At 65.2% G+C, this 230686-nt stretch carries 204 protein-coding genes, 1 tRNA gene, 1 pseudogene and 1 riboswitch (2 of these 207 cut by a window edge); of the genes and pseudogenes, 74 read left to right on the top strand and 132 right to left on the bottom strand.

Features of this window, described 5'->3' with window-relative positions; translation table 11 throughout:
- On the top strand, positions 1-703 hold the 3' portion of the coding sequence (gene asd / locus BLT16_RS03610; RefSeq protein ID WP_089657158.1) for an archaetidylserine decarboxylase. The gene continues 137 nt to the left of window position 1, outside the view; 703 of the gene's 840 nt are visible here — the last part of the coding sequence; its start codon lies off the left edge, out of view; the stop codon is at positions 701-703.
- Between the two features lie 95 nt (positions 704-798).
- Here the strand turns inward: asd and epmA are convergent, their stop codons facing one another.
- Positions 799-1773, bottom strand: coding sequence for an EF-P lysine aminoacylase EpmA (gene epmA / locus BLT16_RS03605; protein ID WP_089657157.1), 975 nt, complete (start codon positions 1771-1773; stop codon positions 799-801).
- A gap of 255 nt (positions 1774-2028) precedes the next feature.
- Complete coding sequence (gene efp / locus BLT16_RS03600) at positions 2029-2595, bottom strand: elongation factor P (protein WP_089657156.1); 567 nt, start codon at positions 2593-2595, stop codon at positions 2029-2031.
- Positions 2596-2706: 111 nt separating this feature from the next.
- Between efp and epmB the strand changes: the two genes are divergently transcribed.
- The 8 genes from epmB (at position 2707) to atzF (ending at position 13893) form a co-directional block, all read left to right on the top strand.
- Positions 2707-3747, top strand: a complete 1041-nt coding sequence (epmB, locus tag BLT16_RS03595) for an EF-P beta-lysylation protein EpmB (RefSeq protein ID WP_089657155.1) — start codon at positions 2707-2709, stop codon at positions 3745-3747.
- Positions 3748-3978: 231 nt separating this feature from the next.
- Positions 3979-4131: riboswitch (guanidine-I (ykkC/yxkD leader) on the top strand.
- Positions 4132-4192: 61 nt separating this feature from the next.
- The gene (locus BLT16_RS03590) at positions 4193-5281 is read left to right on the top strand and encodes a putative urea ABC transporter substrate-binding protein (protein WP_089657285.1); all 1089 of its coding nucleotides are present in this window, start codon (positions 4193-4195) and stop codon (positions 5279-5281) included.
- Positions 5282-5352: 71 nt separating this feature from the next.
- Positions 5353-6180 (top strand): ABC transporter permease, encoded by an 828-nt coding sequence (locus BLT16_RS03585; protein WP_089657154.1) that lies wholly within the window; start codon positions 5353-5355, stop codon positions 6178-6180.
- Positions 6177-6971 carry an ABC transporter ATP-binding protein gene (locus BLT16_RS03580; protein WP_089657153.1) on the top strand — a complete coding sequence of 265 codons (795 nt, stop codon included), beginning with the start codon at positions 6177-6179 and terminating at the stop codon, positions 6969-6971. Before BLT16_RS03585 ends, BLT16_RS03580 begins: the two co-directional genes overlap by 4 nt.
- Positions 6968-7705, top strand: a complete 738-nt coding sequence (locus tag BLT16_RS03575) for an urea amidolyase associated protein UAAP1 (RefSeq protein ID WP_089657152.1) — start codon at positions 6968-6970, stop codon at positions 7703-7705. Before BLT16_RS03580 ends, BLT16_RS03575 begins: the two co-directional genes overlap by 4 nt.
- Before the next feature lie 15 nt (positions 7706-7720).
- The gene (locus BLT16_RS03570; RefSeq protein ID WP_089657151.1) at positions 7721-8359 is read left to right on the top strand and encodes an urea amidolyase associated protein UAAP2; all 639 of its coding nucleotides are present in this window, start codon (positions 7721-7723) and stop codon (positions 8357-8359) included.
- An 87-nt stretch (positions 8360-8446) separates the two neighbouring features.
- Positions 8447-12085 carry an urea carboxylase gene (gene uca, locus BLT16_RS03565; RefSeq protein WP_089657150.1) on the top strand — a complete coding sequence of 1213 codons (3639 nt, stop codon included), beginning with the start codon at positions 8447-8449 and terminating at the stop codon, positions 12083-12085.
- The gene (gene atzF / locus BLT16_RS03560) at positions 12082-13893 is read left to right on the top strand and encodes an allophanate hydrolase (protein WP_089657149.1); all 1812 of its coding nucleotides are present in this window, start codon (positions 12082-12084) and stop codon (positions 13891-13893) included. Before uca ends, atzF begins: the two co-directional genes overlap by 4 nt.
- Positions 13894-13996: 103 nt before the next feature.
- Here the strand turns inward: atzF and BLT16_RS03555 are convergent, their stop codons facing one another.
- The 11 genes from BLT16_RS03555 to pgi (BLT16_RS03505) all read right to left on the bottom strand — a co-directional run bounded on the left by BLT16_RS03555 (position 13997) and on the right by pgi (BLT16_RS03505) (position 27985).
- The gene (locus BLT16_RS03555) at positions 13997-14383 is read right to left on the bottom strand and encodes a type II toxin-antitoxin system VapC family toxin (RefSeq protein ID WP_089657148.1); all 387 of its coding nucleotides are present in this window, start codon (positions 14381-14383) and stop codon (positions 13997-13999) included.
- A gap of 1 nt (position 14384) precedes the next feature.
- Entirely contained in the window at positions 14385-14624 is a 240-nt protein-coding gene (locus BLT16_RS03550; protein WP_089657147.1) for a type II toxin-antitoxin system Phd/YefM family antitoxin, read from the bottom strand.
- A 292-nt stretch (positions 14625-14916) separates the two neighbouring features.
- Positions 14917-16623 carry a 2-isopropylmalate synthase gene (gene leuA, locus BLT16_RS03545; RefSeq protein WP_089657146.1) on the bottom strand — a complete coding sequence of 569 codons (1707 nt, stop codon included), beginning with the start codon at positions 16621-16623 and terminating at the stop codon, positions 14917-14919.
- A gap of 320 nt (positions 16624-16943) precedes the next feature.
- Positions 16944-17804, bottom strand: a complete 861-nt coding sequence (locus BLT16_RS03540; protein WP_089657145.1) for an ion transporter — start codon at positions 17802-17804, stop codon at positions 16944-16946.
- 81 nt (positions 17805-17885) lie between these two features.
- Positions 17886-19604, bottom strand: a complete 1719-nt coding sequence (locus tag BLT16_RS03535; RefSeq protein ID WP_089657144.1) for an HD domain-containing phosphohydrolase — start codon at positions 19602-19604, stop codon at positions 17886-17888.
- A 108-nt stretch (positions 19605-19712) separates the two neighbouring features.
- The gene (locus tag BLT16_RS03530) at positions 19713-19961 is read right to left on the bottom strand and encodes a TIGR02647 family protein (protein ID WP_089657143.1); all 249 of its coding nucleotides are present in this window, start codon (positions 19959-19961) and stop codon (positions 19713-19715) included.
- Between the two features lie 57 nt (positions 19962-20018).
- Positions 20019-21248, bottom strand: coding sequence for a phosphoserine phosphatase SerB (gene serB, locus BLT16_RS03525; protein WP_089657142.1), 1230 nt, complete (start codon positions 21246-21248; stop codon positions 20019-20021).
- Positions 21245-23497 carry a DNA topoisomerase IV subunit A gene (gene parC / locus BLT16_RS03520; RefSeq protein ID WP_089657141.1) on the bottom strand — a complete coding sequence of 751 codons (2253 nt, stop codon included), beginning with the start codon at positions 23495-23497 and terminating at the stop codon, positions 21245-21247. The genes serB and parC overlap by 4 nt, the downstream gene beginning before the upstream one ends.
- 206 nt (positions 23498-23703) lie before the next feature.
- Positions 23704-25584: a DNA topoisomerase IV subunit B gene (gene parE, locus BLT16_RS03515; protein WP_089657140.1), complete on the bottom strand. Its 1881-nt coding sequence runs from the start codon at positions 25582-25584 to the stop codon at positions 23704-23706.
- Positions 25585-25596: 12 nt separating this feature from the next.
- Positions 25597-26253 (bottom strand): YqiA/YcfP family alpha/beta fold hydrolase, encoded by a 657-nt coding sequence (locus BLT16_RS03510; RefSeq protein WP_089657139.1) that lies wholly within the window; start codon positions 26251-26253, stop codon positions 25597-25599.
- Between the two features lie 28 nt (positions 26254-26281).
- The gene (gene pgi / locus BLT16_RS03505) at positions 26282-27985 is read right to left on the bottom strand and encodes a glucose-6-phosphate isomerase (RefSeq protein ID WP_089657138.1); all 1704 of its coding nucleotides are present in this window, start codon (positions 27983-27985) and stop codon (positions 26282-26284) included.
- 104 nt (positions 27986-28089) lie between these two features.
- Between pgi (BLT16_RS03505) and cmoA the strand changes: the two genes are divergently transcribed.
- The 3 genes from cmoA to cmoB are packed head-to-tail and all read left to right on the top strand — an operon-like array spanning position 28090 to position 31300.
- Positions 28090-28830, top strand: coding sequence for a carboxy-S-adenosyl-L-methionine synthase CmoA (gene cmoA, locus BLT16_RS03500; RefSeq protein ID WP_089657137.1), 741 nt, complete (start codon positions 28090-28092; stop codon positions 28828-28830).
- A 24-nt stretch (positions 28831-28854) separates the two neighbouring features.
- Positions 28855-30288 carry a phospholipase D-like domain-containing protein gene (locus BLT16_RS03495; RefSeq protein ID WP_089657136.1) on the top strand — a complete coding sequence of 478 codons (1434 nt, stop codon included), beginning with the start codon at positions 28855-28857 and terminating at the stop codon, positions 30286-30288.
- Between the two features lie 25 nt (positions 30289-30313).
- Positions 30314-31300 carry a tRNA 5-methoxyuridine(34)/uridine 5-oxyacetic acid(34) synthase CmoB gene (gene cmoB, locus BLT16_RS03490; protein ID WP_089657135.1) on the top strand — a complete coding sequence of 329 codons (987 nt, stop codon included), beginning with the start codon at positions 30314-30316 and terminating at the stop codon, positions 31298-31300.
- Between the two features lie 35 nt (positions 31301-31335).
- On the opposite strand, the gene BLT16_RS03485 is transcribed toward cmoB, so the two are convergent.
- The 4 genes from BLT16_RS03485 to BLT16_RS03470 form a co-directional block, all read right to left on the bottom strand.
- Positions 31336-32097, bottom strand: coding sequence for an ABC transporter ATP-binding protein (locus BLT16_RS03485; RefSeq protein ID WP_089657134.1), 762 nt, complete (start codon positions 32095-32097; stop codon positions 31336-31338).
- Positions 32094-33071, bottom strand: a complete 978-nt coding sequence (locus BLT16_RS03480) for a FecCD family ABC transporter permease (protein WP_245701424.1) — start codon at positions 33069-33071, stop codon at positions 32094-32096. The genes BLT16_RS03485 and BLT16_RS03480 overlap by 4 nt, the downstream gene beginning before the upstream one ends.
- A 77-nt stretch (positions 33072-33148) precedes the next feature.
- A complete protein-coding gene (locus BLT16_RS03475) occupies positions 33149-34168 on the bottom strand; it encodes an ABC transporter substrate-binding protein (protein ID WP_089657132.1) in 1020 nt (339 codons plus the stop codon).
- Positions 34169-34434: 266 nt separating this feature from the next.
- A complete protein-coding gene (locus BLT16_RS03470) occupies positions 34435-35109 on the bottom strand; it encodes a zinc metallopeptidase (RefSeq protein WP_089657131.1) in 675 nt (224 codons plus the stop codon).
- Positions 35110-35228: 119 nt separating this feature from the next.
- On the opposite strand from BLT16_RS03470, the gene hemP reads away from it, so the two are divergent.
- From hemP to BLT16_RS03440, 6 genes are all read left to right on the top strand, one after another.
- Positions 35229-35402: a hemin uptake protein HemP gene (gene hemP / locus BLT16_RS03465; RefSeq protein ID WP_089657130.1), complete on the top strand. Its 174-nt coding sequence runs from the start codon at positions 35229-35231 to the stop codon at positions 35400-35402.
- A gap of 90 nt (positions 35403-35492) precedes the next feature.
- Positions 35493-37469, top strand: coding sequence for a TonB-dependent receptor domain-containing protein (locus BLT16_RS03460; RefSeq protein ID WP_089657129.1), 1977 nt, complete (start codon positions 35493-35495; stop codon positions 37467-37469).
- 16 nt (positions 37470-37485) lie between these two features.
- Positions 37486-38526: a ChuX/HutX family heme-like substrate-binding protein gene (locus BLT16_RS03455; protein WP_089657128.1), complete on the top strand. Its 1041-nt coding sequence runs from the start codon at positions 37486-37488 to the stop codon at positions 38524-38526.
- Positions 38523-39389, top strand: coding sequence for a heme/hemin ABC transporter substrate-binding protein (locus tag BLT16_RS03450; protein WP_089657127.1), 867 nt, complete (start codon positions 38523-38525; stop codon positions 39387-39389). Before BLT16_RS03455 ends, BLT16_RS03450 begins: the two co-directional genes overlap by 4 nt.
- Complete coding sequence (locus BLT16_RS03445; protein WP_089657126.1) at positions 39386-40414, top strand: FecCD family ABC transporter permease; 1029 nt, start codon at positions 39386-39388, stop codon at positions 40412-40414. Before BLT16_RS03450 ends, BLT16_RS03445 begins: the two co-directional genes overlap by 4 nt.
- Positions 40415-40423: 9 nt before the next feature.
- Positions 40424-41182: an ATP-binding cassette domain-containing protein gene (locus tag BLT16_RS03440; RefSeq protein ID WP_089657125.1), complete on the top strand. Its 759-nt coding sequence runs from the start codon at positions 40424-40426 to the stop codon at positions 41180-41182.
- Here BLT16_RS03440 and BLT16_RS03435 read toward each other — a convergent pair.
- From BLT16_RS03435 to BLT16_RS03400, 8 genes are all read right to left on the bottom strand, one after another.
- The gene (locus BLT16_RS03435) at positions 41177-42220 is read right to left on the bottom strand and encodes an App1 family protein (protein ID WP_089657284.1); all 1044 of its coding nucleotides are present in this window, start codon (positions 42218-42220) and stop codon (positions 41177-41179) included. The genes BLT16_RS03440 and BLT16_RS03435 overlap by 6 nt on opposite strands.
- 174 nt (positions 42221-42394) lie before the next feature.
- The gene (cysN, locus tag BLT16_RS03430) at positions 42395-43840 is read right to left on the bottom strand and encodes a sulfate adenylyltransferase subunit CysN (RefSeq protein ID WP_089657124.1); all 1446 of its coding nucleotides are present in this window, start codon (positions 43838-43840) and stop codon (positions 42395-42397) included.
- Between the two features lie 74 nt (positions 43841-43914).
- On the bottom strand, positions 43915-44259 hold the full coding sequence (locus tag BLT16_RS03425) for a four helix bundle protein (RefSeq protein ID WP_089657123.1): 345 nt from the start codon (positions 44257-44259) through the stop codon (positions 43915-43917).
- 108 nt (positions 44260-44367) lie between these two features.
- The gene (cysD, locus tag BLT16_RS03420) at positions 44368-45279 is read right to left on the bottom strand and encodes a sulfate adenylyltransferase subunit CysD (protein ID WP_089657122.1); all 912 of its coding nucleotides are present in this window, start codon (positions 45277-45279) and stop codon (positions 44368-44370) included.
- Positions 45280-45420: 141 nt separating this feature from the next.
- Positions 45421-46161, bottom strand: coding sequence for a phosphodiesterase (locus BLT16_RS03415; RefSeq protein ID WP_089657121.1), 741 nt, complete (start codon positions 46159-46161; stop codon positions 45421-45423).
- Between the two features lie 30 nt (positions 46162-46191).
- Positions 46192-46638 (bottom strand): DUF1249 domain-containing protein, encoded by a 447-nt coding sequence (locus BLT16_RS03410; RefSeq protein ID WP_089657120.1) that lies wholly within the window; start codon positions 46636-46638, stop codon positions 46192-46194.
- Between the two features lie 4 nt (positions 46639-46642).
- Entirely contained in the window at positions 46643-47308 is a 666-nt protein-coding gene (locus tag BLT16_RS03405) for an NUDIX domain-containing protein (RefSeq protein ID WP_089657119.1), read from the bottom strand.
- Positions 47309-47386: 78 nt separating this feature from the next.
- Complete coding sequence (locus BLT16_RS03400; RefSeq protein WP_143025033.1) at positions 47387-48028, bottom strand: TRAP transporter TatT component family protein; 642 nt, start codon at positions 48026-48028, stop codon at positions 47387-47389.
- 432 nt (positions 48029-48460) lie between these two features.
- Here BLT16_RS03400 and greB point away from each other — a divergent pair, with 432 nt between their 5' ends.
- Positions 48461-49003, top strand: coding sequence for a transcription elongation factor GreB (gene greB, locus BLT16_RS03395; protein WP_089657118.1), 543 nt, complete (start codon positions 48461-48463; stop codon positions 49001-49003).
- Positions 49004-49239: 236 nt separating this feature from the next.
- Here greB and BLT16_RS03390 read toward each other — a convergent pair whose 3' ends face one another.
- From BLT16_RS03390 to BLT16_RS03370, 5 genes are read right to left on the bottom strand one after another with little or no spacing between them, the layout of a single operon-like run.
- Positions 49240-49632 (bottom strand): hypothetical protein, encoded by a 393-nt coding sequence (locus BLT16_RS03390; protein ID WP_089657117.1) that lies wholly within the window; start codon positions 49630-49632, stop codon positions 49240-49242.
- Positions 49633-49655: 23 nt separating this feature from the next.
- Entirely contained in the window at positions 49656-51206 is a 1551-nt protein-coding gene (locus BLT16_RS03385; protein WP_089657116.1) for a c-type cytochrome, read from the bottom strand.
- A gap of 7 nt (positions 51207-51213) precedes the next feature.
- Positions 51214-52569, bottom strand: coding sequence for an NADH:flavin oxidoreductase (locus BLT16_RS03380; RefSeq protein WP_089657115.1), 1356 nt, complete (start codon positions 52567-52569; stop codon positions 51214-51216).
- Positions 52566-53474: a hypothetical protein gene (locus BLT16_RS03375; RefSeq protein ID WP_089657114.1), complete on the bottom strand. Its 909-nt coding sequence runs from the start codon at positions 53472-53474 to the stop codon at positions 52566-52568. Before BLT16_RS03375 ends, BLT16_RS03380 begins: the two co-directional genes overlap by 4 nt.
- A 26-nt stretch (positions 53475-53500) precedes the next feature.
- Positions 53501-55309 carry a peroxidase family protein gene (locus BLT16_RS03370; protein WP_089657113.1) on the bottom strand — a complete coding sequence of 603 codons (1809 nt, stop codon included), beginning with the start codon at positions 55307-55309 and terminating at the stop codon, positions 53501-53503.
- A gap of 204 nt (positions 55310-55513) precedes the next feature.
- Between BLT16_RS03370 and BLT16_RS03365 the strand changes: the two genes are divergently transcribed.
- The 4 genes from BLT16_RS03365 to BLT16_RS03355 are packed head-to-tail and all read left to right on the top strand — an operon-like array spanning position 55514 to position 58999.
- Complete coding sequence (locus BLT16_RS03365; RefSeq protein ID WP_089657112.1) at positions 55514-55861, top strand: hypothetical protein; 348 nt, start codon at positions 55514-55516, stop codon at positions 55859-55861.
- 21 nt (positions 55862-55882) lie between these two features.
- Positions 55883-57352: a c-type cytochrome gene (locus tag BLT16_RS03360; RefSeq protein ID WP_089657111.1), complete on the top strand. Its 1470-nt coding sequence runs from the start codon at positions 55883-55885 to the stop codon at positions 57350-57352.
- 10 nt (positions 57353-57362) lie between these two features.
- Complete coding sequence (locus tag BLT16_RS20785; protein ID WP_176817146.1) at positions 57363-57590, top strand: hypothetical protein; 228 nt, start codon at positions 57363-57365, stop codon at positions 57588-57590.
- Positions 57587-58999 carry a patatin-like phospholipase family protein gene (locus tag BLT16_RS03355; RefSeq protein ID WP_176817145.1) on the top strand — a complete coding sequence of 471 codons (1413 nt, stop codon included), beginning with the start codon at positions 57587-57589 and terminating at the stop codon, positions 58997-58999. The genes BLT16_RS20785 and BLT16_RS03355 overlap by 4 nt, the downstream gene beginning before the upstream one ends.
- 11 nt (positions 59000-59010) lie before the next feature.
- Here the strand turns inward: BLT16_RS03355 and BLT16_RS03350 are convergent, their stop codons facing one another.
- The 5 genes from BLT16_RS03350 to BLT16_RS03330 all read right to left on the bottom strand — a co-directional run bounded on the left by BLT16_RS03350 (position 59011) and on the right by BLT16_RS03330 (position 64759).
- Positions 59011-60417, bottom strand: coding sequence for an esterase/lipase family protein (locus BLT16_RS03350; RefSeq protein WP_089657109.1), 1407 nt, complete (start codon positions 60415-60417; stop codon positions 59011-59013).
- Positions 60418-60463: 46 nt separating this feature from the next.
- Positions 60464-61309, bottom strand: coding sequence for a hypothetical protein (locus BLT16_RS03345; RefSeq protein WP_089657108.1), 846 nt, complete (start codon positions 61307-61309; stop codon positions 60464-60466).
- Positions 61310-61385: 76 nt separating this feature from the next.
- Positions 61386-62378 (bottom strand): methyltransferase, encoded by a 993-nt coding sequence (locus BLT16_RS03340; RefSeq protein WP_089657107.1) that lies wholly within the window; start codon positions 62376-62378, stop codon positions 61386-61388.
- Positions 62375-63199: a methyltransferase domain-containing protein gene (locus tag BLT16_RS03335; RefSeq protein WP_089657106.1), complete on the bottom strand. Its 825-nt coding sequence runs from the start codon at positions 63197-63199 to the stop codon at positions 62375-62377. Before BLT16_RS03335 ends, BLT16_RS03340 begins: the two co-directional genes overlap by 4 nt.
- Positions 63200-63232: 33 nt before the next feature.
- Entirely contained in the window at positions 63233-64759 is a 1527-nt protein-coding gene (locus tag BLT16_RS03330; RefSeq protein WP_089657105.1) for an amidase, read from the bottom strand.
- 181 nt (positions 64760-64940) lie between these two features.
- Here BLT16_RS03330 and BLT16_RS03325 point away from each other — a divergent pair, with 181 nt between their 5' ends.
- Both BLT16_RS03325 and BLT16_RS03320 read left to right on the top strand, forming a co-directional pair.
- Positions 64941-67016, top strand: a complete 2076-nt coding sequence (locus BLT16_RS03325) for a putative bifunctional diguanylate cyclase/phosphodiesterase (RefSeq protein ID WP_176817144.1) — start codon at positions 64941-64943, stop codon at positions 67014-67016.
- 49 nt (positions 67017-67065) lie between these two features.
- Positions 67066-67142: transfer RNA gene (locus BLT16_RS03320), tRNA-Arg, on the top strand.
- Positions 67143-67305: 163 nt separating this feature from the next.
- Here BLT16_RS03320 and BLT16_RS21210 read toward each other — a convergent pair.
- Positions 67306-67917, bottom strand: a pseudogene (locus tag BLT16_RS21210) (methyl-accepting chemotaxis protein); the annotation flags it as partial.
- A 12-nt stretch (positions 67918-67929) separates the two neighbouring features.
- On the opposite strand from BLT16_RS21210, the gene BLT16_RS20970 reads away from it, so the two are divergent.
- Positions 67930-68259, top strand: coding sequence for a hypothetical protein (locus tag BLT16_RS20970; protein ID WP_245701420.1), 330 nt, complete (start codon positions 67930-67932; stop codon positions 68257-68259).
- 498 nt (positions 68260-68757) lie between these two features.
- On the opposite strand, the gene BLT16_RS03310 is transcribed toward BLT16_RS20970, so the two are convergent.
- Positions 68758-70707, bottom strand: coding sequence for a sensor domain-containing diguanylate cyclase (locus BLT16_RS03310; RefSeq protein WP_340148238.1), 1950 nt, complete (start codon positions 70705-70707; stop codon positions 68758-68760).
- Between the two features lie 318 nt (positions 70708-71025).
- On the opposite strand from BLT16_RS03310, the gene BLT16_RS03305 reads away from it, so the two are divergent.
- Positions 71026-72723: a putative bifunctional diguanylate cyclase/phosphodiesterase gene (locus tag BLT16_RS03305; protein ID WP_176817143.1), complete on the top strand. Its 1698-nt coding sequence runs from the start codon at positions 71026-71028 to the stop codon at positions 72721-72723.
- A 13-nt stretch (positions 72724-72736) separates the two neighbouring features.
- Here BLT16_RS03305 and BLT16_RS03300 read toward each other — a convergent pair whose 3' ends face one another.
- The 10 genes from BLT16_RS03300 to BLT16_RS03255 form a co-directional block, all read right to left on the bottom strand.
- Positions 72737-73549, bottom strand: a complete 813-nt coding sequence (locus BLT16_RS03300) for an ABC transporter permease (RefSeq protein WP_089657101.1) — start codon at positions 73547-73549, stop codon at positions 72737-72739.
- Complete coding sequence (locus BLT16_RS03295; protein ID WP_089657100.1) at positions 73546-74433, bottom strand: ABC transporter permease; 888 nt, start codon at positions 74431-74433, stop codon at positions 73546-73548. Before BLT16_RS03295 ends, BLT16_RS03300 begins: the two co-directional genes overlap by 4 nt.
- Entirely contained in the window at positions 74417-75580 is a 1164-nt protein-coding gene (locus BLT16_RS03290; RefSeq protein ID WP_089657099.1) for an ABC transporter ATP-binding protein, read from the bottom strand. The genes BLT16_RS03295 and BLT16_RS03290 overlap by 17 nt, the downstream gene beginning before the upstream one ends.
- A gap of 446 nt (positions 75581-76026) precedes the next feature.
- On the bottom strand, positions 76027-77142 hold the full coding sequence (locus BLT16_RS03285) for an extracellular solute-binding protein (protein ID WP_089657098.1): 1116 nt from the start codon (positions 77140-77142) through the stop codon (positions 76027-76029).
- A gap of 280 nt (positions 77143-77422) precedes the next feature.
- Entirely contained in the window at positions 77423-78556 is a 1134-nt protein-coding gene (locus tag BLT16_RS03280; RefSeq protein ID WP_089657097.1) for a porin, read from the bottom strand.
- 400 nt (positions 78557-78956) lie between these two features.
- On the bottom strand, positions 78957-79775 hold the full coding sequence (locus BLT16_RS03275; RefSeq protein ID WP_245701418.1) for a ProQ/FINO family protein: 819 nt from the start codon (positions 79773-79775) through the stop codon (positions 78957-78959).
- Between the two features lie 297 nt (positions 79776-80072).
- Positions 80073-80630, bottom strand: a complete 558-nt coding sequence (locus BLT16_RS03270) for a dihydrofolate reductase (RefSeq protein WP_089657096.1) — start codon at positions 80628-80630, stop codon at positions 80073-80075.
- Positions 80627-81400, bottom strand: a complete 774-nt coding sequence (locus BLT16_RS03265) for a thymidylate synthase (protein ID WP_089657095.1) — start codon at positions 81398-81400, stop codon at positions 80627-80629. The genes BLT16_RS03270 and BLT16_RS03265 overlap by 4 nt, the downstream gene beginning before the upstream one ends.
- A gap of 125 nt (positions 81401-81525) precedes the next feature.
- A complete protein-coding gene (lgt, locus tag BLT16_RS03260) occupies positions 81526-82317 on the bottom strand; it encodes a prolipoprotein diacylglyceryl transferase (RefSeq protein ID WP_089657094.1) in 792 nt (263 codons plus the stop codon).
- 32 nt (positions 82318-82349) lie between these two features.
- Positions 82350-83732, bottom strand: a complete 1383-nt coding sequence (locus BLT16_RS03255; protein ID WP_176817142.1) for a response regulator — start codon at positions 83730-83732, stop codon at positions 82350-82352.
- Positions 83733-83819: 87 nt separating this feature from the next.
- Here BLT16_RS03255 and BLT16_RS03250 point away from each other — a divergent pair, with 87 nt between their 5' ends.
- The gene (locus BLT16_RS03250) at positions 83820-84620 is read left to right on the top strand and encodes an NRDE family protein (RefSeq protein WP_245701417.1); all 801 of its coding nucleotides are present in this window, start codon (positions 83820-83822) and stop codon (positions 84618-84620) included.
- 61 nt (positions 84621-84681) lie between these two features.
- On the opposite strand, the gene ptsP is transcribed toward BLT16_RS03250, so the two are convergent.
- Together ptsP and BLT16_RS03240 are read right to left on the bottom strand one after the other, a co-directional pair.
- Entirely contained in the window at positions 84682-86943 is a 2262-nt protein-coding gene (ptsP, locus tag BLT16_RS03245; RefSeq protein WP_089657091.1) for a phosphoenolpyruvate--protein phosphotransferase, read from the bottom strand.
- A gap of 54 nt (positions 86944-86997) precedes the next feature.
- Positions 86998-87489 carry an RNA pyrophosphohydrolase gene (locus BLT16_RS03240; RefSeq protein WP_089657090.1) on the bottom strand — a complete coding sequence of 164 codons (492 nt, stop codon included), beginning with the start codon at positions 87487-87489 and terminating at the stop codon, positions 86998-87000.
- A gap of 148 nt (positions 87490-87637) precedes the next feature.
- On the opposite strand from BLT16_RS03240, the gene BLT16_RS03235 reads away from it, so the two are divergent.
- From BLT16_RS03235 to BLT16_RS03220, 4 genes are all read left to right on the top strand, one after another.
- Positions 87638-88291, top strand: a complete 654-nt coding sequence (locus tag BLT16_RS03235; RefSeq protein WP_089657089.1) for a histidinol-phosphatase — start codon at positions 87638-87640, stop codon at positions 88289-88291.
- Positions 88292-88596: 305 nt separating this feature from the next.
- Entirely contained in the window at positions 88597-89991 is a 1395-nt protein-coding gene (locus tag BLT16_RS03230) for an FAD-dependent oxidoreductase (RefSeq protein ID WP_089657088.1), read from the top strand.
- Between the two features lie 132 nt (positions 89992-90123).
- Positions 90124-91260, top strand: coding sequence for an efflux RND transporter periplasmic adaptor subunit (locus tag BLT16_RS03225; RefSeq protein WP_089657087.1), 1137 nt, complete (start codon positions 90124-90126; stop codon positions 91258-91260).
- Between the two features lies 1 nt (position 91261).
- The gene (locus tag BLT16_RS03220; protein ID WP_089657086.1) at positions 91262-94330 is read left to right on the top strand and encodes an efflux RND transporter permease subunit; all 3069 of its coding nucleotides are present in this window, start codon (positions 91262-91264) and stop codon (positions 94328-94330) included.
- Between the two features lie 38 nt (positions 94331-94368).
- Here the strand turns inward: BLT16_RS03220 and rsd are convergent, their stop codons facing one another.
- From rsd to BLT16_RS20965, 6 genes are all read right to left on the bottom strand, one after another.
- A complete protein-coding gene (gene rsd / locus BLT16_RS03215; protein ID WP_089657085.1) occupies positions 94369-94872 on the bottom strand; it encodes a sigma D regulator in 504 nt (167 codons plus the stop codon).
- Between the two features lie 97 nt (positions 94873-94969).
- A complete protein-coding gene (locus BLT16_RS03210; RefSeq protein ID WP_089657084.1) occupies positions 94970-95395 on the bottom strand; it encodes a hypothetical protein in 426 nt (141 codons plus the stop codon).
- A 71-nt stretch (positions 95396-95466) separates the two neighbouring features.
- On the bottom strand, positions 95467-95988 hold the full coding sequence (locus BLT16_RS03205; RefSeq protein WP_089657083.1) for a disulfide bond formation protein B: 522 nt from the start codon (positions 95986-95988) through the stop codon (positions 95467-95469).
- A gap of 33 nt (positions 95989-96021) precedes the next feature.
- Positions 96022-97647 (bottom strand): glutamate--cysteine ligase, encoded by a 1626-nt coding sequence (gshA, locus tag BLT16_RS03200; protein ID WP_422717912.1) that lies wholly within the window; start codon positions 97645-97647, stop codon positions 96022-96024.
- A 154-nt stretch (positions 97648-97801) separates the two neighbouring features.
- A complete protein-coding gene (locus tag BLT16_RS03195) occupies positions 97802-100147 on the bottom strand; it encodes a Tex family protein (RefSeq protein ID WP_089657081.1) in 2346 nt (781 codons plus the stop codon).
- Positions 100148-100215: 68 nt separating this feature from the next.
- Positions 100216-100485 carry a DUF1127 domain-containing protein gene (locus BLT16_RS20965; protein WP_089657080.1) on the bottom strand — a complete coding sequence of 90 codons (270 nt, stop codon included), beginning with the start codon at positions 100483-100485 and terminating at the stop codon, positions 100216-100218.
- 106 nt (positions 100486-100591) lie between these two features.
- Between BLT16_RS20965 and BLT16_RS03185 the strand changes: the two genes are divergently transcribed.
- The gene (locus BLT16_RS03185) at positions 100592-101446 is read left to right on the top strand and encodes a LysR substrate-binding domain-containing protein (RefSeq protein ID WP_089657079.1); all 855 of its coding nucleotides are present in this window, start codon (positions 100592-100594) and stop codon (positions 101444-101446) included.
- Positions 101447-101469: 23 nt separating this feature from the next.
- Here the strand turns inward: BLT16_RS03185 and tcuB are convergent, their stop codons facing one another.
- Together tcuB and tcuA are read right to left on the bottom strand one after the other, a co-directional pair.
- Positions 101470-102579, bottom strand: a complete 1110-nt coding sequence (gene tcuB, locus BLT16_RS03180) for a tricarballylate utilization 4Fe-4S protein TcuB (RefSeq protein ID WP_089657078.1) — start codon at positions 102577-102579, stop codon at positions 101470-101472.
- Positions 102566-103990, bottom strand: coding sequence for an FAD-dependent tricarballylate dehydrogenase TcuA (tcuA, locus tag BLT16_RS03175; RefSeq protein WP_089657077.1), 1425 nt, complete (start codon positions 103988-103990; stop codon positions 102566-102568). The genes tcuB and tcuA overlap by 14 nt, the downstream gene beginning before the upstream one ends.
- A gap of 114 nt (positions 103991-104104) precedes the next feature.
- Here tcuA and BLT16_RS03170 point away from each other — a divergent pair, with 114 nt between their 5' ends.
- The gene (locus tag BLT16_RS03170; RefSeq protein WP_089657076.1) at positions 104105-104794 is read left to right on the top strand and encodes a GntR family transcriptional regulator; all 690 of its coding nucleotides are present in this window, start codon (positions 104105-104107) and stop codon (positions 104792-104794) included.
- Between the two features lie 9 nt (positions 104795-104803).
- Here the strand turns inward: BLT16_RS03170 and BLT16_RS03165 are convergent, their stop codons facing one another.
- The 4 genes from BLT16_RS03165 to BLT16_RS03150 all read right to left on the bottom strand — a co-directional run bounded on the left by BLT16_RS03165 (position 104804) and on the right by BLT16_RS03150 (position 109493).
- Entirely contained in the window at positions 104804-106282 is a 1479-nt protein-coding gene (locus BLT16_RS03165; RefSeq protein ID WP_089657075.1) for an aldehyde dehydrogenase, read from the bottom strand.
- A 26-nt stretch (positions 106283-106308) separates the two neighbouring features.
- Positions 106309-106806: a hypothetical protein gene (locus tag BLT16_RS03160; RefSeq protein ID WP_089657074.1), complete on the bottom strand. Its 498-nt coding sequence runs from the start codon at positions 106804-106806 to the stop codon at positions 106309-106311.
- Positions 106806-108278: a tripartite tricarboxylate transporter permease gene (locus BLT16_RS03155; protein WP_089657073.1), complete on the bottom strand. Its 1473-nt coding sequence runs from the start codon at positions 108276-108278 to the stop codon at positions 106806-106808. The genes BLT16_RS03160 and BLT16_RS03155 overlap by 1 nt, the downstream gene beginning before the upstream one ends.
- Before the next feature lie 111 nt (positions 108279-108389).
- Positions 108390-109493, bottom strand: coding sequence for a Bug family tripartite tricarboxylate transporter substrate binding protein (locus BLT16_RS03150; RefSeq protein ID WP_089657072.1), 1104 nt, complete (start codon positions 109491-109493; stop codon positions 108390-108392).
- Between the two features lie 252 nt (positions 109494-109745).
- Between BLT16_RS03150 and BLT16_RS03145 the strand changes: the two genes are divergently transcribed.
- The 3 genes from BLT16_RS03145 to BLT16_RS03135 are packed head-to-tail and all read left to right on the top strand — an operon-like array spanning position 109746 to position 113477.
- Positions 109746-110528, top strand: coding sequence for an SDR family NAD(P)-dependent oxidoreductase (locus tag BLT16_RS03145; RefSeq protein ID WP_089657071.1), 783 nt, complete (start codon positions 109746-109748; stop codon positions 110526-110528).
- Between the two features lie 54 nt (positions 110529-110582).
- A complete protein-coding gene (locus BLT16_RS03140) occupies positions 110583-112223 on the top strand; it encodes a thiamine pyrophosphate-binding protein (RefSeq protein ID WP_089657070.1) in 1641 nt (546 codons plus the stop codon).
- 24 nt (positions 112224-112247) lie between these two features.
- Complete coding sequence (locus tag BLT16_RS03135; RefSeq protein WP_089657069.1) at positions 112248-113477, top strand: MFS transporter; 1230 nt, start codon at positions 112248-112250, stop codon at positions 113475-113477.
- 9 nt (positions 113478-113486) lie between these two features.
- Here BLT16_RS03135 and msrB read toward each other — a convergent pair whose 3' ends face one another.
- The 5 genes from msrB to yrfG all read right to left on the bottom strand — a co-directional run bounded on the left by msrB (position 113487) and on the right by yrfG (position 117920).
- Complete coding sequence (gene msrB / locus BLT16_RS03130) at positions 113487-113984, bottom strand: peptide-methionine (R)-S-oxide reductase MsrB (protein WP_089657068.1); 498 nt, start codon at positions 113982-113984, stop codon at positions 113487-113489.
- Between the two features lie 125 nt (positions 113985-114109).
- The gene (locus tag BLT16_RS03125; protein ID WP_089657067.1) at positions 114110-115696 is read right to left on the bottom strand and encodes a phosphoenolpyruvate carboxykinase; all 1587 of its coding nucleotides are present in this window, start codon (positions 115694-115696) and stop codon (positions 114110-114112) included.
- 250 nt (positions 115697-115946) lie between these two features.
- Positions 115947-116822 carry an Hsp33 family molecular chaperone HslO gene (gene hslO, locus BLT16_RS03120; protein WP_089657066.1) on the bottom strand — a complete coding sequence of 292 codons (876 nt, stop codon included), beginning with the start codon at positions 116820-116822 and terminating at the stop codon, positions 115947-115949.
- 27 nt (positions 116823-116849) lie between these two features.
- The gene (locus BLT16_RS03115) at positions 116850-117239 is read right to left on the bottom strand and encodes an RNA-binding S4 domain-containing protein (protein ID WP_089657065.1); all 390 of its coding nucleotides are present in this window, start codon (positions 117237-117239) and stop codon (positions 116850-116852) included.
- Between the two features lie 15 nt (positions 117240-117254).
- A complete protein-coding gene (gene yrfG / locus BLT16_RS03110) occupies positions 117255-117920 on the bottom strand; it encodes a GMP/IMP nucleotidase (protein WP_089657064.1) in 666 nt (221 codons plus the stop codon).
- Between the two features lie 92 nt (positions 117921-118012).
- Here yrfG and nudE point away from each other — a divergent pair, with 92 nt between their 5' ends.
- A complete protein-coding gene (gene nudE, locus BLT16_RS03105; protein ID WP_089657063.1) occupies positions 118013-118591 on the top strand; it encodes an ADP compounds hydrolase NudE in 579 nt (192 codons plus the stop codon).
- A gap of 147 nt (positions 118592-118738) precedes the next feature.
- On the opposite strand, the gene BLT16_RS03100 is transcribed toward nudE, so the two are convergent.
- The 13 genes from BLT16_RS03100 to nrdR all read right to left on the bottom strand — a co-directional run bounded on the left by BLT16_RS03100 (position 118739) and on the right by nrdR (position 133323).
- Positions 118739-119779, bottom strand: a complete 1041-nt coding sequence (locus BLT16_RS03100; protein WP_089657062.1) for an oxidoreductase — start codon at positions 119777-119779, stop codon at positions 118739-118741.
- Positions 119780-120175: 396 nt separating this feature from the next.
- Positions 120176-120970 (bottom strand): SDR family NAD(P)-dependent oxidoreductase, encoded by a 795-nt coding sequence (locus BLT16_RS03095; protein WP_089657061.1) that lies wholly within the window; start codon positions 120968-120970, stop codon positions 120176-120178.
- A gap of 285 nt (positions 120971-121255) precedes the next feature.
- Positions 121256-123100, bottom strand: coding sequence for a dihydroxy-acid dehydratase (gene ilvD / locus BLT16_RS03090; RefSeq protein WP_089657060.1), 1845 nt, complete (start codon positions 123098-123100; stop codon positions 121256-121258).
- Between the two features lie 175 nt (positions 123101-123275).
- Positions 123276-123950, bottom strand: a complete 675-nt coding sequence (locus BLT16_RS03085; RefSeq protein ID WP_089657059.1) for a spermidine synthase — start codon at positions 123948-123950, stop codon at positions 123276-123278.
- Between the two features lie 38 nt (positions 123951-123988).
- A complete protein-coding gene (gene lon / locus BLT16_RS03080) occupies positions 123989-126415 on the bottom strand; it encodes an endopeptidase La (protein WP_089657058.1) in 2427 nt (808 codons plus the stop codon).
- Positions 126416-126522: 107 nt separating this feature from the next.
- Positions 126523-127767, bottom strand: a complete 1245-nt coding sequence (locus BLT16_RS03075; protein WP_089657057.1) for a DUF945 family protein — start codon at positions 127765-127767, stop codon at positions 126523-126525.
- A 45-nt stretch (positions 127768-127812) separates the two neighbouring features.
- Positions 127813-128286 carry a phosphatidylglycerophosphatase A family protein gene (locus BLT16_RS03070; protein ID WP_089657056.1) on the bottom strand — a complete coding sequence of 158 codons (474 nt, stop codon included), beginning with the start codon at positions 128284-128286 and terminating at the stop codon, positions 127813-127815.
- Positions 128283-129230: a thiamine-phosphate kinase gene (gene thiL / locus BLT16_RS03065; protein ID WP_089657055.1), complete on the bottom strand. Its 948-nt coding sequence runs from the start codon at positions 129228-129230 to the stop codon at positions 128283-128285. Before thiL ends, BLT16_RS03070 begins: the two co-directional genes overlap by 4 nt.
- Before the next feature lie 13 nt (positions 129231-129243).
- Positions 129244-129741: a transcription antitermination factor NusB gene (gene nusB, locus BLT16_RS03060; protein ID WP_089657054.1), complete on the bottom strand. Its 498-nt coding sequence runs from the start codon at positions 129739-129741 to the stop codon at positions 129244-129246.
- The gene (gene ribH, locus BLT16_RS03055; RefSeq protein WP_089657053.1) at positions 129738-130220 is read right to left on the bottom strand and encodes a 6,7-dimethyl-8-ribityllumazine synthase; all 483 of its coding nucleotides are present in this window, start codon (positions 130218-130220) and stop codon (positions 129738-129740) included. Before ribH ends, nusB begins: the two co-directional genes overlap by 4 nt.
- A gap of 51 nt (positions 130221-130271) precedes the next feature.
- The gene (ribBA, locus tag BLT16_RS03050; protein WP_089657052.1) at positions 130272-131423 is read right to left on the bottom strand and encodes a bifunctional 3,4-dihydroxy-2-butanone-4-phosphate synthase/GTP cyclohydrolase II; all 1152 of its coding nucleotides are present in this window, start codon (positions 131421-131423) and stop codon (positions 130272-130274) included.
- Between the two features lie 271 nt (positions 131424-131694).
- The gene (ribD, locus tag BLT16_RS03045; RefSeq protein ID WP_089657051.1) at positions 131695-132825 is read right to left on the bottom strand and encodes a bifunctional diaminohydroxyphosphoribosylaminopyrimidine deaminase/5-amino-6-(5-phosphoribosylamino)uracil reductase RibD; all 1131 of its coding nucleotides are present in this window, start codon (positions 132823-132825) and stop codon (positions 131695-131697) included.
- 18 nt (positions 132826-132843) lie between these two features.
- Complete coding sequence (gene nrdR, locus BLT16_RS03040) at positions 132844-133323, bottom strand: transcriptional regulator NrdR (protein WP_089657050.1); 480 nt, start codon at positions 133321-133323, stop codon at positions 132844-132846.
- Positions 133324-133431: 108 nt separating this feature from the next.
- Between nrdR and BLT16_RS03035 the strand changes: the two genes are divergently transcribed.
- Entirely contained in the window at positions 133432-135222 is a 1791-nt protein-coding gene (locus BLT16_RS03035; protein WP_089657049.1) for a sugar phosphorylase, read from the top strand.
- Here BLT16_RS03035 and BLT16_RS03030 read toward each other — a convergent pair.
- Positions 135212-137401 carry a heavy metal translocating P-type ATPase gene (locus tag BLT16_RS03030; protein ID WP_245701413.1) on the bottom strand — a complete coding sequence of 730 codons (2190 nt, stop codon included), beginning with the start codon at positions 137399-137401 and terminating at the stop codon, positions 135212-135214. The genes BLT16_RS03035 and BLT16_RS03030 overlap by 11 nt on opposite strands.
- Before the next feature lie 112 nt (positions 137402-137513).
- Between BLT16_RS03030 and dsbG the strand changes: the two genes are divergently transcribed.
- A complete protein-coding gene (gene dsbG, locus BLT16_RS03025) occupies positions 137514-138263 on the top strand; it encodes a thiol:disulfide interchange protein DsbG (protein WP_089657048.1) in 750 nt (249 codons plus the stop codon).
- Between the two features lie 13 nt (positions 138264-138276).
- On the opposite strand, the gene BLT16_RS03020 is transcribed toward dsbG, so the two are convergent.
- The 12 genes from BLT16_RS03020 to BLT16_RS02965 all read right to left on the bottom strand — a co-directional run bounded on the left by BLT16_RS03020 (position 138277) and on the right by BLT16_RS02965 (position 151443).
- The gene (locus tag BLT16_RS03020; protein ID WP_089657047.1) at positions 138277-138681 is read right to left on the bottom strand and encodes a DUF6691 family protein; all 405 of its coding nucleotides are present in this window, start codon (positions 138679-138681) and stop codon (positions 138277-138279) included.
- On the bottom strand, positions 138678-139151 hold the full coding sequence (locus BLT16_RS03015; protein ID WP_089657046.1) for a YeeE/YedE family protein: 474 nt from the start codon (positions 139149-139151) through the stop codon (positions 138678-138680). Before BLT16_RS03015 ends, BLT16_RS03020 begins: the two co-directional genes overlap by 4 nt.
- 26 nt (positions 139152-139177) lie before the next feature.
- Positions 139178-140944 carry a SulP family inorganic anion transporter gene (locus tag BLT16_RS03010; RefSeq protein WP_089657045.1) on the bottom strand — a complete coding sequence of 589 codons (1767 nt, stop codon included), beginning with the start codon at positions 140942-140944 and terminating at the stop codon, positions 139178-139180.
- A 10-nt stretch (positions 140945-140954) separates the two neighbouring features.
- Entirely contained in the window at positions 140955-141836 is an 882-nt protein-coding gene (locus tag BLT16_RS03005) for an MBL fold metallo-hydrolase (RefSeq protein ID WP_089657044.1), read from the bottom strand.
- Between the two features lie 174 nt (positions 141837-142010).
- A complete protein-coding gene (locus BLT16_RS03000; protein WP_422717911.1) occupies positions 142011-142208 on the bottom strand; it encodes a YgaP family membrane protein in 198 nt (65 codons plus the stop codon).
- A gap of 86 nt (positions 142209-142294) precedes the next feature.
- Complete coding sequence (locus BLT16_RS02995; protein ID WP_340148237.1) at positions 142295-142762, bottom strand: DsrE family protein; 468 nt, start codon at positions 142760-142762, stop codon at positions 142295-142297.
- Positions 142763-142880: 118 nt separating this feature from the next.
- Positions 142881-144290: an MBL fold metallo-hydrolase RNA specificity domain-containing protein gene (locus BLT16_RS02990; protein WP_089657043.1), complete on the bottom strand. Its 1410-nt coding sequence runs from the start codon at positions 144288-144290 to the stop codon at positions 142881-142883.
- A gap of 87 nt (positions 144291-144377) precedes the next feature.
- Positions 144378-145598 (bottom strand): glycosyltransferase family protein, encoded by a 1221-nt coding sequence (locus BLT16_RS02985; RefSeq protein ID WP_089657042.1) that lies wholly within the window; start codon positions 145596-145598, stop codon positions 144378-144380.
- The gene (locus tag BLT16_RS02980; RefSeq protein WP_245701411.1) at positions 145595-146479 is read right to left on the bottom strand and encodes an HAD-IIB family hydrolase; all 885 of its coding nucleotides are present in this window, start codon (positions 146477-146479) and stop codon (positions 145595-145597) included. The genes BLT16_RS02985 and BLT16_RS02980 overlap by 4 nt, the downstream gene beginning before the upstream one ends.
- Positions 146480-146738: 259 nt before the next feature.
- The gene (glyA, locus tag BLT16_RS02975; protein WP_089657040.1) at positions 146739-148007 is read right to left on the bottom strand and encodes a serine hydroxymethyltransferase; all 1269 of its coding nucleotides are present in this window, start codon (positions 148005-148007) and stop codon (positions 146739-146741) included.
- Positions 148008-148156: 149 nt separating this feature from the next.
- Positions 148157-150646 (bottom strand): ABC transporter permease, encoded by a 2490-nt coding sequence (locus tag BLT16_RS02970; protein WP_089657278.1) that lies wholly within the window; start codon positions 150644-150646, stop codon positions 148157-148159.
- Between the two features lie 80 nt (positions 150647-150726).
- A complete protein-coding gene (locus BLT16_RS02965) occupies positions 150727-151443 on the bottom strand; it encodes an ABC transporter ATP-binding protein (RefSeq protein ID WP_089657039.1) in 717 nt (238 codons plus the stop codon).
- Between BLT16_RS02965 and BLT16_RS02960 the strand changes: the two genes are divergently transcribed.
- The 3 genes from BLT16_RS02960 to BLT16_RS02950 are packed head-to-tail and all read left to right on the top strand — an operon-like array spanning position 151442 to position 152814.
- Positions 151442-152143 carry an arylesterase gene (locus tag BLT16_RS02960; protein ID WP_089657038.1) on the top strand — a complete coding sequence of 234 codons (702 nt, stop codon included), beginning with the start codon at positions 151442-151444 and terminating at the stop codon, positions 152141-152143. The genes BLT16_RS02965 and BLT16_RS02960 overlap by 2 nt on opposite strands.
- Positions 152144-152203: 60 nt before the next feature.
- Positions 152204-152467 carry a type II toxin-antitoxin system Phd/YefM family antitoxin gene (locus BLT16_RS02955; RefSeq protein ID WP_089657037.1) on the top strand — a complete coding sequence of 88 codons (264 nt, stop codon included), beginning with the start codon at positions 152204-152206 and terminating at the stop codon, positions 152465-152467.
- A gap of 11 nt (positions 152468-152478) precedes the next feature.
- The gene (locus tag BLT16_RS02950) at positions 152479-152814 is read left to right on the top strand and encodes a type II toxin-antitoxin system RelE/ParE family toxin (protein ID WP_089657036.1); all 336 of its coding nucleotides are present in this window, start codon (positions 152479-152481) and stop codon (positions 152812-152814) included.
- Here the strand turns inward: BLT16_RS02950 and BLT16_RS02945 are convergent.
- Positions 152799-153692, bottom strand: a complete 894-nt coding sequence (locus BLT16_RS02945; protein ID WP_089657035.1) for a DMT family transporter — start codon at positions 153690-153692, stop codon at positions 152799-152801. The genes BLT16_RS02950 and BLT16_RS02945 overlap by 16 nt on opposite strands.
- A 21-nt stretch (positions 153693-153713) precedes the next feature.
- On the bottom strand, positions 153714-153983 hold the full coding sequence (locus BLT16_RS02940; protein WP_089657034.1) for an Rdx family protein: 270 nt from the start codon (positions 153981-153983) through the stop codon (positions 153714-153716).
- A gap of 56 nt (positions 153984-154039) precedes the next feature.
- Between BLT16_RS02940 and BLT16_RS02935 the strand changes: the two genes are divergently transcribed.
- From BLT16_RS02935 to ettA, 4 genes are all read left to right on the top strand, one after another.
- Entirely contained in the window at positions 154040-155356 is a 1317-nt protein-coding gene (locus BLT16_RS02935) for an MFS transporter (protein WP_089657033.1), read from the top strand.
- Between the two features lie 105 nt (positions 155357-155461).
- A complete protein-coding gene (locus BLT16_RS02930) occupies positions 155462-155893 on the top strand; it encodes a PAS domain-containing protein (protein ID WP_089657032.1) in 432 nt (143 codons plus the stop codon).
- Positions 155894-156084: 191 nt separating this feature from the next.
- The gene (locus BLT16_RS02925) at positions 156085-156303 is read left to right on the top strand and encodes a PA3496 family putative envelope integrity protein (RefSeq protein ID WP_176817141.1); all 219 of its coding nucleotides are present in this window, start codon (positions 156085-156087) and stop codon (positions 156301-156303) included.
- A 108-nt stretch (positions 156304-156411) separates the two neighbouring features.
- Positions 156412-158073 (top strand): energy-dependent translational throttle protein EttA, encoded by a 1662-nt coding sequence (gene ettA / locus BLT16_RS02920; protein WP_089657030.1) that lies wholly within the window; start codon positions 156412-156414, stop codon positions 158071-158073.
- 88 nt (positions 158074-158161) lie between these two features.
- On the opposite strand, the gene BLT16_RS02915 is transcribed toward ettA, so the two are convergent.
- The 15 genes from BLT16_RS02915 to gap all read right to left on the bottom strand — a co-directional run bounded on the left by BLT16_RS02915 (position 158162) and on the right by gap (position 171947).
- Positions 158162-158317 (bottom strand): DUF1328 domain-containing protein, encoded by a 156-nt coding sequence (locus BLT16_RS02915; RefSeq protein ID WP_089657029.1) that lies wholly within the window; start codon positions 158315-158317, stop codon positions 158162-158164.
- A 139-nt stretch (positions 158318-158456) separates the two neighbouring features.
- Positions 158457-159371 (bottom strand): LpxL/LpxP family Kdo(2)-lipid IV(A) lauroyl/palmitoleoyl acyltransferase, encoded by a 915-nt coding sequence (gene lpxL / locus BLT16_RS02910; RefSeq protein ID WP_089657277.1) that lies wholly within the window; start codon positions 159369-159371, stop codon positions 158457-158459.
- Between the two features lie 19 nt (positions 159372-159390).
- Positions 159391-160512 carry an alanine racemase gene (gene alr, locus BLT16_RS02905; protein WP_089657028.1) on the bottom strand — a complete coding sequence of 374 codons (1122 nt, stop codon included), beginning with the start codon at positions 160510-160512 and terminating at the stop codon, positions 159391-159393.
- Between the two features lie 136 nt (positions 160513-160648).
- On the bottom strand, positions 160649-162112 hold the full coding sequence (locus BLT16_RS02900; RefSeq protein ID WP_089657027.1) for a TolC family outer membrane protein: 1464 nt from the start codon (positions 162110-162112) through the stop codon (positions 160649-160651).
- Positions 162113-162192: 80 nt separating this feature from the next.
- Entirely contained in the window at positions 162193-163173 is a 981-nt protein-coding gene (gene rpoS / locus BLT16_RS02895; RefSeq protein WP_089657026.1) for an RNA polymerase sigma factor RpoS, read from the bottom strand.
- Between the two features lie 104 nt (positions 163174-163277).
- Complete coding sequence (locus BLT16_RS02890; protein ID WP_089657025.1) at positions 163278-164480, bottom strand: peptidoglycan DD-metalloendopeptidase family protein; 1203 nt, start codon at positions 164478-164480, stop codon at positions 163278-163280.
- On the bottom strand, positions 164473-165429 hold the full coding sequence (locus BLT16_RS02885) for a DUF368 domain-containing protein (protein WP_422717910.1): 957 nt from the start codon (positions 165427-165429) through the stop codon (positions 164473-164475). The genes BLT16_RS02890 and BLT16_RS02885 overlap by 8 nt, the downstream gene beginning before the upstream one ends.
- Entirely contained in the window at positions 165426-166106 is a 681-nt protein-coding gene (locus BLT16_RS02880; RefSeq protein ID WP_089657024.1) for a protein-L-isoaspartate(D-aspartate) O-methyltransferase, read from the bottom strand. The genes BLT16_RS02885 and BLT16_RS02880 overlap by 4 nt, the downstream gene beginning before the upstream one ends.
- A complete protein-coding gene (surE, locus tag BLT16_RS02875) occupies positions 166093-166839 on the bottom strand; it encodes a 5'/3'-nucleotidase SurE (RefSeq protein WP_089657023.1) in 747 nt (248 codons plus the stop codon). The genes BLT16_RS02880 and surE overlap by 14 nt, the downstream gene beginning before the upstream one ends.
- A 32-nt stretch (positions 166840-166871) precedes the next feature.
- Positions 166872-167918 carry a tRNA pseudouridine(13) synthase TruD gene (gene truD, locus BLT16_RS02870; protein ID WP_089657022.1) on the bottom strand — a complete coding sequence of 349 codons (1047 nt, stop codon included), beginning with the start codon at positions 167916-167918 and terminating at the stop codon, positions 166872-166874.
- On the bottom strand, positions 167911-168396 hold the full coding sequence (ispF, locus tag BLT16_RS02865; RefSeq protein WP_089657275.1) for a 2-C-methyl-D-erythritol 2,4-cyclodiphosphate synthase: 486 nt from the start codon (positions 168394-168396) through the stop codon (positions 167911-167913). Before ispF ends, truD begins: the two co-directional genes overlap by 8 nt.
- Positions 168397-168398: 2 nt before the next feature.
- Complete coding sequence (ispD, locus tag BLT16_RS02860) at positions 168399-169130, bottom strand: 2-C-methyl-D-erythritol 4-phosphate cytidylyltransferase (RefSeq protein ID WP_089657021.1); 732 nt, start codon at positions 169128-169130, stop codon at positions 168399-168401.
- The gene (locus tag BLT16_RS02855) at positions 169127-169474 is read right to left on the bottom strand and encodes a septum formation initiator family protein (RefSeq protein WP_089657020.1); all 348 of its coding nucleotides are present in this window, start codon (positions 169472-169474) and stop codon (positions 169127-169129) included. Before BLT16_RS02855 ends, ispD begins: the two co-directional genes overlap by 4 nt.
- Before the next feature lie 125 nt (positions 169475-169599).
- Positions 169600-170763, bottom strand: coding sequence for a GNAT family N-acetyltransferase (locus BLT16_RS02850; protein ID WP_089657019.1), 1164 nt, complete (start codon positions 170761-170763; stop codon positions 169600-169602).
- A gap of 182 nt (positions 170764-170945) precedes the next feature.
- Positions 170946-171947 carry a type I glyceraldehyde-3-phosphate dehydrogenase gene (gene gap, locus BLT16_RS02845; protein ID WP_089657018.1) on the bottom strand — a complete coding sequence of 334 codons (1002 nt, stop codon included), beginning with the start codon at positions 171945-171947 and terminating at the stop codon, positions 170946-170948.
- Positions 171948-172131: 184 nt separating this feature from the next.
- On the opposite strand from gap, the gene edd reads away from it, so the two are divergent.
- From edd to BLT16_RS02800, 9 genes are all read left to right on the top strand, one after another.
- Complete coding sequence (gene edd, locus BLT16_RS02840) at positions 172132-174018, top strand: phosphogluconate dehydratase (RefSeq protein ID WP_089657017.1); 1887 nt, start codon at positions 172132-172134, stop codon at positions 174016-174018.
- 2 nt (positions 174019-174020) lie between these two features.
- Positions 174021-174989 carry a glucokinase gene (gene glk, locus BLT16_RS02835; protein WP_089657016.1) on the top strand — a complete coding sequence of 323 codons (969 nt, stop codon included), beginning with the start codon at positions 174021-174023 and terminating at the stop codon, positions 174987-174989.
- 14 nt (positions 174990-175003) lie between these two features.
- Entirely contained in the window at positions 175004-175954 is a 951-nt protein-coding gene (locus BLT16_RS02830; protein WP_089657015.1) for a D-hexose-6-phosphate mutarotase, read from the top strand.
- The gene (locus tag BLT16_RS02825; protein ID WP_218124396.1) at positions 175951-176832 is read left to right on the top strand and encodes an aldo/keto reductase; all 882 of its coding nucleotides are present in this window, start codon (positions 175951-175953) and stop codon (positions 176830-176832) included. The genes BLT16_RS02830 and BLT16_RS02825 overlap by 4 nt, the downstream gene beginning before the upstream one ends.
- A gap of 119 nt (positions 176833-176951) precedes the next feature.
- A complete protein-coding gene (gene pgi, locus BLT16_RS02820; protein ID WP_089657014.1) occupies positions 176952-178613 on the top strand; it encodes a glucose-6-phosphate isomerase in 1662 nt (553 codons plus the stop codon).
- Positions 178610-179569, top strand: a complete 960-nt coding sequence (locus BLT16_RS02815) for a carbohydrate kinase family protein (RefSeq protein ID WP_089657013.1) — start codon at positions 178610-178612, stop codon at positions 179567-179569. Before pgi (BLT16_RS02820) ends, BLT16_RS02815 begins: the two co-directional genes overlap by 4 nt.
- Positions 179570-179743: 174 nt before the next feature.
- A complete protein-coding gene (locus BLT16_RS02810) occupies positions 179744-182338 on the top strand; it encodes a GAF domain-containing protein (RefSeq protein WP_089657012.1) in 2595 nt (864 codons plus the stop codon).
- A 7-nt stretch (positions 182339-182345) separates the two neighbouring features.
- The gene (locus BLT16_RS02805) at positions 182346-184100 is read left to right on the top strand and encodes a putative bifunctional diguanylate cyclase/phosphodiesterase (protein WP_089657011.1); all 1755 of its coding nucleotides are present in this window, start codon (positions 182346-182348) and stop codon (positions 184098-184100) included.
- Between the two features lie 67 nt (positions 184101-184167).
- A complete protein-coding gene (locus BLT16_RS02800; protein ID WP_089657010.1) occupies positions 184168-184755 on the top strand; it encodes a helix-turn-helix domain-containing protein in 588 nt (195 codons plus the stop codon).
- Between the two features lie 21 nt (positions 184756-184776).
- On the opposite strand, the gene BLT16_RS02795 is transcribed toward BLT16_RS02800, so the two are convergent.
- Positions 184777-185364 (bottom strand): hypothetical protein, encoded by a 588-nt coding sequence (locus tag BLT16_RS02795; RefSeq protein WP_089657009.1) that lies wholly within the window; start codon positions 185362-185364, stop codon positions 184777-184779.
- A gap of 451 nt (positions 185365-185815) precedes the next feature.
- Between BLT16_RS02795 and dusA the strand changes: the two genes are divergently transcribed.
- Positions 185816-186808 (top strand): tRNA dihydrouridine(20/20a) synthase DusA, encoded by a 993-nt coding sequence (gene dusA, locus BLT16_RS02790; protein ID WP_089657008.1) that lies wholly within the window; start codon positions 185816-185818, stop codon positions 186806-186808.
- Positions 186809-186813: 5 nt separating this feature from the next.
- Here the strand turns inward: dusA and BLT16_RS02785 are convergent, their stop codons facing one another.
- On the bottom strand, positions 186814-187845 hold the full coding sequence (locus BLT16_RS02785) for a succinylglutamate desuccinylase/aspartoacylase family protein (RefSeq protein ID WP_089657007.1): 1032 nt from the start codon (positions 187843-187845) through the stop codon (positions 186814-186816).
- A 166-nt stretch (positions 187846-188011) separates the two neighbouring features.
- Between BLT16_RS02785 and BLT16_RS02780 the strand changes: the two genes are divergently transcribed.
- Positions 188012-188623, top strand: a complete 612-nt coding sequence (locus tag BLT16_RS02780) for a TetR family transcriptional regulator (protein WP_089657006.1) — start codon at positions 188012-188014, stop codon at positions 188621-188623.
- Between the two features lie 69 nt (positions 188624-188692).
- Here BLT16_RS02780 and BLT16_RS02775 read toward each other — a convergent pair whose 3' ends face one another.
- The 3 genes from BLT16_RS02775 to BLT16_RS02765 are packed head-to-tail and all read right to left on the bottom strand — an operon-like array spanning position 188693 to position 194536.
- Positions 188693-190159 carry an efflux transporter outer membrane subunit gene (locus BLT16_RS02775; protein ID WP_089657005.1) on the bottom strand — a complete coding sequence of 489 codons (1467 nt, stop codon included), beginning with the start codon at positions 190157-190159 and terminating at the stop codon, positions 188693-188695.
- On the bottom strand, positions 190152-193298 hold the full coding sequence (locus BLT16_RS02770; RefSeq protein WP_089657004.1) for an efflux RND transporter permease subunit: 3147 nt from the start codon (positions 193296-193298) through the stop codon (positions 190152-190154). Before BLT16_RS02770 ends, BLT16_RS02775 begins: the two co-directional genes overlap by 8 nt.
- On the bottom strand, positions 193298-194536 hold the full coding sequence (locus BLT16_RS02765) for an efflux RND transporter periplasmic adaptor subunit (RefSeq protein WP_089657003.1): 1239 nt from the start codon (positions 194534-194536) through the stop codon (positions 193298-193300). The genes BLT16_RS02770 and BLT16_RS02765 overlap by 1 nt, the downstream gene beginning before the upstream one ends.
- A 392-nt stretch (positions 194537-194928) precedes the next feature.
- On the opposite strand from BLT16_RS02765, the gene BLT16_RS02760 reads away from it, so the two are divergent.
- The 3 genes from BLT16_RS02760 to BLT16_RS02750 all read left to right on the top strand — a co-directional run bounded on the left by BLT16_RS02760 (position 194929) and on the right by BLT16_RS02750 (position 200076).
- Positions 194929-195981 carry an efflux RND transporter periplasmic adaptor subunit gene (locus BLT16_RS02760; protein ID WP_089657002.1) on the top strand — a complete coding sequence of 351 codons (1053 nt, stop codon included), beginning with the start codon at positions 194929-194931 and terminating at the stop codon, positions 195979-195981.
- Positions 195982-195990: 9 nt separating this feature from the next.
- Positions 195991-199050 carry an efflux RND transporter permease subunit gene (locus tag BLT16_RS02755; RefSeq protein ID WP_089657001.1) on the top strand — a complete coding sequence of 1020 codons (3060 nt, stop codon included), beginning with the start codon at positions 195991-195993 and terminating at the stop codon, positions 199048-199050.
- 78 nt (positions 199051-199128) lie between these two features.
- A complete protein-coding gene (locus BLT16_RS02750; protein ID WP_089657000.1) occupies positions 199129-200076 on the top strand; it encodes an alpha/beta fold hydrolase in 948 nt (315 codons plus the stop codon).
- Here the strand turns inward: BLT16_RS02750 and BLT16_RS02745 are convergent.
- Positions 200073-201974 (bottom strand): sigma 54-interacting transcriptional regulator, encoded by a 1902-nt coding sequence (locus tag BLT16_RS02745; RefSeq protein ID WP_218124395.1) that lies wholly within the window; start codon positions 201972-201974, stop codon positions 200073-200075. The two genes, BLT16_RS02750 and BLT16_RS02745, sit on opposite strands and share 4 nt — an antisense overlap.
- 291 nt (positions 201975-202265) lie before the next feature.
- Between BLT16_RS02745 and BLT16_RS02740 the strand changes: the two genes are divergently transcribed.
- From BLT16_RS02740 to cynS, 4 genes are read left to right on the top strand one after another with little or no spacing between them, the layout of a single operon-like run.
- The gene (locus BLT16_RS02740; protein ID WP_089656999.1) at positions 202266-203684 is read left to right on the top strand and encodes a CmpA/NrtA family ABC transporter substrate-binding protein; all 1419 of its coding nucleotides are present in this window, start codon (positions 202266-202268) and stop codon (positions 203682-203684) included.
- A 3-nt stretch (positions 203685-203687) separates the two neighbouring features.
- Positions 203688-204548 carry a nitrate ABC transporter permease gene (gene ntrB, locus BLT16_RS02735; RefSeq protein ID WP_089656998.1) on the top strand — a complete coding sequence of 287 codons (861 nt, stop codon included), beginning with the start codon at positions 203688-203690 and terminating at the stop codon, positions 204546-204548.
- Positions 204549-204564: 16 nt separating this feature from the next.
- The gene (locus tag BLT16_RS02730; protein WP_089656997.1) at positions 204565-205527 is read left to right on the top strand and encodes an ABC transporter ATP-binding protein; all 963 of its coding nucleotides are present in this window, start codon (positions 204565-204567) and stop codon (positions 205525-205527) included.
- Positions 205520-205960 carry a cyanase gene (cynS, locus tag BLT16_RS02725; protein WP_089656996.1) on the top strand — a complete coding sequence of 147 codons (441 nt, stop codon included), beginning with the start codon at positions 205520-205522 and terminating at the stop codon, positions 205958-205960. Before BLT16_RS02730 ends, cynS begins: the two co-directional genes overlap by 8 nt.
- Positions 205961-205964: 4 nt before the next feature.
- On the opposite strand, the gene BLT16_RS02720 is transcribed toward cynS, so the two are convergent.
- Positions 205965-206810, bottom strand: a complete 846-nt coding sequence (locus BLT16_RS02720) for a fructosamine kinase family protein (protein WP_089656995.1) — start codon at positions 206808-206810, stop codon at positions 205965-205967.
- A gap of 127 nt (positions 206811-206937) precedes the next feature.
- Here BLT16_RS02720 and BLT16_RS02715 point away from each other — a divergent pair, with 127 nt between their 5' ends.
- On the top strand, positions 206938-207249 hold the full coding sequence (locus BLT16_RS02715) for a YqfO family protein (RefSeq protein WP_089656994.1): 312 nt from the start codon (positions 206938-206940) through the stop codon (positions 207247-207249).
- On the opposite strand, the gene BLT16_RS02710 is transcribed toward BLT16_RS02715, so the two are convergent.
- The 14 genes from BLT16_RS02710 to BLT16_RS02645 form a co-directional block, all read right to left on the bottom strand.
- Entirely contained in the window at positions 207219-208721 is a 1503-nt protein-coding gene (locus tag BLT16_RS02710; RefSeq protein WP_089656993.1) for a mannitol dehydrogenase family protein, read from the bottom strand. The genes BLT16_RS02715 and BLT16_RS02710 overlap by 31 nt on opposite strands.
- Positions 208722-208734: 13 nt before the next feature.
- Entirely contained in the window at positions 208735-209700 is a 966-nt protein-coding gene (gene tal, locus BLT16_RS02705; RefSeq protein ID WP_089656992.1) for a transaldolase, read from the bottom strand.
- A gap of 51 nt (positions 209701-209751) precedes the next feature.
- Positions 209752-211242, bottom strand: a complete 1491-nt coding sequence (gene xylB / locus BLT16_RS02700; protein WP_089656991.1) for a xylulokinase — start codon at positions 211240-211242, stop codon at positions 209752-209754.
- Positions 211242-212729, bottom strand: a complete 1488-nt coding sequence (locus BLT16_RS02695; RefSeq protein WP_089656990.1) for a mannitol dehydrogenase family protein — start codon at positions 212727-212729, stop codon at positions 211242-211244. Before BLT16_RS02695 ends, xylB begins: the two co-directional genes overlap by 1 nt.
- A gap of 45 nt (positions 212730-212774) precedes the next feature.
- A complete protein-coding gene (locus BLT16_RS02690; protein WP_089656989.1) occupies positions 212775-213395 on the bottom strand; it encodes a nucleoside/nucleotide kinase family protein in 621 nt (206 codons plus the stop codon).
- Between the two features lie 44 nt (positions 213396-213439).
- On the bottom strand, positions 213440-214738 hold the full coding sequence (locus tag BLT16_RS02685; RefSeq protein WP_089656988.1) for a D-tagatose-bisphosphate aldolase, class II, non-catalytic subunit: 1299 nt from the start codon (positions 214736-214738) through the stop codon (positions 213440-213442).
- On the bottom strand, positions 214735-215688 hold the full coding sequence (locus tag BLT16_RS02680) for a sugar kinase (protein WP_089656987.1): 954 nt from the start codon (positions 215686-215688) through the stop codon (positions 214735-214737). Before BLT16_RS02680 ends, BLT16_RS02685 begins: the two co-directional genes overlap by 4 nt.
- Positions 215689-215691: 3 nt before the next feature.
- Complete coding sequence (locus BLT16_RS02675; RefSeq protein ID WP_089656986.1) at positions 215692-216480, bottom strand: L-iditol 2-dehydrogenase; 789 nt, start codon at positions 216478-216480, stop codon at positions 215692-215694.
- Positions 216477-217184, bottom strand: a complete 708-nt coding sequence (locus BLT16_RS02670; RefSeq protein WP_089656985.1) for an HAD family hydrolase — start codon at positions 217182-217184, stop codon at positions 216477-216479. Before BLT16_RS02670 ends, BLT16_RS02675 begins: the two co-directional genes overlap by 4 nt.
- Positions 217181-218344 (bottom strand): ABC transporter ATP-binding protein, encoded by a 1164-nt coding sequence (locus tag BLT16_RS02665; RefSeq protein WP_089656984.1) that lies wholly within the window; start codon positions 218342-218344, stop codon positions 217181-217183. Before BLT16_RS02665 ends, BLT16_RS02670 begins: the two co-directional genes overlap by 4 nt.
- A gap of 12 nt (positions 218345-218356) precedes the next feature.
- Positions 218357-219175 (bottom strand): carbohydrate ABC transporter permease, encoded by an 819-nt coding sequence (locus BLT16_RS02660; RefSeq protein WP_089656983.1) that lies wholly within the window; start codon positions 219173-219175, stop codon positions 218357-218359.
- A gap of 15 nt (positions 219176-219190) precedes the next feature.
- Positions 219191-220078 (bottom strand): carbohydrate ABC transporter permease, encoded by an 888-nt coding sequence (locus BLT16_RS02655; RefSeq protein WP_089656982.1) that lies wholly within the window; start codon positions 220076-220078, stop codon positions 219191-219193.
- 68 nt (positions 220079-220146) lie between these two features.
- Positions 220147-221457 (bottom strand): ABC transporter substrate-binding protein, encoded by a 1311-nt coding sequence (locus tag BLT16_RS02650; RefSeq protein WP_089656981.1) that lies wholly within the window; start codon positions 221455-221457, stop codon positions 220147-220149.
- Between the two features lie 163 nt (positions 221458-221620).
- The gene (locus BLT16_RS02645) at positions 221621-222571 is read right to left on the bottom strand and encodes a sugar-binding transcriptional regulator (RefSeq protein ID WP_089656980.1); all 951 of its coding nucleotides are present in this window, start codon (positions 222569-222571) and stop codon (positions 221621-221623) included.
- A gap of 115 nt (positions 222572-222686) precedes the next feature.
- Between BLT16_RS02645 and BLT16_RS02640 the strand changes: the two genes are divergently transcribed.
- Entirely contained in the window at positions 222687-223442 is a 756-nt protein-coding gene (locus BLT16_RS02640; RefSeq protein WP_089656979.1) for an SDR family NAD(P)-dependent oxidoreductase, read from the top strand.
- 1 nt (position 223443) lies between these two features.
- Here the strand turns inward: BLT16_RS02640 and BLT16_RS02635 are convergent, their stop codons facing one another.
- A complete protein-coding gene (locus tag BLT16_RS02635; protein WP_089656978.1) occupies positions 223444-224376 on the bottom strand; it encodes a LysR family transcriptional regulator in 933 nt (310 codons plus the stop codon).
- A gap of 159 nt (positions 224377-224535) precedes the next feature.
- Here BLT16_RS02635 and BLT16_RS02630 point away from each other — a divergent pair, with 159 nt between their 5' ends.
- Genes BLT16_RS02630 through speB form a run of 7 tightly spaced genes read left to right on the top strand, consistent with a single transcriptional unit; the run spans position 224536 to position 230682 of the window.
- On the top strand, positions 224536-225366 hold the full coding sequence (locus BLT16_RS02630; RefSeq protein ID WP_089656977.1) for a transporter substrate-binding domain-containing protein: 831 nt from the start codon (positions 224536-224538) through the stop codon (positions 225364-225366).
- A 60-nt stretch (positions 225367-225426) separates the two neighbouring features.
- Positions 225427-226083: an amino acid ABC transporter permease gene (locus BLT16_RS02625; protein WP_089656976.1), complete on the top strand. Its 657-nt coding sequence runs from the start codon at positions 225427-225429 to the stop codon at positions 226081-226083.
- A gap of 23 nt (positions 226084-226106) precedes the next feature.
- Positions 226107-226805: an amino acid ABC transporter permease gene (locus BLT16_RS02620; protein ID WP_089656975.1), complete on the top strand. Its 699-nt coding sequence runs from the start codon at positions 226107-226109 to the stop codon at positions 226803-226805.
- A complete protein-coding gene (locus tag BLT16_RS02615; protein ID WP_089656974.1) occupies positions 226792-227622 on the top strand; it encodes an amino acid ABC transporter ATP-binding protein in 831 nt (276 codons plus the stop codon). Before BLT16_RS02620 ends, BLT16_RS02615 begins: the two co-directional genes overlap by 14 nt.
- A 43-nt stretch (positions 227623-227665) precedes the next feature.
- Entirely contained in the window at positions 227666-228385 is a 720-nt protein-coding gene (locus tag BLT16_RS02610) for a DUF1989 domain-containing protein (RefSeq protein WP_089656973.1), read from the top strand.
- Between the two features lie 10 nt (positions 228386-228395).
- Positions 228396-229667 carry a M20 family metallo-hydrolase gene (locus BLT16_RS02605; RefSeq protein ID WP_089656972.1) on the top strand — a complete coding sequence of 424 codons (1272 nt, stop codon included), beginning with the start codon at positions 228396-228398 and terminating at the stop codon, positions 229665-229667.
- A 22-nt stretch (positions 229668-229689) separates the two neighbouring features.
- A complete protein-coding gene (gene speB / locus BLT16_RS02600; protein WP_089656971.1) occupies positions 229690-230682 on the top strand; it encodes an agmatinase in 993 nt (330 codons plus the stop codon).
- On the opposite strand, the gene BLT16_RS02595 is transcribed toward speB, so the two are convergent.
- A protein-coding gene (locus BLT16_RS02595) for an NUDIX hydrolase (RefSeq protein WP_089656970.1) crosses the window boundary here: on the bottom strand, positions 230664-230686 show its 3' portion. The gene runs 535 nt beyond the window's last position; only the last 23 of its 558 coding nucleotides appear in the window; the start codon falls outside the window, past its right edge — the gene reads right to left on this strand; its stop codon occupies positions 230664-230666. The two genes, speB and BLT16_RS02595, sit on opposite strands and share 19 nt — an antisense overlap.

The raw sequence follows: 230686 nt of genomic DNA, 5'->3' as shown, positions 1-230686 counted from the left end.
CAAGGTCGATATGCGCCAGGCTGCCGAGCCCGATCCCAGCAGCTATGCCTGCTTCAATGATTTTTTCACCCGCGCCCTCAAGCCCGACGCCCGTCCGCTGGGCGAGGGACTGCTGTGCCCCGCCGACGGCACCCTGTCACAGTACGGTGTGACCCGCCACGGCACCCTGGTGCAGGCCAAGGGCCAGGCCTACTCGGTCACCAGCCTGCTGGGCGGCGACATGCAGCGCGCCGAGCCCTTTCGCCAGGGCAGCTTCGCCACCGTCTACCTCTCGCCACGCGACTACCACCGCGTGCACATGCCACTGACCGGCACCCTGCGCGAGATGGTCTATGTGCCGGGGCGCATCTTTTCCGTCAACCAGGCCACTGCCGACCACGTGCCGGCGCTGTTTGCCCGCAACGAGCGGCTGGTGTGCATCTTCGATACCGAGCACGGCCCCATGGCCATGGTGTTGGTGGGCGCGATGATCGTCGCCGCCATCGAAACGGTGTGGGCCGGCCAAATCACCCCGCTGGGCAACGAAGTGCAGTCGATCCGTTTCGACACCCCCATCACCCTGGAGCGCGGCGCCGAGATGGGCCGTTTCAAGCTCGGCTCGACGGTGGTGATGTGCTTCTCGGAGGAGATGCCCTTCGAAGCGCTCGCATTTGGCACTAGCGTGCAGATGGGGCAGTCACTCGGCGCGCTTAGCACCCCGTAGCGAGGGGCGCCGGGGACAGGTCGAAACGGGGGCTTTAGGCCTGTCGACGGATCAGCCCCGAGCGGTGAAGATCGCCTCACGCTTGAAGTACCGTGCTAGCAACGCGGCGTGGCGAAGGCCATCACCTCCGCCACGCTCTGCTTGCCCAGCGCCAGTTGCAGCAGTCGATCGAGACCCAGCGCCACGCCGCTGCCCACCGGCATGCCATGCGCCAGCGCCGCCAGCAGACGCGTGTCGACATCCACCTCGGGCCGGCCCAGCGCACGGCGCTGGGCATTGTCCTCGGCGAAGCGGGCGCTCTGCTCGTCGCCGTCGGTGAGTTCATCGTAGCCGTTGGCGAGTTCCAGGCCGGCCAGGTAGATCTCGAAGCGTGACGCCACCCACTCGCCGTCATCGGGATCGCGATGGCGACGCGCGAGCGCCGCCTGACTCGCCGGATAGTCGACCACTACATCAACGCCCTCACCGCCCAGTGTCGGCTCGATCACCAGGCTCATCAGCAGGTCGAGACAGTCATCGCGAGGGCTATCGCTCATATCCAGGCCGCCATGCTTGGTGGCGAGCCGCTGCAGTTCATCCAGCGCGACGCTAAACGGGTCGATCTCGAGTGCCTCGCGGAATAGCGTGCGGTAGCGACGCTGGCGCAGCGGGCCGGGGTCCTGCGGCAGCAGGTGGCGGATCAGCGCGTCGCACTCGGCAATCAGTTCAGCCAGCGAAAAGCCCGGGCGGTACCACTCGAGCATGGTGAATTCGATATTGTGGCGCCGCCCCACCTCGCCGTCGCGGAAGCTGCGCGCCAACTGGAAGATCGGCCCCGAGCCTGCGGCCAGCAGCCGCTTCATATGGAACTCCGGCGAGGTCTGCAGCCACAGCGTCTCGCGCCCAGCCGGGGTAATCGCCTGGGTCGACAGCGAGGCAAGGTGCACGTCGCTGCTGCCGCCGTGGCCGAGTACCGGGGTCTCCACCTCGAACACATCGCGCTCGGCAAAGAACGCCCGCAGCGCGGCGATCAGCCGGGCGCGGGCGCGCAACGTGGCGATCTCCGCGGTTGGCTGCCAGTCGGTTGCCATGACGAACTCCTCGAGAAACGACGAAGGCCACGCCGACAAACAGCATGGCCTTCGTGGGGGCAGTGCCGCGGCTTCCCCGGCAACGCATAGCGATGGGCGCTGGGGACAAGCCGAAGAGGAGGTTCTACGCCAGGGATGGCGTAGGTAGCGCTCAAGGACGATTTACAGCGCCTCCTCGCAGGCTTGTCCCCAGATCAGCCCCGAGCGATGGAAGCCTCACCCGAGACCGCCTGTCCCGGGCGCCGCTCTCAGCCGTTATGCCCTGGAGACATACTCGCCGCTGCGCGTATCGATCTTCAGCACTTCGCCCTGGTTGATGAACAGCGGCACACGTACCACGGCACCCGACGACAGCGTGGCCGGCTTGGAGCCGCCCTGGGCAGTATCACCCTTGAGGCCGGGATCGGTCTCGACGACCTCCAGCTCGATGAAGTTGGGCGGATTGACGTTGATCACCTTGTCGTCCCACAGGGTGATCGTATAGGCCACCTGCTCCTTGAGCCACTTCTCGGTATCGCCCAGGGCGCGCTTCTCGGCAGCGTACTGTTCGAAGGAGCCATCGGTCATCATGAAGTACCACATCTCGCCATCGGAGTAGAGGTACTCCATCTCCAATTCGAGGACGTCGGCCCCCTCCAGCGAATCGCCGGACTTGAAGGTGCGCTCCCAGACGCGGCCGGTCATCAGGTTGCGCAGCTTGACGCGACTGAAGGCCTGGCCCTTGCCCGGCTTGACGAATTCGTTCTCCACAATCGAGCAGGGGTCGCCGTCGAGCATGACCTTCAGACCGCCCTTGAATTCGCTGGTAGAATAGTTCGCCATGATGCCTCGCTGATGATGCTGGCGCCGTAAACCGGGACAGTCCGGATCACGCGCAAAGAAAATTGACGACGACAGGCTTTCCCCATCGCCTTGCCATGTTGAGTATCCCGCATGATAACCCGAAGCCCCGCCAAAGTGCAGACCAGCGGCCCACTGCTGGCCTCCGATGCCGACGAAAAGGCTAGCTGGCAGCGCCAGCTCTCGCAGGCGATTCGCAGCCCCGAGGCGCTGTGCCGCCGCCTGGGGCTCGCCCCCGCCTGGCTGCCTGGCGCCGCTCAGGGGCATGCGCTGTTCGAAGTGTGCGTGCCCGAGGCATATCTCGCGCGTATCACACCGGGTGATCCCCACGACCCGCTGCTGCGCCAAGTGCTACCGCTTGCCGCCGAAGGCGAGATGCCCGCAGGCTTCGTCAGCGACCCGCTGGCCGAGGCGGCGCATACCCCCCGTCGCGGACTGATCCACAAGTACGCCGGGCGGGTGTTGCTGATCGCCAGCCCGACCTGCGCCATCAACTGCCGCTACTGCTTCCGGCGCCACTTCCCCTACGACGCCAACGCGCCGTCCCGAGCGCAGTGGAAAGATAGCCTCAACTACCTGCGCGACGACTTGAGTCTGCACGAGGCGATCCTCTCCGGCGGCGATCCGCTGGCGGCCAGCGACCGCCAGCTCGCCTGGCTGGTCGGCGAGCTCGAGGCGATCCCCCATCTCAAGCGGCTGCGCATTCACACTCGGCTGCCGGCGGTGATCCCCGACCGGATAGACGACGCCCTGCTTGACTGGCTGGCGGCCTCGCGGCTGCAGAAGGTGGTGGTACTGCACATCAACCACGCCAACGAAATCGATGATGCGGTGGTGGCCGCCTGCCAGCGGCTCAAGGCGGCCGGCGCCACGCTGCTCAACCAGAGCGTACTGCTGCGCGGCGTCAACGACAGCGTCGATGCCCTGGCCGCGCTCTCCGAGCGGCTGTTCGAGGCCGGGGTGCTGCCCTACTACCTCCACGTGCTCGATCCGGTGGCCGGTGCCGCCCACTTCGACGTGCCCGATGGCGAGGCCCGCGAACTGGTCGCTGACCTGCGCAAGGTGCTGCCAGGCTTTCTGATGCCGCGTCTGGTACGCGAGATCCCCGGCGAGGCCAGCAAGACGCCGCTGTAGCGGGCCGAAACCGGGTACACGCGCGCCGCGGCGCACCATATCAATACATTCGGTGCGGTTTTTGCACCAACAGTAAGCGACGATGCCGCCGCTGCCTGACAACACGGGCAACCAGACACCTTCAAGCTGCTGTTTAGCCAACGATAAGCTCACACCAGGCATTCATCTTGCCTTGAACAGGGAGATACGGGGTATCGGCAGTGCATCATCGGCTGCCAGACAATTCAGTTTCCAATGGACGGCTAGGGTTCCGATCGCATCATTACTTACCCCGATGCGATGACTGGTCCGAGAGCTGTCGACCCGGCGCAATAGAGAAGGTGCTCGCAGGGGCACTCCACCTCGAGGCGCAAGGTTACACGGCGGGAGAAAAGCCCGGGAGGATAAGGTGCAGCAGGATGCGCCGATGCCCCCCGACATTTTCTCGAGCCCATTGGAGGCCACCATGTCCCAGCCACTGCGTCCCCGCTCCGCCAAGCGACTCCCCCTCGCCGCCGCCATCACCACCACGCTGATGGTCTCTGCCCTGAGTACCGCCCCCCTTCAGGCTCAGGAACGCGACCAGTTCAGCGTCTGCTGGTCGATCTATGCCGGCTGGATGCCCTGGGGCTATGCCGACGAGGCCGGCATCGTCGATCGCTGGGCCGAGCAGTACGGTATCGAGATCGACATCGTCCAGGTCAATGACTACGTCGAATCGATCAACCAGTTCACCTCCGGCAACGTCGACGGCTGCGCCATGACCAACATGGACGCCCTGACCATTCCCGCCGCCAGCGGCGTCGACTCCACCGCGCTGATCGTCGGCGACTACTCCGACGGCAACGACGGTGTGGTGCTGAAGAATGCCGACAGCCTTGAGGACATCGCCGGACGTGACGTCAACCTGGTGCAGTTCAGTGTCTCCCACTACCTGCTGGCACGGGCGCTCGACAGCGTCGGCATGAGTGAGCGCGACGTCTCCACCGTCAATACCGGCGACGCCGATATCGCCGGGCTGTTCGCCAGCCGCGACAGTATCGACGCGGTGGTGACCTGGAACCCCCAGCTCTCCACCGTGACCGAGCTCGAGGGCAGTACCCTGGCCTTCGATTCGAGCGAGATTCCCGGCGAGATCCTCGACCTGATGGTGGTCAATACCCAGACCCTGGCCGACTACCCCGAACTCGGCCACGCCCTGGTGGGCGCCTGGTACGAGACCATGGCGCTGATGGCAGAAGAGGATGAAGAAGCGCTCTCGCAGATGGCCGAGGCCGCCGGCACCGACCTTGCGGGCTATCGCGCCCAGCTCGACGCCACCTACCTCTACACCGATCCCGCCGAGGCCCTCGAGCTGATCGAGAGCGACGACCTGCTCGAGACCATGCAACGGGTCGCCGAGTTCAGCTTCGAACACGGCCTGCTCGGCGACATGGCGCCCAACCCCGGCGTAGTGGGAATCGAGACCCCACAGGGCGTATTCGGCGACGAGGGCAACATCAAGCTGCGCTTCGACCCGAGCTTCACCCAGGCCTATATCGACGCACAACAATAAGCCAACCGTCAGGAGTGAGCTGCCCCCAGTGGGCGGCTCGCTTGCCCCCCTTACCCTGACGTGGAGCCCTCATGAAACGCCTGATCAATCTCACCCCCTCCCGCGGTGGCCGCTGGCTGCTGGGCCTGCTGCCCTTCCTGGTCGTGGCGATGGTCTACCTGAGCCTCTCCAACGCGCGGCTCGCCGAGAATCCCAATGATCGGCTGTTGCCGGCCCCGGCGACCATGGCCAACACCTTCTACACCATGGCCAGCGAAGAGAATCAGCGCACCGGGCAGATCGTCCTCTGGGCGGATACCTTCGCCAGCCTCGAACGGCTGCTGATCGGGGTCGCCATCAGCGCGCTGATCGGCCTCAGCGTAGGGCTCATCAACGGTGGCCTGCCGCTGATCCGCGCCAAGTTCTCGCCACTGGTGACAGTGATCTCGCTGATTCCGCCCATGGCGATTCTGCCGATCCTGTTCATCGCCTTCGGCACCGGGGAGGCCGCCAAGATCGCGCTGATCGTGATCGGGGTGACGCCCTTCCTGATTCGCGACCTCCAGGGCCACGCCCTGCGCCTGCCCGACGAACAGCTGATCAAGGCCCAGACCCTGGGCGGCAACTCCTGGCAGGTGCTGACTCGGGTACTCCTGCCGCAGTTGACGCCGAGGCTGCTCAACGCCACTCGGCTGGCGCTGGGTACGGCCTGGCTGTTCCTGATTGCCGCCGAGGCCATCGCCGCCCAGGAGGGACTGGGCTATCGCATCTTCCTGGTGCGGCGCTACCTGTCGATGGATGTGATCCTGCCCTACGTGGCCTGGATCACCCTGCTGGCCTTCCTGCTCGACCAGCTGCTGGCGCGCACCTCGCGAATCGCCTTCCCCTGGTACCACGCCGAAGAGGGAGACAAGCCATGAGCCTGCTCGAAGCCAAGCGCCTGGAGAAGCACTACGGCGACCACGTCGTGCTCGAGCGACTCGACTTCCGCGTCGAGGCCGGCGATTTCGTTACCCTGGTGGGGGCCTCGGGCTGTGGCAAGACCACCTTCCTCAAGATGCTACTGGGCACCGAGCGCATCTCCCGCGGATCGCTCACCCTCGACCAGCGGCCGATCCCCGAAGAGCCGGGCCCGGACCGCGGCGTGGTATTCCAGAAGTATTCGGTGTTCCCCCACCTCACCGTGCTCGGCAACGTGATGATCGCCGAGGAGCTCAGCCAGTCGCGCTGGCTGGGCAAGAGTTTCGGCACCGCCCGTCGCCAGGCGCGGGACAAGGCCATGGCGCGTATCGAAGAAGTCGGCCTGGCCAACGCCCTCGGCAAGTACCCCCACGAGCTCTCCGGCGGTATGCAGCAGCGTCTGGCCATCGCCCAGGCGCTCATGATGCGTCCGCGTATCCTGCTGCTCGACGAGCCCTTCGGTGCCCTGGACCCGGGCATCCGTCAGGACATGCACGAGCTGATCCTGACCCTGTGGAAGGAGCAGCAGCTGACCATCTTCATGATCACCCACGACCTCAAGGAGGCCTTCGCGCTGGGAACCAGGCTGTGGGTGTTCGACAAGCTGCGCCACGACCCACAGGCCCCGGAGGCGTTCGGTGCCACCATCACCTATGACCTGCCGATCGGCGAGCGCCAGCCGCCGGCGGACCTGTCGGCCCGCCTCTCCGAGCGCGGCCTCAAGACCCTGACCCAGGAGACGCTGCTATGACACGCAACGCTGAGCCAAGCGACGCGCTCTATACCACCCACCTGCCCGGCGGCCACCACTGGTCGCTGCGCCTGCGCCGCGGCACCACCCTGACGCTGGCCGCCGGCGCGGCCAACGCCAATGTCGGCCTGCTCTGCTACAACCCCGAGAACCTGCTCGAGCGCCTCAATTTGCCCGACACCCTGAAGTGCCAGCACACCTTCAAGCTGACCCAGGGCCACTGCCTCTACTCCGACATGGGCCGCATCTTCGCCTCGATCATCCACGACGAGCTGGGCTGGCACGACAGCGTCGGCGGCAACCTGATGCGCCACCACCTGGTCGCCAAGGGCTGGCAGCCGGTGAGCTACCAGCAGGCCCACAACGACTGGACCCGCAGCGGCCACGACGCCTTTCTGGTGGAGCTGGCCAAGTATGGGCTGGGTCGCCGGGATCTCGCCGCCAATCTCAATCTCTTCTCGCGGGTGGAGAGCGACGCCGACGGCCAGCTGCGCTATGTGCCGGACCACTGCCAGGCCGGCGACAGCGTGACGCTGCGCTTCGAGATGGACACCCTGGTGCTACTGCACACCTGCCCCCATCCGCTCGACCCCAGCCCCGACTACCCACGCCGCGGCGTGGATATCCGCCTGGGCGTCGCAGCGCCGCCGGACGAGCACGACGTCTGCTACCGCTCGCGGCCCGAGAACGCCCGCGGCTTCGAGAACAACCGCCTCTACCACCTGGGCCTCTGAGGGAGGATGCACCGCATGATCATCGAAAGCACCCTGCGCCCCGACAACGCCGTGCGTCGCATCACGGTGGACGCCGGCGATCACTACATCGGCACCATTAAGGCCGGCCAGACCCTGCGCATCCTCGACCTGGAGGGCAACCAGGCCGCCGATACCCTGTTCTACAACGCCCACGACACCAGCGAGCGCTACAGCGCCATGGACACCCTGCGCGAACAGGGGGCGGTTTACCTGACGGCGGGCACCCGGCTGATCTCCAGTGAAGGCCGCACCATGCTGACCATCACCGCCGATACCTGTGGCCGCCACGACACCCTGGGCGGCGCCTGCGCCAGCGAGAGCAATACCGTGCGCTACGACCTCGAGAAGCGGCATATGCACTCCTGCCGCGACAACTGGATGCAGGCCATCGCCGACTATCCGGCGTACGGCCTGACCAAGCGCGACATCACCCACAACATCAACTTCTTCATGAACGTACCGGTAACCGCCGAGGGCGGGCTGACCTTCGAGGACGGCATCTCGGCCCCCGGCAAGTACGTGGAGATGGTCGCCGAGATGGACGTGATCGTGCTGCTCTCCAACTGCCCGCAGCTCAACAACCCCTGCAACGGCTACAACCCGACCCCCGTCGAGCTGCTGGTGTGGGACTAGTCACCTGCTGGCGTTGACCCCGGGGACGACCCCGGCGGCTATTTTCTCGGACGCGGGACGACCCGCACCGTTGATGGACAAGGCAATATGTTTAGCAAGGTTCTGATTGCCAATCGCGGCGCCATCGCCGCCCGCATCCTGCGCACCCTCAAGCGGCTCGGCGTCGGCTCGGTGGTGGTATACGCCGACGCCGATCGCGACGCGCCCTATGTCTACCAGGCCGATGAGGCCTACTCGCTGGGCGACGGCGCGGCCGCCGACACCTACCTGGATATCGACAAGCTGATCGCCATCGCCCGCGACAGCGGCGCCCAGGCGGTGCACCCCGGCTACGGCTTCCTCTCCGAGAACACTCGCTTCATCGACGCCTGCGAGGCCGCCGGGCTGGTATTCCTCGGGCCAACCGCCGAACAGATCCGCGGCTTCGGCCTCAAGCATGAGGCGCGGCTGCTCGCCGAGCGCGCCGAGGTGCCGCTGGTGCCCGGCTCCGGGCTGCTCGACGACGCCGAAACGGCCCTCGCCGAGGCCCAGCGCATCGGTTACCCGGTGATGCTCAAGTCCACCGCCGGCGGCGGCGGCATCGGCATGCAGGTCTGCCAGAATGCCGCTGAGCTATCGCGCGCCTTCGATTCGGTGCGCGGCCTCGGCGAGCGTAACTTCGGCGATGGCGGCGTCTTCGTCGAGGCCTATATCCCCCGCGCCCGTCACTTGGAGGTACAGCTGTTCGGCGACGGCCAGGGCCGGGTGGTGGCGCTTGGCGAGCGCGACTGCTCGACACAGCGCCGCCACCAAAAGGTGCTCGAGGAGTGCCCCGCCCCCGACCTGCCCGACAGCGTACGCCAGGCACTGCACGCCACCGCCGTTCGCCTCGGCGAGGCGGTGGCCTACCGCAGCGCCGGCACCGTGGAGTTCATCTACGACGCCCGGCGCCAGACCTTCTATTTCCTCGAGGTCAACACCCGGCTGCAGGTCGAGCACGGCGTCACCGAGGAGGTGTGGGGCGTGGATATCGTCGAGTGGATGGTGCGACTCGGCGCCGGCGAGCTGCCCGACCTGCTGGCGCTGAGCCGCGACCTGGCACCCCGCGGTCACGCCGTGCAGGCGCGGCTCTACGCCGAGGACCCGCTGCACGATTTCCGCCCCAGCGCCGGTCTGCTCACCGAGGTCAGCTTCCCCAGCGGGGCGGGCCTGCGCGTCGACGCCGCCATCGAGGCGGGCCTCGAGATCTCGGCGCTGTTCGACCCGATGCTGGCCAAGGTCATCGTTCACGCCGAAGACCGGGCGACGGCCTGCGCACAGCTGGCGGAGGCGCTGGATGCCGCTAGCGTCTACGGTATCGCCACCAACCGTCGCTGGCTCTCTCATGTGCTGCGTGACCCGCGCTTTCAGGGCGCCGAGATTCACACCCGCTGGCTGGCCGACCTCGACTGGGCGCCGCCGGTGATCGAGGTCATCGCCCCAGGGACCATGACCACGATTCAGGATCATCCGGGTCGCCAGGGCCACTGGGACGTGGGCGTGCCGCCCTCGGGACCGTTCGACGACTGGTCATTCCGGCTCGGCAACCGCCTGCTCGACAACCCCGCCAAGGCCGCCGGCCTGGAGATCACCCTTACCGGTCCCACGCTGCGCTTCCACCGCGCCACCCAGGTGGTACTCGCCGGCGCAGCTCTGCCCGCCACCCTCGACGGCGAACCGGTGGATGTCTGGCAGGTGCTCGATATCCCCCCCGGAGCCACCCTCAAGCTCGGCAAGGCCAGCGCCGGCGCCCGCGCCTACCTGCTGGTGCGCGGTGGCATCGACTGCCCGCAATACCTGGGCTCGCGCAGCACCTTTACCCTGGGGCAGTTCGGTGGCCATGGCGGTCGTGCCCTGCGCAGCGGCGATATGCTCGACCTGCCCGAGCTCGCCGCCATCGAGCCACGCCGCCTGGATCCCCAGCTGATACCCGCCCTCGGCAAGCAGGGGCGGACCTGGCAGATTGCGGTGCTCTACGGCCCCCACGGCGCCCCGGACTTCTTTACCAAGGGTGATATTGATGCGTTCTTCAATCACCACTGGGAAGTCCACTATAACTCCAGCCGCACCGGGGTGCGGCTGATCGGCCCGCGGCCCGAGTGGGCCCGGGCCGACGGCGGCGAGGCGGGGCTGCATCCGTCCAATATCCACGACAACGCCTACGCCTTCGGCACCATCGACTTCACCGGCGATATGCCGGTAATCCTGGGGCCGGACGGTCCGTCGCTGGGCGGCTTCGTCTGCCCGGCCACGGTGGTGCGCGCCGAGCGCTGGAAACTCGGCCAGTTGGCCGCGGGCGACAGGGTGCGCTTCGTCCCGGTGAGCCTGGCCACCGCGCGCCAGCTCGAGGCGCGCCAGCTGGCCCAGCTCGATAGCCTGACCGCGCAGCCAGACTCTATTCCCACCCCTACCCCTGCCCAAGCCACGGCCCTTACCGAGCAGCGCGACACCCCGCTGCTGCGCGACGTGCCCGCCGCAGAGGCCGGCGAGCGTATCCTCTATCGCCGCGCCGGGGACGACTTTCTGCTCATCGAGTTCGGCGCCATGGAGCTGGATATCGCCCTGCGCTTTCGGGTCCATGCCTGGATGCTGTGGCTCGACGAGCACCCGCTGCCGGGGCTGCGCGAGCTCACCCCTGGCATCCGCTCGCTGCAGGTGCACTACGAGCCACGCGAACTGGCCCTCGACGACCTGCTTGCCCACCTGACCCAGGCCGAGCGTGAGCTGCGCGACGTCGAGACCCTGGAGGTCGAGTCGCGGGTCGTGCACCTGCCGCTATCCTGGGACGATCCGGCCTGCCATGAGGCCATCGACAAGTATCAGCGCTCGGTGCGCCCGGACGCCCCCTGGTGCCCCAGCAACCTGGACTTCATCCGCCGCATCAACGGCCTCGAGCACCAGCGCGAGGTGCGCGATATCGTCTTCGATGCCCGCTACCTGGTGATGGGGCTGGGGGACGTCTATCTGGGGGCGCCGGTAGCCACCCCACTGGACCCGCGCCAGCGCCTGGTCACCACCAAGTACAACCCGGCGCGCACCTGGACCGCGGAGAACTCGGTGGGCATCGGTGGCGCCTACCTCTGCGTCTATGGCATGGAGGGGCCCGGCGGCTACCAGTTCGTCGGCCGCACCCTGCAGATGTGGAACCGCTACCGGGTCACCGAGCATTTCGCCCAGCCCTGGCTGCTACGCTTCTTCGACCAGCTGCGCTTCTTCGAGGTCAGCCACGAGGAACTCGCCCAGATCCGCCGCGATTTCCCTCACGGCCGCTATCCCCTCGAGGTCGAGACCACCCGCTTCAAGCTCGCCGACTACCAGGCCGAGCTGGAGCGCCAAGCGGGGGCCATCGCCCGCTTCCGTGAGCGGCGCGAAACCGCCTTCCAGGCGGAGATGGCCGAGTGGCGCGCCAACGGCCAGTTCACCTTCGAGGACCAGGCCCCGCAGGCGGCCGACGCCGCCGAACTCGCCGACCATGAGCTGGGCGTCGACAGCCCGGTGACCGGCAGCCTGTGGAAGCTGCTGGTCGCCGAGGGCGACGAGGTCGATGCCGGCCAGGCGGTGGCCCTGGTGGAGTCGATGAAGATGGAAGTCGAGATCAGCGCCACCGAGGCGGGGCGCGTGACGCGCCTGCCCTTGAAGGAGGGCGCCTCGGTAGCCCCGGGCCAGCCCATCGTGATTCTGCAACCCGCAGAGGAGAAGACGGCATGACCACTCCCCTCACCATTGCCAGCCTGCATGCCGCCTATCGCCAGGGCGAGCTGACACCCCGTGCGCTGGTCGAGCAGCTGCTCGGCGACGCCGATGCACGCGGCCATGACCCCGCCTGGATCACCCGCCTCGATCGCGATCAGCTCGAACCCTATCTGGCGCGCCTCGCAGGGGAATCCCCCGACAGCCTGCCGCTGTTCGGCATCCCCTTCGCCATCAAGGACAATATCGACCTGGCCGGGGTACCGACCAGCGCCGGCTGCCCCGCCTTCGCCTATACCCCCGAGGAGAGCGCCTTCGTCGTCCAGCGGCTGATCGACGCCGGCGCCCTGCCGCTGGGCAAGACCAACCTCGATCAGTTCGCTACCGGGCTGGTCGGCGAGCGTGCCCCGGCGGCGTACGGGGTGCCGGCCAACGCCTTCGACGCCGCCTATATCCCCGGCGGCTCCAGCAGCGGCTCGGCGGTGACCACCGCCGCCGGCCAGGTGAGCTTCGCCCTGGGCACCGACACCGCCGGCTCCGGCCGGGTGCCGGCCTGTTTCCACAACCTGTTCGGCGTCAAGCCGAGTCTCGGGCTGCTCAGCACCCGCGGCGTGGTGCCGGCCTGTGCCACCCTCGACACCATCAGCCTGTTTACCCTCACTGCCGATGACGCCGCAGCGGTGCTCGAGATCGGTGCGGCCTTCGACCCGCACTGTGCGTGGTCGCGACGCCACGACTTCGCGGTCCACGGCAAGGCCTACGGCGAGGCCCCGGCGCGCTTCCGCTTCGGCGTGCCACAGGAGCACCAGTGGCAGACCGATGCCGCCTACAGCGCCGCCATGCATGCCGCCATCGCCCAACTGGAGGCGCTGGGGGGCGAGAGGGTCGAACTCGACTGCAGCCCGCTGCTGGCCGCCGCTCGCCTGCTCTACGAAGGGCCCTGGGTGGCCGAGCGCTACCACGCCATCCGTGACCTGCTCGAACGCGATCCACAGGCGGTGCACCCGGTGACCCGCGAGATCACCCTGGGCGGCGCCACGCCGCTGGCCGTGGACGCCTTCGACGCCCGCTATCAGTTGGCCGAGTATCAGCGCCAGGCCGATGCGCTGATCGCCAAGGTGGATGTGATGCTTTCACCTACCACCGTGACCCACCCCAGCAAGGCCGAGGTGGCCGCCGATCCCATCGGCGTCAACTCGCGGCTGGGCACCTGGACCAACTTCATGAATCTGCTCGACTACAGCGCGCTGGCAGTGCCGGTCGGCTTTGCTGACAGTGGCCTGCCCGTGGGGGTAACGCTGTTCGGCCCGACCTACGCCGACCTTGACCTGCTCAGCCTGGGCCGCGCCCTTGAGCAGCGACTCGGCCTGCCGCTGGGCGCCACCGGCCTCTCCCGCCCGACGCTGCCGCCCCTTCCCCCGGCCCGTAACGGCACCCTGGAGCTGGTGGTGTGTGGCGCACACCTCGACGGCCTGCCGCTCAATCATCAGCTCACCGAGCGCGGCGGCGTGCTGGTCGAAGCAACGACCAGCGCCCCGCGCTACCGCCTATACGCGCTGGCCGGTGGGCCGCCGGCACGCCCGGCCATGACTCGCGATGCCGACAGCGGCGCCGCCATCGAGGTGGAAGTGTGGCGCCTGCCGGTCGAGAGCGTGGGGAGTTTCCTTGCCGGGATTCCCGCGCCACTGGGGCTGGGTCAGGTGGAGCTCGCCAGCGGCGAGTGGAAGAGTGGTTTCATCTGCAGCGCCGGGGCCCTAGATGAGGGCGGCGAGGCGACCGATGTGACCGCCTACGGCGGCTGGCGCAAGTGGCTGCAGCAGCGCTAGCCGGCTTATTCGGTTCACGCGAAGGCCTCACTGGGGTGGGGCCTTAGGCGCTCCCCTAACACCCGGCAGTTGGACCTTGAAGCAGCAACCTAGCAGTGAATACCTATACTTTTCTGATCGGGCCAGTGTACTGGGCAACCAGTTCATCCGCAGTAAGCAACAAAAAGCCTTCAGCTTCCGCCTGGGCAATCAAAATCCGATCAAACGGGTCTCTATGTATCGCCGGCAGATGCGCGACGTGGAGAGTGTGTAGTGAACTGATGGGGAGCTCCAGATAGCCGTTATCGACCAATCCTCGACGCAGCAAGTGCGGATCAACATGAAAATCTGGGCGTTGCAGACGGTTCTTGATCACAATCTCCCAGATACTGGCGGCACTAAAGTAGAGTCTGTTGGCATCCTCATTGATCAAGGATAGCGCGTCCTGCGACAACTTTTCTGGCTCTGCCGCCGCCCAGAGTAATACATGGGTGTCCAGAAGCAGATTCACATCAACCACCAAACATGTCGGCTACTTCATCTTGCCCCATCCGATCAAAGTCACTGGGTACTGAAAATTGCCCCACGAGAAACCCCAGGCGCTTCTGCTGACCAAGCGCAGGACTGTCAATGGCCATCACCCGCGCCATCGGCTTCCCCGCTTTGGCAATGATGAACCCCTCACCTTCGGCAGCCCGTGCGACTAACTGCGACAAGCGCGTTTTGGCTTCATGTATGTTGACAGATTCCATATCACCTCCGCACAAAGCTTAGTCCACAGAACTTAGTTTACTCCATACAACGCTTTCTTCAACTCTCCTGCATTCTCAACGCCGCTACTTCGCCTGTTTATTTGCATGCTGAGATCACCAGCGGCTAGCTGTGTTGAGGCGCGACCGGAGCAGCGGCATCAGCAGCCATAGCAGAGGCGCAAGTAGCCATCGATACCTCCAGCGCGCGATGACCAAGAGAGGGAAGAGCACAGCAAACCAGATCAGAAACTGGCCCAGCCTGGCCTCCCCCCTCCCGGTTCGACGCCCTGACTTATGCCAGGCTATCGGCGGTCACATTGGGTGCAGGCGCCTGGGTCGAGCGATGGCGGTTGATGGCGCTGATCACCGCCTTCATCGAGGCGCTGGTAATACTCTCGTCGATGCCAACACCGAACACTGCCTCTTCACCAAGTCGCACCTCGACGTAGGCCACCGCCTCGGCATCCGAGCCCTGGCCACGGGAGTGCTCGTGGTAGTCGATGATCTCGGCGTCGACGCCGTGGGCCGCCAAGGCTTTGATGAAAGCCGCCAGCGGGCCGTTGCCGGCACCGGTGATGGTATGGCGCTGGCCGTCCTGATCGATGGCGGCTTCGAGCGATACCCGCGGGCTGTCGGCCTCCGACGAGAGTCGATGATTGATCAGCGCCAGCGGCGAGGTCTGGTCGAGGTACTCGTCGGCAAAGGCCTGGAAGATCATCTGCGAGGTGATCTCCTTGCTGGTGCGCTCGGCGACCTCCTGGACCACATGGCTGAACTCGATCGACAGCCGGCGCGGCAGCTCGATGCCGTGCTCCTGCTCGAGCAGGTAGGAGACCCCGCCCTTGCCCGACTGGCTGTTGACGCGGATCACCGCTTCATAGCTACGCCCCACGTCGAGCGGATCAATGGGCAGGTAGGGAACATCCCATACCGCCTCGGGGTGGCTGCGTCGCTCGGCCATGCCCTTCTTGATGGCATCCTGGTGAGAACCGGAGAACGCGGTGAACACCAGGTCACCGACATAGGGATGCCGCGGATGCACCGGCAGCTGGTTGCAGTACTCCACCTCGCGCATGATCGGCGTGATATTGGAGAAGTCGAGGCCCGGGTGCACGCCCTGGGTGTAGAGGTTCATGGCCAGGGTCACGATATCCACGTTGCCGGTACGTTCGCCGTTGCCGAACAGCGTGCCCTCGACGCGATCAGCCCCCGCCATCACCGCCAGCTCGGCCGCCGCCACGCCGGTGCCACGGTCGTTGTGCGGGTGGACGCTGACGATCAGCCGGTCGCGATGGTTGATGTTGCGGCAGAACCACTCGATCTGGTCGGCATAGTTGTTGGGCGTGGCGACCTCCACCGTGGCCGGCAGGTTGACGATCATCGGTTTGTCGGCGGTGGCCCCGTAGGTCGCCATCACCGCTTCGACGATCTCCACGGCGAAATCCATCTCGGTGGAGGTGAACAGCTCCGGCGAGTACTGGAAAGTCCAGTTGGTCTCGGGGCGCGCCGCCATCAGATCACGAATCTGCGCGGTGGCGTCACAGGCGATCTTGATGCACTCCGTCTTGTCGACGTTGAATACCACGCGGCGGAACATCGGATCGGTGGCGTTGTAGACGTGCACGATGGCGTTCTTGGCGCCCTGGAGCGACTCGAAGGTGCGCTCGATCAGATGCGGCCGCGCCTGGGTCAGCACCTGGATGGTGACGTCGTCCGGCACCAGGTCCTGCTCGATCAGCTCGCGCACATAGTCGAAGTCAATCTGCGAGGCCGAGGGAAAGCCTACCTCGATCTGCTTGAAGCCGAGCTCTACCAGCATTGAGAAGAAGCGCCGCTTGCGCTCCATGTCCATGGGGTCGATCAGCGCCTGGTTACCGTCGCGCATGTCGACACTGCACCAGATCGGCGGCGTTTCGATCCGTTGGCTGGGCCACTGACGGTCGGGCAGATCGACGGCGACGAAGGGACGGTATTTGACTGACGGGTCGGTGAGCATCATGGCGTGATCTCCAGGGCGTGGGAACGAGGCATCGAGAAACGAAAACGCCCCGAGCGCAGCGGGCGCGTCGGGGCGGGGTCGGTCGTGTCGCAGCCGCGCACGGTGGCGGAAGCGACGTTACGGCGAGCGACGAAGCACTCGACGTGATAGATGGCATGTATGGCTGCGTCAGCAGTAATGCGGTAGTGAGACATTTCAACCCTCGGCGTAGCGTGACTAGAAGATGCGATGCGAGGCACCGCCCGGCGCGTTTAGCGGCCGGCTAGTAGTCGTAGGGCTAGGCGTAGGCGAAGAAATGTCGTGTTCATGCTCATAGCAAATCAGTCCCGGGCGGGCTTGTCAACTGCGGCGTCGCCGTCGCGCTGCGTCAGCAGCTGCTCCATGCGCGTCAACTGGTCGCGCAGCTCACGCACATCGTCGCGCAGGCCATGCAGCTCGGCGGCTTCCCCCTCGCCGCTCTCGAGCTCCATCAGGGTATTCTCCTTCTGCATCACGTCGAGCACGATACCAATCATCATGTTGAGAAAGATGAAGGCGTTGAGGAAAATGAACGACAGGAAGTAGATCCAGCTGTAGCCGTAATGCTCCATGGTCGGATAGAGCACCGCCGTCGCCCAGCTCTCGAAGGTCGCCACCTGAAACAGGGTCAGCATGGCCAGCGAGATATTGCCCCACAGGTTTTCGTCGACGTCGTGGAACAGGAAGCTGCCGATAGCGCCATAGATGTAGAAAATGATGAACATCAACAGCGCCACGTAGCCCATCCGCGGGATCGACTTGAACAGCGCCGAGACCAGCATGCGCAGTTCGGGAATCATCGATACCAGGCGTAGCACACGGAAGATCCGCAGCAGCCGCGCCAGCAGCACCATCTCCGAATCCTCGAGCGGGATCAGGCTGGCAGTGACGATAATGAAGTCGAAGATATTCCAGCCTTTCTTGAAGAAGTCGCGCAGGCGCTTCTCCGCGGCCATGCGGATCAGGATCTCAACCAGGAAGAAGCCGGTCACCGCCATGTCGAAGACGCGCATGACCTGCTCGAAGCGGCTCGCCTCCTCGTAGGTCTTGGCCCCCACCAGCAGCGCCGAAATGATGATGATGGCGATGACGCAGGTTTCGAAGATCTTGTTGCTGCGCAGGCGCTCGAAGCGCGCCTGCCAGGTATCGAAAGGTTGGTTCATGGGGTCGCACCCAGGTCGCTCACTGACGCCGAAACGGCGCGCCATGGTAGCACAATCGTCGGTTGCGAAAGACGCCCTGGTTCAGCCCGGCGTGACCTGACTTATTGGGCGCGGCACCACCAGGGCTTCAGGCTTGCCGAGCCTCGCCAGTTGGGCATCGCGCAGCACTTCGCCGAGCTCGCTGCCCGGCTGCACCGGGCGCGGGGTGAGCTGCACCTGACGCAGCGCACCCTGACGGTCGAGACGCTGCACCCAGCCCAGTTCACCGCTAGGGAAGCGTGCCAGGCTGCCCACCGGGGTAATACCGAAGCGGCGGATATAGCGCTGCACCCACTCGCGATCAAAGGCCTGGGGCTGGCCGAGCAGATGGCGGTAGATCTCGCTGGGAGAGCGCGCCGGACGATCCGCCCGCGGCCGACTCATGGCCTCTGCCACATCGACCACCGCGGCCATCCGCGCCAAGGACTCGAGCTGCTCGCCAGGCCGCCCGGCCGGGTAGCCGCTGCCATCGAGGCGCTCGTTGATGCCCCACACCACCGCATGACAAATATCCTGCGACAGCCAGCGGCAACCATCGAGCCGCGCCGCCAGCAGGCTGACGTGCTCGCGCATTTCGTCTCGTTGGGCCTCACTCAGGCTAGTCGCACGTCGCAGGGCCTGACGCAGCGCAGGCGGCAGCAGCGCCTTGCCCAGGTCATGCAGCATGGCGCTGGCCACCAGCGCCTTACGCACATCGCGGGGTAGCCCCTGCGCCGACGCCAGGTCGGCCAGCTTGATCGCCACACCGATGCCATGCTGGATCAGCACGGGATCATCCACCAGGCACACGCTGGCGAACAGCAGCGCCTCGCGATCCTCCTCATGCAGCCCCAACAGTGTATCGCTGTAGCGGGACAGCAGGCCGGCGTCGACCGGCTGGCCTTCCATTAGCTGCAGCAGCTGGCCGTCCAGATAGGCCGCGACCTTGGCCAGCCGACGCGCCATCGGCGTGGCGTAGTCGGCGCCGTGGCTGCGCGCGGGCGCAGCAGGCGCACTGCCCTCCTGGTCAAACAGCGCCGAAGGCGACAGGTCACGGTTGCCCTCGAGGGTATTACGCGCGCCTTCCCGCTCCACTTCACGCACGAAGTACCAGAGTCGACGCTCGAGCTCGGCGTTCACCTCGCTGAATTCGCAGCCCAGCCGCACCTGCTGCTCACCGTCGGTCTGGATATGCCGCACATGGGCGCGGGCGCTCAGCTGCTGCTGATTGGGGAAACGCAGCGTCAGCGCCTCGACGTGCTGTCCGGGTCGCAGACGCATCGCCGTGCTCAGCGGCACTTCAAGCAGACATCCCCCTAGCGATAAGTTACGCAGCTGTCCCGCCAGTTGCAGGGTTTCCTGGCCATCGTCTACGACCAGTGAAGCGGCAACGTGCATGCCCGGCCGCAGCTCGGCGCGAAATACCTCGCGGCGGTGCATGACCCACAGCTGCTGGGGATAGTCGCAGCGAAACTGCAACCGCCCGGGCGCCTGCACCCAGCCTTGAAATACCAGCGGTGGCGTCGTCAGCATCGCGCCGTTAGCCTGGCCCATCAGCCGCAGCGGTTTATGGGCGTCGATATCGCTGGCGATCTCACTCACCGCAGTGATATCGATCAGCAGCGAATGCCCCTCCTCCACGGCCATCAGCAGCGCGGGGATGGGCTCGCCCGCCGGCTCCCCAAACGCCAGCGAGGCACCACCTGGCTCACTGAGCCCCTCAAGCAAGGCATTGATCTCATCGGAGTGCTCAACTACCAGATGGCTGTCACTTGGCTCCATGCGGGCTCTCGTCTGTCATTCTGGATATTACCAACGCAGCGGCGCCGGTCCGATACAGGCATATCGGCCGGCGCCGCGGTTACTTTAGGGTTACATGCTATCTCGAGGTCAGCCGACCGTGATCGGCCCGCTGAGAATGGTCAAGAGGTCCTGAGCGTGCCGGGCTGCATCGAGCCCCAGCGTCGTCAGATAGCCGCCATCTTGCTGGGTTATGAGGCCTTTCTCGTATAGCCGCCGGGTAGCATTGATCGCATCCGGTTCGGCACTGGAGTGAACCTTGATGCCCTCCTGGGTGGTGGAGAGATTGAACAGGCTGAGAATCTTCAGCTCTTCGAGCAGCTCAGAGGTGTAGGTCATGGCGGCCTCGTATTGTGATTGTCGTTCACTGGCGCAAACGCGCTAGGCGCTCATCGCCTAAGAGTGTCCGTCTTCCAGGTCGATCTGTCGATAGCCGATCAGGTAGAGCACTGCATCCAGCCCCAGGGTCGAGATCGACTGACGCGCCTGGCTGCGCACCAGCGGCTTGGCACGGAACGCAATCCCAAGGCCGGCGGCGGCCAGCATCTTGAGGTCGTTGGCACCGTCGCCGACGGCGATGGTCTGCTCCATGGCGAGGCCTTCACGGGAAGCGATCTCGCGCAGCAGCTCGGCCTTGCGATCGGCATCCAGAATCGGCTCGCGCACCTCGCCGGTGACCTTGCCGTTCTCGATGACCAGCTCGTTGGCATGCACCTCGTCGAATCCCAGCCGCTGCTGCAGGTGATCGGCAAAGTAGGTGAAGCCACCGGACAGGATCGCGGTACGATAGCCAAGCCGCTTGAGCTGAGCCATCAAGCGCTCGACGCCATCCATCAGCGGCAGCGACTCGGCGATCTCGGCGAGTACCGACTCATCCAGGCCCTTGAGCTTGGCCATGCGCTCGCGAAAACTCTGCTGGAAATCGAGCTCGCCGCGCATGGCGCGCTCGGTGACCTCGGCCACCTCGTCGCCAACACCGTGGCGGCGCGCCAGTTCGTCGATCACCTCGGTCTGGATCAGGGTCGAGTCCATATCGAAGCACACCAAGCGACGATGACGACGCCAGATCGAGTCCTCCTGGAGGGCGATATCGACGCCGTGCATGGCGCCCAGCGCCAGCGCCTTCTCGCGCAGGGCGTCGAGGTCGACCTCCTCGCCGCGCAGCCAGCACTCCACGCAGGCGCCCTGGATGCTGTCGCGCTCGCGGGGCACGCCACCGTCCAGCGGCTCGCGGCCGGAGAGACGGTGAATCAATTCCACGGTCAAGTCGTGCTCGGCAGTTAGCGCACCAACCTCGGCAAGAATGCCGGCCGGCAGATGCGGTGCCAGCAGCGTCAGGATCAGTCGCGGCTGGCTGGCCTCGCTGCTCCAGCGCTGGTAGTCCTCGGCCGATACCTGAATGGCCTGTACGTCCAGGCCCAGCGCAGCACCACTCTCGGCCAGCAGTGTCTCGAGGTCCCCGTCGCGCTCGATCCCCACCAGGGCTTCCAGCGAGAGAATACCAAAGGTCACGCTCTGATTGATGTCGAGCAGCCGCGCACCGCTCTTGGCCAGCGCCTTGCCGAGCCCGGCCAGCTGGCCGGGTCGCGCGGTGCCGGTGGCACGGATTAAGAGTCGTTGGGTCATGCAGAGACCTCCAGTGCATCCACCTTCTGAAAGCCCCGAGGCAGCTTGCTGCCGCGACGGCCGCGCTCGCCGCGATAGTAGGCCAGGTCATCGGACTTGAGCGTCAACTTGCGCTTGCCGGCATGAATCACCAACGCATCACCTTCGCCGAGCACCACCAAGTCACGTACGAACTCTTCACGCCGCGCGGCGCGAGCACCGGGAATGTCGATCATCTTGTTGCCCTTGCCCTTGGCCATCTGCGGCAGGCTGTCGAGTTCAAAGAGCAGCAGCCGGCCCTCGTTGGAGACCGTCGCCACCAGCCCCCCCTCTGCGGCCGGCAGCACCTGCGGCGGCAGTACATTACACCCCTTGGGCAGGCTGAGTACCGCCTTGCCCGCCTTGTTCTTGCCGATGAGGTCCTCGAGGCTGGCGATAAAACCATAGCCGCCGTCGGAGGCCAGCAGGTAGCGCGTGTTGGGAGGCGCCAGCATCAGCCCCGCCATGTGCGCTCCGGCCACCACATTGACCCGGCCAGTGACCGGCTCGCCCTGGCTACGGGCGCTGGGCAGGTTATGCGCCGCCAGGGTGTAGGCGCGTCCGGTATCGTCGAGCAGCACCAGCGGCTGATTGGTCTTGCCCCTGGCGGCCAGGGCAAAGCGATCGCCTGACTTGTAGGAGAGCCCTTGGGGATCGATCTCATGCCCCTTGGCACTGCGGATCCAGCCCTTCTCGGAGAGCACCACGGTGATCGGATCCGCGCCCAGCAGTTCAACCTCGGAGAGCGCCTTGGCGTCCTCGCGCTCGACCAGCGGCGCGCGCCGCGCATCGCCGTGCTCGCGCCCCGCCTCACGGATCTCCTCCTCGATCAGATCGGTCAGGGCGGCATCGTTGCCGAGTAGCTCCTGGAGCCGCTCGCGCTCGGCCAGCAGTTCGTCCTGCTCACCGCGAATCTTGAACTCCTCGAGCTTGGCCAGGTGACGCAGGCGCAGCTCTAGGATCGCCTCGGCCTGGCGCTCGCTGAGCCCAAAGGCCTCCATCAACGCCGGCTTGGGGGCGTCCTCCTCGCGGATGATGCGGATCACCTCATCAATATTGAGGTAGGCGGCCAGCAGCCCCTCGAGAATATGCAGCCGGTCTTCGACCTTGCCCAGGCGATGTTCGAGGCGGCGACGCACGGTGACACGCCGGAAGCGCAGCCACTCGCCGAGCAGCTCGGGCAGCGGCAGAACCCGCGGCCGGCCGTCGAGGCCGATCACGTTCATATTGACGCGGATGTTTTTCTCGAGATCAGTGGTCGCGAATAGATGCGCCATCAGCGACTCGATGTCGACCCGGTTGGAGCGAGGTTCGATCACCAGTCGGGTAGGCTCTTCGTGGGTCGACTCGTCGCGCAGATCGGCGACCATCGGCAGCTTTTTGGCCTGCATCTGGGCGGCGATCTGCTCCAGCACCTTGGATCCGCTGACCTGGTAGGGCAGCGCGGTGATCACGATGCTGCTCTCTTCCATCACATAGCGCGCGCGCAGTTTGACCGACCCGCGGCCGCTCTCGTAGAGCTTGCGCAGGTCATCGCGGGACGTGATGATCTCCGCCGCCGAGGGGAAGTCCGGCGCCGGCAGATGCTGCATGAGTTCCTGACAGCTGGCCTCGGGATGGCGCAGCAGATGACAGGTGGCCTCGACCACTTCGCTGACATTATGCGGCGGGATATCGGTGGCCATGCCCACGGCGATGCCGGTGCCACCGTTGAGCAGCACGTGGGGCAGGCGCGCCGGCAGCACCACCGGCTCGTTCATGGTGCCGTCGAAGTTTGGCGTCCAGTCGACGGTGCCCTGGCCGAGCTCGGCGAGCAGCACCTCGGCGAATTTCGACAGCCGCGCCTCGGTATAGCGCATGGCGGCGAAGGACTTGGGATCGTCGGGGCTGCCCCAGTTGCCCTGGCCGTCGACCAGCGGGTAGCGATAGCTGAACGACTGCGCCATCAGCACCATCGCTTCGTAGCAGGCACTGTCGCCGTGGGGATGGAACTTGCCGAGCACGTCGCCGACGGTGCGCGCCGACTTCTTGTACTTGGCGCTGGCGTTCAGTGCCAGCTCGCGCATGGCGTAAATGATGCGCCGCTGCACGGGTTTCATGCCGTCGCCGATATGCGGCAAGGCACGGTCGAGAATCACGTACATCGAGTAGTCGAGGTAGGCTTTCTCGGTGTATTCGCGCAGTGAGAGACGTTCGACGTCGCCCTCCGCCACGTGGATATCCATGGTCATGGGTTCTGGGCCCTATCTGCCATCATGGAAAATTCGCGGGGTGTGCCCGCACGAAACGCAGTTAGCAAGACGCGGCTGCGCCGCTGTAAGAAGGAAGATCGGCGCTTCGCGCCTGGAAGTAGGAAGAAACCCCTTGACCTACTATAGAAGCGGCAACACGCTGTCTTCCCTCTTCCCTCTTCCCTCTTCCCTCTTCCCTCTTCCCTCTAAACTTCGATATCGGCGAGATTGCCGTAATCTTCCAGCCAGCTCTTGCGGTCGCTGGCGCGTTTCTTGGCCAGCAGCATGTCCATCATCTCCATGGTGCCATCGCCAACCTCGCGGGTGAGCTGCACCAGGCGCCGAGTATCGCGGGCCATGGTGGTCTCGCGCAGCTGCAGCGGACTCATCTCGCCGAGGCCCTTGAAACGCTGCACGTTAGGTGTACCACGCTTGCCTTCGAGACGCTTGAGAGTGGCGGTCTTCTCGCTCTCGTCGAGGGCGTAGAACACCTCCTTGCCGAGATCGATGCGGTACAGCGGCGGCATGGCGACGAATACATGTCCGGCATCCACCAGCGCCGGGAAGTGGCGCACGAACAGCGCACACAGCAGGGTGGCGATATGCAGGCCATCGGAGTCGGCGTCGGCGAGAATACAGATCTTGTGGTAGCGCAGCTTGGACATGTCCTCGCTGACCGGGTCGATCCCGATGGCCACCGCAATGTCGTGGACCTCCTGGGAGCCGTAGATATCGTGGGACTCGACCTCCCAGGTGTTGAGAATCTTGCCGCGCAGCGGCAGGATCGCCTGAGTTTCGCGGTCACGGGCCTGCTTGGCGCTGCCGCCGGCGGAGTCACCCTCGACCAGAAACAGCTCACTCGCCACCGGGTCCTGGCCTGAGCAGTCGGCCAACTTGCCGGGCAGCGCCGGGCCTGAGGTGACCTTCTTGCGCGCCACCTTCTTGGCGCTCTTCTGACGGCGCTGGGCGGCGCTGATCACCAGTTCGGCCAACGCCTCGGCCTGGTCGACGTGATGGTTGAGCCACAGCGAGAAGGCGTCCTTGACCACTCCGGAGACGAATGCCGCCACAGTACGCGACGACAGCCGCTCCTTGGTCTGGCCGGCGAACTGCGGGTCGAGCATCTTCACCGAGAACACATAGGCGACCCGCTCCCAGAGATCCTCGGCGGTCAGCTTGACGCCGCGCGGCAGCAGGCTGCGGTAGTCGCAGAATTCGCGCAGCGCCTCTAGCAGGCCGGAGCGTAGGCCGTTGACGTGGGTACCGCCAAGCGGGGTAGGAATCAGGTTGACGTAGCTCTCGGCGAGCTGCTCGCCGCCTTCAGGCAACCACTGGATCGCCCAGTCGACGCCCTGCTCTTCATCGCTGTAGTGACCGACGAACGGTGAACTGGGCAGCACGTCGTAGCCGTCGGTGGTCTGGGCCAGGTAGTCGCGCAGGCCATCCTCGTACTGCCACTCATCCTCGGCGCCGTCGGTATCTACCAGGGTAACCTTGAGCCCCGGGCAGAGCACCGCCTTGGCGCGCAGCAGGTGTTTGAGACGCGGCAGCGACAGCTTGGGGCTGTCGAAGTAGCTGACATCCGGCCAGAAGCGCACCACCGTACCGGTGAGACGCTTGGCACAGCTGCCGATCACACCAAGCTCGGCGACCTTGTCACCGTGTTCGAAGGCCATGAAGTGGCGATTGCCATCGCGCATCACTTCGACCTCCAGCCGCGTCGACAGCGCATTGACCACCGACACCCCGACCCCGTGCAAGCCCCCGGAGAAGCGGTAGCTGGTCGACGAGAACTTCCCCCCGGAGTGCAGCTTGGTAAGGATCAGTTCGATGCCGGTGACGCCATACTCCGGATGCACGTCGATGGGCATGCCACGCCCGTCATCGCTGACTTCGATGCCGCCGTCATCGAGCAGCCGCACGCGAATCTCGCGGGCATGCTCGGCGAGCGCCTCGTCGACGCTGTTGTCGATGACTTCCTGGGCCAGGTGATTGGGCCGGCTGGTATCGGTATACATACCGGGGCGCTTACGCACCGGTTCGAGGCCTGAGAGCACCTCGATCGAACTTGCACTGTATTGCGTCATGCGTCGTCCAGGCTATAAGTGTGAGTCGTCTTCCAGGCTATGTCGGGTCATGCATCCCGGCGCCAGGCGGTGCCCACCGTGGGCGAACAGCGCCGGCAGGTAGTCGGCCAGGGCGCTAAAGCCGTGGTCCCCGCCGGGCTGCAGAATCATCGCCGCACCACGGTAGGCGGCAGCGCCATCGCGTGGGTCCAGGGTCTCGTCGGCCGTGCCCAACAGTACCAGGTAGCGGCGTGGATCGAGCCACGCCGGGGTCAGCTCGGCCAGCTCGTCGCGATGCGCCCCCTCGATGCTGAAGCGCTCACCGGTGTACTCATTGACGAAGGCCTCGCCCAACCAGCCCTCTACCAGCCCTGCCGGGCGCACCGCCGGATTGATCACCACCGCACGCAGGTCATGCCGCTCGGCCAGGCAGCTGGCCAGAAAGCCGCCCATCGAACTGCCCATCAGCAGCGGCTGCGGCCCCAAGGTCGCGAGCAGCGATTCGGCCAGCGCCAGCGCCGCGGCCGGGCGATGCGGCAGCTGCGGTGTGGCGCAGGGCAGCGGCCCGGTCTCGAGCAGTTCGCACCCCTGCGCTACCAGGCGCGCCTTGGGCGAGGCACTGCCGCTATTGAAGCCGTGCAGGTAGAGTACGCCACTCGCCGCCGCAGTGGCAGCAGGAGAGATCAGCATACCGCAACGCCTGTACAAAACAACAGTATCACATCCCCGCCTTGCGCTCGGCCGCCCACAGTGCCTCGATCAGGCCGCGGCTGGATTCGTCCATTCGCTCGAGGCCCTGGTGGCTGGCCAGTATCTGTTCGGTTTCGCCGGCGATCTGCTTGCCAAGCTCAACGCCCCACTGGTCGAAGGGGTTGATGCCCCAGATCGTCGCCTGAACGAAGACCTTGTGCTCGTAGAGGGCAATCAGCGCACCCAGCGTCGTCGGCGACAACCGCTCGAGCAGTAGGGTGGTCGATGGCTGGTTGCCACGATAGCGCTTATGGCTGGGCCTCGGGCCGTCCTCATCGATGGCATCGTCGCCGAGCATCAATAGCCGCGACTGAGCGAAGCAGTTGGCCAGGGTCAGGCGGTGCTGAGCCTTGAGGTGGGCGCGAGTGGCGTCGTCCTCGACCCGGTCATAGCGGCGCATCGGGGCGATGAAGTCGCACTCCACCGGCTGCGTCCCCTGGTGCAGCAGCTGGTAGAAGGCGTGCTGGGCATTGGGCCCCAGCTGCCCCCACAGCACCGGACAGGTGGAGTAAGGTGTGACCTCGCCGTGGTTGGTCACCGACTTGCCATTGGACTCCATCTCGAGCTGCTCGAGATAGGCGGCAAAGTACTCCAAGCGCCCATCGTAGGGCAGGATCGAGTGAGCGCGAATATCCAGGAAGTTGACGTTCCAGATCCCCGCCAGCGCCAGCAACACCGGCAGGTTGTCCTCCAGCGGCGCCGTGCGAAAGTGCTGGTCCATGGCATGCGCCCCGGCCAGCAGCCCACGGAAATTGGCCATGCCCACCACCAGTGCGATGGGCAGGCCGATCGCCCCCCACAGCGAGTAGCGCCCGCCGACCCACTCCCAGAACTCCAGCTGATTGGGCTCGGCGATACCCCACTCACTCATCTTCTCCGGGCTCGCCGAGACGCCGATAAAGTGCTGGCGCATCACCAGCCCACGATCGATGTCAGCCGCCGCGCCGTTGCCGGCGTCGCCTCGGCTGCATACCAGCCGCCCGTAGAGCCAATCACGTGCGGTACGTGCGTTGGACAGCGTATCGATGGTGGTGAACGACTTGGATGACAGCACGAACAGGGTGGTCTCGGGGTTGAGACGCGACAGGTAGTCGGCCAGCTGAGAGCCATCCATGGTCGAGGCAAAGTGCACCTGTACTTCATGGACGCCCTCGGGGCGGTAGTCGGCCAGCGCGTGGGTGACCATCAGCGGCCCCAGATCGGAGCCGCCCACGCCGAGGTTGACCACGTCGCTGATCGCCTTGCCGGTGGCGCCACGCCACTGACCGGCATGCAGCTTCTCGACCATGCGTTGCATCTGCGCCAGGGTGGCATGCACCGCCGGTACCAGATCCTCGCCCTCGACCTCGAGGCGCGCGGATTCCGGCAGGCGCAGCGCGGTATGCAGCGCCGGGCGGTCCTCGGAGCGGTTGACCCGCTCGCCGTCGAGCAAGCGGGTGATGGCATCCGGCACTCCCGCTTCGCGGGCCAGCGCCAGCAACAGCGCATGCGTCTCGTCACTGCAGCGCTGCTTGGACAGGTCCAGGGTCAGGCCTGCCGCTTCACGGCTGAAGCGGGCAAAGCGCCCTGGGGTGGCAAACAGCTCGCGCAGATGGACCTCGCGCATCTCGCCGGCATGGGCTTCCAGTGCCTGCCAGGCGGGGCTCTGGTCGATGCGATCTTCCTGATTCATCGTCTCTCTCCCTGAAGCGGTCGCACTCGGCGCCGTGGATTCGTGCAGCCCGGCGCCGCGGCGCGTAAAATACCCGAACCTTGATCCGGACCCGCAGCGACGCCATGAGTGATGCATCTTACCGTGACGCCATCTTTTCGACACCCCTCGATCGGGTAGCGCGCTTCTCCTTCGACGAACAAGTGGTGGCCTGCTTTCCCGACATGATCCGCCGCTCGGTGCCGGGCTACGGCCAGATACTGGGCATGCTGGGCGTGATCGCCGAGCGCCACCTGCGCCACGGCGCCCACGTCTACGACCTGGGCTGCTCACTGGGCGCGGTGGGACTGGCCCTGGCCGGCCGCCTGCCCCCCGAGGCCTTCCGGCTCACCGGTGTCGACCTGTCGCCGGCGATGGTCGCACGTGCCCGGGAGACCTTCGCCAGCGAGTCTCCTGAGCACTGCATCGAGGTCGTCGAGGGCGATATCCGCCACCTCGACTACCGGCCGTCGGGCATGGTGGTGCTCAACTTCACCCTGCAGTTCCTGCCCCCCACCGACCGCGATGCGGTGATCGCCGCGCTCTACGCGGCCCTCGAGCCTGGTGGTGTGCTGGTGCTATCCGAGAAGATCGTCGCCGAGGACGAGCAGGACAACGCCTGGCTGGTGGAGCGCTACCACGATTTCAAGCGCGCCAACGGCTACAGCGACCTGGAGATCAGCCAGAAGCGCAACGCCCTGGAGAACGTGCTGGTGCCCGACACCCTGGACGTCCATCAGGCACGCCTGGCCCGCGCCGGTTTCGCCCGCAGCCAGGTGTGGTTCCAGTATCTCAATTTCGCCTCGCTGATCGCCTTCAAGCCGTGAGGAGCTGGCCATGAGAGGGATGCCATGAGCGCCTGGGCCTGGCTGGGCGCGGCGGTACTCACGCTCTATCTGGCCACTGCCTGGTGGCACACGCGCAAGCCGCTGCCCCCCGGCCTCGGCGTCGAGGGGTCGTGGCGCGAGCCGATCGCGCCACGGCTACTGCTCGACGAGACCTTTGTCGATGCCCACGGCAAGCGGCACTGCCGCCAGCAGATCTTCGACGAGATGTTTCGCCTGATCGGCCAGGCCGAGCGGCTGGTGGTACTGGATATCTTCCAGTTCAACGACCCGGCCGATGGCCGCCACGACTGCCATCGCCAGATATCGGTGGCGCTGCGCGACGCCCTGCTGGCCCGCAAGCGTCAGCGTCCCGAGGTCGAGATGGTGATCATCACCGACCCCATCAACAGCGTCTACGGCGGGCGCGAGCTGAGTCACCACCGCCAGCTCGAAGCGGCCGGCATCCGCGTGGCGACGACCGACCTGACCATGGGCCGCGATCCCAACCCAAGCTGGACCGCATTTTGGCGGCTGTGCTTGCGCTGGCTGGGCAACTCGCCTCGCGGCGGCTGGCTGCCCAACCCGCTGGGCCCCGGCAAGGTCACGCTACGCAGCTATCTCACGCTGCTCAACCTCAACGCCAACCACCGCAAGACCCTGGTGGTCGATGAGGGCGAGCGCTGGACCGCCATGGTCAGCTCAGCCAACGCCGACGACGGCAGCAGCGACTACCGCGACATGGCGCTGCGCGTCTCAGGCGATATCGCCCTCGATCTGCTCGCCTCCGAGCGGGAGATCGCTGCCCGCAGCGGCGTCACCATCGACCACCCCCAGCCATCGGCCACAGGCAGCGATGCGAGCCCCCGCCACACACCGCGGCTGCGACTGCTCAGCGAGGGCGCCATCAAGCGTGCCCTGCTGGCGATCATCAGTGACGCCCGCGCCGGCGAGCGCCTCGATATCGAAGTGCTCTACCTATCCCACCGCGGCGTAATCGCGGCACTGGCCAGGGCCGTGGCGCAAGGAGTCGAGGTGCGCGTGCTGCTCGATCCCAACCATCACGCCTTCGGTGTCTCCGGCAGCGGTATTCCCAACCGCCAGGCGGCCAACGACCTGCTTGCCGCCGGTATCCAACTGCGCTGGAGCGACACCCACGGCGAACAGGCGCATAGTAAACTGCTGCTGCGCCACGGCGGTCAGCGCCCCACTCGCCTGCTGCTTGGCTCGGCCAACTATACCCGGCGTAGCCTCGACGACCTCAACTTCGAGGCCAACCTCGAGTGGGTCGCCGATGCCGATGAACCGGTAATCACCGCGGCCCGCGCGGCCTTCGAGCGCCACTGGCACAACACCGACGCCGAACACTACAGCGTCGGCCACGCGGTGTACCTCGACCCCTCGCGTCGCCGCTATTGGCAGTATCGACTGATGGAAGCAAGTGGCTGGTGCACCTTCTAGTAACGCATAAGACAGCGAGAGACGCATGCCCCACCCCCACCGAGAGCTCTACCACGCCTTCATCGACCAGGGCCTGGACACCTGGCTGGCGCGCCTGCCCGAGCAGCTGGCACGCGGCCTAGATCGCCAGCGCTACGGCGACCTGCCGGCCTGGGAAAAGGCGGTGGCTAAGTTGCCGGTGCTGCCCGAGGTACGCGAGGTGACGTTGGATGCCGATACCGTCAGCGTCGAGCTCGCTCTCAGCGATAGCCAGCGCCGCCAGTGCGAGAACCTGCTGCGCAAGCTGATGCCGTGGCGTAAGGGGCCCTATCGGCTGGGCGGCATTCACATCGATACCGAATGGCGCTCGGACTGGAAGTGGCAGCGCCTCGCTCCGCACCTCGCCGAGCTACGCGGCAGGCGCGTGCTCGACGTTGGCGGCGGCAACGGCTATCACGCCTGGCGCATGGCCGGCGCCGGCGCCGCCTTCGTACTGGTGATCGATCCTTCGCCGCGCTTCTACTACCAGTTTCAGGCCCTGCGCCACTTCATCGGCGACGCCGACGGCGGACGCACCCATTTCCTGCCGGTGGGTATCGAAGACGTGCCCGAACGGCTGGCGTACTTCGATACGCTGTTCTCCATGGGCGTGCTCTACCACCGCCCCTCACCGCTGGAACATCTACTGCAACTGAAGGACACCCTGCGCCCCGGCGGCGAGCTGGTGCTGGAGACCCTGGTGGTGGAAGGCGACGCCACCACCGTGCTGCTGCCCGGTGAGCGCTACGCCGCTATGCCCAACGTCTATTTTTTGCCCTCCTCCGCCGCACTCTGCCAGTGGCTCGAGCGCTGCGGCTTCAGCAACGTTCGAGTCGTCGACGAAGCCGTCACGTCGCTCGACGAGCAGCGCTCGACCGAGTGGATGACCTTCCAGTCGCTGGCCGACTTCCTCGACCCTGACGACCAGACCCGCACCCGTGAGGGCTATCCTGCGCCGCGGCGCGCGGTAGTCATCGCCAACCGGCCGAGCTAGGCATGTCGCCGCGGGCTAACTCACTTAGCGACGCCCTAGCGCTGAAAATGAATATGTGGCCGTGCATGATGCGGCGAGGTTTCGATGTGAGCATCGACGGAGAAGACCTCGCGCAGCAGGCGCTGGGTCAATACGTCCTGAGGAGTGCCTGAGGCAACGATCCACCCCGCCTGCATGACGATCAGGCGGTCACAGTACATGGCGGCGTGATTGAGGTCATGGAGGGCAATGATGCTGGTGATCGGCAGGCTGGAAATCAACCGCAGTAGGCTGATCTGGTGCTGCACGTCGAGATGGTTGGTCGGCTCATCGAGGATCAGCTCGCTGGGGGATTGGGCCAGCGCCCGCGCCACATGGGTACGCTGCTTCTCGCCACCAGACAAACTCTGCCAGGCATCGTCGCGTTTCCCGCTCATGCCGGTGCGCTCGAGCGCCTCGTTGACCGCCCTGTCGTCTTCACGGGTCCACCCCGAAAGCATCGTGCGGTGCGGGAAGCGCCCCAGCTTGACCACGTCGATCACCTTGAGGTTGGCATTGGTCGTGGCATGCTGCTCGATGAAGGCGACTCGCTGGGCGATGGCCCGACGGCGAAAGCTCGAGATATCCTGTCCATCCAGCATGACACGTCCGGCATGCGGGCGCTTCAGCCCGGCCAGCAGCCGTAGCAGGGAGGTCTTGCCGGAACCATTGGGCCCCAGCAAGCCGAGCAGCTTACCCGGCTCGGCCTCGAAAGAGACCCCATCGATCACCCTCTTGGTGCCGATTTTCCAGACCAGATTGTCGGCCTTGATACTCATGATGCGCGCTGCAACCGGTAAAGAATGACAGCGAAGAACGGCACGCCCACCAGCGCCGTCACGACGCCAATAGGCAGGGATTGCTGAGGGATCAGCACGCGAGAGGCAATATCTGCTACCACCATGAAAATCGCCCCCACGATGGCGCAGGCGGGCAGCAGTCTTGCATGGCGTGGGCCCACCACGAAGCGAGCAGCATGGGGGACAACGAGGCCCACGAAGCCGATCGTGCCCACCATGCTGACGATGGTCGCGGTCATCACGGCGGTGAGGGCAAACAGAACGATCCGCGTTTGCGCGACATTGACCCCCAACGAGGCGGCGGCCTCATCGCCGAAGGCGAAGGCGTCCAGCACCCGCGCATAGCACAGGCACGCCACCAGCCCCAACCCGACCACGACCGACACCAGGAAAAGATCTGGCCAACGCACGCCACCGAAACTGCCGAGCAGCCAGAACATCACATCGCGCGCCTGCTGCGCATTGCCAGCAGTGGTGACGATATAGGAGGTCGCGGCGTTGAACAGCTGCGACGCCGCGACACCGGCCAATATCGTGCGGTCGGCCCCTCCCCGCGCACCATTCGACAGCAGCGCCACGAACAGGAAGGCGGCGAAGGCTCCCACAAAGGCGCCCATTGACAGCGACACCGCGCCAGCGCCCAGCCCCAACATGACAATCAGTACGGCCCCGGTCGATGCCCCAGCGGAGATGCCCAGCACATAGGGCTCTGCCAGCGGATTACGCAGCATCGATTGCATGATGGCGCCAGCCAGTGCCAGTCCAGCACCGCAGAAGGCAGCCACCAGCGACCGGCTCAAGCGATAATCCCAGACGATGGCTGCGTGGATCCGGTTGAGTTCGAACGACGTCCAGCCAAGCTTGTTGGTGATCACCGCATAGGTCGTGGAGAGCGGAATCGGCATATCGCCGATCCCAACGCTGATGCCCACCACCAGACCGATCGCCAGCAATGAGCCGAGCAGCAGTCCTGCCCCCCACACCAGGCGTGGCAGGCGCTCAGCCGGCTGACTGACACTGACTGTGGTGCTCATCTCAGACCGAGCGCCTGCAACTGCTCGGCCACCTGTTCAGCGCCGAAGATCGTCCTGACCGTAGGATCCATGGCATGGCCGTCCATGACCACGATCGCCCCGTTCTTGACCGCCCTCATCTCGCGGGTCGCCGGATCCGAGTTGAGAAACTCGATCTTGGCGTCTGACTTGTCCAACTCCCAGCGATTACGGTCGACGCGGGCCACCACGATGACGTCCGGATCGGCTGCAATGATGCTTTCCCACCCTAGGGCTGGCCACTCCGCGTCGGAGGCAATGGCATTGGTGCCGCCCAACACGTCGGCGATAAAGCCGGATGCACCGTTCTTGCCTCCAAGATAAGCGTCCGCAGACGGCGACGGACTGGAGAACCAGAACACGAAGGAGAGCGGCTCGCCACCTTCGGGCGTCGCTGCCCGCAGGGCGGCTTCACGCTGCTCCAGATCCTCGATCAGTGCCTGGCCCCGGTCGTTGACGTCGAAGATCTGGGCAATCTCATCGATCTCCTGATACAGGCCGTCCATGCTCCAGAGCTGGTCGCGACTGCCGTAACCGAACTTGTCCTTGGCCGCGTCCTCCGCAACGCAGGTGTTGGGGGACAGGTAGGTCGCCACCCCCACGCTGTCGAAGTCCTCCCGCGTCGCCACTCTGCTGGAGGGGCCTATCAGGCTAGGCAGGGCCGCCGTCACGAGATCCGGATCCTTCGCCAGAATGGACTCGAAGGTAGGAAACTCGACCGTCAATACCTCCACCTTGGCATTGGCCTCGGCCAGCTGCGGCAAGACTTGGTTCGGCCAGAAGGCGGTGCCCGCCATCCTCTCTTCGAGGCCGAGCAGCAGCATGATCTCGGCACTGGCCTGCCCCAGGCCCACAGCCCGTTCGGGGGCCTTGTCGAAGGTCACCTCTGCGCCACAGTTATTCAGCGTCAGCGGGTATTGGGTGGTGCCTGCCACGGCGGGGGTCGTAGCCAGACCCAGCGCCATGCCAAGTCCCGTGAGTGCAAGAAGACGTTTCATCCAACATCCATCTTTCTGTCGTTGAGGTATCTGGCCATGCAGCTGCCAGGAATCGGATTGCACAGAACCTCAGCGTCCAGTTATCTCCGCCAGGCGCACACACGCTAGGCGAGCCCACAAGACAAAAGAGACTGATACGCATTTGCGTGAGAGCGCAATATAATCCCAAATCCTTATTTACGCAATATGCGGCCATCACCCCATCGAACGGCCTTCCTTGCCGATGGGGTGGATATCTAAAGGAGTCGCGAGAGGTGGAAAACGACTCAGCGCCGCAGGATCACCAGCCAACGACCCAGATTGAGCATGCTGGCCAGGGAGGCCGCCACATAGGTAAAGGCGCAGGCGGTCAGCACATGCCGAGCGCCGGCCATGTCGTAGGGCGGGATGTACTGCTTGAGCAGCGGCAGCGCGCGCTGGAAGCTGGCATCGAACTCCACCGGCAGGGTAATCAGGTGCACCAGTGCCGCGGTGCCGAAGCTGATCAGTGCCGCCAGCACCACGATCAGCATGCCGCCGGGAAGACGGGTGAGGATGAACAGAAAGGGTGCGGCCATCATCAACACCGCCCCCACCTTCTCGGCGTGCTGTGCCACCCCCACCAACCGGGTACGCGCCAATAGCGGCGCATAGCCGCGGGCGTGCTGGATGGCGTGCCCCACCTCGTGGGCGGCCACCGTCACCGCAGTCAGCGAGCGGCCATCGAAATGGTCCGGTGACAGCCGCACCTTGCGTGCGGTGGGATCATAGTGGTCACCATGCTCGGTCACCTCCACCTCGACCCCCTCGATACCCAGCCGCTCGATCAAGTGCCGCGCCAGCTCCCCGCCGCTGCCCGGATAGTCGCTGCGCGGCCGCGCGTGCCGTTTCAACACCCACTGGGCCCAGACATTGGGTAGCAGGAAGAGGGCCGCCAGTACTACCAGAGCGATTATCACCATCTCTATACCTCGACTGGAACGCATTGCTCGGGGCTTGGCGCTTGACGCCGGCACAAAAACAAACAACAATTATTCGCGTTTAATAACATTCCGCATATCCCGTATCTCAAAGGTGAGTCATGACCTCCCCCCGTACACCGTCTGCGGATGCTCCTTCTACCCGTCCTCAGAGCAGTGGCCGCGTATCCAGTCAGCAACTGCTTGGTGAACGAGGCCTGCTGATCATAGAGCACCGCGGCAAGGAGTATCAGCTCCGCATCACCCGCAACGACAAGCTGATTCTGACCTCGTAAATCGCACCTACAATCCAATCCGCCAGCCAGGTTGCCATTTGCCACCCAGCCAGCCGCCTCTCCTGACATACGCAAGGGAAACTCAGGACCATGAAGCGAGCATTGAGCTGCAGCGGCGCCCTGGCACTGCTCTGTTTACCCCCGATGGCCGGTGCAGACACCACCGTCCCCCATGACGACCTCTCTCCTCTGGTGGTTACCGGTACCCGTACCCCGATAGACAGTTTCCGCGCCCCTTTGATCATCGATACCCTCGATCGTCACGATCCCACCCTGTCCACCGCCTCGCGGCTGGAGGATGCGCTGGGCGGCCAGCCAGGCCTGAGCGTAGCCGGCCAAGGGCGGCGCAACGGCCAAACCATCAGCATGCGCGGCTTCGACCGCAACGGCGTACTGGTGCGCCTCGACGGGGTGCGTCAAGACATCGATACCGGCCACCTCGGCAATGTCTTTGCCGACCCCGCCCTGCTGCGGGAAGTTCAGATCGCCCGCGGCGCGCTCTCCAGCCTCTACGGCAGCAATGCCATGGGCGGCGTGATCAGCCTCGAGACGGTCGACGCCGATGACCTGCTACGCGCCGGAGAAACCCGCGGCGGGCGACTCTCGCTACGCGGCGCCACCGCCAGCGACGAGATCGGCGCCACCCTGAGCGTGTTTGGCAAGACCGACACCGCCCACGGCGAGCTCGACGGCCTGCTGGCCGTGGGCCGCAGCAAGTCGGGGGATATCCGCCGTGCCGGCGGCCAAACCGCCCCCGACGATGCCAGCCTCGACAGCCTGCTGGCCAAGGGTGGCTGGCAGCCCGCCGACGACCATCGGCTATTCACCCAGTGGCAGCACTACCGCGAGGATGCTCATCAGCCCGGCAACCCGCAAACGCTGGAACCCACTGATGGGACCTTGCGCGACCGTACCACCACCAGCGATAACCTTCAGCTCGGCCATCGCTGGACGCCGACGCCGACCACCCAGCTCGACAGTCGCTTGACCCTGAGCCGCCAAAATATCGACGAACCTGAAGCCGAGCGCACCCAGCAGCGCCTGGGCGCGCAGAGCGACGGCTACCACCGGCTCGACCACGGCTGGCTGAGCCAGACCCTTGCCTTCGGCGCCGAAGCAACCACTGCCACCCAGCGCCCCGGCAAGCAAGCGAGTGGTTTCCCCCGCGCCGATATCGATACCGCGGCGCTCTACGTCGATGACAGCCTGGCGGTGGGCCGTTATCTCGACGACGGCGGCGTCGGGCGTTTCGAGCTGGGCCTGGGTGCCCGCTACGACCACTATCGCGCCGAGGATGCCGAGGGGCGCGACAGCGATGAGGGCCGACTCTCGCCGCGCCTGCGCCTGAGCTGGTCACCCAGCGACAGCCTGATGTTCTACAGCGGCTACGCCGAAGCCTTCCGCGCCCCCACGCTCTCCGAGCTCTACGCCGACGATCGACATTTCGCCGGTTTCTGTGCCGGTCCCTTCTTCTGTGCCCCCGACAACTACTGGGTGCCCAACCCCGACCTCGGCCCGGAGACCAGCAAGACCTGGGAGAGCGGCTTCGCCTGGCGCGCTGGCGACTGGGGGCTGCGCGCCAGCTACTTCGATACTCGTGCCAACGACTTCATCGATACCGAGGTCGATATCATGGCCGGCACGACCCGTGCCACCAACGTCAACCGCGCCCATCTGTGGGGATTCGATGCGCGCCTGCAGTACCGCCCCGGCGATCTGCCCGTCGAGGCCTTCGTCGGCCTTTCGGAAGTCAGCGGCCACGACCGCGACAGCGGTGAGGCACTGGGCACGCTCACGCCACTGGAGGCACTGACCGGCCTCGACTACTACCTCGTCGATCACGACCTCACGCTGGGCTGGCGCGGCCGTTTCGCCCGCGCCTACGACAAGGGCGACGAGCCTCAGCCCGGCTACGGCCTGCACGACCTGCAGCTGGCCTGGCAGGTCTCGCCCGCCGTCTCGACCTCGCTGAGCCTGCGCAACGTCGCCGACAAGACCTGGTACCGCCCCGACGGCAACCTGGGCGACGGCCGCAGCCTGCTCGCCAATCTGAACCTGCAATGGTGACCCACAGGAGATGCCCATGAACGCCCAACAGCAGGCTATTCTCGAGGCCTTCGATGCCGCCCGGGCGGCATCGCCACGGCTACCCGCAATCAGCATCGCCGAGCGTTTGTCAATCAGCGAGGGCGAGCTGCAGGCCGCGCGACTGGGACGCGATGTAACGACCCTGGGCCTCGCACCGGCGGAACTCGCCGCCGAGCTATACCGACTCGGCCGCGTCAAGGCGCTGACCCGCTCCAGCGCCGCGGTGCTCGAACAGCAGGGGCACTACCCGCCGCTCTCCAGTGCCGGCCTACTGTTGGACCCGGGCGGCCTCGACCTGCGTCTGCAGCTTCAGCGCTGGCACTGGGCATGCCTGATTCGCGACCCGCTCCCCGATGCCAACGGTGGCATATCGCTGCGCCATAGCCTGCAGGTCTTCGACTGCCATGGCCAGGCGTTGCACAAGGCCTTCTCACTGGAGGCAACACCGCCACGCATCTGGCAGCGGCTGGCGGCCCGCGGCAACCATCATGCGCCGGTGTTCACCCGCCTGGCCCTGCCAGCGGCGCGACCGCTCCCCCAAGCGCCAGGTCTTGAGCAGGACTGGTCGCGGATGCGCGACGTACACCAGTTCTTTGCGCTGCTACGCCGTCACGGCCTCCAGCGCCATGAAGCCAATACCCTGATGGAGGGACGTTTTACCCGCCGCCTGGCGTGCGATAGCGTCGAGCGAACACTCAACGATGCCGCCGTACAGCAGCTGCCGCTGATGCTGTTCGTTGCCAGCCCCGGCGCCGTTCAGATCCGCACCGGCGTTCTCCCCGCGCCACTCCGCCAGCGCGGCTGGCTAAACCTGTTTGGCGACGACTTCACTCTGCACCTCGACGATGGCCGCATCGAACGCGTATGGCAGGTGCACAAGCCCAATCGCGACGGAGGCGTTACCAGCCTGGAAGCGTTCTCCTGCGATGGCGAGCTGCTGTTACAGCTGTATGCCGAGCGCGGCGAAGGCAGTGCAGAGCAACAGGCATGGCGAGACCTGCTGGCACAACAAGCCGGCCTGGAGGCGGCAGCATGAGAGCCTTCCTGCTGGTGCTGCTGATCGGCTGGTCGCTGGGCGCCCAGGCCCAAAGCCCGCGCACGGTGGTGATCGGCGGTGACATCGCCGAGATCGTCACCGTGCTGGAGGCCGACCAAAGCCTGGTCGGACGCGACGATACCAGCCTCTATCCGCCGTCGCTGGCATCGCTGCCATCGGTGGGCTACCTGCGCCAACTCTCCGCCGAGGGGGTATTGTCGCTGCGCCCCGAGCGGCTGGTGGTCAGCGGCCAGGCTCGGCCACGCGAAACGCTGCGCCAGCTCGATGCCAGCGGTGTCGAGGTGGTCACCATCAGCGCCGAACCGCGCCTCGAGGAGATACCTCACAAGGTAATGCAAGTCGGCGAAGCGCTCGACCGTGAGACGCAGGCCACGGAGCTCGCCGAGCAGGTCAGGGCGCGCGTGGAGGAGGTGGCGGCGCTGCCACGGCTCGACCAGGGGCCGGCAATGTTTCTGCTTAGCCACGCCGGCACCTCACCGATGGCCGCCGGCCATGGTACCGCCGCCGATAGCGCCCTGAGTGCCGCCGGCATCGACAACGCCTTCGCCGCGATGCCCGGCTATAAAGTGGTCAGCGCCGAGGGCCTAATCGCCGAGGCGCCCAGCAGCGTGATCGTCACCCGCACGGGGCTCGACGCACTGGGCGGCAGTGAAGCACTCTGGCGCCTGCCCGGCATGGCCATGACACCGGCCGGCAGCTCACGCCGGCTAGTGGTATGCGACGACCAGGCGCTACTCGGCTTCGGACCGCGTACGCCGGAAGCCATCCTGGCCCTGCATCGCGCCCTTGCCTCCCAGCACGCCACCGCTGATGACGCACTGTGCGGAGTCCACGCCTCATGAGTCACAGCCTGCGTCTCCCCTTCCCGCGCCGTACTGGACGGCCAGCGACAGCCAGGCGCACCCTCAGCCTGCTGGGTCTGGCCGTCGCTGTCGTACTACTGGTAAGTGCCATGAGTGGGCAGATCGGCCTCTCCCCTCGGCTGCTGATCGGCCACTGGCCAACCCCGTTGGAGTGGCAGATCTGGTGGCAGCTGCGGCTGCCCAGGCTGCTGCTGGCCGCGCTGGTCGGGGCCATGCTGGCCAGCAGTGGCGCCGCCATGCAGGGCATGTTCCGTAACCCCCTGGCCGATCCAACGCTGCTGGGCCTGGCCAGCGGTGCCGGCCTGGCCGTGGCGATCTGGATCGTGCTGTTCGACGCCGCCGGCCCCTGGGGGCTCTATGGCCAGTTCGTCGCCGGTTTCCTCGGCGCCCTCGGCGTTTGCGTGCTGGTGTTCGCCCTCGGCGAGCGCCAGCGCGGCGACAACATGCTGTTTACCCTTCTGCTGGCAGGCCTCGCCATCAACACCCTGGCCGGCGCGGTAGGCGGGGTGCTGGCCTTCATCGCCAGCGACGAGCAGCTGCGTCAGCTCAGCCTGTTGGGCATGGGTAGCCTCTCCCACGCGCTGTGGAGCGCCGCGCTGGGCGCCCTGATCGGCATCCCCCCAGCGCTGGTGTGGCTGCTGCGCAGTGCGCGGGATCTCGACCTGCTGCAGCTCGGCGAACTCACTGCCCACGCCGCCGGGCTCGATGCACCGCGCCTCAAGCGCCGGGTGGTACTGGCCACGGCCCTCGGCGTCGGGCTCTGCGTGGCGCTGGCCGGCATCATCGGCTTCCTGGGACTGCTGGTGCCACACTGCCTGCGGCTGTGGCTGGGGCCCGGTCATCGTCTGCTACTGCCGGCCTCGATGCTGGGCGGCGCCCTGCTGCTGATCGTCGCCGATGCCCTGGCACGTAGCCTGGCCAGCCCGGCGGAGATTCCGGTCGGCTTGCTGACCAGCCTGCTTGGCGGCCCCTACTTCCTGTGGCTATTACTCAAACGACGCTAAGGAATACCGATGCTGGAACTGTGTGCTGCGGGCTTGCGCAGCGTACCGACCATCAGCGCTCTCGATGACCGCATCGAGGCCGGAGAACTGCTGGCCATCGTCGGCCCCAACGGCGCCGGCAAGAGTACGCTGCTGGGATTGCTGTCGGGGTTTCGCCCCGCCGAGACCGGCTGCGTTCGCCTCGACAAACGGCCACTCAGCGACTGGACGCCGCTGCGCCTGGCCAAACGGCGTGCACTGGTCGCCCAGCGGCTCGAACTGGGCTTCGACTGGCCGCTAAGGGAACTGGTCGCCCTGGGCAGCGAGGCCGAGGCGGGCGACGTGCATCGAGCACTGGACGCCCTCGACCTGCTGCCGCTGGCCGACCGGGGAGTGCTCTCACTTTCCGGCGGCGAGCGGCAGCGTGCGATGATCGCCAGGGCGCTCTGCCAGTTGGGCAGCCTCAACGCGAACGGAGAAGATGGCGGCCTACTGTTGCTCGACGAGCCCACCAGCGCGCTGGATATCGGCCAGCAGCAGCGTCTGATGCGCTTGCTCAGACGTCTCGCTGAAAGCCGCCGGATGGCAATTTGCTGCGTGCTCCACGATCTCAACCTGGCCGCGCGCTTTGCGCACCGCGTGTGGTTACTGGAGCAGGGGCAGCGCATTGCCAGCGGCACGCCCAGCGAGGTGCTCCACGCCGCGCAGCTCGAACGCGTCTTCAACGCCCAACTCGAACTGCTGCAGAGCCAGCACCTCAGCACGCCGGTGCTGGCGCTGCGCTCATAGCGCCGCTTCTTGGGAAGCCTCGCGCACCATTACCAGATCGGACTGGGAGATCAGGCCGTGCTGGTAGGCGTGGGCGGCGATGGTAGCACTGTCCGCCGCCAGCACCAGACTGCAGTCGCTGTCGGCGATCTCGTCGCGCAGCCGCTGAATGGCCCGCTCGCGGTCGGGCTTGCGGTCGACCCGGCGAATATAGATCGCCTTCACCCGTCCCGGGTGTTCCTTGACGATGCGGGTATAGACCTCGGGATCGTGTTGGCCACTGTCGCCGATCAAGACACAGGGCATATCGTCCATCTGTGCCAGCATGCGGGTGATCAGATCGTGCTTATGGTCCTCGGCGCGGCGTGGCCAGGGCCTCCGCCAGCTGATGCCCCACTCGCGCAGAAACAGGATAGGCCCCACGGGAATCTGGTTGAGCTGGAAAAACGCCTCGAGCATCTCGTAGATGCACCAGGGCCCTCGTGAGACATACAGGATCGGCCGCTTTGCGTCGCCTTCGGCGCCGCGGTGAAGCGCCTGATAGAGACTGGCAACGCCGGGAAAGGCGGTGCGCCGTTCTGCCTGCTGGACGAATAGTCGATGCAGCATGCGCAGCTTGTCGGCCACCCCGGTGTACATCACGGTGTCGTCGATATCGCTTATCACTAGCAGATCGGTATCTGGCGGCGGCACATAGACGCCGGCGCGGCAGTGAATCCGCTCCCCAGCGTGGCTGACCGCAAGGTCGGCCACATGCCACGAAAGCCCTTGGGGCAGTGGCGTCTTGAGTGGGAGATGGACATCGAAGTAACCATCGCGGTCGGTGGTCACTGTCTGATGATTGGCGCCCAGGCGGATCTCCACCTCGGCGCCGGCCATGCCGCGGCGCTCGATGCGGCGCACGATATCGGCCAGGTCGCGCAGCATGCCGTGGTGGGGAATCACCCGGCTGAGTGCCGACTGGCGAAACACCCGTCCCATCAGAAAGGCCTCGCGCTGCGAGCCGTAACCGCGGTATGGGTGTACCACCACCCCGCCGCGGCCGCGGTCTCGCTTCATCGGCTTGGCCAGGATATGCAGCAGGCGGCGCACGAAGTGCGGTCGCGGGGGTGACGGTTGACTCACGAGACCTCGATATCCCGGTATCCACGGGCTCCTGCCAAGCAGCCAGACTGCCCGGCAGAAGAGACGTCACCAGTGTGCGTCAACCATTCCCGAGGTCAAGAGCGCTGATCAGCGTCCCAGCAGGTCGCGCACGTCCCTGGCTTCCCAGTGTGGGAAGTGTTTGCGGATCAGCGCATTGAGCTCGAGCTCGAAGGCCTGCCAGTCAGTCTTGCCAACCCCGCTCGCCCCAGCTTCGGCGGTACCGCGGATCATGCCGGCACCCACGGTGACGTTGCTCAACCGATCGACGACGATAAAGCTGCCAGTGCCGGGGCTCTTACGGTAGTCGTCCACCGGCACCGCGCTGGTCAGTTCCACTTGGCAGCGCGCAATGGCATTGAGCTCGAGCCGCTCAGCGGCGTGATGCTCGAGGCTGTTGACGTCGATCTGGTAATCGATCGAACGCACCTCCCCGGCCAGATCACGGGTTGCCAGCTTGATATCGTAGAGTTTGCCCGGCGTGAGCGCGTCCTCGTGCATCCACACGATATCCGCCTCGAAGGCATTGGAGTGAGGGACCTCGGCGCCTTCGGCGACGATCCAGTCGCCGCGGGAGATATCGATCTCGTCGGCCAGCGTCACGGTGATGGCCTGGCCGGGGTAGGCCACCTCCAGATCACCGTCGAAGGTGACGATGCGCTCCACCGCGCTGGTCTTGCCAGAGGGCAGCGCCTTGACGCGCTGCCCGGGGCGCAGGATGCCGGCGGCCAGGGTGCCGCAGTAACCGCGGAAGTCGAGGTTGGGCCGGTTGACGTACTGCACCGGCAGGCGCAGGTCGGTCAGGTTCTGGTCGCGGCTGATCTCGACGGTCTCGAGCAGTTCGAGCATGGCCGGGCCGGCCTCGCCGCTGGCATCGCGGTACCAAGGCATGCGCTCGCTACGGTTAACGACGTTGTCGCCCTCCAGCGCCGACATCGGCACGAAGCGGATATCCGGCGCCTGCAGGTTGCCGGCGAAGGCCCGGTAGTCGGCCACGATCTCGTTGAAGCGCGCCTCGGAGAACTCCACCAGGTCCATCTTGTTGACCGCGATCACCAGGTGCTGGATGCCCAGTAGGTCGGCGATGAAGCTGTGCCGGCGGGTCTGGGTCTGCACGCCGTAGCGGGCGTCGATCAGAATCACCGCCAGGCTGGCGGTGGAGGCGCCGGTGGCCATGTTGCGAGTGTACTGCTCGTGGCCCGGGGTGTCGGCGATGATGAACTTTCGCTTGTCGGTGGAGAAGAAGCGGTAGGCGACGTCGATGGTGATGCCCTGCTCGCGCTCCGACTGCAGGCCGTCGACCAGCAGCGCCAGGTCGACGGCGTCACCGGTGGTGCCGCTGGTCTTGGAGGCCTGGGTGATCGCCGCCAGCTGGTCCTCGTAGATCATCTTGGAGTCGTGCAGCAGCCGCCCGATCAGGGTCGACTTGCCGTCATCGACGCTGCCGCAGGTGATGAAGCGCAGCAGGTCCTTGTTCTCATGTTCCTTGAGGTAGGACTCGATATCGTCGGCGATCAAGGGCGAAGAGTGAGACATTGCCAAGTTCCTTAGCTGGAAGCTGGAAGCCAGAAGCTGGAAGTAACACCTCCAACCGCAACTTCCAACCGTATTCATTCGTTTGAGAGTTTATCCATTAAGCCCGAGAGCATAGCGGCAATCTCGCGCGTTTCCTGGATCCACTGGTTCCCGGTGGTTTTATCGATGTAGCCGATATCGATACCGATATAGATCTGTGTTCTCAGTTCGGCACAGGAACCTTTGGCAATCAACAGGAAACGATGCTTGTCCTTGGAGGTGCCGCGCGACATGCCCTCTGCGATGTTGCTGGGTACCGAAAGCCCGGAGCGGGTGATTTGATCTTTGAAACCGTAGTCACGCAGATCGCGCATTGCTTTGTAGAGCTCTGCAGACAGCCTGGCCGACCGCTTCCAAACCTGAAGCTTTTCGAAGTCCATTCCTTTCCCCTCCCTCTTTCCCATTCCTACAGGCTAGCCCAAGAACAGAAGGGGTTTCTTCAAGCTTCCAGCTTCAGGCTTCCAGCTTTCTAGCGCGCCTCCGGCGCGTTAGAAGTATCCCTCGCGCTTCTTCTTCTCCATCGAGCCGGCCTGGTCGTGGTCGATGGCCCGGCCGCTGCGTTCGCTGGTCTTGGTCAGCAGCATCTCCTGGATGATCTCGGGCAGGGTCGCGGCGGTGGACTCCACCGCGCCGGTGAGCGGGTAGCAGCCCAGGGTGCGGAAGCGCACCCACTTCTCTTCGGGCACCTCGCCCGGTTCGAGCGGCAGGCGCTCGTCGTCGACCATGATCTGCATGCCGTCACGCTCGACGATCGGCCGCGGCGCGGCGTAGTAGAGCGGCACGATGGGGATCTGCTCGAGGTAGATGTACTGCCAGATATCCAGCTCGGTCCAGTTGGAGAGCGGAAACACGCGGATCGATTCGCCCTTGTTGACCTTGGCGTTGTAGATGCTCCACAGCTCCGGGCGCTGGTTCTTGGGATCCCAGCGGTGGTACTTGTCGCGGAACGAGTAGACCCGCTCCTTGGCACGGCTGGCCTCCTCGTCGCGGCGTGCACCGCCGAAGGCAGCATCGAAACCGTGCTGGGTCAGCGCCTGCTTGAGCGCCTGGGTCTTCATCACGTCGGTATACTTAGCGCTGCCGTGGTCAAAGGGGTTGATGTTGGCCGCCCGCCCCTCCTCGTTGGTATGCACGATCAGCTCCATGCCCGCCTCCGCCGCCATGCGGTTGCGGAACTGGATCATTTCCTTGAACTTCCAGGTGGTGTCGATGTGCATCAGCGGAAACGGCGGCGTGCCCGGATAGAAGGCCTTGCGCGCCAGGTGCAGCATCACCGAGGAGTCCTTGCCGATGGAGTACATCATCACCGGGTGACGGAACTCGGCGGCAACCTCGCGGATAATATGGATCGACTCCGCCTCGAGCTGCTTGAGGTGGGTTTGACGTTCGGGGGACAGCATCGGCTGGCAACCTCTTCATTAGGCACTGAGTCGCGTGCGCGACAATATGCCGACAGGGTACCGAGGGGCTAACCATAACGTCAAAGAATCAAGAAATATCTTTTTATCGCATAATAGAATAACGCATGGCGAGATAAACGATCAGAGCGTCACGCGCTCTACCCAGGTCGCCAGGCCGCGCTGGCCGAGATCGATGACGCGATAGCCGGGGCGCGAGGCCTGGTCGATGGCGAATGATGCGGCACCGGGGAGAAACTGGTCAGCCGTCGCTGGGGTACCATAAACCGCCACCTCGGTGCCTTCCTCCTGCATCGCCCGACATCCGGCAAAGGCCTGGTGGATGTGTCCGCAGAGTACCGCCTTGACCTGCTCATGACCTTCCAGTGTCGCCCAGAAGCGTTCGCGGTCCTGAAGGCCGATGGCATCCATCCAATCGGCGCCGACCTCGAGAGGCGGATGATGCATGGCGATCAGGGTCGGCCGGGTGTCGTCAGCCAGCTGTTCGTTCAGCCAGTCGCACTGCGCCGCCCCCACTTCACCATGCGGCTGCCCCACCACCTGGGTATTCAGCAACAGCATCCGCCACTCGCCGAGATCGACCTGATCGTGGAGCGGCCGGGCATCGGCCATATGCGTCAGGTGGTCATGGTTGCCGGGCAGCCAATACCACGGGCAGTCAAGCGCGGCGAGTACGTCCAGTGCGTGGCGATAGGAGGCCGGCGTGGCATCCTGGCTGACATCGCCGCTGACCAGCACCACGTCGGGACGCTGGCGCCGCGCGTGCTCGACCACCGCCTGTAGCTGACGCAGCGGGAAACCAGCCCGCGAGGGCGCCAATGGGTCGGCACGAAGATGACAATCGGTGATCTGGACCAGCCGCATCCGGCGAGGCTCCTTGGATGTGGTAATGGATCAACGCATGATCGGCAAGTCGAGGGAGTGACCATGGGCCAGGCCATGCTCCAGCCACTCGCCCAGAAAGCGGTTGAGCTGCAGCTTCTCGTCGGGCTGGTGCATGCGCGGATTGGGATAGCGATAGCGGCCGCGGAAGTGGCGCTGACGCTGGAAATCTGTCACCTCGGCCATGCGCACGTCGTGGTAAAGGTGTACCCGCATCCGCGGCGGGTCGATGAAGGCATCCAGCACGCCGCTCTGGGATACGCGCAGTATGGTGGTATAGGGCGCGCGCTCGAGCACCTCCAGCCACAGCGAACCGAAGCGGGTATCTCGCCCTTGCAGGGCGATCTCGCGCACCTCGCCAGCGTCGAGTTCCCCCAGCAGCCGGGTCAGGCGCAGGTAGTTGGCGGTGCATTCGCCCTGCAGGGTCTTGAGATCGGTGACATAGGCGGTTCTGGCCACAGGCTTACCTCCTTGCACGCAATGACGCCCGCTCCCGCGCCAACCAGTGGAAGGCAATCAGGCACATGGCATTGTCGAGTCGGCCGGCCTCGAGGAGTTCCCAGGCCTTGAGAAACGGCAGCACGTGGACCTGAATATCCTCGTGCTCCTCATCCAGGCCGTGCACACCGCCCACCCCACGGCTGTCGACCAGTCCGCAGTATAGCGTGACCCGCTCGCTGCAGGCGCCGGGGCTGGGGTAGTAGGTGTGCAGTTCGATCAATTCAGTGATCTCACAGCCGGCTTCCTCGATGGCCTCGCGCCGCGCCACCTCGGCCGGGTCTTCGCCGGTTTCGATCAGGCCGGCTACCGGCTCGAGCTTCCACGGACTCGAGGGGTCGTCCAACGCCCCGGCGCGGATCTGCTCGACCAGCACCACCGCATCGCAGCTAACGTCATACAGCAGCACCCCCACCGCATCGCGGCGCACATGCACTTCGCGCACTACCGGCGCGCTCCAGCCGCCCTGAAACAGCCGATGACGCAGGGTGCGCCGCTCCAGGCGGAAAAAGCCCTGGAACAGGCACTCGTCTTGTTGGCGCTCTACGTCGGCGGCGTTAAAACGCGGCGTATCGACGCTTGGGGCCGCGTGCTCGGCGCCAGCATGGGGCGCTGCAGGCGAATCAGACATCGTGACTCCGGCTCGAGTGAAGGAGCCATTATCACGACCTCGCCCGCCGCTGCCAACCGCCCGTTTGCTTCGCGCTTGTCAAGTCAGACGCGAGAGCAGGGTTCTGGCCTCGATTCTCAGCGCCTCGTCGGAGGCCTGGCGGTCGGCCCGCGCCTCACCCTCCACCGCGCGCTGGGCATGCTCGCGGGCCTCCTCGCTACGCCCTTCTTCATGCAGGAAGGCGGCATAGTAGTAGTTGACGTCGATGCCGTCGGGGCGGATCTCCAGCGCGCGCTGGAACATCTCTTCGGCGGTATTGCTGTTGCCGAACCCCAGCGGGCGGCCCGGCGCACGGTCATAGAGGGCGCCGAGGGTCACGTAGGCCGAGCCGTTACTGCCCCGCGGGTCTAGTTCCACTGCCCGCTCCAGCGCATCGCGGGCGTCCCGCGCGCTGCCCAGCGCACCCAGCCCGCTGCGCTCGCGGGCGTAGGAGGCGAGGATGATGCCCTGCCACACCAGCACCTCGGCCTGGTCGGCATGCTGGCCAGCCAGCACCTCGGCCTCATCGGCAAGGCGCGACAGGGCATCGCGCCGCTCGCTGCCGCGCAGCTCGGTGGTCGCGCTCTCCCACTCGCTCTTGAGCGACTCGACATCGCTCTGGTATGCCAGTAGCGGTGCGCTCGACAGGGCCATCAGGCCAGCCAGGGCCCCGGCGCCTAGCCAAGGAAAACGTCGGATCATGGCGAATACTCCTGGTGCATTGTTATTGAAGGGTCACCCAGGCAATGTAACGAACGTTTGAATTAACGCCTAGACCGACTTCCGTCGCATATCCGACGGTAGGTCTTACGAAACAGAACTACCGTGTGAGCGCAAGCGAAGGACGCCGGGGATAGGCCGAAGAGGAGGTTTGCGCCATGGGTGAGGAGGATTCCTCCGAACGGGCTGGCCATGGATGGCCAGCACCGGCCCTGCAAGCGAAGCAGGATGCGAGAGCGCAGCAGGGCGCAAGGTAGCGCCCAGGGACGGGTTTACAGCGCCTCCTCGCAGGCCTATCGACGGATCAGTCCGAGCGGTGCTGCTATCTGCGATGGCCTTAGGCAGGGCCTCCCTGCAGCTTGGCCGCTTGCCCCGGCTTGCGTATGGTAGCGACAAGCCGCAGGAGGAGAGCCGATGAAAGGCCGCAACATGACCCGCTGGCGCGATCCCGCCAAGGATCCGCGCCAGGAACCCAAGAGCAACCTGATCACCGCCGAGGGCTTCGCCCGACTGAAAGGCATTCATGAGCATCTGTCGCGGGTCAAGCGGCCGCAGCTTTCGACCAAGGTCGGCGAAGCCGCAGCCCTCGGCGATCGCAGCGAAAATGCCGACTACACCTATAACAAGAAGGAGCTCAACCGCGTCATTGCGCGCATTCGCTACCTCGGCAAGCGGCTCGACGAACTGCAGGTGGTGGATCGGCTGCCCGCCGACACCGGCCGGGTCTATTTCGGCGCCTTCGTCACGCTGGAGGATGAGCACGGCGAGGAGCTCGAGATACGCATCGTCGGCCACGACGAAACCGACACCGGCAAGCACTGGATCAGCGTCGATGCACCGCTGGCCAGGGCGCTGCTCGGCAAGGCGCTGGACGACGAGGCCACGGTGGCCGCGCCGGGCGGCGAGACCACCTATATCATCACCGATATCGCTTACCGCGACCCGAGCGCTAAATAGCCGCCTGTCAGGTTTTGTACGAAAAGTCGGCGAGCGATGGCCAGACAAGGCAAAAATCGACGACAAATCGTCAGGATAGACGATTTAGGCAGCTCCGCTGCTCGAAGAGCGAGCGACAAGGATGTCGCGAGTCCAAAGCGGAGTTTACGGGGTGTAAATGAGTACTTTGATCGGACTCGCGCACGAGCCGATTTTTAACGCCGTATGGGCGAGCGCAGACAGTTTTCGTACAGAACCTAGGGTTTGGCCATCAGATCGCCGCGCCAAGCCCGCCAAAAGGTCACGCCCTGCAGCACCGCGAACAGCGCCTCGAACAGCACCAGCAGCCACAGCAGGCCCGTGGCGAACAGGAAGAACAGCGCGAACAGCGTCCGGAACAGGATCGACAGCAGCGCCACCAGGCGATTGTGCAGCGGTGCCAGGGCGGCCGGCAGGTAAAGCAGCCCGACCACGACCATGGCCAGACCGGCATAGCGCACCCAGGTCAGCGGATACGGCAGGTCGGCCCCCATCACGCCCAGCAGACTGACCGGCCAGAGCCAGAGCCACAGGCCCAGCAGCACATTGAGGGCGATACCCACTTGCATCACCCGTCGATAGGTCGCGAACACATCGTGTGAGGTCGGCATGACATTACTCCTGAGCCAAACGCTTAAAACGTCAGCAAGTAGTTGAGCAGGTCTGAGCGCTCCTGCGCCGTCAGCTTGGTGCCGTAGGTATGCCCCTGGCGGCCGTTGCCGGGCTGGCTGGTGTCGAAACAGAAGCCTTCCGCCAGTGGCTCGCCGGGCGTGCAATCGGGCGCCACGAAACCGCCCTGCTCCTCATCCAGCACGTCCAGCCCGCGCACGAAGGCTTGCGGACGCTGCTCAGGCGGCAGCAGCAGGTCGTATAGGGTCGGTACCGCCCCGTTGTGCAGATAGGGCGCCCGCAGCCAGAGCCCGTCGAGGGGCAGGTTGGCGTAGCCGTCGGTGTTGCGGAAGTAGCGAAAACGGTAGCGCTCGTCATCCTCGAACAGGGTCAGTTGGTAGCGCTGCAGGGTCTCGGTGTAGCTGTCGAGCCGGGCCGGGTCGACACCCAGTTCCGCGTTGGGCACCACCTGGCCGAGACGCTCCCCTTCGAAAACGTAGCGGCCACCGTCCTGATAGCCGTGACAGTCGGCGCAGAGACGCATATAGACCGGCTTGCCGGCGGCCACCGCATCGGGATCGGGGCGATAGGGGCTGGGCGGTGGCTCAAGGTCCAACAGCCAGTCGGCGACCCGCTCGATACCCGCGTGGTCGACGCTCTCCTCGGTCACCCCAGCGCCGATAGCGGCGCTCAGGTTGCGCTCCTGCAGCGAGACATTGTTGCCATCCCAGTGCAGGTCCATGCCCTGTCGCGGGCGCTGCAAAAAGATCGCCGGGAAGTCGCTGGTGCCAATCCGCTCCGACTCATCCAGCTCTGCCGCGTCCATGCCGAACTGCAGTAGCTTGTAGGGGTTGAAGGTATCCACGCGGCCCGGCCCCCAGGGCGGCTGCTCGTCCAGCAGCGGCGCGAGCGTGGCGCGGGTCTCCAGCAGCCCCTCACGCACCTGGGGCAGGACCGCATAGCGCCATACCTGTCGCTCGATCATGCCCAGTCGCTGGCCCTGCTCGTCCATAGCCGCCAGCACGCTGTCCGGCGCCAGCCGCGGGTCATCGGCCACGTCCAACAGGAAGCTGATAAAGCCATAGAGGTCCAGATTATTGGACGGCATGCCGTCGATCTGCCGCGGCGACGCATCCGGCGACTCGCGGACCGTCCCCACGTGGCATAGCGCACAGTTGAACCAGGCGATCTCCACACCGCGCACCTCCCGAGTCCCAAGGCCGATGGGCAGATCGCCCTGGCTCGCCTCATCGCCCGACGCGTAGAGAAAGCCGAAGACCTCGTAGTGCTGGTCGTCGAAGACCTCCGGGAACAGATCCGGCAGTACCCGCCATAGCCGCACCGGCAGCCCGCTGACCTCGCTGCCGATGGAGCCGTGGCGAAAGTGGGTCTCCGGGTCGGCATAGTGCTGCACCGACTCGCCGCTGTAGCGCCATAGCGTCGGTACGCCGATCACCAGGGCCAGCAGGCCGATCACCACCACGGACAGGGCGAGCAGGGTCAGCGGCAAGCGTCGCCAGCGACGGCGGCGGGCCTCGTGTTGCACGGCGGTGACGGGCGGCTCCTGTCGTCTCATGGCAGCCTCACGGATTCTGCGCTGGCGGCACCGGGGGCAGGCGCAGCTCGGGGCGAGTGTCGTAGATAGCCATCAAGGCCTCGATCATGCGCTCGTGGTCGCCGTCGAAGCGCGACAGCTCATAGCAACCCAACGGGTTCTTCGGCGCATTGAGCAGGCACTTGTTGCAGAAGGTGCAGGGGCGTTCCGGGGCGTCATGCCCGGCCTGCCACTGCTTGGGCAAGTCGGGGTTGGCGATCAGCGCGCGGGCACTGGAGACCGCATCGCAGGCCCCGCTGCCGATGGCCTCGCGCACCAGCGAGGCGCGCTGATAGCCGCCGGTACTGATCACCGGAATCGTCACTGCCTCGCGAACGGCACGCGCCTCGTCCAGGCTCACCCCTTCCACCACATGGCCGCGCTGGTGACGGGACCACAGCCAGCGAAACATCCAGCGCAGCGACGCGTAGCGGAACAGCAAGTAGTTGCGGAAGGTGTCGACCCCGGCCGAGAGCATGGCATCGTAGGTGCTGGCGATGGTGTCGAAGGAGAAATCCCCCGGTGGGTTCAGGGGGTGAGGGAACAGGCTGCCGACCGAAACATGCAGGGCATCGGCGCCCGCCGTCTGGACCCAGCGGCACACCTGCAGGCTCTCCGCCAGGGTGTTGCCCTTGCTTTCCCAGGGCAGGATATCGTTATGGTCCACGGCGCTGATCTTGACCTGCAGGTGGAAGTCCGGGCCCACCCGCTGGCGAATGGCACGTATCACCTCCAGCAGGAAGCGCGCCCGGTTAGCCAAGGACCCACCGTAGCGGTCGCGGCGGTCGTTGATCGCCGAGCTCAGGAACTGAGTGAACAGGTAGCCGTTGGCGGCGTGCAGCTCCACGCCATCGAGGCCGGCTTCCCGGGCGCGCCAGGCACCATCGGCGAAGGCCTCGACGGTACGTTCGATCTCGTGACCGCTCATGGCCCGACACAGGAAGCCGTGCAGCGACTCCTTGTGGCCGGTGGCACTCAGCGAGCGGCGATGCTGGTTGTGGACCCCGGGAAGGTCCATCTGCCGGCCGGAGTGGCTGAGCTGCAGAATGTACTTGCAGTCGAAGCGATGCACCGCCTCGCCAAGCCGCTGCCACAGCGGGATGAAGTCATCGCGATGGATGGTGGCATAGCCGGCGATAATGCGCCCCTCCATCTGCACCGGCACGAAGGAGGAGATAATCGCACCGACGCCACCCCGCGCGAACTGGCACTCCCAGTTGATGCGCGTCTGGGTCAGGCTGCCGTCCTCGTTGTCGAAGCGTCCGGAGATATTCGAGCGGAACAGCCGATTCTTTATCTCCAGGTTGCGCCACTTGAGCGGCGAAAAGATGACATCCTCGCTCATCGTGCGCCCTCCCCTGACCGGGATGCCACGGCCCGGCCCCAGGTATCGGCCAGTAGCGCCAGGAGGAAACGCCGGGCCGGACAGCGTGCCCAGCTATCGGCCATGAAGGCCAACTCACGGTCACCGCTGGTCCGAACGCCCTCGGCGAGCCGCAACAGCACCAGATCACCGGGCGCCAGCCGACGCGGCGAGCAGGGCGACGAGAGTGGCGCCAGCACCTGACGCAGCACAGTGTCCGGCACGCTAAGGCAGCGCCCCAACACCGCAGCCAGCGGTAGGTCCGAGGCCCGCTGCGTGCCAGCCAGGGCGCGCATCGCCTCGAGCGACCCCACCAGGTTATGCACCGCCACGCTGGTGGCGTGCAGGGTCATGGGATCCCCCTGAGCTCGCTCTTGCAACAGTTGGCGGTCGCGACGCAGTTGACCGCTGAGGCGCTGGCGCAGCGCCTCGAACGCATTGACCCGCGGATAGTCGTTGAGACGACGGGCGGCGACAAAGCTCGCCTCGTCGGCTCGGTAGTCGTCATGGAACTGCCGCCCCAGCAGCCCCTGGGCAGCGGGCCCCAGCGCCTCGACGTCGACCTGACCGGCCACCCCTTCCACCAAGGTCTTGAAGGCCGGATCCTGGCGCCAGTTCGCTGCCTCGGCGCCCTCATCCAGCCGCCGCCCCAGCTCAGCGTGGCGCGACTCCCGCCCTTCCGCCGCGCGAGCCAGCAGGGCCGGCAGCGGCTCACCATCGAAGACGAAGGCATCACGCAGTCGGGCCAGCCGCAGGCGGTTGATCAGGCCGCCGCCGGGGGCCAAGCAGCGGTCGAGGCGCGAATCCTCATCGAGCAGGCGAATCTCCCGGGGATCGGTAACCTCCAACACGCTGATCAGGCCGGGAATATGCAAGCGTCTGCCCATGCTGCCTCCCTATCCTTCTGTCCGTGCTAGCCGCGGTTCCAGGGGAAGAAGGCATTACGCACGCCCTCCAGCCGCGGCGCCAGTTCAGGGAAGTGGCGGCCGATGACCGACGCCATGCCGTTGTTGTCGATCCACTCCATGCCCGCCCGGGTGTAGACCTCAGGGGTATAATCATCGGTGAAGAAGCGGTCGCTCTTGAGGCGTCGCGAGGCCATCAGGATGAATATCCGAAAGGCGGTATCGCTGAAGGCGAAGCCAGGCGGCGGCGTCTCGGCCAGGCAGCCGATCAGCAGGTCGACCTCCTCGACGTCGCCGTAGACCGCCTCCAACTCACGCTGCCACTCGGGGTTGTCGGTCAACTCGGCGAAGCTCGCGGGGGCCGGCATGTCGATCAAGCGGCGGAAGCGGCAGTAGCGCGGCACCCCGCGCTCGCGGTCGCGCAGCACATCCACCGTGGCCAGGTCGATGACCCGGTGATGCGGCGCCTGCTTCTCGTGCTGCTGCAGGTGGCTCGGAAAATTGTGCAGTACCAGGGCGCCGGGGTGGCTGGTGCCCAGCGAGTAGAGCGCATCGCTGAGCGACATCTCTTCATACAGCGCTTGGGTCAGCGAGCCGGCCACCTCGGTCAGGCCACACTCCTTGATCAAGGTGTCGTCGTCCAGCCGCCGGAAGCTGAAGTCGTCGGGAATCAGCGGGTGCATGCGGTAGACGGCGCTAAACTCTTCGGTGATGGCATAGGGCGCCGCGTGGTGATCCACCGGCGAGCCGACGATGCCACTGAACAGTTCGCTGTCGCTGACCCGCCCGCGGCTGCGATAAAAGTGCTCGTCGAGCACCCCCCACCAGTTGGAACGCATGCCGAGCCGCAGCTCCGGCGTGTCGAGCAGCGCCGGGGTCCACTCGACGGTATGAATCTTGGCGATCAGCGCCGCATTGACCAGCCGGGCCTTCTGGAACAGCCACTCGCCGTCGCGGTCGGGGTGCTCGATGCGCAGCCGGTCGACGATGGCATTGTGCTCCATGGCGAACAGGGTGTGCATCAGCGACAGCCCCACCCACCAGTTGCCGTTGGTACCGGCCAGCTCGATACCGTGCTCATCCAGCGGCAAGTGGCCATCGGGCTTGAGGTAGAGCTTGCCGTCGGCTAGCAGTTCACCGCTCTCGGGATCAGTCCGCACCAGGCGCTGGCGACGCAGGCTGCTGCCGTAGATCTGCGAGGCATCCCACCACTGGGTTTCGGTATTGAGAAAAGTGTCGGGATGCCCCTCATCGGCGGATGACCGGGTACTGTCCTGACGGCTGCGCAGCACCGTCATCTTGTCCCAGGGCCAGTCATCGTCCTCGTCCAGGGGCACCTCGTAGCGCTCCGCCTGGGTGTCGTTACTGCCGTGGCTGAACCAGTCGTGGACCATGAACTGCAGCCAGGCCGGCACCAGCACATTGAGCGTGGTCGCCGGCACGAAGGTGTCGCGGGTCATCAGGCGCCGGCTGATCACTCGCGGACTCGGCGTCATCAGTCTCTCACCGGTCTCGCCGAAGGTCTCGGCCGGCGGCACGTTGCGCCCGAAACGCGTATACGCCTTGCCCATGGCCGGTGCCGCCAGGTCGTTGTAGCTGCCATCGGCGGTGCGGAACTGATGCACGTCGATGCCTTCCCGCTCGGGATCCTGCGGGCGCTCGCGCTCCGTCGAATAGAGATTGTGCCAACGCAGGTTACGGCGCAAGGCAACGAGGTTGATAACGGCGATGGGGAAAGGAAGTCGATACCACTGACGACGCCGGTTGATGCGCCGGAACACCCGACCGAGCAAACCACTGCCACGCTGACCGAACATGGGACTCCTCCCTGAACAATGCCGTCGAGCCTCCCCAAGGTAAAGGGGTCTCAGTTCTACAGGCCTGACGTGACCTAATCGAACTTGACTACTAACCTCTAGCACAGGGTCTGACTTCCCACCAGCAAGGGACCGGGACGCATCAGGCGCTGTACGAGCAGGGGGCAGCGGGGGATGGGCAGCTACGCAGCAGGATTTCGGGCCATGGTACTGCTAGGGGTGGTGGCAAACCTCCTCTTCGCCCTGCCTGCGGTCGTCGCCCCTGATGCGGTGATTCGCCTGATTGGTGGTGGCGCCGTTGCCGAGCCGGTGTGGCCCGCCTTCGCCGCCTGGCTGCTGATCCTGCTCAGCCTGTTCTACCTGCCGGCAGCCTACGATCCTTTTCACTACCGTGCCATCGCCATGCTGACGGTCCTGGCACGTTTCGCCGGAGTAGTGTTCTTCACCCTGCTGCATCCGCAGTTTGCGCTATTTGCCCTGATGGACCTGTTCTTCGGCGTGACCCAGGGCGCCCTGCTGTTGCTGCTGCGACGCGCCGAAAAAACGGCATAACGCAATCGAGGAGAGACGGCCATGGCATCCAGGCATGGAGACACTTCCGGGACCTCGCGGCGCTGGCTGCTGTGGCTGCTTCTGCTGCTGATGGCGGCGGGAGTAATCGCAGCCGTTGGCTGGTACCAACTGTTCCGCGAAGAGCCGCAGCGCTTCGACAGCGTCGAGGCCTACTACCTCTATGGCTCGATTGGCGCCGAACAGGAAGAGGGCATTCCCTACTGGATCTGGCGCGTGCTGCCGGATGTCTTCCCGCAGCACCTGCCCGGGGAGGGCGGCTATGCCGCGCTAGGGGTGCTCTGGGAGGACGGCGAGGCGACCCCGGCCGGCTTTTCCAAGAAGACCATCGGCTTCCCGCGCATTGCCATCAACTGCGCGGCATGCCACACCGCCAGCTACCGCACCGCCGAAGACGCCGAACGCCAACTCGTCCCCACCGGCCCCCATCAGACCTTCGATCCCCAGGCCTATCTGAGCTTTCTGGGAGATGCCGCCAACGACCCAGACTTCACCGCCGCCACTCTGCTGGCGGCCATCGAGGAGGAGACCGAGCTCTCCTGGCTCGACCGCTTGCTCTACCGTTTCCTGATCATTCCGCGCACCCGCGACGGGCTTCAGGCGCAGGCGGCCCGTTTTACCTGGACCGAGGAGCGCCCGCGCTGGGGGCCGGGCCGGATCGACCCCTTCAACCCGGTCAAGTTTCACCCCGACCTGCTGGCCCTCGACCCCGCCGAGGACGACACCATCGGCAATTCCGACATCATGCCGCTGTGGGCGATGGATGAGCAGCAGGGTTTCGCCCTGCACTGGGACGGCCTCAACGACTCCCTGACCGAAGTGGTGCTGAGCGGTGCCATCGGCGACGGTGCACGCCCGGATTCGCTGCCCGTGGACGACCTCGCCGAGCTGGAAGCCTACCTGCTGACCAAACGGCCACCGCCCTACCCCTTCCTCGACGATCTCGACGACGAGCTGGCCGCCGAAGGCGAGGCAGTGTTCCAGCAGACCTGCGCCGGCTGCCACGGTCTGGAGGGGACGCGCACCGGTACGGTGATTCCTCAAACAGAGGTCGGCACAGATCGCCACCGCCTCGAGATGTGGACCGCCGAGGCCGCCGAGCGCTACAACGCCTACGCCGAGGAGTACCCCTGGGACTTCAATGCCTTCGTCAAGACCGACGGCTACGTGGCCAAGCCGTTGACCGGCATCTGGCTACGCGCCCCCTACCTGCACAACGGCTCGGTTCCCACCCTGGAAGACCTGCTGCAGCCTGCCGACGCGCGTCCCGAACGCTTCTACCGCGGCTATGACGTCTACCACCCCGAGCGTATGGGCTTCATCCATGACGGCGAGGCCGCCGAGCGCGACGGTTTCCTGTATGACACCACCGAGCCGGGCAACAGCAACCAGGGGCATGAGGGAGAGGCCTTCGGCACCCAGCTCGACGACGATGACAAAACGGCATTAATCGAGTATCTCAAGACGCTCTAGGAGCCATGCCATGGCCGAGTACCTGAAAGTCGTCTTTCCCCAGCGTCGCGAGGTCTGGATCGACGGCGAGCCTGCCGCCTGGACCCAGTCGGTGTGCCAGGTCGATGCCGGCTGGTACACGCTGACGCTGGCCCCGCCGCAGGACTTCGCGCCCGAGTCCCAGCGCGTGGAGATCACCGACACCCTGCCCTCGGCGCCACTGGTCGTCGAGTTCACCCTCAAGGAGCCGGGCCCGTGACCCCCCTCGCCAAGCGCTCGCTCGGCCTGCTGCTGTCGCTGACGCTGCTGGCCGGCTGCGCCTCCTTTCCCGAAGCCGAGCCCCTTGAGCATGTCGATACCGGCAGTGGCTACCGCTATGCCAACCTCGAGGGCGCAGACAACAGCGAGGAGCTGTTCGTGATTCTGAGCTTTTCCGGCGGCGGCACGCGGGCCGCTGCGCTCGCCTATGGCGTGCTGGAAAGGCTGCGCGACAGCTGGGTCGAGATGGATGGGGAGTCGCGCAATCTGCTGGACGAGGTCGACATCATCTCGTCGGTATCCGGCGGCAGCTTCACCGCCGCCTACTACGGGCTGCACCGGGACGCCATCTTCGAGGAGGGGGGAAGGTTCCAGCGCGACTTCCTCTACCGCGACGTCGAAGCGGACCTGAAGCGCCGGCTGCTCAGCCCCTTCAGCTGGGCCAGGTTGGCCTCGCCCACCTTCGGGCGCATCGAGCTCGCCGAGGAAGTCTATCAGTCGCTGCTCTTCGACCAGGCGACCTTCGCCGACCTGTCGGATAACGGCCGCAAGCCCTTCCTGTTGATCAACGCCACCGATATGGACAAGGGCTCCCAGTTCAGCTTCGTGCAGTCACAGCTGGATCCGATGTGCGTCGATCTCGAGAGTATCTCCCTGTCGCGTGCCGTAGCGGCGTCATCGAACTTTCCCATCGCCTTCACGCCGCTCACGCTCAACAGCTATCCGGGGCGCTGCGGCTATGTGGAACCACCCTGGGTGGCCAACGCGCTGCAGGGCCTGAATACCAACCCCCGCCGCTACTATCGTGCGCGTCACTGGCAACGCTACCAGGAGCCCGAGCGCGACTACGTGCACCTGCTCGACGGCGGTGTCTCGGATAATATCGGCCTGCGCCCCGCCCTCGACGCCCTGCGCGCCCCCACCCTGCAGGAAGTCGAGTGGAGCGTGCTGAACAAGATGAACCGGGAAATCGTCGACAAGCTGGTGGTGATCGTGGTGGACGCCAAGCCGGAAAATCCGACGCCAGACGCCGACACTTCCCCCCGCTCTCCCGGTCCCAGGCAGGTGATCAACACCATCTCCACCACACCGCTGGCCAACTACTCCTTCGATACGGTCGAGCTGCTCAGGGAGACGCTGCGCGACCGCGAGAACGCCCAGCGCCTTTCGCTAGACGCCGGCACCGGGATGCATCAGATCGATCTCTACTATATCTACGTGGGCTTCGATCAGCTCGAAGACGCCACCCGGCGGGAGCGTTTCCAGCGCATTCCCACCCGCTTCAACCTGCCCACTGAGGAGGTGGATGGACTACGCCAGATCGGCGCCGAGCTGCTGGAGCAGTCGCCCTGCTTCCAGCAGCTGGTAGGCCAGCGCGAGGGCTCGGGCGGGCGTCTATGCAGCCATTGAGGCCCTGTTAGTCACTCCTGTGGCGCCTTCAGACGGAACACGTTGTCGGCCTGGGAGCGGTGCAGACAGATGTCGATCAGCAGGGTGCGGTGCGGCTGAAACAGCGCCCTCAACTGATCGACGTCCAGGCACAGGTCCTCGATGTCCTCGTCGGCCAGGGTGCGAAACCCCACCGGGGTGTAACGGGCATTGTGCTCATCCTCATCCAGCATCGGCTCGGCGGTGATCGACATGCCGAGCTGGGTGTCGGCGCGCTCGACGGCATCACACAGTCGCGTCGTGTCGATATAGAGGCTACGTAGCGAGGTGTCGGCCTGATAGTTGTGCACCTTGCGAATCGCCGACTCGTGAATGGTACGCGCCAGCCCACCACCGTCTGGACGATTGGGGTCATAGAACTCGATCAGGTAATCCTCGACCGGCATGTCGAACTGGTCACGCACGCGCACCACGGTGTTCTGGAAGCCCGGCTTTCCACGCCGCTCCCCCGGCTGGCGAGTCAACTCGCGGTTAGCCGCCTCGCATTCGTTGCAGAAGGCGTCGAAATCGTCGTCGTTGATGGTCAGGGCGCGTTCGATCAACCCCAGTGCCTCCTTCTGACTGCCGCTCAGCCGGCTTTCGGCGGCGTCTAGCTTGATCGTCGAGTGGTCCAGCCCATCGACAATCCGAAACGCGCAGCGCCCGCTGGAGGCCTGGTATTCGACCACCTCGGGTACGGTGACCCGGCCGGCGTCGCGCTCCTCCTCGCGAAACGCGATTTGCATATGTCCGCAGTTGAGGTTGGCGGTGGCCAACCGAACGGTGCCATCGCCGCCCTCCTCGTTGGCCAGCGAGCGGATACCGCCGTAGCCGGTGTTACCACACAGCACGCTACACAGGATTCGCCCGGGGCCGTACATGCTATCGCCCTGGCCGAAACGATCCCGCATGGCCAGCTCCCAGCTGAAGGGGCTGGCCAGCTCCAGGCCGCGCAGGATATTGGCGCCTGTCTCCAGCACCGCTTGCCCCGCCTGACGGCTGAAGAAACCGTTGGTGATACGCCCCAGCATCGAACGGCCCACGTGAGCCAACGGCGAGCCAAAGTTGGCCGGCGCCAGCATGACCAGATGCTTGACCGGCGCTGCATCGGGGGCAAAGTAACGCACTAGCCAGTCGCGGATCACCAGCCCCCCCGTGGAGTGCACAACGAGATCGACGCTGGCTACCTCACGCGGCAACCCATGCGACGTCCAGGCGCGATCCAGGGCCGCCTGCAGGTCATCGAAGCGCAGGGCATCATCCTTGGAGAGGTAATCGCCGATGGCGATGCGCTGTATCCGCCCGGCCCCCAGCCGCTTGCGCAGGTGCCCGACCAGCCTTTCGAAGGAGCTGCCTGCATCGTTCCAGCCGTGCAGCACTACCAGGGGACGTTCGCTCATGACACGGCCTCACTATTGTTGTTGTATGTCGGCAAGATCCGGCGACTCACTCACCGCGCTTGTCGCCGGGCAGATAGTGGCCGGTGACAAGCCGATAGGCGTCCGAGGTGCGATCCCCCGGGATGCCGTCGGCCTTCAAGAAGATCCCCGGAAAACTGGTCAGCCAGCGCTGCAGCCGCTGGGCCTTTTCGGTCTCCTCGTCGCGCTTGGCCCGCCGCATGCGATGGTGCGACACCAGCGGACGCTTGCCAGCCTTATCGCCGGCGGGCTCGGCGGCTACCTCGGCATAGAGCGTCGCCGCCGGTTGATCGGCCAGGTCCGTCTCACCGCGCTCGACCAGCCGGCGCAGCAGCACCGCCGCCCCGCACTGGCGCGAGACGGCGGTGTCGGACCAACGGCCATCGGCCACGTAGCGGCCGCTGGTGTAGTGTGACGAAAAGCTCCACAGGTAGGGCGACAACACATGCGAGTGGTACATCCGGTAGCCCCAGCCGTTGTAGCGCTCCAGTTGGTAGAGGGTGCCGGCCAGGCTCCAGTCGGTGTCCCCATCCAGGCGCTTCAGCGCCATGGCATCGGCGGCACTAACCTCCCAATCAAAAGGCGGGGTACCGCGTTTCGGCCGGCCCGCGGGCACCTGGACGGTGCGCGCAGTGAGCGGGTCACCGTTGTGCAGGTGGCAGCGGAAGCTGCAGCCCGATTCCAGGCTGTGCACCAGCGCCACGAAGTGCCAGGGCACCCCGCGGCGCTCAGTCACTGCCCGGTAGCGGTCGCGATGGGCGAGTAGCCGCTCAACGCTGCGCTCCACCTCGGCCTGGTGCTTGGGCAGGATGTCGCAGCTTTCGAACAGCTGCTCGTACTCGCGGCGCAGGGCATCAGTCAGTCGAATCGACATGAGAGCCTCCGGGGTTTCCTGATCAGCGTAGACCAGGAATGCCACTCGGGCGGTAGTCGCCTTCGCTGAGCGTTCCCTAGCGCTTGATGGCGCGATAGACCCGGAAGCGCCGATCATCGGCGAGGACCTCGAAGCCACCGAAGGCGCGCTCCAACAGGTCCGGATAAGGCAAGAAGGCGTTGGCTACCAGGATCAGGCTGCCGCCCGACGTGAGGCGCGCCGGCGCCTCGTCGATCAGTCGCGCCGTGGGTCCGTAGTCGATATCACGCTCCTGGTGAAACGGCGGGTTACTGACAATCGCATCGAAGCGCACCTCGGCCGGCAAGGCGGCGTAGACGTCGCTGCCGATCACTTCACCGGTCACTGCGTTGGCGGCCAGGGTGCGTCGCGTGGCTTCCACTGCGAAGGCGTTGATGTCCAGCGCGCTGACCTGCGCCCCGCGTGTCGCCAACCAGGCGCTGAGGACGCCGTCGCCGCAGCCGACATCGAGCACTCGCCGACCGGCCCAGGCCGGCTGCTGTTCGAGGACCTCGAGCAGCAACCGAGTGCCGTCGTCTAACTTGCCATGACCGAACACGCCGGGATGACTGACCAGGGTGAGTCCCGCCGCCTCGAAGCGCTGCCAAGCCAGTTCAGGGTCGAGTGCGACGGGGCCCAGGCGGGTCTCGAACAAGGTGCAGCGCCGCGCGCTGTCACGCTTACGGCAGCCCAGTCCCAAGGCGGCAAGTACCTTGAGCGCCCGTTTCACGCCACCGCTGTTCTCCCCCACCACCTGCAGCGGCGTACCCGTCGGCAGCTGCCGGCACAGTGCCAGCAGCCACCACTCACCCAGTGCATGGCTCTTGGGCCAGAACAACACCGCCCCGGGCGGCTCCCCCCAGGCCTCGAAGGGGCCATAGGACAGGCGACCGCGCGCCTGCCAGGCGGCCAGTACGCCGTGGTCGCCACTCAACAGCTGGCCGCTGCCTCCCTCCAGCCAGGCATCTCGCGGTGGCGCCACCCACAGCCAGTCGCGGTAGTCGTGATCCTGGCGCGCCAGCAGCTGGCAAACAGGGGTCTCGGCGGTCATAGCACAGGCTCCTCGGGCTTGCGCAGGGTATAGAGCAGATAACGCCCCAGCCGCCAGTAGGCGTCGTCGCGACAGTGGCGCAGCTCCAGGGCGGTGAGCTTGGCCAGCGTCTCGGGGTCGGGATTGCGCTGGAGCAGGTAGTCGTGGAAGACACGAATGCCGGCTACCCCTTCGACGCCGAGGCCGCACTCCTCGGCCCAGGCGACCACATCGGCGTGGGCGATGGGCGAGATCGGTGTCAGCCGTTGCCGCTGGCCAGTGCCCGCCAGGCGATCAGCCAGGGCCTTGTCGAGGTTGCCCTTGACGATGTTCGACAGCCGAAGCGCGTCGCGATTGAACACCATCAGGCTCAACTGGCCCCCGGGCGCCAGCAGCCCGCTAAGCGTATGCAGCGCCCGGCGCGGATCGCCCATCCATTCGAGCACCGCATGGCAGACGATCAGCGACCAGGGGCCGGAGGCCTGCTCGGGCAGCGCCTGCAGCGGCAGCGGCAAGAAGCGCGGCGTACGAGCCAGGGCGTCGTCAGCCAGCACCTGGCGCGCCTCATCGAGCATCTCGGCGGCGGGCTCACACAGCGTCACGGGGTGACCGCGGCGCGCGAACCACAGCCCCATCTGGCCGAGCCCGGCGCCGACATCCAGCACCGGCTGCTGATGCAGATCGAGCAGCTCAGGCAGTAGATGGTCGAGCAGCACCAGGCGCAGCTCACCCCGCGGGTGACCGTAGAGGCTGGCAGCGAACTTCTCGGCCAGGCCGTCGAAGTAGCGGTCGCCGTGGGATGAGAGCGGCGCAGGCGAGGCGCCGCTGGGTCGAGAGGCCATCACAGGTCCTGGCGGAGGTATGGAGGACGCATTCTAGCGGGCCAGCGGCATTTGTTCATCCGTCCACGGGCGCGGAAGACGCTCCCCCCAGCCCGTCTCGGTCTCCAACTGAGCCGCCAGCTGCAGCAGGCGGCGATCGTCGCCCATGGCACCCAGCATCTGCACGCCCATCGGCAGGCCATCCGGCGTCACGTGCAGCGGCAGCGACATCGCCGGCTGGCCGGTGAGGTTGGCCAGTTGGGTATAGGGGGTATGGCGCAGGGCGTCGCTGGCGAGGCGCTTGAGCAAACCCAGCTGTAGCGCCAACTGGGGCACGCCCGGCAGCGCCAGCAGCGACATCAGCCGCTCGCGAGCCGGGGGCGGATAGAGTTCGCCAAGGCGCGGTGCCGCCCCCGCGGCTACCGGCATCAGCAGCATGTCGAAGCGCTGATGAAAGGCGCCCATGTCCCGCGCCACCCGATTCCAGTGGCGCTTACCGAGCACATAGTCACGGGCCTTTAGCTGACGCCCCAGGCGGCCGATGGCGCGGGTCGACGGCTCGATGTCGAGCTTGCCCACCGCCACGCCGGTCTGCTCCGCGATCCAGGCCAGATCCGCCGACAAATGGCCGAGATAGAGCGTCAGGTAGCTGTCGGCCAGGGCCTCGCCGTCCACCGGCGGGTCGCTCCACTCGACGTGGTGGCCGAGCGCTTCGAGGCGCTTGGCGGTTGCCTCGATGGCTTGCCTCGCCTGCGGATCGAGCACGCTGCCCAGCGAGCGGCCAAGCGGCTCACCCAGCGACACCGCGATGCGCAGGCGTGAGGGCGGGCGCTGGATAGCCTCGAGAAAGCCCGACTCCTGCGCCAGCGGCATTGGCGCGCCACTGTCCATGCCGTTGATGTGGTCGAGCAGTGCGGCGCTGTCGCGAACGCTGCGGGTCAGCGCATGCTCGACCACCGCGCCCTCCCACACCTCGGCATACATCGGCCCCAGCGGTACTCGCCCGCGCGACGGCTTGAAACCGAACAGGCCACAGTAGCTGGCTGGAATCCGGATCGAGCCGCCGCCGTCGCCGGCCATGGCCAGCGGCACCAGCCCGGCGGCCACTGCGGCGGCGGCCCCGCCGCTGGAGCCGCCCGGCGAGCGGGTCGCGTCCCAGGGGTTGCGCGGATGCGGGAAGGCCTTGGGCTCGGTAATCGCCATCAGCCCCAGCTCCGGGGTCGCGGTCTGGCCGAGAATGGCAAAGCCCGCCTGGCGCAATCGGCTGACCAGGGTCGAGTCCTCGGCGGCGCGCCAGTCGCGCAGCGCGGCGCAGCCGCAGGCCATCGGCTCGCCCTGGATCGCCATCAGCAGGTCCTTGGTCAGCAGCGGCACCCCGGCGAACGGGGCATTGCTGGATACCCGAGCAAGTTCCTCGCGCGCCCTGTCGAAGCGCGTACGCACCACCGCGCCAAGGCTGGGGTTGGCGGCTTCGATCAGACCGCAGGCGGCCGCCAAGACCTCCTCGCGACTCACCTCACCGCAGCGAATCAGCTCGCTCAACCCAGTGGCATCCTGGCGACGATACTCATCCAGCTGCATGACCCCTCCCACTTCAGTATGAGCACACAACATGACCTGTATCATGTCGGCGTCGGCAAATCCTTCATCCGCCGGTCGCAATGTTTTACCATGGCCGGTTTGTGAACATAACACTTACATTAGTATCAACGATAATTACATAAACCACATAAACTACATACGCTCGGATCAGGACATACTCTTGGGCCATCTTGCCGCCTTGCCTGCCTCTCTTGCCAGCCTGCTCGATATCCCGGGACTGGCCATCTCCATTGCCGACGGCGAACGGAGCGATTGCCCGCTGCTGTTCGTCAACCGTGAGTTCGAACGGCTCACCGGTTACGCCTATGATGAGGTGATCGGCCGCTCATGCCGCATGCTCCAGAGCCATAGCACCGACCCCGAGGCGCTTGCCGCAATCCGCCGCGCTCTGGACGAGAGTCGGCCGACGACGGTGACCATCGAGAATCATCGCAAGGACGGCACCCCGTTCTGGAACGAGCTCAGCCTGGCGCCGCTGTTCAGCCAGGGCGGGCGCCGCTACCTGATTGGTATCCAGCGTGACGTCACCGAGCGCGAGCATTCACAACAGCGCATGAAGCTTGCCGATGCGGTGTTTCGCAACACCCACGACGGCATCCTGGTCACCGACGCCGACAAGCGCATCATCGATACCAACCCGGCGTTCAGCGAGCTGACCGGCTACCGCCAGGATGAGGTACTGGGCAAGAAGCCCAACTTGCTGTCGTCGGGCAAGCACGACTCCGGCTTTTATCAGAGCATGTTCGCCGCCGTCGAAGAGCGCGGTTTCTGGACCGGCGATATCTGGAATACCCGCAAGGATGGCAGTCAGCTGATCGAGAACACCACGATTTCGGCGATTCGTGACGAGAGCGGCGAGATCGTCAACTATATCGGGGTGTTTCGCGACATCACTCAGCGCCGGCTCAATCAGGCCCGCCTCGAGCGCATGGCCAGCTACGACCCGCTCACCGGTCTGTTCAATCGCGAGCACTTCAATACGCTGCTCGAGCGCCAGCTGGCCAGTCTGGAGTTCACCCAGAGCGGACTTGCGGTGCTGTTTCTCGACCTCGACGACTTCAAGCCGATCAATGACACCTACGGTCACGCCAGCGGTGACGAACTACTGGTAGAAATCAGCCGGCGGCTGAAGCGTCTGATGCGTGCCAATGACCTTACTGCCCGCTTCGGCGGCGACGAGTTCGTGATCGCGCTGGGCGGGCTTGGCACCCAGTCCAAGGCCGGCAAGGTCGCCGAGAAGGTGCTCGCCGACCTCACCCAGACCTTCGAACTCGACAACGGCCAGCGGGTCGAGATCTCGGCCTCGATCGGTATCGCTTTCACCTCTGACCATCAGTTGAGTTGCAGTGCCCTGCTCGACGCTGCCGACGCTGCCATGTACGACGCCAAGCAGTTGGGCAAGAACCGCATTGCCTTCGCCGCTAACGTCGGCAGCCAGGGCGCCACTCAGGATGCATATTCACGGGTCAAAGCGGCGTTCGAGAGCGGTGAAATCGTGCTCCACTTCCAGCCGATCCTCGACTTGCGAAGCCACGAGGTGGTCGGCTTCGAGGCACTTGCGCGCTGGCACCACCCCATCAAGGGCGTGCTTGGCCCCGAGCATTTCATCGATGTGATCACCCAGTCGTCGCTGAGCCTGCCGTTCGGCCGCTGGCTGATCGATCAAGCCGGTCGCGTAGCGCGGCACTTTCGTAATGCCGGGCACCGGGTAATGATTGCCGTCAACCTGTCTCAGGATCAGATCGAAACCGGCGCCTTTATCGAGGCGCTGTCCACGGCCCGCGCCAAATACGCCCTCGACGATCCCTTCCTGGTTGCGGAGGTGCTCGAGTCCACTCAGTTCCACGATATGGAGCTGGCCAGCAACCTGCTGCAGGAAGCCCGCGGGCTCGGCGCCAAGATTGCGCTGGACGACTTCGGCACCGGCATTTCCTCGATCACCTACGCCAGCCAGCTACCACTCAACACCATCAAGATCGACCGCATGGCCACGCGCCACGTCGAGGTCCGCCAGGACCGCCAGCAGTTCATCAGCGGCATCATCCACATGGGCCACGCCATGCAGCGCCGCGTGCTCGCCGAAGGCATCGAGACGCAGACTCAGCTCGAGACGCTGACCGCCATGGGCTGCGACCTGGGCCAGGGCTTCCATATCGGCAAACCGATGGCAGAGGCAGCGCTGTTCGCACGCTACCTCGCCGACGGCCCACCGCATGGCTTCCTGCTTAAGCACTGAGCACAAGGGTTTATCTCGGCGCATCAGAGGCTTATAATGCTGCCTCCATGCCCCCTTAGCTCAGCTGGATAGAGCAATCCCCTCCTAAGGGATAGGTCTCAGGTTCGAATCCTGAAGGGGGCGCCAGCCTGAACTGCCCGATGGCCTTGTGTAGTCGCTGAGCCGATTGCTGCTGCTGCTCTCCCAGCCCTTGGCAGCGCGCCATCGCCGAGTTGCTCGCCGCCAAGGCACGCTGAATGGCATGAATGCTGCTGTCTAGCTCGTCTATTCCTTCGCGCTGCTGCTGAATACCGACATCCAGCTCGCCCATGCGCGACACGACAGTCTGGAAAGATGCCACTACCCCGTCTATCACCTCGCTGGCGGAGTCAGCTGCGCTACGCCCCTGGGCGACGCTGCTCTGTGCCGCCTCGACTCGCGCTCGAATCTCGCTCGCCGTGGCATCGGTGCGTTGGGAGAGTTTACGCACCTCGCTTGCCACCACGGCAAAACCACGTCCCTCCTGCCCGGCACGAGCCGCCTCGACCGATGCATTCAGCGCCAGCAGATTGGTCTGGAAGGTGATGTCGTCGATATCTGCCAGCAGCGCGGCAATTCCCCTGGCCGCGCTGTCGATCTCAGCAATTGCCGACTCCAGCACGCCGATCTGATCACGCCCGTTGACGACAGACGCAGAGGTCTCACCGGCCAACTGCCGTGTGGCCTGGACCTCGGCCGCTCCCTGGCGTGTAGACGCCGAAAGTTCGGCGGCACTGGACGCAATCCGCTCTACCTGCACCTCGTTGGCACGGGCCTGATCCTGCAACGCGGCCTGGGCGTCGAACAGTGACTCACTCAAGGCTTCGACGCTGGCACTGGTGTGCTGAGCCTCGCCCAGGGTGGCAATAAAGCGCGCCTGCATGGCCGCCACCGCATGGATCGCCGGACGTCGCTGCTGCGAGGGCGAGAAGGTCTGGTCGAGATAGCCCCGCTGGGCACGCTGGGCAAACCCGGCAATCAGCGCCCCATCCTCCAACATGTGTCGCAGCACATGGGCAAGATAGCCAAGCACCACCGCCTGCGCGACCACCGCCCCCCCATGCATGGCCAGGTACGACAGCAGCTCGCCGCCGGCATGCTCATGGCCAGTGCCGATGCCGAGGTAGAGCACCGCAATCCCGTGATGCTGCAGATAAGTCAACCCGGCATGGTGAAGGGCAATAATGCCCGCGCCAGCAACAATGACTCGCCAGTCGCTATATAGGATCAGTACCGAGAGCATGATGAAGATGCTGAAGTGGGCCTCGACAAGACCGCCACTCTGTTCGATCAGCAGCGCAGAAAGCCCCATGAACATCGCCGCCGTGCCAATTCCGCTGGTAAGGGTACCGGGCCGCACTCGGTGCAGCAGCGCCACCGGCAGCATGCAGACCATGGCAAAGGTCACCACCAGCGCCAGGCTGCCGGTCAGCATCCCAACCCCAGCGCACAACAGCCAGTGCGCCAGCGCAGGCACCCACATTAAGCGATCGACCCCACTGCGGTGATGACCGAGAGTACTCGGTCCAGCACCGACCTGATGACGAGACATTGGCGATTCCCCTTTCAAGGCGCCAGCCCCCTTCGGCGGCGCAGCGCATCAACTATCCAAAAGCTATACATCTAATAAGCGAAGTATAACCTTTGTGTTCGGCAATAAGGATATCGGCCCGCCAAAAGGTAACTTTAGGTATCGGTTTGAAATATAAGGATACGTTAATGATCAGCCTGATCGCTCGACAGCATCGACGATTCGATTTCGCCCAGCAGCCTTGGCGCGATAGCTTGCCTCATCGGCTCGCGCCAGCACCGTCTCGATGTCCTCGTCGCTCTCGATAAAAGCGGTCAGGCCCATGCTCATCGTAACGTGGTAGGTGCTGTCTTCGTGCTCGACGTAGATCTCGCTGATCGCCTGGCGCAGTTGCTCTGCCAGGCGCTGCGCCTGCTTGAGACTGCAGCTCGGTAACAGCACGGCAAACTCGTCGCCCCCCTGGCGCGCCACGTGGTCGCTGTTGCGCACCTCCCAGGCCAGTACCTGAGCTATCCGCCGCAGCATCTCATCCCCCAGGGCATGTCCGCCCTGATCATTGATCGGCTTGAAGTGATCGAGGTCGAACATCAGCAGCGCCGATGGGGTGCCGGCCTTCTTCCAGTCCGCCAGGGCATCCTCGAGCCGGCGCTCGAAGCCGCGCCGGTTGAGCAGCCCCGTCAGCGGGTCATGCTCGGCCTCCCAGCGTTGCAACGCCTCGCGCTGGCGGCTGTCGGTGATGTCCTTGACGGTACCCACATAGCCCAGTGGAGCCTCGCCATCGTCGACCCGGCTCACCTTGACCTCCAGCCACAGGGTCTGGCCGTTGGCCGCGTGATAGCGCATCTGGCGGCTAAAGGGGCGCCCGCTCTCCAGGGTATGTCGCCACAGATCCTGCACGTCGTTAAGCTCATCCACATGCAGGTAGTCGAAGATATCTCCGTCACGATAGACCGTCAGGTCGTGGCCGGTGAGTGCCTTGAGCGCCGGATTCATGTAGACAATTTGCCCACCGAGATTGCAGATGAACAGCCCAGTGGGCGATGAATCGAGCACTGCATCGAGAAACGCCTGGCGGTCCTGGAGCATCGACTTGGCCTGCTCGCGCTGGCGTTCGAGACTGTTGAAGGTATCCGCTACCTGCTGCAGTTCGCGCATCCCGGTGCGTAGATCGACGCGCCTGGCCGTGCCTTGGGCCACCCGTGCAATCTGCCGCTCCAGGCGGTGCAGCGGTCGCAGCAGCAGCTTGAGCCCCAACCACAGCAGCGGCAGCATCAACAGCACGGTAATCACCCCCACCCACTGCTGCTGGCGCAGAAACGCCTCCACCGGCCCCATCATCTGCGTACGCGGCAGGTAGACGCCCACTACCCAGTTGGCCGACCACACCTGGCGATACGCATGTAGCGCTCGCGTACCGTCGAGCAGTCGCCCTTCCGCCGCCCCCTGCCAGCCGGATAACGCCAGATCGAGCTCGGGATGCGTCGCGGCACTCGGTACCGGCTGCATGATCAGCTCCTGATTGGGGTGCGACAATACCAGCCCCGACGCCGTGGCCAGGGCCGCAAAGCCTGAATGGCCGATGCGAATGCGCCGCAGGCCGGCAAAGAAACTGCCATCCTCAACGCTCACCACACCGCCAACCATACCCAGGAAGCGGCCTTCATCGAGTATCGGCACCCCGATCATCACCAGTGGCAGGTCGCTTGCCGCACCGGTAAAGGGTTCGGAAACATAGGGTCTGCGCACGTGCTGGATATGGCGAAAATACTCGCGCTCGGTAACGTCCAGCCCTCGGCGGCCGGGCAACGCCGGCCTATCGGCCAGCACTTCGCCGTCGGCCGAAATCACCACCAGCGCATCGAAAAACGCCATCAGCCCGTCGTTCTCCTGGAGCAGGGTCTCAGCCACTCCGGGAGCTTGATAAGGGGCCTGCGACACCCTCTCGGCCAGGCGCTGCAGGGCATCGGTGCGCACCTCGACGGCCTCTTCGATATGCCGGGCGATCAACTCTGCCTCGTACTCCAGGTGAGCACGATTGGTTTGTCCGGCCAGCTGGTCGCCCGAGCGCACCGCGACCAGGATGATCGCCATGATCAGCAGCAGCCAGCCGACACTGGTGCCTATGACCAGGCGCGAGTGCAAGGAGTTAAGCACCCTGCGACGGAGTGTTTTGGAAATCAGTCTTATCATTAACCGCGAGTCTATCATGACGCTTCGCTCAGTCAGCGCTCGCAAAGCCGCGATCAACGGACCGACACGCCCCTATTGCGCGGGTTACGCTCAGCGCTGAGTGACGGGATAGTGAATTTTTGTTGCCATCCTTGATCCATGTAATTGACGCATCCAGCGCAACCCACAATAGTTAGATGGACCACCACACACCGACAGGTGCAACGTCATATGCAGGACGATGGCTCAGGCAGTTCGCCGCCCCTACACCTCGCTGCGAGGACGCTCGACGTGTCGGAACACGCCGCATCACCTGCGGCGTGGTCACTGGCGGCCTTTGAACACAGTCATGCTGGCATCGTTATCACCGATCCAGAGCAGCGCATTCTGTGGGCCAATCCCGCCTTCGAGAAGATCACCGGCCATGCTCCGCACGATGTTATTGGCTGGGACATACACGCTTTTCACCATCCCGAGCAGGACGACGACTACCACCACCAGCGCCATGCGCTAGCCCAGTCCGGCCACTGGCAGGGCGAGGTGCTGTGTCAGCGGCGCAACGGCGAACACTACCCCGAGCTGCTGACCATCGACAGCCTCTATGACGAGCATCACCAGCCGTGTGGCTATGTGCGTATTTTCGTCGACATCTCGACGATGAAAGCCGCCCAGAGTCATCTTCAGCTCAAGGCCAACCACGACCCGCTCACCGGCCTGGCCAATCGCTCGCTGTTCGATGACCATCTGCAGCGTGCGCTGCATCACGCCCAGCGCCACGCCGACGAGGTCGCGCTGCTGTTCATCGACCTAGACCGTTTCAAGCCGATCAATGACTCGCTGGGCCACGGCGCCGGCGACACCCTGCTCAAGCAGGTCGCACGACGCTTGAGCCAGGCGCTACGTAGCGACGATGTGCTGGCCCGCTTCGGCGGCGATGAGTTTCTGGTGCTGCTACAGCATGAGGCCGGCGTCGACGGCGCCCAAACGGTGGCGTTGCGATTGCAGGAAGCACTCGAGGCGCCGTTCAAGGTCGGCGACCGGCGCCTGCCGATATCGGCGAGCATCGGCATCGCCCTCTTCCCCCGCGATGGCGACAGCGCCGAGGAGCTGCTGCGCAGCGCCGACAGCGCCATGTACTCGGCCAAGCATGCCGGCGGCGGCGGCCACGCTTTCGTCGACCCGCTTCTCAGCCAACAGCTGCAGCGCCAGCTGGCCATCGAGCTGGCCCTGCGCGAGGCCGTTGCCGACCCGGACAGCGCCTTTCATCTGGCCTACCAGCCGCAGTGCGATCTGGTCAGCGGCCGGGTGATCGGGCTGGAGGCACTGTTACGCTGGCACAGCACGCAGCCGGGGCAACCCTCGCCGCGCGACTGCATCCTACTGGCCCGCAAGCTGGGGCTGGCAGTACGTCTCGACCGCTGGGTGATCGGCGAAGTGATCGCCCAGCGGCGCGCCTGGCAGGATATCGGCTCGGCGCTGGCCGAGCTGCCGATCGCCGTCAATATCGTCGACGACCATCTGCGCGGCGACGCCACCGACCGCCTGCCGCTGGATCATTTCCTGCGCCAGCACACCAGCGACGCCTCCTGGTTGACCCTCGAGATCGCCTGCGACAGCCTCGCCGATGAACCCGAGAGCACCCAGCACCTGTTCCGACGCCTGCAGCGCCTGGGGGTGAGCCTGGCCCTCGACGAACTCGGCGATGGCCATGTCAACTTCGCCTATCTGTCACGCTTGCCGATCCGCCAGGCCAAGGTCAACGGCGTGCTGATCAAGGGCATCGCCCAGGACCCGCGCAGCCAGGCACTGCTGGGTGGTATCCAGCGGCTGCTCGAGACGCTCGGCGTCGAGTGCATTGCGGTGGGCGTAGAGAACGAGGAAAGCGCCAGCGCCGTCCGCCACCAGGGCATTCACCTGGCCCAGGGCAACCATCTTGCCAAGCCGATGGCGGCCGACGAGCTCAGCGCCTGGTATAACCCACGGCGCTAGCCCCTGCGCCTCGCTATCCCCCCTTGAGCCTGGCCATGGCCGCCACCTCGCGTCGCCGCTTGAGCTCGTAGACCACGGCCAGCACCACCGTGATCAGGATCAGGATCAGCCCCAGTGCGTTGACCGCGGGGGTCAGTCCGGTGCGGACCTGGGAGGCGATATACACCGTCAGGGTGGTGTCGTAACCGGCCACGAATAGGGTGGTGTTGTAGTTCTCGAACGACTGCAGAAAGGCGATCACCGCCGCCGACAGGATCGCCGGCTTGAGATACGGCAGCAGGATGCGCCGGAACATCTGCCACTGGCTGGCGCCCAGGTCCAGCGCCGCACGCTCCATGGTGCGATCGAAGCGCTGCAGGCGCGCCATTACCATCAGCATCACGTAGGCGGCGATGAAGGTGGTCTGCCCCAGCACGGTAAGAAAGATGCCGCCGCTGACGCCAAACTGGCGCCAGAAGATCAGCGTCGAGATACCGATGATCACCCCCGGCGTGAGCAGCGGCGAGAGTATCAGCGCGTAGATGAACGGCTTGGCGCGACTCGACACCGTGTTCAGGAACAGCGCACTAGAGATGCCGATCGGCACCGCCAGCACCAGCACCCCCGCCGCCACCATCAGGCTATTGGAGAGTGCATGCCACATGCCGCCGTCGTGCCACAGCTCGCCGAACCAGCGCAGCGTGGTGCCGCCCCAGGGCGTCACGGTGGGAAAGCGGCTGTCGTTGAAGGTCGCCAGCGACATGATGATCAGCGGCAGGAACAGGTAGGCGAAGAACACCACGATATAGAACTTGAGGCCGAAGGCCAGCAGCCGCTGCGAGGTCATTTGGCGATATCCCCCAGCCCCACCTTGAAGAGTTTCATGACAAGGGACATGAAGCCGATGCACAGCACCAGCAGCAGGAAGGCGTAGGCGGCGCCCTGGTTCCAGTTGCCACCCTCGAAGAACCAGTTATAGATGATCTGGGTGAACCAGCGGCTGCCCGGCGAGCCGAGCAGCGCCGGCACCGCGTAGCTGCCGGCGGCGAGCATGAACACCATGATGCAGCCGGTGGCGATACCCGGCTTGGCGTGGGGGATCACGATGCGCCGATGGGTACGCAGGGTGCCGGCGCCGAGATCGCGGGCCGCCCGCACCTGGTTGCCATCGAGGCTCTCGATGGCGTTGTAGAGCGGAAATACCATGAACAGGATATAGGCGTAGACCATGCCTACCATGACGCCGGCGTCGCCGCTGAGGAAGCGGATCGGGCGCTCGATCAGCCCCAGTGCCAGCAGCACTTCGTTGAGCGGGCCGCGAAACGCCAGCAGGATGAACCATGAATAGGTGCGCAGGATCTCGTTGATCCAGAACGGCACGATCAACAGCAGGATGCATAGCGCTGCCTGGCGCGGGGTGGCCACCTTGGCCAGGTACCAGGCCAGCGGATAGCTCACCGCCAGCGTCAGCAGGGTAACCAGCACGCTCGACCAGATCGTCTTGAGGAAGATCGCACGGTGGATATCGTTGTTGAACAGCGTCACGTAGTTGGCCACGGTCAGACGATCATCCGGCCCGCCGATCTGGGCCGGCAGCAGGTTGGGCCGCAGCGAGTACTCGATCATCTGCAGCTGCGGCAGCGTCACCATCATGATCAGCCACATGCCCAGCAGAGTGACGATGGCCATCGCCACCGGCGAGCCGAAGCGCGCGCTAAGCTGCCGGAACATTGGCCGCCTCCTTGACCTCACCGGTCTCCTCGTCGACCACCGGGCTGCCGTCGTTGGGCAGCACCACCGCCTCCGCCGGGTCATAGCCCAGGCGCACCCGTTCGCCTTGGGTGAGGCGGCCGGCGGCACCGCGCGCCTGTTCACCGCTTAGTTGCAGCCGCAGCCGCTCGGCGCTGGCCACGAGCCGGGTCTCGAGCATCAGCCAGGCGCCCTCGAAATGCACCGCCTCGACCTCGGCCTCCAGCGCCGGTCCACTGCTGCCCTGCCCCAGCAGCCTCAGCTGCTCGGGGCGTATGAACAGCGCGGCGCTATCGCCTGCCTTCAAGCCGTCGCTGGCGCCGGGCACCGCACTGCCCTGCAGCCGCCCCAGCCGGCCGGCATCGAGGGTCAGGCGCTCGCCGTCGCGCTCAGCAACGGTGACCTCGAGGCGGTTGTTCTCGCCAACGAAGGCCGCCACGAAACCGGTCTGGGGAGTACGGTAGAGCGTCATGGGGTCGGCGACCTGCTGGATGCGCCCAGACGACATTACCGCCACCCGGTCGGACATGGTCAGCGCCTCGCCCTGGTCGTGGGTGATATAAATGAAGGTGATGCCGGTCTTGCGCTGGATCGCCTTGAGCTCGGCGCGCATGTGCTGGCGCAGCTTGAGATCCAGCGCCGAGAGCGGCTCGTCGAGCAGCAGCACCCGCGGCTCCACCGCCAGCGCCCGGGCAATGGCGATGCGCTGCTTCTGGCCACCGGAGAGTTCGGCGACCTGCTTGTCGCCGCTGCCCTCCAGTGCCACCAGGCTAAGAAGGCGTTCGGAGACCTCGCGTCGCGCCCGCTTGTTGACGCCGCGCACCTCGAGGCCGAACTCGATGTTCTCGTACACGCTCATCAACGGGAACAGCGCCAGATTCTGGAAGATCATCGCCGTGGGCCGGCGGTTGACCGGCACCCCGGCCATCGGCTCGCCGCCGATCAGGATCTGCCCTTCGCTGGGGGTGAGAAAGCCGCTGACCATGTTAAGCAGCGTGGTCTTGCCGCAGCCCGAGGGGCCGAGAAAGCTGAAGAACTCGCCGGAGTGAATCTCCAGCGAAGAGCGTTCGATGGCGGTGAAGTCGCCGAAGCGCATCACTACCTGGTCGAGCGAAACGGAACCGTCCATTGGGACCTCAACAAAACAGGTAAAAGCATATGCTGGTGCCCCATCCAACAACAGCATCGCGACTGAAGTCGCTCCTACATTTGCCTTGGCGCCATACCCAGTGTGGGAGCGAATTCATTCGCGATTAATGTGGGAGCGAATTTATTCGCGATTGCAGCGCGTAGCGCTGCCGGGCTGATCCCCCAACCCCATCGAGACTGAAGTCTCTCCCACTTTTGCCAGGGGCGCCATACCCAGTGTGGGAGCGAATTTATTCGCGATTGCGGCGCGAAGCGCTGCAGGGCCAACAGCATCGCGACTGAAGTCGCTCCTACATTTGCCTTGGCGCCATACCCAGTGTGGGAGCAAATTCATTCGCGATTGCAGCGCGTAGCGCTGCCGGGCTGATCCCCCCAACCCCATCGAGACTGAAGTCTCTCCCACACTTGCCTTAGCGCCATATCCAATCATGCAGAAAGATAGCGATCCTGATACTCATTGCGCAGGGTCACGTACCACGGTTCCTGGATCGGCCACCACCACAGGTTCTCGAGGTCGGCATCGGTGTAGGAGTCGCGGAAGAACTGGCGGGTCTCCTCCGGCAGCAGATCCGCAGCCCCCACCGAGGTGGAGTTGTAGCCGGTTGCCTCAACGAACATGGCGCCGGCCTCAGGGGTGTAGTACCAGTTGATCAGCTCGTAGACGGCGTCGGGATTCTGAGCGTTCTTGGGAATCACGAAGCCCTCCATCCACGCCAACGCACCTTCACGGGGGGCGGCGTAGGCGATGTCCTCGCCCTCCTGCTTGAGGCGGAAGGCGGTGCTGTCCCAGGTCTGGCCGATGATCGCGCCGTTGGTACGAAACGCCGCTTGGGCCTCGTTCTCGGTGTCCCAGAACTGCACCAGCAGGTTCTTGTGCTTGACCGCCTCCTCGACGATCACGTCGAAGTTGGCGCGCATCGCCTCCTCGCTGCGGTAAGAGTCCAGCAACGGATATGGCAGCCGCCCCTCGCGCTCCAGCCACAGGCCGATGCCGACCAGCGCCGAGTGGCCGCGCACGGTCACGCCCTGGCCGTGGTCGGGGTTCCACAGGTCGGCGTAACTGAGGGTCTCGCGGTCGATATCGACGAAGCGACGGTGGTAGGTGATCGCCTCGGTGCCCCAATCACTGGGCGCGAAGTAGCGCCGGCCGTCGACCACGCCGCCCACCTCGGAGCCCTCGATGGCGCTTTGCAGCGCGCCGTCCCAGTTGATGCGCGACTCGTCCAGCGGCTGGATCAGGTCGTAGTCGAGATAGCCCGGCACCCGGTCCACGGTGGGCATGATCACATCGAAGCCCGAGCCGTCGGTGGCGCGCAGCGAGTTCATCAGCTCGTCGTTGGTGCCATAGGGGGTGAAGGTGGCGCGGATGCCGGTCTTGTCGGTGAAGTCGGCGAGCATCGCGTCGCTGAAGTAGCCGGCCCAGGCATAGATGCGCAGCGGCTCGCCCTGGGCCAGCGCCTTGTTGATATAGAAGGATGGCGCAGCGGCCACCGCCCCGGCCGCAGCCGTTCCCTGCAGAAAACGACGCCGTGACATCGACATGGTGAGTACTCCTGAACGCAGTGATTGTTGCTGTGATTGTCTGCTCGACTCGATGACCGGGGCATGACGATTGAATGACGGTTCAACGAGCTGAACTCAGCATAGCAGCGGGCAGGAGAAAGGCGAGATGCGCCGAGCGGCGGGTTTCAACGCTATATGCGCGATGGGAGAAATAAGGGCGGGGCGAGTGCGAGCACCTAAACGACGCCCACTAAAAAGCCGACCCATAAGGGGCCGGCTTCTGGCGAGCCACTAAGCGGCTCGAGGGGTCAAGCTAGACTTAGAAGTCGTAGCGAACGCCCACGGTGTACAGCAGATCGTCATTGATTTCGCTAACAGCTTGGTCGCGGTCGAAGTCGTTATCAAATACTTCGGCAAAGACGTACATCGGCTGGCTGAAGCGATAGTTGGCGCCAAGCATCCACTGATTGCGAGAGTCCATGTCAGATCCGGCTTCACCACCAAAGCTGGTGCGCGCATACTGACCGTAGACCTCACCCAAGCCGTAGTCGAACGTGGCGCCTACAGCAAAGATGTCGTAGCTCTCGATGCCTTGATCATCATCGGAGCCTTGACGCTGATAGCCGAGACGGCCAGAGAACTCGGGCGTGAACTGGTAGGTCGCAGCAGCGCCCCACACAGCTTCGCCGTTGTTAGCGCCTTCGCCTACGTTGTTGCCATACAGGCCGTCGGTAGCATCTTCACCGCGCACGCCGAAATCACGGTTTTGGTCATAAGCCACTGCCAGGTAGAGATCCTGCCAAGTGTAGGAGGCAGCGACCTGCGAACTGGTGGTTGAGGAAGCGTCTACGCCGTCAACGCCAGCAGCGATGTTGTTACCTGAGTAGTGCTTGGCCTGCAGGTGTGCCTGGAAGCCTTCCAGCACCGGAGTAGAGTAGGCAACGCTGTTACCCCAGGAGCTGTTGGAAGTGCCCTGCGGGTCGATCCAGCCCTGATTTTCCGGGACGTCGAAAATTGAACCAACAGCTTGGTAGTAAATGCTGTTAAAGTTACCAACAGTCAAGCGACCAAACTGGTTGCTGTTGATACCGACGAAGGAAGAACGAACGCTGTCAAAAGCTGAATCGTTCTGTTGAGCAGCGTTAAAGCGGAACTCCATGTTGGCAAACACGGACAGGTCGGAGTCGATTTCATGACGCGCACGGAAACCCAGACGAGAACCAATGTTGTTGAACTGTGAACCGCTTTCCTTCAGCACTTCGCCTTCAGTACCAGCGACTTCAGCTTGTTCGGCACTTACTACACCATCGGTACCACCAGTGGTGATGCCGTAAGCAATACGACCATAGACGTCAACTTCGGTGCCGTCTTGGCTGTAAACGGTAGCTGCCTGGGCAGCAGCGGAGACGCCCAGGGCGCCGGCGATAGCAGTCGCTAACAGTGTCTTTTTCATCGCGATATGTCCTTAACTAGCTTACTGTTTCGATCGTTTCTGCATATGCAGTCGGCTTTCCCGGTGCGCCTGGCCAATCTGCCGAGGCAAGATGGCCGGGGCTGCCACCTGAGCGAAGCCTTGTTATATTCCAATGCTCGCAGGAAGAACCTTATACCGGGATTTCCGAGAACGCAACAAGAAAAAACACTGTTTCCAATCTCGATGCACGGAATCCATGGAACTTTTGCCCTGCGCTAGCGTCACGCCACCACCTTGAAGCCCGTGACGCCGGGCCGCCAACGCCTCACGGCGACTAGTCACGGCCAGCGTTGGCTATCTTGGCCGGGTCTATTGCGACATGCAAGCCCCACCTGGAGGCAGGGCATCAACGGCTTGTCATGGATCAAGTGGGAGGATCTCAGCGCTGCTCATGCTTGGACAGCAGCTGGCCGAGCTTCTGCTCGAGGCGCGCATCCTTCTCGCGCTGGGCCTGGCGCTCGGCCTTTTGTGCCTTGCGGGTGCGGTTCTGGGCGCGCAGCTCATCGAGCTGGCGGCGGGCGTAGCGCGCTTCACCGTCGCTCACCTCACCGGCATTGCTGCCGTCGAGGTCGACTCGCTCGGCGCCGGCGCGCACCGCCTTTAAATAGCGCGGCAGGTGCACATAGCAGGCCAGCGCTCGGCGTATCAACTTGTCGGGCCAGGGCTCGCGCACCACCAGATCCTCGTGGATCCCGACCTTGAGCGGGCGGGTATGGCCCTTGAAGAAGGTCTGCGGGTAGCGCTGGTACCACTCATCGAGCAGCGCCTGAGGCGACGGCGCCTCGCCGATGGGCAGGCGGCTCTGAGGCTCGTCCGGGGTCTCTGCTGCTGGCGTGCTCTCAGCGGTAGATTCGACGGGCTCAGGCGCCACTGCCGGCGCTGGAGCCGCCGCCGTAGGCGTACTAGGCTTAGCCTGCTCCTGAGTCTGCTTCGCGGTATCGTCTGTAGAGGAATCATGATGCCTGGCGGCGAAGCGCGGGCGGCGCGACATCAGCGCGGCCAGGCCCTGGCTACGCGGACTGGACGCCGACTCACGGGCCTCGACTTCCTGCTGCAGGCGCTGGTTGTCGGCCTCGAGCTCGGCGAGGCGTCGCTCGAGATCGGCAATGGTGGTGTGCGCCTCGCGCAGTGCAGCCAGGCCATGCTCGGCGCGCTGCTCCAGGGCGCTGAGCAGTGCCGTGGTGTGATCGTCGTTCAAGGCGTCGCCCTCCATGCGCATCTCACGTGATCATAGCCTCAAGTGTGTGCCAGCTTTGGCATTCTGACAATGCGGCGAGCCAGGATGGCATTACACCGGCCAAGCCAATGACTTGATGCCGCTTTTGCCTGATACGCCCGGCACGTACCCGCTCGGGGCTGATCCGTCGACAGGCCTACGAGGAGGCGCTGTAAACCCGTCCCTGGGCGCTATCTTGCGCCATCCATGGCGCAAACCTCCTCTTCGCCCTGTCCCCGGCGCCCCTCGCTAAAGCCGAAGGCACACGCCGCCGACGGATCAGTCCTGGACGGGGCTGGCATCCCGACGCCGATACTCGACGAACGCATAGGCCGGCTGGCCCTCATGCGGTGTGCCGGGCACCCGCTGGCACTCCTGCCACTCGCCGAGGTCGAGCTCGGGGAAGCGCGCATCGCCCTCCACCTCGAGGTCGACCTCGGTGAGATAGAGCCGCGCGGCGTAGGCCATAGCCTGGGCGTAGATCTGCCCGCCGCCCATTACCATGATCTCCTCCACCCCGTCGATGATCGCCTGCTGGTCGGCGAGGTCCAGGGCGCTTTCGAGGTCGTGACACACTTTCACTCCGGGATGCTCGAAGGTGCTATCGCGGGTCACGACGATATTCAGCCGCCCCGGCAACGGCTTGCCGATAGAGGCAAAGGTCTTGCGCCCCATCACCAGCGGCTTGCCCTGGGTCATGGCCTTGAAGAACTTGAGGTCCTCCGGCAGGTACCAGGGCAACTGGTTGTCGACCCCGATTACCCGGTTGCGCGACATGGCGGCGATCATCGCCACCGGGACCATGGTGTCGAACGGGGTGTGCAAGTGCTCACTCATACTGCCACCTCGGCCTTGATATGCGGATGGGGATCGTAGTCCTCAATCGCGATGTCCTCGAAGCGGAAGGCGAACAGATCACGCACCTCGGGATTGAGTACCAGCCGCGGCGCCGGGCGCGGTGTGCGCGACAGCTGCAGCTCGGCCTGCTCGAGGTGATTCGAGTACAAGTGGGCATCGCCCAGGGTATGGACGAACTCGCCGGGCTCGAGACCGCTGACCTGCGCCACCATACAGGTCAGCAGCGCGTAGCTGGCGATATTGAACGGTACCCCGAGGAAGATATCGGCGCTGCGCTGGTAGAGCTGGCAGGAGAGCCGCCCCTCGGCAACGTAGAACTGGAACAGCGCATGGCAAGGCGGCAGCGCCATCTCGTCGACCAGCGCCGGGTTCCAGGCCGAGACGATCAGCCGCCGCGAATCCGGGTTGCGCTGGATCTGCTCGACCACCTGGCGAATCTGGTCGACGTGACCGCCATCCGGCCGTGGCCAGCTGCGCCACTGGTAGCCGTACACCGGCCCCAGGTCACCGTTGGCGTCGGCCCACTCGTCCCAGATGCGTACCCCGTTCTCCTTGAGGTAGCGGATATTGGTGTCGCCGGACAGGAACCACAGCAGCTCGTGGATGATCGAGCGCAGGTGCAGCTTCTTGGTGGTCACCAGCGGAAAGCCGCGCGCCAAGTCGAAGCGCATCTGGTGGCCGAATACGCTACGCGTGCCGACCCCGGTACGGTCATGCTTGGCTACGCCCTGAGTCAACACCTGGCGCATCAGGTCGAGGTAGGGCTGTTCGAGAGCAGGATATTGAGTCGCTTGTGTCACGCGCTTGCCATCTTGATAAGTGGGCCGGGCCTCCCACGCAAACAGGCCGCCCGGCGTTGAATGTCTAAACAGGCTTACCCCGGCAGCCGCTGATCGACCGGCTGGCGCCGCGACCAGGCGATCAGCGCCGCGCCGGCCAGAATCATCGGCAGAGTCAGCAGCATGCCCATGGTCACCCAGCCGAAGGCGATGAAGCCGATATGGGCATCGGGCAGACGCACGAACTCCACCGCGAAGCGGAACACGCCATACAACATCAGGAACAACCCGGAGATCAAGCCGCGCTGGCGCGGGCTGGCCGACACCACCCACAGCACCACGAACAGCACCAGTCCCTCGAGTAGCGCTTCGTACAGCGCCGAGGGATGGTGCGGCTCCGTCCCAAGGCCGGGAAACGGCATGCCCCAGGGCAGCTCGGTGATGCGTCCCGGCAGTTCGCGGTTAATGAAATTGCCGAGGCGCCCGGCGCCAAGACCAATCGGCACCAGCGGGGCAATGAAGTCGGTCAGGGTGAAGAAGGCCAGCCGCTTCTTGCGGGCAAAGTAGAGCGCCGCCAGCAGCACGCCGATCAGCCCGCCGTGGAAGCTCATGCCACCGTCCCAGATCTGGAACAGCCATAGCGGATTGTCGATCAGCCGGCCCATGCCGTAAAACAGTGCATAGCCCAGGCGACCGCCGGCCACCACGCCGATCGCGCAGTAGAACAGCAGGTCGCCGATGTCGTCGCGGGTCAGGCCGAGCCGCGCAGCGCGCCGGCAGCCCAGCCACCAGGCGGCGACGAAGCCGATCACATACATCAGGCCATACCAGTGAATGCTCAGCGGCCCCAGTGAGATGGCAACCGGGTCGATATCGGGATAGTTCATCTGGCGTCCTGCTTAAATAAGAAGAAAGGCGGTCAGGCATGCTTCGCCAGCCAGCGACGCGCCATGTCGACCAAGGCCTGAGGACGATACGGCTTGGCAAGGTAATCGTCCATGCCGGCAGCGAAGAAGCGCTGGCGATCGCTGTCGCTGGCATTGGCGGTCAGCGCCACCAGGATGCTGCGATGCTCGTACTCTGCGTCGCGCCAGCGACGGCTGGTCTCGACGCCGTCCAGGCCGTGCATGTAGATGTCCATGAACACCAGGTCATAGCGACACTGCTCGCGTAGGCGCAGCGCCTCTTCGCCGTCGCGGGCAGTATCCACGCAGATGCCTTCGGCTTCCAGCACCTGGCGAGCCAGCATGGTATTGACCGGCCCATCGTCGACGATCAGTACCCGCGAGACGGGCGCTTGCCGAGACTCCCCCTCATCGGCCTCGCGACGTACAGCGAGTGGCGAGGACACCTCACCGCTCAAGGCTTGCGGCGCTTCCACCAAATTGGTGATCAGCGACTCCAGGTCGGCGATTCGCTCCAGCAGCTCAGGCGTCGGCCGCTCGGGAGTCTGCAGCAGCCCCATGAGTTCGGCCAGTTCCTTCTGAAGCAGCTGCAGATAGCGGGTCTTGAGGCGCGACTCCTCGCGGGCACGGTCCCGTGACAGCATCAGCTGCGCTAACTGCTGCTGCTGGTCGACGATGTCCTCCAGTACCCCCATGCAGTGACCGTGCCCATCATCCAGCGATAGCAGGCGGAAGGTACGATAGCCGCCCTGGCTGCCGTTGATGCGCACCACCTCGGCGACTTGGCTGCCGGGCTCGGCGCCAGTGTCTATACGAATCAGATAGCTGAGTTCCAGGCCGCGCAGCTCGTTCAGGCTGCGCCCTACCAGCTGCTCGAAGACGCCATTGGCTTCGACCAGCTTACCGTCTCGGGTGATAAAGGTCGGAATCGGCAGCCGATTCAGCATGGTGGCGAAGCGCGGCCGCTCGGCAACGCGCTCCATCAGGGTTTCGAGGGCATCGAGGAGTCGCTCCAGGCGGCGCACCGGCCCATCCGAAGCATCGGCAAAGGGCAGCACCCGCTCGGACTTGAGCCAGGTGGGGAGATCACCGTGAATGATGCCCAGCAGACGCTCGAGACGCTCGTAGGGCACGCCCAGGGCGCTCTCCCACTGCTGCAGACGTTGGCGCAGCATCAACAGGAAGGTCGCCACGCTGAGACTAGTCCCCACCCCCAGCGCCAACAGCAACCAGCTCAGGTTGTGCCAGCTGCCGGCATTACGGGCATCCATCTGCCAGATCAGCAGCCAGGCCAGCAGGCATAGCAGCATCACCCCGACCTGCGCCGCCAGCAGCGGCCACAGCAGTGGCCAGATGACCCGCTGCCAGAGGCTATCGGTGGCTTTATCGACTCGCATCCTCATCCCTGTGAACCGTCGAAGGGCCTTGAGTGTACGAAAATGCGCGGCGGCTGTCATGACGGACGTGAAGGGCTTTGTTACGCCATGTCGGCACGGTATGGTAATGCGATGTGCCTGATCGCCTTCGCCTTTCATCCCGACGACGCCGTGCCGTTGCGACTCATCGCCAATCGCGATGAACGCTACGCCCGTCCCTCTGCGCCCCTGGCTCGCTGGCGCGACACCCCTGCCATTCTCGGCGGGCGCGATCTGGTGGCCGGGGGTAGCTGGCTGGCGCTGCACCGCGGTGGCCGCATGGCGGCCATCACCAATGTCCGCGATCCGCGCATCCGCGTCGCCGACGCCGCCCCCAGTCGCGGCGAGCTGGTACGTCAGGCGTTGTTGAGCGATGACCTGCCGGGCTGGCTCGCCCAACTCGCCGAGGGCGACGCCTGGCAGTATGGCGGTTTCAATCTGCTGGCCGGCGATGCGCGGCAGCTGTGGCACCTGCATCGCGGCCATCGCCGCCTGGCACTACAGTCGCTCCCAGCAGGGCATTACGGACTTTCCAATGCCGACCTCGAGACGCCCTGGCCCAAGCTGCAGCTGGCCAAGACCGGACTCGCCGCCAGCCTCGACGGCGGCCGCTGGCCCGACGACGCCCTGACCGCCATGGCCGAACATCACCCTATCAACGACCCGGCCCGGCTGCCCGACACCGGCGTCGGAGAGATGCTGGAGCGATTCCTGTCGCCGCCCTTTATCATCGGCGAGGCGTACGGCACCCGCGCCACCAGTTGGCTGAGCTGGCACGCCGACGGGCATATCGAGATCACCGAACGGCGCTTCGGCCCCGGCGGCGTGCACGCCGGCGAAACCAGCGAACGTCTGCTCCTCGACGCCTGATGCTGGGCGCTGGGCGCTGGGCGCTGGGCGCTGGGCGCTGGGCGCTGGGCGCTCAATAAGCCTAATCCCGTGGTGGGAGAAGATGCGCCAACTGCCACTCGCCCAGCCGCGTGGCGAGGTGCGCACGCACCTTGGCCGGCGACTCCAGCGCCAGGGTTTCACTGACCAGCGTCTGCGCCGCGGCCAGTGGCACCCGGCGGATCGCGGCCCGCACCCGCGGCAGGCTCGGCGCATTCATCGACAGCGCATCGAAGCCCATGCCCATCAGCAACAGCGCGCCAGCCGGATCACCCGCCAGCTCACCGCACAGCGACACCGGCATCTGCAGCGCGGCCGAATCCTTGGCGAGACGGTCCAGCGCCGCAAGCACTGCCGGGTGGCAGGCGTCATACAGCTCGGCGACGCGCGGGTTGTTGCGGTCCACGGCCAGCAGGTACTGAGTCAGGTCGTTGCTGCCCACCGAGAAGAAATCGACCCGCTCCGCCAGCGGAGCAAGCTGATAGAGCGTGGCGGGCACCTCGAGCATCACCCCGACCTTGGGCCGCGGCACGCTGACGCCCTCCTCGGCGATCTCTTGCAGGGCGCGATCGAGCAGGCGCAGCGCATCGTCGACCTCGTCGACGTTGGTGACCATCGGCAGCAGCACCTGCAGATTGTCGAGCCCCTCGGAGGCCTTGAGCATGGCGCGCAGCTGCACCATCAGCACTTCGGGGTGGTCGAGGGTCACGCGGATACCGCGCCAGCCGAGGAAGGGATTGGCTTCGTCGATGGGAAAGTACGGCAGATCCTTATCGCCACCGATATCCAGGGTGCGCATCACCACCGGCAGCGGCGCGAAGCTCTCGAGCTGATCACGATACAGCCGAACCTGCTCCTGCTCACCGGGGAAGCGCTCGGTGATCATGAACGGCACTTCGGTGCGATAAAGGCCCACCCCGCTGATACGCGGCTTGAGCGAGGCCACTGCATCAACCGCCAGGCCGGTATTGACCATCAGCGGCATGGCGTAGCCATCAGGGGTCTCGCTGGGCAGGTCCTGCTCGTGCTCGAGCACCGCGGAGAGCGCATCTTCTTCGGCGATCAGTGAGCGATAGTGGCTCTCGATATCGGCGCTGGGACGCACGAACAGCCGGCCGCGATGACCGTCGAGCACCACCTTGGCACCATTCAGGCGCGGCAGCGGCAGGTCGACCATGCCCAGCACGGCGGGAATATCCATGGCCCGCGCGATAATCGCCACGTGAGAGGTACTCGAGCCGCGCACCGATACCAGCCCGGCGAGCTTGTCACGGGGGACTTCGCCCAGCGTCGCCACGCTGATCTCATCGCCTACCAGCACGGTACGCTCGGCGAAGGTATCCGGGGTCTGCGGCGTTTCCTCCTGCAGGTGGGCAAGCACCCGCCGCCCCAGGTCACGAATGTCCGCCGCGCGTTCGCGCAGATAGTTGTCATCGACCCGTTCGAGATACTGCACGTGGCGGCGCACCACGTCGGCCAGCGCGCCGGGCGCCCACTGCCCCTCGCGAATGCGCTTTTCGACCTCCTGCCCTAGCGCCGCCTCGCTGAGCATCTCCTGATAGACCTCGAACAGCGCCAACTCCTGGGCGCTGATACGACTGGCCAGGCGCTCACCGGCGGCGCGAATCTCGTCACGCACCCGGTAGATGGCTTGCTTGAGACGCTGAATCTCGTAATCGACATCGGTGGGAATCAGGTCGGGCACATTGTCGAGATCGGCCGGTGGCGCAATCACCAGCGCCTCGCCGATGACCATGCCCGGCGAGGTCGCCACCCCGGTGAACATCGCCTGGCCGTCGCCGCGGTTGGTACGCGACAAGCCACCGGTGGCCAGGGCATGCGCCAGCACGCCGGCCAGCTGGGCGGCCATGGTCACCAGGAAGGCTTCGTCGCCTTCGTCGAAACGCCGTTTGTCCTGCTGCTGAACCACCAGTACGCCAAGCATGCGCCGCTGGTGAATGATCGGCACGCCGAGAAAGCTCGAATAGCGCTCCTCGCCGGTCTCCTCGAAGTAGCGGAACAGTGGATGGCTGGGGGCATCCTCGAGATTGAGGGGCTCCTCACGCTGACCGACCAGCCCCACCAGGCCTTCACCAAGGCGCAGCGAGACCTGCCCCACGGCGCGACTGTGCAGGCCAATGGTGTCATTGAGCACCAGCCGCTGCTGATTGACGTCGAACAGGTAGAACGAGCACACATCCGTGCGCATCGCTTTGCGGATACGCCGCACCATGGTCGACAGCGCAGCCTCCAGCGTGCGAGCGCTGTTGACTTCCTGAACGATGCGGCGGAGGACATCGAGCATAAGCGTTCTTCTTATGGGGCCCCGCGGGGCCTGAATGTCGTGCCGCTGGCGGGGTCAGTCGTCACCCAGCGCCAACCGCTGCGCGCGAGGAGCCAGCTCGCGCAGTGCGCGGCGATAGACCTCCCGCTTGAAGGGCACTACCTGCCCCAGTGGATACCAGTAGCTAACCCAGCGCCAGCCATCGAACTCCGGCTTGGGGGTCGTATCCACACAGATCTGGCTGTCCTGACAGCGTATCTGCAGCAAAAACCACTTCTGCTTCTGGCCGATGCACACCGGCCGCGAATGCGTTCTTATCATGCGTCGTGGCAGACGGTAGCGCAGCCACCCCCGAGTACAGGCCAGCACATCGACATCGGCAGCCGTCAAGCCGATCTCTTCTTCCAGCTCGCGATACAGCGCCTGCTGTGGTGTCTCGTCAGCCTTGATGCCTCCCTGGGGAAACTGCCACGCATTCTGCCCTACCCGACGCGCCCAAAGCAGCTGGCCCTCGCGGTTGGCAATGATGATGCCAACGTTGGGGCGGAAGCCGTCAGCGTCGATCACGGACGTCACCTTATCAATTCACTATTACAGCCATTCTTCCACAAAGCCGGAAACCCCATCAATACGCTTGCCGCGCATGGCATTGTTGCCAGGCGGCCAACTCTGCAATAATCGGCGGCTATTTTTCCCCACACTCTAGGAGCGCGCCTTGAGCCTGGCCATCTTCGATCTCGACAATACCCTGATTGGCATCGACAGCGACCACGCCTGGGGCGAGTTTCTGCTCGAGCAAGGCGCCGTCGACCCGGTGAGCTACCGCGCCGCCAACGAGCGTTTCATGCGCGACTACGATGCCGGCACCCTGGATATTCACGCCTTTCTCGAGGTCGCCTTGAAGCCGCTGGCCGACAATACCCCGGAGCAGCTCGCCGCCTGGCACCAGCAGTTCATGGCTAGCAAGATCGAGCCGAATATCCTGACCAAGGGCGAAGAGCTGCTGGCTAGGCACCGCACTCGCGGCGACACGCTACTCATCATCACCGCCACCAATCGTTTCATCACCGGCCCGATCGCCGAGCGCCTCGGCGTCGACCACCTGATCGCCGTTGAGCCAGAGATTCTTGACGGCCGCTATACCGGCCGGGTATCGGGCACCCCCAGCTACCGTGAAGGCAAGGTCGAACGCCTCGACGCCTGGCTCGCCGACAAGGAGCTGACGCTGGACAACGCCTGGTTCTATAGCGACTCCCACAACGATCTGCCCCTGCTGGAGCAGGTCGACCATCCGGTGGCGGTCGACCCCGATGACACCCTGCGCGAGATCGCCGAGGCGCGGAATTGGCGGATCATGAGCCTACGCTAAGCAAACACTGCACATTTGCGACCAACGTATGATATTGCGCCGCACCATTGACCTGGTGCGGCGCATTTATTTTTAACACATTGAATTTAAACGGCATTACGCAAAATCCCAGACCCAAGATATTCCTTATGACCGAGTGAGCTAGCATAAAGTCGAGCTTTGGTATGGATTTTATTTGTCGACAAAGCGTCTATAATGCAGCCATCTGAATGACGTCGAGCCAGCGGTGATCGATCATCGCCGCCGGCCAGGGCCTTCGGTCACCGCCGAAGGGTTCGTTCCGCACCAGGCAAGCGAGAGCCCCCATGTCCACACCGACCTATGATGTCCTGATCGTGGGAGGCGGCGTATCCGGCACCGCCCTTCTGTATGAACTGGCTCGCTACACCGACCTCAAGGCCATCGGCCTGGTCGAGAAGTACGATCACGTGGCCATCGTCAATTCACACGGCCGTAACAACAGCCAGACGATCCACTGCGGTGACATCGAGACCAACTACACCCTCGAAAAGGCCAAGGTGACCAAGCGCACCGCGGGCATGGTGGTCAATTTCGCCACCAAGCTGGCCCCGGAAGTGCGCGACAAGATCGTCTACCAGTACCCCAAGATGGTACTTGGCGTCGGCGATACCGAATGCGACTTCCTGCGCAACCGTTTCACCAAGTTCAAGGAGCTGTTCCCGCAGATGCGCCTGCTCGAGCGGGACGACATCGCCGAGCTGGAGCCCAAGCTGGTCGAAGGGCGCCCCTCCGAGCAGCCCATCGTGGCGATGGGCTCCACCGACGAGTACAGCGCGGTGAACTACACCACGCTCTCCGAGGCGTTCGTCGAGGAGGGCCGCAAGAGCGCCGACGAAAAGGGCATGGCCTACGACGTGCACCTCTCCACGGCAGTGGAAGATATCCAGAAGGACGGCGAGCTGTTCAAGGTCAAGACCCCCAACAAGGGCACCCTCAAGGCGCGCTATGTGGTGGTCAGCGCCGGCGGCCACTCGCTGCTGTTCGCCCATAAGATGGGCTATGGGTTAGACAAGTCGTGCCTGCCCATGGCCGGCTCCTTCTACTTCACGCCCAAGGTGCTCAACGGCAAGGTCTACACCGTGCAGAACGAGAACCTGCCCTTCGCCGCGGTACACGGCGACCCGGACGTGCTGGTCGAGGACAAGACCCGCTTCGGCCCCACCGCCTTGATGCTGCCGCTGCTGGAGCGCTACAACGGCAAGACCTTCTTCGAGTTCCTCAAGGTGCTGCGCCTCGACCGCAACGTGGTCAAGGCACTCTGGGACCTGATGAAGGTGCGCGACATTCGCCGCTACATCTTCAAGAACTTCCTGTTCGAGGTGCCGATGCTGCGCGAGCGGCTGTTCCTCAAGGACGTGCAGAAGATCGTGCCCAGCCTTACCGTCAAGGATGTCAGCTTCGCCAAGGGCTTCGGCGGCGTGCGTCCGCAGCTGATCGACAAGGAGCAGAAGAAACTGGTGATGGGCGAAGCCAAGATCAATCCTGGCACCGGCATCGTGTTCAACATGACGCCGTCGCCTGGCGGTACCAGCTGCCTGGGCAACGCCGAGAAGGACATGTACCTGGCTCAGGAATTCCTCGGCTTCAACGTCGACAAGGAGGCCTTCGAGCGCGACCTGTTGACCGGCGAGATCCCACTGACCGACCTCGAGCGCCCGGCGGCCAGCTCGCTGATGTAAGACCACACAGCCCTGCGCTCTCGTGCCCCGGCCTCGGCCGGGGCACGTCGTTTACGGCGACTACGCTTGCGCTATGCTAGGCTGCGCTTGGTTGGAAATGACCTCCTCTTTTCGACTCACCAAGGAAGGCCCATGGTCGTGCGTCGCCCCTCTCCCTCGTTTCTGCTGGCCCTGGCCTGCGGCCTGGCCCTGCTGCTGTGGATGCTGTTCGGCGATCTGCAACGCTTCAGCGCCGAGGCGCCGGAGGCCGAGCCGGCCCGTGACGCCGAACTGTCGCGCGTCGAGGTGCAGCACAGCGAGGCGCAGCCCTATGCGCCACGGCTGACCGCCCAGGGCCAGCTCGCCGCCTGGCAGGACATCGAGCTGCGCGCGCGGCGCGAAGGCCAGATCGACGCACTGCCGGTGGCCCAGGGCGAGCGCGTCGAGGCCGGCCAGACGCTGCTCGAGCTCGACCGCGAAGACCTTCCCTCCCAGCTGGCCCGCGCCGAAGCCGACCTCGCGCTGGCCCGCGCCGAACTCGACGGCGCCGACCAACTACGCCAGCGCGATTTGGTCTCGCGCATCGAACAGCTGCGCCTGGCCGGCGCGGTGGCTGGGGCGGAGGCCGACGTCGAGCAGCTGCGCAAGATGCTCGAGCATACCCGCCCCGCGGCCCCCTTCGCCGGCACCCTTGACCAGCTCAACGTCGATCCCGGCGCCACCCTGCAGGTCGGCGAGGTCTATGCCCGCCTGGTCGACGATACCCAACTGCGCGCCAGCGCACATATCGCCCAGCGCGACGCCCTCGACCTCGAGCCCGGCCTGCCGGTCAGCGTGCGCCTGCTCGACGGCAGCACCCTCGACGGCGAACTCAGCTATGTGGCTAGCCGCGCCGATGAGAGCACCCGCAGCTTTGCGGTGGAAGCGCGCCTCGACAACCCCGATCGGCGTCGCCTGGCCGGCGCCAGCGCCAGCCTGACCATCACGCGCGCCGAGCAGCCCGCCCACCGGCTATCCCCGGCCCTGCTGGTACTCAACGAGGAGGGCCAACTCGGCGTCTACGCCGTCGACGACGAGGAGCGCGTAACGATCCATGCAGTGCGTCTGCTGGCCGCCGACAGCCGTGAGGCCTGGGTGACCGGCCTGCCCGAGCGTGTGATGCTTATCACCCTCGGCGGCGGCTTCGTGACTGACGGCCAGCGCGTGGAGCCGGTTCCCGCCGAAGACGACGCCCTGCTCGGCGGCGATGACCTGCCGGCATCGCCCGACAGCGGCGGCGCGGTGCACTGATATGCGAACCCTGATCGAGGCCGCCCTGCAGCGGTCGCGCACCACCCTGCTGCTACTGGCATTCCTGCTGCTGGCCGGCAGTGCCGCCTACCAGGCGATTCCCAAGGAGGCCAACCCCGACGTCGCCATCCCCATGATCTATGTCTCGCTGAGCCTCGAAGGGGTCAGCCCAGAAGACGGCGAGCGGCTGCTGGTACGCCCCATGGAGCAGGAGCTGCGTTCGATCGTCGGAGTGCGCAAGATGACCTCGCAGTCCAGCGAAGGTCACGCCTCGGTGACGCTGGAGTTCGATGCCGGCTTCGACGCCAACCAGGCCCTGGCCGACGTTCGCGAGCGGGTCGACATCGCGCGCAGCTCGCTGCCCGACGAGGCCGATGAGCCGCGGGTGATGGAGGTCAACGTGGCGCTGTTCCCGGTGCTCTCGATCGGCCTCTCGGGGCCGCTGGAGGAGACCCGACAGCTGGCGGTGGCGCGCCAGCTCAAGGAGCAGATCGAAGGCATTCCCGAGGTGCTCGAGGTGGATATCGGCGGCGAACGCGAGGATCTGCTGGAGATCGTCGTCGACCCGCTGGTGCTCGACAGTTACGGCGTCGACTTCGACAGCCTGTTCAATATGGTCTCGCGCAACAACCGCCTGGTGGCCGCCGGCAGCCTGGATACCGGCGCCGGGCGCATGGCGCTAAAGGTGCCGGGGGTGATCGAGCGTCTCGAGGACGTGATGGGCATGCCGGTCAAGGTCGAGGAGGACCGCGTGGTCACCTTTGGCGATGTGGCGCATATCCGCCCCACCTTCAAGGACCCGGACGGCTTCGCCCGCATTAACGACCAGCCGGCGCTGGTGCTGGAGATCTCCAAGCGCGCCGGGGCCAATATCATTGCCACCGTGGACGCCGTGCGCGACCTGTTCGACGAGGCCGGGCCGCTACTCCCCGAGGGCCTCGAGATCACCACCATCATGGATGAGTCCGAGACCGTCGACGACATGCTCTCGGAGCTGCTCAACAACGTGCTCACCGCCGTGGTGCTGGTGCTGATCGTGATCCTGGCGGTGATGGGCCTACGCGCGGCGCTGATGGTCGGCCTGACCATTCCAGGCGCCTTCCTGACCGGTATCCTGCTGATCTGGTCGGTGGGCTACACCCTCAATATCGTGGTGCTGTTCGCGCTGATCCTGGTCGCCGGGATGCTGGTCGACGGCGCCATCGTGGTCAGTGAGCTGGCCGACCGCAACCTCAGCGCCGGCCAGCCACCCGCCGAGGCGTGGGCCGGTGCCGCCTCGCGCATGGCCTGGCCGGTAATCGCCTCCACCGCCACCACCCTGGCGGTATTCTTGCCGCTGCTGTTCTGGCCCGGCGTGGTCGGCGAGTTCATGAAGTACCTGCCAGCCACGGTGATTCTGTGCCTGCTGGCGTCGCTGGCCATGGCGCTGATCTTCCTCCCCACCCTGGGCAGCGTGGTCAGCCGCGGCTATGCGCGCCCCGCTGGCGAGCGCCGCGAGCCGCGCATCAGCCGGGGCGGACACGCCTACCGCCGCGCTCTGGGCTGGCTGCTGGCGCGCCCCGGCACGACGCTGCTGGCGGCGCTTGGCATCATGGCGCTGGTCTATACCGGCTATGCGCGCTTCAACCACGGGGTCGAATTCTTCCCCAGCGTCGAACCCGACAGCGCCCAGGTGCTGGTGCGCGCCCGCGGCGACCTCTCGGCGCTGGAGAAGGATGCCGTAGTGCGCCGCGTAGAGCGCCGCCTGGCCGGCATGAGCGAGGTTCAAGCGCTCTACGCACGCTCCTTTGCGGTGGCCAACGATCAGCTGGGGCCCGATGTAATCGGCCAGCTCAGCTTTCAATTCATCGACTGGCAGCAGCGTCGACCGGCGAGCCGGATTCTTACCGAGATGCGCGAGCGCACCGCCGACCTGCCCGGCGTGATCCTCGAATTCCGCGAGCAGGAGCAGGGCCCAGCCGGCGGCAAGCCAATCGTGCTCGAGATCAGCGCCCAGGACCCAACGCTCACCGACAGCGCGGTGGACGAACTGCGCGCCGCCATGGGCGAGCTGGGCGGTTTTCGCGATATCGAGGACAATCGCAGCCTGCCCGGGGTGGAGTGGCGCATCGAAGTCGACCGCGAAGCGGCCGCCCGCTTCGGCGCCGACGTCGCCGCGGTGGGCAGTGCCGTCCAGCTGGTGACCACTGGCCTGCAGGTGGCAAGCTATCGCCCCGCCGAGGTCACCGACGAGGTCGACATTCGAGTGCGGCTGCCCGAGGCACACCGTTCGCTGGACCAGCTCCAGGCAATGACCATCAACACCGAGCGCGGCCAGGTGCCGATGAGCCACTTCGTCGAACTGACCCCGGCACCCAAGGTCGGCAGCCTGCAGCGTATCGATGGCCGTCGGGCCATTACCCTGGAAGCCGACGTGGAGCCCGGTGCACAACCCGCCGAGCGCCTGCAGGCACTCGGCGATGCCATGCAGGCGCTACCCGAGGGTGTACTGGTCAATATCGCCGGCGAGCAGGAAGATCAGCAGGAGACGGCGCAGTTCCTGATCACCGCCTTCCTGGTCGCGCTGTTCCTGATGACGCTGATCCTGGTGACCCAGTTCAACAGCCTCTACCAGGCAGCGCTGGTGCTCTCGGCGATCGTCTTTTCCACCGCGGGGGTGCTGATCGGCCTGTTGGTCAACGGCCAGCCGTTCGGCATCGTGATGGTGGGAATGGGGATCATCGCCCTGGCGGGCATCGTGGTGAACAACAACATCGTACTGATCGACACCTACAATCAGCTGCGCCGTGACGGCCTGAGCAGTCCCGAAGCGGCGCTGGAGGCCGGCGGGTTGCGCCTGCGGCCGGTACTGCTGACCGCTATCACCACGGTGCTGGGACTCCTGCCCATGGTACTCGGCATCAACGTCAACCTGTTCGCACCGAGCCTTGGCATCGGCGCGCCATCGACGCAGTGGTGGACGCAGCTATCCAGCGCCATCGCTGGCGGCCTGACCTTCGCCACCGGGCTGACGCTGCTGCTGACGCCGTGCATGCTGGTACTGGGCGGAAAACTCTCACCCAGAAGGTGAGAGTGGGCCTAAGAGGTCGCCGCGATACCCGGGGGAGTTCAAGACGTGGCGCGCACGCTGGCCTGGGCACCCGGTGGCGGAGAGTGCGCCGCGTGAAGGCGGCCGATGAGTTGGTCTTCGAGGGCGAAACGTTGAGTGAGCCCCTTGGCGAGGCGATCCAGCCAGGCCGGCAGGCGCCCCAGGTTGTGCTGGCACCTGACCGGCGACGAGTAGTCATTGTCGAAGGAGAGCACCAACTCGGTGGACATGTCGAGGCGTTCGAGCAGACGGTCAGCGATCACTAGCGCCTCGTCGTCGTTGAAGGCCGTGGCCTCTTCACGTAGCTGCGGATAGATCTCGAAGTGGCCGGCGCTGATGTAGTCCATCAGCAGCTCGCTGAAAGCATCGATCTGCGCCTTGGTCACCGCCTCGAGCTCGACGTCGCAGGCTTCCTGCAGCTCGACGAAGCTGACCAGCATCTCGCGGCGCTGATCGAGCCAGCGATCGATCAGACGGTGCACGCCACCCCAGCGTTCCAGGGCCGTCTTGCAATCTTCCAGCATGGGCGCCTCCCTAGCACATCCTGACCCGCCAACAGGGCGGACTGACAGACTCGCGCGACTCGCGAGTCGTGTCAATCCTCCTTGGCGCTGATTCGACTCAGCTCCGGTCAACGCGGAAGGAGAGCGTGAACGACATGTTCTCGTTGGGACAGAGCCGCGAGCTGCAGGCTTGGGGCTGGCGCATTTCCAGGTAGTAGGTGCCGGCATCGAGCCGCTCGGCAATGCGGAAATTGAAGCGCTCGCCGCTCTCGCGATCCTCGGCGATCAGCTGGCCATCGGCGTCCAGCAGGCGACCGTTGTAGCCACCCGGAAGGCTGCGCATGACCGGCGTAGTAGCACTCAGGATCACGCTGGTGGGACGATCCAGGGTAAAGCGGAACATCCTGGAACCAGAGGCCAGCTGGCCGTAGTAGGTCTGGCCAGGGCGCAGCTCGGTGGCTCGCTCCTGCTGCATGGCAGTGGTCGAACAGGCGGCCAGCAGCAGGGCGATGATCAACATCAGGGGAAGGCTCAGAAGGCGCATGCCAGGTTCCTTATCTCTGGGTTACCGAAAAAGAGTCCCCCGCAGGCGGGGTGCCGAAACGGTAGCATATTTCAGCCGCCGCGCACTGCCCGAATACCGCGCACCAGCATCGCCATGGGGGCGATGGCCAGCACCAAAAAGCCGATCAGCGTCCAGCCCGGCAGCGAAATGCCGAGGAACAGGAAATCGATCTCGGCACACTCGCCGGAGCCCGACAGCACCATCGCCAGCACGTCGCGCCACGGTAGGATCTCCATCATATAGTCGAGTCCAGGACCACAGCTCGGCACCTGGTCCGCCGGCAGCGACTGTAGCCACAGGTGGCGCCAGGCCACGCCAATACCGCCGAATACCGCCACCAGCCCCAGGCCGCCATACACGATCATGCCGACGCCGCGCGGGTTATGCAGCGCCGCCAGCAGCAGCACCGCCGCCGCCGCTGCTACCGCGACACGCTGGAAGATGCACAGCGGGCAGGGCTCCAGCCCGGCAGCGTGCTCGAGCAGCAGTGCCACGACCATCATCAGGGCACAGAACGTAAGCCCGGCAAGGCTCCAGTGGCGCGCTGACAGCGCCTTGAGAGTTGCGATCACACGAGGTCCTCGAAGGGTGTCGATATGGCTGATTCAGACGGCGCGTGCCGCCCGAGGTTCACGAGCACGGGTGAAATAGCCGTCGAGGAAGGCGCTGAACCCCTCATCGTCGGCGGCCTCGATCTCGCCCTGCTGGCGGTGCGAGGTCTCGATCAGCTCCTCGAGCAACGCCTGATAGGCGGCATCCACCGGCTCGCTGCGGAACTGTTCGGCCTGCTCATGGGCCAGGGCCAACATCATCTCGGCGAAGCTCTCATGGGTCGACTGAAGCCGCGCCATGACGCGCCCCGAGGGCGTCAGGGAAGGGTCATCCAGCAGCGGCGCCAGCCCCCGCACCGACTCGCTGTGCGGGCTACCCTCCTCGCGACTGTCGAGCAGTTCAGCCACCGCCGCGAGTTCGGCGAATATCTCGGCGCCACGGTCGGCCACCGAGCGCGGTTCGCCATCGATATTCAAGCGCATCGCCGGGTCACGTCCACGCTCCACCACCAGGCGGCGATTGTCGTCGAGATGATCGCACTCATCGTCGGGGATCCACGGGCTCTCCGAGAGCAGGCACCACATCAGGAAGGTATCCAGGAAATACATCTGGGCAGCGTCGACACCCAGCGGCAGGAACGGATTGAGATCGAGACAGCGCACCTCGATATACTCCACCCCGCGTGCCTCGAGGGCCTGGCTCGGGGTCTCGTCGTGGCGCGCCACGCGTTTGGGGCGAATGTCGCTGTAGTACTCGTTCTCGATCTGCAGGATGTTGGCGTTGAGCTGCTGCCAGGCGTCGCCGCGATTGACGCCCAGTGCCTGGTAGGGCGGCCAGGGGGTGGAGATCGCATGGCGCAGGGTGCCGACGTAGTTCGACAGCGAATTGAAGCAGATCTTGAGCTGCTCCTGAACCTTGTTCTGGTAGCCGAGCCCGGACATCCGCAACGTAGTGGCATAGGGCGCAAGCAGCGTATCGCTGCCGTGGGCCTCGAGCCACTCCGGAGCCGGCTTGCCGTCCAGAAAGCTGCGGTCGATCGCCGGCGAGGCGCCGAACAGGTACATCAGCAGCCAGCTGTTGCGTCGGAAATGGCGAATCAGCCCGAAATAACGGCTCGAACGGTAGTCGGCGTCGGACGACGCCGATGCATTCGGCGCCTGAGGGTCGATCTCGCGCAGCATCGGCCACAGGTCGTCGGGTAACGACACGTTGTAGTGAACCCCGGCGATGGCCTGCATGATACGCCCGTAGCGTACGTCGAGGCCCTTGCGGTAGACGTGCTTCATGGTGCCGATATTGGAGCTGCCGTAGTCGGCGATGGGCACGCTGGCATTGCCGGCCAAACGTGCCGGCATGCTGGCCGGCCAGATCAGCTCATTGCCGAGGTGACGATAGCTGAAGCGGTGCAGGTCACCGAGAAACCCCAAGGCGTCGGCGGGTCGGCAATACACCGGCGTGATGTACTCGAGCAGCGCTTCGGAGTAGTCGGTGGTGATATGCGGATGGGTCAGCTTGGCACCCAGCGCATGGGGATGCGGCGTCTGGACGATACGACCGGACGCGTCCACGCGCAGGCCCTCTTTCTCGATGCCGCGACGCAGGCGACCGATCTGGCCTTGTCGGGCCGGCGCCTTGAGCCGGGCGATAACGGAAGCGAGTTGCTCGGACAAGGTGAACACCCCATGGCATGGAAGGATGGGGCCCGGCCCCTCTTCGCTGATGAAACGGGGCGAGCGTCGGGAAGTCCGCGACGCTCGCATAAGTGACACATTATGGTGCCTGGTCGAGACCTTTCAAGGCATCAGGCGTGAAAGGTGTTTTGTCGACCGGTCACTACTTGCCCTTACGGCGCGCCTGCAGCAGTGCAGCACCCAGGGCGCCGACCTGCCCGTCGGCCTGGCCCTTGGCCTGCCGTGACGAGCGCGGCTCGCGCTTGCGCGACGGTTTGTCGCTGCGGGTTTGCCTCGGGCTACTACTGTCCTGCTCGCCGGGTTGGTCATCGAGGCGCATGCTGAGCCCGATCCGCGCGCGCTCGAGATCGACGCTCATCACCTTGACCTTGACGATGTCGCCGGCCTTGACCACTGAGCGCGGGTCCTCGACGAACTTGTGGGAGAGCGCCGAGATGTGCACCAGGCCATCCTGATGCACGCCAACGTCGACGAAGGCGCCAAAGTGAGTGACGTTGGTCACCGTGCCCTCGAGCAGCATGCCAACCTCGAGGTCCTCGAGCGTCTCGACGCCTTCGCGGAACTCGGCGGCCTTGAACTCGGGGCGCGGATCGCGGCCCGGCTTGTCGAGCTCGTTCAAGATATCGCTGACAGTGGGCACGCCGAAGCGCTCATCGGCAAAGTCCGCCGGCTTGAGCGCCTTGAGGGTGGCGCTGTCGCCGATCAGACTGCCCAGCGGCCGGCCGCTGCGCTCGGCAATACGCTCCACCAGCGAATACGCCTCGGGGTGCACGGCGCTGGCGTCGAGAGGGTTGTCGCCGCCCATGATGCGCAGGAAACCGGCGCACTGCTCGAAGGTCTTGGGCCCCAGCCGGCTGACCTCGAGCAGCGCGCGGCGGCTGCTGAAGGCCCCCTCGGCGTTACGCCGCGCGACGATGTTCTCGGCCAGCCCCAGGTTGAGCCCCGAGACCCGTGACAGCAGCGCCACGGAGGCCATGTTGAGATCGACCCCCACGGCGTTGACGCAGTCCTCGATCACCGCCTCCAGGCTGCGCGACAGCTGCACCTGGGAGACATCGTGCTGATACTGGCCGACGCCGATCGACTTGGGCTCGATCTTGACCAGCTCGCCGAGCGGGTCCTGCAGGCGCCGGGCAATGGAGACCGCGCCGCGGATGGTGACGTCGAGGTCGGGGAACTCGCGGGCGGCATACTCCGAGGCCGAATAGACCGAGGCCCCGGCCTCGCTGACCATGACCTTGGCCAGCTGGCGCGGCGCCAGGCGCTTGATCAGCTCGCCGGCCAGCTTGTCGGTCTCGCGGCTGGCGGTACCGTTGCCCACGGCAATCAGCTCCACGCCGTGGCGCTCGACCAGCTTGCCGAGCACCGCCAGCGCCTCGTCCCAGCGCTTTTGCGGCGCGTGGGGGTAGATGGTGGCGTGCTCGAGGAATTGACCGGTGGCGTCCACCACCGCCACCTTGCAGCCGGTGCGCAGGCCAGGGTCGATGGCCAGCGTCGCCTTGGGTCCGGCCGGCGCCGCCAGCAGCAGGTCCTTGAGGTTGGCGGCGAAGACCCCGATCGCCTCCTGCTCGGCGCGTTCGCGCAAGCGCCCCATCAGCTCGGTCTCGAGGTGGGTATAGAGCTTGACCCGCCAGGTCCAGCGCACCACCTCGGCGAGCCACTTGTCGGCGGCCCGACCGCGGTCACTGATACCCACGTGCTGGGCGATGGCCACCTGGGCCGGATGCAGCGGCGCCTCGTCCTCGCCGGGTAGCTTGATGGCCAGACTCAGCACGCCTTCGTTGCGCCCACGGAACATCGCCAGGGCGCGGTGCGAGGGGGTCTTGGCCAGCGCCTCGTCGTGCTCGAAGTAGTCGGAGAACTTGGCGCCCTGCTGCTCCTGGCCGGCGATCACCCGCGCACTCAGCTGGCCTTCGGCCCACAGCCGCTCGCGCAGCGTACCGACCAGTTCGGCCTCTTCGGCAAAGCGCTCCATGAGAATCTGCTTGGCGCCGTCCAGCGCCGCCTTGGCGTCCTCGACCGCCGGCGTCTCACCCTCGGCGGGTCGCAGGTAGCGGCTGGCCTCGGCCTGCGGATCCAGGCTCGGGTCGGCGAGCAGCGCCTCGGCCAGCGGCTCGAGCCCCGCCTCGCGGGCGATCTGTGCCTTGGTGCGGCGCTTCTTCTTGTAGGGAAGATAGAGATCCTCGAGACGCTGCTTGGTATCGGCGGCCTCGATCTGGCGCTTGAGATCGTCGTCGAGCTTGCCCTGCTCGTCGATGGCGGCGAGTACCGCGGCGCGGCGCTCCTCCAGCTCACGTAGATAAATCAGGCGTTCATCGAGCTGGCGCAGCTGGGTATCGTCGAGGCCCCCGGTGACCTCCTTGCGGTAGCGCGAGATGAAGGGCACGGTAGCCCCGCCGTCGAGCAGTTCCACGGTGGCCGACACCTGCTGGGGGCGTACGGCGAGCTCGTCGGCAAGGCGGGCGATAATAGCGGCGTGTGCGTCCATGACATCCTTGATGTAGCAACGGCAAAAGATCGCGCCAAGGTATCATAAACGCCACGCCCTCGCCGTAGTCAGCGTCGCCAGCCGATATCGTCCCAAAAGTGGCGACGACTCTCACGGTTGGCCTCGTGACGCGTCAAGCCAATATCCCGCAGCAGTTCATCGCTGAGCTCATGCAGCTGATTGCGCTCCCGACGCAGCTGAGCGAGCCGGTCCATACGGCGTGCCCAGTGCCACAGCCGTACGATAAACCGCCACCGTTGACGCGCTGCGTGCTGGGCCGGATGACGGGCGCAGGCATTGCCCTGGGGAGCCGAAGGGGAGATCGAGTCCATGGTCATGGCAACTTCCTCCTGAGGGGTGTGGAGGAAGTGTCGTGGAGCCACTAGAATCAATCCAACGAATACTTTTTATGCACAACATCAACCGCGTTGATGGAAAGCCCTTATGCTCCAGACCATCGATCACGAACTGCTTCGTACCTTCGTCGCCATCGTCGATCACGGCGGATTCACTCGCGCCGCACAGGCAGTGAACCGAACACAGTCCGCCGTGAGTATGCAGATCAAGCGACTAGAGGAGGATGTGATCCAGCGCCAGCTGTTCGAACGGCAAGGCCGTCAGATGCTGCTGACCAGCGAGGGGGCGACCCTGCTCGGCTATGCGCGACGCATCCTCGACCTGCATGGCGAGGCACTCACCATGCTTCGCCAACCGGACATGGTCGGCAAAGTGAAGCTTGGGGTACCTGACGACTACGTGATGCGCTTTTTGCCGGGCATCCTGAAGTCCTTCTCGCATACCTGGCCGCTGGTGGATGTCGAGGTGCAATGCGCCCCCTCCTCCGAGTTGATCAATCGCCACAAGGGCCAACTCGACCTGAGCATCGTGACCCGCGAGGTGGGTCACGAGATCGGCGAGATCCTGCTCCAGGATGAAACGGTATGGGTGGCGGCTGAGTCGCATGCGACACAGCGGCAGTCACCGCTACCGCTGGCGCTGTTCGAAGAGCCCTGCTTCTGCCGACGCCACGCCTGCAACGCTTTGACCCGGGCCGGCCTTTCCTATCGTGTCGCCTACAGCAGCCCCAGCCTGGCCACCCTGCAGGCCGTCGTCGGCGCCGGACTGGCCGTATCGGCATGGATGAAGAGCCTGGTGACCCCAGGCATGCGCATCCTCGACGAAACTGACGGCTTTCCTGCCCTGCCGGATGCCTCGATCGTGCTGCTACGGTCGCCGGAGGCCACCTCCCCAGTGATCGAGGGACTGGCCCAACACATCATCGAGGGGTTCAGGCTGTAGCGACACCCCTCTGCCATCGCCGCTCAGCGGCCCTCGCGGTTGCGCTCCAGGGCGTTGCGATAGACCGCCAGCAAGCGATAGAAGCCGTGCACGAACTTGCCATAGGGCATAGTGATGAACAGCGCCATCACCACCCCCAGGTGCACCACCAGCATCACGCCCATGGCCGAGGTCTCGCGCAGCAGCATCAGCGCCAGGCCGGTGAAGCCGGTCAGCCACAGCAGCGCGATGAAGGCCACGTCCATGCCCATCTGGCGCACGTCGGCGGTGTCCGGGTCGCGCACCAGCTTGAGGTACAGCAGCCCCGCCGGGCCGATCAGCAGGCCGATGCCGCCCAGGGTACCGAACAGCTTGGGCAGGCTGGTGAAGTCGTAGGGTGCCTGCCAGCCGAACACATAGTGGTAGATGGTGCCGGTCACGGTGGCAGCGAAACTAAGCATGAAGCCGTAGAAGGTGAAGTGGTGAAAGCGCCGCCGCCAGTGCGAGTGGTAGGCATCCGGATAGGTACAGCCGACCTCGTTCTGACCGTGGAGGTGCTTGAGCGAAAAGGTCTCTTTGAGCGCCTGTCGCCAGCTTGGGGCATCACGCAGTCCGGCCACGCCCTCGCCGCTCTCGCGCCAGAAGCGCAGCATCCCCATCACTAGAGCTAACAGCACGAACAGCGACACCGAGCCGAAGGTCACCACCATCACGTTATGCGGCATCAGCGCATAGAAATCGCCGCCATGCTGGGCGGTGACCAGTGCCGCCAGGCCGCCGTTGAGCCCGACCGCAATCAGTAGCAGCAGGGTCACCCCCACCGCCAGTGCCAGCGCGGCGAGCAGGCCATTGCGGTCGAACAGCTTGGCCAGCGGCCCCGGCCAAGCGTACTGGCGATAAGACTCGACGCGCAGTTTGGCCATCGACTGCGGCACGTTGACGGCGAACTCATGGGGCGGCGCGTACTGGCAGGCGTAGTAGCACTCGCCGCAGTTATGGCACAGGTTGGCCAAGTACTTGAGATCTTCGGGGGTGAAGGCGCGGCGCCGCTCCATGGCCGGGAATACCGGGCAGAACCCCTCGCAATACCGGCAGGCATTGCAGATCGTCATGTTGTTGCGGGTTTCCTCGATCAGTGCCTCAATCTTTTGCATAGCTGCCTGCCTCTGTGCCTGCGATGCGGCCGAATACGGTGCCGATGGTCATGCCGAAGCCGGCGACGTAGCCCTGGCCGAGAATGTTGCCGGCCATGATCTCACCGGCCAGGAAGACGTTGTCGGACAGCTCGCCGCTGTCCATGTACATGCGCGCCTTGTCGTCGACTTCGGCCCCCAGGTAGGTGAAAGTGATGCCGGTGCGCAGCGGGTAGCCGTAGAACGGCGGCGCGTCGATGCGCTGCGCCCAGTGGGTCTTCTCGGGTGTGACGCCCCGGGTGTGGCAGTCGTCGAGCACGCTGTGGTCGAAGTTGCCGGGCTGCACTGCGGCATTGAACTCATCCACGGTATTGCGCACCGCGTCGACCGGCAGCTCGAGCTTGGCCGCCAGCTCCTCGAGGGTATCGGCCTGCTCGGGGGGAAATACCGAGGGCATAAAGCGCCCCTGGGCCTTGGCGTCGGTAATCGAATAGCCTACCTGCCCCGGCTGCTTGGCAATCAGCCGCCCCCAGATGGCGTAGCGCTTGGGCCAGAAGTCCTCGCCCTCATCGTAGAAACGCTCACCGTCGCGGTTGACCACGATGCCCAGCGACACGCAGTCGACCCGGGTGACGATACCGCCGTCATACTTGGGCGCCCGGGCATCGATGGCCACCGCATGCCCCTGGGTGGGGTCGCCGATGATCTTGGCGCCGTTGTCGATCAGCGCGCGCAGCATCTTGCCCTGGTTAAACCGCGTGCCGCGGATCAGGAAGTTGCGCGACACCTCCCCCCAGGCCTCTTCCAGCCACGCCTGGTTGGACTCGAAGCCCCCCGAGGCGATCACCACCGCCTTGGCGCTGACCTTGCGCGGCGAACCGTTGTAGTTGACCAGGGCGTAGTCGAAGCGCTTGCCGTCAAACACCAGCTGTTCGGCTTCGGCCTCGTACAGGATCGTCACTCCAAGGCGCTCGGCGGCCTGGTAGTAAGTGTTGACCAGTGCCTTGCCGCCACCCAGGAAAAAGGCATTGGTGCGCCCCAGGTGCAGGGTGCCACCCAGCGACGGCTGGAAACGCACGCCGTAGCCCTTCATCCAGTCGGTGCAGGTTTCCGAAGCGCGGATCACGTGTCGCGCCAGAGCCTCATTGGTGATGCCGCCGGTGACCCGCCATACGTCGTCGAAGAACTCGTCCTCGAGATAGGCGTCACTCAGCACATCGGTGGGCTCGCGGTGCATACAGCGTAGGTTACGGGTGTGAATGCTGTTGCCGCCGCGCCACTTGCGCGGCGCACTCTCCAGCAGCAGCACGCTGGCACCCTGCTCGCGGGCCGACAGTGCGGCACACAGCGCGGCATTGCCGCCGCCAATCACCAGCACATCGTGGCCTGTCAGGTCAGCCTCGCTGAGTCGCTCTCCGGTCGATGACAACATCGTGATCTCCCACCAAATAAATACAAATGTATCCACTAGTGTTCAAAATGACAAGTCATGTTCCCTGACATACCATGGTCAATCATCATCAACCCAATTCGAGGCCCACTCCCCATGGCAGAGCGCAAGCCACGCAAGAGCGCCACGACGGCGGCCAACCAGCGCGGCGAGCCGCGCAGCGAACAGGCATATCGCTACATCATCGACGCCATCAAGGAAGGCAGCCTGCCGCCCGGCACGCGCATTCGCGAGGTCGAGCTGGCCGAGCGCATCGGCCTGAGCCGCACCCCGGTGCGCGAGGCGCTCAACCGTCTGCAGCTCGAGGGGTTAGTGGCCAACGACCCGGCCCGTGGCACCATCATCACCGAGCTCGATCACGGCATGATCAGTGAGCTGTACGCCATGCGCGAGGTGCTGGAAGGCACCGCCGCGGGACTCGCCGCGCAGCACGCCTCGGAGGTGGAGATCGCCTTCCTGCGCGAGATCAGCGAGCGCGACGCACGCCTGAGCGACACCGCTGACCTGGTAAAGAACAACAAGCTGTTCCACACCACTCTGTATCGCTGCGGCCACAACCGCTATCTGCTGAAAATGCTGAATTCGCTGCAGGAGTCGATGATGCTGCTCGGCCGCAGCACGCTGGCCAAGCCAGGCCGCGCCGAGACCGCACGCAGCGAGCACCGGGCAATCATCGACGCCCTCGAGGCCCGCGACCCGGAAGCCGCCGAGCGGCTCGCCCGCACCCATATCCGCGAGGCCTACAAGGTGCGCCTCGAGGCGCTCTTCGAGAGCTACGACGACTAGCCGCAGACGTCAGGTGCGAATCGCGAAGGGATCACGGGCCTCGCTCGACAGGTCGATCATCAGGTTCTTGATCTCCAGATACTCATCCAGTGCATGCAGCCCCCGCTCGCGGCCGATACCGCTTGCCTTGACCCCGCCGAACGGCGCCTGGGCAGCGTTGGTACGGTAGGTGTTGACCCACACGCCACCCACTTCGAGACGCCTGGCCACGCGGTGCGCCCGCGCCAGGTTCTGGGTCCACAACCCGGCGACCAGGCCGTAGGCGGTGCCGTTGGCGATGGCGATGGCCTCCTCCTCGTTGTCGAAGGGTATGATCGCCAGCACCGGGCCGAACACTTCTTCCTGGGCAAGCTCGGCGTCCGGCGCCACCTCGGTGAATACCGTGGGCTCGACGAAGTAGCCGCGGTCGTAAGCCTCACCCTGCGGCACACCGCCACCCACCGCCAGGGTTGCGCCCTGTTCACGGGCCCGCTGGATAAAGGCCAGTACCCGCTGATGCTGGGCCTGCGTCGCCACCGGCCCCATCTCGGTGGCCTCGTCTCGCGGATCGCCGACACGGATCGCCCGGGCGCGTTCACACACCTGAGCCACCACCCGGTCGTAGATCTCGCGCTGCACCAGCAGCCGCGAGCCAGCGATGCAGGTCTGGCCGGCGGCGGCGAAGATCCCCGCCACCGCACCGGTCACGGCCTGCTCGAGGTCGGCATCGGCGAATACGATATTGGCCGATTTTCCGCCCAGCTCGAGGGTCACCGGCGTGAGGTGCTCGGCGGCAACCCGTGAGATCGCCTTGCCGGTGGCGGTGCCGCCGGTAAAACTGATCAGGTCGATGCCGGGGTGACCGGTGAGCGCCGCGCCGACGCTGCCGTCGCCGGTCACCACGTTGACCACACCTGCCGGGAAACCCGCCTTTTCGCACAGCTCGGCGAAGGCCAGGGTAGTCACGCTGGCCATTTCCGAGGGCTTGATCACCACCGTGCAACCCGCCGCCAGCGCCGGTGCCAACTTGTTGGCGAGTATCGCCATGGGCGAGTTCCAGGAGGTGATCAGCGCCGCCACACCGCGCGGCTCGCGTGTCGTGAAATCGACCAGCTCGGGACGATCCAGCGGAATGCTCTCACCATGCAGCTTGTCGGCCCAGCCGGCGAAGTAGCGGTAATTGCGAGCGGCAAAGCGCATCTGCACGCGAGTCTCGCGGATCACCTTGCCGTTGTCGGTGGTCTCGAGCTGGGCCATGCGCTCGGCGTCGGCCTCGAGCAGCTCGGCCAGGCGCTGCATCAGCGTGGCGCGGGTCAGGCCGTTGGTGTGTTTCCAGCCGCCGTCGAAGGCTTCGCGGGCTGCCGCTACTGCCGCGTCGACGTCTGCGCTGCCGGCCTGGGGCAGGTGCGCCCAGGGCTGCTGGTCAACCGGATTGATGGCCGGGAAGGTAGCGCCGTCGGCGGCATCCCGCCAGGCGCCGCCGATATAGAGTTGGTAGGTGGTTGGCACGGGGGGATCCTCCAGATTAACGGGTGCTAGCGGAACGGGTCGAAGAAGTAGCCTACCGGCCAGCGCATGTTGAAGGCCTCGCTCAGGCCAAACAGCGCCGCCATCAGCAGGCCAGTCCCGAGCAGCGCCGCCAGCCAGCTCATCTTGCCGACCAGACGGCAGAAGGCGACGGTGAAGATCGCTGCCGAGGCCGTCAGGCCAATCAGGTAGATGCCCAGGTAGAGCGCGGCCAGCCAGCCCAGGTAGGGCGCGGTGCGTCGGAACTTGGCGCCCCACACCGGTTCATTGCCGGTGTCGCCGACATGTTCGCCGTCCGATGCTGGGTCCCCGCTGCGGCGGGCCGCGCGATAGCGCCGCACGGTCAGCACGCTCTCCACGCTGAGCAGCGCCAGTACGGCGATCGCCACTACCTGAGGCATCAGCCGCGCGGTGAACGGATAGCCGGTGGCCATGTACAGGGCCGCCCCCATCAGACCGGCCAGTACCGCCATGAATAACAGCTCTTCACGTAATCGCTGTGACATCAGCTCTCTCCCAGGCCCTTGCGTTTGGCGCGCACCCCGGCCACTACCACAGCCACCGCCAGCACGCCGATGACGATGACAATGGGATCGGTCAGCCACGTCCAGCCGTAGCGCGAGGCCGAAATGGTCAGATAGCGCTCGATGCTCGGCGCCAGCACGAAACCGATCAGTACCGGCGCCCGCGGCCAGTCATAGGTCTTGAGCAGCCAGCCGAACAGGCCGATGACGATAAAGGCGATTAGATCGCCCCATTGATTGGTGTTCTGGTAGGCGCCTACCATCATCACGATCAGCAGAAAGGGCGCGAACTTGGCGGCGGGAATGGTGCTGAGGCGCGCGATGGGCCGCGACAGCAGAAAGCAGGCGAAGGCGCCCACGACATTGGCGAGCGCCAGGGTCCAGACAATGGTCAGAGTAATCGACAGGTCCGAGGTCAGCATCGACGGGCCGGGCTGGATACCCAGCAGAATCAGGCCACCCAGCAGCACCGCAGTGGTGCCGCTGCCCGGAATGCCAAACAGCATGGTGGGGATCAGCGAGCCTCCCTCCTTGGCATTGTTGGAGCTCTCTGGTGCGATCACCCCGCGCACGTCACCCTTGCCGAAGCCGCTCTTATCCTTGGCACTCTGTACCGCCTGGCCGTAGGAGAGCCAGTCGACCACCGATCCACCAAGGCCGGGAATCGCCCCCACCGCTACCCCGAGGGCCGCCGAACGCAGCACCAGCCAGCGGTTCTGCAGGGTGTCGCGCACACCGTCCTTCCAGCCACTGGAGACCTCCTTGACCCTGGAGACCGCGCGATTATCGGCCAGCAGGTCGATGATCTCCGGCACCGCGAATAGCCCCATGGCCAGGATCGCCAGCGGAATGCCGTCCATCAGGTAGATGCTGTCACCGACGAAGCGGAAGGTCACCGTGGCGGGCGCGGAGCCGAGCATGGCGATCATGATACCGATCAGGGTGGCGAGAATGCCGCGAAACGGGTACTTGCCGGCCAGCAGGCCAACCACACACAGGCCGAGTACGGTGAGCATGAACAGGTGCGGCGACTGGAAGGCGAGCACCAGCGGCCGGGCAATCGGCAAGATGGCAAACAGCACCAGCGCCCCGACCAAGCCACCAATCAGCGACGCACTGAAGGCGGCGCTCAGGGCGCGACCGGCCTTGCCCTGCTGAGCCATCGGATAGCCATCCAGGATGGTCGCCTGGGAGCCCGCCGAGCCGGGCACCCCGATCAGGATACTCGGGAAGGTATCGGCAGTGGCAATCACCGCCGCCATGCCGATCAGCATCGCCGTGGCAGCATGCGGATCCATGCCGTAGACGAACGGCAACAACAGAGACATACCCACGACGCCCCCCAGACCGGGGAGAATGCCCACTACCAACCCCACACTGATGCCCAACAGCATGAACACCAGACGGGACGGGTCGAGGACCAGCGCCAGGGCATCAAACGCGGCGGCTAACACGGCGTCGTGCTCCTATCTATCTGCAAATGATTTGAATGCGCCGCGCGGCAGCGCATCCGGATACGACGCGGGGAGGGCCTTGCAGCCCTCCCCAGCGTTGCTCAAGCAACCTCAAAGGTCAGCGTCGTAGCGCTCCTTGAAGGTAGCGCGCAGATAGTCGAGTGCCTCGTCGGAAATCTCCAGGGTGGCGCTCATGGCGGTGTATGCGTCGTCGCCCACCAGCCACTCATAGGGGCCATTGGCCTCTTCGGAATCAGCAATGAAGTCCTCGTCCTGGCGCGCCTGCTCGAAGGCGTAGCGCAGGTCATTGATCGAGTCCTCCGGGGCATCGGACTTGGCCCACAGCATCTTGATGCTGCCCGCCGACAGCACCGCACGGTAGGCATCCCAGGCCACGCCGGACGGCGCTTCGCCATGCCGCTCCTCGTAGACTTCGGCCACGGTGGGCATGTCGGGGAAAGCCGGATCACGCACCAGCTCACCGTCGGTATCGATGATGCCGAGGCTGAACAGCGGCACGGCAATACCCTCTTCCACCAGCGGTTCGACGTTGGCGGTATAGGCACTGGTGGTCTGGAAATCGAGATTGGTCTCGCCCTGCTCCAGCGCCAGACGAGCCGGTCCGCGGCTCTCATAGCCGAAGATGGCATCATGGGGCAGGTCGAGCAGTGCGAAGGCGGCCAGCGTCATGGAGCCGATCGCCTGAGGCGAGACCTCACCATAGATCAGCTGGTCGACGTCCCACAGTTCGTGCGGTTCCTCGATGCCCAGCTCGGCATTGGCATAGACTACCCCACCCTGCGCCATGGCGACGATCGGCTCATAGTTGCGGAAGTCATAGCGCACCGCACTGGAGCCGTACATGAACGGGAATACCTGACCGGCACTCTGCAGCATGACGGTCATGCCATCGCTTGCCGTGCGCAGTTCGAACTCATTGGTGCCCTGCACGCCGCCTGCACCGGGTCGATTGACCACCTGCACACTGACATCATCACCCAGGAAAGGCCCGATGGTTCCCGCGATATAGCGGCCCCAGGTATCCGCCCCGCCACCCGGTGCCCAGGGGGTGAGGATCTCGAGAGTCTCGCCTTCGTAGAATCCGGTCAGTTCGGCGTGGCTGTTGGCCGCAACGCCAAAGGTGAGGCCGGCAGCCACCGCCAGGCTGAGGCTGTGGCGAGCAAAGCGTGAGGCGTGGTGTCTGGCGTTATTCATATTGTGTTCTCCCGTGTGGGTTTCCGACTGGCGGACGACAGCCACTAGTGCTGCCGCATCCGCTACTTGCTGTTATTGTGTACTCAAGTATGCAAGTGGGCTCAGTGATATGCAATAGTCAGAAAAAGCGCGCTATGCTGGCGGATAACGTCAGCTTCGATGTATTGAAGAGTAGACACTTGCATACGCCGGCGTCGACATCTGTTTCAGCGAAACGCACGATCGCGGCATCCAAGCACAGGAGGAAACCGCATGGACATGGCACTCACGGACAAGGTGGCGCTGGTGACCGGCGCCAGCCAGGGAATCGGCTTCGAGACGGCGCTGCTGCTCGCCGAGGAGGGTGCACGAGTGGCGCTGGTGGCGCGGCGCGAGGGGCCTCTGCAGGAGGCCGCCGAGCGTATCGCTGCACGTACCGGCCAGCGCCCGCTGACCGTGGTGGCCGACATCGCCAGTGCCGACGGCCCTGCGGACGCGGTGGCACGCACCGTCGACGCCTTCGGCAGCCTGGACATCCTGATCAATAACGCCGGCAGCAGCGCCTCCGGCCCCTTTCTGGAGGCCGATGACGCCCTGTGGCAAGCCGATATCGAGCTCAAGCTGATGGGGGCAGTGCGCAGCATTCGTGCCGCGCTGCCACACCTGGCAGCTTCATCGTCGGCGGCGATCATCAACGTCACCACGGTGTCGGGCAAGGCCGCCCCGGCCAGGACCCTGCCAACCTCGGCGACCCGGGCCGCCGGCATCGCCCTGACCAAGTCGCTGGCCAACGAACTTGGCGAGCAGAATATCCGCGTCAATACCGTGTGCCTGGGGCGAGTGCGCTCGGCGCAGGTCGAGCGTCGCTGGCAGCGTGAAGCCCCAGAGCTCAGCTGGGAGGCCTACTCGACCCGCCAGGGCCAGGCCATTCCGCTGGGGCGACTGGGCGATGCCCAGGACGTGGCCAACGCCATCGTGTTTCTGGCCTCGCCTCGCGCCGGCTATGTCACCGGCGCCAGCCTCAACGTCGACGGCGGCCGCAGTGCCACCGTCTAGCGATCAGCCCTCAGCGCCACCCATTTCCAACAACAACCCCACAGGAGATCCGCCATGCCCAGCGTTGCCCAAACCCTGATTGATGGCCTGCGCCGCGAAGGCGTCACCCATGTGTTCGGTATTCCCGGCACCCAAAATCTGGCGTTGCTCGATGTCGTTCGCGAGACACCGGAGATGCGCTTCATCCTCACCCGCCACGAACAGGGCGCGGCCTTCATGGCCTACGGCTATGCCCGCGCCGGCCAGCGCCCGGCAGTGGTCACCGCCACCGAAGGCCCGGGGGTGACCAACATGGCCACGCCGTTCGGCGCCGCCTATCGCGGTAACGTGCCGCTGATCGGCATCAACGGCCTTCAGGAGGAGTGGCTTCGCGAGAAGGATGCCAGCCAGGAGATGGACCAGATCACCTTCTTCAAGCCGATCACCAAGTGGGCGTACTCCATCACCGGCCCCGAAAAGGCCCAGGAAGCGCTGCGCAAGGCCTTCCGTACTGCGCTGGCCGAGCCACCGGGCCCCGTTCACCTGGAGGCTTCAACCGCCATCTATCGCGCCGAGGTCGAGGCCGAGACGCAATCTCCCGAGCAGTATCGCGCCAGCGTGCTGCCCGAGGTCGCCGGCAGTTGCCTCGACCAGGCCTCGGCGCTGCTGGCCAAGGCCAAGCGGCCGGTGATCCTGGCCGGCAGCGGTGTGCTGCGCGAGCGCGCCAGCGTTGCGCTGATCGCCTTTGCCGAACAGCACAACATCCCGGTAGCGCCGCTGCAGTTCAGCCCCGATGCCTTTCCGACCTCGCATCCCTTGGCTGTTGGGCCGCTGGGCCGCAACGGCTGGAATAGCGCCAACCGGGTGGTCAAACAGGCCGACGTGGTAGTGGCAGTGGGCGCGCGTATGGACCTGTTCTCGACCACCTTCAAGCATGGCCTGATCCGCGAAGACGCCACCCTGATTCACCAGGCGGCCAGCGTCGACCCGATCGGCACGGTGTTCCCGGTAGATGTGGCCGCGGTGGGCAGCACCCCGAGTTTCCTGGCCGGCCTGAGCGCCCGTCTCGACGGCCAGCGCTGGGACTGGGTCGACGTGGCCGCCGAGGTCGCGCGCTGGGAAGAGGAGCGCCAGGCGCTGATCGATCCCCTCGCTGAGCCGATTCAGCCGCCGTTCGTGGCCGACGTGCTCAGGCGCACCCTGCCCAAAGGCGGTATCATGGTGGTCGATGCCGGCAATGCCGGTAAGCACGCGCGCCAGCATTTCGTCAGCCATGCCCCGGACACCTACATGTTCATCGACAACTGGGCGGCAGTCGGCGCCGGCTTCCCCACTGCGCTGGGGGCGGCACTGGCCCGACCCGATGTGCCGGTACTGGCGGTACAGGGCGACATGGGCTTCATGTGCAATATCGGCGAACTGGAAACCGCAGTGCGCGAGAACATCAAGCTGGTCGCCGTGGTGATCAACGACCAGGGGCTCGGCAACGAGCGCGCCTTCCAGGATGCCCACTACGACGGCCGGCATTTTGCCGTCGATTACCAGAACCCCGACTTCGGCGTCCTGGCCCGCGCTTTTGGCGCCCACGGCGAGCAGGTCACCCGTCCCGGCGACCTGGAAGCCGCCATGCAGCGCGCCTTCGCCGCCGATGGCCCAGCGGTGGTCGACGTGATGATCGACAAGCACCATCTGGCGCCGGTGCTGTTCAAGGCCTGATCTGCCGCATTCACAAGGAGACACATGAACGACAGCTCGATCCCAACAGGACCTGACAGCGGCGCGATCCGTAACCTGGTGATGGTCTGCATCGGCCTGACCAGCGTATTCGTGTCGCAGACCATGCTGCTGTTGGCAGTGCCGCTGCGGGCGCTGGAGCTGGGCGCCAGCCCTTCGCTGGTGGGGGTGATCCTGTCGGCGCCCTATCTACTGCCGCTGGTGTTCGCGATACCGCTGGGCGGTATCGTGACCCGAGTCGGGCCGCAGAAGGTGTTCTTCATTGGCGCCATCGGCATGATGCTCGGCCCCTGGATGAGTCTTGCCGCCCCGACCTTTGGCGGGCTGGTGGCGACCCAGATCACCATCGGCCTGGCCCACGTGGTGATGGTGATCGCCGCCCAGTCAGTGGTTGCCGGGCTGGGCCGCGGCCGCGCCCTGGAGCGCTATTTTGGTTGGTACACCATGTGTCTGTCGGGCGGCCAGTTGATCGGCCCACTACTCGCTGGTTACATGATCGACAGCCTGTCGATGGACTGGGTGTTCGCCGCCATCGGCGCCATCCCGGCCATCAGCCTGGTGAGCTCATGCTTCTTCGTCGGTAATGCCCGTCGTGGCCATGCCACGCCGCGCTCGCTGCTCGGCTACCGCGCCCAGGCCTCGCTGCTGCGCGACAATATCGGCGTGCAGATGTCGATTGCGGTGACCGTCGCGGTGCTGTTCGCACTGGGCGCACATGCCGCTTTCCTGCCAGTCTATCTCGAGGAACTGACCTTCTCGGCGACGCTGATCGGCGTGCTGGTCAGCCTGCGGGCGCTGGCGGCGATGGTGATACGCCCCGTCATGCCCCAGGTGATCCAGGCCCTTGGTGGGCGCGGCAAGACGATGATCGCCTCGCTGGCGGCGGTGGCAATGGGGCTGATGTGGACCGGTATGACAGGTAGTGTAGCGGCGCTAGCCTTCCTCGCCATCCTGGTCGGGCTGGGGTCGGGGATCTCGCAGCCACTGTCGATGGTGATCCTCGCCGAGCACGTTCACCCGGAGCAGCGCTCCAGCGCGCTGGGGATGCGGCTGATGGGCAACCGCGGCGCCCAGGTACTGGCACCGCTGGTGCTCGGGGTCATCGCCGAGCTGGTCGGCTTTACTCTCACCTTCCTGCTGGCCGGCGCTGCACTGCTGGCGGTGCTGGTCGTAGTGGTACGTCTGCGACCAGCCTTCGAGCGCGCCGAGCTAGACAATGCCCGACGCTGGCCCTAGCGGCTTGGGTTACGCGGGTACAAAGCGCAATGCCAGGCCGTTGTTGCACCAGCGCAGGCCGGTGGGGTCGGGGCCGTCATCGAACACATGACCCTGGTGGCCCTTGCAGCGCGCACAGTGGTACTCGGTGCGCGGAAAGAACAGGAAGTAGTCTACCTGGGTCAGCAGATGCCCCTCGACGTGCTCGAAGAAGCTCGGCCAGCCGGTTTTCGAGTCGTACTTCATATCGCTGGTGAACAGCAGCAGATCGCAACCCGCGCAGCGATACTCACCGTCGCCCCACTCCTTGTCCAGCGGGCTCGAGAAAGCACGCTCGGTGCCGTGATCGCGCAGGATCTCGTACTGCTCAGGCGTCAATCGCTCGCGCCACTCGTCGTCACTCAGCTCCAGCGTTTCCAACCCCGGGGCCGGCTCGAGATCGAGTTTGGGTCTGCCCAGCGCCACACCGGGCAGCAGCCCGGCCAAGCCGCCCACGCCCAGCAGCCCCATAAACTGACGTCGTTTCATTGGTCACTCCCGTATTGGCCTGCGGATACTCACCCGGCGCGTGCCATACGCAACGAGGGGAAGCGTATCACCGCCTCCCCTCGTTCAGACCCTCAGCGTAACGCGGGGTTCAGCACGCCCTGACGTCAATCCAGATGCGGCCCTGCAGCGATGATCGCCGCATCGACGCCGGCGAACTTCTTGAAGTTGTCGACGAACTTGGCCACCAGGTCCTGCATCTGGCGCTGGTAGGCGACCTGGTCGGACCAGGCCTGACGCGGGTCGAGCAGGCTGGAGTCGACACCGGGCACCGCCACCGGCACGGCGAGATTGAGGCCGTCGACGATGCGCGTCTCAGCCTCGCGCAGCACGCCGGACTGAATCGCGCTGATGATGGCGCGGGTGGTGGGAATCGAGAAGCGCGTGCCGCCCTGACCATAGGCGCCGCCGGTCCAGCCGGTGTTGACCAGGTAGACCTGGGAGTCGTAGGCCTCGACGCGCTTGATCAGCAGGTCAGCGTATTCGCGGGCCGGCCGCGGGAAGAAGGGTGCACCGAAGCAGGTCGAGAACGTCGCTTCGAGCCCCGCCGACGAGCCCATCTCGGTGGAGCCCACCTTGGCCGTGTAGCCGGACAGGAAGTGGTAGGCGGCGGCTTCCTTGGAGAGTACCGAGACCGGTGGCAGCACGCCCGACATGTCGCAGGTCAGGAAGATGATCGCACTGGGTTCACCGGCACGGTTCTCGGCGACGCGCTTGGCGACGTGCTCGAGCGGATAGGCGGCACGAGAGTTCTGGGTCAGGCTGTCATCGGCGTAGTTGGGATCGCGACGATCATCGAGGACCACGTTCTCGAGCACCGCGCCGAACCTGATGGCCTGCCAGATCACCGGCTCGTTCTTCTCCGAGAGGTCGATGCACTTGGCGTAGCAGCCGCCCTCCATGTTGAACACCGTGCCTTCACCCCAGCCGTGCTCGTCATCACCGATCAGGTAGCGGCCTGGGTCGGCGGACAGGGTGGTCTTGCCGGTGCCGGAGAGGCCGAAGAATAGCGTCGTCTCGCCGTCTTCGCCGACGTTGGCCGAACAGTGCATGGGCAGTACGTCGGAGTCCGGCAGCAGAAAATTCTGCACCGAGAACATGGCCTTCTTCATCTCGCCGGCGTAACGCATACCGGCGATCAGCACACGCCGGCCGGCGAAGTCGATGATCACCGTGGACTCGGAGTGAGTGCCGTCACGCGCCGGATCGCAGACGAATTCGGCCGCATTGAGAATGGTCCACTCGCTCTTGCGGGCAGGATTGTAGGCCTCCGGGCGCACGAACATGGTGCGCCCGAACAGGTTGTGCCAGGCGGTCTCGGTGACGGTCCGAATCGGCAGGTAGTGCTGAGGATCGGCGCCGACGTGCAGCTCGGAAACGTAGTGATCACGCTCGGCGAGGTGAGCGTCGACGCGCTGCCAAAGCGCCTCGAAGGCGTCGGCGTTGAACGGCCGATTGACGCTGCCCCACTCGATCTGGCCACGGGTAGATGGCTCGTCGACGATAAAACGATCGGCGGTGGAACGCCCGGTGCGCTTGCCGGTATTCACTACCAGGGCGCCGTTGGCGGCAAGCCGCCCTTCTCCGCGCGTGACCGCTCGCTCGATCAGCTCAGCGTGGCTGAGATTGGTGTAACGCTTGGGGGCGGCGGGCGCCTGAGGCGCAGCGGCGGATGCGGCTTGGGTCGTGGTCATGTTGGTGTCCTGGGCCTTGCGGCCGATTCTCTCTCGTTAGCCGGGCGTCTGCTGACGCACTGAGTGCCTGATGGCCCGCCGGTGAACGAGTGGGCTCGTTTCTGGTGGGGCGGCGGGCGATCGCGTCAAAGGGGCGGCCATTATGGCAAAAACATTTCTTGTAGCAAACGGCGCATTTCGCGGCATTTCTTGTAGTTTTACTACTACATCCCGCGAGTTAGGCCAGGAACGAAAGGCTGGAAAGCAACGCTCAGTGCAGCGTCGGGGGTGGGGCATCGGGCGCCTCGATCAGCGCGTCGATCTCGGCAGCCCCGAAGTGGTAGCGGGTATTGCAGAAGTGGCACTGGGTGTCGATCGCCTGCTGCTCCTCGAGGATCTGGCGCAGCTCCTCGGCACCGAGGCTGTAGAGCGCCTGAGCGATGCGCTCCCGCGAGCAGTTGCAGCCAAAATGCAGCGGCTTGGGCGGAAACACCCGCGCTTGCTCCTCGTGGTAGAGACGAAACAGCAGTGTCTCGGCATCCAATTCCAGCAGCTCATCGTGCTGCAGGGTCGCCGCGAGGTGCACGCTGCGCTCCCAGGCATCCGGGTCCTGGCTCTGCGCGTCATCGGGCAGCTGCTGGAGCAGCAGGCCGGCGGCCCGTGCCCCGTCGGCAGCCAGCCACAGCCGGGTCGGCAGCTGCTCCGACTGACTGAAGTAAGCCTCGAGACAACCGCCCAGCGTATCGGCGGAAAGCTCGACGATACCCTGGTAGCGCTTGCCCTCGCTGGGATCAAGGGTGATGACGATACGTCCAGCCCCTAGCAGCTCGCGGAAGCCAGCACCGTCGGCGGGCACTGGCTGCCCTTCCGCGACCCGGGCGATGGCGCGCATTTCACCGCCAGGGTTGGACTCGGCCATCAGCAGTTCGAGGGGCCCGTCGCCGCGTACCTCGATGCTCAGGGTGCCATCGAGCTTGACGGTTTCGGTGAGCAGCGCCACCGCGGCCAGCAGCTCGCCGAGCTGACGGCTCACCGCCAGCGGGTAGGCATGACGCTCGAGCACTTCCTGATAGGCGCGTTCGAGCTGCACGATCTCGCCGCGCACATTGGTACCATCGAAGAGAAAACGCTGAATCTGGTCGGTCATGGGACTCTCGGGTAAACAGTATAACGGTCAGTCGTCGCCCTGGCGGCGCTGAAAGCGGGTGATCTCGCGGCGCTGCTTCTTGTCGGGACGCTTGAGGGGGTGCTGCATGGCTTGATTGGTGAGCCGCCGTGCCTCGGCTTCGCGGGCGCGGCGCGCCACGCTGTCGGCGGTTTCGCGGTAGAGTTCGCGGGCCTCGGGCGCGCCGCGGCGCTGGCCGGAGAGTGCGACCACCTCGACCTCGAGAATGTCCCAGCCCTGGGGCACGCGCACCAGCGCACCGGTTTCCACGGTCTTGCTGGTCTTGGCACGGGCGCCGTTGTAGTGCACCTTGCCGCCCTCGATGGCCTTCTTGGCCAGCTGGCGGGTCTTGAAGAAGCGCGCGGCCCACAGCCACTTGTCGAGTCGAACGTTATCCATGGCGCTCTCCATCACTCAATGAGGTGGCCGCTCATCGGGGAGTATCGCGGCGAAACGGTCGAGGGCAATGAACTCCTCGAGCGTCTTCTCAGGCCGGCTGCTATCGGGCTGCTTGATGCCCAGCAGATGGCGGATGCCATACTCGCGGGCGCTCTCCAGCACATGGGGATTGTCATCGATGAACAGGGTGCGTGCCGGGTCGAAGGGCTCGACCTCCTGCAGCTCGAACCAGAACTCCTGGGCCTCCTTGGCCACCCCCAGGTCCGCCGAGGAGACGATTGCATCGAGATAGTCTTCCAGGCCGGTCAACGGAAGCTTGAGCCCTAGACTCGCCCGGTCGGCGTTGGTCGCCAGCACTACCCGCGGATGGGCACGCTTGAGCCACTTGAGGAAGTCGAGGGCGTCGCTGCGCAGGCCGATCAAGTGCTGTATTTCACGCTTGAGTGCGACGATATCGACGTTCAGCTCGTCGCTCCAGTAGCGCAGGCTGTACCAGTTGAGGGTGCCCTGCTCACCGATGATGCGTGCCTTGAGCGCGTCCTGGGCAGCCGCATCGAGACGATGCAGTTCGGCATAGCGGCGCGGCAGGTGCTCGAGCCAGAAATGGCTGTCGAAGTGTAAATCCAGCAGCGTACCGTCCATGTCCAGCAGTACGGTATCGATGGCCCGCCAGTCGATCATGCTCAGGGCTCCGCAGTGATGAATCGAGAGTGGTATTGTACGCGAACCCACCGGCCGAGACACGGCCTCCACGCGGTCTTACAGGAGACAGCATGTCAGCACCCTACCCGCAAAAGCCCCAGGTCCTGTCGCGCCAGGAAGTCGCTCGTAGCCGGCTATTCACCGTCGAGCAGATGGAACTCAGGTTTTCCAACGGCGAAGAGCGCACCTTCGAGCGCCTGATGGGCAGCGACCATGGTGCGGTAATGATTGTCGCCATGCCCGACCCCGACCACGTGCTGCTGATCCGTGAGTACGCCGCGGGCTTCGATGACTATGTGCTGACCCTGCCCAAGGGGCTGGTGGATCCGGGCGAAGACATCGTGACCGCCGCCAACCGCGAGCTGATGGAGGAGTGCGGTTTCGGCGCCCAGCTTATCGAGCCACTGGCCGAGCTGTCGCTGGCCCCCAACTACATGCGCCATCGCATGCAGGTGATGCTGGCCAGCAACCTCTACCCCAAGCGGCTGCCAGGCGACGAGCCGGAGCCGCTGATCGTCGAGACCCACGCCATCGACGAGCTCCCCGCGCTGCTGGCCCGCGACGACTTCCATGAAGCGCGCGCCATCGCCGCGCTGTATATCGCCCGCGACTTGATGCGCGAGCGACGCGAAGGACTCGATCTGTGGTAGCTCAAGGCGTCAACTTACTCACTCGGGACTGATCCGTCGGCAGGCCTACGAGGAGGCGCTGTGAACCCATCCCTGGGCGCTACCAACGCCATCCCTGGCGTTGAACCTCCTCTTCGCCCTGCCCCCGGCGTCCCTCGTCAGTATTGCTTAGAGGCTGACCCAGCGCCCCTGGCGATGGCTATCGAGTCCCGCCTCGAGCAGCCGCATCGAGCGGATCGCGTCCTCGACGCTAACCGGCATGTCCCCGCTGCCGGTCAAGGCCGCGACCACCTCACGATAATAGGCCAGGTAGTCGCCGGGCAGGGTGGTATAGGTCGTCTGGCTGACCGCCCCCTGACTGCCCTCAGCCAGGCTCAGTTGGCCGTCGCGGGCGTCCATGCCCCAGTCCCGCACCGGCGTCTCGCCGGCCTTGAGGCGCGCTTCCTGCGGGTCGAGGCCGTACTTGACGTAGCTGCCGCGGGTGCCGTGAACGCGAAAGCGCGGGGTTTCCGCTGCCACCAGGGTGCTGGCAGCCAGACTGACGCGGCAGCCCGGGTAGTCGAGCAGGCACAGGAAGTCATCCTCGACGCTGGCGTCGTCGCGCTGGCGCGCCAGGTTGAGTTGGATGGCGCGGGGCTTGCCGAACAGCTCGCAGGCTTGATCGAGCAGGTGCGGGCCCAGGTCGTACCAGATGCCGCCGCCGGGGCGTGGCTTTTCACGCCAGCGATCACGCACCTCGGGACGAAAACGGTCGAAGCGCGACTCGAGACTCACCACCCGCCCCAGCTCACCGCTGGCCAGCAGCGCCTTGAGGGTCAGGAAATCGCTGTCCCAGCGCCGATTGTGGAAGACCGACAGACGCCGCCCGGCGTCGTCGGCCAAGCTCTTGAGGGTCTTGGCCTCGGCCAGGGTTACCGTGAACGGCTTATCGAGCACCACATGCTTGCCCGCCGCAAGGGCGGCCTTGGCCAGCGGGAAGTGGGTCTCGTTGGGAGTGGGAATCACCACCAGATCGACGTCCTCGCGAGCGAACAGCGCCTGGGGCGTGGCAGCCACCGCCACCTCGGGCAGCGCCGCTGTGACGTTATCGGCATTGCTCGACGAGACCGCCACCAGTTGCAGACCTGGAGTGGCCTGGATCAGCGGTATGTGGAAGGTCTGGCTGGCGAAGCCGAAGCCGACTACGGCGACGTTGACATCGTGCGACATGGGCACTCCCTGTCGGTGGCTTATGACGATATGGCGTGATGCATATCAAGAAACGGTCAAAGAAAGATCATATCGACCTTGGTATAGGGGTCCATACTGAGGGGGCTGTTTGCAACCCCGTCATCCACGACCCTATCCAAGGAGGCAAACGCATGTGCTGTTCTGAAGAGAGTCTAGCGCTGATGGAGATATGGTATGCGCTGGAGTGCCAAATCGAGGCACTGACCGAGCAAGACCTGCCGATGAACAAGGCGGCATGATCCACCCACAGCCTCACAATCGAGCCCCCGACTCAAAGCGGGGGCTCGCTGTTTCCATGTCGCCCTGCTCCACCGTGTCAGCGACAGGCACGTAGATCATTACCTGCTGACTGGTTAGATGTCGCGAAGAGCACTCTTACGTCAAGGTGTCGACGATCCCGCCTTCCACGCGCAGCGCCGCCCCGGTGGTTGCACTGGCCTGGGATGAAGCGGCATAGACGCTCATGCTGGCGACCTCCTCGGGTGTGGCTAAGCGCTGAATGATCGAGGTAGGTCGGTTCTCCCGCACGAAACGGGCTTCCATCTCCTGCTGTGAAACCCCTTCGTTTTCGGCCATCTCGCGCAGCATATTGAGTACCCCTTCGGAGCGGGTCGGCCCTGGCAGAATGGCATTCACCGTTACCTGGCTGCCACTTAGCACCTTGGCCAGCCCCCGCGACACCGACAGCAGCGCGGACTTGGTCATACCGTAATGGACCATCTCGCTGGGAATGTTGATGCCCGACTCGCTGGCGAGAAACTGAATGCGGCCCCGGTCACGCTCGCGCATGCCTTGCGCATAGTGACGGGACAGGCGCACAGCGCTCATGATGTTGACGTCGAAGAAATGCTGCCAGGTGGCATCATCCACCTCGAAAAAGTCCTGCGGACCAAAGATACCCACGTTATTGATCAGGATATCCGCACTGGGCTGCTGCTCGATCAGCGTCTGGCAGCCTTCAGCTGTGCCGAGATCGGCCGCCACGCCTTCTATCGTGGCGTTGGGCGTGTCTTTCTTGAGTGCGGCAATAGCCTCGTCGACCCGCGCCTGGGTTCGCCCGGTGATCACCACATCGGCGCCCGCATTGGCCAGCCCCCGGGCAATGGCAAAGCCGATGCCTGCGGTGGAACCGGTAATGATGGCGTGTAGGCCGCTGAGATCAATCTGCATAAGTGGCCTCCTTTCTGCCTGAGTGTCAGTGCATGTATGCGTGCCGATAGGTTACGCATCGCTCCCTTGCCACTAACAGGCATGATGCTCATCCAGGCGATTTCAAGGGGCTGGGAAGATGATTGAGTTGCCGCCCTGTTATCAACGGTAGATAACGACGCCCTGCCACATGCTCCCGACTGAGGGGCCGGCGCTGGCCTACCATGGCCAGCCCCTGCGCAGCAGCACTATTCAACCATGGCACAGAACCTTCATCTCGACCTGGCCAGGGCCAGGTCGAACGCGTCAATCCAGCTTGGAAAGATCGCGCACCGCGCCCTTGTCGGCGGAGGTGGCCAGCAGCGCGTAGGCCTTGAGCGCCGCCGAGACCTTGCGGTCACGCTGGATGCGCGGTTTCCAGGCGTCCTTGCCGCGCGCCTCTTCGGCCTCGCGGCGCGCCGCCAGCTCGGCATCGCTGAGCTTGACGTTGATCGCCCGCTTGGGGATGTCGATGTGGATGATATCGCCACTCTCGATCAGGCCGATGGCGCCCCCCGCGGCGGCTTCCGGCGAGACGTGGCCGATGGAGAGGCCCGAGCTGCCACCGGAGAAGCGGCCGTCGGTCATCAGCGCGCACACCTTGCCGAGCCCCTTCGACTTGAGATACGAGGTCGGGTAGAGCATCTCCTGCATGCCGGGACCGCCGCGCGGGCCCTCGTAGCGCACCACCACTACCTCGCCGGGCTTCACCAGCCCGCCCAGCACGTGTTCCACCGCCTGATCCTGGGACTCGACCACGTGAGCCGGACCCTCGAAGACCAGAATCGAGTCGTCGACGCCGGCGGTCTTCACTACGCAGCCGTCCACGGCGATATTGCCGAACAGTACCGCCAGCCCCCCCTCATGGGAGAAGGCGTGCTCCAGGTCGCGGATGCAGCCACTGACGCGGTCGCCGTCGAGGCTCGGCCAGCGCGCGGCCTGGGAGAAGGCGGTCTGGGTCGGAATGCCGCCGGGGCCGGCCTTGAAGAACTCCACCACCTCGGGGCTGGGATTGCGCATGATGTCCCACTCGTCGAGCGCCGCCTTGAGGGTGTCGCCATACACGGTGGGCACGCGGGTATCCAGCACCCCGGCGCGATCCAGCTCGCCGAGGATCGCCATGATACCGCCGGCGCGGTGGCAATCCTCGATATGGTACTGCTGGGTATTGGGCGCCAGCTTGCAGAGCTGGGGCACCTCCCGCGACAGGCGGTCGATGTCGGCCATGGTGAAGTCGACCTCGGCCTCCTGGGCGGCGGCCAGCAGATGCAAGATGGTGTTGGTGGAGCCGCCCATGGCGATATCCAGGGTCATGGCGTTCTTGAACGCCGCCTTGGAGCCGATGGCACGGGGCAACAGATGCGCCTCGTCGCCCTCGTAGACGCGCTTGGCGAGTTCGACGATGCGGCTGCCGGCCTCCTCGAACAGCCGGCGGCGGTCGGCATGGGTGGCCAGCACGGTGCCGTTGCCCGGCAGTGCCAGGCCCAGCGCTTCCATCAGGCAGTTCATCGAGTTGGCAGTGAACATCCCGGAACAGCTGCCGCAGGTGGGGCAAGCACTGCGTTCGATTTCTTCGATCTCTTCGTCGCTGTACTTGTCGTCGGCAGCGTAGATCATGGCGTCGATCAGGTCGATGCCGTGGTCGAGCAGCTTGGTCTTGCCAGCCTCCATGGGGCCGCCGGAGACGAAGATCACCGGGATATTGAGGCGCATTGCGGCGTTGAGCATTCCCGGGGTGATCTTGTCGCAGTTGGAGATGCACACCAAGGCGTCAGCGCAGTGGGCGTTGACCATGTACTCGACGCTGTCGGCGATCAAGTCGCGGCTGGGCAGCGAATAGAGCATGCCGTCGTGGCCCATGGCGATGCCGTCGTCCACCGCAATGGTGTTGAACTCCTTGGCCACCCCGCCGGCTTTCTCGATCTCGCGAGCCACCAGCTGGCCCATGTCCTTGAGATGCACATGCCCGGGCACAAACTGGGTGAAGGAGTTGGCCACGGCGATGATCGGCTTGTGGAAGTCGTCATCTTTCATGCCGGTGGCGCGCCACAGGGCGCGGGCGCCGGCCATGTTACGACCAGCGGTAGTGGTACGGGAACGATACTCGGGCATGCTGTCCTCTAGCGTCGATGCCGCCTGAGGCCACCCGCACAGGGCGGGCGACCAGCGGTCTTGGTGGGAATCAATGCGGCAATTTTGTCATGCGCGCCGGAGGCGCGCCACTGCCGCTTAATTCCCTAGCAGCGACGGCTATGATCTGAAAAATCGGCGAGCGAAGGTCAGAGGGCTAGTTACCGAGCCAGATGACGTGGCGAGCCCCCTTCCCCGGCCTATGCGCACGCACCTGGTGCTCCTCGACGCTGAACCCCACCCGCTTGAGACGCTCGCTGAAGCCGGCATCGCGCCCCGCCGACCATACTGCCAGCACACCGTCCGGGCGCAGCGCACGCTGCGCACTTTCCAGGCCCCGCGGTGAATAGACCCGATCGTTGTCCTTACGGGTCATGCCCTCGGGGCCGTTGTCGATATCCAGCATGATGGCATCGAAGCCGCTGGGAGACGCGTGCATCAGCGCCGCCACGTCGCCGACATGGACCCGGGTGCGCGGGTCGTCCAGCGGTCTTCCGGCTGCCTGCCCCAGCGGGCCTTGGTTCCACGCCACCACCTCCGGAACCAGCTCGGCGACTACCACCTCGGCGTCGCGACCCAGCACAGCCAATGCTGCGGCGAGGGTAAACCCCATGCCCAGGCCCCCGACCAGCACCCTTACCCCCGAATGGGCACCAAGTCCCTCACAGGCCAGGTCGGCTAGCGCATCCTCAGAGCCATGCAGGCGGCTGTTCATCAGATCGCCAGGCTGGCCGACGATGCGAATCGAAAACTCGTCATTGCGCTGCAAGAGCCTGAGTTGGGTGCCCTGGCCGGGAATGGCGGCCCGGCCGATTTCTACGAATTTTGCCATGCGATCTCGTCGTATAGGGGTGGGCGCAGTGCGCCCGGTCAGCCGAATACCACCTTGGCCACGTCCTGGTAACGGCTTGCGAAGTGCACCGTCATGCCCTCCTTGAGGAAGTCAGGCAGCTCATTGTAATCGCGACGGTTGGCGTCGGGCAGGATGATCTCGAAGATATCGCTGCGCCGTGCGGCGATTACCTTCTCGCGGATGCCGCCCACCGGCAGCACCTGGCCGGTGAGGGTCAACTCGCCGGTCATTGCCAGCTGACGGTCGATGGCCTGATGGCGCGCCAGCGACAGCAACGCAGTGGTCATGCTGATCCCCGCCGAGGGACCATCCTTGGGCGTGGCACCCTCCGGCACATGCAGGTGGATAAAGGCATCGTTGAAGAAGTCGCCGTCGGCGCCATACTCGCCGAGGTGCCCCTGCACATAGCTGTAGGCGATATTGGCCGACTCCTTCATCACGTCGCCGAGCTGACCGGTAAGCTTGAAGCCACGATCCAGGGCGTGCACCTTACCGGCTTCGATGGGCAGCGTGGCGCCCCCCATCGAGGTCCAGGCCAGCCCGGTGACTACCCCTTCGCCCTTGAGTACCTGCTCCTTGCGGAACAGCGGTGCGCCGAGGAACTCTTCGAGGTTATTGACCGAGACCTTGACCGACTGCTGTCCGTTCTCGAGCAGCTTGACCGCCGCCTTGCGCACGATGCGGTGCAGCTGTTTCTCGAGCTGGCGCACCCCCGCCTCGCGGGCATAGCCCTCTATCACCTGCTTGAGCGCCGCCTCGGTAAGGTTGATGCGCTTCTTGGGGATCTTGTCTCGCTTGAGCAGCTTAGGCCACAGGTGATGCTTGGCGATGGCCAGCTTCTCCTCGGCGATATAGCCGGAAAGACGGATCTGCTCCATGCGGTCGAGCAGCGCCGGCGGAATCGAATCCAGGGTGTTGGCAGTGCACACGAACAACACCTTGGAGAGGTCCATGCGCACGTCGAGGTAGTGATCGAGGAAATCGACGTTCTGCTCGGGGTCGAGCACCTCGAGCAGCGCCGAGGCCGGATCGCCCTGGAAGGACTGGCCCATCTTGTCGATCTCGTCGAGCATGATCACCGGGTTCTCGACTTCGACCTCCTTGATCGCCTGCACCAGCTTGCCGGGCATGGCACCGATATAGGTGCGGCGATGGCCCTTGATCTCGGCCTCATCGCGCATGCCGCCCACCGAGAAGCGATAGAACTCGCGGCCCAGTGCCTCGGCGATGGAGCGACCTACCGAGGTCTTGCCAACCCCGGGCGGACCCACCAGCAGCAGAATCGAGCCGCCGACGTCGCCCTTGAAGGTACCCTCGGCGAGGAACTCGACGATCCGCTCTTTCACATCCGCCAGGCCATCATGATCGCGATCCAGCACCTGGCGGGCATGACTCAGGTCGAGCTGGTCCTGGCTGGTGATCCCCCACGGCAGCGAGGTCAGCCAGTCGAGATAGTTGCGGGTGGTGCCATACTCCGGCGAGCCGGTCTCGAGCACCGAGAGCTTGTCGAGCTCATCGTCGATGCGCGATTGCACCCGCTCGGGTACGTGCAGCTCCGCTAGCCGCTTGCGGAAGGTGTCGACGTCGTTTTCACGGTCGTCCTTGGAGATCCCCAGCTCGCGCTGAATCACCTTGAGCTGCTCGCGCAGGAAGAACTCGCGCTGGCGCTCCTGCATCTGCGCATTGACCTGCTCGCTGATCTCACTCTGCAGCTGGGCGACCTCGATCTCCTTGTGCAGCAACGGCAGTACTTTCTGCATGCGCGCCATCACCGGCAGGGTCTCGAGGATCTCCTGCAGCTCGTGGCCCTTGGCCGAGGTGATGGCCGCGGCAAAGTCCGACAGCGGCCCCGGCTCATGGGGGCTGAAGCGATTGAGATAGTGCTTGAGTTCCTCGCCGTAGAGCGGATTGATCGGCAGCAGGTCCTTGATGCCGTTGATCAGTGCCATGGCATAGGCCCGCGCCTCATCCTCCTCGGCGTCGATCGGCTCCTTCGGGTAGCTGACCTCGACCAGATACGGCGGCGTTTTCGATAGCCAGCGTTGGATCTTGAAGCGGCGCATGCCCTGGGCGATGAACTGAATCTGGTCATCCTCGCCCTGCACCTTGTGCATGCGCACCGCGGTACCGATCTCGGGAAAGTGCTCATGCCCCAGTTCATCGACGCCGGCATCACCGACGAAGGCAAGCCCCACGGAGTGGTGCGGGGTATTGCCGACGCGCTTGATGGTCTCCTCCCAGCGCGGGCGGTGAATCACCAGCGGCTGCACCTGGGCAGGAAAGAACGGCCGATTGTGGATCGGCAGCAGATAGAGTCGCTCGGGCAGGGTATCGCGGGCCGGCACTACGGCCCCGTGGTGATGTGGCTCGCCATCGCCAGACTCGTGGTCATCGCGGGAGGCGGCATCGAAGATTACGTCATGCAGATCGTCGCGTTCGCTCATCATGCATCCTGTTGGCAGCGGTGGGCATTTGCCCCGTTGCCAACAGGAATGCGGGCGCGATGGCCAAACTTCAAGCGTAATCGCTGCTTACGCTGCTGCCTACGGTGCTACCAGAGCGGCGGCAGCGGCTCGCCGTTGAGCGTCAGCTCGCCGGCCTCGATGCGGATCTCAAGATCCTGAGTATCCAGCGGCAGCCCTAGCTGAAGCGCCACGAAACGGGGCAGGTCGCGCCAGACGAAGTGGCCGTCAAGCCGCGCCAGCCAGGGATTGTCGGCAGCAGCCACCTCGAGGTCGGCCAGCGACAGCGCCTCGATCTCCTCGCCGTCGAATACCAGCTCCCCCTCGACAAGCGCCTCGACGCCAAACATCGGGCTCTCAACGCGCAGCGGCTCGAGGGTCAGTCGCGGCGAGTCGACCAGGGTCGCCAGCACCTGGGGCTCCAGGGCCATGGCCAATGCCTCGGCCTCGCGGTCGGTGAGCGGCGCTTGACTGTCGCGGGCGGCCAGCGCCTCACGTAGCTCACGGCTCAGGGTGCGCACGGCATCCGCATTGAGGCGCGACACACCCAGCGCCAGCTCGCCGGACAGCGCCGGCTGCTCGGCCAGGGTCATCTCGCCCAGTGACAGGCGGCCGGCCAGGGTCAGCTCGTCGCTGCCCAGGCGCACCTCGCCGCGATAGCCGAGCGCCTGCAGGGCGACCTCGGGGCCGTTGGCCTGGGTCAGGCGCAGGTACGCAAGCTGCAGCTCATCGCGCTGCAGGAAGTCGTCGTCGCCATAGCGGTAGCGGCTGTCGAGCTGCAGCGGGCCGACCTCGAGCCGCTCGCCGTCGACGCTGAGACGCCACGGCGCCACACTGCCGGTCAGCGTCAGATCACCATGCTCACCGCTGAGGCGCAGCGCCAGTCCTTCGAAGTCGAACTCGCCCTGCTCGTCCGATACCTGGAAGGGCGCCATGTCGAGGCGCCCCTCGAAGGTCTGCGACAGAGTCTCATACTCGCCGTGCCAGCGCGGCGGGCTGGCCGGCAGACGCTCGCCGAACAGGGTGTCGTCGCCACCGTCGAGCTGCAGCTGCAGGTCACCCTCGATGCGGGTGGTCAGCAAGCCATGGCGAGCAACATAGGGCAACGACAGCTGCCAGTCGTCGAGCAGCGCGGTGAGCTGGATCTCGCCTCGCGACACGAACCAGCCGCGCTCGAGCCCATCGCGCTGCACCTGCAGGTCGCCGCGCGCCTCAAGATCCTCGAGGGTACGCGACAGCTCACGTTCGAAGATGGCACTCGAATAGGCCTGGGCGGCCAGGTAACCGGCCCCCAGCAACAACACTACGCTAACTAGCAGGCGTCCCTTGCGCATGACACTCCTCGATTATTTGCCGTGACGGCATGACGGCGATCGCGATCAGTGAAGCCACAACCACAGGTGAATGGTACTCCAAGCATAGATGCCGGCCAGCACGTCATCGATCATGATGCCGAAGCCCCCTGCCACGCGGCGGTCGGCCCAGCGAATCGGCCACGGCTTGAAGACGTCGAATACGCGAAACACGATGAATCCCCATAGCGCCGCCTCCCAGGAGAACGGCACCGCCGCCATGGTAATCCAGTAGCCGACGAATTCGTCCCAGACGATGCCTGAGTGGTCGTGAACGCCGAGGTCTCGAGAGGTCACCTCGCACAGCCACACACCAATGATGAAGGTGGCGAGGATGATCAGCATGTACCAGGAGAGCGGTAGCTCCGACATCAGCCAGTAGAACGGAATTGCCGCCAGGGTACCGAAGGTCCCCGGTGCCCATGGCACGGTTCCGCTACCCAGGCCGAAGGCCAGGAAGTGGGTGGGGCGTCGCCAGACGCTGGCAGGCGCGCGGTTCATGTCTCACCTCGCGGGAAATGCTGCCAGCCGTCGACTGTCGTCACGCCGCGCACTCCCGGCGTGGCACTGCAAGTACCGATCACGGTCAGCACCACACCGATCTCGGCGAGTCGGGCGCGTGCCTGCTCCAGCGCCGCCAGGGGCAGGCTGACCAGCAGCTCGTAGTCGTCGCCGCCGGCCAGCGCCGCCCGGTGAGCGCCCTCCTCGCCCAGCGCCTTGATCAGACCGTCTGCCAGCGGCAGCGCCGCAGCGTCGAGATCGGCACCGACCCCGGAAGCCTCACAGAGGTGACCGAGATCCGGCAACAGGCCATCGGAGAGATCGATTGCCGCACTGGCCAGACCGCGCAGCGCCTGGCCGGCGTCGAGCCGCGGTTGGGGCAGCAGATAGCGCGCCAGCAACGGCCGTGTGAGGTCCCGTTCACCGGCCCGCCAGGCCTTGAGCCCGGCGTTGGCACCGCCCAGCGAGCCTGTGACCGCGAGAGCCTCGCCGGGCCGGGCCGCATCACGCGCCAGCGCCGTACCGCTTGGCACTTCACCGTGTACGGTCACGCTGATCGCCAGCTCGCCGCGGGTCACGTCACCGCCCACCAGCGTCACGCCGCTCTGCTCGCACAGGGCGTGGAAGCCCGCCGCGAATTCAGCCAGCCAGGCGTCATCAACGTCGGGCAGGGACAGCGCCATGAGGCACCAGCGTGGCGTGGCCCCCATCGCGGCAAGGTCACTCAGAGCGACTGCCAGGGCGCGATGACCGATGGCCGACGCTGGGGCATCGGCGGGAAAGTGCACCTCGGCCACCGACGTATCGACGCTGACCGCCAGCTGGCAGCCGGCACTCGGCGTCAGCAGCGCACAATCATCGCCCACGCCAAGCGCCACGCCGTGGGACTCGGCCCGCGGCGAGCGCGCGAAATGACGGGCGATGAGCTCGAATTCGCTAAGCATCTGAATGAGCGACTCAGCGACGCGCGCTGACCTCAGCGTAGCGCAGGCGTGCAGCGAGCTTGTCGAGAATGCCGTTGACGTACTTGTGGCCGTCGGTGGCGCCGAACGACTTGGCCAGTTCGACGCCTTCGTTGATTACCGCACGATAAGGCACGTCGAGGCGACGTGAGAGTTCATAGGTCCCCAGGCGCAGGATGGCGAGCTCGATGGGGTCGAGATCTTCCAGACGACGATCAAGCAGCGGCGCAATGGCCGCATCGAGGTCGTCGCGAAACCGCACCACGTTGTGCAGCAGTTCATGGAATAGCGCCAGGTCGGCGATCTCCATGACCTTGGCCCAGTTCTCGTGGTCCTCGAGGTCGTCGTCGGCGATCTGACTGCGAAACTCGGCTTCCACCGCGGTGATCGACTTACCGGTCATCTGCCACTGGTAGAGTCCCTGCACGGCCAGCTCGCGAGCCGCATGGCGGCCCTGCTGCGCCGCCGAGGGAGCGCGACGCGACTCCTTCATTCATCACCTCCGAAGTGCTTGAGCAGCGAGACCATCTCCATCGCCGCCATGGCCGCTTCGGCGCCCTTGTTGCCGGCCTTGGTGCCGGCGCGCTCGATAGCCTGCTCGATGGAGTTGACGGTCAGCACGCCGTTGGCCACCGGGGTATCGAACTCCAGCTGCAGGTTGCCCAGCGCGGCGTTGCAGCCACCGGCCACGTATTCGAAATGCGGTGTGCCGCCGCGGATCACCGCGCCCAGCGCAATGACTGCATCGGGCTTGGCCACCTTGAGCGCGCGCTTGACCGCCAACGGTAGCTCCCAGGCCCCTGGCACATGGACGATATCGATGTGCTCGGCGTCCACGCCGTGACGCACCAGGCTGTCGACAGCGCCCTCGACCAGGCTGTCCACTACGTGGTGGTTGAAGCGCCCCACCACGATCACGTAGCGGCCATCGACATCGGTGAAATTGCCTTCGACTTGGGAGATCGGTTGCATGCTCTGATTCCTGCTGTAAACGGTAGTGCTGAAATTGAAACCCGCCGGCCCTCAGGGGTCCAGCCGTTCGACCACTTCCAGATCGAAGCCCGATAGCGCCGAGAACTTCCACGGTGAGCTGAGCAGGCGCATCTTGCCAACCCCAAGGTGGCGCAGAATCTGCGAGCCGGTGCCGATGGTCAGATAGTTGCCGGCGCCGTCGGACTCACTGCCGCGGGGCTGGCGACGACGCTCGAGGAAGACCTCGAGGTAGTCGAGAAAGTCCTGGCGCGGCCGGCCATCATTGAGCAGCACGAAGACCCCGGCCTCGGCACGGGCGATTTCCGCGATGGCACCGCTGGCACTCCAGCTGGGCGTATCACCCTTCTGCAGGCACAGCAGGTCACGCATCACGTCGGCCAGGTGCACGCGCACCGTGGTCGGCACCTCCGGTGACGGGCGGCCCTTGACCAGTGCCAGATGGTGGACGCCCTGGATGCCGTCACGGAACACGTGCAGATCGAACTCTCCAGCGCTGGTCTGCACCTGGGTCGACTCGACGTGGTCGATGGTCTGCTCGTTGTGGATACGGTAGTGGATCAGGTCGGCGATGGTACCGATCTTGAGGTCGTGCTCGGCGGCGAAGCGCTCGAGTTCGGGGCGCCGCGCCATGCTGCCATCGTCGTTCATGACTTCGCAGATCACGCCGCTGGGGTCGAGGCCTGCCATGGCCGCCAGGTCGCAGGCCGCCTCGGTATGCCCGGCACGGCGCAGCACGCCGCCGGGCTCGGCCATCAGCGGGAAGATATGCCCTGGCTGGACGATATCCTCGGCTTTGGCATCGCGGGCCACCGCGGCTTGCACGGTGCGCGCGCGGTCGGCGGCGGAAATGCCGGTGGAGACGCCCTCGGCGGCCTCAATGGAGAGCGTGAACTTGGTGCCGAACCCGGAGCCATTGTCGCTGACCATCAGCGGCAGCTTGAGGCGCTGGCAGCGCTCGCGGGTCATCGGCAGGCAAATCAGGCCGCGCGCGTGACGAGCCATGAAGTTGATGTGCTCGGCCTCGACTTTCTCGGCGGCCATGATCACATCGCCCTCGTTCTCGCGATCCTCGTCATCCATCAGGATTACCATCTTGCCCTGACGAATATCGTCGATCAGCTCGGCGATCGAGGCCATGCCAGTCGCCTGGTCGGCGCTGGAATCCTGTGAAGCCTTAGCCATGCAAACTCCAAAATCGCTATGCCCATGGGCGCCGCACGGCGGCGGCGGGTGAACGCTCGGACAGCAACGCCCATTCTGAATCGGCGCTCAGGGTACCTTGGCGCGGCGTCGGGCGCCAGTAGAGAGCAGCGCCCAGGGCCTCTGAGCGAGGACGCCGGGGGCAGGCCGAAGAGAGGGTTTGCGCCATGGATGGCGCAAGGTAGCGCCCAGGGACGGGTTCACAGCGCCCTCTCGGAGGCCTGCCGCCGGGTCAGTTCCGAGCGGTGTTGTGTTAGGCCCGGCGCTGCGGGCGCGCGATGATCCGCCAGTCGCGGCCCACCGCGCGAATATCGAGAATATCCAGGGTGCGCTGCTGGGCCATGGTCTCGAGCCCCGGCAGGCTGAACAGCGGGCGCGCCTCGCCGCCCAGCAGGGTCGGCGCCATAAACAACTGAATCTCATCCACCAGTTCGGCGTCGAGCATCGCCCCGGCCAGGGTCGCGCCGGTCTCCACCAGTACCTCGTTGGCCTGCTCCTGGTTAGCCAGATAGCGCAGCAGCGCTTCCAGATCGACGCGCCCGTGGATATCCGAGGCCAGCACCAGCACCTCGGCCCCCGCCGCCTCGAGACGCGCACGGCGCTCGGCGTCGTGGCTGCAGGTGGCCACCAGGGTGCGGCCCGGCTCGCGCAGGCAGGCCGCCGCCTGGGGCAGCCGCAGCCGCGAGTCGACGATGACTCGCAGCGGCTGGCGCGAGGCGATCGCCTCGGCGTCCTCGAGGTCGAGCTGCGAGGCGCGCACGGTGAGGCGCGAGTTATCGAAGATGATCGACTCGACGCCGCTGATCACCGCGCTGGAGCGCGCACGCAGTCGCTGGACCTCGGTGCGCGCCCGCGGCCCGGTGATCCACTGCGATTCGCCGGAGCGCATCGCCGTGCGCCCGTCGAGGCTGGTCGCCATCTTCAAGCGCACAAAGGGACGCTGCCGGGTCATGCGCAGAATAAAGCCGGGGTTGAGCGCCTGCGCCTGCTCCTCCATTAGCCCGCACGCCACCTCGATACCTGCCTCGCGCATGATCGCCAGGCCGCGCCCGGCGACCTGGGGGTTGGGATCCTGCATCGCCACCACCACGCGCTTGACGCCCGCCGCCACCAGCGCCTCGGCGCAGGGGCCGGTGCGCCCGTGATGCGAGCAGGGCTCCAGGGTCACGTAGGCCGTGGCACCACGAGCGGCGTCGCCCGCCGCGCGCAGTGCATGCACTTCGGCATGCGGCTCACCGGCACGCGCATGGAAGCCCTCGCCGACGATGCGGCGCTGCTTGACCAACACGCAGCCCACACGAGGATTGGGATCGGTAGTGTAAAGGCCGCGCCGCGCCAGGGTCAGGGCGCGGGCCATCCAGGTTTCGGCAGTCGCTTTGGGCATGCGTCGTCCGTGTGCAGATCAAGTATCGTCGTTGGGCGAGAACGAGGGTTCCTGGGCCAGGCGGTCGATCTCGGCGCGAAATTCATCGAGGTCCTGAAAGCGGCGATAGACCGAGGCAAAGCGAATGTAGGCTACCTGGTCGAGACGCTTGAGCGCCTGCATCACCTCTTCACCGACATCCAGCGCCGCCACCTCGCGCTCGCCGCGGGCGCGCAGCCGCTGACGAATACGCTCCACCGCCGCCTCGATCGACTCGGCGCTGACCGGACGCTTCTCAAGCGCGCGCAGCATGCCGGCACGCAGCTTGCGCTCGTCGAAGGTCTCACGGGAACCGTCGGCCTTGACCACCCGCGGCATTACCAACTCGGCGGTTTCGTAAGTCGTGAAACGCTCGCCGCACGCGGCGCACTGGCGGCGACGGCGTACCTGATCGCCTTCGGCGACCAGCCTTGAGTCGGTCACCTTGGTGTCGTGCGTGCCACAGAAGGGACAATGCATGGGGTCAGTTCCGGCGTCGGTGTTGTTTTCAAACAGTTGCCGTAGTGTAAGCGCTTGGCACGCCTTCTGCATTAAGCTGGAGAGAGAAGCCTATCAAGGAGAGATGCCATGAGCTCGCCGACGCCCCCCGCCGCACTCGAGCCCCTCGATGCCGCAGCCTTCACGGCACTGGCCAGCGCCCGCCTTGGCGAGGTCTACGGCCCCCGCGCTGGAGAGGTGCTGCGCCGGCTAACCACCCTACTGGCGCACCATCGTGATGCACTGCGCGCGCGCCCTGGGGCCGGCCGGCCCCTGTGGAGCGAACGCGACCAGTGGCTGATCAGCTACGGCGACACCCTGATCGACGGCGACCGCCCGCCGCTGGAAGTGCTCGACGACTTTCTCGAAAAGCGCCTCGGCGATACCTTCAGCGGCGTGCATGTACTGCCGTTCTTTCCGTGGAGCAGCGACGACGGTTTTTCGGTGATCCACTATCGCGAGGTCAACTCGGCGCTGGGCGACTGGTCGCACATTCAGCGCCTGGCGGGTCACCGCGACCTGATGGTCGACCTGGTAATCAACCACGTTTCCCGCGAATCGCTGTGGTTCGTCGACTACCTGGCCGGCAGCCAGCCGGGGCGCGACTACTTCATCGAAATGGACCCGGATACCGACCTCTCTCAGGTGGTGCGCCCGCGCAATTCACCATTGCTGGTACCGGTGGCCACGCGCCGCGGTACCCGCTACCTGTGGGCGACCTTCTCCGAGGATCAGATCGATCTCAATTTCGCCAATCCCGATGTGCTGCTGGAGTTCATCGGCATCCTGCTGTTCTACGTCGAACAAGGCGCGCGGATCATCCGCCTCGATGCCATCGCCTTCTTGTGGAAGGAGGTCGGTACGCCGTGCATCCACCTGCCCCAGACCCACGCCATCGTGCGTCTGCTGCGCGGCATTCTCGACCATGTGGCACCCGGCACCTTGTTGATCACCGAGACCAACGTGCCACACCGCGAGAATCTCAGCTATTTTGGACTCGAGCGCCTCGAGGAGGGTGCGCTGGAACGCGGCGAGACGCCAGACGAAGCACACCTGGTCTATCAGTTCACCCTGCCGCCGCTGCTGGTCCACACCCTGACCAGCGGCGACGCCAGCACCCTGGCCAGCTGGCTGCGTGGCCTGCCCTCGCTGCCCGCCGGCTGCAGCTATCTCAACTTCACCGCTAGCCACGACGGCATCGGCGTACGCGCCCTGGAAGGCCTGCTGCCCGGGCATGAGGTAGAGGCCCTGCTGGAGCTGATGCACCGCTTCGGCGGTTTCGTGAGCATGAAGGCCAACGCCGACGGCGAGGACTCGCCCTACGAAATCAACATCACCTACTTCGAGGCACTCAAGGGCACCCGCCGCGGCCCTGATCCCTGGCAAATCGAGCGCTTTCTTTGCAGCCAGCACCTGATGCTGGCACTGCAGGGCATTCCTGCGCTCTACCTGCACTCCCTGACCGCCACCCTCAACGACCACGAAGGCATCGAGCGCAGCGGCAGGCTGCGCTCGATCAATCGCCGCCAGTGGGAGATGGAAGTGCTCGACGAGCTGCTCGACAGCCGCAATACGCCGACCCGCGAGGTGTTCCTGGCGCTCAAGCGGCGCCTCGACATTCGCCGCGGCGAGCCCTGCTTTCACCCCGACGCCGAGCAGCAGGTGCTCGACACCCCGGCCAGCCTGCTGGCCATCCAGCGGGGACCACTCAGCGACGGCAGACGCTTGCTGGCGATCTACAACGTCACCGACAAGCGTCAGCCGCTGGCGCTTCAGGCGCTCGCCGAGCACGACTGGCACGACCTGCTCGAAGATGCCGCCTGCCCCACTACACCCACGGAACTGGGGCCTTACCGCAGCCTGTGGCTGGTCAGTCGCTGAGTCCCAGGCGTGCAGCGTTGGCGGTGACCGACAGCGAGCTGGCTGCCATCGCCAACACCGCCACCAGTGGTGGAATCGCGATCCATACCACCAGCCCCAGCGCCACCAGGTTGTAGCCCGCCGACAGCGCCAGGTTCTGGCGCATGATGCGCCGCGCCCGCCGGGCGATCTGCCAGGCCTCCACTACCCCCGCGACGCCCGGCTCGAGCAGTTGCACCGCCGCGCCGTCGCGTGCCGGCTGGCTGGCCCCCAGCGGCGCCATACCGACGTCGGCCGTGGCCAGCGCCAGCACATCGTTGACGCCGTCGCCGACGAACAGCGACGGCCGTGGCAGGCGATCCATCAGCCGTGCCTTGGCCTCCGGCGACTGGCTGGCAAAGCATTCACGGCGGGCAAAACCGGCCGCCTCGCCCACCGCCGCCACCTCGGCGGCGCGATCACCGCTGACCAGCGCCAGCGTCATGCCAGCGCGGCGCAGCTCGGCCAAAGGCGCCAACGCACCGGCATCGGGACAGTCGCGCAGGGTCAGCTCACCGAGCCACTCACCGTCGCGCGCTACCGCCACCCGGCTGCCGGCCTGCGACTCGTCGTTGCTCTCCGTCTGCGCCGGAAGGCCAAGTTCGGCGGCCAGCCAGGCCGGCTCGCCTATCCATAGCCGGGCGCCGTCGGCCAACACCAGCCGGCGCCCGCCGCCTGCCGCCTCGGCGATATCGACCGGCGCCTCCCCCATCGCCAGGCCGCGCTGATCGGCGGCCTGGCGCAGCGCCAGGCCCAGCGGATGCTCGCTGCCCCACTCCGCCTGGGCCGCCAGCCTCAGCAGCATTGGCTCGTCCACTCCCTCGGCCGGGTGGCACGCGGCCAGCTCAGCTTCGCCGCGGGTCAGGGTGCCGGTCTTGTCGAAGGCGGCGCTGCGCACCTGGCCCAATGATTCAAAAGCCGCCAGATCACGGAACACCACCCCATGGCGCAGCGCCTGGCTGCCGGCGGCGAGATTGGCCAGCGGAATCGCCAGCCCCACCGCGCAGGGGCACGCCACCACCAGCACCGAGAGCGCCCGTACCAGCGACTCCTCGACGGTTACGCCGGCCAACAGCAAACCACCGAGGGTCATCACCGCCAGCACCACGGCCAGCGGGCTGAGCCAGGCAGCGAAGCGGTCGGCCAGGCGCTGCAGCTCGCCCTTGCGCGCATGTAGCTCGAGCATCTGGCGATGCAGTCGATCGAGGTAGCCCTCGCCAGCGCGGGCCGTGACCAGCAGCGTGATCGCCTCGCCCAGGTTGCGACTGCCGGCCTGCAGCGCCGCACCGCGCTGGCGACTCACCGCCCGCGCCTCGCCGTTGAGCGGCGACAGGTCGAGCCAGGCCCTGTCGCTCTCCAGCACACCATCAAGCGGCACCAGCTCACCGGCGTCGACGCGAACTCGCTCGCCGAGGGCGACCTCGCCCAGCGCCCGCGGGCGAGGCGTATCGCCGTCCAGCACCTCGACCTCGTGCATGCGAGGATAGAGACGCGATAACTCCCGCAGCCCACGATAGCGGCACAGGGTCTCCACCAGCCGCCCCACCAGCAGCAGCAGGATCAGCATCACCGCGGTATCGAAATAGACCTCCGCCGAGCCGCGCCACAGTAGCCACACCGAGACCAGCACCGCGCCCAGCACCCCCAGGCTGATCAGCGCATCCATGCCCGGGCGCGCGGCGCGCAGGGTACGCCAGCCGGCACGATAGAAGGGCCAGCCGGCATAGCTCACCACCGGCACCGCGAAGGCCCCCGAGACCAGCGCCAGCACGAACTCCAGGTGCGTCCCGGGCAGTGCCCCGGCGTAGATCAACAGCGAGGCAAGCATGGTCCACATGCCAAAGCTGGCGCCCACTGCCAGGCGTAGGGTCAGGCGTCGGCTCTCGGCCTCGAGGCGACTCTCGGCGTCCTGGGCCGCCTCGAGGGGCACCAGCCGATAGCCCAGGCGGCGCACCCGCGGCGCCAGCGTTTCCAGGGCGATCGCCTCGGCGTCGCCGCTGAGGTGCACCGTGGCGGTGGCGTAGTTGACGCTGGCGCGCGTCACACCGCGGTGACGCGCCAGCACGCTCTCCACCGCCTGGGCACAGCTGGTGCACCACATGCCGTGCAGCGAGTAGAGCGCGGTGTCGGCATTGAGTGGCGAATGCGAAGCGTCGGGCATGGCCGTCCTTGGCGAATCGTTCGAGAAGATGCGTCAGCGTACCGCGGCCTAGCCGCTGGGCAGAATGCCCCGGGCATGGCAGTCTGCACGCAGAGACCTACGAGGATGCCTCATGCCCCCGCTTCACGCACGCCTGTCTGCCGTTCTACTCGCCCTGCTGCCCGCCGGCGCCGTGGCCAGCGATTGGCCGGCACCGATCGCCGCTCTGCAAGCCCAGGGCATGACCATCCATGGGGAATTCGAGGCCCTGGGTGGTATGACCGGCTACGCCGGCAGCTATCAGGGCCACGAGCTGGCCGCCTACCTGCTGCCCGACGGCGAGCACGTGATCGTCGGCACCCTGCAGGACGCCGAAGGCAACGACCTGAGCCGGCCAATGCTCGATGAAGTGATTCGCGGCGAGGAGGATGGTGAAAGCTTGGCGATGCTCGAACAGAGCGCCTGGATTGCCGAAGGCGAGGCCGAACGCATCGTCTACGTGTTCACCGACCCCTACTGCCCCTACTGCCAGCGGCTGTTCGACAAGGCACGCCCCTGGGTCGAGGCCGGCGAGGTACAGCTGCGCCACGTGATGGTCGGGCTGATGGAGCGCGACAGCCCGCGCACGGCCATTTCACTGCTGGCCGCCGACGACCCCAGCGCAGCACTGCTCGCCCATCATCGCGGCGAAGAGACGCCACGCCTGGAGACCCTGCCCCGCGACCTGGAGGAGGCGCTGTTCGACAATCACCAACTGATGGAGAGCTTCGGCCTGATGGCCACCCCGAGCATGGTCTACCAGGGCGAACGCGGCCTGCAGATGGCCCACGGCCTACCGGAAGAGGACGAGTTGGAGGCGATCTTCGGCGCGCCGCGTCCCTGATGCAGAGCCCACCTCACGCGATTTTCCGGGCTAGATACCAGCCGGCTGCCATGGCTGCCAGCATGGCGGCCAGCGGCCACGACAGCCCGGCGATGGAGGCCACCGCCGGCCCCGGGCAGTAGCCGGAGAGCCCCCAGCCGATGCCGAATAGCGCCGCCCCGCCGAGTAGCCGGGCATCCAGGTCGCGGCGGGTGGGCAGCTGAAAGCTGGCCTCGAACAGCGGCTTCCCCCGCGCCCACGCCAGCCGATAGCCGACGAAAGTGGTCGCCACCGCGCCACCCAGCACGAACATCAGGGTTGGATCCCAGGCCCCGGCCAGGTCGAGAAAGCCCAATACCCGCGCCGGATCGGTCATCCCGGATATCGCCAGGCCAAGCCCGAACAGCAGCCCGGCAACGTAGCCCGCCAGCGCCTTCATGCCCCACCTCCGATGACATGACGCACCACATAGACGGTCACGATCGCCGCCGCCAGGAAGGTCAGCGTTGCCACCAGTGAGCGCGGCGAGAGCCGCGCCAGGCCGCAGACGCCGTGCCCGCTGGTGCAGCCGCTGCCGAGTCCGGTGCCGACACCCACCAGCAGCCCGGCCAGCAGCATCAGCGCCACGCCGCCGGCGGGCGCGCCGATCACCGCCCCCGTCACGTCGACGGCGTCTCCGGACAGGTTACCGAGCCCGCCGCCCAGCGCCATGACCAGCAGCGGCCCGCTGACCAGGCCGAACAGAAAGGTCAGCCGCCAGGCGCTGTCGCCCTTGGGGCGGGCCCAGACCAGGCTCGACAGGATACCGCTGATGCCCGCGATGCGGCCCATGGCGGCCATCAACCACACCGCCGAGAGGCCGATCAGCACGCCTCCCACCAGCCCCTGCAGACTTGCCATCAGATCCATTCGTCTCTCCTGTTGTGTCTTACGTATTAGCGCTCGTTGAGCGGTGATGCCTCGTTGGCCGCCGGCTGGCGCGGTACCGAGACGGCGTCTCCGTGCAGCGCCCGCCAGGCATCGAAAGTGCTGAGGAAGACCTCGCCGCTCAGCTCGCGGCAGAAGGCGGTGTGCTTGAGGCGGTCCATCACCGGCCCCTTGACCTCGGCCAGATGCAGGGTCACGCCGGCATCCTGCAGCCGGGCATTGATCGCTTCGAGACTCTCCAGCGCCGACGCATCGATCCCGTTGACTGCTTGGCAGGCCAGCACCAGGTGCTCGAGTTCGGGTCGCCGCACGGCGAGCGCCATGACGGTGTCTTCCAGATAGCGGGCGTTGGCGAAGTAGAGGCTCTCGTCGACGCGCAGAATGGCCAGACGCGCGTCGGTTTCGACCCGATGGCGCTGCACGTTGCGAAAGTGCTCGGTGCCCGGCATGCGCCCCACCACGGCGCTATGCGGGCGGCTGGTGCGGTAGAGATGCAGCACCAGCGACAGCCCCACCCCGGCCAGAATGCCGCTCTCGACACCGTGGCCGAGCGTCACGGCGATGGTCGCCAGCATCGCCGTGGCATCGCTTCTCGAGTAGTCCCAGGTGCGCTTGATGGCCGGTACATCGACCAGCGTCAACACCGCCACGATAATCGTGGCCGCCAGGGTGGCGATGGGCAGGTAGGCGATCAGCGGGGTCAGCAGCAGTGCCGCCAGGCCAATGCCCAGCGCAGTGAAGGCGCCGGCCGCCGGGGTCTCGGCGCCGGCGTCGAAGTTGACCACCGAGCGGGCGAAGCCGCCGGTGACGGGCATCCCGCCGGTGAAGGATGCGGCGATATTGGAGGTACCCAACCCGATCAACTCCTGGTCGGGGTCGATGCGCTGCCGGCGCTTGGCGGCCAGGGTCTGGCCCACCGACACCGACTCGACGAAGCCGACCACGCTGATCAACAGCGCGGCCACCAACAGCTGGCCCCACAGGTCGCTGTCGAAGCCCGGAAGCGTCAGCGGCGGCAGGCCCGCCGGCACAGCGCCGACCACGGCGACGCCGCGCTGGTCGAGGCCTAGCCCCCAGGTGGCCAACGTGGTCAGCGCCACGGCAAGCAGCGGTGCCGCCTTGGTCAGCATGTCGGCCGGTCGCGGCGCCATGCCGAGCGCCACCAGAGTCGGCCTGAGCCAGCGCCGCGCCGCACAGAGCAACACCAACACCGCGGCGCCGATCAGCAGGGTCGGCAGGTGAGCGGCCCCAAGCTGACCGGCCAGGCCAACCAAGACTTCCAGCAGATGCTGGCCGCCAGCGTCCACCCCGAGCAGGTGTTGCAGCTGCCCCACGGCGATGATCAGCCCGGTGGCGGTGATAAAGCCGGAAATCACCGGATGGCTGAGGAAGTTGGCCAGAAAGCCCAGCCGCGCCAGTCCCATCAGGGTAAGGATCAGCCCCGACATCAACGCCAGCACCAGCGCCGCACCGAGGTATTCCGGCGAGCCCTGGGAAGCAATCTGGCTGACCGCCGCCGCGGTCATCAGCGACACCACCGCTACCGGCCCCACCGCCAGGGTGCGGCTGGTGCCAAACAGTGCGTAGACCAGCAGCGGTGCGATGCTGGCGTAGAGCCCCACCTCAGGTGGCAGCCCAGCCAGCATGGCATAGGCCAGCGACTGCGGGATCAGCATGATGGTCACGATGACCGCTGCCAGCAGGTCGCTGGCCAGGGTTTCCCTGCCATAACCCGGCAACCACTGCAGGATCGGCAAGTAGCGCTTGGGGTTCACGGGCAAGGCCTCAGAAGGTATTGATCGGCACCTTGAGATAAACCTGGCCGTTACCCTCGGCCGGCGGCATCTCCCCGGCACGCATATTGACCTGCACCGAGGGGATGATCAGCTTGGGCATGCCGAGGGTCGCGTCGCGCTCGGTGCGCATCTTGACGAATGCCTCTTCGCTGATGCCCTCATGGACGTGGACGTTATGCGCCCGCTGCTCGGCGACGCTGGTCTGATGCTGATACTCATCGCGATCCGGCGCCTTGTAGTCGTGGCACAGGAACAGCCGGGTCGCCTTGGGCAGGGCCAGCACCTTGTGGATGGAGCGATACAGGGTGCGGGCGTCGCCTCCCGGGAAGTCACAGCGGGCGGTGCCGTAGTCGGGCATGAACAAGGTATCGCCGACGAAGGCAGCGTCGCCGATCACATAGGTCAGGCAGGCCGGGGTGTGGCCCGGTGTGTGCAGGACCCGCCCTTCCAGCTCGCCAATGCGGAAAGTGTCGCCCTCCTCGAACAGGCGGTCGAACTGACTGCCGTCGCGGGCAAACTCGGTGCCGGCATTGAACGCCTTGCCGAACACCTCCTGCACCACGGTGATTTTGGCGCCAATGCCAGTCTTGCCGCCCAGCCGCTCATGCAGGTAGGGAGCCGCGGAGAGATGATCGGCATGCACGTGGGTCTCGAGGATCCACTCTACCGTGAGGCCATTGTCTTGCACGAAGGCGATGATCTCGTCGGCAGAGCGCACGTCGGTGCGCCCAGCGGCGTAGTCGAAGTCGAGCACCGAGTCGAGGATGGCACAGACACGGCTCGCAGGATCTTGGACCACATAGCTGAAGGTGTTGGTCGGCTCATCGAAGAAATGAGTGACGAGTGGCCGGTGCGCGTTCGTACTGGACATAGATGCGACCTCCATCGAAGTCAGGCTAGCGGATATAACACCACTATAGAGCACCTTTTCTTCTAACAATAGACTGTTTTTGAATATACAAACCTCGTTTCATGTCGGCCAATGGCTAAGCGCCCGTGACCTGAGAGGGGCACGGGCACCGAGGCCAGGCAATGCCTTCCAGCCCTACTTTTTTATCTTGCAGGTATTGATGCCCAGCAGGCTGTAGGCCGGACAGACGTTGAACAGCCCGGTGGCAAGTGGCAACACGCCGATCCAGCCCCAGGCACCGATGGTGCCGGTCAGGGCCATCAGGACCAGCAGTGCGCCAACCATGATTCGCGCCATCTTGTCGGCACCGCCCACGTTACGTTTGATGTTCATGATGACTCTCCGTCCGCGTTGCATGGCATCGTACCGACAGCCTGCTGGCTGCCAGCACGGCACCATCGTTCAAGGTGTCAGGCAGCTCAGAAGCTGAATACCGGTATGGCAGGATCACGCATCATCTCGGCCATGGCGCCCGGGGTGGCAACCCCTACCCCGTCGCGCAGGTCATCCTCGCCGTACTCGCTGTTGGGCAGAAAGATGGCGCAGACATCCACACCTGCCCCCTCGCCCATCATCATCTGCATCAGGCCCTCGGGCTTCACGCCACGCGGCCCCAGCTCGGTCTCGCTCTCATAGCCGTCGATGGCCAGCTCGCCGGCGGCATCGCAGAGCAGGATGTGCGGGGTGGTGCCCTGTTCGCGCATCGCGTTGGCCAGAATCATCGCCATGCCCTGAGTCTGCAGGGAGTCACTGGTCAGGATCACCAAGGCGCGCTCCGCATAGGCGTCATCGTCGTTGGCATGCTCATCGGCCATGGCCAGCGGTGAAAGTATCAACGTGGTCGCTGCAATCGCCGAGGCCCAGCATGATATTCTCATCACTTTCATAACATTTTCCTCTAAGGTAATAACTCAACATGGAGTCATCAGCCTAGCGCAGAGGAAGCCTCGCGACATGAGGTAAAACGCCGCAGCTTGACCTGGGTCAAGCAACGCTCAACGACGGCTAAAGCGTGATGCAGTCGCCATAGGCCGGTACCTCGGCCAGGATCCCGCTCTCGGCCAGCGCCGCCTGCAGCCGCTGCTGTGCTCCGGGCTCGCCGTGTACCAGATAGACGCGGGGGGTATTGCGAAAGGCGCCGATCCAGCCGATCAATTCGCGCTGTCCAGCGTGAGCGGAAAAGCCGCCCAGGGTATGAATCCGTGCCTTGACCATCAGCGCTTCGCCCAGCACCTTGACGCGCTCGGCACCGTCGACCAGGGCACGTCCCAGGGTGCCGGCGGCCTGAAAGCCGACGATCACTACCCGGGTACCGGGCTTGGCCAGGTTGTAGCGAAAGTGGTGGAGAATTCGTCCTCCGGTGCACATCCCGGCCCCGGCAATGATGATTGCCCCGCCGTGGATGCGATTGATGGCCATCGACTCCTCCACCGTACGGGTCAGTCGCAGTCCCGGCAGGTACTGGCTGGGATCGCCCTGGGCAGCAACGTTGAGCACCTTGAGGTCGTCGCGGTTGAGCGCTGCCTTCTTGCGCGCATAAAGCTCGGTGACGCGAATCGCCATGGGGCTGTCGAGGAAGATGCGCTGCTGCTTGAGACGCCCCTGATGGTAGAGCACGCTGAGATGGTAGAGCACTTCCTGGGTGCGCCCCACCGCAAAGGCCGGAATCAGCACGTTGCCGCCAGCGGCATGGGCCTGCTCGAGCACCTCGGCGAACTCCTCCAGGGTCTCCTCCAGCGGACGGTGATCGCGGTCACCGTAGGTGCTCTCCATCAGCACCACGTCGGCATCGCGCGGCTTCTCGGCAGGATGCATCAGCACCGAGTCCGGGTTGCCCAGATCGCCGGAGAACACCAAACGCCGCTGGCGCCCGCCGGCGGGCACGCCGAGTTCGACGATCGCCGAGCCGAGGATATGCCCCGCATCGCGAAACACCAGGCTGGCGTCACCGCCCAGTGACACCACCTGCCCATAGCCGTGGGGCACGCAACGTGCCAGAGTGCGCTCGACATCGTCGAGCTCGTAGAGCGGCTCGAGCAGCGGTTTGCCGGCCTTGCGCCGCCACTTGTTGTCCCACTCGATATCCTTGGCCATCACGAAGGCGGCATCGCGCAGCATGATGTCGAGCAGCTCGGCGGTATCTCGGGTGCAGTGAATGGGCCCGGTGAAACCTTCGCGTACCAGCTTGGGGAGCAGCCCGGCGTGGTCGAGGTGGCCGTGGGAGAGCACCACCCCGTCGAGCCGGGTGGCCAGTGTGCCGAACGACTCGGCGTTGGCACGATCGGCATCCGGCCCGCCTTGATGCAAGCCGCACTCGAGCAGCCAGCGGTGCCCGCGCCCGCCGTCGTGGTACTCGAGCAGATAGCGCGAGCCGGTGACCTCACCGACTGCCCCCAGAAACGTCAGACTGGCCATGGTAACTCCCGCCGTGAAGGGTGATACCTCCAGCATATGCGAGATAAGGCGAGCCGGCGTTGATCCAGTACAGCCGTTGGGCTGAGGCTATACCTTCCCCTGGTTGTCGAGTTCCACCGCGGCGTGCATGCGCTCGAGCAGATCCGGGATGGCGGCCTGCACGCGGTTCCAGCTGGGAATGAAGGGCTTGTCGCGGGGGTTGTCGAGAAACGCCGCGCCGGCCTCCATGATATTGCTGGCGAACAGCTCAACCGCCTGCTCTTCGCTATGCCGGTCGAGCTTCAGGCCATTCATCATGGCATCGTTGTCATAGGCCTCGATCAGGTCCAGGGCGATGCGGTAGTAGGTGGCCTTGATGGTGCGGAAACTTTCGGCGTTGATCTGTACGCCAAGGGTGGCCAGCTTGCGATACAGCGCCTTGGCAATATCCAGGCTCATGCGATTGAGCCCGCCTGACGGGTCTTCCTGCGAGACCGGCTGATGCTTGTGATCGTAGATATCGGCGATATCCACCTGGCACAGCCGCTTGGTGGAGTAGTTGCGGTGCACCTCGGAGAGCACGCCGATCTCGAGCCCCCAGTCGCTGGGGATACGGATGCCGTTGAGCACGTCGGCGCGCATCGAGAACTCGCCGGAGAGCGGATAGCGGTAGCTGTCCAGGTAATCGAGATAGGGCAGCGGGCCATAGATCTTCTTCAGCGCCCGGATCAGCGGGGTCACCATCAGTCGTGCCACGCGACCGTTGAGCTTGCCGTCGGCGATACGTGAATAGTAGCCCTTGCAGAACTCATAGTTGAACTGGGGATGCGCCACCGGGTAGATCAGCCTGGCCAGCAGGCTGCGGTCGTAGGTGACGATATCGCAGTCGTGCAGCGCCACCGCCTCGGCGCGTCGCGAGGCCTGGATATAGCCGGAGCAGAACCATACGTTGCGCCCCTTGCCCGGCTCCTGGGGCGAGATGTTCTCGGCGGCCAACTCCTCGTCGAGCGCCTTGAGCCGTGGGCCGTCGTTCCACAGGATGCGATGATGTTGCGGCAGCCGCGAGAAGAACTCGCGGGCGTGGAGGAACTGCTCGCGGTCGGCGCGATCCAGGCCAATGACGATCTCGGAGAGATACGGCACCTTGGCCAGCTCATCGACGATATGCGACAGCGCCGGCCCCTCCAGCTCGGAGTAGAGCGACGGCAGGATCAGGCCCATGGGCCGGCGCATCGAGAAGCGCACCAGATCGGCCTCCAGCGCCTCTATCGGCCGCTGGGTCAGGTTATGGAAGTTGGTAATGATACCGTTCTGATAGAAATCGCTCATCGCTCGCGCTCCTTGCCATTGGCGCCGTCACCGACGGCCTCGGGAATCTCGTCGCCCCACCAGTGTTCGAGCCCTTCCACCCAGCCCCTGGGACCATCGCCCGTGGCGCAGTAGAGCATCGGGTTGCCGACCTCGACGCGCTGGCCATGGTGGCCGGGGATCAGCACTGCCCGGTCCACCGCGTCGAGCATGGGGACGTCATTCGGCCCATCGCCTAGCCCCATTGTGAGGGGCCGGCTACCGCGCAGCGACGTGAAGCGCTCGATCAACCAGTCCACCGAGGCGCCCTTGTGCACTTCCCCCATCACATGCCAGAAACGCCCGCCGCGGGTCAGCTGCAGGCCATCATCAGCCAGTGCCTGGCGAAAGCGCGAAAGCGCCGCGTCGTCGTCCTGCCAGATCAGTGGCTCGCTACCCTCGCGCACCCGGGCCTGGCGAGCCGCCGGCTCGGACAGCCCGGTCAGGGCGATTATCTTATCGAGGGACATACCGCCCATGCCCTGAAAACGCACGCCAAGCCGCTCACGGATCACCTCGAGTCGGGTGCGAATAAAGCCGATATCCAGCCCCGGCGTCTTGATCACCAGGCCATGGGGGGCGGCAGGGTCGCGATCCAGCCGCGCATGCTGCCAGGCCGGCGGCAGCCCGATCACCGCGCCGTTCTCGGCGATGAATGGGCTCCTGGCCAGGCCCAGCTCGAGCCGCAGCGAAAGCAGCTCAGCGCGGGTCTTGCTGGTCACCGGGATCACCGTGACGCCCGCCGCCGCGAGGCGCCCAAGCCACGGTTTGGCCGGCGACCAGTCGTAGCTGTCATGGTCGAGCAGCGAGCCGTCGAGATCGGTGAAGACCAGGCGTGGCGGTAACACGGGAGCGTGATTCATACGGCACCTGCTGGCGTGCAAGGGAGTGCGCATGGCGGCACATTACTGGTGACACTAGCACGTGGCGTGCCAGTTCGCCGTGATCACCGGTCCGTCAGGCCCCGCAAGGAGTATTGCCTGATCGGGCACCGTTAGGCGCCAACCCTACGCACCAACCCGGCGCACCCAACTGCACCAAAACAATGCAATATGCGCATAGCAAAACGCTCCGCCGAGGCGGAGCGCTTGATCCTGCGATGTCAGCAAAGCAGCGTGTCGATCAGTCGCGATACACCGGCAAACGGGCACAGACCGCCTCGACCTTGGCCTTGACCTCGGCCTCGATGCCCTCGCTGCTCTCGCCTTTGGCCATCACGTCGAGGATATCGCAGATCCAGCCGGCGAGATCCTTGCACTCAGCCTCGCCGAAGCCGCGGGTGGTCACCGCCGGAGTACCGATACGCAGCCCCGAGGTCACGAAGGGGCTCTGCGGGTCACCGGGTACGGCGTTCTTGTTGACGGTGATATGGGCGCGGCCCAGGGCGGCGTCGGCGTCCTTGCCGGTGAGGCCCTGCTTGACCAGCGACAAAAGGAAGAGGTGATCCTCGGTACCGCCGGAGACCACGTCGAAGCCGCGTTCGATGAACACGCCGGCCATCGCCTGAGCATTCTTGACCACCTGCTGCTGGTAGGCCTTGAAGTCCGGCGCCATGGCCTCCTTGAAGCAGATCGCCTTGGCGGCGATAACGTGTTCCAGCGGGCCGCCCTGGCCACCCGGGAAGACCGCCGACTGCAGCTTCTTCTCGATGTCGGCATCGTTCTCGCTGGAGAGGATCAGGCCGCCACGCGGGCCGCGCAGGGTCTTGTGGGTGGTGGTAGTGACCACGTGCGCATGGGGCAGCGGCGTCGGGTAGACGCCTGCCGCCACCAGCCCGGCGACGTGGGCCATGTCGACCAGCAGGTAGGCGCCTACCTCGTCGGCAATCTCGCGGAACTTGGCCCAGTCGATGATCTGGGAGTAGGCCGAGAAGCCGGCGATGATCATCTTCGGCTGGTGCTCGCGAGCCAGGCGCGCGACCTCTGCGTAATCGATCAGGCCGTCTTCGCCAAGGCCGTACTGCACCGCGTTGTAATGCTTGCCCGAGAAGTTGGGCTTGGCGCCGTGGGTCAGGTGACCGCCGGCGTCGAGGCTCATGCCGAGGATGGTATCACCGGGCTTGACCAGCGCCTGGAAGACCGCGCCGTTGGCCTGGGAACCGGAGTGCGGCTGGACGTTGGCGTAGCTGGCGCCGAACAGCTGCTTGGCGTAGTCGATGGCCAACTGCTCGACGATATCGACGTATTCGCAGCCGCCGTAGTAGCGCTTGCCGGGGTAGCCTTCCGCATACTTGTTGGTGAGCTGGCTGCCCTGAGCTTCCATCACTCGGGGGCTTGCATAGTTCTCGGAAGCGATCAGCTCGATGTGCGCCTCCTGGCGTGCGACTTCCTTGTTCATCGCATCCAGCAGGGCATCATCGAAACCGGCAATCGTCATATCACGGCTGAACATCGTCGTGGGTCCTCAATCGGGGGCGAGCGATAGGAGAAATCGAGAGACATTATGATACCCCAGGCCCCGCCCCCTTTCACATGAAAGGGGGTCATAGGCGCCCGAGTATTTCTCACCTTGGCTTTAGCCTGGCTAAAGCCAAGAGCGACTCACGCTTCACCAAGCAAGCCCAAGCTCTGCATCGGCGTCTGGCGGCGTACGCTACGCGACAGCGCATGGCCGATCACGCCGATCAGCAACGCACCGCCCAGCGGCAGCGTGAGCCACAGGCCCCAGTGGATTCTCGGGGCGAGGTCGAACCAGGCGAGATAGACCCCCGCCGCGGCCAGCTCGGCGAGCAGCGCGCCCATCAGGCCACTGGCAAAGCCGAGGATGGCAAACTCGGCGCCCTGGACCCGCGAGATCAAGCGGTCACCGGCACCGAACACCCGCAGTAAGCCGCTCTCGTGGGCGCGGGTCGGACGGCTGGCGGTGAGCGCCGCATACAGCACGCTAACCCCCGCCAGCAGCACGAAGCCGAGCACGAACTCCACTGCACGAGTGACCTGGGTCAGCAGTTCGCGTACCTGGCCGAGGATTGCCTCGACGTTGAGCAGCGACACCCCGGGGAACTCACGCACCAGGGCGCGGCTGATGTCATCGCGCTCGCGGTCGAGGTGGAAGGCGGTGATATAGCTATGGCCATAGCGCTCCAGCACCTCGGGCGGGAAGATCACGAAGAAGTTGGGCCGGAAGCTGTCCCAGTCCAGATTGCGCAGGCTGGTGAGCTCGCCGACGATCTCATCGCTCCCGATACTAAAGGTCATGGTGTCGCCCAGCGACAGGCCCAGTCGCTCGGCGAGCCCATCTTCTACCGAGATCGGCACCCGCCCCTCGGTCACGCCGGGACCGGCATCGAACCATTGGCCAGCCACCAGCCGGTTACCGTCGGGCAACGTCTCGCGCCAGGTGAGGTTGAGCTCGCGACGCAGCGAACCGTCGCTGCGGGCGTCGGCGGGTACCGCATCGCGTGGGGGCTGGTCATTGATCGCCGAGATACGGCCGCGCACCATCGGGTAGAGGGTGGTGCGCTCGTCGACGGCATCGTCGAGGGTGTCGATAAAGGCGTCGCGCTCGCCGGGCTGGATATTGATGGCGAAGTAGTTGGGCGTATCCTCCGGCAGCTGATCCTGCCAGGTGGTCAACAGGTCGCCACGTACCAGCGCGATCATCGCCATGGCAGCGAAGGTCACCGAGAACGCCAGCAGTTGGCCAAGGCTGGCACTGCGCCGCCGCGCCAGCTGCTGGGCACCGAGGCGCAGCGCCTGGCGCTTGGCACCGCCCTGGGGCAGACGCGTGGCCAGGCGCAGCACCACGCCCAACAGCAGCGCCCCGAGCCCCCACAGCACCACCAGCATGATCAAGCCACCGAGCAGCAGACCGAAGGCGAGCTGCGGGTCACCCGAGTAGAGCCACAGCAAGCCACCGAAGACCAGGCTGGCCACGACCACCACTAGCCACGCCGAGGCGGGCAACGGGTCGAGCTCGCGGCGCAGCACCTTGAGCGCGCTGACACGCTTGAGGCGCAGCAGCGTCGGCCCAGCAAAGCCGGCCAGCACCGCCAGGGCAGTCAACACACCGAGCAGCAGCGGCAGCGGTCCCGGTGGCGGCAGCTCGATGGGCAGGAAGGCGGTCAGCAGCCACAGCAACCCGGCCTGGCCAGCGAGGCCCAGCAGTGCCCCCACCACCGACGCCGCCAGCGCCAGCCACAGCAGCTGCAGGGCGAACAGTCGCGTCAGCTGACGCTGGGTGGCGCCGAAGCAGCGCAGCAGCGCGGCGGTATCCAGGTGGCGATCGACGTAGCGACGGGTGGCCATGGCCACCGCCACCCCAGCAAGCAACACCGCGGCCAGTCCGGCCAGGCTCAGGTACTGCTCGGCGCGGGCCAGCGCATTGCCAAGCTGGGGGCGGTCACGACGCACATCACGAATCTCCACACCCTCGGCGGTCAATTCGCGCAGCTGCGGCGTCACCGTATCGACCGCCGCCGGTGAACCCCGTGCAAGCAACGAGAACTCGATGCGCGAGCCGGGCTGCACCAGGCCGCTGGCCTCGGCGTCCGCCTGGTGCATCATGAGGCGCGGGTTGAAGTTGGCAAAGCCGCCGGACTGATCGGGCTCGCGCTCGATCAGTCCGCTCACCAACAGCTCGACATCGCCGACGCGCACGCTGTCCCCTGGCGCCACCTCGAGCAGCTGTGCCAGGCGCGGAGCCAGCCATGCCTCCCCGGGAGAGGGCCCATGCGCCACCAGTTCGAGCCCCTCACCGGCATCGAGGTGCACCTCGCCATACAGCGGATAGCGGTCATCGACCACCTTGAGGCTGGCGGGCTGGAAGGCGTCGTCGACGCTGACCATGGAGACCATGCCGATCTGCTCGCTGACCGTTAGGTCGTTCTCTTCCAGCAACTGGCGCAGGGCATCATCGAAGGGCCGGCCCTGCTCCAGGGCCAGATCACCGCCCAGCAGCTGTCCGGCCTGACGCTCCAGGCCACGCTCCAGCCTGTCGAGAAAGAAGCCGATCATGGTCGAGGCGGCTACCGCCAGGGCAAGCGCCACGAACAGCGCGCGCACGTCGGCGGCGCGCAGATCACGCCGCATGCCGCGCAGTGACCAGCGCAATGCCCCGAACCCTCGGCTGTGGCGACGGGCGCTCAACGGTGAGCTTTCAGCGACACTGCTCATGCCTCGACCTCTTCCAGCAGCAGCGGCTCGAGCTGACCGCCATCCAAACGCAGGCAACGGTCACAGCGCCGCGCCAGGGCATGGTCGTGGGTGACCAGGACCAGCGTCGTGCCTGCCTCGCGGTTGAGCGCAAACAGCAGGTCGATGATGCGCTTGCCAGTTGCCGGGTCGAGGTTGCCGGTGGGCTCATCGGCGAACACCAGTTGGGGGTCGGTAACAAAGGCACGGGCAACCGCCACACGCTGCTGCTCACCGCCGGAGAGCTGCTTGGGCAGGTGGCTGAGCCGCTCGCCCAGGCCCACCCGGGTCAGCCAGTCACGGCCGCGCTGCTCGCTGTCGGTCAGTGGTGCTAACTCCAGCGGCAGCAGCACGTTCTCGAGCGCCGTCAGGGTGGGCAGCAGTTGGAAGTTCTGGAACACGAAGCCGACGCGACCGGCGCGCAGCTGGGCGCGGCCATCCTCGTCGAGGTTCGCCAGCGGTTCACCGAATAGGCTCAGCTCGCCGCTGGTGGGCTGATCCAGCGCCGCCAGCAGCCCCAGCAGCGTCGACTTGCCGGCACCGCTGGCACCCAGAATCGCCAACGTCTCTCCGGGGAACACATCGAGGTCGAGATCGCTCAAAATGGTTAGCGGCTTGTCGCCGCTGGTGACCTGCTTGCCCAAGCCTCGGGCGTGTAGAATCGCGGTAGCATCCGTCTTCAAGGAGTTTGACATGACAAGCGGTTTCCCTGTGCTGGGGTTGGCTGGTGATCTGCGCCAACGCATCGCCCGCGCGCTCGTAGCGGGCGCAGTAAGTATCGTGACCATCATCGCATGGCCTGTGGCCCATGCCGACACATCCCCCACCCTGCTGGTGCTGGGCGACAGCCTCAGTGCGGCATATGGCATCGAACAAGAGGAGGGCTGGGTGCATCTGCTCAACGAGCGACTCGATGGCGAGGTGGCAGTCGTCAACGCCAGCATCAGCGGCGAAACCACCTCCGGTGGCGCCCAGCGCCTGCCCGACCTGTTGGGACAGCACGAACCGCAGTTGGTGCTATTGGAGCTTGGTGGCAACGATGGCCTGCGCGGCCTACCCCCGCAGCAGATGCGCCACAACCTGGCCGACATGATCGAAGCCAGCCAGGCCGCGGATGCCGAGGTGCTGCTGCTGGGCATCGATATCCCTCCCAACTACGGTCAGGCCTATCGCGATGCCTTCACCGGTGTCTATCGGGACCTCGCAGAGGAGTACGACGTCGCCCTCGTGCCCTTCCTGCTCGATGGCGTGGCGCTGGAGGACGGGATGATGCAGTCCGATGGCATTCACCCGACCGCCAGCGCTCAACCTGTCATTCTGGACAACGTCTGGCCTGAATTGGAACGCTGGTTGGAGCAAAGGGGGGCGACGCTGGCCAGTGGTTCAGCCCAGTGACTGGCAACCGAACCATACGTGGACTAAAATTGGACCTTCTGGAATTAACCGGACATCGCCATGCGCACTGAAACCATCAGTTACCTGAAGCAGAATGCGGCCACTCTCGATGTAGCAGAACCGCTGGTGATTACCCAGAAAGGGAAGCCCACTTATGTGGTCCAATCGTATGCGGCTCATGAGCGGCGCGAGCAGGCCATTGCCTTGCTCAAGCTGCTGAGCCTGGGCGAGAAAAGCCGCGAGGACGGCAAGACCATGAGCGCCGATGAATTCATGGAAAAAGTCAGGGCCCGCCACGCCAGTAGACGCGGCGAGTCGATGTAACGGCGCCTCAAGTGAACGTGACAATCGAAGAGACCGCTGACGCCTCGCTCGAAACCTGTGAAAACTTCTTGCTCGACGAGCTGGGCCTCCCATTGTACAGGGTAGAGGACATTTCCCTGCACCTCATCGCCACCGCGGTCGAACGCCTTTCGACTCACCCCAATACCTATCCTGTGTGCCGGTTAGCCCTTGAACTCGGCATTGGCCATTATCGAGAGCTGCTGGTGGACGGCTATCGCATCATCTATCGCCTTTGGCCGGAACAGGAGCAGGTTTCCGTTTTCCTGTTCGCGCACCAGCGTCAGGACTTCAAGCATTTGCTCTTCGAATATCAGCTGCTCTCTTGAGCCGCTGGCGTCTTCTGCCACTGCTGCAGCCCAAGCCCACCGAGGATCAGCACCAGCCCCACCAGGGTCGAGGCCATGATCGGCTCGCCGACTATCAGGAACAGCAGCAGCAGCGAGACCGGTGGTGAAAGGAAGATCAGATTGGCGACTCGCGCCGTACGCGAGATACGCTGCACGGCAAACTGCCACAGCACGAACGCCACACCCATCTCGAATAATCCGACGTAGATGCCCGCCGAGAGGCCGCCCCAACCGTGCCACTGCAGTCCCGGCCCAAGCGTCATCAGCAACAGCGTCAGCACCGGCAGGCCAACGCTGAAGTTCTGCCACTGGGCCACCAGCGGCGGGCGATGGTCACGTGCGTTGAACAGCCAATAGAGCGCCCAGAGCAGCGTCGAGGCCAGGGCCAGGGCCACCCCCAGCGGATCGGCAAAGGCCACATCGAACACCGCCCCGCGTGTGGCGATCACCCACACGCCAGCGTAGGCAATCAGGCCAGCGGCAACATCAATGCGGGTCAACCGCTGCCCGAGAATGGGTACCGCCAGCAGCGCCATGGCCAGTGCCCAGGTGTAGTTGAGAGCCATGGCCTCCTGGCCCGGCAGGCGGTCGTAAGCAGCAAACAGCAGCAGATAGTAAGCCACCGGATTCATCAGCCCGGCCCAGGCGGCGGTTCGCCAGCCTTGCCGCAGCGCGACAGCCATGTCGCCCTGGCGCGTCACCAGTACGCCCAGCAGCCCCCAGGAGACCAGCGCTGCAAGCCACATCAACTCCAGTGGCGACATGTAATCCAGCGCCACCTTGAAGGCAGTCGCCACCGTCGACCATAGCGCGACGGCCCCGAGGCCGCACAGCATCGCCTGACGTTCCTGTGTCATGTGCTCTCCTTGGAGGGTGGCTCAGCGATCGACGTGCCCCAGATCACGCTGCGGGTCTAGGCGATCGCGTACCAGCCGCTTGAGCGCCTTGCTGTCGGGGAAGCCATCGTCGCGCTTGCGCTCCCAGATCGACTCGTGGTCATAGAAAATCTCGAAATGGCCGCCGTGGCTGGGTACCAACGCGACCTCGTCAAGGGCCTCACCAAAGGTGGAAAGTAACTCTTGGGCCAGCCAAGCGCTGCGTAACAGCCATTGGCACTGGGTACAGTAGTGGATGCGGATGCGTGACATCGCGGCCGTCCTGTCGCAACAATGAAGCTCCCGATGATACCAGCCAAGGAGCCTACATGGCCGCCCCCGACATCAGCCAGACCCGCCTCTATGAGTGGCTGACCGGCGATGACGACAGCCGCATGTGCAAGGACATTCCCGATGAGGCCTGTCATGAGCAACCGCGAAATTTCTCCCTGCATCTGCTGGCAGCGCTGGGTAACAAGCTGGCCGATGAGCTGGCTAGCGCCAGGTTGGTGCTGCCGTGGCTGCTGGGGGTGATCGGCGCCCCGCTGTGGATGGTAGGCCTGCTGGTGCCGATCCGCGAATCGGGCTCATTGCTGCCGCAGCTGTTCGTGGCCGGTTTTATCCGTCTCAAGCCCAAGCGCAAGTGGGCCTGGGCCATCGGCGGCGGACTGCAGGCCGCAGCCGCCCTGCTGCTGGCACTGCTGGCGCTGTTCGGCGCTGGGGGAGTGGGCGGCGCACTGGTGTTGGCGGCCCTGGTAATGCTGTCGCTGGCGCGGGGGATATCGTCGATTGCCACCAAGGACGTGCTGGGCAAGACCATCAGCAAACAGCGCCGCGGTACCCTGATGGGCTGGAGCGGCAGCGTGGCGGGCGCCGCAACCCTCATCGCCGGTGCGGTATTGATGCTATTCGACGAACGCCCCGGCGAACTGGCGTTGGCGGTGTTGCTTTGCGTGGCGGCATTTAGCTGGGCGCTGAATGCGCTGTGTGCCGCACGGATCGTCGAAGTACCGGGTGCCGTGGAGGGCGGCGAGAACGCCTGGGACAGTATCAAGCTGGGACTGCGTTTGCTGCGCGACGACCGCGACTTTCTGCACTTCAATCTGGCCCGTGCCCTGCTGCTTGCCAGCGCCCTGGCACTGCCCTATATCGCCCTGCTCGGCCAGCAGCAGAGTGGTACTGAGCTGGGCGGACTGGGCATTCTGATCGTCATTTCGGGCCTGGCCGGAATGCTGGCCAGCCCGCTGTGGGGCAAACGCGCCGATGCCTCGAGCCGGCAAGTGATGCGCGACGCCGGTCTGGGAACCACGCTGTGCTGCCTGCTGGTGGCCGGCGTCGCCTGGTTACCCGGTGGCTGGAGCGAGACGGTGTGGCCCTATGCACTGGGCTACGGGCTGCTGGTGGTGGTCCACGCGGGGGTACGCCTGGGACGCAAGACCTATCTGGTCGACATGGCCAGCCACGACCAACGGGCGCTCTATGTAGCGCTGTCGAATACCCTCACAGGTGCGCTGATGCTGGTCGTGGGTGGTGTCATCGGCGCGCTGGCCCAGTGGTTGGGCACTACCGCACTGCTGGCGATACTCGCCGCCACCGCCCTGAGTGCCGCCTTCTGTGCCCAGCGCTTGCCCGAGGTCGAGCAGTGAGCATTATCCACTCAAAACGGCAACACATTGAAATGCCAGCCACGTCTGGCCATTATGTAGCCAGACGAAGGTTAACGAACTCGGGTACGATAGGAACGCGCGCGCATGAAAAGACCGCCCATGATCAGCCCAGCCCTGCTGGAACGCATCATCGATGCCTCGGAAGACGGCATCGTGGTGGCCGAGCAGGAGGGTGACGAAAACATCCTGATATACGTCAATCAGGGCTTCGAGCGCCTGACCGGCTATAGTGCCGATGAGATCCTCTACCGCGACTGCCGCTTCCTGCAGAACGATGATCGCGACCAGCCGGGTCTCGACAACATTCGACAGGCGCTGGCCGAGGGGCGGCCATGCCGTGAAGTGCTGCGCAACTATCGCAAGGACGGAACGCTGTTCTGGAACGAACTGTCGATCACCCCGATGTTCGATGACGCCGACCAGCTGACCTACTACATCGGCGTCCAGAAGGATGTGACCGAGCGCGTCGAAGCCCAGCTCGAGGTCGAGCGGCTACGCGCCGAGCAGGGCCACTGAGCCCCTGACCCACCCGAGCAGCAAAAAAACCGCCTCCCACCTCTTGCTCTACCCAGCCGTCGAGGCTATAAGGCCATCAGGATGCCACGTCATCCTGATGGTAGCCACGCTGCTGCCATTGACCGCTATCTCCCAACAGCATCGTCGAGATAGCCCTATCGATCTTTCGACCGGTCATGGGAGGGCATCGCATGCGCCGAGATCATCTCACCAATACCCTCAGCGACGAGCAGGACATTTTCGACGCCGTCAATGACGACAGCTACCTCCCCGAGCAGGAACCCCGCACCCGCAGTAGCTCGCGTGCCGATACCCTACGCGCGCGCCGCCAGGTAGAGAGCCTGCTCGAGGAGCGACGCCTCAAGCGCGCCATCGAGGACGACTGGCTGCTCGACGACGAAGAGGAGTAGCGCCAACCCGAGACATCATCTTGGGCGGCGCCACTGGGTAAACTAGCCATTCGTCGCCCCGGCCACTATCATCGTGGCCACTGAAACCCGCAACCCAGATGGAATCCCATGGCGCAATACGTCTACACCATGAATCGGGTGGGCAAGGTCGTGCCCCCCAAGAAACACATCCTCAAGGATATCTCACTGTCCTTCTTCCCCGGCGCCAAGATCGGCGTGCTGGGCCTCAACGGCGCGGGCAAGTCGACCCTGCTGCGCATCATGGCCGGCGTGGATACCGAGTTCGAGGGTGAAGCGCGGCCAATGCCAGGTATCAATGTCGGTTACCTGCCCCAGGAACCCGAACTCGACGATGCCAAGAACGTCCGCGAGACCGTCGAGGAAGCGCTGGGCGAGATCAAGGCCGCTCAGGAAAAGCTCGACGCCGTGTATGCCGCCTACGCCGAGCCGGACGCTGACTTCGACGCCCTGGCCAGCGAGCAGGCGCGTCTAGAGAACATCATCGAGGCCTCCGACGCCCATAACCTGGACCGTAAGCTCGAGGTCGCCGCCGAGGCACTGCGACTGCCCCCCTGGGAGGCTCAGGTGGGCAACCTATCCGGCGGTGAGCGCCGCCGGGTGGCGCTGTGCCGCCTGCTGCTGTCGAGTCCCGACATGCTGCTGCTCGACGAGCCCACCAACCACCTCGACGCCGAGTCGGTGGCCTGGTTGGAGCGTTTCCTGCACGACTACAGCGGCACCGTGGTGGCGATCACCCACGACCGCTACTTCCTCGACAACGTCGCCGGCTGGATCCTCGAGCTTGATCGCGGTCAAGGCATTCCCTTCGAGGGCAACTACTCACAGTGGCTGGAATCCAAGGAGAAGCGCCTCGAGCAGGAGGCCAAGCAGGAGGCCTCACGCCAGAAGGCGATCAAGCAGGAGCTGGAGTGGGTTCGCTCCAACGCCAAGGGCCGCCAGGCCAAGAGCAAGGCGCGCCTCAATCGCTTCGAGGAGATGCAGTCCGGCGACTTCCAGAAGCGCAACGAGACCAACGAGATCTATATTCCGCCCGGCCCGCGCCTGGGTGACAAGGTCATCGAGTTCCACGGCGTCAGCAAGCGCTTCGACGACAAGCTGCTCTACCAGGATCTATCGTTCAGCGTACCCAAGGGCGCCATCGTCGGCATCGTCGGCGGCAACGGCGCCGGCAAGTCGACGCTGTTCAAGCTGATCACCGGCAAAGAACAGCCTGATAGCGGCGAGGTGGTGCTCGGTGACACCGTGGACATCGCCTACGTCGAGCAGCTACGCGACGCCCTCGATGACAAGCAGACAGTGTGGGAAGCGGTCTCTGGTGGTCAGGATATCCTCAATATCAACGGCTATGAGGTCTCGTCACGCGCCTACGTGGGCCGCTTCAACTTCAAGGGCAACGACCAGCAGAAGCGACTCAGCGAGCTCTCCGGCGGTGAGCGCGGACGCCTGCAGCTGGCGCAGACTCTCAAGCAGGGCGCCAACGTGCTGCTGCTTGATGAACCCTCCAACGACCTCGATATCGAGACCCTGCGGGCATTGGAAGAGGCGCTGCTGGCTTTCCCCGGCTGCGCCATGATCATCTCCCACGACCGTTGGTTTCTCGACCGGGTGGCCACGCATATTCTGGCCTTCGAGGGCGACTCGGAGGTGGTGTTCTTCGAGGGCAACTACCAGGAGTACGAAGAGGATCACCGTCAGCGGGTCGGTAACGACACGCCCAAGCGCATGAAGTACAAGCGCATCGACGCCTGATCGCCCTGCACTGAAACGCACAAGGCCCCGCCAATGGCGGGGCCTTGCGTGTTTTGTGGTCGTCTAAGAGCACGACTCGGCTCGGGGGTCAGCGTCGTCCGCGAATCAGCGAGACCACGAACAAGATCAGAAATAGCACGAACAGGATCTGTGCAATGGTCGATGCGACCCCGGCAATGCCGCTAAAGCCCAGTACGGCGGCAATCACGGCAATGATAAGAAACAGCATGGCGTTGCCAAGCATGGGAACTCCTTTCCTCTGTTATCGATCCTCCGGATCCATACCACGATCCGGCGCTCCATTGGCCGACGCGATGTCAGCCATCCGCTACAGCCTTGTTCGGATTGACCGACACGTCAAGTCCGTGTCATTGGCCGATAGGCTACGAATACAACGACGGCTCGCCTTCCGGGCGGGTCTTGAAGCGCCGATGCAGCCATAGGTACTGCTCGGGATGCTTGCGAATCGCAGCTTCGATGAAGGCGTTGATGCGCGCCGCATCGGCGACTTCGTCACCGCTGGGGAAGTTCTCCAGCGGCGGCAGGTACTCGAGGGTGTAGGTGCGATTGTCCGGGTTGCGATGGAACATCAGCGGCATGACCGGCGCGCCGGTCATGCGAGCGATCTTGGCGGTCAGCTTGATCGAGGCGGCGTCGACGCCGAAGAACGGCGCAAAGACGCTGACATCACGACCGAAGTCCTGATCCGGCGAGTACCAGACGTGATGCCCGGCCTTGATCCGTCGCACCACACCACGCAAGTCATGGCGATCGATGGCGGTGCCAAAGATCCGCTTGCGGGCTCGGGTCATGAAGCGCTCGAACAGCGCGTTATTGTGCGGTCGATAGACCACGTCGGCGGGAAAGAACAGCGAGTGCAGCGCGCCGCCGAGATCGAGGGTCGAGAAGTGCACGCCGATGATCAGTGCCCCTTTGCCCTCGGCCTGCACCCTGGCCATATGCTCCTGCCCCTTGAAGGTAACGCGATGGCGCAGATGCTCCGGGTCGCGGCACCAGCCGGTGGCGGTTTCGAGAATGCCGATTCCATTGGCCAGAAAGGTCTCGCGCACCAGCCTACGCTGCGCCGTTGCATCGAGCTCGGGAAAGCACAGCGCGATATTAGTTTCGGTGATGCGCCGACGGCGCTTGGCCAGACGCCAGGCCAGCCAGCCGATGGTTCGCCCCACCACCAGCTTGACGCGCCACGGCAGCCAGGCACCGACCCGCATCAGGCCGATGGCAAGGCCCGCCCCCCAATAGCGCGGATGGAGAAACGACGAGGAAGCATCCTTGGACATGGTGGTCTCGCAGCTGAAATCAGCCGCCATGATACCGTCTCGGGACCCTCGGCAGCACCCCGGTAAGCAGGGTATAACTGATCGTGGTGCAGTGGCGCGCCACCTCGTCCACCGACAGCAGCGCGCCGTTGCTTGCCTGCCCCCATAGCACCACCTCGCTGCCGATACGCGCCTCGGGGATATCCGTGACATCCACGGTGAGCATATCCATCGACACCTTGCCGGCGATGCGGCAGCGCTGGCCGTCGACCAGTACCGGCGTGCCATCTTCGGCATGCCGGTCATAGCCATCCCCGTAGCCACAGGCGACCACCGCGATCCGCGACGGACGCGAGGCTCGCCAGCGGCCGCCATAACCCACTGGCTCGCCCGCCTCCAGATCGCGTAGGGCAATGATCTCGGAGCGCAGCGTCATCACCGGTGCCAGGCCGCGACTGGCCTCGTTGGCCGACTCCAGTGGATCGCTGCCGTAGAGCATCACCCCGGGGCGATTCCAGGCACCGTGGGCCTCGGGCCAGGCCAGCGTGGCCGGCGAGTTGGCCAGGCAGGTCGGCGCCCCAAGCTCACTGGCCAGCGCATTCAGCATCCCCAACTGGCACTGGAAGTAGCCGGGATCCAGACTGTCGGCGGTGGCGAAGTGGCTCATCAGGTGCAGGTCGCGCACCCGATCCCCGGCTGCCGCCAAACGCGCCCACTGGGCGGCCAGCTGCGCGGGGGGAAACCCTAGCCGATGCATGCCCGAATCGACCTTGACCCACACCGTCAGGGGGCGTGCCGGGCGATAGGCGAGCAGCGCGTCCACCTGCCAGGCAGTGTGGACCGCCGTCCACAGCTCGAGGGCCTCGATACGCTCGAGCTCGGCTGGCTCGAAGAACCCTTCGAGCAGCATGATCGGGGTCTCGATGCCCGCCGCGCGCAGCGTCTCGGCTTCCTCGATGCAGGCCACCGCCAGCGCCGGCGCCACGCCCGCCAGCGCCGGCGCCACGCCCGCCAGCGCCCTGGCACAGGGCACCAGGCCGTGGCCGTAGGCATCGGCCTTGAGCACTGCAATGGCCCTGCTATGCGGCGCCAGATCCCGCGCTAGGCAGTAGTTGTGACGCAGCGCGTCGAGGTCGATGTCAGCGATCAGCGGACGGGCCATCGGGGGCTCCCATGCATGCAAATTAACGCCATGATTATTTGGCATTCTCTCGACAATTACACGGACAAAAACGCCATATTTAATGAAAATATGGCGTTATCATCTCGATCTTCGAAATATTGCAACAAATATCACGTCAAGAGGGTGGCGTTGGCCGCGTACCAATGTTCATTGCCGGGTCATTGCCGCCCGCCTCGTCGGGAAGATCGAGGGATACCCCCTGGCTAGCGTCCAGCCACTGATTCACGCCCTGGATCGCCTCGCCATCGAGGGTTCCGGACTGCTGGCGCAACTCGAGCAGGCCCAGCACGTAGTCATAGCGCGCCTCGGCGTAATCGGCGATGGCATTGAACAGGTTCTGCTCGGCGTTGAGCACATCGACGATATTGCGCGTGCCCACCTCATAGCCGGAACGGGTCGCATCCAGTGCACTCTGATTGGAGGCGATCGCCTGGCGCCGCGCCTCGACGGTCTCCACCTCGTTGCTGACCTGAGTGTACAGCGAACGTACCTGCTGCACGGTGTCGCGGCGCTGGGCCTCGAAGTCGTACTGACTAACTTCCAGGCCGAAGGTATTCTGGCGAATCTGGGCACTGGTGGTGCCGCCGGTATAGAGCGGCACGCTGGCGCGTAGGCCCAGCTGGCTGTCGGAGTTGTAACCTGAGACACCGCTACGGTCGGTGTCCGAATACTGATAGCTGGCGAACGCTTCGAGGCTCGGCAGGCGACCGGCGCGGGCGATATCGAGGTCGCTGCGGGCCACCTCGATACCGGCTTCAGCCATCATCAGCATCGGGCTGTTGAGCATGGCCATCTCGACCCAGGCATTGCGCTCGGCCGGCGCCGGCGGTTCCACCGGCAGCTCGTCGGAGAGCCCGTCAATGCTGGCATAGCGCTGGTCGGTGAGTCGCTCGAGGGCCTCGAAGCTGATCTGCAGGGCATTCTCGGCGGCGATACGCTGGGCACGCGCCAGGTCAAACGAGGCCTGCGCCTCGAATACATCGGTGATTGCCGTCAGGCCGACTTCGAAGCGCTCCTCGGCCTGCTCGAGCTGGCGGCTGATGGCAGTCTCCTGGGCGCGCCGCGCCTCGAGGATATCGGCGGCGCGCAGGATCTCGAAATAGGCACTGGCAACGTCAAACAGCAGCTGCTGCTCGGCGGCCTCGAGAGACAGCGCCTGCTGGTCGGTGAGTCGCTCGGCGCGCTCCAACTGGGCGAAACGGCTGGCATCGTAGAGGGCCTGGCTGGCATCCAGACTCAGGCTCAGGGAGTTGAAATCCTGTTCGTCATCGACCACCACGCCATCGCCGACACCGCCAGGATCTCCCACCTGGGCGCCGCGGCCCTGAGTTGAGTAGGTGCGGTTGTGGGTCAAGCTGGAGCCGGCAGTGAGCTGCGGCAGCAGGCCACCGCGCTCCACATCGCGGCCCGCGCCGACGCGTTGCAATTCGGCCCGCGCCGAGGCGAGCCCGGCGTCGTTGGCCAGCGCATCGCGGGCCACGCTGAGCAGATCGGTGGCATGCGCCGGGGCCGCGGCAAGGCCGATCAGCAGGACCAGCCAGCGACGGCGAGGAAACAGCGAAGAACGATTGGATGACATGGCGGTACTCGTAGGGTCATTCAGCAACGCGGGCGGCATGGGCCGCCCGCGCAATATCCATGGCCGGTGCTGCCGCCAGCTCACTCGAAGATGGCATCCAGCGACAAGCCCTGCTTTTCGAGCATGCGACGCAGCTTCTTGAGCGCCTCGACCTGGATCTGGCGCACCCGCTCGCGAGTCAAGCCGATCTCCTCACCGACCTCCTCGAGCGTCGCCGCCTCGTGGCCGCGCAGCCCAAAGCGCCGCACCACCACCTCCATCTGCTTCTCGGTGAGCTCGGCCAGCCACTCATCGACGTGCTGCTTGACGTCGACATCGACCAGTGACGACTCGGGGCCCAGATCGTTGTCGTCGGTCAAGGTCTCGATCAGCGGCTTGTCGCTCTCGCCGCCCATCGGGTAGTCCACCGAGGAGACCCGCTCGTTGAGCCCCAGCATTTTCTTGACCGTGGCCACCGGCTTGTCGAGAAAATCGGCGATCTCCTCGGCAGTGGCCTCGTGATCGAGCTTCTGGGTCAGCTCGCGAGCGGCGCGCAGGTAGATGTTGAGTTCCTTGACCACGTGGATCGGCAGGCGAATGGTGCGCGTCTGATTCATCAGCGCCCGCTCGATGGTCTGACGAATCCACCAGGTGGCATAGGTCGAGAAGCGGAAGCCGCGCTCGGGATCGAACTTCTCTACCGCGCGAATCAAGCCGAGGTTGCCCTCCTCGATCAGATCGAGCAGCGACAGGCCGCGGTTGAGGTAGCGGCGGGCAATCTTGACCACCAGACGCAGGTTGGACTCGATCATCCGCGCGCGTCCGGCGGGGTCGCCGGCCTGGGCCAGGCGGCCGTAATGTACCTCTTCTTCGGGGGTCAGCAGCGGCGAGAAACCGATCTCGTTGAGATAGATCTGGGTCGCATCGAGGCTGTGGTGATAGGTGTTTTCCTCGCGGTTGAGGGCCTTTTCGAACTCCTGCTCATCCTTGGCACTGCTTACGTCCTCGTCGTCAATGACGTCTTCGACGATCTCGATCTCGGCGTTGTCGACGTCCTGAAGATCCTGTTCGATCATGCTCATATCACTACCCCGTTGTGCACTGCCCGGTCATGCCGGCGACTCATCGGGCATCACGAACGTGAGCCGCCGCTGTCTGTTGTTGTTGTACCGCGGGCCATCAAGCGTTAGCGCGATGGCAAGTAATCCAAGGGGTCCTGAGGCTGGCCGTTGCGGCGCACCTCAAAGTGCAGCTTGACGCTGTCTGCATCGGTATCGCCCATGCTGGCAATCACCTCACCGGCGTTGACCACGTCGTTCTCGGCCACGTTGAGCGAATCGTTGTGGGCATAGGCGCTTAGATACTCGTCGTTGTGCTTGAGGAGGATCAGGTTGCCGTAACCGCGTACCCCGCTGCCCGCATACACCACGATGCCGGGACCGGCTGCCTTGACAGGTTGCCCCTTTTGTCCGCTGATATCAATGCCGGCGGTGATGCTGCCACCTTCGCCGAAGCGGCCGGTCAGTTCGCCGTCCGCCGGCCACTGCCAGTCCACCTCAGCCACCGGCGAGTAGCTACGCTGACTGCGCTCGCTGGGCCCGCTCTCGGCCTGCCCCGCCACCGCAGTACCGGTCTCGCCATCCCCAGTATCGTCGACGGTCGATGACGGCTGTGTGTCACTGACCTGCGGCGCCGCGTCGGGCTCGGGCTGAGCCTCGCTGGCCGCCACGGCCGCTTCACTGGCAGCGGTATCGCGTTCGGCCTGCTCCTGCTCGGCCTGAGCTTGCTCGCGTTCGGCCCGTTCACGTGCCAGCGTCTCGCGCTCGGCCTGATCGCGCTCGCTCAGGCGGCCGTCGGCGCCGGGGCTCGAGTAGTCGAACAGCGGCCCGGGGGCGTCGCTGGGCGCCTCGCCTGCACCAGCCTGGGTCGCGCCTTCGAGGGCCTCGGCGCTGGTGCCGGAGTCTTCCAGCGGCTGAGCGGTGAGGCGCCGGTTACGCTCGATGGTCTCCTCGTCCGGCGCCAGCCAGCTCAGGTCGCCATCCTGCTGGTCGACGTCCACAGCGCCGCTGACCTGAACGCCGCGCTGACGCTCACCATCGCCACTGGAGGCCCGTTGCGCGCCTTCGGACAGGCGTAGCTCCTGGCCCGGCTGCAGCCGATAGGGAGGGCCGATATCATTGAGCTGGGCCAGCTCGCGAAAGTCCATATCATGACGCCAGGCAATACCGTAGAGGGTGTCGCCGGCTTCCACGGTGTACTGACTCACCGGTGACTGCTCGCGACTCATGGTCAAATCGCGCACCGGCACGCGCTGAGTGTCTCCCCCCTGCTGTGCCGCACAACCAGAGATCGCCAGGGCCAAGGCGGATACCACAAGAGTCTTACGCATCGGAACCTTCCTCCTCATGCCGGCGCGCCGGGGCCTGGTTCCCACGGCTTATCGCCAACACCAATAACAGACCCGCCAGCATCAAGGCCAGCGCGGGAATCAATTGTGCCGAACCACCGGTGAGCACGGCATAGTCGCCGGGCAGCAGGTAGCGGTAGTCCAGCGGAATCATCTGGTCGTCCGGCCCCAGCCGGTAGCTGATCAGCTCGCGCCAGGGCCACAGCAGCGGCAGCGAGCCCAGAATGAAGCCGATCAGCAGCTGCAGGGTCGCGGTGTGATAGGCGTTCAGCAACCACGACAGCAGGCGCGAAAAGAAGAACAGCCCTAGCGCGCAGCCGGCGCCGAACTGCAGGATCAGGGTCATATCGAACCCCCGGATACCGGCCATCACCGGACCATAGAGCCCCATGGTCAGCAGCAGGAAGCTGCCCGACACACCGGGCAGCAGCATGGCACTGATGGCGATCGCGCCGCCGACCACCAGCATCAGGTAGTCGGCGCCGAGCAGATTGATCAGCGGCATCAGTGCCGGTAGCCCCTTGGCCAGCAGCAACCCCACCGCCAGCGGCAGGACATGCCACAGCCGCCAGTCCGGCAGGCTACGGCTCACCACCCACGCCGAGGCCGCCACTAGGCCGAAGAAGAAGGCATCCAGCAGCACCGGCTGCTCCTCCATCAGCCACACCACCAGATGCGCCACGCTGATCAGGCTGGCGGCGATACCCAGCACCAGCGGGATCACGAAGGCGAGGTTGAGGTGAGTGGCGAGCATGGCCAGGCCGCCGCGTCGCCAGGCAACGAAGGCGCTGGGACCAAACTGCTTGATCGAGTGAATCAGCTCCTCGTAGATACCGGTGACGAAGGCGATGGTACCGCCAGACACGCCGGGCACCGCATCGGCCGCGCCCATGCCGGCGCCCTTGAGAAACACGGAGGTATAACGCTTCAACGAATGACTCCTTCCAGCAGCGGCACGAAACGCACACCTTCGAGCCGCTGATATTCAAAACGTGCCCCACGTCGGCGCACCCGGGTCAGCCATTGGCGACCGTCGGGTGCTTCCAGGGGGGCGATAAGGGTGCCGCCATCGGCCAACTGGGCCAGCAGCGCCTCGGGCAGCTCGCTGGCGCAGGCAGTCAATAGGATAGCGTCGTAGGGCGCCGCCTCGGGCCAGCCGTGGCCGCCGTCGGCGAGACGCAGGCGCACATTGTCGGCGTGTAGCCAGCGTAGCCGCTGGGCGGCACGCCGGTGCAGGGCATGAATACGCTCCACCGACCACAGCAGGGGCACCAGCCGCGACAGGATCAGCGTCTGGTAGCCGGAGCCGGTGCCGATCTCCAGCACCCGCTGCGGCGCCTCGGCCACCACTAGCTCGGTCATGCGTGCCACGATCCACGGCTGCGACAGCGTCTGGCCATTGCCGATGGGCAGCGCGGTATCTTCATAGGCGCGGTGGGCAAGCGCCTCATCGAGAAAAAGGTGCCGCGGCTCACGGCCGATCACCTCGAGCACCTCGAGATCGTCGATGCCGGACGCCGCCAGCCGCGCCACCAGCCGGTCGCGGGTACGCTGCGAGGTCATGCCGACCCCGAGCAGCCTGTCTCGTCCCAAATCAGGTGAGTGCATCCAACCAACCCTGAACGTCTTCACGTGCCGCATGCCGGGTCAGATCGATCTGCAGCGGCGTAATCGACACATAGCCCGCCTCGACGGCGGCAAAATCGGTATCCGGTCCATCATCGGCATTCTCGCCCACCGCCGCAATCCAGTAGCGCTCACGACCGCGCGGATCCTCGACCTTCATTGGCCGCGCCGCGGGCCCGCGAAAGCCCAGCCGGGTGACCTTGAAGCCGCGGATCTCTTCCCACGGCAGATCCGGCACATTGACGTTGAGCAGGCTGCGCGGCGGCAACGACAGCTGTTCGGCAGCGCCGATCAGGCTAGCCGCGACCCGTCCGGCGGTCTCGAAGAAGCGGGTGCCAACCAGCGACATGGCGATCGCCGTCATGCCCAGGTTACGCCCTTCCATGGCCGCCGCCACGGTGCCCGAGTAGAGCACATCGTCGCCCAGATTGCCGCCGTGATTGATCCCCGACACCACCAGGTCAGGCTTGTCATCCCAGACGCCGTTGACGCCGAGATAGACACAGTCGGCAGGCGTTCCGTCGACACTGTAGAAGCCATTATCCATGGCGGTGAGTGCCAGCGGCCGGGTCAGGGTCAGCGAATTGCTGGCCCCGCTCTTGTCACGATCCGGCGCTACCACCCGCAGCCGGGCATGCTGACTCAGCGCCTGATACAGGGCGTGCAGGCCTGGCGCATGGACGCCATCATCATTGGACAGTAACAGTTTGCGCATGGCGCTCTCCCGCTAGCGGTGATGGTCGAAGGTCATAGGCTCGCATGGTCGATCAGCTCACGCAGCACCGCGGTGGCGAAAGCGCCCCGCGGCAACGCAAAGTCCAGCGTCAGCGATTGCGCCTCCCGCGACAGGCTAGGCTCGCCGAGTCGCACCCGCAGCGGACGGCGCCCCATGCGCACCCCGGCGCGCACCAGACCCTCGGCGAGTGCAGGCTCGGCAGCGATCACCGCCTGCTCGTGGGCCAGTGCCGCCGCGCTGGTCGCCGCGTCTCCGCTGCCCCATAACACCCCACTGGGATGCACGTCGAGGCGCGCGGCGCGCTCGAGCAGCGCGGCGTCTACGCTCGCGCTGGCAAACTGACTGGCGGTGCCGTCGAGCACCAGCAGCTCGCCGTCCAGCGGCGTGGCCCAGTCACCGGCAACAATGCGCCGGGCCAGCAGCTGGTTGAACAGGTAACTACGCGCGGTGGAAAGCAGCATGCCCTCGCGGTCCTCGCGCTTGCGCCAGCCCTTGGCGAGGATCGCCCGCGCCTTGGCCAGGTTGCGCCCCTCAGGGCCGAACCGCTGAGGGCCGAAGTAGTTGGGCACGCCGGCGTCGATCAGCCGCTGCCAGCGCGCCTCGAGCCGTGGGTCATCCACCACGGCACCGCTGAGACGCAGCGTAAAGCGGTTGGCACGATGCACGCCGCGCTTGAGTTTGCGCGGATGTCGCACTTGCTCGAGCAGCGTCACCGGCGTGTCGGCCAGCCGCTCGTCGAGGTCGGCGGGGGCCTGGCGCCCAGGAAGGTGCACCGACAGCCATTGGCGGGTCACCGCCACGCGATCCTTCATGCCGGCATAGCCGATGTCACGCGGCGTGACCTCGCAGGCCCGCGCCAACCGCCGCGCCAGCTCGAGGGTGCTGAGATCGCGTTTCTCGACCCACAGCCATAGGTGCTCGCCTTCGCCTTCGGGGGCGAAGTCGAGGCACTCCTCGACCCGAAAGTCCTCCGGCACGGCGCGGTACTCACCCTGCGGTGGGGAGCCGAACTCGGCCTCCAGCACCCGCGGCCAGACCGGCGGCCAGGGCTCACTCATGGTCGGCGCCGGCCATCAACAGCACCACTGCTTCGGCGGCAATGCCCTCACCACGACCGGTAAAGCCAAGTCGCTCGGTGGTGGTGGCCTTGACGTTGACTGCCCCTGACTCGATGCCGAGATCCGCGGCGATGTTGGCGGCCATGTTGGCCACATGCGGGGCCATCTTTGGTGCCTGGGCCATCAGCGTGGCGTCGAGGTTAGCGACCCGATAGCCGGCCTCGCGCACCAGGCCCATGACATGGCGCAGCAGATCGCGACTGTCGGCGCCGGCAAAGGCAGGATCGGTATCCGGGAAATGGCGGCCGATATCGCCCAGCGCACAGGCACCGAGCAGCGCGTCGCTGATTGCGTGCAGCAATACGTCGCCATCGGAGTGGGCGACGAAGCCATGGTCGAAAGGCATCCGCACCCCGCCGATGATCAGGTGGTCGCCGTCGCCGAAGCGGTGAACATCGAAGCCGTGGCCGATACGCAGGGTCATGTGCTTGCCTTGTGTTGCGCCGCCAACGGCGGATTGCGCGAGACCTGGGCGGCGAGGATCTGCTCGGCCAGCGCCAGGTCGTCGGGCTGGGTGATCTTGAGGTTGTTGCGGCGTCCCGCCACCAGCCGCGGTGCGCGGCCCATGGTCTCCAGCGCTGAAGACTCGTCAGTCAACGCCACGCCCTGAGCCAAGGCGGTGCGATAGGCCTCCCGCAGCAGGCCAAAGCATGCGCCCTGTGGCGTCAGCGCATGCCATAGCCCGTCGCGAAGCTCGGTGCCGGCTACCCGACCGTCGGCGGCGGCGCGTTTCATGGTATCGGCCACCGGGGCGGCCAGCAGCGCCCCGTCGGGCACCTCCCTCACTGCCGCCAGCAGTCGAATGAGATCGTCCGTCGCCACGCAGGGCCGGGCGGCATCGTGCACCAGCACCGCGTCGTCATCGGCCGCCTCGGAGGCGACTGCCGCCAGCGCCGCGACCACTGAATCGGCCCGTTCGGCACCACCGTCGATGCGCCGCCAGTCGGCGAAGGGCACCATCGAGGCGTCGAAGCGAGCATCGTCGCGGGCCAGGCACAGGCACAGCGTGGCCGCTGGAAAGGCCGCATGCAGCCGCGCCAGGGTCTGGGCCAGCACCGTGCGCCCGGCCAGCGGCAGATACTGTTTGGGGCACTCGGACTGCATGCGCCGCCCTACTCCGGCGGCCGGTACGATCAGCCATAGTCGGCTCATGGCGCGCCTTCCTCGCCTGCCTGAGTGGCCGACTGCAGGGCGCGCTGTTCGACGATAGCGCTCTCTGCCACCACGCCGGGCACCCAGTAGAACTGCTCGTCGGCACGCACCATACCGATGTCGCTGCGACCGCGCTCCTCGATGGCGTCGAGGCCGGTCTGCAGGTCGATGACCTCGGCGGCGAGGCGTGCGTTACGCGCGCGCAACGGCACGTTCTGCTCCTCCAGCGCATCGGCGCGGGCGCGAATGTCAGCCAGCTCCGCCACGCCACCGTCGCCGAACCACAGCTGATACTGCAGCAGCGCAATCAGGCCGATCAGCACAATGGCGAGCCACTTGAGCATGGAGACATCCTGTCGCGTAAATGATGGCCGGCATTATGCCACCAACGCTGCCGCTACCGCGACCCGCTAGCATTGCTCAGATGATTTGAGCGAGGGACGCTGACGGCAGGTCGAAGAGGAGGTCTTTACTGCGCCTTGAACGGCAGCGACGCAGCCGCATGCAGTCGGTAGGCCTCGACGTGGCGTCGCTCATCGTCGCAAAAGCGCGCCACGGCATCGCGCAGCCGCGGGTCGGCGATATGGTGCAGCGAGCGCAGCGCCACCGGCGCGAAGCCGCGGCTAAGCTTGTGTTCGCCCTGGGTGCCGGGGTCGAAGCGCCTCAGGCCGCGCTCGAGGCAATGCTCGATACCCTGGTAGTAGCAGGCTTCGAAGTGCAGACAGTCGGCGACCACCTCACTACCCCAGTAGCGACCATACAGGGTGTTCGCGCCTTGCAGGCAAAGCGCTGCCGCCACCGGCTTGCCCTCGACCCTGGCCTGAATCAGCACCAGTGTGTCCGGCAATGTCTCGTGCAGGCGCTGGAAGAACTCATGGGACAGATAGGGCTGCTGGCCGCGCTCGAGGTAGGTGATGCAGTAGCAGCGATAGAAGTGCGCCAGCGCCGCGGCGTCGATCTCTCGACCCACCAGGCGTCGAAGCGTCACGCCCTGCTCGGCGACCAGCCGGCGCTCACGGCGGATCGCCTTGCGCCGCTTGGTGGTCATGGCGGCGAGAAAGCCGTCGAAGTCGCCGAAACCACGATCCTGCCACTGAAACTGCACGCCGTGGCGCGTCAGCAGCGCCGGCCAGGCGGCCTGCCAGGCATCGACCTGATTGGCCGCGGCGAACAGCAGGTGCCAGCTGGAGCGCGGCTGAGCCTCGAGCACCGCCGCGAAGGCGCGCGCTGCTGCTAACGCATCGACCTCGGCGGACAGCGCCATGCGTGGCCCCGGCACCGGCGTGAAAGGAATCGCCGATAGTCCCTTGGGGTAGTAGGCGCCGCCGGCCCGCTCCCAGGCATCGGCCCAGGCCCAGTCGAAGACGTATTCGCCGCGCGAGTGGTACTTGTCGTAGTGCGGAAGAACACCCACCAGTCGTGGGCCCTGCCACAGGGTCAAATGCCGTGGCACCCAGCCGCTGGACTCGCCCACCGCCCCCGTGGTCTCGAGCGCATCGAGAAACTCATGGCGCAGAAAGGGGTGGTCGTCACCGACCAGCGCGTTCCAGTCGGCCCGCGGCACGGCGGTCATCGAGGCCACTTCGCGCACCTGCAGCATCGAGGCAGTAGGGGGAGATTCGAGACGGCTCATGCGCTCCTCACGGTGGCGACGTTGTCGCCCAGCATACTCTGCCGTTGTACAAACGCCACAGGGGCGCCCAAAGGCGCCCCTGTGGCGAGCAGAAGTAGGACATCATGCCGGCGCAACCGTGCGAGCGGAGCCGTGAGTGCGCGATGCGGCCGCGCCGGCATGATATCGCTACGCAGGGTGGATCAGCGCGCTGCGGCCATGGCCAGCGCGGTATCCAGCATACGGTTCGAGAAGCCCCATTCGTTGTCGTACCAGGCCATCACCTTGACCAGCCGACCATTGACGCGAGTGTGATTGGCGTCGAAGGTCGAGGAGTTGGGGTCGTGGTTGAAATCGATGGAGACCAGCGGCTGAGCGTTGACCGCCAGCACCTTGGAGCCCTCCGCGGCCTTGGCCACGATCTGGTTGATCTCTTCCTTGGTGGTGTCGCGCCCGGCGTTGAACACCAGATCGACCAGCGACACGTTGATCACCGGCACACGCACCGCCAGGCCGTCGAACTTGCCAGCCAGTTCCGGCAGCACCAGGCCCACCGCGGCGGCGGCGCCGGTCTTGGTGGGGATCATCGAATGCGTAGCACTGCGCGCGCGGTAGGGGTCGCTGTGGTAAACATCCGAAAGATTCTGATCGTTGGTGTAGGCATGCACCGTGGTCATCAGGCCGTTCTCGATACCCACCGCATCGTTGAGCGCCTTGGCCACCGGCGCCAGGCAGTTGGTGGTGCAGGAGGCGTTGGAGACAACCTTGTGCTCGGCGGTCAGCACGTCCTCATTGACACCGAACACCACGGTGGCGTCGGCATCGGGACTCGGCGCCGAGATCAACACCTGGCCGGCGCCGGCAGCAAGGTGCTTGGCGGCGGCATCACGTTTAGTGAACAGCCCGGTGCACTCCATCACCAGATCGACCCCGAGGCGCTGCCACGGCAGCTGCGCCGGGTCACGCTCGGAAAGGATGTGGATGCGGTCGCCGTCGATGCTCAAGCTCTCTTCGTCATGGTCGACCGGGAAAGGAAAATGGCCGTGAACGGTGTCATGCTTGAGCAAATGCGCGTTGAGCGACGGGTCGCCCAGGTCATTGATGGCGACCACCTGGACCTGCTGGCGGAAGCCGTTCTCGTAAAGCGCGCGGACCACGTTGCGGCCGATCCGGCCGAACCCGTTGATGGCGATACGTAACGTCATGGCGGCATCCTCGTGCGTTCTGTCGATAGCAGCTGTTATCCGCTGTCTGTTCGAGTGTAAAAGCGTCTTCTTGAAACTATACTACGTCTAAAACCTAATTTGGCCCAAAGGATGACGACATTCAAGGCATTTTTTTGGTAAATTTACCAACATTGCCACCACCCACCGTCTAGCGAGGTTGCTCATGGCCCCTTCAGCGCCGTCTCTCAATGCCACGGTCAGCCGTGTCACCGCCCGAATTCGTGAGCGCTCAGCCGAGCGCCGCGCCCTCTACGAGCAGCGCATGGCCGATCAGCACCGGCGAGGCGTTCACCGCGGCGAGCTCTCCTGCGGCAACCTGGCCCACGGCTTCGCCGCCTGCGGCGCCCAGGACAAGGATCAGCTAAAGCTGATGAATAGCGCCAACCTGGGCATCGTCTCAGCCTATAACGACATGCTCTCGGCTCACCAGCCACTCGAAACCTTTCCCGAGACCATCAAAGCCGCAGCACGCGCCATGGGCTCCACCGCCCAGTTCGCCGGCGGCGTCCCGGCGATGTGCGACGGCGTGACCCAGGGCCAGCCAGGCATGGAGCTGTCGCTGTTCTCACGCGACGTGATTGCCATGGCCACCGCCGTGGGGCTATCCCACAACATGTTCGATGCGGCACTCTACCTCGGAGTATGTGACAAGATCGTGCCGGGGCTGTTCATCGGCGCGGCGCGCTTCGGCCATCTGCCGGCGATGTTCGTGCCCGCCGGCCCCATGCCCAGCGGCCTGCCCAACAAGGAGAAGGCGCGGGTGCGTCAGCTGTTTGCCGAGGGCAAGGTCGGCCGCGACGCGCTGCTCGAGGCCGAGTCCGAGTCCTACCATAGCCCCGGCACCTGCACCTTCTACGGTACCGCCAACTCCAACCAGTTGATGATGGAGATGATGGGGCTGCACCTGCCGGGCACCTCCTTCGTCAACCCCGGCACCGAGATGCGCGAGGCGCTGACCCGCTTCGCCACCGAACAGGCGATCCGCAACAGCGAGCCCGGCGGCGAATATCGTCCCTTCTATCAACAGATCGACGAGCGCGCCATCGTCAATGCCATCGTCGGCCTGCTGGCCTCCGGCGGCTCTACCAACCATACCCTGCACCTGGTGGCGATGGCCGCCGCGGCAGGCATCACCATCGACTGGAACGACTTCACCGAGCTCTCTGCCGTCACGCCAAGCCTGATGCAGGTCTATCCCAACGGCCAGGCCGATATCAATCACTTCCAGGCCGCCGGCGGCATGAGCCTGTTGTTCCGCGAGCTGATCAATGCCGGCCTGATTCATAGCGATATCCCCACGGTGTTCGGTACCGACCTCACCGCCTACACCCAGGAGCCGTTCCTCGAGAATGGCAAGCTGGTGTGGCGTGAAGGGCCCGAGCAGAGCCTCGACAGCGAGGTGCTGACCTCGGTGGCCAAGCCGTTCGCCGCCACCGGCGGGCTCACCGTGCTGGACGGTAACCTGGGTCGCGGCGTGATCAAGATCTCCGCGGTCAAGCCCGAGCATCGCGTGGTCGAAGCGCCGATCAAGATCTTCGAGGACCAGAACGATCTCAAGGGCGCCTTCGAGGCCGGTGAGCTCGACCGCGATGTGATCGCCGTGGTGCGCTTCCAGGGCCCCAAGGCCAACGGCATGCCGGAGCTGCACAAGCTGACCCCCTACCTGGGCGTGCTGCAGGACCGCGGCTATAAGGTGGCACTGGTCACCGACGGGCGCATGTCCGGCGCCTCGGGCAAGGTGCCCGCGGCCATCCACATGAGCCCCGAAGCACTCGATGGCGGCCCGCTGGCCAAACTGCGTGACGGCGACATCGTGCGACTCGATGCCGATGCCGGCACCCTCGAGGTCAAGCTCGCCGCCGGCGAATGGGCCAACCGCGAACGTCGCATCGGCGATCTCGATCACTACCATGTAGGCCTCGGCCGCGAGCTGTTTGGTGGCTTCCGCCACTTGGCAATGCGCGCCGAGGAGGGGGCCGGGGTATTCGGCGGTTTCGAGGCCGACGACCTGGCGCGTCAGGTCGAGCAGATTCACGAAGAGGATGCCTGACCATGTCGCGACCGGCCCTGATCGGTGATATTGGGGGTACCAACGCCCGCTTCGCGCTGGTCACCCCGGGAGCTTTCGAGCCCCAGCATATCCTCAGCCTACCCTGCGCCGACTACCCAGGGCTGGTGGAGGCAGTACGCGACTACCTGGCGCGGGTCGAGCACGCCGGCGAGCAGGCGCCCCGCGAGGCGTGTCTGGCGTTTGCCTGTCCGGTACACAGCGATCGCATCCAGATGACCAACAACCACTGGGACGTCGCCAAGTCCGAGGTGCAGGCAGCGCTCGACCTGACGCTGTTCAAGACCCTCAACGACTTCACCGCCCAGGCCCTCGGCGTACCACACGTCGATGATCGAGAACTGGTCAGCATCAAACCCGGCCACGCCGATAGTCACGCCGCTCGACTGGTGATCGGTCCCGGCACCGGCCTGGGGGTGGCCGGCCTGGTGCCCGGTCGCCAGGCCTGGATCCCGCTGCCCGCTGAGGGCGGGCATGTCACCTTCGCCCCCACCGATGAGCGCGAGCAGAACCTGCTGCGCTATTTCCGCAATCGCTATGGGCGCGTGTCGGTGGAACGCATCTTATGTGGTCAGGGGCTGGCAGACCTGTATGCGGCTCACTGCTCGCTGAAGGGCGCTACGCCGCGCTACAGCTCCCCTGCCGAGGTCACCGCAGCGGCCAACCAGGGCGATGCCGTGGCCACGGACACCGTCAAGCGCTTCCTCAAGGTACTCGGCGACGTCTGCGGCGATGCCGCCCTGACCCTGGGCGCCCGAGGCGGCGTCTACCTGTGCGGGGGCATCATGCCGCGCCTGATCGACTGGGTGCCGCGTAGCCGCTTCGGCGAGGCCTTTGCCGACAAGGGGCGCATGAACGCCTACAATGCCGAAATTCCGGTGCGGGTCGTCACCGCGCCCTGGACCGGCTTGCTGGGCGCAGCCGAGGCCCTGCACAATCCCGAGGTTGATTGACTGTTGGAGGTGGCATGATCCCCGAGTCGCTGCGCGCACTGCTCGACGACACCCAAGGCCAGCGCCATACCGAATGGGCCGGCCGTGAGGTATGGCTGGCCAACGAGCCCTGGGGCGAGCTGGCGGTCTCGCTGCAGGGTGCTCAGGTATTACACTTTCTCCCGTCGCCCGAAACCGCGACAGCTGAAGGCTCTCTACCGTCGCCCGAAACCGCGACAGCTGAAGGCTCTCGCTGCGCCGACGCAGGCGGCTGGCTATGGGTAACGCCCACCCCGCAGGATCTGCCTGGGGCGATTCGCGGTGGGATTCCGCTGTGCTGGCCGTGGTTTGCCGACGAACACACCGCCGATGAGTCGCCGGACCGTTCGGGGCCGATGCACGGCCCGGCACGCAAGGCCAGTTGGATCCTGGAAGCCGTCGACGAGCACGACGGCGGCGTCGAGCTGCACCTTTCACCGGCCGAACGCCTGCACAGCCAGCTGGCCCCGCGGGCAGTGATCCAGGCCAACGCTCAGCGACTGCACGTCGAGCTGGTCACCGAGCATCGCGGCGAGACACCGGTCAAGTTCAGCGCCGCACTGCACAGCTACTTCGCCGTCGGCGACGTGCACGGCTGCCGCGTCGAAGGGCTGGCCGGCGCCCGCTACCTGGACAAGCTGGCCGGCTTCGCCGAGTGCGACCAGCAGGGCGAGCTAGGCGTCCGCGGGTCGCTGGACCGCATCTATCACTCCAACCGCGAGGTGGTACTCGACGACGGCAACCGTCGCCTGCGCGTGGCCAAGCAGGGCAGCGACTCCACGGTGATCTGGCATCCCGATACCGAGCTGCCCGACGATACCCCCGCCGATGCCGGCCGCCACTTCCTGTGCATCGAGGCCGCCTGCACCCGCCTCGATCCGGTGTGGCTGGTACCCGGCGCTCAGCACCTGCTGGGCACCACCCTGAGCCTGGAGGAGCAGCCATGAACAGCCCCGAGGCCCCGCAGATTGACACCCCCTTCCTGCTCGGCATGATGCGTCTGCACGAGCATGAAGAGCTGCACGCCCCCGAGCGCCTGGCCGACTGGATCGAGGCACGCCTCGACCAGGGCCTCGACTGGTTCGATCACGCCGACATCTACGGCGACCGCCGTGCCGAGACGCTGTTTGGCGAGGCACTTCGCGCCCGCCCGAGTCTCGCCGCTCGGGTCAAGGTGGTCACCAAGGCCGGGATCGTCACCCCCGGCCGCGATACGTCCAGTTACGGCGTCAAGCACTACGACAGCTCGCCGGCCTACCTGAATGCCGCCATCGATGCCTCGCTGAGCCGGCTCGGCGTAGCGCGCCTCGAGCACTTTCTGCTGCACCGCCCCGACCCGCTGATGGACGTCGAGGCCACCGCCGGCGCCCTGGATGCCGCTATCGATGCCGGCAAACTCGGCGCCGTCGGCGTCTCCAACTTCCTGCCCGAGCAGTGGCGCCGCCTGCAGGGCACCATGCGCCATCGCCTGACCTGCCATCAGCTGCAGCTGTCGCTGGCCCACCCCGAGCCGCTGTTCGACGGTCTGTTCGATGCGCTGATCCGCGACGGCCTGCGCCCCCTGGCGTGGTCACCGCTGGGTGGCGGGGTGGTATTCGAGGACGTCCTCGGCGAGTGCCTGTCACGGCTCTCACCGCAGTTCGAGACCAGCGCCGCCGGCCTCGCGCTGGCCTGGCTACGCGCCCTGCCCGGCTCACCGGTGCCGGTGATCGGCACCCTGCGCGGCGAACGCATCGAGGAGCTCAAGGCCGGCGCCAAGCTCAAGCTTGAACGCAGCACCTGGTACGCACTGCTCGAGGAGGCGCGTAGCGAGCGAGTCGCCTGAGCGACTCGCCGCCCTAAGCTGGATCCCGGGCGCGAAGCTGACACGATTCACTCTAATAGCGTTCTGACATTGCCGCCGATCTCGCCTATCGACGACACCTACAACAACAGGAGACACGCATGTTCCAACTGACCCGAAGTGTGACCTGGCAAGCCCTCGAGCGGCTGCACCAGAAGACCCGCGACGATCGCATCCGTGACTACTTCAGCGCCGATCCGCAGCGCTTCGAGAAGATGAGCCTGCGCGTCGGTGGCCTGTTTCTCGACTACTCCAAGCACCAGGTCTCCGACCAGGTGCTTGCCAAGCTGCTCGAACTGGCCGACCACTCGGCGCTGGTGCAGCGCCGCGCCCAGATGTTCTCCGGCGATATCATCAACGTCACCGAAGACCGCCCGGTCCTTCACACCGCATTGCGCAACCTCAGCGACGAGCCGGTCTATGTCGACGGCGAGGATGTGATGCCCGAGATTCAGCGCACCCGCGAGCAGATCAAGCGCTTCTCCGAGGAGGTGCGCAGCGGCGAATGGAAGGGCTACAGCGGCAAGCGCATCAAGGACGTGGTCAACATCGGCATCGGCGGCTCGGATCTCGGCCCCAACATGGCCTGCCGAGCGCTGCTCAAGTACCGCCATCCGGAGCTCAGCTTCCACTTCGTCTCCAACGTCGACGGCACCCATATCCAGAAGGTACTCAGCCGGCTCGATCCAGCCACCACCCTGTTCATCGTCTCGACCAAGACCTTCTCCACCCAGGAGACGCTGCTCAACGCCAAGAGCGCGCGGCGCTGGTTCCTCGACAACGCCGGTGAAGACGCCGATGTCGGCGCCCACTTCATTGCCGCCTCCACCAACCGTCGCGCGGCCATGGACTTCGGCATCCGCGAGGAGAATGTCTTCGAGTTCTGGGCCTGGGTTGGCGGTCGCTACTCGATGTGGTCCTCCATCGGCCTCCCCATTGCGCTATCGATCGGCTTCGAGGGCTTCATGGAGCTGCTCGAGGGCGCCCATGAAATGGACCGTCACTTCATCGAGGCGCCCTTCGCCGAGAACATGCCAGTGCTAATGGCGCTGATCGGTATCTGGTACATCAACTTCGTCGGCGCCGAGACCCAGGCCGTGGTGCCCTACGACCAGGCTCTGCATCAGCTACCGTCGTTCCTCCAGCAGCTCGACATGGAGTCCAACGGCAAGTCGGTGGATATTTTCGGCCATCCGGTCAACTACAAGACCGGGCCAATCGTCTGGGGCCAGACCGGCTCCAACGGCCAGCACGCCTTCTTTCAGCTGCTGCATCAGGGCACCCGCTACGTGCCCATCGACTTCATTGCCTCGCTCAAGCCCGAGCCCGACTTCGAGGACCACCATTTCGCACTGCTGACCAACATGCTGGCCCAGGCCAACGCCTTCATGGAGGGCAGCCAGGGCGACACCCGCGGGCATAGCCAGCTCGACCCCTACAGCTGCCCCGGCAACCGTCCGTCGAGCACGCTGCTGCTGGATGAGCTGACGCCCAAGAACCTCGGCGCGCTGATCGCCCTCTACGAGCACAAGGTATTCGTCCAGGGAGTGATCTGGAACATCAACTCCTTCGACCAATGGGGCGTGCAGCTCGGCAAGCGCATTGCCGGCGAGATCAGCGAGCGCATCGACACCAACGCCAGCGACTTCGATGCCTCGACCCAGGGGCTGCTGCAGTTGGTACGCCGCCACTTCCCCGATCACGCCACGCCTGCCAAGGGCAAAACCAAAGGCAAGCGCGGCAAACAGGAGACCTCCCCATGATGCCGGTCATCGCCTTCGGCGAGGCACTCGTCGACATGCTCTCCAGTCGCCTCGGTGACGCCGAGGCTGGCACCCACGAGACCTTTACCCCCTACGCCGGCGGTGCCCCAGCCAACGTGGCGGTAGCCTGCGCGCGACTCGGCGTGCCGAGCCGTTTCCTGGGCATGCTGGGGGATGACTACTTCGGCGATTTCCTGGCTGGCGAGCTCGCCGCCCACGGCGTCGATACTCGCGGTGTAGTGCGCACCCGCGCGGCGCGCACGGCGCTGGCCTTCGTCTCTCGCGATGCCGCCGGGGAGCGAACCTTCGACTTCTACCGCCCCCCCGCCGCCGACCTGCTTTATCGCCTAGAGCACCTACCGGCAGGCGTCTTCGCCGAGCCAGCCATCGTGCACGTCTGCACCAACAGCCTCACCGAGCCCGAGATCGCCGATACCACCTTGGCCTTGGCCGATATGGCGGCCAAGGCCGGGTCGCTGGTCAGCGTCGATGCCAACCTGCGTCATAACCTATGGGCGACGGGCAGCGCAGATATCAGCCTGGTGACCCAACTGCTCGACCGCGCCCAGTTGATCAAGCTGTCCCGCGATGAGCTCGACTACCTGCGCGCCGACCATCCCGCTGACGCCTGGATCAACGAGCGCCTGGCCGCCGGGGTCAAACTTGCCGTGATCACCGACGGCCCTGGCAGCGTCGAGGCCTTCGGTGCGGAGCTGCACCTGGCGGTTGCGCCACCACAGGTCCAGGCGGTGGATACCACCGCCGGCGGTGACGCCTTCATCGGCGGTCTGCTGGCGATGCTCGCCGAGGCCCCGGATGAGCACTGGTGGCAGGATGGCGCGCGTCTGACCAACTACCTCGAGGTCGCATGCCGCTGCGGCGCCCATGCGGTGACCCGCCCGGGCGCCTACGCCGCCCTGCCGACGCGGCAAGACCTCAAGGCGCTGCGCGGCTGACCTATAGCCTGTTGCCCCTGGCCTGGGAAGAGTGACTACCAAAGGCTGGGTAAGAGGCATCTGAGGGATAAAGAATTACGGTAAACTGTCGATATCACTCTACACGCCGCAAGTTTCGGCGTTGCGGTTGGCCGATCCCTGATCGGCCAACCGGAAGAGTCGACAGGAGAGCCCATGCGCCCGCCAGAATCCCCCGAAGACGAAGCGCTGCGGCTCGCTGCCCTTCACTCGCTCAAGCTGCTAGACACCCCAGCAGACGAGGGCTTCGACACCCTCACCGACCTCGCCCGCGATCTGTTCAACGTGCCCATCGCTCTGGTCTCGCTAGTCGACGAGCAACGCCAGTGGTTCAAGTCATGCAACGGACTTGGCACGCGCGAAACACACCGCGACATCTCCTTCTGCGGGCATGCGATAGTGGCCAATGCGCCGCTGATCATCGAAGATACCCTCGAACATCCCGACTTTGCCGATAACCCGCTGGTTACCGGCGAGCCGTTCATTCGCTTCTATGCCGGCTTCCCGCTGCGGCCCCTCGACGGCCATGCGATTGGCACCCTGTGCCTGATCGATACCCGGCCACGCGGCCTCGACATGGCTCAGCAGCGCCGTCTCACGCGCCTCGCCACCCAGGCCGAGGAACTGCTGCGACTGCACGCTCTGCGCCAGCAGGAGCAGGAAGAGCAGTGCCGCAGCCAGCAGCTGTCAGGGCTACTGAGCTCGATCCTGCAAGGCAGCCGTGACCCCATCTATGCCCGTGACCGTCGCGGCCGCTACCTGATCGCCAACCAGGCCTGCTATCAGTTGTTGGGCATCACGGCCGACGACTACCGTGCGCTGGTGGCATCGATGACACCCGAACAGCGCGGCGATTTCGACATTGCCGACTATCTGCCGATGGAGGTAGTAAACATACTCCGCGATGCCGATGCCCAGGTCATCGCCGAGAACCGTACCCAGCGCGTTGCCCTGCCACCAATCGCGGGCCGGCGATTCAGCGTCACCAAGTCGCCGTTGCAGAATGACCAGGAGCAGCCCAGCGGGGTGGTCAGCGTCGCCCATGACATCACCGAATCGCACCGCCAGGCGTCGCTGCTCAAGATCCTGCACCAGGGCATTACCGACTACCAGGCACTGATCTCCGGCGACCGGCTGTGGACCTTCCTGATGGAGGCGCTGCGCGAACTCACCGACAGCGACTATGCGCTGATCGGCGAGGTGCTCCCTAAACGCCAGGCACCGGCGCTCAAGATTCATGCCATCACCGACCTGTCGTGGAGCGACGAGTCGCGACGGCTGATGGAAAAGCTGCGCTCCGGGGACATGCTGCTGACCAACCCCGACAGCCTGCTCGGTCGGGTCTTCGCCTACGGCGAGACCGTGCTCACCAATGATCTACCCAAGCACCCGCATCGCGGCGGCTTCCCGCCCGGCCACCCGCCGCTGCACAACTATCTCGGGGTGCCCATCCTTGACGGTGACAAGGTAATCGGGATGTATGCCATCTCGAATGGGCATAGCGCCTACGATCAGGATACCCTCGAGTGGCTGCAGCCCTTTACCGCCACCTGCTCGCTGCTGATTAACCTCTATCGCCATACCCGCGAACTCTCCCAGGCCCGCGACCAGGCCGAACACGCCAACCGCGCCAAGAGCGACTTTTTGTCATCGATGAGCCATGAGCTACGCACGCCGCTGAATGCCATCATCGGCTTCGCCCAGCTGCTCGCCAGCGGTCGCAAGTCGCCGCTCAATGAACGTCAGCTACGCCAGGTGCAGCAGATCCAGAAGAGCGGCGATCATCTGCTCAGCCTGATCAATGAGGTCCTCGATCTGGCCAAGATCGAGGCCGGTCATCTGCATCTGTCGCTGGAGGACATCCTGCTTGACGACGTTATTCGGGACGCCACCGAGACCCTCGACGCCTCTGCCACGGCGGTGGGTATCCATCTCGACAAGACCGTGCCGGACAGCATGCTGGCGGTGCATGCCGACTACACTCGGGTCAAGCAGGTACTGCTCAACCTGCTGTCCAACGCTATCAAATACAATCATCCGGGTGGTCGGGTGCATGTGCATACCGAGTCGTACGGCGAGTACGTGCGCGTGGTGGTCAGCGATACCGGGATCGGCGTTGCACCCGAGCGCCAACGCGAGCTGTTCGAGCCGTTCAACCGCCTCGATGCCGAGGACTCCGCCATCGAGGGCACCGGGATCGGCCTGGCCCTGACCAAGGAGCTTGTCGAGCGCATGGCGGGCAGTCTGGGAGTCGAGAGCGAACCCGAGCAGGGCAGCCGCTTCTGGTTCGAGCTGCCGGTCAGCAGCGGACACCAGGCCAGCAACACGCCACGCCACGACGCCACTACCAGCGTCAACATTCACCCGCACCAACGGATTCTCTATATCGAGGACAATCCGGCCAATCAGCGGCTGATGGACGATGTCTTCCACGACCATCTGGGTCTCGAACTGGTCACCGCCGCCTCCGCCGAAATCGGCCTCGAGCTGACACGCCACCAGCCACCGGTGCTGATTCTGATGGACATCGACCTGCCCGGAATGAGCGGTCTCGAAGCCTACCGTTTACTCCAGCGGCATACGCCGACCCGCGATATCCCGGTGGTCGCGGTCTCGGCCAACGCCCAGGCGTCGGATATCCGCCGAGCCCTGCGCGCGGGATTTGCCGCCTATCTAACCAAGCCGATCGACGTTGAGCAGCTACGCCGCGAAATTGCACGACAGCTCGCCACCGGAAAGCATCAGGAATAGCCGAGTCATGAACGTAGAAAGCAAACGCCTGCTGGTTGTCGACGACAATCCGATCAACGTCGAAATGCTGCTCGATCTGCTCGACGACCACGGCTTCGACAACCTCGAGGGAATCACCGACTCACGCCAGGTCATTGCCCGCTGCGAAGCGTGCAAACCCGATCTGGTCCTGCTCGATATCCGCATGCCCTACCTGAACGGCCATGCGGTGATCGAGCAGCTCCAGCAGACTTATGGAGAGCACGCTCCAGCGGTGATCGTACTCACTGCCCAGGTCGACGATGAAACCCGCTACCGCGCCCTGGACCTCGGCGTGCGCGACTTCTTGACCAAGCCCTTCCAGCACGACGAAGTACTCCAGCGGATTCGCAATACCCTCTTCGTCCAGCACCGTTTCGATGTCCGTGACAAGCAGGCCGAGGTACTCGAACGACTGGTGGCTAAGCGCACCCAGGCCATCGAGCAGCAGTCGCGCACCGACCCCATCACCCAACTACCCAACCGCCGGGGGTTGCTGCAGGTGCTGCGCGACGGTGCCATTGCCCACCACTCGATCGGGCTGCTGTTCATCAGTCTCGACGGGCTCGATGACATCATTCGTCTGCACGGCTATGCCACCTCGGAAGGCTTCCTGCGCCTGGTGGGACGTCGTATCGAGGCCCTACTCAGCGCCCACCAGTGCATCGGCCTCTGGGGCGGTAGCGAACTGCTGGTCGTCGACCGAGCGCCACATTCAAAAACGGCGCTACACGGCCTTGCACAACGCTTGCTGGCACTGCTTGACCAGGATCTGGCCCTTGACGAGCTGCTGCTGAGGGTAGAGGCACGAATTGGCATTAGCTACGCCACCCAGCACATCTCCGACCCGGAGCGCCTGGTGCATATGGCCGCACTGGCACTCCCCAATCTGCCTGGCTCACGCATTCGCCAGCACAGCCCTGCGCTGGAGAGTTCCCAACTGCAGCGACTGCGGCTGCAGCAGGCGCTCAAAGGGGCAGCGCAGCGTGGTGAACTGCAGCTCGTCTATCAGCCCAAGGTCGACCTGGCCAGCGGCCGTCCGATCGGCGCCGAAGCGCTGCTGCGTTGGCAGCACCCTGAGCTTGGCGCCATCTCCCCTGCCGAGTTCATCCCACTGGCCGAGGCCAGCGGCGATATCCTGGCCATTGGCGATTGGGTAATCGACGAGGCCATGCGCCAGGCAGTGGCCTGGCAGCAGCTGCCAGGTGCTGAGGACAACTTCGAAATAGCCGTCAATATTGCCGCCCGCCAGCTCGGCCGTCGCGACTTTGCCGAGCGCCTGCTGAACCGCTTCGAAGACCTGGGCCTGCCGACTCGGCGACTGAGCCTGGAGGTCACCGAGTCAGGACTGATGCTCGACGTGGGACTGGCCAGGCGCTTGCTCACCCGCCTGGCCAGTGCCGGCATCAAGGTAGCTATCGACGACTTCGGTACCGGCTACTCGTCACTGGCCTACCTCAAGACGCTGCCAGTAGCCACGCTCAAGATCGACCGCGCCTTCGTCTACGACCTGGAAAGCAGCGCCGAGGACCGCAACCTGGCGGCGACCGTGATCGCCATGGCCCATGGCTTTGGCTGCAATGTGGTGGCTGAAGGCATCGAGACCACCGAACAAGCCGCCATGCTGGCCAGGATGGGCTGCGAGGCCGCGCAAGGGTATTATTTCGCTCGGCCACTGCCCGCCGAGGAATTCGCTGACTGGTATTGTGGTCAACAAGACAACCAAGCGTTACTGCAACGTTGACTCGTCTGCATTGCCCGCAGCTAGCGCTTGGCCGAGCATCATTGGCCAATCAGCGACGGAAAACGGTATGCAAGCTCTCGGGCCCAGAATCAAACAACTACGACTCGAGGCCGGCCTCAACAAGGCCGCGCTGGCGAGATTGGTCGGCGTGTCCGATGTCACCATCTCGTATTGGGAGTCTGGCGCTATTCGCCAGATTGGCCACGAGCGGCTGGTTGCGCTGGCCGGTGCCTTCGGCTGCCCGCTGGGTGAATTGCTCAGCGAAAGCGCGCCTGACACGGCTCGGGTATTTCCTCTGACAGCCACGCCACCCGCCCCCTGGCAGCCGCATCCCCGCCAGCACGTCAGCCTGCCGGCTGAGCTACTCGGCGATGCGAACCTGGGCGCGGAATGTTACTTGGTCACGCCCGGCCCAGGAGAGCAGATCGACTATCTGGCGGCAGGCGACCTGGCCGCCATCACGCCTGTGTCCACCTTTCAGCGAGCTGGTCTCTACCTGGTCGAGTATCAGCAACAGCTGTTGATACGCCAGCTACAGCAGGGCCCCACCGGCGAACTGCTGCTGCTGCGCGACCGGCAATCCCCGGACGAGGCGGCGATCGCCGATGCCAGCCTGCGCCTATATGGCAAGATTCAGGCCCGCTGGCGTGCCTGAACACGACCAAGTGCAGTATTACTAGCTGCCATCGATATAGCGAATACTCCGCTGGTCACCCAATTCGATCTGTGAGCGATAGCGCACTTCATAGCCGAGGCCATGGTTGGCCTCCCGCACCAGCTCCCCCTCGAGATGCTCACCGCGCTCGCCGATGCGTTCACGCACCGATGCAGGCTGTACATTGGCCGGCGGCATACTGACCTCAATCAGGTACATGCCGTCTGGTAGGCCGCTGCCGGGGCCGAATGGGCCAGCCTCGAAATCACCCTCAGCGCTCACATTCACACGCGAGCGCCAGCGCACCCGGCTCGACTCGCGCTCCACCATCACCTGCAACTGCGCCCCCTCGGGCAGATTGGTCGTACCGCTGACCTGCATCTGACGGCGATTATCCAGACGTGCCTCGGTCTCGATCACCACCGCCTCGCTCATCACTGGCACGTCAGACGTAGCTTCACTCTGCTGGTCATCCACGCTGGCTCCCATGGCTTGCTGCTCTTCACCCGCAGGCTCGTCGTCCTCGGTTTCGCCATCACTGCCACACCCGAGTAGCATGAGCCCTACCAGCACCACACCCATTACCTGAAAAGCCCGCTGCAGCGTCATGCGTTTCCTCCCACTGTGCATCCTGATCAAACCCTACCACCTGTCGGGTGCGGGGCACATCGCCTCACTCTGATATCGCTGACTTGGATAGCCACGGCCACGCCGGGTTCAGATGGGAGAGGATCTTCACAAAAAAAGCCCCCGGGACGGGGGCTAGCAACGGACTTCTCTGTCGAGAAATGCAGCCGGAGCTGCATCGTGGCCCGAACGACTCCAGACGGGGAGAGTAAGCCGCTCGGGTCACAAGGTGTGACCCATGTGTCACGCCATTAAAGCTATACCACTCCTATACACATATCAATGCCTAGTACACTAATTTTTCATTGGTTCGCATCGAAGTACGCCACGCCGTGAGATGAAAGACAACGGGCACGACGGTCGCCATAGATGGTAAGCCATCGGCTCGTCTTGATAGAATGCCCTCCCTTTTCTGCCCAACCCGTGACGCCCGATGCCCAAGCTAGACCGAACCTTCTCCGTCGCGCCGATGATGGATTGGACTACCCGCGACTACCGCGCGTTTGCCAGGACGCTGACGCGTCGCGCGCTGCTGTATACCGAAATGGTCACCACCGGCGCGCTGATCCATGGCAGCCCGCGGGAGCGCTTCCTCGGCTTCGATAAGGTCGAGCACCCGCTGGCACTGCAACTGGGCGGCAGCGACCCCGGCGAGCTTGCCGAGTGTGCGGCGATCGCCGAGACATGGGGGTACGATGAGGTCAATCTCAACGTCGGCTGTCCCAGCGATCGGGTGCAGAACAACCTGATTGGCGCCTGCCTGATGGCATATCCCGAGCGAGTAGCGGCGGCGATCAAGGCGATGCAGTCAGCGGTGTCGATTCCGGTTACGGTCAAGTGCCGCATCGGTATCGACGATCAGGACGAGGACGCAGACCTGGCGCGCTTTATTGCCACGGTAGCGGACGCCGGCTGCGAGGTGTTTATCGTGCATGCGCGCAAGGCCTGGCTGCAGGGGCTTTCACCCAAGGAGAATCGCGACGTGCCGCCGCTCAACTACCCGCGGGTGCAGCGCCTGAAACAGCAGCATCCCGCGCTGCATATCGGCATCAACGGCGGTATCAAGACGCTCGATGAGTGCCGGGAGCATCTGGATCGAGTGGATAGCGTGATGGTCGGCCGCGAGGCGTATCAGAACCCCTGGCTACTGGCCGGCGTGGACGAGACGCTGTATGGCATGGCCGGCCCGGCGACCAGTCGCCACGCCGCTGCGCGGGCGTTTCGCCCCTATATCGCCCGTCGCCTGGAAAAAGGTGCCAAGCTCAATCACATCACCCGCCACCTGCTGGGGCTGTTTCAGGGCCAGCCGGGGGGGCGTCGCTTCCGTCGCCATCTCTCCGAGCACGGCCACCTCGACGGCGCCTGCCTGCGGGTGTTCGATGACGCGCTCAGTCTGGTGCCGGAGCCTACCCCGCTCAGCGCCTGAGCCGATTACTTGGCAGGATCCGGTTGCGGGTCATAGTCCGACTGGAACAACTCCACCGCGCTTTCGGCCTCCTCGATGGCATCGAAGCGCGCCACATGGAACAGCGCCTCGCCCTCATTGGCCAGCGGCAGATTGCTCATGCCGATCACAATGCCGTCGGCCATCGCCACCACTTCGCCCTCAGCGTTGCCGAATGGGTCCGCCACCAGGCCCAGTACCTGCCCCTTGGCGACCCGCGCACCGAGCCGCACTCGCGGACGCAGGATGCCGTCGATGGGTGCCCGCGCCCAGCTCGAGCCATTGGCCAACTCGGCGGCAGGCGGGCGCCGCCGGCGGTGCTCGCCGGTCAGCATGCCGATGCGCCGCATCACGCGCAGCACGCCGCGCACCCCGGGGGCAATGGCCCACTCATCGAAGCGCAGTGCCTCACCGGCCTCGTAGGTCAGCACCGGTACGCCACGATTCTGAGCATAGTGGCGCAGGCTACCCTCGCGCAGCTCGGCGTTGAGGATCACCGGCGCGCCAAACGCCTCGGCCATGGCCTCGGTCTCGGGGTGCGTTTTCAGTTGGGCGCGGATCTGCGGCAGGTTGGTGCGGTGAATCGCGCCAGTGTGGAGATCGATGATATGAGTGGCGTGATCGACGATCTGCTCGCGGAACAACGCCGCCACCCGGCCGCCCAACGAGCCCGCCTCGCTGCCTGGGAAGCAACGGTTGAGGTCACGCCGGTCGGGCAGGTAGCGGCTGTGCTGCACGAAACCAAAGACATTGACTATCGGCGCGGCAATCAGCGTGCCACGCAGCCGATGTAGCTGCTTGGAACGTAGCAGACGGCGCACGATTTCGACGCCGTTGATCTCGTCGCCGTGGATGCCACCGCACACCAGCAGTACCGGCCCGTCCTGGCGGCCATGCACCACCTCGACGGGAATATGTAACGGCGCATGGGTATACAGCCGTGCCACCGGCACATCGATCTGCAACCGAGCGCCAGCAGCGATGCGGGTACCAGCAATTTCAAAGGGCGCGCGAGCCATGCGCATATCCTGTGCAAGAAAAACGATGCCGCCTGTTATACCTCGCCAGCCGGTACTTGGCGAATCTTACTGAGGAGAGATAACGCTTATACAGTCATGAATGTAAGTAAGCTGCCATTGCGGTATAATCCACCCACGACCGTAACCGTTGCGAGAATGCCGCTACATGGCCAGACGAACCAAAGCCGAAGCAGAAGCCACCCGTGAAGCCCTGTTGGATGCCGCCGAGGAAGTCTTCTTTGATCACGGCGTGGCGCGGACTTCGCTGGAGCAGATCGCCCGTCACGCCGGAATGACCCGCGGCGCCCTCTACTGGCACTTCAAGAACAAGGCCGACCTGTTCATGGCGCTGATAGAACGCGTGCGCATGCCGTTCGAGGAGCTGGTCGATACCCTGCACCACCCGCACCTACTCGACGACCCGCTGGAAGCGCTGCGCGTGGCGTTCGACAACGGCTTCATCAGGCTCGAGCAGCCCAGCAGCCACCGGGTCCACGCGATTCTGCTGCACCGCTGCGAATTCTTCAGCGACATCAATCCGCTGGAGATGCAGAACCGCTTGGCCGAAGAGTGTCACATCGAGATCTGCCAACAGCTCCAGCGTGCCCATGAGCTCGGCCAGCTGCGCGCCGACCTTACGCCCGAAACGGCAGCGCTAATGCTCCAGGCAACCCTGGGAGGACTCTTCCACGACTGGTTACGCGACCCCGAGCGCTATTCGATTCGCGAACGCGGCGAGGAACTGCTGGGGACGCTGCTGCGCATGATGCGACGCTAACCTCCCCCACCTCAGAACGCCACAGGCCGCCCCGAGAGGCGGCCTGTGACGTTGGGGTCTGACGCAGCGTCATGCGTCGCGGGGCTGCTCACCCGGCAAATCACTCTCCCAGCCGCCGCCCAGCGCCTTGAACAGCGTCGCGGTAGCGGTCAGCCGATCGCGTACCGCTTCGGCCAGCGCCAGCTCGGCAGACAGCAGCGCACGCTGGGCATCGAGCACTTCGATGAAGCCAACGAAGCCCTCGCGATAGCGTACCTCGGCCAGTTCCTGGGTGCGCCGGATCGCCTCGACCTGCTGTCGGGTCGCCTCGACCCGTTCGCCGCTGGTCTCGTAGCTGACCAGGGCATCACGCACCTCGTTGAAGGCCATGTTCACGGTTGCCCGATACTGCTGCTCGGCCTGCTCGGCCAGCGCCTCGGCGGTATCGATGCGCGAACGCGAGCGGCCAAAATCAAAGATCGGCCCCATCACCGTGGCACCCAATCCCCAGGTCTGGGCCGCTGAGGTGAACAGGCTGCTGGTGTCGCCGGCCGCGGTGCCGATCAGCCCGCTGAGGTTGAGACTCGGCAGCCGGCTGGCCTCGGCGACACCGATACCCGCATTGGCGGCGACCAGACCGGCCTCGGCAGAACGAATGTCAGGGCGCCGCTCGAGCAGGCTCGACGGCAGCATGGTCGGCACGCCAGTGGGCAGCGCGATATCGTCGAGGCGGGTGTCGCCGAAGTCGAGCTCATCGAACAGCTCCGCCGGCGATAGCCCCACTAATGCCGCCAATGCGCCCTCCAGGGAGCGCACGCGCTGCACCTGAGCCGGCAGCTGGGCACGAGTGGTCTCGAGCTCCGACTGCGCCTGGCGCAGCGCCAGCTCGTCGGTCTCGCCGGAGTCGAAGCGGATCTGCTCGAGGCGGAAGGTCTCCTCCCGCGACTCCAGGGTACTCTCGGTGATGCGCCGCTGCTGCTCGGCGCTCTTGAGGTCGAAGTAGGTCGCCACCACGTCGGTGATCACGTTCAAGCGCACCGCATCGTGAGCGAACACGCTCTCCTCAAGCAGCGCCTCGGAGGCCTCGCGCTCGCGCGCCAGGCGCCCCCAAAGGTCGATCTCGTAGCTCAGTTGGCCGGCCACCGAAAAGGTATTGTCGGTGGACTCGACGCCAAACGGCGAGGCCGTAGCCGGCGTGCGGTCGCGAGCGGCCTCGGCCTGTGCACCCACCGAGGGCAGCTGCTCAGCCTGGGCCAGGCCCAGCTGCGCCCGCGCCTCCTGAATGCGCGCCAGCTGCAGGCGAATATCCAGGTTCTCGGCGGTGGCACGCTCGACCAGCGCGTCGAGGCGCGGATCCTCGAACTGGCGCCACCAGTGCCGCCACTCGCTGCGCTCCTCCTCGGCCAGCAGCACGTGCTCCGGCCACTCGTCGGGCAGGGCGATGTCCGGGGCCCGATAGTCGGGCCCGACAGCGCAGCCGGCCAGCACGGCGGCGAAAACCAGCGGTACCGCCAGACGCGTAATGCGCCGCAGTGAGGCGAGGTTGGGATCAGACATGCTTCTGCTCTCCCTGCTCGAGACGATGGGCACGGCGCTCACGTCGACGCGAGCCCAGATCATCCATCAATTTATAGAAGAGTGGCACGAACAGCAGCGCCAGGGTACTGGCGAAGATCATGCCGCCCACCACCACGGTGCCTATCTCCTGACGACTGGCGGCCCCGGCACCGCTGGCAAACACCAGCGGCAGGGTGCCAATGATGAAGGTCAGCGCGGTCATGATGATAGCGCGGAAACGCTGCTGGGCGGCGGCCATGGCGGCGTCGAAAGAGGACATCCCCGTGCGCCGGTTCTGGGCGGCGAACTCGACGATCAGGATCGCGTTCTTGGCCGCCAGGCCGATCAGCACCAGCAGGCCAACCTGGAAGTAGATGTCATTGGGGAAGCCGCGCAGCATCGCCGCCAGCGACGCCCCGAGCACCCCGAACGGCACCGCCGAGGCCACCGCCAGCGGCAGCGTCCAGCGCTCGTACTGGGCGGCCAGAATCAGGAACACCATCACCAGGCCCAGGCCGAAGGCCAGGCCACCGGCCCCCGCCGCGGCATCCAGCTGATAGGCTTCGCCGGTCCAGCCAAGCGACGTATTGCCGTCGGTGAGCACCTCGGCAGCCACCGCATCCATCGCCTCCTTGGCCTGACCGGTGGTGTAGCCCGGCGCAGCATCGGCGAGGAACTTGGCGGCGCTGTTGACGTTGAAACGGTTGATGATATCCGGTCCCGGAGTACGCTCCAGCGTCACCAGGGTCGACAGCGGCAGCATCTCACCGCTCTCGGAACGTACAAAGACCTTGTTCAGATCCTCCGGCTGCCCACGGAACTCCGCCTCCGACTGCAGGTTCACCTGCCAGTTGCGCCCGGCCAGGGTGAAGTCGTTGACGTAGAGAGAGCCGAAGGTGCTCTGCATGGTCTCGAAGATCTGGTTGATCGGCACGCCCATGGCGCGCGCTTTTTCGCGATCGACCTCGGCGTGATAACGCGGAATGCTGGTGTCCAGGGTGGTCCGCGCATTGACCAGCTCGGGGCGTTCATTGGCAGCCGCAGCCAGTCGCTGAGCTATCTCGGCGATCTCATCCGGGGTGCTGTCACCGCGCACCTCGAGATACCCCTCAACCCCGCCGGTCAGTGAAAGCCCCTGAATCGGCGGCGGTGTGAAGGCCAGCACGTTGGCTTCAGGAATCCCGGCGCCCATGCCCATGATCCGTCCCGCCAGCGAGGCGGCGTCCTGCCCCTCCCCGGTCCGCTCGCTCCAGTCGGCGAGGTTGGCGAAGCCGACACCGGCATTGCTGCGCAGCGAGCCGGCGATGATGTCAAAGCCGGCGAAGCTGGTGAACTGGTCGACTTCGTCCATGTCGGTGAGCATCGCCGAGACCTGATCACGCACGCTCTCGGTACGCGACAGTGCCGAAACCGCCGGCAACTGATAGACCACCAGCGCCACGCCTTGGTCCTCCTGGGGCACCAGGCCCGGGGCCATGCGGCTCATCGAGAACAGCGTCACGGCCAGCACGCCGATGAACAGCACGCAGCCGATCAGCGCATGACGCAGCAGCTTATGCACCAGCCAGGTGAAGCCGTTGGTGAGCTTTTCGAAGCCACGGTTGAAGAGTTCGAAGGGCTTGGCCACCTTGTGCTTCTGGCCATCCAGCAGCAGCGCACACATAGCGGGGGTGAGGGTCAGCGCCACCACGCCAGACACCACCACCGAAATCGCGATGGTCACCGCGAACTGGCGGTAGAGCTCACCGGTAAGGCCGCCGAGGAAGGTCACCGGCGCAAATACCGCCACCAGCACCAGGGTCGAGGAGAGCACCGCCCCAGACACCTGGTGCATGGTCTTGATCGAGGCCTCGCGAGCTTCCATGCCCTTCTCGCGCATCAGCCGGTCGACGTTCTCGAGCACGATGATAGCGTTATCGACCACGATGCCGATCGACAGCACCAATCCAAACAGCGTCAGCAGATTGACCGAGAAACCCAGCGCCAGCATGCCGGCGAAGGTGCCGATCAGCGACACCGGAATCGCCGCCACCGGAATCAGCGTGGCACGCAGGTGCTGCAAGAACAGGAAGGTCACTACCACGACCAGCGCCACCGCGACCAGCAGGGTGATGAAGACTTCCTGGATCGAGATCTCGACGAACTCGGTGGTGTCGTAGGGGATGGTGTATTCGACCCCCTCAGGGAACCGCGTGGCGATATCATCCAGTGCATCGCGCACCGCATCGGCGGTTTCCAGGGCGTTGGCGCCGGGCTGCAGGTAGATCCCCATGGGCACCGCATTCTGGCCGTTGTAGGTCGCCGAGAAAGCATAGTTCTGGGCGCCTAGCTCAGCTCTCGCCACGTCGCCCAGGCGCAGGCTGCCGCCATCCTCGTCGGCGCGCAGGATGATGTTCTCGAACTCTGCTGGATCGGAAAGCTGCCCACGGGTAGTCACCGTAAAGGTGAACGCCTGGTCGTCCACCGAGGGCTCGGCGCCCAGCTGGCCGGCGGCGAACTGGGCGTTCTGTTCGCGGATCGCCCCGGCCACATCGCTGGGTGTCAGATCAAACTGCGACAGCTTGTCCGGCGACAGCCACACCCGCATCGAGTAGTCCTGGGCGCCGAACAGCGAGGCATCGCCGACACCGGGAATCCGCACCAGCTCGTCAAGCACGTTGAGCAGCGCATAGTTGGAGATGAACAGCGGATCCTGGCTACCGTCCGGCGAGTACATCACCGGTACCATCAGGATATTGGTGGAGCGTGCCTCGACCCGGACGCCCTGGTCGCGAACCTGCTGCGGCACGCGTGCCAGGCCTGCCTGTACGCGGTTGTTGACGTTGATCGCAGCCTGGTCGGGGTCAGTACCCATCTCGAACGACACGGTGATCTGCAGACTGCCCGCATCGGTGGCACTCGACTCCATGTAGATCATGTCGTCGACGCCGTTGATCTCCTGCTCGAGCGGTGCCGCCACCGCCTCGGACAGCACCTCGGCGCTGGCGCCGGGGTAGTTGGCCTGCACCACGATCTGTGGTGGCACTACGTCAGGATACTGCTCCACCGGCAGCGCGCGCAGCGCCGCCAGGCCGGCCAGCACAATGACAATGGAGATGACCGAGGCGAAGATCGGCCGGTCGATGAAGAACCTGAGCATCACGCCTCCTCGTCATCGGGGACTTGCTGTTCGGCGTCGAACGCCGATTGCTCGGCCTCTTCGGCGGCCTCCTCGTCGTCCTCGACCTCGGACGCAGAGACATCCATGCCGTCCTGCAGGGCAACCTGGCCGTTGACCACCACGCGATCGCCGGGCTCGAGGCCGTCAATGACGATCTGCTGGCCCTGCTGTACCGGTCCCAGTTGCACAGTGCGCGAGCGTGCCTTGTCCTCGTCGTCGACCACGAACACCTGGGGGCCCTCGCTGCCCTGCCCCACCGATTGGGGGGGAATCAGGAAAGCACCCTCGAGGGTCTGCACCACCACCCGCACGCGCACGAACTGCCCAGGCACCACCTCGCCCTCGACATTGGGGAACACCGCACGCGCCGAGACGCTGCCGGTGCGGGGATCGATGGTGCTGTCGGTGAAGTCGACCTGGCCGGCATGGTCGTAATCGCTGCCATCGGGCAGGATCAATGCTGCCTGGCGCGGCGACTCATCGCCGTTGGCGGCCATCGCCCGACGCGCCGTACGCTGCAGGGCGGCATCGTTCTCGGGCAGTGAGAAACGCACATGAATGGGATCCTGCTGGGTCACGCTGGTCAGCAAGGTACCGCGCTCGATGAGACTGCCTTCGGGCAGGCTCTCGAGCCCGGTAACACCGGCCAGCGGTGCGGTGACCTCGGTATAGTCGAGGTTGAGCTGAGCATCGGCGACGCCGGCTTCCGCCAGCGCATAGCGCGCCTCAGCCAGTTCACGCCCCGACAGCGCGGTATCGCGTTCGCGCTCACTGACCGCGTTCTGGTCGAACAGCGACGAAATCCGCTGCCACTCGCGGCGAGCCTGGTTAAGGTCGGCCTGGGCATTGGCGCGCTCGGCCTCGGCACGGCGCAGAGCGATCTCATAGGGCTCAGGGTCGATGCGAAACAGCGCATCGCCTTCATCGACTACCTGCCCTTCGGTGTAGAGCCGCTCCTCGAGAATTCCCTCGACGCGGGCGCGCACTTCTACGTCACGCGAGCCGCGGGCGCGTCCGGCGTACTCCTGCACCACCTCAACGTCGCGCGGGTCGACACTGATCACCGATACCGTCGTCGGCGGCTGCCCCTCGGCACCGCCACCCGGCGGCCCCTCTTCATCACCGTTCTGGCCACAGGCCGTCAGGCCCAGGCTGACCAGGCCTGCCAGCAGCAGGGTTCGCATCGGGGTCGCGACCGCTCGAGATGCCGATTGCATGTGGTGCCTCCAGGTGTGAAACGTATAAGTGGCTCCATCCTCGAGCCACCGGGAAAGGTGCGCATTATAGTTACATTCATGTATGTATGGAAGTCTTGTGCTTACTCGAGAAACGTGAACAACGCAACCGCGCGCAAGGCTAATACCTCAACCATAATTGAGGTCAAGCATCGATCCCATTCGCTACCAGTGATGACGCAATGCAGCACAGGATAGCTGGAAACTGGCAACAACCTAACATACAATCGCGAATGTTTCTGAGGCTGATCGCCGCCTGGCAATTCACCGGTTCTGCGGCGCGGACGATTCAGGTACAAACGTTTGAATTATAGCTGCATCATTCAGGTATATTGGCAGCTATCATCGACCACGGCATCTACAAGGAGGTAGCGATGAAATCCGCCTGGAGCCTCATGCTGATCGTTGCACTGGGCGTATCCGGCTGCGGCAGCGAAGACCCCGCGCGCTCCGACACCGCACGGGTCGTCAAGCTGGTGGACGTATCCACTGCACAGCAGCTGCCTAGCCGTCGCTTCATCGGCCGGGTGGAGGCACGCCAGACCGTGGATCTGTCGTTTCGCGTCGGCGGTCAGCTGAGCGAGCTGCCGGCCACGCCCGGCACCGTCATTGCCCAGGGCGAAACGATTGCCCGGCTCGACCCCACCGACTATCAGCTGGCGGTGCGTCGTGCCGAGGCCGAGCATCAGCAGGCCACCAGCACGCTGTCACGCCAGCGCAACCTGCTCGAGCAGAACGCGGTGTCGCGCTCGGTCTTTGAAGAAGCCGAGACCCAGTATAGGTTGACCGAGGTGCAGCTCGACAACGCCCGTCAGGAACTCTCTTACAGCGTGATCGAAGCGCCCTTTGATGCGTTGATCACCCGCCGCATGGTCGACAATCACACCAATGTACAGCCCAACACGGACATCGTGCGGGTGCAGGATGTTGGCGAGCTACGCGTCAGGATCAACATTCCGGAAGGGCTGATCCGCTATATCGATGAGCCAGAGCGCTTCGATCTGGAGGCGCAGCTGGTCTCGATGCCCGGCCAGCGGCTGCCGCTGGTTTACCGCGAGCACGTCACCGAGCCTGACGAGGTCGCCCAGACCTACGAAGTCGCCCTGGCCTTCCGCGACCAGGATGCCGTAATCGCCCTACCGGGCATGACCGCCAGCGTCAGCGTGTCGCCGCGCGAGGTCGTCGAGCCACCCGGTGTCGTGGTGCCCGTCAGCGCCATCGCCAAGGACAGCAACGGCGACTTCCGCGTCTGGCGCTACACGGCCGACGACGGGACGGTCCACCCGCAGCCAGTCGTCGTTGGCGAGATGCAGGACCGTCATATCGCCGTGCTGTCGGGACTCGACGTGGGCGACACCATCGTCGCCGCCGGGGTGCATGCGCTGCGCGATGGCATGCGGGTCAGGCCCATGGAAGAAGCCCTCTAGGAGCGCCGCATGGAAATCGCTAGACACGCCATCGACCGGCCTCTCTATCCCTGGCTGATCGTCATCGTATGCCTGCTGGGCGGCCTGTGGGGGTTCAACAGCGTAGGCAAGCTCGAGGACCCCTCATTCACCATCCCCAATGCCATCATCAACACCCAGTATCCCGGCGCCACCGCCCAGGAGGTCGAGGAGGAGGTCACCGAGCGGCTCGAGCGGGCGATTCAGGAGATGCAGCAGATCGATGTCATCGAGTCGACCTCGATGCCCGGGCGCTCCGAGATCGAAGTCGAGGTCAAGTCCACCTATCGCGGCCATGAACTGCCGCAGATCTGGGACGAGCTGCGGCGCAAGGTCAACGATACCCAGGATCAGCTGCCCGATGGCGCCTCGCCGTCACGGGTCAACGACGACTTCGGCGAGGTCTATGGGCTGTTCTATGCGGTGACCGCCGACGGCTACGACGAAAGCGAGGTCAGCGATATCGCGCGCTTGTTGCAGCGCGAACTGCTCACCGTGCCCGGCGTTGCGCGGGTCACCACCGCGGGGCTGCGTGACGAGACCCTGTATATCGACATCCCCAACGAGCGCCTCACGACGCTGGGCCTTCCGATCGATCAGCTGGTCAACACCGTGCAGACCGAGAACAGCGTCGAAGACGCCGGCTCACTGCGCGTCGACGACCGTCACGTACGCATCGTGGCGCGCTCTCAGGTAGACAGCGTGGAAGCCATCGAAGCGCTACGGGTGGGTCGCCCCGGCACCACCGAGCAGATCTCGCTGGTGGATATCGCCAACGTCTATCGCCAACCCACTGAGGTGCCCAGTCACCTCATACGTCATAACGGAGAGCAGGCCTTCACGCTGGCGGTGGCGGGCATCGAGACCGAGAACATCATCGAGGTGGGCGAAGCGGTCGAGGCCCATATCGACGCCCTGGAGGGCCGTATCCCGCTGGGCGTGGAGCTGTCACCTATCTACGAGCAGCACCGCGTCGTCGACCAGGCGATCAACGATTTCCTGATCAATCTCGCCATGTCGGTGGCGATCGTGATCGGTGTGCTATGCCTGTTCATGGGCTGGCGCGTCGGCGTGGTGGTCGGCTCCACGCTGCTGCTGACGGTACTCGGCACCCTGCTGTTCATGGGCCTGCTCGGCCTCGAAATGGAGCGCATTTCGCTGGGGGCGCTGATCATTGCCATGGGCATGCTGGTCGATAACGCCATCGTGGTCGCCGAGGGCATGCTAATCAATATCAAGCGCGGCATGTCGGCCCGGGAGGCCGCCGGCCAGGCCGCCAGGCGCACCCAGTTGCCACTGCTCGGCGCCACCGTCATCGGCATCATGGCATTCTCCGGCATTGGCCTGTCGGATGACGTCACCGGCGAGTTCATGTTCTCGCTGTTCATGGTGATCCTGGTGTCGCTGCTGCTCAGCTGGCTGCTCGCCATCACCGTCACCCCGCTGTTCGGCTACTACTTGCTGCGCAAAGTCGGGAGCAGCGAGGGCGCCCCCTACCAAGGCCTGTTCTACCGTCTTTACCGCCGCTGCCTAGGGCTAGCGCTGCGCGCCCGCAGCTTGACCATCTCAGCGCTGGTGATTGTCACCGGGACCTGCATGTGGGCCTTCGGCAGCATACCGCAGTCGTTCTTTCCCGACTCCAATACGCCGCTGTTCTACGTCAACTACACACTTCCCCAGGGCAGCGACATCCGTGCCACCCAGCGCGATGCCATGGAGATCGAGGCCTACCTGCAAACGCAGCAGGGCATTGAGTCGGTCTCGACCTTCATCGGCCAGGGTGCCACGCGCTTCATGCTGACCTACGCGCCGGAGCAGCCCAACCCCGCCTATGCGCAGTTCATCATCCGCGCCGAAAGCCTGGACAAGATTCCCGATCTCGACCGCACGGTCTACCGCGAGCTGAGCGAGACCTATCCCGATGCCGACGTTCGTACCCAGCGGCTGCAGTTTGGCCCGGGTGACGGGGCCAACATCGAGGCGCGCTTCAAGGGCCACGACCCGCAAGTGCTGCGCGAACTTAGCGAAGAAGCGCAGCGCCGCATGCGCGCCGACCCGACGCTGATCGACGTGCGTCACAGCTGGCGCGAGCAGGAGCTGGTGGTGGCACCGAGGATCAATGAAGAGCGCGCCCGCATCGCCGGCATCAATCGCGACGATATCGCCCAGACGCTGCAGTTCGCCTCTGCGGGCATTCGGGCCGGCACCTACCGCGAGGGCGACAACCTAATCCCCATCGTCGCCCGGCCACCACAAAACGAGCGGCATGACGTCGCCAGGCTCGCCGACCGCATGGTCTGGAGCGGCACTGAACAACGCTTTATCCCCATCACTCAGGTCGTCGACGCCTTTGAAACCCGCAGCGAAGAGGCGCTGATCATGCGCCACAACCGGGTGCGAACGCTCACTGCACAGGCCGATCCTGCCGAGGGCTACACCGCCAACGCTGCCTTGGCCAGCATTCGCGGCGAAATCGAGTCCATACCTCTTCCTCCCGGCTATCAGTTGGAGTGGGGCGGCGAACACGAGGACTCCAGCCAAGCCCAGGCATCGCTGGCCACCCAGTTGCCCATCAGCCTGCTGGTCATGCTGCTGACGTCGATACTGCTGTTCGGCAAGCTCAGACAGCCGCTGATCATCTGGCTGGTCGTCCCGATGTCGGTGTGCGGGGTGGTCATCGGTCTGCTGGCAACCGGCCTGCCGTTCTCCTTCACCGCCCTGCTCGGCATGCTTAGCCTGTCGGGGATGCTGATGAAAAACGCCATCGTGCTGGTCGATGAGATCGACGATCAGATCGCCTCGGGCAAGGCGCGCCTAAGCGCGCTGACCGATGCCAGCGTGAGTCGACTGCGGCCGGTATTCCTGGCCGCCGGCACCACCATCCTCGGCATGCTGCCACTGCTCACCGATGCCTTCTTCAATAGCATGGCGGTGACCATCATGGGCGGCCTGGCGTTCGCCTCGATCCTGACGCTGGTCGCCGTGCCGGTGCTGTATGCCCTGCTGTTCCGGATTGGCCACCATGAGACCCAGGCCGATGAGACCCAGTGACACGCCCCGTCAGGAGAGCGGAGGAAGGAAAAACAGGCTATGCTGCATAGCAGCATGACTGCCATGAAGGAGGCTTGAATGGATGCCCTGGAGCTGGTTCCACTGGGAAACTTGGAAATAGCCGTGCGCATCTGGCACCCCGAGGCCCCAAGAACCGTGGTCGTCTGGCATGGCCTGGCACGCCACGGTGGCGATTTCGAAGGTTTTGCCCGCACGCTCGGGCCCGGATGGAGGGTGCTGGCCCCCGACACGCCGGGGCGTGGGCTTTCAAGCTGGTCGCTCATTCCGGCGCAGGACTACCTCTATAGCAACTACAAGAGAGTGGCGCTGGCCGTGCTGGACCACTTCGAACTGGAGAAAGTGCCTTGGGTCGGCACCTCCATGGGGGGACTGCTGGGTATGCTGCTAGCAGCCGACGCCGAAAGCGCGCAGCGTATCGAGCGCTTGGTGCTCAATGACGTCGGCCCCGAATTGAACCTCCAGGGCCTGAGACAGCTGGCGCTCTATTTCGGCAGGCCGCATCGCTTCACCACCTTCGCCCAGCTGCAAGCAGAGCTGACCGAACACTATGCCGGCTTCGGCATCGAGAGCGAGGAAGCCTGGCGTCAGTTGGCACTGGGCAGCGCACGGCGCCTGCCCGACGGCAGTTGGACCTATCACTACGACCCCCGCATTGCCGAGCAATTCATCCACGACACCCCCCGGGACACCTGGGCAGATTGGCGGGCGATCCAGTGCCCGCTGATGGTGATACGCGGTGCCGAGTCGCCGTTGCTGGATGCCGAGAGCCTGAAAAAGATGGCCGAAGTTCAACCCGCCCTGGTTACCCTGGAAGTGCCCGGCTGCGGACACGCGCCGATGCTCGATCGCGATAGCCAGGTCGCGCCCATCGCCGCATTTCTCACCCGCACCAACCGCAAATGGCTGCCTCACCAGCCCCGGCGCTATTTGCAACGTGGGTGGCAGCGGCTTGTAGCCTGGGCGAGGCGGGAGACGCCCCTCAAGGACAGCGACTCGTCACCTTAGAGCGTGCGATAGTCACGTGGCTCGATGCCCCACTTGCGCAGCCGCGAGAACAGCGTGGTGGGCTTGAGCCCCAGTAGCTCGGCGGCACCGCCGCGCCCCGAGACCTTGCCACTACAGCGCTGCAGGGCGGCGATGGCGTTGTCGCGCTGGCGGCGGCACAGCTCCTGCTCCGGCAGCGGCGACGCCTCATCAACCGTCACGGCGGCCCGTTCCAAGGAGTCGCCCCGAGGGCTAGGGGGTTCGCCCAGCAGCAGGTCGTCGAACATCAGACGGCGGTCCTGGGTGACGATGACTTGGCGCTCGATGACGTTCTCCAGCTCGCGGATATTGCCCGGCCACGGGTAGCGCTGCAGGATCTGCAGTTGGGCCGGCGGAATCCTTACCCCCGGCTTGTTGAACTTCTGGCAGGCGCGCTGCAGGAAGTGCCGAGCCAGCAGCGGCACATCCTCGATGCGGCTGCGTAGCGGGACCGACTCAATCGGAAACACATTGAGACGGAAGTAGAGGTCCTCGCGAAACGCCCCCGTCTCGATCATCTCTCGCAGATCGCGATTGGTAGCAGCAATCACTCGCACATCGACCTCGCGGGTGTGATTGTCCCCAACCCGCTCGAACTGCTGATCCTGCAGCACTCGCAGCAGCTTGCTCTGCAGCGCCAGTGGAATCTCGCCCACTTCGTCGAGAAACAGGGTGCCGCCATCGGCCAGCTCATAGCGTCCCGGACGGTCGCTGACGGCGCCGGTGAAGGCGCCCTTCACATGGCCGAAGAACTCGCTCTCGAACAGGTCGTGGGGAATTGCTGCGCAGTTGACGCGAATAAGCGGCCGGTCACAGCGCTCGCTCCCAACGTGAATGGCGCGGGCGATCAGTTCCTTGCCGGTACCCGATTCACCGCTGATCAGGACGTTGGCATCGGTCGGCGCGACCAGCGCGATCTGGTGGATCAGCTGCACCACCGCGGGGCTCTCGCCGACGATCTCGCGGTGGTTGAGCTCGGCCTTGATCTCCTCCTGCAGGTACTGGTTTTCGAGTTCGAGGCGCTGCTTGAGCGACTCGACCTCGGCCAGGGCATCGCGCAGTCGCTGCTCGGCCCGCTTGCGCTCGCGAATGTCGCGGAACAGCACCACGGCCCCTACCAACCGCCCCATCTCGAAGATCGGCGTACTGGTGTACTCCACCGGAATCGCCTCACCGTTCTTGTGCCAGAACACCTCATCGTCGACGCGATGCACCTGACCGTCGCTGAACGAGGCGTGGATCGGACACTGCTGAACCGGAAAGTGACTGCCGTCGGCGTGGGTATGGTGAAACATCAGGTGGGCATCGTGGCCGACCATGTCGTCGCTGCTCCAGCCCAGGATCCGCTCGGCGGCGGGATTGACGAAGGTGGTCTTGCCTTCGGCGTCGAGTCCGTAGATGCCCTCCCCCGCAGCGCCGAGGATCAGCTGGTTCTGGCGCTCGATGCGCTCGAAGACCTGCTCGATCCGCTCCCAACCGACGTGGCCGCGGCGATGACGGCGACGCAGGTCGGCCTTGGCGCGGCGCTGCTCGGCCTGGTCGCGGTCGGTCAGGGTCAACAGCAGCGTCTGGCCGTCATCGAGGCGCTGGCCGAACACCTCGACGTTGTGCGGTTGGCGCGTCAGGTCGAGCACCACCAGGTCATCCGACCAACCCGGCGAGCGGGTCAGTACCTCATCGGTAAAGCTCACCCACAGCGGCAGCGAGGCTCCCAGGCAGTGGCTGAAGGGTTGCGCCGCCAGCGTCTCGAGCTTAGCGCCCAGCAGGCTGCTGGCAGCGGGGTTGGCATCCAGCAGGCGGTCGGCGATCGGGTCGACCACCACCATCGCCTGGGGCGATTGCAGGAAGACGCGCTTGTGCATAGGCGACGCAGGGATCATGGCGGGCTCCTTAGTGGCGCACGCATTACCTCATACAAGACCCGCGCCAATGACGAGATTTCGTATTAAAAGCAACGAAATATCGTTAATGCCGAAATATCGTCATTAACCGACGCCACCATCAAGCGTCCAAGAAGCATCGCTAACCAACTGTATAAAAAGAACTATCCCTCCTCACACAGCAACTGGCATGCCCTTGGCAACACCTGTCATAGCGTCGCCGTGACTCCCACCACTGCACCACCGCGGCGCATCTCGATGTCCCATTGCTTCCGTGAGGTGAACAACAACATGAGCGATCACAACGACCACAACAGCCTGGGCAACCCCTTCGATCACCGCCAGTCGCTGATTCACGGCCGCCACTGCGATTGCCACGACTGCCGCCATGACGCCGCTGCCAGCCTTGCGCCTGGCAGTGGCAATGCCAAACGCGACGCCCTGCCGGCCAATAGCGAGGAGATGATGGACCGCGTGGTCGAAAGTGCCTTGGTGCGCGGTATGTTTGGCCACAGCGACATGCATCGCCGCCAGTTCATGAAGCTGGTCGGCGGCGGTACCGTGGCCGCCGCACTGGCCAGCCTGTTCCCGATGGATGCCATCAAGGCGGCGGTCAAGGAGGACCTTGGCCCGTTGGAGAAGACCGAACTCGACGTCGGCTTCATCCCCATCACCTGCGCCACGCCGATCATCATGGCCCACCCGATGGGCTTCTATGAGCGCTACGGTCTCAACGTCAACGTGATCAAGACCGCCGGCTGGGCGCTGATCCGCGACAACTCGCTCAACGATACCTTCGATGCGGCGCATATGCTGTCGCCGATGCCGCTGGCCATGAGCCTGGGTGCTGGCTCCAGTCGCCGTTCCTTCATTACCCCGGCGATCGAAAATATCAACGGCCAGGCGATCGTGCTGCACAACGATCATCAGGACAAGCGTGACCCGCAGCAGTGGAAGGGCTTCACCTTTGGCGTGCCCTTCGAGTACTCGATGCACAACTTCCTGCTGCGCTACTACGTTGCCGAACACGGCCTCGACCCGGATCAGGACATCCAGATCCGGGTGATTCCGCCTCCCGAGATGGTCGCCAACCTGCGCGCCGGCAACATCGACGGTTTCCTGTCACCGGACCCGTTCAATCAACGTGCGGTCTATGAGCGCATCGGCTTCATTCATCTGCTGACCCAGGAGATCTGGGACGGTCACCCGTGCTGCGCCTTTGCCACCAGTGCCTCCTTTGCCCGCGAGAACCCCAACACCTACGGTGCCCTGCTGCGCGCGATCATCGACGCCACCCAATACTCCTCGGATCCGTCCAATCGTTCCGAGATCGCCGAGGCCATCGCACCGACCAACTACCTCAATCAACCGGTCAACGTCATCGAGCAAGTCCTTACCGGGCGTTTTGCCGACGGCCTGGGCGAGGTGCGTGATGTGCCCGATCGCATCGATTTCGACCCCTTCCCGTGGCATTCGATGGCGGTGTGGATTCTTACCCAGATGAAGCGCTGGGGCTATATCGACGGCGATGTCGACTACCAGCAGGTCGCCCGTGATGTGTTCCTGGCCAGCGAAGCCGGCGACGTCATGCGCGAGCTTGGCTACGACGCCCCCGAAGAAACCGCGCGCAACTACCAGATCATGGGCAAGACCTTCGACTACACCGCCCCCGAAGCCTATCTCGACAGCTTCGACATTCGCAGGAGCTAACTCATGGACCGCACAACCACTGAGTGGAACTTCAGTCTCAACGTCCGCGCCGGCATCCTAACCGTCGTGCTACTGGCGTTGTTCGTCGGCCTCTGGGAGGGCCTCAACCGGGCACCGATCCTCGGCGGCGGGGGCGCTGAACTCAGCGAGTACGAGCAGTTGTTGGCCGGCGCCGATGAGACCGCCCGGGTACCGCCTCCTTCGGAGATCGCGGTGCGCGCCTGGGAACAGCTTTCGGACCCGTTCTACGACGCTGGCCCCAACGACAAGGGGATCGGCATCCAGCTCGGCTATTCGCTGTTTCGAGTGCTGACCGGTTACTTTGCCGCCGCGTTGATCGCAATTCCCATCGGCTTCCTGGTCGGCATGTCGCCACTGGCCTACAAGGCGCTCAACCCCTTTATCCAGGTGCTGCGGCCCATTTCGCCGTTGGCCTGGATGCCGCTGGCGCTATTCATCATCCGTGACGCCCAGGCCTCGGCGATCTTCGTAATCTTCATCTGCTCGATCTGGCCGATGCTGCTCAATACCGCCTTCGGCGTGGCCGGGGTCAGGCAGGACTGGGTCAACGTCGCTCGCACCCATGAGCTATCGCCGCTCAAGACCGCTTTTCAGGTGATATTGCCAGCCGCGGCGCCAACCATCCTCACCGGCATGCGTATCTCTATCGGCATCGCCTGGCTGGTGATCGTCGCCGCCGAGATGCTCGTGGGCGGAACCGGCATCGGCTACTACGTGTGGAACGAGTGGAACAACCTCGACCTGACCAGCGTGATCTTCTCGATCCTGCTGATCGGCGTGGTGGGCATGCTGCTCGATCTGGGCCTCGGCGCCGTCGCCAAGCTGGTCGCCTACCAGGAATAACGTTCAGGAGAGAGACATGAGTCACGCCTTCGTAGAAGTCCAGCAAGCCGCCAAACGCTTTCCCGGCGCCAATGACGGTGATGACCTGACGGTGTTCGAGAATGTCAGCTTCACGCTCGAGAAAGGCGAATTCGTCTGCATCATCGGCCACTCAGGCTGCGGTAAGTCGACCATCATGAATGCCCTGGCCGGCCTCGATCAGTTCAGCGACGGCGCCATGATCATGGAGGGCAAGGAGATCGACGGCCCGAGTCTCGAGCGCGGCGTGGTGTTTCAGAACTACAGCCTGCTGCCGTGGCTATCGGCGCTGCAGAACGTGCGCTTTGGCGTTCGCGCCCGCTGGAAGGACTGGGATGATGCCAGGGTTACCCAGCACAGCCTTAGCTACCTCGAGATGGTCGGCCTCAAGGACGTGGTGGATCGCAAGCCTGCGCAGCTTTCCGGCGGCATGCGCCAGCGAGTCAGCATCGCCCGTGCCTTTGCCACCAAGCCTGAGCTGCTGCTGCTCGACGAGCCATTCGGTGCCCTCGACGCTCTGACGCGTGGTGTCATCCAGGACGAACTGATCAAGATCTGGAGCAAGGATAGGCAGACAGTGTTCATGATCACTCACGACGTCGACGAGGCGATCCTGCTCGCCGACCGTATCTTGCTGATGACCAACGGTCCTGAAGCGCGCATCGCCGAGGCGGTAGAGATCGACTTGCCGCGACCGCGGCAGCGCAGCGAGATCGTCAAACACCCGCACTTCTATACCATCCGCAACTATCTGGTCGATTTCCTGGTAAGCCGCTCTGGAGCGCTACGCACCGCCGATCTCGACCGGCGCGGACTGCACTACCCCGAATCGGTCAACCCGGTCGAGCGCGCCTCGACCGCGGCCGACACCCCACCGGCGACCGACGGCCAGCCCGCGTCTGCCGGCACCCGAAGCGACACTCTGGTTACCTTCACCCCCAAGGAGACGCATCATGGATAAGCTCGAAATGCGCCACACCCTACTCGCCGCCAAGGCCCGTAAACAGCTCAGCTGGGAGGCCATCGGCAGCGCCGTCGGCATGTCACCGGTATGGGTCGCCTCGGCCTGCTACGGCATGAACAGCGCCAGTCACGAGGTGGCCCACAAGCTGTGCGACGTGCTCGGCGTCGACAGTGAAGCCGCCGACGCGCTCAAGGCGTTCCCGACCAAGGCCTGGGACGAGGCGATCCCCCAGGATCCCTTCGTCTATCGTCTCTACGAAGTGGTCGGCGTCTATGGCGAAACCCTCAAGGACGTGGTCCAGGAGAAGTTTGGCGACGGCATCATGAGCGCCATCGACTTCACCATGGAGGTCGACAAGGTCGAGGATCCCAAAGGCGACCGGGTGCTGCTGACCCTCAGCGGCAAGTTCCTGCCCTATAAGTCTTGGTAAACAGCTAGTCCTGGTAGGCCTCGACCTGCTCTACCGCCCGCTCGACTCCACCGCGGTAGCCACCGCCGAACAGCAGCAGGTGGTTGAGTAGCGGATATAAATGGAACAGCGCCTCGCGCCGCGGCCAGTCGTCGGGGCGCGAGCCGTTCCAGTAGGCCTCGAAGAAGGCCTCCCCCGGAGAGCCGAACAGCGTCAGCATCGCCAGGTCGACCTCCGGGTAGTGGCGATAGACCGCCGGGTCGATCAGCGCCGGGCCGCGCGGGGTATATAGCACGTTGCCGCTCCACAAGTCACCGTGCAGCAGGCTCGCCGGCGCATCCGGCAGCCAGTGCTCGAGATTTTCGGCCAGCGTTTCGATGCGCTGGCGCAGACCGGCATCCATCAGGCCGCGCTCTTGGCAGGCCGCGGCCAGCGGCAGCAATCGACGCTCACGTTGAAACGCACGGCCATCGGCAAGCGCTGCGTTGGGCTGTGGCGTGAGCCCACAGGCGTTATCCCGCGGCCAGCCATGGTCGGGCGCGGTGAGCGCATGTAATGCACGCAGCCCGTCGCCAAGGGCACTGGCATCTCCGGCTTCACGCCGTGAAGACTGCAGCGCCTCCATCACCAACCACGTATCCTGCTGGCCATGCACCTCGGGCACCACCAATCCGCTGCTAGCCGCATGCAGGGCGCGAAGGCCGTCGGCTTCACCGCTCAGCCGCTCGGGGTCATCACGCTTGACCACCACCGGCCCCTGATCGGTGTCCAGCCAATGGACAGTGGCGCTGTCGCCCCCGGCCATGGCCTGGGGCTCGCCCCGCGGCGTCAGTGACAGCGACATCAACAGTCTCTCAAGCGTTGCGTCCATGATGGCCTCCCTGGATATTGGTGCCTCTTTCACATCCTGCCATGACCTCCCCCCCAGCTGGCAAAGCACCCTCGGCTATGGCACAAGGAGGCGTACAGTAGCGCGACACACCCCACAGGAGCGATCCATGTACAAACTGGCTTTCTACGTCCCGCTGGATGCCGCCGAGACGGTCAAGGAAGCGGTATTCGAGACCGGTGCCGGGCGCATCGGCGACTATGAGGCGTGCTGTTTCGAGACCCGCGGCCACGGCCAGTTCCGGCCGCTGGCTGGCGCCGATCCGCATATCGGCGCGGTCGGCGAACTCGAGCACGTCGAGGAGCTCAAGGTCGAACTGGTCTGCGAGGACGACATCATTCAATCCGCCTTGGCCGCCCTCAAGCTGGCGCACCCCTATGAGGAGCCAGCCTATGACGTCTGGCGATTGGAGGAACTCTGAGCGCCTTGGTCGACATAGCCTCTGATCGCCGCGCGGACGCCTTGCGCCTCGATCAGCGTGAGCCAGCCGGCGAAAGCGGCCGATAGCCTTGGCGTGTCGGCCAACTCGTGAAACACCTCGCGAATCGTCAGAAAGACCTGCGGGTCGCGCACGGCCTTGCGCGCCCCCGCTTTAAGCCGCAGCGCCAGGGGATCCGAGATCACCGGAACCTGCGACGCCTCGCCGGCCACCCGGCAGTAGTGGCACCACAGCGCCAGCTCCAGCGCCAGCCCCTGGATGGGTAATCCCAGGGTCAGGGCATCGCGAATGGCCGGCAGGATGAACTTCGGCTGCCGCGTCGAGCCATTGGCGCAGAGCCGTGCAACGGTGTCACAGATCTCGGCATTGCCGAAACGCGCCACGACGCTCTCCAGATAGCTGGGGTACGCCACGTCGTCGATCACACTCAAGGCGGGGATGATCTCCCTGTGCTGCAGCGCCAGGAGCCAGCGGCGGATATCCGGATCTGCCATGGCGTCATGCACATAGCGGTGCCCCAACAGCGCGGCAACATAGGCAATACAGGCATGCCCGGCGTTGAGAATCCTCAGCTTCATCGTCTCGTAGCGGGAGACATCGTCGACGAATTGCACCCCAACCCGCTCCAGTGGCGGGCGACCGGCGCTGAAGCGCTCCTCGACGATCCACTGCCGGACGGGCTCACACACCACCGGGGCGGCATCCTCGATGCCGAAGCGACGCCTCACCAGCGCCCGCTCTCGATGGGTGGTGCGGGGCGTGATGCAGTCGACCATCGAGTTGGGGAACGCCACCTCACGGGTGATCCATCCAGCCAGGTCGGGATCGATGAGCTCCGCCATGCCCACCACCGAGCGGCGGGTCACATCGCCGTTCCCGGGGAGATTGTCGCAGCAGAGAACGGTGAAGGGAGGATGGCCCTTGGCCCGGCGATCGGCCAGCGCCCGCACGATCATACCGAACACGGTCGTCGGTCGAGTCGGGGCGGCGGCATCGGCCAGGATCCGTGGATGGTCGGCATCGAAGCGGCCCGTCGCCGGCTCGAGAAAGTAGCCGCCTTCGGTGATGGTCAGCGAGACGATACGGATGCGCTGGTCGGAAAGCGCCTTGATGATGGCCCCGGCGTCGACGGGAGCAAAATCGACCATTGAGCCGACAACTCGGGCTGAGATTGCCCCTGGTTCGAGATCAACGATGGTGGACAGCCAATCCTGCTTCTGCAGACGCCGGCGCATCCTGACATCCGCCGGCATGACACCGGCGCCGACGATTCCCCAGTCGTAGGCCTCCCCGCGCTCGAACAGCCGCTCCAGGTACATCGCCATGTGCGAGCGGTGAAAGTTACCCAGCCCGATATGCAGTATGCCCGGTGCCAGCCTACGGCGATCATAGGCCGGCACCGTCACCCGGTGATGAAGGCAAGCGAGCGCGTTCTGGCTGAGCGATACCTCCATCGGCGTCCCCCGGTCACCCTCCCAACCGCTGGGCGAGTTTCTCTTCCAGCGTGCGCTGATCCTCGTCGAAGCGGCGAATCCCTTCGGCCAGCTTGTCGTTGGCCATGGCGTCCTGATTGTGGCCCCAGCGGAACCCAGCTTCATCCAGTTTGGGACTGGGCGCCGCATTGGCGGCAGGCTGCATCGACACCTTGGGCGCCACCTCGCCGTCGCTTGCCGCCAGTTCCTCGAGCAGCGCCGGCGAGATGGTCAGCCGCGGGCAGCCGGCCAGCGCCAGCACCTGGCCGGTGGTGCGGAAGCTGGCGCCCATCACCACCGTGTCGTAGCCACCGCGGCCTACGCGTTCGCAGACGCCGCGCACGAACTGCACGCCGGGATCCTCCTCGGGCGTGTAGTCACGGCCGGTTTCCTTCTTGTACCAGTCGGTGACCCGCCCCACGAAGGGTGAAACAAGGAATACCCCGGCGTCGAAGCAGGCCTGGGCCTGAGCCTCGCTGAACAACAGGGTCAGGTTGCATTGGATGCCCTCGCGCTCCAGGCGCTCGGCGGCGCGAATGCCCTCCCAGGTAGAGGCCAGCTTGATCAGCACGCGATCGCGCCCCACACCACGCCGTTCATAAAGCTCGATCAGCTCATGGGCCTTGCGTACGCTGGCCTCTTCATCGAACGATAACCGCGCCGCCACCTCGGTGGAGACGCGCCCCGGCACCAGCTGGCTGACCTCGCTGCCAATGGCCACCGCCAGGCGATCCACGGCATGGGCCAGGCGCGTCTCGCGGGCGACCGCTTCCGACTCGACCGCCGCCAGCTCGGCGTCGATCAGGTCCTGATAGCCGGGTAGCGCAAAGGCCTTGAGCAGCAGCGAGGGATTGGTGGTGGCGTCCTGGGGCTGATAGCGGCGAATCGCTTCGAGATCACCGGTGTCGGCCACCACCAGTGAATGGTGTTTCAATTGATCGAGTTGGCTTGTGGATGACATCGTGATAGCGCTCCTGATAGTAGATAACCAAATACTGAGCTCGCCTGCCGCTCAAGGCGCCAGGCCATGGCGCTCGGCAAGCGCCCGGTGGTAGCGCGCATAGACCTCGCGATAGGCGGCCACGGCGTTCGGTTCGGGGTCGGCCAGTGAGCCGGCATCGAGATGCACCAGCCGCGCACACAGTGCCTCCAGCGTCACGCCATGGGCGTGCTGATGACACCAGGCGGCCTGCAGCGCCGCACCCAATGCGGCAGCGTCGGTGACCTCGGGGCAGATCACCGGCGTGGCGGTGACATCAGCCACCATTTGCCGCCATACCGGGCTCTTGGCCCCGCCGCCGATCAGGCGAATCTGGCTGGCCCCCTCGGTCAGCGAGCCAAACAGGTCGAGGCCATAGCGCAGCCCAAAGGTGGCGCCCTCCATCACCGCGCGACATAGGTTGGCCTGGGTGACGTTGGCACCGCTTAGGCCGAGAAAGCTGGCAGTGGCTTCGGGTAGCATCGGCACCCGTTCGCCGTTGAAGAACGGCAGTACGGTGACGCCCTCGGCGCCCACCGGGGCGCTGGCAATGTGCTCGCCGAAGGTAGCCAGATCGAGACCAAAGAGCTCACGTACACGGGTGGTGGCCGAGGTCACGTTCATGGTGCAGATCAGCGGTAGCCAGCCGCCGGTGCTGGAGCAGAAGTTGGCGACCATGGCACTGTCGGCGATCACCGGCGCCGGCGAGTAGGCGCACACCGTGCCTGAGGTCCCCAAGCTCATGGTCACCAGGCCAGGGGTGATATTGCCGGTACCGATGGCGCCGAGCATGTTGTCGCCGCCGCCGCTCGACACCAGCACCTGGCTAGACAGGCCCAGCTCCCGGGCCAGCGCCGGGCGCAGCGTACCAGCCGGCTCGCTGGCCTCGATGATGCGCGGCAGTACTCGCTGCGGGTCGAGCTCGGGGGCGATGGCGGTGAACACGTCCTCGCGCCAGCCGCGGGCGCGGGTGTCGAAGTAGCCGGTGCCGGAGGCGTCGCCAGCCTCGGTGACGCGTTCGCCGGTCAGCCAGAAGTTGAGGTAGTCGTGGGGCAGCAGCAGGCTCTCGATGCGCCGATAGGCCGCCGGCTCGCAGTCGCGCAGCCATGCCAGCTTGGAGGCGGTATAGCCGGTCTGCAACACCAAACCGAGCTTGTCGAGGCAGCCGGCTTCGCCGCCCAGCCGCTCGACCAACGCCGCGTTGTGTGCGGCGGTTTCGGTGTCGCACCACAGCTTGGCCGGATAGACCGGCTCGTCGTTGCCATCCAGTGCGACCATGCCATGCTGCTGACCGGAGACCCCGATGGCGCGCACCGCCAGCGGGTCGACCTCGGCACGACGCAAGGCGTCAGCCAGCGCCCCGCGCAGCGCCGCAACCCACTCGCCGGGATCCTGCTCACGGCGGCCATGGTCCCCTTCGATCAGCGAATGTGGCCGGCTGGCCTCGGCGAGTATTGCACCGCGCTCGACGTCGACCACCACCACCTTGGTACTCTGGGTTCCGCAATCCACCCCGATATACATCATGCCGTCCCTTTCGACTGAACCAACCTCTCGAGGGTAGCGCGTGCGCCACGTTCGTGCAGCGACCCCAACGCGTCTAGATAGGCCTCGCGAAAGCGCGGCTGCTCGGCGAGGTCGCCGAACAGCTCGCGGTTTTCAATGAACGCCGTCGGCCGGCTGCGGTTATCGGCAGCAAGCGCCATCAGTGGCTGCTTGAGCCGATCCACCACCTCAATCAGCTGCCCCTGTTCGTCACGACCCTCGGCGTAGCGGGCCCAGCTTGCTACCACGGCTGCGCTGCGCCGGATCTTGCCGTCTCGAGCGAGCTGCTCGCGAATCACCGGCACCAGCCATTTGGGAATCCGGTCCGAGCTCTCGGCACACAGCCGCGCCAGGGTATCCTTGACCTCGGGATTGGCAAAACGCTCGATCAGCGTCAGGCGATAGCGCTCCAGGTCGACACCCGGCACCGGGGCCAGGGTCGGGCTGCCCTCCTCGCGCATGTAGCCCAGCAGGAACTCGACGAACAACGGGTCCTGGCACACCTCGTGGGCGTAGCGATAGCCGGCCAGATAGCCGAAATAGCATAGCGCCTGGTGGCTGGCATTGAGCAGCCGCAATTTCATCAGCTCGTAGGGCTCGACGTCCTCGACCACCTGCACACCGGCCTGCTCGAGGGCGGGCCGCCCTGCGTCGAAGTGATCCTCCAGTACCCACTGAGTAAAGGGCTCGCAGACCACCGGCCAGGCGTCTTCGACGCCAAACCGCGCGGCCAGCTCGTCGATATCGGCCGTGGAAGTCACCGGGGTGATGCGATCGACCATCGAGTTGGGGAACGCCACCTCGGCGGCCAGCCACTCGCCCAGTTCAGGATCACGGGCCCGCGCATAGGCGCTGAACATCTGCTTGGCGACTTCGCCATTGCCCTGGATGTTATCGCAGGACATCAGCGTAAACGGCGGGATGCCCTGGGCCCGTCGCCGCACCAGCGCCTCCACCACCAGGCCGAAGGTGGTACTCGGCCGTGACGGTGTGGCGAGATCGGCTTGTATCTGGGGGTTGTCGAGGTCGAACTCGCCGCTGACGGAGTGAAAATTATACCCCCCCTCGGTAACGGTCAGCGAGACGATGCGGATCGCCGGATCGACCATGCGCTGGATCACCGCCTCGGGGTCATCCGGTGCGAACAGATAGTCGATCATGCTGCCGATCACCCGCGGCTCATAGTGGCCATCGGGGTGCTTGACCACCAGGGTATAGAGGTGATCCTGGGCGGCCAGTGCCTGCTGCATGCGCTTGTCGCCGGGCATCACTCCGACCCCGACGATGCCCCAGTCGAGGGCTTCGCCTTGATTCATCAAGGTATCCAGGTACATGGCCTGATGAGCACGGTGAAAGCCGCCCACGCCGATGTGGACGATACCCGCCGAGACGGCCCCACGGTCGTAGCGTGGACGTTCAACGTCAGCGGGCAGGCTGGATAGCGTGGTGGTGTCGAGGGCTGTCATGGCATGCCTCCAGTGGCAAAAGTGTTCGGCCCACCCGGGACCGGCTCAGCGCCAGACCAGGTCGGGGGTTCGCGAATGCCGCTTGACCAGCCGGGCATTGCGCATGTCCTTGTTGCGTGCCTTGTCGAGGGCGGCCGCGGGGTCCTGCCCCATGCCCCGCCAACGCTCGATCAGCCGTCGCTCGAGCTCGGCATCCTCGACCTCGAGCATCACGCTGAGGTCGAACAGCGGCGCCAGTTCGCGCCATGGCGACTGATCGAGTAGTAGATAGTTGCCCTCGACCAGAATGATGCGGTGCTCAAGCGTCACCAGGCGGCCCCCCGCACGGGCCAGATCCAGGGGGCGGTCGAAGACCGGCACCGCCACTGGCGCCTTGGCATGGCGGATGCGCTGCAGATCGGCGTGCAGGCCATCCACGTCGAAGGTGTGCGGCGCCCCCTTGAACGGCAGCCGTTCGGGACCGAGCACCGCGTTGTCGAAGTGGTAACCGTCCATCGGGACCACCACCGTCTGGCCAGGCAATTCCACTTCAAGGGCCTGGCGTAGACGTTCTGAGAGCGTCGATTTACCGGCTCCGGGTGGTCCGGCTAGAGCGACCACGAAGCGCTCGGCATCCGCTGCAGCGGCGATGATATGCGTGGCAACGGCATGCGGTTCAGGGCTCACGACACGTCTCCTTAATGAGAAAATAAAGGCGCATGATATCCCGCTCAGACCGTCGTATAGCCGCCCGCGGGCTGGCAGGCCTCGGCGTAGGCGCCGAGGGTCAGGTTGATGTGGTGGCGCACCAGCGAGCGGGCGTCGGCCGCGAGCTCGCCGCGACGGATGGCCTGGTACTGCTGCGGCAGGTACTGGCTGATCAGCGTCGGCGGTATCGCTGCCGCGTCGAGCGCCTCGAACAGCCCCTCGACCGCGGCGGCCACCTCAGGCTGGGCCCAGTAGTAGCGGCTACGGTCACTGAGGCTGTAGCGGCGCGCGAAGCGCTGCTCGTCACCACTCCCCTCGTAGTAAGCCTGCCAGTAGCGCGGCTCGACCCGCATGGCGACCTCCAGGGTCTCGCGCAGCGGCGTCTTCCACGCCACCCCTGGGGCTTCCAGGGCGATATGGTCGAGGGCGAACAGCGCCTCGCGCAGGGCAAAGGTCAGCGCCGGCCCCACCTTGAGGATCGCGAAGTGGCCTTGAACCAGCGCACGATAGGCCTGCGGCGTCTGATAATCGGTGGAGTGGGCCTCGAACACCAGGTCGGGCCACGCGTGGATGGCTGTGCTCAGCTCAGCGGCGGCGGCCGGCACGAAGTCGATCACCTCGGTATGGCCGAACTCCACGCCGGGCTGCACCACCACCGCCCGCACCCGCGACCAGGCCTCAGCCACCCCCTCGGCGGCGAACACCGCGCGATGGGTCTCCAGGGTCGTCTGTAGCTCGTCGGTGCCGGTCACGGCGAGGGTATCGAGGTGCTCTTGGGCGCCGCCGGGCACCGGCACCTCGGTACCGATCACATAGCGCAGCCGGTCACGCCGCTCGCTGGCTGCCTGTTCTGCGGCCCGCGCCAGCCGCACGGCCCGCGCTGCGACCGTGGCATCGTCGAGCGTCGTCGGGTCATCGCCGCAGGGCATGCTGGCGTCGAGGTGCAGCTTGGTGAAACCGGCTGCGGCGTAGGCGGCGACCATCGCCTCGGCCTTGGCCATGGCCGCCTCGGCGGGCTCGGCCTGCCACGGCGAAGGCCCCAGATGGTCGCCGCCGAGGATCAGCCGCGCCTCCGGCAAGCCCAACCGCTCGGCCAGGGCCAGCACCCGGTCGCGAAAGTCGGCCGGCGTCATGCCGGTATAGCCGCCCTGCTGGTTGACCTGGTTGCAGGTGGCTTCGACCAGCAGCGGCGTACCATCGACCAGGGCGCGCTCGATGGCCGCCTCGAGCACCAGCGGGTGGGCCGAGCATACCGAGGCGATACCCTGCGCCTCACCGCGGCGGTTGGCGGCCACGATGGTATCCAGCGGATGATCGCTCATTGGTCGTCTCCCGCGGCGTCCAGGCGCCGCTTCAGGGTGGCAAGATCGCTGCATCCCTCCATCGGCCCCAGCACGGTTACGGCATGCGCACCGGCGGCATTGGCCAGCCGCAGCGCCTGGCGAAGATCGCGACCGGCGGCCAGGGCGGCGATCAGCGCGCCACCAAAGCAGTCGCCGGCACCGGTGGGGTCGACCTCTTCCACGTGTAGCCCGGGCACCTCGAGACGCTCACCGTCGCGGTAGGCCACACAGCCCGCCGCGGCGCGCTTGAGCACCAGCAGCGACATGCGGTGTTCGGCCATTAGTCGCGCCACGCTGGCGTCCATGCCTTCCCCCGGAGCGGCCAGCCATTCGAGGTCGGCATCGCTGGGCAGGAAGATGTCGCAGCCGGCCACCAGCGCGAGCAGCGCCTCGCGCACGCCCGGCCGCTCGACCAGCTCGGGCCGCACGTTGGGATCGAAGCTGATCTGCCCGCCGTTCTCTCTGACCCGCGCCACCAGACGCCGCACAATGGCGATGGCGGCCGGCGACGAGAGCGACGAGCCCATCACATGGCAGTAGCGACACGCCGCCAGACGCGCCAGCTGGGTGTCGTCGAGGGTCTGCTGGCCGGCGGCGCTGTGTGCCAGGTTGAAGATGAAACGGCGGCTGCCATCGGCCTGGTAGCTGACGAAGGCAGTGCCGGTGGGTCGTTCAGGGTCGCGCTGCACCGCGCCGACGTCGATGCCATCGTCGCGCAGCCTAGCCACGATCAGATCGCCGAAACCGTCGTCACCCACGCGGCCGGCGTAAGCCACCCGCACGCCCATGCGCGCGGCCTGGGAGGCGAAGATGGCCGGGGCGCCGCTGGGAAACGGGCCGTGGAAGCGACCGGCCGCATCGAAACGCTGGTCGCGGGCCTCGGCCATGAACTCGGCGAGCAGTTCGCCGCTGGTGGTGATATCGAACATGGTTCAGCTCATCCAGTTGCCGCCGTCGACGTTCAGGGTCTGCGCCACCACGTAGTCGCTGTCGTCGCTGGCCAGGAACAGCGCCGGACCCACGTAGTCTTCGGGACGTCCCATGCGCCCATAGGGCACCGCCTCCCCCACCAGGCGCTTCTTTTCGCCCAGCGGCCGGCCTTCATAGCGTGCGAACAGCGCATCGACCTCGCCCCACATCGGCGTGTCGACCACCCCGGGGGCGATGCCGTTGACGCGAATACCGTGCTTGATCAGGTCCAGCGCGCAGGACTGGGTGAGGCTGATCACCGCCGCCTTGGTGGCACAGTAGGTGCTCACCAGCGCCTCGCCGCGGCGCCCGGCCTGGGACGACATATTGATGATCGCTCCCCCCTTGCCGCGGGCGACCATCGACTTGGCCACCGCCTGCAGGGTGAAGAACAAGCCTTTGACGTTGACGTTGAACTGCTTGTCGTAGCTGGCTTCGGTCACCTCGAGTACCGGCTGCATGTCGAACAGCGCGGCGTTGTTGACCAGGATGTCGATGCCACCGAAGCGCTCGCTGACCTCTGCCACCATGGCCTCGATGGCCTGATGGTCGCAGACGTCGAGTCGCACTCCCATCAGCCGCGAACCGGACTGGCCATCGCCCTCGAGAGTCGTCAGCGCAGCATCGATGGCGGCCTGGTCGATGTCGGCGATCACCAGCTTGGCGCCCTGGGCCAGGTAGCCTTGTGCGATGGCCAAACCGATCCCGCGGGCACCACCGGTAATCACCGCAACCTTGTCCTTGAGTTTCATAATGGGTTTCTCCTTGCAGGAATGCTTGTGCCGGCACTGCACCAATCGCTGACCAGGGCGGCCAGTTGTTGCATATGGTCGATTACCCGCCAGGCACCAGCGGCATTCAGCCGCGCGGCCTGCCCCGCCTCGATATGACTGGCACCGATGAAGCCCACTACGGTCATGCCGGCGGCGTGGGCCGCGGTAACCCCGGCGACGCTATCCTCGATCACCAGGCACTGCCCGGCGTCTACCCCGAGCCGCGCGGCGGCCAGGCGGTAGAGGGCCGGGTCGGGCTTGGGTCGCGCAACCTCGTCGGCAGTGAAGATCGGCGCCTCACCGAGCAACGCTGCCAGCCCGGTCGTGGCCAGCGAGGCCTCCACCCGCTGGCGACGGCTGTTGGACACCACCGCCTTGGGTAGCGGAATCGCGGCAATGGCCGCTGCCACACCGGGCACGGCTTGCAGCTCCTCGGCCAGACGCCCCTCGATGGTGGTATCGACTCGCTGGGTGGCATCAACGGGCAGCCGGTGGCGACTCTGCGACTCGAGGTGACGCAGGATATTGGCGGTGGTCATCCCCAGCGCCTGGCGCAGCACCGCCTCGGTCGCCAAGTCTGGCAGCCACTCATCGAGCAGCTCGATCAGCGTCGCCTCGGCGATCGCCTCGCTGTCGACCAGGACCCCATCGCAATCGAAGATCAGGGTCTGTGCGGCGCTCATGCGTCGTCCTCGGGGCGTGCGCGGCTGTTTTCGGAGCGCTCACGGCTGTCCTGACGCACCAGGCGCGACAGCGGATGGCGCTGCAGGCTCTCCAGCGCCAGCCCTTCGGCATCGAACAGATGCGCCCGCTGCGGCTCGAAGCCGAAGCGCACGAGGTCATGGACGCGATGTTCGACATCGCCATCGGCCATCAGGGTGATCAGTTGCTCCCCCATCTTCAGATAGAGCGAGGTCTGCCCACCCAGCCGCTCGAGAACCTGGATGCGCCCCTCCAGCGGCCCCTCGTCATCCAGCACCAGGTGCTCGGGGCGGATGCCCAGCTCGAGTGGCTCGCCACCGCTCAGGCCCTCTCCCTTCACTGGCACCTTGCGTTGGCCACCACCGGGCAGCTGTACCTCGACGCCATCACTGTCAGCGGCACTAGCGGTCACCGGCAGGAAGTTCATCTTCGGCGAGCCGATGAAACCGGCGACGAAGCGATTGCGCGGATGGTGATAGAGCTCCATCGGTGACCCCACCTGCTCCACCTCGCCCGCCTGCAGCACCACGATCTTGTCGGCCATGGTCATGGCCTCGATCTGGTCGTGGGTGACGTAGATCATGGTCGCGTCGAGCTCTTCGTGGAGGCGCGCCAGTTCGATGCGCATCTGCACCCGCAGCGCAGCATCGAGGTTGGAGAGCGGCTCGTCGAACAGGAAGATGCTGGGATTGCGGACAATCGCACGGCCGATCGCCACGCGTTGCCGCTGGCCGCCGGAAAGCGCCTTGGGCTTGCGGTCGAGCAGCGGTTCGAGCTGCAGGATCCTGGCCGCCTCGCGCACCTTGTCGCGACGCTGCGCCTTGCCGACGCCGGCCAGGCGCAGGCTGAAGCCCATGTTGTCCTCGACGGTCATGTGCGGATAGAGCGCATAGCTCTGGAACACCATCGCCAGGCCACGGTCGGCGGGACCGACCTCGTTGATGCGCTCGCCGTCGACGACGATGTCGCCGGAGGTAGCGCTCTCGAGCCCGGCGATGATGCGCAGCAGCGTCGACTTGCCGCAGCCCGAAGGGCCGACGAAGACCACGAACTCGCGGTCGTTGACCTCCAGGTCGATGCCCTTGAGCACCTCGGTGTCATCGAAGCGTTTGGCGACTTGCGTGAGTTGTAGGGTAGCCATGTGAATCGTCCTTTACTTGACGGCGCCGAAGGTCAGGCCGCGCACCATCTGTTTCTGGGTCAACCAACCGAAGATCAGGATCGGCGCAACCGCCATGGTCGAGGCCGCCGACAACTTGGCCCAGAACAGGCCTTCGGGACTGGAGAACGAGGCGATATAAGCGGTCAGCGGTGCCGCCCGCGAACTGGTCAGATTGAGGCTCCAGAAGGCCTCGTTCCAACTCAGGATCACCGATAGCAAGCCGGTTGAGGCGATCCCCGGCAGGGTCAGCGGGATCAGCAGGAAAAGGATCTCCTGGTGGGTGCTCGCACCGTCCATGCGACCCGCCTCGAGGATGTCCTTGGGCAGATCCTTGAAGAAGGTGTAGAGCATCCAGATCACGATCGGCAGGTTCATCAGGGTATACACGACGATCAGGCCAATGCGCGTATCGAGCATGCCCAGATCACGGAAGATCAGGTAGATCGGTACCAGCACGCCCACCGGCGGCAGCATCTTGGTGGAGAGCATCCACAACAGCGTGCCCTTGGTGCGCTTGGTGGGCAGAAAGGCCATCGAGTAGGCCGAGGGAATGCCGATCAGCAGCGCCAGCAGGGTCGAACCGAAGGCCACGTAGACGCTGTTGAGGGCAAAGTGGAAATAGTTGGCACGACTCTGGATGGCGGCATAGCTTTCCAGCGTCGGGGTGAAAAACAGGGTCGGATCGGCGATCGCCTGGGCTTCGGTCTTGAAGCCGGTGAGGAACATCCACAGGATCGGGAAGAAGATCACGAAGGTGATGCTCCAGGCCACCACGGCCAACACCAGGCGCTGTGTACGAGAAGTATTCATTAGCGGCTCCTAGCGTCAGTCTTCGAGATTCTTCGCGACCATGCGAATCAGGAAGATGGCTACGATATTGGCCAGGATGATGGCGATCACCCCACCCGCGGAGGCACCGCCGACGTCGAACTCCAGCAGCGCGCGTATATAGATCAGGAAGGCCAGATTGGTGGTAGCCAGCCCGGGTCCACCGGAGGTGGTGACATAGATCTCGGCGAAGATGGTCAGCAGGAAGATCATCTGGATCATGATCACCACGCTGATGGCGCGCTTGAGGTGCGGCAGGGTGATGAAGAAGAACACCGCCACCGGGCCGGCGCCGTCCATGCGTGCCGCCTCGACCTGATCGTCGTCCAGCGACTGCATGGCGGTCAGCAGGATCAACAGCGCGAACGGCAGCCATTGCCAGGCGACGATGATGATGATCGACAGCAGCGGGAAGGAGGAGAACCAGTCTATCGCCGGCAGCCCAAACAGCCCGGTGAACCAGGCCAATACGCCATTGACCGGGTGCATCATCATGTTCTGCCAGATCAATGCGCTGACCGTAGGCATGATGAAGAACGGCGAGATCGCCAATACCCGCGCCACGCCGCGGCCGAAGAAGTCCTGCTGATAGAGCACTGCCAGCAGCGTGCCACCGATCACCGAGATCGCCAGCACCGAGCCAACCAGTACCAGTGTCGTGCCCATGGCCCGCCACAATGCCGGGTCGGTGAGCAGGTATTCATAGTTTTCCAGGCCGGCGAACTGCTCCATGCCCGGCATCAGCAGGTTGTAGCGCTGGAAGGAGAACCACAGGGTCATGCCCAGCGGAATCAGCATCCAGATCAGCAGCAGCGTGACGGCGGGAGCCTGAAGCGATAGCGAACGCAGGCCGCCTACGGTGCGCCCGGAAGTTCGAGTACGCATGGTATTACCACTCGGGGTTGAGACACGGAGGTCGGCCGGGGGTTACCCGGCCGACTCGGGACCGACGATCAGTCGTAGTAGCCCGCCTGACGCATGGCGCGTTCGGCGCTGCGCTGCGCGGATTCCAACGCCTGCTCGACCGGCATTTGCCCGGTCAGCGCCGCGGCGATCGACTGGCCGACCTGCGTGCCGATGGCCTGGAACTCGGGAATACCGACGAACTGCACCCCGGTATAGGGTGACGGCTTGAGCGTCGAATCGGTGGGATCGGCATTCTGCATCGCCTCGAGCACGAAGCCTGCGAATGGAGCCGCCTCGATGTAGCGCTCATCCTCATAGGTCGAGGCGCGGGTGCCCGGCGGTACGCTGGTCCAGCCCTCGGTCTCGCCGACCAGTTCGATGTACTCCTGAGACGTGGCCCAGGTGATGAACTGCTTGGCGGCGTCCTGCTCCTCCGAAGAGGCTGGGATGCCTAGCGCCCAGGACCACAGCCAGTGCGAGCCTTTCGGTGTTTCGGCCACCGGCGCCTGAGAGAAGCCCAGCACGTCGGCGACGTCGGACTCGCGCGGATCATAGATACGGCCCGCTGCCGAGGTAGCGTCGATCCACATGCCACAGCGGCCGCTGGAGAACAGCGCCTGGTTCTCGTTGAAGCCGTTGGAGCTGGCACCCGGCGGACCATAGTTGTTCATCAGGTCGACGTAGAAGCTGATCGCCTCCTGCCACTCCGGAGAGTTGAGCTCGGGGTTCCAGTCCTCATCGAACCAGCGACCGCCAAAGGTGTTGACCAGGGTCGAGACGAACGCCATGTTCTCGCCCCAGCCCGGCTTGCCGCGCAGGCAGATACCATAGAGGCGGTTGTCAGGATCGTGAATCTGCCCTGCCCACTCGTACACCTCGTCCCAGCTCGGTTGCTCGGGCATCGAGATGCCGTGCTGCTCGAACAGGTCGGTGCGGTAGTAGAGCATCGAGCTCTCGCCGTAGAACGGCAGCGCGTGCAGGGTGCCATCGTAGCTCAGGCCATCACGCACCGGACGCAGCAGGTCATCGACCTGATACGCCTCGGGCAGGTCGTCGAGGGGGACCAGCCAACCGCGCTCGGCCCAGATCGGTGCCTCGTAGGTGCCAATGGTCATCACGTCGAACTGACCGCCGCCGGTGGCGATATCGGTAGTCAGACGCTGGCGCAGCACATTTTCCTCGAGTACCACCCAGTTGACGCTAATGCCGGGGTGCGCCTGCTCGAACTCGTCGGTCAGGCTCTGCATGATCACCATGTCGTTGTTGTTGACCGTGGCGACGGTGATTTCCTGGGCGTGGGATGCGGCTGAGACCGCCACCGCCAGCGTCGCCAATGGCAAGGCGTGGGAGAGTTTCATGGAGTGCTCCTTGGTAGCGCTTGGCATTGTTGTTTTGCTCAAGTCATTTTTGATCAAATTGATCATTGATCGATCAAATGATCGTACGCAAAGCCAAAAAAAGCAAAGGCGCGGAGCTTATACTTTGGGTGCATTTATGCAGTCCTGATCATGCTGTGATGCATCACGCGTGCTCGATGATATGGCGTGCCGCCAGCTGATCAGTGACCAGCCCCTTGAGCCATCCTCCACGCAATGCGGCCAGAATTGCCGGCCCCTTGGCCACGCCGCCGGCCAGCGCCACGATCGGCTGGGCGCGAAACATCTCCAGCGGCAGACTGGTGACACGCCGGGTGATCGAGCACTCGATCACCTCGCCGTCGGCGGTCATCGGCCAGCCCAGCAGCTCGCCCACCGCGTGTCTGCCAAGCAATTCGTCGAGCTCGTCCTCGGAGATGAAGTGGTCCTGGAACAGCGTGGCCTGACGGTCAATGCGTCCCACGCCAATGAACGCCGCCTCTGCTTCCAACGCCACCTGCGTGATGGCCAGGAACAGCGGCTGCTGCTGCAGCGAGGCCTTCTCCTCCACGCTGCTCGCCACCACCGGTGACGGCAGCAGGAAACGCTGGCCGCCGGTCTTGTCGGCCAGCACCATCACCCCATCGTAGCGGTTGGAGGAGCCATCCCGGGCGACGTTGCCAACCAATGAAACGAAACGGTGCTGAGGACGTTCGACGCGGCTAAGCGACTCCACCGTGGCGCGCACCGAACGCCCGGTGCCTAGCGACAGAGTCAGCGGGTCGCTGCGCTCGACCAGGCGCGCCACCCGCTCGGCGCCGGCCACTGCCAGATAATAGGCCGCCCCCTCCGGGGCGCTGGCCTCGGCGGGGACCACGTCACAGTAGTCCAGACCGAATCGCTCACGGATGGCGCTGGCCAGCGTCATGCAGGCGGCAATCGGATGGTCGATATGAACCTTGATCAGCCCCTCCTGACGCGCCAGCGCCAGCAGCCGCTGCACACCAGGGCGCGACACGCCCAGCTGGCTGGCAATCTCGTCCTGGGTGATGCCGCCAACATATGACATCCAGGCGGCTCGCGCCGCCTGATCCAGTTTCACCTCGAACTTGTCCACGGATCGATTACCCTCTAGGCCGGTGTAAGCGTTATCGTCATCATACAAAGCTGACTGGTATCCACAACGCGCCAAAGGTGCCAGGCACCGGCGCACCACCCACAAGGAGCCCTGCATGCCTATTGCCCTGATCACCGGCGCCACCTCCGGTTTCGGCCGCGCCACCGCCTATCGCTTCGCCGAGGCAGGTTGGTCACTGATTCTCACCGGCCGCCGAAGCGAGCGCCTCGCTGAGCTCGAGACCGAGCTCGGCGACAAGGTCGAGGTGCTTACCCTGACCCTCGACGTGCGCGATGCCGAGGCGGTCAAAGCCGCTATCGACGGCCTCGATGACGCGTGGCGCAGGATTACCTGCCTGGTCAATAACGCCGGCCTGGCCCTGGCGCTGGAGCCGGCCCAGCGCGTCGATCTCAACGACTGGCACACCATGATCGACACCAATATCACCGGCCTGGTCAACGTCACCCACGCCGCACTGCCGCTGCTGATCGACACCGGCAAGGGCGCCAGCATCGTCAATATCGGCTCGGTGGCGGGCAGCTACCCCTACCCCGGCAGCCATGTCTACGGTGCCACCAAGGCCTTCGTGCAGCAGTTCAGCTACAACCTGCGCTGCGACCTCAAGGGCAGTGGCGTGCGCGTCACCGACGTCGCCCCGGGCCTGGCCGAGACCGAGTTCATGCTGGTCCGCTCCAAGGGCGACGAGCAGGCCTCCAAGCAGCTCTACGCCGGCGCCAACCCGCTGCAGGCCGAGGATATCGCCGCCCAGGTGTTCTACGTCGCCACCCTGCCCGAGCACATCAATATCAACCGGCTGGAGATCATGCCCACCAGCCAGAGCTGGTCACCGTTCAGCATCGAGCGGGAGTGACTCAGGCCTCGGGGAACGTCTCGTCGACCCGATGTGCCTGCTGCCACAGCCGCGATACCAGCTCCTGAATGAAGTTGCGCACGATCAGTGCCGGCCGCCGCCCGGCGCGGGTCACCACGCAGAACGGCGAGGCGATCTCGACCTCGCCTGGCAGAAGGGCCTTGAGCTCGCCGCGGGCGACCCAGTGCTCGGCGTAGTAGTGCGGCAGGTTGCCGATGAAGTGACCGCTGAGGATCAGCAGCGCCTGGGCCTCCATATTGGAGGCGTGAGCGCCAACCGTCGCCTCGGGAAAGCTGCGCAGCTCCTGAAGGTTGGCGTATGGACGTACCACGAAGGGGTGTTTGACGATCTCCGCCACCGTCAGTTGCTCGGCCTGGCGTATGAAGAGTGGGTGGCCGCGCGCGCAGTAGACCCCATGCATTTCGGTGTAGACCTGACGATGCTGGAGCCCCTCCATCTGCGCGGTTTCCGGCAGGATGCCGAGCTGCACCTCGCCGTTGGCGATCTCGCCGATCAGTCGGTCGGGACTTCCTACGGTGATGTTGAGCCGCGCGCGGGGGTTCTTGCGCAAAAATTCGCCAATCACCCCCTGCAAGTCGAGCTCCTCGTCCATGATGGTGTTATCCACCACCCCTAGCCGCAGAGTGCCATAGACCGAGCTGCGCAGCTCGCTCATCTCACTGTCGAAATCATCCACCGAGGCCAGCAGCGCCTTGGCCCGCTCATGCACCACCGCGCCTCGCTCGGTCAACTCGAAGCCCTGGCGGCCGCGGCGGCAGACCGTGAAACCGACCCGCTCCTCGAGCGCACGAATATGAAAACTCACCGCCGACTGGCTCATGTGCAGCGCAGTTTGGGCGCCGGCGAAGCCACGATGCTCGGCGACCGCCAGAAACACCGACAGGCTCTTGAGATCCGCTGCTGACAGCTTCATCGGCATGACCTTCTTTAGTGCGCTAATACATCAAAAATATGGGTTTATACATCGAAAGATAGCAATTTTATTGCTGCGAGGCCTCTGCTTAACTCAAGGCGTACTCCCCGTTCGCTGCCCAGGCAGCACCGATGACCAGCAACAACAAGAGGGTCACTCATGAATCGCATCGCATCCATCACTGCAGGGCTGCTACTGACCACCGGCTTGATAGCGGGCAGCGCTCACGCTGACCTCCTTGAGACAATCAAATCTGACGGCGTCTTCACGGTAGGCACAGAAGCACGCTACGCCCCCCATGAGTTCATCGAGGATGGCGAGATCGTCGGCTACTCAGCGGATCTCATGGAATACATCATGCCCGAGCTCGACGGCGTCGAGCTGATCCGCATGGACCTGCCGTGGCAAGGCATCCTGCCCGGCCTTGAGCGTGAGCGCTTCGACTACGTGGTCACTTCGGTCACCGCCACCCCCGAGCGCATGCAGCGCTACCACCTCAGCGCACCCATCGCCGATGCCACCATGGCGATTCTCAAGCGCGCTGGCGAAGAAGAAATCGTCTCGCCGGAGGATATCGGCGGCAAGGTCGCCGCCGCCCAGGCCGGCTCGGCACAGCTCGAAGCGCTGGAGGCACTGGCTGCCGAGCTCGAGGAGGCCGGGACGCCGCTCGCCGACATTCGTACCTACACCGGCGTCGATGAAGCTTATGCCGACCTCGGCACCGGTCGCGTCGACGTGGTGATCAACAGCCTGCCCAACCTGCTCGAGGCCGAGCGGACTCGCCCCGATGTCTTCGAAGTGGTCGGCACCTTTGGTGAGCCGGTCTACTTCAGCTGGGCCGGCCGCCGCGACGAGGCCAGCGCCTCACTCAACGCCTTCATGGATGAGCAGATCCAGCGTCTCAATGAAGACGGCACCCTGAACGAACTGCAGGAAAAATGGTTTGGTGCACCCATGAATGTCCCCCTGGAACTGCCCGCTGCGGAGTAATCACGACCGGAGGGGCGGCTGCCTGCCGCCCCTCACTCCCTCCCCGCGAACAGGTGCCCCATGCTCGAGATCCTGCTCAACCACTACCCGGTGCTGATCAAGGGCCTGACCACCACCCTGGTGGTATCGCTCTCGGCCATTGCCCTGGGGCTGGTATTTGGCATGCTGCTGGCCTTCGGCCTGACCAGTCGCTACCGCTGGGTACGCTGGCCCTGCGGCCTCTACCGCAGCTTCTGGCGCGGCACACCGATCCTGCTGCAGCTGCTGCTGGTCTACTATCTGCTGCCGGAAATCGGCATCGAAGTGGCGCCGATCACTGCCGCCATCCTGACCCTGACGTTGAACACTACCGCCTTCCAGTCGGAGATATTTCGCAGCGGTATTGCGCACATTCCTACCGGCCAGATCGAGGCTGCACGCATGGCCGGCATATCGGCCTGGCAGACCCGCCGTCGCATCGTGATGCCGCAAGTTTTTCGCCTCACCCTGCCGCCGCTGACCAACGAGATCATCACCATTCTCAAGAACTCGTCGCTGATCTCGGTGATCGCCGTCACTGAGTTGATGCGCGTCAGCGAGCAGATTGCCTCGCGCACCTTTCAGCCTCTCGAGACCTATCTCGCCGCGGCCGTGCTCTATCTGGCGGTCAATCTACTGCTAGCCCGAATCAGCGCCCATCTGGAACGCCGCATGACCGGCGGCCTGGCCACCGAATAGGCACACCCCGAGGAGCTATCGTCATGTTCGATCTTGCCCTGCTCTGGGAGACCCGTGAGCTAATCCTGCAAGGGTTGTGGAACACCGTGTGGATTTGCTTCCTGGGCTGCCTGGTGGCAGTTTCGCTGGGCCTGGTGCTGGCCGCGCTGAGGCTCTCCAGCCCACGGCTCTTTGGCTACCCAGTGGCCTGCTATGTGGAGCTGTGCCGCGGCACGCCGCTGCTGGTGCTGCTGTTTCTGCTCTACTACGGCGGCCCCAGCATCGGCCTGCTGCTCGACGCCGAAATCGCCGGTGTCACCGGCATCGGCCTCTACGGCGCCGGCTATTTCGCCGAAATCTACCGCGGCGGTTTCAAGTCGATCCCCAAGGGCCAGCTCGAGGCGGCGCGGATGCTCGGCATCTCGCCCTGGCACGCCCTGACCCGCATCCAGATCCCGCAGATGCTGCGCCTGATCGTGCCGCCGGGCACCAACCAATTGATCATCCTGGTCAAGGAGTCGGCATTGATCTCGATCATCTCGGTGGACGACCTGACCAAGAACGCCACCACCATCGTCAATCAGACCTTCAATGTGATCGAGCCCTACCTGGCCGTCGCCCTGCTCTACTGGATGATCATCGAACTGATCGCCCGCGGCGGCTATGCGCTGGAGAAACGCCTGGCCAATCGCCAGCCGCGCCATGTTGTCCGTCAAGGAGAGTCCGCTCATGCCCATGGCTGACGCTGTCACCACGCCCACCACCACCCCGCACCAAACGCACGGCGAGCCGATCGTCGAGGCACGCGGTATCGGCAAGTCCTTCGGCGAGCTCGAGGTGCTGAGCGATATCGACTTCCGCCTCGAGCCGTCGGAAGTGGTCTGCGTGATCGGCCCCTCCGGCTCAGGCAAGTCCACGCTGCTGCGCTGCCTGGCCTTCCTCGAGCCCTACGACCACGGCAGCGTGTATATCGACGGCCAGCTGCTCGGCTACGAGGAGCGCGGCGGCATGCGCGTGCGTGCCCGGGAGTCCCGCGTCGACGCGGTACGTGCGCCGGTGGGCATGGTCTTCCAGCACTTCCACCTGTGGCCGCACCGTACCGCGCTAGAAAACGTCACCGAGGCGCTGCGGCTGGTCAACGGCCTGTCGCGCCGTGACGCCGAGGCCGAAGGCATGGCGATGCTCGAGCGGGTCGGCCTGGCCGAGCGTGCCGGCCACTTTCCCGAGAGCCTCTCCGGTGGCCAGAAACAGCGCGTCGCCATCGCTCGCGCCCTGGCCATGCAGCCCCGGGTGATGTTCTTCGACGAACCCACATCAGCCCTCGACCCCGAGCTGGTCGGCGAAGTGCTCGACGTCATGAAACAACTCGCCCACGACGGCATGACCATGGCCATCGTCACCCACGAGATGGGCTTCGCCGCCAAGGTCGCCGACCGCGTGGTGTTCATGGACCAGGGCCGCATCATCGAGAGCGGGCCTCCCGAGACGCTTTTCCGCACGCCCCGCAGCGAACGACTACAGCAGTTCCTCAACACCTGGCGCGAGCGCCATATCGACTGACGCCTCAGCTCAGCAGCTGACCGATCATCACAAGGAGAACACCATGAGCAGCAAGCCAACCTTCGACCACGCCCGCATCGAGCAGCTGCCGCGCAGCAACAGTGAACCTTGCGGCCACAACCACACCCTCGACACGCCGATCTCCGCCGACGGCACCCCGGTGCTCGGCGAGCGCTACGAGGTCGCCGCGCGCGGCGGCCGAGCGGTGCGCCTCAAGCAGGGCCAGACCATCCGCATTATCAACACCCACGGCACCCAGGTCTGCGACACTTGGGCCTTCAGCAGCGACAACCTCAACGAGTTCATGTCCTGGGAGCATGGCCGCGCCTGGCTCAGCGGGCTGATCCCCCAGGTCGGCGACCCGCTGATGAGCAATCGCCGCCGTCCGATCATGACCCTCACCGCCGACACCTCACCGGGCATCCACGACACCCTGATGGCGGCCTGCGATCTGTTCCGCTACATGACCCTCGGCGTCGAGGGCTATCATGACAACTGCGCCGACAACCTGCGCCTGGCGGTCAAAGCAATCGGCATCGACGCCCCCGAGGTGCCTCAGCCGCTCAACCTGTGGATGAACATCCCGGTCAACGACCAGATGAAGGTCGACTGGTGCCCGCCGGTCTCGAAGCCCGGCGACTACGTCGAACTGCGTGCCGAGATGGACTGCATCGTCGCCATGTCATCCTGCCCTCAGGACATCATTCCCATCAACGGTGAGGACTGCGTCCCCGTCGAGGTGCACTTCGAGGTTTACGAGTGAGGAGCCGCTGATGGCCATGCCAACCGATAGCAGCGATGCCAGGGCCGTTGGCGAGGCGGTAGACCCAACGCGCCTCGAACACGACCTGGCCCTTCTCGCCACCCTCGGTGCCCGCGATGATGGCGGCGTTGCGCGCCTGGCCCTCGATGCCAACGATATCCGGGCACGACTGTGGCTGGCCGAGCAGGCCGAGTCTCTCGGCGCCAGCGCCAGCGTCGATGCCATCGGCAATGTCTTTCTCGACCTGCCCGGCCGCGACCCGACACTGGCGCCAGTGGTCACCGGCAGCCACCTCGACAGCCAGCCCGCCGGCGGCCGCTACGACGGGGCACTAGGGGTGCTGGCCGGGCTCGAGGCACTGCGCGCCCTCCGTGATGCCGGCCTCTCACTGCGCCGACCTCTGTCACTGGTCAGCTGGACCAACGAGGAGGGGGCGCGCTTCGCCCCCGGCACCTCGGGCTCGGCGGTCTTCTGCGGAGTGCGCGACCTGAATGAGACCCGCGCTATCCGCGATGCCGCTGGCACCAGCTTGGGCAGCGCACTGGACGAGTGCCTGGCGGCGCTGGACGCAGCCGGCATCCCGCGCCGGCCACTGGCGACGCCGATGCACGCCTTCCTCGAGCTGCATATCGAGCAGGGGCCAATCCTCGAGCAGGCCAGGGTGCCGGTGGGCGTGGTCGAGGGCATTCAGGGCGTGAGCTGGTTCGAGGTGACGGTAACCGGCAGCGCCAATCACGCCGGTACCACGCCGCGGGCGCTGCGCCGCGACGCTCTCGAAGGCGCCTGCGCCCTGGCCGCCTCGTTGCGCGAGGCGGCCCGCGACGACGCCGACCAGGTGCGTTTCACCATCGGCACGTTCGAGGTCAGCCCCGGCGCAGTGAACACCATTCCCGAACGGGTCACCTTCAGCATCGACCTGCGTCACCCCGATCCCGCCACCCTGGATGCCTTGACCGCCAGCTTCCAACTGCTGGCCGGACAATCCTGGGCTGGCTGCCAGGCGACCCTCACGCCGCTGTCGCGTATCGCTCCGGTAGCATTCTCGTTGCCGCTGGTCACGCTACTCGACGACACCGCCCACGACCTGTCGCTCGCGGCACCGCGGCTGATGTCCGGCGCCTTCCACGACGCCATCCATCTAGCCGGGCACTGCCCCACGGCGATGCTGTTCGTGCCCTGCCACAACGGTCTGAGCCATCACCCCGACGAATATACCGAGCTCGACGATGCCGTGGCCGGCACCCGGCTGCTGGCCGCCAGCCTGGCGCGACTGTGTGCCTGAACCACCCTGCAAGGAGCCTTCAATGTCACGCCCGACCGATGCCACCCGCCGCAACCCCGCCACTGGGGAGCGCTACGCCCCGCACCTCGAGCCGCGCTACCGTGAGATCGCCACTTTCCTGCGTGCACCGCTGGTCGAGCGCCTCGACGCGCTGGATATCGCCCTGGTCGGCATCCCCTTCGATGGCGGCGTCAGCAACCGTCCCGGCGCCCGTCTCGGCCCGCGCGAGATGCGCAACCAGTCGAGCCTGATGCGCAGCATCCACCACGTGACCCGCCAGGACCCTTTCGCCCAGGCGAGCATCGCCGACATCGGCGACGTGCGGTTCTCCTCGATCTACGACCTTGAGCGGGTCTCCGACGACATTGCCGCCCACTACCGCGCCCTTCACCAAGCCGGGGTGATACCGCTCAGCGCCGGCGGCGACCACTCGGTAACCTACCCGATCCTGCGTGGCCTGGCCGCCGACGCCCCGGTGGGGCTGATCCATATCGATGCCCACACCGACACTTGGGACGCGTTCCAGGGCTCCAAATTCCATCACGGTGGCCCCTTTCGGCTGGCCTGCGAAGCCGGGCTGATCGACCCTAAACGCACCGTGCAAATCGGTATCCGCGGTGCCCAGAACACCGCCCAGGGCTGGGACTATTCCGACGCCAGCGGCATGCGGGTGGTGTTCATGGAGGAAGTCGAGGCGCTGGGCATAGAAGCGGTGATCGCCGAGGCTCGGCGAATAGTAGGTGATGGCCCGGTGTATCTGTCGTTCGATATCGACAGCGTCGACCCGGCCTTTGCGCCGGGCACCGGTACGCCAGAAGTCGGCGGGCTGACCAGCCTGCAGGCGCTGCAGCTGGTGCGCGGCTTCCGCGGTCTGCCGCTGGTCGGCGCCGACGTGGTGGAGGTGGCACCGCCGTTCGATCCGACTGGCAACACCGCGCTACTCGGCGCGACACTCATGTATGAGCTGCTATGCCTGCTGGCCGAGCGCTGTGCCGCTCAGGCCGAGCCGAAGTAGCGCT

The organism is Franzmannia pantelleriensis, from assembly GCF_900102875.1.
GTDB classification, from domain to species: Bacteria; Pseudomonadota; Gammaproteobacteria; order Pseudomonadales; family Halomonadaceae; genus Franzmannia; species Franzmannia pantelleriensis.
The sequence above is the reverse complement of the archived record's forward strand: the minus strand, read 5'-3'. Positions and strand labels throughout refer to the sequence as shown.

What these genes read in the sequence shown, in the direction of transcription:
- nrdR (WP_089657050.1), bottom strand. Translation starts at nt 133,323, where the DNA reads ATGCATTGTCCCTTCTGTGGCACGCACGACACCAAGGTGACCGACTCA.
- BLT16_RS03005 (WP_089657044.1), bottom strand. Translation starts at nt 141,836, where the DNA reads ATGTCCAGTACGAACGCGCACCGGCCACTCGTCACTCATTTCTTCGAT.
- BLT16_RS03185 (WP_089657079.1), top strand. Translation starts at nt 100,592, where the DNA reads ATGCTCCAGACCATCGATCACGAACTGCTTCGTACCTTCGTCGCCATC.
- nusB (WP_089657054.1), bottom strand. Translation starts at nt 129,741, where the DNA reads ATGAAGGAGTCGCGTCGCGCTCCCTCGGCGGCGCAGCAGGGCCGCCAT.
- BLT16_RS02625 (WP_089656976.1), top strand. Translation starts at nt 225,427, where the DNA reads ATGCTCGAGATCCTGCTCAACCACTACCCGGTGCTGATCAAGGGCCTG.
- BLT16_RS02940 (WP_089657034.1), bottom strand. Translation starts at nt 153,983, where the DNA reads ATGTCACGCATCCGCATCCACTACTGTACCCAGTGCCAATGGCTGTTA.
- tal (WP_089656992.1), bottom strand. Translation starts at nt 209,700, where the DNA reads ATGTCATCCACAAGCCAACTCGATCAATTGAAACACCATTCACTGGTG.
- BLT16_RS03400 (WP_143025033.1), bottom strand. Translation starts at nt 48,028, where the DNA reads ATGATCCGACGTTTTCCTTGGCTAGGCGCCGGGGCCCTGGCTGGCCTG.
- BLT16_RS02620 (WP_089656975.1), top strand. Translation starts at nt 226,107, where the DNA reads ATGTTCGATCTTGCCCTGCTCTGGGAGACCCGTGAGCTAATCCTGCAA.
- BLT16_RS03425 (WP_089657123.1), bottom strand. Translation starts at nt 44,259, where the DNA reads ATGGACTTCGAAAAGCTTCAGGTTTGGAAGCGGTCGGCCAGGCTGTCT.
- BLT16_RS02680 (WP_089656987.1), bottom strand. Translation starts at nt 215,688, where the DNA reads ATGTTCGATATCACCACCAGCGGCGAACTGCTCGCCGAGTTCATGGCC.
- BLT16_RS02610 (WP_089656973.1), top strand. Translation starts at nt 227,666, where the DNA reads ATGAGCAGCAAGCCAACCTTCGACCACGCCCGCATCGAGCAGCTGCCG.
- BLT16_RS03295 (WP_089657100.1), bottom strand. Translation starts at nt 74,433, where the DNA reads ATGTTCCGGCAGCTTAGCGCGCGCTTCGGCTCGCCGGTGGCGATGGCC.
- BLT16_RS02985 (WP_089657042.1), bottom strand. Translation starts at nt 145,598, where the DNA reads ATGAGCGATTTCTATCAGAACGGTATCATTACCAACTTCCATAACCTG.
- BLT16_RS02670 (WP_089656985.1), bottom strand. Translation starts at nt 217,184, where the DNA reads ATGAGCGCCGCACAGACCCTGATCTTCGATTGCGATGGGGTCCTGGTC.
- BLT16_RS03495 (WP_089657136.1), top strand. Translation starts at nt 28,855, where the DNA reads ATGAGCGCCTGGGCCTGGCTGGGCGCGGCGGTACTCACGCTCTATCTG.
- yrfG (WP_089657064.1), bottom strand. Translation starts at nt 117,920, where the DNA reads ATGATCGACTGGCGGGCCATCGATACCGTACTGCTGGACATGGACGGT.
- BLT16_RS03135 (WP_089657069.1), top strand. Translation starts at nt 112,248, where the DNA reads ATGAACGACAGCTCGATCCCAACAGGACCTGACAGCGGCGCGATCCGT.
- edd (WP_089657017.1), top strand. Translation starts at nt 172,132, where the DNA reads ATGGCCCCTTCAGCGCCGTCTCTCAATGCCACGGTCAGCCGTGTCACC.
- BLT16_RS02650 (WP_089656981.1), bottom strand. Translation starts at nt 221,457, where the DNA reads ATGAAACTCTCCCACGCCTTGCCATTGGCGACGCTGGCGGTGGCGGTC.
- lpxL (WP_089657277.1), bottom strand. Translation starts at nt 159,371, where the DNA reads ATGTCCAAGGATGCTTCCTCGTCGTTTCTCCATCCGCGCTATTGGGGG.
- xylB (WP_089656991.1), bottom strand. Translation starts at nt 211,242, where the DNA reads ATGTATATCGGGGTGGATTGCGGAACCCAGAGTACCAAGGTGGTGGTG.
- BLT16_RS20970 (WP_245701420.1), top strand. Translation starts at nt 67,930, where the DNA reads ATGGATCGCCGGACGTCGCTGCTGCGAGGGCGAGAAGGTCTGGTCGAG.
- BLT16_RS03460 (WP_089657129.1), top strand. Translation starts at nt 35,493, where the DNA reads ATGAAGCGAGCATTGAGCTGCAGCGGCGCCCTGGCACTGCTCTGTTTA.
- BLT16_RS03070 (WP_089657056.1), bottom strand. Translation starts at nt 128,286, where the DNA reads ATGAACCGCGCGCCTGCCAGCGTCTGGCGACGCCCCACCCACTTCCTG.
- BLT16_RS03330 (WP_089657105.1), bottom strand. Translation starts at nt 64,759, where the DNA reads ATGCAGCTGGATGAGTATCGTCGCCAGGATGCCACTGGGTTGAGCGAG.
- hemP (WP_089657130.1), top strand. Translation starts at nt 35,229, where the DNA reads ATGACCTCCCCCCGTACACCGTCTGCGGATGCTCCTTCTACCCGTCCT.
- dusA (WP_089657008.1), top strand. Translation starts at nt 185,816, where the DNA reads ATGCCCAAGCTAGACCGAACCTTCTCCGTCGCGCCGATGATGGATTGG.
- serB (WP_089657142.1), bottom strand. Translation starts at nt 21,248, where the DNA reads ATGACCCAACGACTCTTAATCCGTGCCACCGGCACCGCGCGACCCGGC.
- truD (WP_089657022.1), bottom strand. Translation starts at nt 167,918, where the DNA reads ATGAGTGAGCCCTGGCCGCCGGTCTGGCCGCGGGTGCTGGAGGCCGAG.
- BLT16_RS03585 (WP_089657154.1), top strand. Translation starts at nt 5,353, where the DNA reads ATGAAACGCCTGATCAATCTCACCCCCTCCCGCGGTGGCCGCTGGCTG.
- BLT16_RS02900 (WP_089657027.1), bottom strand. Translation starts at nt 162,112, where the DNA reads ATGTCATCCAATCGTTCTTCGCTGTTTCCTCGCCGTCGCTGGCTGGTC.
- BLT16_RS03170 (WP_089657076.1), top strand. Translation starts at nt 104,105, where the DNA reads ATGGCAGAGCGCAAGCCACGCAAGAGCGCCACGACGGCGGCCAACCAG.
- BLT16_RS02730 (WP_089656997.1), top strand. Translation starts at nt 204,565, where the DNA reads ATGAGTCACGCCTTCGTAGAAGTCCAGCAAGCCGCCAAACGCTTTCCC.
- BLT16_RS02630 (WP_089656977.1), top strand. Translation starts at nt 224,536, where the DNA reads ATGAATCGCATCGCATCCATCACTGCAGGGCTGCTACTGACCACCGGC.
- BLT16_RS03095 (WP_089657061.1), bottom strand. Translation starts at nt 120,970, where the DNA reads ATGCAGATTGATCTCAGCGGCCTACACGCCATCATTACCGGTTCCACC.
- BLT16_RS03000 (WP_422717911.1), bottom strand. Translation starts at nt 142,208, where the DNA reads ATGAACATCAAACGTAACGTGGGCGGTGCCGACAAGATGGCGCGAATC.
- BLT16_RS03380 (WP_089657115.1), bottom strand. Translation starts at nt 52,569, where the DNA reads ATGAGCGAGGATGTCATCTTTTCGCCGCTCAAGTGGCGCAACCTGGAG.
- msrB (WP_089657068.1), bottom strand. Translation starts at nt 113,984, where the DNA reads ATGAAACGACGTCAGTTTATGGGGCTGCTGGGCGTGGGCGGCTTGGCC.
- efp (WP_089657156.1), bottom strand. Translation starts at nt 2,595, where the DNA reads ATGGCGAACTATTCTACCAGCGAATTCAAGGGCGGTCTGAAGGTCATG.
- BLT16_RS02800 (WP_089657010.1), top strand. Translation starts at nt 184,168, where the DNA reads ATGCAAGCTCTCGGGCCCAGAATCAAACAACTACGACTCGAGGCCGGC.
- surE (WP_089657023.1), bottom strand. Translation starts at nt 166,839, where the DNA reads ATGCGCAAACTGTTACTGTCCAATGATGATGGCGTCCATGCGCCAGGC.
- BLT16_RS03220 (WP_089657086.1), top strand. Translation starts at nt 91,262, where the DNA reads ATGCGAACCCTGATCGAGGCCGCCCTGCAGCGGTCGCGCACCACCCTG.
- nudE (WP_089657063.1), top strand. Translation starts at nt 118,013, where the DNA reads ATGTCAGCACCCTACCCGCAAAAGCCCCAGGTCCTGTCGCGCCAGGAA.
- ribBA (WP_089657052.1), bottom strand. Translation starts at nt 131,423, where the DNA reads ATGGCTAAGGCTTCACAGGATTCCAGCGCCGACCAGGCGACTGGCATG.
- BLT16_RS02890 (WP_089657025.1), bottom strand. Translation starts at nt 164,480, where the DNA reads ATGCGTAAGACTCTTGTGGTATCCGCCTTGGCCCTGGCGATCTCTGGT.
- BLT16_RS03550 (WP_089657147.1), bottom strand. Translation starts at nt 14,624, where the DNA reads ATGGAATCTGTCAACATACATGAAGCCAAAACGCGCTTGTCGCAGTTA.
- BLT16_RS02655 (WP_089656982.1), bottom strand. Translation starts at nt 220,078, where the DNA reads ATGCGTACTCGAACTTCCGGGCGCACCGTAGGCGGCCTGCGTTCGCTA.
- ptsP (WP_089657091.1), bottom strand. Translation starts at nt 86,943, where the DNA reads ATGCTCGATGTCCTCCGCCGCATCGTTCAGGAAGTCAACAGCGCTCGC.
- pgi (WP_089657014.1), top strand. Translation starts at nt 176,952, where the DNA reads ATGTTCCAACTGACCCGAAGTGTGACCTGGCAAGCCCTCGAGCGGCTG.
- ettA (WP_089657030.1), top strand. Translation starts at nt 156,412, where the DNA reads ATGGCGCAATACGTCTACACCATGAATCGGGTGGGCAAGGTCGTGCCC.
- BLT16_RS03280 (WP_089657097.1), bottom strand. Translation starts at nt 78,556, where the DNA reads ATGAAAAAGACACTGTTAGCGACTGCTATCGCCGGCGCCCTGGGCGTC.
- thiL (WP_089657055.1), bottom strand. Translation starts at nt 129,230, where the DNA reads ATGCTTAGCGAATTCGAGCTCATCGCCCGTCATTTCGCGCGCTCGCCG.
- BLT16_RS03540 (WP_089657145.1), bottom strand. Translation starts at nt 17,804, where the DNA reads ATGAACCAACCTTTCGATACCTGGCAGGCGCGCTTCGAGCGCCTGCGC.
- glk (WP_089657016.1), top strand. Translation starts at nt 174,021, where the DNA reads ATGTCGCGACCGGCCCTGATCGGTGATATTGGGGGTACCAACGCCCGC.
- BLT16_RS02605 (WP_089656972.1), top strand. Translation starts at nt 228,396, where the DNA reads ATGGCCATGCCAACCGATAGCAGCGATGCCAGGGCCGTTGGCGAGGCG.
- cmoB (WP_089657135.1), top strand. Translation starts at nt 30,314, where the DNA reads ATGCCCCACCCCCACCGAGAGCTCTACCACGCCTTCATCGACCAGGGC.
- BLT16_RS02965 (WP_089657039.1), bottom strand. Translation starts at nt 151,443, where the DNA reads ATGTCAAACTCCTTGAAGACGGATGCTACCGCGATTCTACACGCCCGA.
- BLT16_RS03075 (WP_089657057.1), bottom strand. Translation starts at nt 127,767, where the DNA reads ATGCGCAAGGGACGCCTGCTAGTTAGCGTAGTGTTGTTGCTGGGGGCC.
- BLT16_RS03440 (WP_089657125.1), top strand. Translation starts at nt 40,424, where the DNA reads ATGCTGGAACTGTGTGCTGCGGGCTTGCGCAGCGTACCGACCATCAGC.
- leuA (WP_089657146.1), bottom strand. Translation starts at nt 16,623, where the DNA reads ATGATGCTCACCGACCCGTCAGTCAAATACCGTCCCTTCGTCGCCGTC.
- parE (WP_089657140.1), bottom strand. Translation starts at nt 25,584, where the DNA reads ATGACGCAATACAGTGCAAGTTCGATCGAGGTGCTCTCAGGCCTCGAA.
- epmB (WP_089657155.1), top strand. Translation starts at nt 2,707, where the DNA reads ATGATAACCCGAAGCCCCGCCAAAGTGCAGACCAGCGGCCCACTGCTG.
- tcuA (WP_089657077.1), bottom strand. Translation starts at nt 103,990, where the DNA reads ATGTTGTCATCGACCGGAGAGCGACTCAGCGAGGCTGACCTGACAGGC.
- BLT16_RS02745 (WP_218124395.1), bottom strand. Translation starts at nt 201,974, where the DNA reads ATGATCCCTGCGTCGCCTATGCACAAGCGCGTCTTCCTGCAATCGCCC.
- hslO (WP_089657066.1), bottom strand. Translation starts at nt 116,822, where the DNA reads ATGACCGACCAGATTCAGCGTTTTCTCTTCGATGGTACCAATGTGCGC.
- BLT16_RS03535 (WP_089657144.1), bottom strand. Translation starts at nt 19,604, where the DNA reads ATGGAGCCAAGTGACAGCCATCTGGTAGTTGAGCACTCCGATGAGATC.
- BLT16_RS02710 (WP_089656993.1), bottom strand. Translation starts at nt 208,721, where the DNA reads ATGGAGGTATCGCTCAGCCAGAACGCGCTCGCTTGCCTTCATCACCGG.
- uca (WP_089657150.1), top strand. Translation starts at nt 8,447, where the DNA reads ATGTTTAGCAAGGTTCTGATTGCCAATCGCGGCGCCATCGCCGCCCGC.
- BLT16_RS02795 (WP_089657009.1), bottom strand. Translation starts at nt 185,364, where the DNA reads ATGACGCTGCAGCGGGCTTTTCAGGTAATGGGTGTGGTGCTGGTAGGG.
- lon (WP_089657058.1), bottom strand. Translation starts at nt 126,415, where the DNA reads ATGAGCGAACGCGACGATCTGCATGACGTAATCTTCGATGCCGCCTCC.
- BLT16_RS03470 (WP_089657131.1), bottom strand. Translation starts at nt 35,109, where the DNA reads ATGGTGATAATCGCTCTGGTAGTACTGGCGGCCCTCTTCCTGCTACCC.
- BLT16_RS02720 (WP_089656995.1), bottom strand. Translation starts at nt 206,810, where the DNA reads ATGGACGCAACGCTTGAGAGACTGTTGATGTCGCTGTCACTGACGCCG.
- BLT16_RS03035 (WP_089657049.1), top strand. Translation starts at nt 133,432, where the DNA reads ATGAGCTCGCCGACGCCCCCCGCCGCACTCGAGCCCCTCGATGCCGCA.
- greB (WP_089657118.1), top strand. Translation starts at nt 48,461, where the DNA reads ATGAAAGGCCGCAACATGACCCGCTGGCGCGATCCCGCCAAGGATCCG.
- BLT16_RS02825 (WP_218124396.1), top strand. Translation starts at nt 175,951, where the DNA reads ATGAACAGCCCCGAGGCCCCGCAGATTGACACCCCCTTCCTGCTCGGC.
- BLT16_RS03285 (WP_089657098.1), bottom strand. Translation starts at nt 77,142, where the DNA reads ATGTCGATGTCACGGCGTCGTTTTCTGCAGGGAACGGCTGCGGCCGGG.
- BLT16_RS02685 (WP_089656988.1), bottom strand. Translation starts at nt 214,738, where the DNA reads ATGAGCGATCATCCGCTGGATACCATCGTGGCCGCCAACCGCCGCGGT.
- gap (WP_089657018.1), bottom strand. Translation starts at nt 171,947, where the DNA reads ATGACGTTACGTATCGCCATCAACGGGTTCGGCCGGATCGGCCGCAAC.
- BLT16_RS03150 (WP_089657072.1), bottom strand. Translation starts at nt 109,493, where the DNA reads ATGAATAACGCCAGACACCACGCCTCACGCTTTGCTCGCCACAGCCTC.
- BLT16_RS03360 (WP_089657111.1), top strand. Translation starts at nt 55,883, where the DNA reads ATGGCATCCAGGCATGGAGACACTTCCGGGACCTCGCGGCGCTGGCTG.
- BLT16_RS03160 (WP_089657074.1), bottom strand. Translation starts at nt 106,806, where the DNA reads ATGTCACAGCGATTACGTGAAGAGCTGTTATTCATGGCGGTACTGGCC.
- BLT16_RS02925 (WP_176817141.1), top strand. Translation starts at nt 156,085, where the DNA reads ATGCGCCGAGATCATCTCACCAATACCCTCAGCGACGAGCAGGACATT.
- alr (WP_089657028.1), bottom strand. Translation starts at nt 160,512, where the DNA reads ATGGCCCGTCCGCTGATCGCTGACATCGACCTCGACGCGCTGCGTCAC.
- BLT16_RS02995 (WP_340148237.1), bottom strand. Translation starts at nt 142,762, where the DNA reads ATGAAAGTGATGAGAATATCATGCTGGGCCTCGGCGATTGCAGCGACC.
- ntrB (WP_089656998.1), top strand. Translation starts at nt 203,688, where the DNA reads ATGGACCGCACAACCACTGAGTGGAACTTCAGTCTCAACGTCCGCGCC.
- BLT16_RS03575 (WP_089657152.1), top strand. Translation starts at nt 6,968, where the DNA reads ATGACACGCAACGCTGAGCCAAGCGACGCGCTCTATACCACCCACCTG.
- BLT16_RS02810 (WP_089657012.1), top strand. Translation starts at nt 179,744, where the DNA reads ATGCGCCCGCCAGAATCCCCCGAAGACGAAGCGCTGCGGCTCGCTGCC.
- BLT16_RS02935 (WP_089657033.1), top strand. Translation starts at nt 154,040, where the DNA reads ATGGCCGCCCCCGACATCAGCCAGACCCGCCTCTATGAGTGGCTGACC.
- BLT16_RS03030 (WP_245701413.1), bottom strand. Translation starts at nt 137,401, where the DNA reads ATGCCCGACGCTTCGCATTCGCCACTCAATGCCGACACCGCGCTCTAC.
- BLT16_RS02880 (WP_089657024.1), bottom strand. Translation starts at nt 166,106, where the DNA reads ATGCACTCACCTGATTTGGGACGAGACAGGCTGCTCGGGGTCGGCATG.
- BLT16_RS03405 (WP_089657119.1), bottom strand. Translation starts at nt 47,308, where the DNA reads ATGTCTGATTCGCCTGCAGCGCCCCATGCTGGCGCCGAGCACGCGGCC.
- BLT16_RS03020 (WP_089657047.1), bottom strand. Translation starts at nt 138,681, where the DNA reads ATGAAGGCGCTGGCGGGCTACGTTGCCGGGCTGCTGTTCGGGCTTGGC.
- BLT16_RS03015 (WP_089657046.1), bottom strand. Translation starts at nt 139,151, where the DNA reads ATGGATCTGATGGCAAGTCTGCAGGGGCTGGTGGGAGGCGTGCTGATC.
- tcuB (WP_089657078.1), bottom strand. Translation starts at nt 102,579, where the DNA reads ATGCAAAAGATTGAGGCACTGATCGAGGAAACCCGCAACAACATGACG.
- BLT16_RS02915 (WP_089657029.1), bottom strand. Translation starts at nt 158,317, where the DNA reads ATGCTTGGCAACGCCATGCTGTTTCTTATCATTGCCGTGATTGCCGCC.
- BLT16_RS03265 (WP_089657095.1), bottom strand. Translation starts at nt 81,400, where the DNA reads ATGCGCCAGGTGTTGACTCAGGGCGTAGCCAAGCATGACCGTACCGGG.
- BLT16_RS03210 (WP_089657084.1), bottom strand. Translation starts at nt 95,395, where the DNA reads ATGCGCCTTCTGAGCCTTCCCCTGATGTTGATCATCGCCCTGCTGCTG.
- BLT16_RS03270 (WP_089657096.1), bottom strand. Translation starts at nt 80,630, where the DNA reads ATGAGTGAGCACTTGCACACCCCGTTCGACACCATGGTCCCGGTGGCG.
- BLT16_RS03530 (WP_089657143.1), bottom strand. Translation starts at nt 19,961, where the DNA reads ATGACCTACACCTCTGAGCTGCTCGAAGAGCTGAAGATTCTCAGCCTG.
- pgi (WP_089657138.1), bottom strand. Translation starts at nt 27,985, where the DNA reads ATGAATCAGGAAGATCGCATCGACCAGAGCCCCGCCTGGCAGGCACTG.
- BLT16_RS02750 (WP_089657000.1), top strand. Translation starts at nt 199,129, where the DNA reads ATGGATGCCCTGGAGCTGGTTCCACTGGGAAACTTGGAAATAGCCGTG.
- BLT16_RS03580 (WP_089657153.1), top strand. Translation starts at nt 6,177, where the DNA reads ATGAGCCTGCTCGAAGCCAAGCGCCTGGAGAAGCACTACGGCGACCAC.
- BLT16_RS03455 (WP_089657128.1), top strand. Translation starts at nt 37,486, where the DNA reads ATGAACGCCCAACAGCAGGCTATTCTCGAGGCCTTCGATGCCGCCCGG.
- ribH (WP_089657053.1), bottom strand. Translation starts at nt 130,220, where the DNA reads ATGCAACCGATCTCCCAAGTCGAAGGCAATTTCACCGATGTCGATGGC.
- BLT16_RS03300 (WP_089657101.1), bottom strand. Translation starts at nt 73,549, where the DNA reads ATGACCTCGCAGCGGCTGCTGGCCTTCGGCCTCAAGTTCTATATCGTG.
- BLT16_RS03385 (WP_089657116.1), bottom strand. Translation starts at nt 51,206, where the DNA reads ATGAGACGACAGGAGCCGCCCGTCACCGCCGTGCAACACGAGGCCCGC.
- BLT16_RS02715 (WP_089656994.1), top strand. Translation starts at nt 206,938, where the DNA reads ATGTACAAACTGGCTTTCTACGTCCCGCTGGATGCCGCCGAGACGGTC.
- BLT16_RS02660 (WP_089656983.1), bottom strand. Translation starts at nt 219,175, where the DNA reads ATGAATACTTCTCGTACACAGCGCCTGGTGTTGGCCGTGGTGGCCTGG.
- BLT16_RS20965 (WP_089657080.1), bottom strand. Translation starts at nt 100,485, where the DNA reads ATGACCATGGACTCGATCTCCCCTTCGGCTCCCCAGGGCAATGCCTGC.
- BLT16_RS02765 (WP_089657003.1), bottom strand. Translation starts at nt 194,536, where the DNA reads ATGCAATCGGCATCTCGAGCGGTCGCGACCCCGATGCGAACCCTGCTG.
- BLT16_RS02675 (WP_089656986.1), bottom strand. Translation starts at nt 216,480, where the DNA reads ATGAAACTCAAGGACAAGGTTGCGGTGATTACCGGTGGTGCCCGCGGG.
- BLT16_RS20785 (WP_176817146.1), top strand. Translation starts at nt 57,363, where the DNA reads ATGGCCGAGTACCTGAAAGTCGTCTTTCCCCAGCGTCGCGAGGTCTGG.
- atzF (WP_089657149.1), top strand. Translation starts at nt 12,082, where the DNA reads ATGACCACTCCCCTCACCATTGCCAGCCTGCATGCCGCCTATCGCCAG.
- BLT16_RS03340 (WP_089657107.1), bottom strand. Translation starts at nt 62,378, where the DNA reads ATGACCGCCGAGACCCCTGTTTGCCAGCTGCTGGCGCGCCAGGATCAC.
- BLT16_RS03450 (WP_089657127.1), top strand. Translation starts at nt 38,523, where the DNA reads ATGAGAGCCTTCCTGCTGGTGCTGCTGATCGGCTGGTCGCTGGGCGCC.
- BLT16_RS02805 (WP_089657011.1), top strand. Translation starts at nt 182,346, where the DNA reads ATGAACGTAGAAAGCAAACGCCTGCTGGTTGTCGACGACAATCCGATC.
- BLT16_RS02855 (WP_089657020.1), bottom strand. Translation starts at nt 169,474, where the DNA reads ATGCTCAAGTGGCTCGCCATTGTGCTGATCGGCCTGATTGCGCTGCTG.
- BLT16_RS03335 (WP_089657106.1), bottom strand. Translation starts at nt 63,199, where the DNA reads ATGGCCTCTCGACCCAGCGGCGCCTCGCCTGCGCCGCTCTCATCCCAC.
- BLT16_RS03570 (WP_089657151.1), top strand. Translation starts at nt 7,721, where the DNA reads ATGATCATCGAAAGCACCCTGCGCCCCGACAACGCCGTGCGTCGCATC.
- BLT16_RS03370 (WP_089657113.1), bottom strand. Translation starts at nt 55,309, where the DNA reads ATGTTCGGTCAGCGTGGCAGTGGTTTGCTCGGTCGGGTGTTCCGGCGC.
- BLT16_RS03415 (WP_089657121.1), bottom strand. Translation starts at nt 46,161, where the DNA reads ATGCGGCTGGTCCAGATCACCGATTGTCATCTTCGTGCCGACCCATTG.
- parC (WP_089657141.1), bottom strand. Translation starts at nt 23,497, where the DNA reads ATGACCATGGATATCCACGTGGCGGAGGGCGACGTCGAACGTCTCTCA.
- BLT16_RS03115 (WP_089657065.1), bottom strand. Translation starts at nt 117,239, where the DNA reads ATGGATAACGTTCGACTCGACAAGTGGCTGTGGGCCGCGCGCTTCTTC.
- BLT16_RS02665 (WP_089656984.1), bottom strand. Translation starts at nt 218,344, where the DNA reads ATGGCTACCCTACAACTCACGCAAGTCGCCAAACGCTTCGATGACACC.
- BLT16_RS02815 (WP_089657013.1), top strand. Translation starts at nt 178,610, where the DNA reads ATGATGCCGGTCATCGCCTTCGGCGAGGCACTCGTCGACATGCTCTCC.
- cysN (WP_089657124.1), bottom strand. Translation starts at nt 43,840, where the DNA reads ATGTCTCACTCTTCGCCCTTGATCGCCGACGATATCGAGTCCTACCTC.
- BLT16_RS02955 (WP_089657037.1), top strand. Translation starts at nt 152,204, where the DNA reads ATGCGCACTGAAACCATCAGTTACCTGAAGCAGAATGCGGCCACTCTC.
- BLT16_RS02930 (WP_089657032.1), top strand. Translation starts at nt 155,462, where the DNA reads ATGAAAAGACCGCCCATGATCAGCCCAGCCCTGCTGGAACGCATCATC.
- cmoA (WP_089657137.1), top strand. Translation starts at nt 28,090, where the DNA reads ATGAGTGATGCATCTTACCGTGACGCCATCTTTTCGACACCCCTCGAT.
- glyA (WP_089657040.1), bottom strand. Translation starts at nt 148,007, where the DNA reads ATGTTCAGCCGTGATATGACGATTGCCGGTTTCGATGATGCCCTGCTG.
- BLT16_RS03435 (WP_089657284.1), bottom strand. Translation starts at nt 42,220, where the DNA reads ATGAAGCGAGACCGCGGCCGCGGCGGGGTGGTGGTACACCCATACCGC.
- BLT16_RS02775 (WP_089657005.1), bottom strand. Translation starts at nt 190,159, where the DNA reads ATGTCTGATCCCAACCTCGCCTCACTGCGGCGCATTACGCGTCTGGCG.
- lgt (WP_089657094.1), bottom strand. Translation starts at nt 82,317, where the DNA reads ATGAACTATCCCGATATCGACCCGGTTGCCATCTCACTGGGGCCGCTG.
- BLT16_RS03140 (WP_089657070.1), top strand. Translation starts at nt 110,583, where the DNA reads ATGCCCAGCGTTGCCCAAACCCTGATTGATGGCCTGCGCCGCGAAGGC.
- BLT16_RS02770 (WP_089657004.1), bottom strand. Translation starts at nt 193,298, where the DNA reads ATGCTCAGGTTCTTCATCGACCGGCCGATCTTCGCCTCGGTCATCTCC.
- speB (WP_089656971.1), top strand. Translation starts at nt 229,690, where the DNA reads ATGTCACGCCCGACCGATGCCACCCGCCGCAACCCCGCCACTGGGGAG.
- epmA (WP_089657157.1), bottom strand. Translation starts at nt 1,773, where the DNA reads ATGGCAACCGACTGGCAGCCAACCGCGGAGATCGCCACGTTGCGCGCC.
- BLT16_RS03485 (WP_089657134.1), bottom strand. Translation starts at nt 32,097, where the DNA reads ATGAGTATCAAGGCCGACAATCTGGTCTGGAAAATCGGCACCAAGAGG.
- BLT16_RS03365 (WP_089657112.1), top strand. Translation starts at nt 55,514, where the DNA reads ATGGTACTGCTAGGGGTGGTGGCAAACCTCCTCTTCGCCCTGCCTGCG.
- ribD (WP_089657051.1), bottom strand. Translation starts at nt 132,825, where the DNA reads ATGCCCAAAGCGACTGCCGAAACCTGGATGGCCCGCGCCCTGACCCTG.
- BLT16_RS03145 (WP_089657071.1), top strand. Translation starts at nt 109,746, where the DNA reads ATGGACATGGCACTCACGGACAAGGTGGCGCTGGTGACCGGCGCCAGC.
- cynS (WP_089656996.1), top strand. Translation starts at nt 205,520, where the DNA reads ATGGATAAGCTCGAAATGCGCCACACCCTACTCGCCGCCAAGGCCCGT.
- BLT16_RS02695 (WP_089656990.1), bottom strand. Translation starts at nt 212,729, where the DNA reads ATGACAGCCCTCGACACCACCACGCTATCCAGCCTGCCCGCTGACGTT.
- BLT16_RS03250 (WP_245701417.1), top strand. Translation starts at nt 83,820, where the DNA reads ATGTCGGCACGGTATGGTAATGCGATGTGCCTGATCGCCTTCGCCTTT.
- BLT16_RS02760 (WP_089657002.1), top strand. Translation starts at nt 194,929, where the DNA reads ATGAAATCCGCCTGGAGCCTCATGCTGATCGTTGCACTGGGCGTATCC.
- BLT16_RS03195 (WP_089657081.1), bottom strand. Translation starts at nt 100,147, where the DNA reads ATGGACGCACACGCCGCTATTATCGCCCGCCTTGCCGACGAGCTCGCC.
- BLT16_RS03475 (WP_089657132.1), bottom strand. Translation starts at nt 34,168, where the DNA reads ATGAAACGTCTTCTTGCACTCACGGGACTTGGCATGGCGCTGGGTCTG.
- BLT16_RS03390 (WP_089657117.1), bottom strand. Translation starts at nt 49,632, where the DNA reads ATGCCGACCTCACACGATGTGTTCGCGACCTATCGACGGGTGATGCAA.
- BLT16_RS03590 (WP_089657285.1), top strand. Translation starts at nt 4,193, where the DNA reads ATGTCCCAGCCACTGCGTCCCCGCTCCGCCAAGCGACTCCCCCTCGCC.
- BLT16_RS02755 (WP_089657001.1), top strand. Translation starts at nt 195,991, where the DNA reads ATGGAAATCGCTAGACACGCCATCGACCGGCCTCTCTATCCCTGGCTG.
- cysD (WP_089657122.1), bottom strand. Translation starts at nt 45,279, where the DNA reads ATGCTGTCCCCCGAACGTCAAACCCACCTCAAGCAGCTCGAGGCGGAG.
- BLT16_RS03125 (WP_089657067.1), bottom strand. Translation starts at nt 115,696, where the DNA reads ATGACCACGACCCAAGCCGCATCCGCCGCTGCGCCTCAGGCGCCCGCC.
- BLT16_RS02740 (WP_089656999.1), top strand. Translation starts at nt 202,266, where the DNA reads ATGAGCGATCACAACGACCACAACAGCCTGGGCAACCCCTTCGATCAC.
- BLT16_RS02980 (WP_245701411.1), bottom strand. Translation starts at nt 146,479, where the DNA reads ATGAATCACGCTCCCGTGTTACCGCCACGCCTGGTCTTCACCGATCTC.
- BLT16_RS02990 (WP_089657043.1), bottom strand. Translation starts at nt 144,290, where the DNA reads ATGGCCAGTCTGACGTTTCTGGGGGCAGTCGGTGAGGTCACCGGCTCG.
- BLT16_RS03375 (WP_089657114.1), bottom strand. Translation starts at nt 53,474, where the DNA reads ATGGGCAGACGCTTGCATATTCCCGGCCTGATCAGCGTGTTGGAGGTT.
- rsd (WP_089657085.1), bottom strand. Translation starts at nt 94,872, where the DNA reads ATGCTGGAAGATTGCAAGACGGCCCTGGAACGCTGGGGTGGCGTGCAC.
- BLT16_RS03445 (WP_089657126.1), top strand. Translation starts at nt 39,386, where the DNA reads ATGAGTCACAGCCTGCGTCTCCCCTTCCCGCGCCGTACTGGACGGCCA.
- dsbG (WP_089657048.1), top strand. Translation starts at nt 137,514, where the DNA reads ATGCCCCCGCTTCACGCACGCCTGTCTGCCGTTCTACTCGCCCTGCTG.
- BLT16_RS02780 (WP_089657006.1), top strand. Translation starts at nt 188,012, where the DNA reads ATGGCCAGACGAACCAAAGCCGAAGCAGAAGCCACCCGTGAAGCCCTG.
- ispD (WP_089657021.1), bottom strand. Translation starts at nt 169,130, where the DNA reads ATGAGCCGACTATGGCTGATCGTACCGGCCGCCGGAGTAGGGCGGCGC.
- BLT16_RS03510 (WP_089657139.1), bottom strand. Translation starts at nt 26,253, where the DNA reads ATGCTGATCTCTCCTGCTGCCACTGCGGCGGCGAGTGGCGTACTCTAC.
- BLT16_RS02960 (WP_089657038.1), top strand. Translation starts at nt 151,442, where the DNA reads ATGACAAGCGGTTTCCCTGTGCTGGGGTTGGCTGGTGATCTGCGCCAA.
- BLT16_RS02850 (WP_089657019.1), bottom strand. Translation starts at nt 170,763, where the DNA reads ATGAGCCGTCTCGAATCTCCCCCTACTGCCTCGATGCTGCAGGTGCGC.
- BLT16_RS02945 (WP_089657035.1), bottom strand. Translation starts at nt 153,692, where the DNA reads ATGACACAGGAACGTCAGGCGATGCTGTGCGGCCTCGGGGCCGTCGCG.
- BLT16_RS03085 (WP_089657059.1), bottom strand. Translation starts at nt 123,950, where the DNA reads ATGGCAAAATTCGTAGAAATCGGCCGGGCCGCCATTCCCGGCCAGGGC.
- BLT16_RS03290 (WP_089657099.1), bottom strand. Translation starts at nt 75,580, where the DNA reads ATGGACGGTTCCGTTTCGCTCGACCAGGTAGTGATGCGCTTCGGCGAC.
- BLT16_RS02640 (WP_089656979.1), top strand. Translation starts at nt 222,687, where the DNA reads ATGCCTATTGCCCTGATCACCGGCGCCACCTCCGGTTTCGGCCGCGCC.
- BLT16_RS02830 (WP_089657015.1), top strand. Translation starts at nt 175,004, where the DNA reads ATGATCCCCGAGTCGCTGCGCGCACTGCTCGACGACACCCAAGGCCAG.
- BLT16_RS02615 (WP_089656974.1), top strand. Translation starts at nt 226,792, where the DNA reads ATGCCCATGGCTGACGCTGTCACCACGCCCACCACCACCCCGCACCAA.
- BLT16_RS02635 (WP_089656978.1), bottom strand. Translation starts at nt 224,376, where the DNA reads ATGAAGCTGTCAGCAGCGGATCTCAAGAGCCTGTCGGTGTTTCTGGCG.
- BLT16_RS03100 (WP_089657062.1), bottom strand. Translation starts at nt 119,779, where the DNA reads ATGTCGCACGATGTCAACGTCGCCGTAGTCGGCTTCGGCTTCGCCAGC.
- BLT16_RS02785 (WP_089657007.1), bottom strand. Translation starts at nt 187,845, where the DNA reads ATGGCTCGCGCGCCCTTTGAAATTGCTGGTACCCGCATCGCTGCTGGC.
- BLT16_RS03345 (WP_089657108.1), bottom strand. Translation starts at nt 61,309, where the DNA reads ATGTCGATTCGACTGACTGATGCCCTGCGCCGCGAGTACGAGCAGCTG.
- ilvD (WP_089657060.1), bottom strand. Translation starts at nt 123,100, where the DNA reads ATGCCCGAGTATCGTTCCCGTACCACTACCGCTGGTCGTAACATGGCC.
- BLT16_RS03255 (WP_176817142.1), bottom strand. Translation starts at nt 83,732, where the DNA reads ATGCGAGTCGATAAAGCCACCGATAGCCTCTGGCAGCGGGTCATCTGG.
- BLT16_RS02970 (WP_089657278.1), bottom strand. Translation starts at nt 150,646, where the DNA reads ATGCGGCGTGATCTGCGCGCCGCCGACGTGCGCGCGCTGTTCGTGGCG.
- BLT16_RS03230 (WP_089657088.1), top strand. Translation starts at nt 88,597, where the DNA reads ATGTCCACACCGACCTATGATGTCCTGATCGTGGGAGGCGGCGTATCC.
- rpoS (WP_089657026.1), bottom strand. Translation starts at nt 163,173, where the DNA reads ATGAGCATGATCGAACAGGATCTTCAGGACGTCGACAACGCCGAGATC.
- BLT16_RS03225 (WP_089657087.1), top strand. Translation starts at nt 90,124, where the DNA reads ATGGTCGTGCGTCGCCCCTCTCCCTCGTTTCTGCTGGCCCTGGCCTGC.
- BLT16_RS03350 (WP_089657109.1), bottom strand. Translation starts at nt 60,417, where the DNA reads ATGAGCGAACGTCCCCTGGTAGTGCTGCACGGCTGGAACGATGCAGGC.